Consider the following 230,686-nt stretch of genomic DNA (forward strand, 5'->3'; position numbering starts at 1 on the left):
TGTTGGTTGACGACAAGATTCGGGAGCTGATTCACGGTGGTCGTGGTGAGCTGGCCATTGAAAAATATATCCGCGAATTCACACCAAGTATCCGTCACGACGGTATGCAAAAAGTACTGGCCGGGATCACTACCCTGGAAGAAGTGCTGCGTGTGACCCGCGAGGAGTAACCTATGGCGGCGTTTGACTATAAAGCCCTCAACAGTGCGGGTAAGCAAGTCAAAGGGGTGATCGAAGCAGATACCCCACGGCATGCTCGTAGCCAGTTGCGGGAACAAAAGCTCATGCCTCTTGAGCTGACGCAGGTCACGGAGAAAGAGTCAAAAGTAGCCAGTGCCGGATGGTTGAGTCGCCGGCAACGTATTTCGGTGGCGGAGCTGGCGTTAATTACTCGGCAGTTAGCTACTTTGATTGCTGCCGGTTTGCCGGTAGAAGAAGCGCTAAAAGCCGTGGCGCAACAGTGTGAAAAAGATCGGCTGTCGTCAATGATTATGGCCGTGCGTTCACGCGTGGTCGAAGGTTACTCACTGGCTGATTCTATGGCCGAATTTCCTCATGTGTTTGATGACCTCTACCGGGCGATGGTGGCATCTGGCGAAAAATCCGGGCATCTGGAAGTGGTGCTGAATCGTCTGGCCGATTACACCGAGCGTCGTCAACAGCTGAAGAACAAGCTGACTCAGGCCATGATCTATCCGGCAGTACTGACCGTAGTGGCAATTGCCGTCATCTCAATTCTGTTGACTGCTGTGGTACCGAAAGTGGTGGCGCAGTTCCAACACATGGGGCAGGAGCTCCCGGCGACTACCCGAGCTTTGATTAGCTCCTCAGATTTTTTGAAAGATTACGGACTGATAGTGCTCGGTGTAATCATTCTGTTGCTCGTGCTTTTTAAACGCATGCTCGCCAAAGCCGATTTCCGCATGAAATATGACAGCTTTTTACTGCGGATGCCGGTCGTGGGCAAAGTCAGTAAAGGGCTGAACACGGCGCGTTTTGCGCGGACACTCAGTATTCTCAGTGCCAGTTCGGTACCGTTGCTTGAAGGGATGCGCATTGCCAGTGAGGTGATGCAGAATGTGCGGGTGAGGGAAGCTGTAACTGAGGCCACGGCTCGGGTGCGCGAGGGCACCAGCTTAGGGGCCGCGTTAACCAATACCAAGCTGTTTCCACCGATGATGCTTTACATGATTGCATCCGGCGAAAAAAGTGGTGAATTGGAACAGATGTTAGAACGAGCTGCCGACAACCAGGATCGGGAATTTGAATCAAACGTTAATATCGCGCTGGGGATTTTTGAGCCGGCACTTGTCGTCAGTATGGCGGTGATAGTGTTGTTCATTGTGATGGCTATTCTGCAGCCGATTTTGGCGCTCAACAATATGGTCAGCGGCTAAGCCACTGACGTGTTTTAAGAGGAAGTAACCTATATGCAACGCAAATACAGACAACGTGGTTTTACCCTGCTGGAAGTGATGGTTGTGATCGTGATCCTTGGAATGCTGGCCGCAATGGTGGTACCTAATATCATGGGAAACAAAGAAAAAGCGGACCAACAAAAAGCTGTGTCTGACATTGTTGCCCTGGAAAACCAGCTCGATATGTACAAGCTAGACAACAGTGTTTACCCCTCAACAGAGCAGGGGTTGGAAGCGCTGGTGCAAAAGCCGTCTATCTCGCCCGAACCACGCAATTATCGCGATGGCGGTTACATCAAGCGTTTACCTCAAGACCCATGGGGCAATGCCTATATGATGTTGAGCCCAGGTGAGCACGGCAAAGTCGATATTTTCAGTGCCGGTCCAGATGGTCAGTCTGGTACTGATGATGATATCGGCAACTGGAACCTGCAAAAGTATCAATAACATGCGACGCCTGCGCCTACAGGGATTTACCCTGCTAGAAGTGATGTTGGTGATTTTGCTGATGGGGTTAATGGCCGCAGCGGTCACTCTGTCCATCGGTGGCGGAGATCAACAACAGCAACTGAAGCGCGAAGCTCAGCGGTTTATTTCGGTGACCGAAGCTGTCGCCGATGAAGCAGTATTAAGTGGTCAGTTTGTCGGCATCGTCGTTGACAAGAATGCTTACCATTATGTCATCTACATTGATGATAAATGGCAACCGTTACAACGGGATAATTTAGTGTCGGAACATCAGCTGCCGGAAGGGATCAGCACCGATATTGAAGTTGAAGGGTTACCTTTAGATCAAGACGAAGATAAGGATTCGTTATTTGATGACGACAAGAAGCCGTTCGATGATGACCCAAAGCAACAAAACAATCCCGAGCCGCAAATCATGTTGTTACCCAGCGGCGAAATGACCGGCTTTGAGCTGACGTTCATTGCCAGTGGTGGCGAGCAACACTATCAGCAACTGGTTAGTGGCGATAACCTCGGCCGTCTGGTGATGGGGAGGTTTGATGAAGATCGCTAAAGGCATGACGCTATTGGAAGTGATGGTGGCGATGGCGGTCTTTGCGGTCGCGGCTGTTGCCATTACCAAAAGCATTGGCGATCAAGCGGCCAACCTACCAATTCTGGAAGAAAAGACGCTGGCGCAGTGGGTGGCCGACAATCAGATGGTTGAGGCGCGGTTACAGGAAAGTTTTCCGACACTGGGTACCAAAGAAGGCCATGTCGATATGGCCGGGAAAACTTGGTACTGGCGTAAAGAAGTGGTCAAAACAACCGATGATAAATTCCGAATGATCCGCATCAGTATCAGTGATACCGATAAATACCAGCGGATCATTACCAAGGTGAGCAGCTATGTATTCAACCAAGAATAGCGGCTTTACCTTGCTGGAAATGCTGGTGGCTATCGGCATTTTCGCCATGCTCGGACTGGCAACCAATGCGGTGTTGCAAACCGTTTTAAAGGATGACGAGGTTACCCGGGATTTTTCGACCCAGCTGCGTTATCTGCAGCAGGGATTTGGCACCATCGAACGCGATATGGGGCAAATGGTCGCGCGAACATTCCGCACTGCTGCGGGGGGCCATTCCGACATTGTGTTGCAGGTGGGCAATAACCTGCTGGATTCAGATGCGCAGGCGTTGGTGTTCTATCGTATTGGGTGGTTGAATCCTGGGGGCATGCTACCTCGGGGCAATATTCAGTCACTGGCGTATGTATTGCAGGACGATAAATTACAACGCTGGTATTACCCTTATCCGGATCCACAAATTGGGAGCGAGCCGATAAAAACTGTCCTGATCGATAAAGTCAGGTCAGTGAAATACGCCTTTTTTGTTGATGGCAAATGGAAGCAGGCGGATCAGTATCAGTTTACCAGCCTGCCAACCGCAATCGCTATCGAGGTGGAGTTGGATGACCGCGGGACGATCATGCGCAAGTTTTTATTGCCTGTCGGTGCTGGCACATCTGGTGGCAGTAACGAGAAAGCGACTGACAGTAATAGCGACAATCAGACTGACACCACCGATGATACTGACACAGATGGCACTGCGAATTCCAGTTCAACTAGCAGCAGTAAAACCAGTAGCCAACGGGGCGAAGAGGAATAACCATGCAGCGCAAACAGCGAGGAGTTGCCCTGATAGTTGTGTTGCTGGTGGTTGCCATAATCGCGGTGCTGGCTGTCAGTATTAGTGGCCGAAATCAGGTATCGGTGCGGCGGACCATTAATATGGCTGAGTATGATCAAGCCTACTGGTATGCGATTTCGGCAGAGGAGTTAGCGCGTAAGGTGCTGAAACAGGATCTGGATGATGCTGAAGGTCGGGTACACCTGCAACAATATTGGGCGCTGTCCAATGCCGTTTTTCCGGCAGAGGTGGGGCAAATTGGTGGAACGATCAGTGACTTGCGTAGTTGTTTTAATCTGAATTCATTGAGTCAGACCAGCACTACCAATAAGAACACCCAGGTGGAAACCTTACCTGTGGCGGCGAAACAGTATAAGGCGCTGCTGGAAGATATCGGTATCGATGAATTTAATGCTGAGCGCTTGATGTACACCTTAAAAGATTATCTGGATGCCGATACGGATATTGGAACCTATGGTGCAGAAGATGATGATTATGAAGCGCGCAAAGTGCCCTATCGCGCTGCCAACACATTGATGAGTGATCGTAGTGAACTGCGGGCGGTGTTGGGGTATAGCCAGGAAATTTACCGTAAACTGTTGCCCTATGTCTGTGTGATCCCTGGCAATAACACCCAGGTGCTTAACGTAAACACCGTCAAGGTAGAGCAGGCGGCATTGTTAGCGGCGATGCTGGAGAACAAAATATCAGTTGGGGAAGCTGAAAGCATTATTAACCAGCGTGCGAGCAGCGGCTTCGACAAGGTAGATGACTTTTGGCAGCAAGGCTCGCTGGCATCCATTGCCAGTCAGGATGATCAAATGAAGTCGAGTTTTGCGGTGTCCAGCAAATTCTTTATGCTGGATGGACGTGCCAAAGTGGATGATGCGGTATTTCACATGCAGAGTGTGTTACATGTCATCGGTGGTAATAAACTGGAAGTGCTGACACGCCAGTATGGCGGCCAGTAGCAACGGCCTTTACCTTTTGGGAATGGTGGAGAATAACAGTGAGTGAACGCTTATTTATCCGTTTAGGCAGCAACAGCAGTGCCCCGTGCGCTTGGTTGGTCTGGTCTGAACAGGAACAGGAGATCATCGCCTCTGGTGAACTGGCGGATGCCCATGCGCTTTCGACACTGAGTGAGCGCGCAGGTAATCGACCTGTCGATGTTCTGGTTCCCGGTGATGCCATCAGTTTGACCACAGTTAACCTCCCAGGGAAAGCGCAACGGCAGGCTCTCAAAGCGCTACCCTATATGTTGGAAGATTCGTTGGCGCAAAGTGTTGATGAACTGCATTTTGTGGCAGGTCCGCGCGATGGCGATACGTTGCACGTTGCGATAGTGGCGCACACACTCGTGCAAGAGTGGCTTGAGTGGCTAAGCAACGCCGGTCTTAAACCCCGCAAATTGGTGCCAGATTGCCTGGCATTGCCCCTCCAGGGCTGTGATTGGGCATTAGTAGAGATCAATGGGCAGATCCTGCTGCGGCGCGGAATCGCTGACGGGCTAAGCGTCAGCCGTGATTGGTTTGATGTGTTGCTGCCAACACTGATTGAAGACCTTGCAACGCCGCCAACCGTGGCTTGTTATAGTCAGTTCAGTGCCGCAGGGGTGGATTGCCAATTACAGCAGCTAGATCTGCCATTGTTGGTCCTCGCCAAAGGCTATCTAGACGCGCCTTTTAATTTGCTTACTGGGCGCTACACGCCCAAACGGGAATACAGCAAGCAATTGCTGCCGTGGAAAAAAGTTGCCGCAGTGGCGGCGCTGGCATTACTGCTGGCGCTGGCAAATAAAGGGTTGAACATCTATCAGCTGCATACCCAGACCGCCGCACTGAAAACTCAGACCGAAAGTATTTATCGCACGGTGGCGGGAAACAGCCGCATCGTTAACGTGCGCTCACAAACGGAAGCACTGCTGCGCTCATTGCAAGGGCAGGGATCTGGCGGCGAACTGTTTGAAATGCTCGGAAGCTTGCAACAGGCATTTAAACAAGTGCCCGATTTGAAGCCGGAAAATCTGCGCTTTGACGGCACTCGTGGCGAAATCCGCATGCAGGTAACTGCCAAAGATTATGCCCAGATAGAAAAATTCAAGCAGCTGGCGAGTAACCGTTTTCAATTGGACGCCGGGGCGATGAATAGCGTCGATGGTGCAGTCACTAGTACGCTGACGTTGAGGAGCAAATAACATGGAAAATTTGCAAAAGTGGTGGGAGTCGCTAGCTCAGCGGGAAAGGCAAATGGTGCTGGTGATGGCGGGTATCATTGCCATCAGTATCCTGTATTGGGGCATATGGACGCCGATTAGCAATGCAGAAACCCAGGCGCAAGCACAACTAAATGCCCAGCAGCAAACCCTGACATTTGTGCAAGAGAGTGCTGCCAAAATTGCCATACTTAAAACTGGCGGCGGTAGTCGTCCGGCGCTTACTGGCAGTTTAAGCACCGTCGTGACCCAAAGTGCCAGTGCTTATGGTCTATCCATCACCAGAATGCAGCCTCAGGGGAAGCAGATCCAAATCTGGATGGATGATGTTCCATTTGACGCACTGTTATCCTACCTCGGTGATTTGGTACAAAAGCAAGGTTTGTCATTAGATAATCTGGATGTGACCGTTGGTGAGCAGCCGGGCATGGTGAAAGTCAGACGTATTCAGCTCTCTCAGGCATAAGGTGTAGTTTTGAAACTGATTAGCAAAGTAGCAATTGGGATTGTGATTTACCTGATTTTTATGGTGGTGTTATTCCCGGCGCGCATTGCGGCCGCGTTGGCACCCCTGCCAGCAGGTATCAAACTCAGTGGTGTGAGTGGCAGTCTTTGGAACGGGCAAGCACAGCTGGTTAATATTGGACCGAGACAACTGGAACAACTGCAATGGCAGCTGAGTCCTTGGGCATTGTTGACCGGTACCGTAAAAGCCCAGATTCAAATTGGCAGTCGGGCTTCTGCCGTGAATGGTAAAGGCTTGGTCAGTTGGTCAGCCAAAGGTGTCAGTGCCAAAAATCTGCGTTTGGATGCCCCAATCGGATTTCTGGTGGGTGGCAGTAAATTACCGTTACATACCGTATTAAGCGGTGATATCTCCTTGAACCTGGACATTGCTGAGCAGGGGCTGCCTTGGTGTGCAGCCTTAAACGGTAAACTGTTTTTGAATCAGTTCGATCTGAAAAACCAGTTCGGTGACTACCCGTTAGGAAATATTGAATTCGGATTGCAGTGCGTTCAGGGGCAGTTGCAGTTAGCCACCGATGATGAGAAAAATACGATTGGCGTCGCTGGCACTGTTCTGCTGAAAGATAAAATGCAGATGGAAGTGAATGGTCGGATGCGTCGTACCGATAGTCAGTCGCAAGATCTGCAACAGTCGTTGGTACTGTTGGGTAAACCCGATGCGAGTGGCAACTACCCGATTAAATACAACGGGCGTATCCCCGGAATGTAATACGTTCTTGGCAACCAAAGGTCGGCAGATGTCCGGCCTTTTTTGTCGGCCAAGATTATTGCTGAAAGCATAAGTTTTGGGTGACCAGCGCGTAATCATCGGTTGCCGGAAACTGCTGAAACCGTTTTGTTGGCTGATGACTGTCTGGATTACTGATCCCCAATAGATAACCCACCCCCGCTTGACTGGCCGCATTGAGGATCTTTTCACTGTCATCCACAAATAAGCAGCGCGCTGGATCGAGCTGAAAACGTGCAAATACCTGGTGCCAGAATTGCGGCGACTCCTTCGGTACCCCCAACTGGTGACTGGACAGCATTGCGTCTAGGTGCCTGGCTAAATCGGTATGTTGCAGCTTGAGTTCAAGGCTATCGGGATGGGCATTAGTCAGCAAAATGCGCCGTTTGCCAGCTTGCTGCAACGATAATAAAAACGGCACGGTATCGCGCCGCAGGCGGATTTTATCGGTAATCGAATAATGTAACGCCAGAATATCCAGTTGCAGTTCCTGCGCCCAGTAATCAAGACAATACCAGTTGAGTGTCCCTTCCACCTGTTGATATGCCTGCTGCACTAACTGTTGGGCTTCACCACGGGTGATACCCCGCAGCCGGCTGAGGGTCTCGGGCACCAGTGACAACCAGAAATGATTGTCAAAATGCAGGTCCAGTAGCGTGCCGTCCATATCCAGCAACACAGTGTCGATTTGCGCCCAGGAGAACATTTCCGCCTCTGTTAATTCCTGCCAATTGGTATAACATTGTAACCTATATCACATTTCTGCAATTGGCAATCGAGGCCTTAATGAGTAAACGGCAGCAAAAGCCGGAAATTCTGCATAAGGAAACCGTCGCCCAAAGCCGGCTGTTTCATATTGAACAAGTGCATCTGCGGTTTTCCAATCAGCAAGAGCGATTCTATGAACGCATGAAAGGCGGTACGCGGGGCGCGGTAATGATCGTTCCGGTACTGCAGCGGCAATGGTTATTGCTGGGGCGCGAATATGCCGCAGGAACTGAACAATATGAACTGGGATTCCCCAAAGGTCTGATTGACCCGGGTGAGACTCCGGAGCAGGCTGCCAATAGAGAACTTCAGGAAGAGATCGGTTATGGCTGTCGTCAACTGATCCATCTGAAAGAGCTGAGTCTGGCACCGGGCTATTTTGCCAGCAAGATGCAAATTTTCTTGGCGGAAGACCTCTATGAAAGCCGCCTGGAAGGTGATGAACCGGAACCCATTGAAATGGTCAGCTGGGCGTTGCCGGATTGGCGCAGTTTGCTGGAACAAGGGGACTTTTCCGAATCTCGTAGTGTCAGTGCCTTGTTTTTGGCGCTGGATCGGCTGAAACTAAAAGTGTAATCGTTTAATTTTTATGATGTTGTGCCGCGAAACCGGCCGCTGACTTTAATTTCCTCCGCAGCGAGGTTGGAGTGGTTATGAAGCCAGAAGAGATGCTGGAACAAGTGATAGAGGTTGCCATTGAAGCGGGTAAAATGATCCGCGGCATATACCAGCAGGGTAGTTTTAAACGCGAGCTCAAAGACGATTTAACGCCGGTCACTTCCGCAGATATTGCGGCACATGAATTGATCACGTCACGGCTTACCACCTTAACGCCTGAGATCCCGGTACTATCTGAAGAAGCATCGGATATTCCTCTCGCAGAACGTGCCCAATGGTCCAGTTACTGGCTGGTCGACCCTTTGGATGGTACTGGCGAGTTTATTGCCGGCAGTGGTGACTTTTCGGTGATTATCGCCTTGGTTGAACATAATCGCCCGGTGTTAGGCGTGGTTTATGCGCCGATGACCGAACAGTGTTATTTCGCCGTGGCCGGACATGGTGCGTATAAACGTAGTCACGGCCAGCAACAACGCATTCATAGCCGTCAGCTGCATTCACAAGAACCTACCTTGCGATTGGCTATCAGCCGCCGTCAGGATCCTGCCAAGGTGCTCAGATTATTTCGGCAACCGGACAATTGCGAACTGTTGCCATTGGGTGGCGCGGCACTAAAGAGCTGCCTAGTGGCTGAAGGGCGGGCAGATTGCTACGTGCGTGTTGGCCCGACTGGGGAATGGGATACCGGTGCAGCACAAATCATTATCGAAGAGGCGGGCGGTAAGTTGCTGGATACAACCCTGCAACCACTGACGTATAACGAACGCGATACTCTGGAGAACCCCAACTTTATTGTAATGGGGGCTCCAGATCTCGCCTGGGATCAAATCCTACAAGCCAGTTAGCGTGGCGTCTGCTCATCCAGCCATTGATTAATCGCGCGCTGATCTCCACGAAAGACAATACGATCGGCCTTCTTTTGCAGCTGATATTCATACATGGGGTCGTAATATTTACCTAGCAGCAGTGCAATCCATTCCAAATGCAGCTCGGTATTATTGCGTTGTTGCTGTTCCTGCAAGGCGCGCTCAATTAATGCTAACAACTCTGTGGCATGCTGTTGGCCGAGTCTCCTGCTAATACCATTCACACTTTGTCGCAAGTACTGGGAAAACGACTCAAATCCCATTTCCTCGCCATCACGGACACAAAAATCGTGATGCATTTTATGTACATACTGTGCTAACAACCGCTGTAATCGGTCTTGTAATGAGGCTTCGAGAACAATGACGTTAGCCGCCTGCATGCCATCAAAGAAGGGTTTAGAAATGAAACAACGGCCCACCAGGTGACTTTCATCTTCAAGCAACAAGCAGCTGGTGCGACGTTGTTGATGCTGTAACAGCGCCAGTGCTAGATTATTTTCGAAGTTAATCTGCGTCGGCTGCGGGGTTACTTCTTTGCCAAAGCTCGAACCGCGGTGATTGGCTACCCCCTCAAGGTCGACGGCTTCCTCGGTACGCTGGTGGATCACCTCCGTTTTACCAGAGCCTGTGATGCCACTGAGGATCAGCATTTGTGGCGCTAATGCGGGATCTTCAATCGTCTGGATCAGAAACTGGCGCATCCCTTTGTAACCGCCAGCGATATAAGGAATATCACGACCAGCTTCTTGCAACCATGATTGTGAAATCTGCGACCGCATGCCGCCACGGAAGCAATAAAAATAGGCATCGGGATGTTGTTGGCAAAACGCCAACCAGGCATCGACCCTGGCAGCCTTGACTGCACCTTGCACCAGTTGATGGCCTAAAGCTAACGCTGCAGTTGGGCCATGTTGCTTATAACAAGTGCCGACCTGCTGGCGCTCGTCATCGGTCATCAACGGCAGATTATGGCTACTGGCAAAGGCACCTTTAGTGAATTCCACTGGTGCCCGTAGGTCTATTAGCGGTCGCTTGCTCAGAAATATCGCGCGATACTCTGACGCAGGAATAACATTTTGAGCCATTATCGTATGTTGATCCATTCGGCCTGTTGGCTACGCTCAGATAAGCTGCCAATCCGATATCCAGTGATCAGTTGCGTAGCGAGTACATCAAGCAGTGCCGCTTCCTGGTCTGGCGCTACAGCAATCAGTAGGCCGCCGCTGGTCTGGGGGTCGCACAGCAAAGCCTGTTGTTCTTCAGTCAGCACAGGTAGCTGCCCACCATAGCTGTCGAAATTGCGGTGTGTGCCGCCTGGGACGCAACCTTGTGCCAGATACTCACGCGCTTTAGGTAGTAACGGTAATGCGTCAACGCTGATTGATGCTGACAGATTAGCACCTTGGCAAACTTCCAGTAGATGACCCGCCAGCCCAAAACCGGTGACATCGGTCATCGCATGCACACCTGCTAAACGTGCAACTTCTGCTCCGACTTTATTGAGCTGACACATCGCATTTGGCGCAATGAGCGCATCCTCATCGGCCAATTTTTTCTGCTTTTGTGCTGTGGTGAGAATTCCAATCCCCAGTGGTTTGGTGAGGTAAAGAATATCACCTGCATGCGCGGTATCGTTTTGTTTCAGATGCCGCAGATCGACCTTGCCGGTGACAGCTAGCCCGAAAATAGGTTCTGGCGCATCAATGCTATGACCGCCCGCTAGCATAATCCCAGCATCAGCGCAGGCCTGACGACCACCATCGACCACTTGTTGCGCGATTTCGGGCGGCAGCTTATTCACTGGCCAGCCCAGGATAGCGATTGCCATAATAGGCGTACCGCCCATGGCATAGACATCACTGATAGCATTGGTGGCAGCAATACGGCCAAAGGTAAAAGGATCGTCGACTATCGGCATGAAGAAATCGGTGGTGCTGATGATGCCTGTGTGTTCATCCAGCTGATATACCGCAGCATCATCACGGGTTTGATTGCCTACAAGCAGGTTAGGATCGGTAAAACCGGGCAGCTGAGATGCCAGAATAGTGGTGAGCACCTTTGGAGAAATTTTGCAGCCGCAGCCAGCTCCGTGGCTGTACTCGGTAAGTTTGATAGGGCTGTCAGACATCATAAACTCCATACACGTTTGACGAGTCCCTGATCTTAACCTTATACGGCCACAGTACAAGCTGGCCGTGTCGCGATTACGGATAAATTAGCGGTTAGGCGCCAAGATTAGCGGTCAGTCGTTGCCAGTTGCGTCGTTGTAGCTGGAATCGCCGTTTCAGTTCTGCAACTTGCGGTAACAGATGATCATGAGCTAACTGCTGACGCTTGGCCTCAAGCAGATGTTTTTTCACTTCATAGTAGGCAATGAGGTGTTGTTTCAGCTCCTCGTACTCCCGTTGCAGTTTGTCCAGCAGCTCATCGGCATTGCTCAAATTCAGTAGCCGTTGCTGAGTCTGCTTTAACTGCATCTGTAGCAATGCAGCATCAATTTTTTCCTGCGGCACGCGGCGTAACTCCCCGGCTAAGCCACACCAGGACAGACCTCGGATTAGCCACTTGGTCGGATCGTAGTGCCACCAACGGATGCCATTGCGATAGTCATGTTCAAAAATATGGTGAAAGTTATGATAGCCTTCGCCATAGGTGAGCAATGCCAGGATCCCGTTGTCCCGCGCGGTATTGCGGTCGGTATACGGCTGCTTACCCCACACATGCGCGAGAGAGTTAATGAAAAAAGTACAGTGATGCACTACGACTAACCGTAGCAGCCCCGCGAGCAACAACATGGAGATAATGTCGCCATGTAGCCAGCCTAGCACCAGTGGTAGACCGATATTCATCGCTGCTGCCAACCACAGATAATATTTGTGCTGCCACATGACCACCTGATCCTGTTGCAGATCGCGCGCGTTACTGTAATCGTTGTAGCGTTCCGGCTGATATTCTCGCAGCATCCACCCGATATGACTGAACCAGAAACCCCTGTTAGCTGAATATGGGTCTTTGTCGTTGTTGTCCACATGCTTGTGGTGTATCCGGTGATCAGAGGCCCAGTGCAGCGCACTGTTCTGAAATGCCAGGGCTCCGCCGAGAGCGTACAGCACTTTCACTGCCGGGTGTGCTTTGTAGGCCTTATGCGACCATAATCGATGATAACCAGCGGTTATCGATAAGCCGGCGGCAAAGGCCAATATGATAAACCAGGCCCATTCGACGGCGTCAAACCCATGATTCAACCCTCGCCAAGGCACTAGGATAGCCGCGCCAACAAAAGTCGTAACGAAGAAAATGATGTTGGTCCAGATGAGGGGTGGCTGCTTCATATATGTCATCCCATAATGTTTTGGCTTACAAGTGTAAGCTAAAATGTGAGTTTAAGACAATCACACCTTTCGTCTAAGAGACTTTGCTTATCAGGTAAACTAGGTATTATTGGCTGACTGTTAAAGATCAGGTGAAAAACATGGGTGTAAGAGCGCAACAGAAAGAGAAAACGCGTCGGGCATTGGTCGATGCAGCATTTATTCAGCTAAGTGCTGAACGTAGTTTTTCCAGTCTGAGTTTGCGCGAAGTTGCCCGTGAAGCCAATATTGCTCCGACCTCCTTCTATCGCCATTTTAAAGATATGAATGAATTGGGCCTGACGATGGTGGACGAAGGTGGCCTGGCACTGCGACAGATGATGCGTAAAGGCCGTCAACGAGCGGAAGCCGGCGGCAGTGTCATTCGTATTTCTGTCGAAACCTTTATGGAAGTACTGGAATCCAATCCCAACGTATTTCGCATTTTGCTGCATGAACGTTCTGGAACCTCTGCGGCCTTTCGCGCCGCAGTTGAAAGAGAGATTGAACACTTTATCTCAGAGCTGTCCCACTACATTGAAGATTCGGCAGGGCGCAGTCCAGACCTGGCCCGCGAACAAGCGGAAGCATTAGTCACCCTGGTATTTAATGCCGGAGCAGCGGCACTGGATATGAAACGGTCGGACCGAAAACTGCTGGCAGATCGGCTGGTGACACAATTACGTATGGTGGTAAAAGGCGCGGAAGCATTGCAGCAGAAACGCGACAATCCAGAACTGCGTTCCCGCTTGCTGCGCTAACGATTATTTTCGCTGTAACAACACTCCAGCTTCAACATGTTCGGTATAAGGAAACTGATCAAACAGTGCAAAACGCGCTATACGATGGGTGCGGCATAACTGCGTCAGGTTTTCCTTCAGAGTTTCCGGGTTACAAGAAATGTACAAAATATTGTCATAGCCCTGCACCATATCAACAGTTTGCTGATCCAGTCCTGCACGAGGCGGATCCACAAAAATAGTATTGCAATCGTAACTGTTAAGATCAATCCCTTCCAGTCGCCGGAATTGACGCTCGCGGGTCATCGCCGCAGAAAATTCCTCGGCTGACATGCGGATGATTTGCAGATTGGCAATTTGATTGGCTTCAATATTGTACTGGGCGGATTCTACCGAAGGCTTGGCCAGCTCTGTCGCCAGCACTTTGCCGAAATTTTGTGCCAGCGCGATAGAGAAATTGCCGTTCCCGCAATACAGTTCGAGTAAATCACCACGGCTATTACGGGTACAATCCTGTGCCCACTCCAGCATCTTGCAAGCAACCCCCGCATTGGGCTGGGTGAAACTGTTTTCCACCTGCTTATAGTCAAATTGCTCATTGTTTACTGGCAACGTCTCAATGACAAAGTCACGATCCAACAGGACTTTCTGCTTACGTGCTCGGCCAATCAAATCCACCTTAAAACGACTTGATAGTCGCTGCTTCAGCGCTGCCGCTTCCGCTTGCCAGACATCATCCAGTTGGCGGTGATAGAGTAGTGATACCAGAATGTCACCAGACAGCGTAGAGAGAAAGTCCACCTGAAATAGTCGATGGCGCAAAGCTGGATTGGGTTTCAGTTCATCAACCAACGCCAGCATCATCTGATTAATCAGGGCACTTGCGGGCAGAAATTGATCACAGCGGACCGGTTGTTTTGCCTGTTGGTCATAAACACAGAAATACAGATCGTCACCGTCATGCCATACGCGAAACTCAGCGCGCATTCGATAATGCTGCGGTTGCGATGGGAAAACTTCTAGCAGTGGCGGCGAAAACTCGGCAAAAGACTGCTGCAGTAAATGGCGCTTTTGTTCTAGTTGTTCACCATAGCGTTCTGGCACCATTGCATCTAAATTCATCACAGTCTCTCTTGTCTAAAACGGGGCGCAAATATTATACATAGCTGCGCCTGAGCTCAAGTTCTCAACGGGAAACTGCGGTGTCACTTTGCAGTTTTAATGGCGCTGTGAAACAATATCCGGCCTTAAACAGCCGCAAATTGGTTGTTGTTAGGTTTATATCCCCAGAGGCATATCTTGTCACACACAATTCTGGTTTTTGATTCAGGTGTTGGTGGACTGTCAGTTCTGCAGGAAATCCGCCAGCTTATCCCCGGCCAGCATTATCATTACCTGTTTGATAACGCACGTTTGCCGTATGGAGAACTGAGCGAGGCTGAATTAATCTCAGGTTGCGTGGCGCTGATCGAACCTATGGTCACCCGTCTGGCGGCCGATATTGTGGTCATCGCATGCAATACCGCAAGTACTCTTATTCTACCTGCACTCAGACAGTGCCTAAGTGTGCCGGTAGTCGGTGTTGTGCCGGCGATTAAGCCCGCGGCGCAATTATCGAAATCGCACCATATAGGATTATTAGCGACGCCCGGCACGATCAAGCGCGAATACACCCATGAACTGATCCGCAAATTTGCCGATGACTGCCGGGTAGAATTATTTGGTTCTTCCGAACTGGTGATGCTGGCAGAACAAAAAATTGCCGGTCTGGAACCCTCGCCGCAGCAATTACAAAAACTGCTCGCTCCCATCACTCAGTCATCACTGGATGTGCTGGTGTTAGGCTGTACACATTTCCCTATGTTGAAAGCCGAGATCAGCCAGATTCTTGGTGACCAAGTGACGTTATTGGATTCGGGAACAGCCATTGCGCGGCGGGTAAGAGATTTATTGCCTGCGGGTGAAGAAAATCCAGAAGATGAAACCGCTGTTGCTTATTACACAACAGCGGCAATATCAGAAGGGCTTACGCTAAGCCTAAAAAAACTGGGCTTCAGTAAAATCGAAAACATTAAGAGCGAGTAACGCTACTCGTTATCGCTGTCACTGTCCTGCGATTTAGCTTCACGCACTTTTAGCGTTCTTTCCTGGAAGGTGTAGTCATTTAATTTTGCCAGTGCTTGCTGACCACCTTTTTCGGCGATTTCCACAAAGCCGAAACCTTTACGCCTTCCAGTTTTACGGTCACGAACTAAACGTACGGAGTTCACCGGGCCATATTTTTCAAAAAGCGCTTTAACTTCAACTTCATTGACACGATAAGGCAAATTACCGACATAAAGCGTCATTATGGGCCCTTTATATGGCTCCGCGGTTGAAGTGGTATTCGCGGAAGCCAGCGTAGCGCAAATAATAGCAGTAATAATCGCCCCGGCAGCAAAACCCATATAGGACGGTAGCTGAGGAATAAAGAAATAGATCGCCAGCGCACCTAAAACAGCGACAAGTAAAGCGATAAGCAATGACTTTTGCATAAAAATAAAATCTCGATGAAACGAAAATGATAAAATAGTGTTAACAACCGTCGCTATGGTAATGAATTATTTAGTGTTAAACCAGACTTTTGCCGGAAAAGTGACCATCGCTCGCAAAATTTGTAGATAACTGTAGTTTTAAAACTTAATTGCCCTATTTAACGGTTCTCAAAAACCTCTCTGGATAAAAGATCGGCGACCGATTCAAAGCACTCAAAAAAGATCTTGCACCACCAAACTTCACGCCTATAATGCACCCCACACCGACAGACAGCGCGAACTTCTGAGTTCAAACATTAATGTCGAGTGATAAAGTCCTCAATTAAATCAAACTTTACTTGACGACTAAGGGTATTAGCGTAAAATACGCAGCCCCAAATGTGCAGAAATGTGCATTTCGCTCTTTAACAAAATATCAAGCAATCTGTGTGGGCACTCGCAGTGAATGAATCGCAAAACGATTTAAAACTCACTGAAGAGTGTTCGAACAAAGAACAGTCATTCATAGAGTCTAAAACTTTTAATTGAAGAGTTTGATCATGGCTCAGATTGAACGCTGGCGGCAGGCCTAACACATGCAAGTCGAGCGGCAGCGGGAAGTAGCTTGCTACTTTGCCGGCGAGCGGCGGACGGGTGAGTAATGCCTGGGAATTTGCCCATTCGAGGGGGATAACAGTTGGAAACGACTGCTAATACCGCATACGCCCTAAGGGGGAAAGCAGGGGAACTTCGGTCCTTGCGCGAATGGATAAGCCCAGGTGGGATTAGCTAGTTGGTGAGGTAAGGGCTCACCAAGGCGACGATCTCTAGCTGGTCTGAGAGGATGATCAGCCACACTGGAACTGAGACACGGTCCAGACTCCTACGGGAGGCAGCAGTGGGGAATATTGCACAATGGGGGAAACCCTGATGCAGCCATGCCGCGTGTGTGAAGAAGGCCTTCGGGTTGTAAAGCACTTTCAGTCAGGAGGAAGGGTGTTGAGTTAATACCTCAACGCATTGACGTTACTGACAGAAGAAGCACCGGCTAACTCCGTGCCAGCAGCCGCGGTAATACGGAGGGTGCAAGCGTTAATCGGAATTACTGGGCGTAAAGCGTGCGCAGGCGGTTTGTTAAGCGAGATGTGAAAGCCCCGGGCTCAACCTGGGAATCGCATTTCGAACTGACAGACTAGAGTCTTGTAGAGGGGGGTAGAATTCCAGGTGTAGCGGTGAAATGCGTAGAGATCTGGAGGAATACCGGTGGCGAAGGCGGCCCCCTGGACAAAGACTGACGCTCAGGCACGAAAGCGTGGGGAGCAAACAGGATTAGATACCCTGGTAGTCCACGCCGTAAACGATGTCTACTCGGAGTTTGGTGTCTTGAACACTGGGCTCTCAAGCTAACGCATTAAGTAGACCGCCTGGGGAGTACGGCCGCAAGGTTAAAACTCAAATGAATTGACGGGGGCCCGCACAAGCGGTGGAGCATGTGGTTTAATTCGATGCAACGCGAAGAACCTTACCTACTCTTGACATCCAGAGAATTATCCAGAGATGGATTAGTGCCTTCGGGAACTCTGAGACAGGTGCTGCATGGCTGTCGTCAGCTCGTGTTGTGAAATGTTGGGTTAAGTCCCGCAACGAGCGCAACCCTTATCCTTACTTGCCAGCGGGTAATGCCGGGAACTGTAGGGAGACTGCCGGTGATAAACCGGAGGAAGGTGGGGACGACGTCAAGTCATCATGGCCCTTACGAGTAGGGCTACACACGTGCTACAATGGACAGTACAGAGGGAAGCAAAGCGGCGACGTGGAGCGGAACCCAAAAAGCTGTTCGTAGTCCGGATTGGAGTCTGCAACTCGACTCCATGAAGTCGGAATCGCTAGTAATCGTGGATCAGAATGCCACGGTGAATACGTTCCCGGGCCTTGTACACACCGCCCGTCACACCATGGGAGTGGTTTGCAAAAGAAGTAGCTAGCTTAACCTTCGGGGGGGCGGTTACCACTTTGTGGATCATGACTGGGGTGAAGTCGTAACAAGGTAGCCCTAGGGGAACCTGGGGCTGGATCACCTCCTTACCTAAACGATGAAATTTGTTGTGAGTGTTCACACAGATTGCTTGATAGACGAAGAGCGAAAACAGTAAGTGGGTCTGTAGCTCAGGTGGTTAGAGCGTACGCCTGATAAGCGTAAGGTCGGTGGTTCGAGTCCACTCAGACCCACCAATCTTGTTAATGCTGCGTTGTATCGGTCGTCGTTTACTGATGTAAACGTCCTCCCAATACGCCTTGCCTGAACAAGATTAACCTTACAAGATAACGCAGAGATTTTTGCTTAAATCCAGGCGTGCAACTGACAAGTGAGGGCGCATACAGGAGTATGTAACCGAACGAGGATAGGCCGCACAACGCCGAGTTAAGGAAAAATAGCAAGTTAGAAATGGGGCTATAGCTCAGCTGGGAGAGCGCCTGCTTTGCACGCAGGAGGTCTGCGGTTCGATCCCGCATAGCTCCACCATTTTCATGGTGAGACTGTTTTCGTTTTATGGTCATGGAAATGCCAAAGATAAGTGAACAATTTATCTTTGGCTTTTTTAAGCCCGCTCTTTAACAATTTGGAAAGCTGATAGTAGAGATTAAATAGCAATATTTAATCAAAATGAGTTCTCAAAATACTTCAATCAAGTGTTTTGATATTCATATCAAGGCGAAAGAAAAACCAACGGGTCGTGCATACGGCGTGGTTGAGGAAACTCATCCGGGTTGTATGGTTAAGCGACTAAGCGTATACGGTGGATGCCTTGGCAGTCAGAGGCGATGAAGGACGTGTTAATCTGCGAAAAGCTGTGGTGAGGTGATAAAAGCCAATTGAGCCACAGATGTCCGAATGGGGGAACCCACTTGCATAAGCAAGTATCTGCATGTGAATCCATAGCATGCAGAGGCGAACCGGGAGAACTGAAACATCTAAGTACCCCGAGGAAAAGAAATCAACCGAGATTCCCCTAGTAGCGGCGAGCGAACGGGGACCAGCCCTTAAGTCATTGGGGTGTTAGTGGAAGGTGTTGGAAAGCACCACGGTACAGGGTGATAGTCCCGTACACGACAACTAACCGATGATGAAAACGAGTAAGGCGACACACGTGGTATGTTGTCTGAAGATGGGGGGACCATCCTCCAAGGCTAAATACTCCTGACTGACCGATAGTGAACCAGTACCGTGAGGGAAAGGCGAAAAGAACCCCTGTGAGGGGAGTGAAATAGAACCTGAAACCGTATACGTACAAGCAGTGGGAGCGGTTTTTGAGACCGTGACTGCGTACCTTTTGTATAATGGGTCAGCGACTTACATTTAGTAGCGAGGTTAAGCGAATAGCGGAGCCGTAGGGAAACCGAGTGTTAACTGCGCGAATAGTTGCTAGGTGTAGACCCGAACCCCGGTGATCTAGCCATGGGCAGGTTGAAGATTGAGTAACATCAATTGGAGGACCGAACACACGTCTGTTGAAAAAGACGGTGATGACCTGTGGCTGGGGGTGAAAGGCCAATCAAACCGGGAGATATCTGGTTCTCCTCGAAAGCTATTTAGGTAGCGCCTCGAGCGAATACCATTGGGGGTAGAGCACTGTTAAGACTAGGGGGTCATCCCGACTTACCAACTCTTTGCAAACTCCGAATACCAATGAGTACTACTCGGGAGACAGACGGCGGGTGCTAACGTCCGTCGTCAAAAGGGAAACAACCCAGACCGTCAGCTAAGGTCCCAAAGTTATTGCTAAGTGGGAAACGATGTGGGAAGGCTTAGACAGCTAGGATGTTGGCTTAGAAGCAGCCATCATTTAAAGAAAGCGTAATAGCTCACTAGTCGAGTCGGCCTGCGCGGAAGATGTAACGGGGCTAAGCAATACACCGAAGCTACGGGTTCATACTATGTATGAGCGGTAGAGGAGCGTTCTGTAAGCGGATGAAGGTGAAGGGGTAACCCACACTGGACGTATCAGAAGTGCGAATGCTGACATGAGTAACGATAATGGGGGTGAAAAACCTCCACGCCGAAAGACCAAGGGTTCCTGTCCAACGTTAATCGGGGCAGGGTGAGTCGACCCCTAAGGCGAGGCCGAAAGGCGTAGTCGATGGGAAACGGGTTAATATTCCCGTACTTCTGCTAACTGCGATGGAGAGACGGAGAAGGCTAGGCCAGCGCGGCGACGGTCGTCCGCGTTTAAGGTTGTAGGTAGTGTGCTTAGGCAAATCCGGGCACATAATACTGAGGGCTGATGACGAGTCACTAAGGTGATGAAGTGGTTAATGCCAAGCTTCCAGGAAAATCTTCTAAGCTTCAGGTTAGCAGGAATCGTACCCCAAACCGACACAGGTGGTCGGGTAGAGAATACCAAGGCGCTTGAGAGAACTCGGCTGAAGGAACTAGGCAAAATGGTACCGTAACTTCGGGAGAAGGTACGCTCTTGTTGGTGATGAGACTTGCTCTCTAAGCTGACGGGAGTCGCAGATACCAGCTGGCTGCAACTGTTTATCAAAAACACAGCACTGTGCGAACTCGCAAGAGGAAGTATACGGTGTGACGCCTGCCCGGTGCCGGAAGGTTAATTGATTGGGTCATCTTCGGAGAAGCTCATGATCGAAGCCCCGGTAAACGGCGGCCGTAACTATAACGGTCCTAAGGTAGCGAAATTCCTTGTCGGGTAAGTTCCGACCTGCACGAATGGCGTAATGATGGCCAGGCTGTCTCCAGCCGAGACTCAGTGAAGTTGAAATTGCGGTGAAGATGCCGTATACCCGCGGCTAGACGGAAAGACCCCGTGAACCTTTACTATAGCTTGGCACTGAACATTGACCCTGCATGTGTAGGATAGGTGGGAGACTAAGAAGTTGGGACGCTAGTCCTGATGGAGTCGACCTTGAAATACCACCCTTGCAGTGTTGATGTTCTAACCTTGGTCCCTTATCGGGATTAGGGACAGTGCCTGGTGGGTAGTTTGACTGGGGCGGTCTCCTCCTAAAGAGTAACGGAGGAGCACGAAGGTTGGCTAAGTACGGTCGGACATCGTACGGTTAGTGTAATGGCACAAGCCAGCTTAACTGCGAGACAGACACGTCGAGCAGGTGCGAAAGCAGGTCATAGTGATCCGGTGGTTCTGAATGGAAGGGCCATCGCTCAACGGATAAAAGGTACTCCGGGGATAACAGGCTGATACCGCCCAAGAGTTCATATCGACGGCGGTGTTTGGCACCTCGATGTCGGCTCATCACATCCTGGGGCTGAAGTCGGTCCCAAGGGTATGGCTGTTCGCCATTTAAAGTGGTACGCGAGCTGGGTTCAGAACGTCGTGAGACAGTTCGGTCCCTATCTGCCGTGGGCGTTGGAAGATTGAGGGGGGTTGCTCCTAGTACGAGAGGACCGGAGTGAACGAACCGCTGGTGTTCGGGTTGTCATGCCAATGGCATTGCCCGGTAGCTATGTTCGGAATTGATAAACGCTGAAAGCATCTAAGCGTGAAGCGAGCCCCAAGATGAGTCTTCCCTTGGACCTTGAGTCCACTGAAGAGCCGTTCGAGACCAGGACGTAGATAGGCAGGGTGTGTAAGCGTTGTGAGGCGTTTAGCTAACCTGTACTAATGACTCGAGAGGCTTAACCATACAACCCAGATGGGTTTTACTGAAAACATTCCAGATGTTTTCTAGCACTTCCTCCATCCCTGGAGGTCGTTAACCTTGAATGAATATGAATGCTTGGTTGAAGTAGAGAACGAACTACTCACAGATAAGGTCGCTTAGCTCAGCTGGGAGAGCACCTGCCTTACAAGCAGGGGGTCACTGGTTCGAACCCAGTAGCGACCACCATTATTTGACAGCTTTCCGGATTGGTTGTTTTTGCAGATATGCGGAAACAACAACAGAATTTGTCTGGTGACAATAGCATTGTGGTCCCACCTGAACCCATTCCGAACTCAGAAGTGAAACACAATCGCGCCGATGGTAGTGTGGGGTCTCCCCATGTGAGAGTAGGTCATCGCCAGACGCCTAATACAACAGAAAGGCCACCCTAGCGGTGGCCTTTTTGCTTTCTGCCATAATATTTCTTAGTACTACTCCTTACAGCATCCATGCACTTTGGTGTCCTTTTATCTGCAATAATGATATTGCGTTCTTAATAAATTCTAATTTCTGTGACTAAATAGTTTATTAATGTATGTTAAATGTTGATTAACCGTGTGAGATATATATATTTGTGGCGCAGTTGTTGATGAATGTTGAATCTTAAAAAGATATCTATAAAGCATAAAAAGCAGTAATTAATAAAGGATGCCACGATGAAGTTACACCTGTACCCCACAAGAGTAATTCCATTTGGTTTGTCAGCGTTGAGTTTAGTGGTTGGGAGTGTGTTATTTCCTGCCATTGGATATGCGGAAACAAAGCAAGATAACGTCGATCAAACCGAAATCAATAAAGCAAAATCCACTGATGCAGAAATGCTAGAGCGTATTGAAGTCACGGCTACAAGACGCACTACGACGGTTCAGGAAACGCCATTAGCGATTTCTGCGCTGTCCGGCAACATGCTCAAACGCAACGGGATCACCTCGGTTGAAGAGTTCACTAAGATGGTTCCGGGGATGAACATTCAGGATAGTGGTCCAGGTTCTAAGCGTATTAGTTTACGTGGCGTCACTGCACCAGGAGAAGGCACCGTTGGTGTTTACTACGATGAAATCCCAATTAGCGGAACCGTTGGTGTAAGTAGTGACGCTGGCGGCAGAACGCCAACTGCTGCACTGTTTGATGTAAACCGGGTTGAAGTTGTGCGTGGCCCACAAGGCACCCTTTATGGTGCTAGCTCTATGGGCGGTGCTATCCGAACTATTTTCAATAAACCCGTCGATGGATATGAAGGCGCTTTTGAAACTAGTTATGGCGATATCGCCCATGGCGGTGTGCAGAAGTCCGTAGACGGCATGGTAAACGTTCCTTTGGTCGAGGGTTTGCTGGCCGCGCGTTTGGTCGGCTTTCGTAAAACCAGTGATGGTTACATCGATAACGTCTTTCTTGGTATCAAGAATGTTAACAGCTCTACCAAAGAAGGCGGCAGAGCAATGGTGCGTTTTACTCCCACCGAAGACATTACTTTCGATGGCATGTATTTATTGGATAAGACTGAAGCCGGCAGTAACACCTGGAATCCAGCCATTGGTGAGTATCAGACGGTTTCTCAAATTAACCAGCCCTTTGAGGACACCACCAAGCTCTACAGTGGCACCTTGAACTGGGATTTGGATTTCGCCAAATTAACTGCCGCTGTAGGTAATTTTAAACGTTCTACTGAATACAACATGGATGACAGTTACTACATTGACACTTATCTCAATGAGGATAAATGTCAGTCGCGCTGGAATGATGGTATAGCCTGTAGCAGTGATGAGCTGAGTGCATACTATGATTATGTCAACAGCCTCACTCCCGCCGTGCTGCAGCATAAAGGTTACATGACTAACAAAACCTATGAAATGCGCCTGACCTCCAATGGTGAAGCCGTATTTGATTGGACTGTCGGCGCTTTCTATCAGCAACGTGACGACTATGTACAGTCGCAAGACGGTGCGGCTGATGAGGCGACAGGGCGGTTAATTGAACCGATTGAACTGTTCTATCGGCGTTACATTCTCGATAATCTTGAACAGAAAGCGCTGTTTGGCGAGACCACCTACCATGCTACGGATAAGTTAGATGTTACCGTGGGACTGCGTTGGTATGATTATCAGAAAACCGTAACCGGTGAAACGACCAATGCCTGGGAGCTGATCAACGCGTTTGAAAAGCCAAAAACCTCAGTTGATTTCAGTGAAAGCGGTAACCTCTTTAAAGGCAATGTTTCCTACAGCATGACCGACGATATGATGTTTTACGGTTCTGCTGCCCAAGGTTTCCGTCCCGGTGGTGCCAATAACGTGATTGGTCTGGCAGAGATGCTGACCGGTTATGAGTCAGATTCGTTGTGGAATTATGAAGTCGGCATGAAGAGTTCCTGGTTGGATCGTGATCTGCAGTTCAATGCGGCGACCTATCTGATCGATTGGAGCAACATGCAGGTGCGTGGGCGTACCACCGATGGCGCATTTTCTTTCCTGTCTAACGCTGGTTCAGCGCAGATGATTGGTTTGGAAATGGAGTCAGGGTGGCGTATTACTGATGATCTGTTCGTTTCCGGTAATGTTAACTTCATTAATGCGGAGTTAACTGAAGATCAGGTAAGTGATGTGGTGTTGGCTGCGGGTAAAAAGGGCGATCGTATCCCGTACATTCCGAAAGTCACCGCAATGCTGTCACTCAGTTACAGCTTGCCACAGATCCTGTCAGGTTTTGACAGTTCAATCCGCGCAGATGTTAACTATGTCGGCTCTTCTTATACTGAGTTGCGCCCGGATGATACCTATTATCTGAAGATGGACGCGTACACCTTGGCGAACTTACGTTTCAACCTGGATTCGGCGACGACAGGTTGGGGGTTCTCTTTCTATATCAATAACCTGTTTGATAAGAATGCTATCGTCTATGATGCAGGTAGCTATGATTATCCCCACGAGGATGCTACCAGTGCAATGCCTCGGACTATCGGTGTGACAGTTCGTAAAGACTTCTTTTAAGCATCCCGATCGTATGCCGCTGCAGCTGTAGCGGCATTTTCGTAACACATTATGGAGTTTCCAATGTTGTTAACACAAAAAATTGGGAAATTTGCAGCGCAGTATTTCATCAATAAACCCCGTGTTGTTAAGGCGGGGTTGTTTAGCTTGGTTTTTGCCGCTGTCAGCTGCCAACTGTCAGCAGCCGAGATCCCCTCACCGAAAGATATTCTCGGTCACAATCCCGGTGATGATTATTATCTGGCCAACTATGAAGATTCATTGCGTTATTTTCATGCGCTGGCAGCCAAATCTGACAAGATCAAAATGTTCGAAGCCGGGAAAAGCTCGCAGGGGAGAACACTGGAATTTGCGGTGATCTCCAGTCCGGAAAACCTTGCCAAATGGGAAGAATACAAAGCGATTTCTCGTAAGTTGGCGGATTCCCGCGGATTGACCGATGCTGAGGCCCATAAGCTCGCTAAAAACTCCAAGATTATCGTGCATATCGACGGCGGGATGCATTCATCGGAAGTAGCCGCTCATCAGTTACCCATCCGTCTGGCATACACCTTACTTTCATCGACTGATCCCAAGATTACTGAGCTGTTAAATAAAGTGATATTGGTGCTGTGGCCAACCTTAAATCCGGATGGTCAGGATATGATTGTCGACTGGTATCGCCACAATGTGGGTACGCCGAACGAAACCAGCCCAATGCCTTGGTTATACCAGGAGTATGTAGGTCACGATAATAACCGTGACGGCTATATGCTCAACATGAAAGAGACGCAAGTCGTGACTGCCGCGGTGCAGGAAAACGCACCAGCGATTTTTTACGCGCAGCATCAAAAGGCACCATTCCCAGCTCGCATTTGGGTACCGCCTTTCTCCGACCCGATCTCGCAAAATATCGATCCGATGATGCGCAACTGGACCAGTCTTATTGGAATGCACATGATCGGTGAGTTTGAGTCAGAGCAACTCCCCGGGGCGATCGCTCAGGCGCGGTTTGATAACTGGTATCCTGGCTTTTTGGATTACACTCATGTGTTCCGCCATACCATTGCTTATTTTACCGAAACTGCGTTACACGAATATGCTACGCCCTGGACTTATGATCCGGCTAAATTCCCGGAGAATCGGAAAGACTTAAAGCCGCAAATTATGTACCCGTCGCCCTGGAAAGGGGGTAAATGGACACTTGGTGATGCGGTGCATTATATGGAAGTGGCTTCACTCTCCACCCTGGACACTGCTGCACGTTATTCCAAACAGATCCAGTATGACCGTTATCAGGCCGGCCGTGACACTATTGCGCGCTTCAACAGTGAAGGCCCCTACGCCTATGTGATTTCCGCCGCACAGCATGACCTGTCTGAAGCCGGGGCATTGGTCAATATCCTGTTAAAGCAACAAATTGATGTTTACCAGTTACAAAAGGCGACGGAGTTCGCGGGCAAGCGTTACCCTGCCAACTCTTGGGTGATCCCGATGGCACAACCTTATGCCGGTTTGGTGCAAGAGTTGTTTGAGACGCAAAAGTATCCGGCAACATTCCTCGACAAAAATGGCCTGCCAGAGAATCTGCCATACGATACTACTGGCTGGACCTTGCCATTACAGATGGGGGTTGATGTTGCCGCTGTCACCGAACCCTTGAGTCAAACACAACAGTCAAGAATGCATGTCGTGACCGCGGTATCTCTGCCAGCGGACATTAGTGGCAAGGGTGATGTGTTTGTGTTGTCGCAAGCTGAAAACGCGGCTTACAAAGTCGTGAATCAGGCGTTGGCTGCTGGCGCGACCGTCGAGCAGGCTATCGTTGATAAGACCCCCAACTTTTTTATTAGCGGTGTCAACCAACAGCAGCTAACAAGTTGGCTGCAAGCTGCGAACATCTCGGCTAAAGCAATAAAAAAAATGCCAACCGCCAATAAACTCAATGCTGCTCGCGTTGGTTTGTATCGTCCATGGAAGCCTTCGATGGATGAAGGTTGGACACGCTGGTTAATGGAGCAGTATCACTTCCCGCTAGCATCGTTGTACAACGCGGATATTAAAGCCGGCAATTTAGCGGATAAGGTCGATGTCATTATATTGCCCGACATCAACCTGAGTTGGCTGATGGATGGCTTTAGTGCTGCTAAAGATGATGCTGACTCGGACAATAATGGTGGCGCTAAGGTTGACCCAGTTCCGCAGCAATATCTTGGTGGTATCGGTCCTGAGGGGGCACAAGCGCTGCGTGATTTTGTCGCCAATGGCGGAAGATTAGTCGCATTTAACAGCGCGTCATCTGCGGCCATCAAAGTGCTCGGTTTGCCGGTGAGCAATGTGCTGGAAGGTGTAGATTCCAATGTATTCTACTGCTCCGGGGCGTTGCTGCAATTACAGCTTAACGCTGAAGCTGATAGTGATGTATTGGCTGGGTTACTTCAGTCGCCTGTCGCTATGTTCTCGCACGGTCCGGCATTCAAAACCTTGCCAGGATTTGATGGGCAGATCTTGGCGTCTTATCCAAAAGAAGGCAATCCATTGCTTAGTGGCGTGCTGTTACATCCGGAAGCGATTAATGGCAAGGCGGCGGCAATTAAAGTGAAATATGGTAAAGGTGAGGTGTATCTCTTTGGTTTCCAGCCTCAGTGGCGCGGTCAGTCACATGGTACCTATAAGTTTGTTTTTAATACGCTATATCGATAAGCCGTAACGCAATATTCAGGCATTGTGGATTCACATGGTTAAGGGTGAAAATCCACAATGCCTTTTATCCCTTCAGATCCCTTCAGCCAAGTTCGCGGTCAGCGGCAACTCTAAAAAACTATTCATCACATAAAATAGCTTTTCACTGCGAGGTAAGTATCGGTTCAGACAGTCACAGACAATGTCGCTGATTCAATCTTATTTGGTGCAGTCAGCGCACTTAATGGTGCAGTAATTTAGCGGGCATTTTGTGGTTCCGAACATCTAACGGTTTATTCAGTCGGCGCAACTTAGCTGAATCCCTGCAAATTAGGGATTAATGCCTGCTAACTTTTTGAATCGATGGCAAACGGGCCATTTCCCGCATGCTGGTATGAAGTTTGTAAGTGCTTTGTTAATAAAATCAATGAAAACACTGTGGCTGGCACGGACAAGCCGAATACCGGAGGTACGATGTTTGAACAAAAATGTGGAACGGGAATATTGACGGCCAGTATGTTGAGCCTGGTGTTATCGTTTGCCGCGCATGCAGAGGTGAGTCTGGCACAGGCCAACGCCATCCAACGCGCGTTGCTGACATTAGACACTCATCTGGATACCCCGGCGAATTTGGTCAAGCCGGGCTTTGATATTATGCAACGTCATAGCTACGACGAGGATTTCACTCAAGTGGACGTTCCGCGAATGAATGAAGGATTATTGGACGGCGGCTTTTGGGCTATCTTTTCTCCTCAAGGACCATTGACCCCCGACGGCTATGAAAAAAGCCGTGACACCGCGATTCTGCGAGCGCTCGCGATTCACACCATGGTGACTGCCCACCCAGATACTTTTGGGTTTGCGACCGAAGCTGCACAGGCGGCACCGATTAAAGCCGCGGGTAAGCACGTAGTGTTTATGAGCATAGAAAACGCCTATCCCCTGGGAACCGACCTGAGTTTATTGACCACATTTTATAAGCTGGGAGTGCGGTTGGCCGGACCGGTACATTTCAAGAATAATCAGTTGGGTGACAGCTCTACCGATCCCGAGGGCGCTAAATGGGGAGGATTATCACCGCTGGGCGAGCAGTTTGTTGCAGAAGCCAATCGTCTCGGGATAGTCCTGGATGGATCACACGCAGGTGATGCAACCGTAAAAGATATGATCCGCCTGTCTAAAACGCCGATCATGCTGTCCCATTCCGGGAGTAAAGCGGTGTATGCGCACCCTCGTAATGTTGATGATGATCTATTAAAGGCGTTAGCCGCGTCGGGCGGGGTGATCCAGATGAATGCCTATAGTGCTTATCTCAAGCAGCTCCCGGAAAATCCACAACGTAAAGAAGCTTTTAAAGAGCTAATGGCGATGATGGATAAAGCGGAAAATGGCGACATGAGTGCTAAGGAATTTGAGCAAATGCAGGCGAAGCGCCGCCAAATTGAGCATGATTTCCCGGCAGTTAAAGCCACCTTTGACGATTATATGGAGCATTTCCTGCACACTTTAAAAGTTGTCGGGCCATTACATGTCGGTATCGGTGCTGACTGGGATGGCGGCGGTGGTGTCGAAGGTATGATGGATGTCGCCAGTTTGCCAAAAATTACCCAGCGCTTATTGGAAGCTGGCTATACCAAGGAAGATTTGGCCAATATCTGGGGCTTGAACGCATTGCGTGTGCTAAAGCAGGCCGAAGATTATGCCAAAAGCCTAAGTAACCACACGACAGCGCAATAAGGTGACGCAGAGATTGCGCGCAGAAGGTTAAATCCTGGCTAAGTGGTTGCTCTCCCAAATGGCCTGAAGCTTTTCGCATTCAAAACGCCGTCTTACAGATATGAGACGGCTTTAGTTTAACGGCATTAATACCGGGTCGGGCTGTAATTATCGGGTACTATGAGTACAATAACCGCCATTCCAATAAGCGTTAGTACTCTTTAATGTCGCAACCAGCAATTTCCCTCAACTCTTTTAACACCTTTGCACTTGCGGCGAACTGCCAGCAGTTAATCATCGCTAAAACTCGCGCTGAATTAATTGCGGCGTGTCGTCAACATCAGCATGATGATGTGCCGCCATTAGTGTTGGGTGGTGGCAGCAATATACTGTTGTTGGAAGACTTTGAGGGAACTGTGATTAAAGTTGAGAATCACGGTATCAAATTGCAACAGACAGAAAGCAGCTATCTGTTGGCCGTCGAAGCGGGAGAAACCTGGCATGAATTGGTGTGCTATTGTTTGCGATATCAAATTCCTGGACTGGAGAATCTGGCGTTAATCCCAGGCACAGTCGGTGCTGCCCCCATTCAGAATATTGGCGCTTATGGCGTCGAATTTGCGGATGTGTGCGACTGGGTCGAATATTTTGATATGGCTAAGCAACAAGTCATTCGTCTGAGTGCCGCCCAATGTCAGTTTGGATACCGCGATTCTGTCTTTAAGCAACAGTTGCTTGATAAAGCGCTGATCCTTGGTGTCGGTTTACGTTTGCCAAAACATCCGCAGCCGAAATTGAGCTACGGCCCACTGCAACAATTGCCTGCGGATGCCTCGAGTCAGATGATTTTTGACTGTGTTTGTGCAACGCGTCGAGAAAAAATTCCCGATCCTACAAGGTTAGGTAACGTCGGTAGCTGTTTTAAAAACCCTATTATTGCGGCTGATGAATATGCTCGGTTGTTAGGGGAGTTTCCAGAGATTGTAGGTTATCCATTAGCCACCGGGGAGACAAAAATCGCTGCCGCCTGGTTAATCGACAAAGCGGGGCTGAAAGGCGCTTGCTATGGCGATGTGATGGTTCATCCAGGGCAACCTTTGGTATTGGTGAACCGGGGTAATGCCAGTGGTCAGGATGTGGTATTGGCCCTGCAATCGGTACGTTCGAAGGTTTATCAAATATTTGGGATCACGTTAGAACCTGAACCAAGAACTTATGCTGCAACAGGTGAAAAGAGGATCTGATTATGTCCGGACAATGGCAACGCAAGCGCGAAATTCTGACCCACTTAAATAATGGGGAGTTTATCTCAGGTGAAAGCCTGGCAGAGATTTTAGGTGTTTCACGCGCAGCCATTGGTAAACAGATTGCCGGACTGGCCGAATACGGCATTGATGTTTTTAGCGTGAAAGGTAAAGGATATAAGTTGTCTAACCCAGTATTTCTCATCAATGAATCCGAGCTGTTGGCTAACATCACCAATCGTTGTTTTTATTTTGATGAGATCGCCAGTACCAATGCGTTTTTGTTAGAACATTTAGATGAACTGCAAAGCGGCGACACTTGCATCGCAGAGTTTCAATCTGCCGGTCGAGGAAGGCGAGGTCGCAGGTGGGTTTCGCCTTACGGCAGTCATCTCTATTTCTCTATGTTTTGGCACTTGCCACAGGGAATGACACAGGCGATGGGGCTGAGTTTGGTGGTGGCGTGTTCTCTGGTGAGCGTCTTAACTCAACTAGGTGCCAAAGATGTGGGCGTGAAATGGCCAAATGACATCTTTTTCGAACATCGCAAGTTGGCAGGCGTGTTAATCGAAATGAGCGGTACTGCCGACAGTGGTTGTAACTTAGTTATTGGTATTGGCGTGAATATCGCCATGCCTCAACAACAGGGTGAATTAATTGACCAGCCCTGGAGCGATTTGCAGCAGATGTTGGTCAATCCCGATAAGACCATACTTGCCAAAACGCTGCAGCAGCAATTACACAAAGATCTTAAACTGTTCGAGCAAAAGGGATTAGCCGCCTTTAGCGACCGTTGGCATGCCGCAGATATCTATTTAGGGAAACCGGTACGCTTGTTGCTGGGTAATGACAGTATTCACGGTCGTTACCTGGGGATAGATGAGCAGGGGGGTGTCATCCTGGAAACCGCCAGCGGTCAACAGCATTTTGTCGGTGGCGAAATCAGCTTACGCGGTGTTTAGTTATTTCCGTAACAATACTTGTTCCATCGCATGGTGCGCACCTTTCTTTAGAATAAGGTGTGCGCGCTCCCTGGTGGGCTGAATATTGGTCCGTAAATTTGGGCCGTTAATCGTATCCCACACATGTGAGGCCATTTTGGTTGCTTCATCATCCTGTAACTTGGCAAAATGATGAAAATAAGAATGAGGATCGGCGAACGCACTGCTACGGAATTGCAGGAAACGATCGACATACCATTCTTTTAGCCATTTCTCTTCGGCATCCACGTAAATTGAAAAATCGACGAAATCCGAGACAAACGGTCTTTTGATGCTGACGGGAGAATCCAATTCTGTCTGCAGTACATTCAGACCTTCCAGTATCAGAATGTTGGGCTGACGAACACTCACGGTTTCTGCCAATCGATCATAAGTGATGTGCGAATAAAGTGGTGCCTGTACTTCAGCTACGCCGGATTTTATTGCAGAGACGAAGTCTACCAGTAACTTCATATCATAACTTTCAGGAAACCCTTTGCGTTGTAACAGCCCCTTACGTTTCAACACCTCCAGTGGATACAAAAAGCCATCGGTGGTGATTAAATCCACCCGCGGATGCTCGGGCCAATGACTGAGGAGTGCCTGTAAAATACGTGCCGTAGTACTTTTACCCACGGCCACACTGCCAGCGATGCTGATAATATAAGTTCTATTAGCTTCCTGTTGTCCGAGAAACTGATTAAGTACCACACCACGCTGCTGCTTAGCTTTTACAATCAGATTTAATAAACGACTCAATGGCAGGTAGATATCGGTGACTTCAGATAGCGACACCTTTTCGTTGATACCGCGTAATTCGGCTAAATCGTTCTCTGTTAACGTCAGTGGAACGGCATTGCGCAATTGTGCCCATGAATCGCGGCTAAAAGGCATGTAAAGTGCCTGCTGAATGGTGGTTGACTGTGGCATCTGTTTTCCTCACTCAAGGACTGGCACAGTACACCAAGCAATATTGTTCAACAATAAAAATATTGTATAGCCGCGGCTTAGCGGTTGATTGTGGTGTTTACCTATGACCAAGTGAAAAAACGCTGAATTGCCACAGCAAGCCTTAGAGCAAAAAAACGGCGTTTGAGTGATTTTTTCTGAATTTTACCAATTTTATGTTGCACTCGGAGCGACATTTACCTAATATCCGCTACCGAAATGAATGCCGGCATAGCTCAGTTGGTAGAGCAACTGACTTGTAATCAGTAGGTCCCGAGTTCGACTCTTGGTGCCGGCACCATTCATCGGAGGGGTTCCCGAGTGGCCAAAGGGATCAGACTGTAAATCTGACGGCTCCGCCTTCGAAGGTTCGAATCCTTCCCCCTCCACCATTTTTTTGAAGGTAATAGATAGCCTAGGTTAGGTGCGCGGGTATCGTATAATGGTAATACTCCAGCCTTCCAAGCTGATAACGCGGGTTCGATTCCCGCTACCCGCTCCAAAATCATGCTGATATGGCTCAGTCGGTAGAGCGCATCCTTGGTAAGGATGAGGTCCCCAGTTCGATTCTGGGTATCAGCACCAGCCTTCCTGGAAAGCAAATCTGTTGCCGTGTAAGATAAATGTTCGACGCTTGTTTGCGCCGAACTTTTTCATTATGTAATAGTTTCACCTCCAAACAATCGTAGATTGAGGCAATACCATGTCTAAAGCTAAATTTGAACGTAGTAAACCCCACGTAAACGTGGGTACCATTGGCCACGTTGACCATGGTAAAACCACTCTGACTGCAGCTATCACAACTGTATTGGCCAAGACCTACGGCGGTGAAGCAAAAGATTTCGCAGCAATTGATAACGCACCAGAAGAGCGTGAACGTGGTATTACCATCAACACCTCACACGTAGAGTACGACACACCAACTCGTCACTACGCACACGTAGACTGCCCAGGGCACGCTGACTATGTTAAAAACATGATCACTGGTGCTGCGCAGATGGACGGCGCGATCCTGGTAGTAGCTGCGACTGATGGCCCAATGCCACAGACTCGTGAGCACATCCTGCTGTCACGTCAGGTAGGCGTACCTTACATCATCGTATTCATGAACAAATGTGACATGGTAGATGATGAAGAGTTGCTGGAACTGGTAGAGATGGAAGTTCGTGAACTGCTGTCTGAATACGACTTCCCAGGCGATGACCTGCCAGTAATTCAGGGTTCAGCTCTGAAAGCCCTGGAAGGTGAAGCCGAGTGGGAAGCGAAGATCATTGAACTGGCCGAAGCGCTGGATACTTACATCCCAGAACCCGTACGTGATATCGACCACCCATTCCTGCTGCCAATCGAAGACGTATTCTCAATCTCCGGTCGTGGTACAGTAGTAACAGGTCGTGTAGAACGCGGTATCATCCGTGTAGGTGACGAAGTAGAAATCGTGGGTATCCACGACACTACTAAGACTACCTGTACTGGTGTAGAAATGTTCCGTAAACTGCTGGACGAAGGTCGTGCAGGTGAGAACGTGGGTGTACTGCTGCGTGGTACTAAGCGTGACGAAGTAGAACGTGGTCAGGTACTGGCTAAACCAGGTACTATCACTCCACACACCAAGTTTGAATCAGAAGTCTACGTACTGAGCAAAGAAGAAGGTGGTCGTCATACCCCATTCTTCAAAGGCTACCGTCCACAGTTCTACTTCCGTACAACTGACGTAACCGGTACTATCGAACTGCCAGAAGGCGTAGAGATGGTAATGCCAGGCGACAACATCAAGATGGTAGTGACTTTGATCTGCCCAATCGCGATGGATGAAGGTCTGCGTTTTGCGATCCGTGAAGGTGGCCGTACAGTAGGCGCCGGCGTGGTAGCGAAGATCATCGCCTAATCAGGTCGAGATTGATGAAAAAGGAAGCCTCGGCTTCCTTTTTTGTTTCGTTGTCGTCTATGGATTTTGCGAGATCAAGCACCCTGCGTCCTTGATCGGATAAGGGATTAAGCATACAATCTATGGCCGATTTTTTGAGCCTGAAAAAGGCGGCGCTCCAATTATTGGGGATGTAACAGGGCTTACTGAATGCTGATAGGCCCTTATGCTCGGGTCGCAATGAGTAACGGAATTAACCGATGACAACAAATACCGAAAACCAGGGCAATTCTCTGGATATTCTTAAGTGGGTGATCACTATTGTGCTGCTGGCAGTTGCCATTGTCGGCAACCATCACTACAGCGATGCTAGCGTAGTGGCACGAGCCCTTGGCGTAATCGTGCTGTTTGCCATTGCAGGCTTTGTTGCACTGCAGACAGTAAAAGGTAAACAGGCATTGGCGTTCGCTAAAGAATCTCAGATCGAAGTCCGTAAAGTGGTGTGGCCTACCCGGCAAGAAGCACTGAATACAACCTTTATTGTATTGATTGCGACCGGTGTGTTGGCCATCATCCTGTGGGGTCTCGACGCAGCCCTGCTGAAAATTGTCAACCTTATTACTGGCGTATAGGCTTTCTCATGACAGAAGCGAATGAAGCTAAAAAAAGGTGGTATGTCGTTCAGGCTTTTTCTGGTTATGAAGGCCGTGTTTGTAAGTCTCTGATCGAACATATCAAAATGCACGGTATGGAAAAGTACTTCGGTGAAGTACTGGTGCCTACCGAAGAAGTAGTGGAAATGCGTGGCGGTCAGCGCCGCAAGAGTGAGCGCAAGTTTTTCCCTGGATATGTGCTGGTTCAAATGGAAATGAATGATGAATCATGGCACTTGGTGAAAAGTATTCCACGCGTAATGGGATTTATTGGCGGTACCTCTGACCGTCCAGCTCCAATTTCCGACAAAGAAGCCGATGCCATTTTGCGTCGTCTGCAGGAAACTACAGATTCTCCGACTCATCGCGTTATGTACGAACCTGGTGAAGTTGTTCGGGTGACCGATGGGCCGTTCGCCGACTTCAACGGGACGGTTGAAGAAGTGGATTATGACAAGAGTCGCGTAAAAGTGTCTGTCATGATCTTCGGTCGTTCTACTCCGGTAGAACTAGACTTTAATCAGGTTGAGAAAAGCTGATTAAATTAACAACAAAATCCGTTTGGCAACGGGTGTGGATTTCTATATAATCCGCACCCGTTGTTTTCGGGGAGCCTTGTGCATGTTGCACAGGCGTTTGAACCCAAACTGAGGAAAATCAGATGGCTAAGAAAATTGAAGCTTATATTAAGCTGCAAGTAAAATCAGGCTCTGCCAACCCTTCACCACCAGTAGGTCCAGCTCTGGGTCAGAAAGGTGTGAACATCATGGAATTCTGTAAAGCGTTTAACGCCCGTACAGAAAAAATGGAAAAGGGCATGCCTATCCCTGTAGTGATCACTGTGTACAGCGATCGCTCATTCACTTTCGAAACTAAGACTCCTCCAGCTTCATATCTGCTGAAGCAGGCTGCTGGCCTGAAGTCAGGTTCAAGCCGTCCTAATACTCAGAAAGTGGGTACTATCAAGCGTGCTAAAGTTCAGGAAATCGCTGAACTGAAAGCTGTTGACATGACTGGTGCTGACGTTGAAGCGATGACTCGCTCAATCGAAGGTACTGCTCGTTCCATGGGTTTGGTAGTAGAGGACTAATACAATGGCAAAGTTGACTAAGCGCATGCGCGTTATCCGCGAAAAAGTGGAAGCTACTAAAGCATACGATATCAATGAAGCACTGGTTCTGTTGAAAGAACTGGCTACTGCTAAATTCGTTGAAAGTGTGGACGTTGCCGTTAACCTGGGTGTTGACCCTCGTAAATCAGATCAGAACGTACGTGGCGCTATCGTGCTGCCTCACGGTACCGGTCGTGACGTTCGCGTTGCAGTATTTACTCAAGGTGCTAACGCTGAAGCTGCTAAAGCTGCAGGTGCTGAACTGGTTGGTATGGACGAACTGGCTGCCCAGGTAAAAGCTGGCGAAATGAACTTTGACGTAGTGATCGCTTCACCTGATGCGATGCGCGTTGTCGGTCAGTTAGGTCAGATCCTCGGCCCACGTGGTTTGATGCCTAACCCTAAGACTGGCACTGTGACTCCTAACGTTGCTGAAGCGGTTAAGAACGCTAAAGCCGGTCAGGTTCGTTATCGTACTGATAAAAACGGTATTATCCATACCACTATCGGTAAAGCTGACTTCGAACCAGTGAAACTGAAAGAAAACCTTGAAGCACTGATGATCGCACTGAAGAAGGCTAAGCCTGCTGCTGCGAAAGGTCAGTACATCAAGAAAGTCACCGTATCCACTACTATGGGTGCCGGTGTTGCTGTTGACCAGAGCACTCTGGATACAACTGCTGCTTAATTTTACAAAATGCGTGCATTAGCCTATAATGCGCGCACTTTGTGGGTTGGAGCCCGATATTCGGGCTTCCGTCCAAGACCGCAGGTGTCTCTTAGTTAAGATACTTAATTTCCTGCGTAGACGGTGTCAGGCCCCAGATAGATTTGTTCTGCTGGATTATCTGCACCGTAAGTAACTGAATGGATTTCTGTTCAGTAAGGTAAACGCTAGGGGAAACCCTAGGTAGAATCCAGGAGTAAAGCCTAATGGCATTAAGACTCGAAGACAAACAAGCGATTGTTGCTGAAGTCAACGAAGCTGCCAAAGGTGCACTGTCTGCAGTTGTCGCGGATTCCCGCGGCGTGACTGTAGGCGCTATGACCACACTGCGTAAAGCCGCTCGTGCTAATGGTGTTTATGTACGCGTAGTACGTAACACTCTGGCTCGTCGCGCTGTTGAAGGCACTGCTTTTGAGTGCCTTGGCGAAGTGTTCTCTGGCCCAACTTTGATTGCTTTCTCTAACGAGCACCCAGGTGCTGCCGCACGTCTGTTAAAAGATTTTGCGAAAGAGCAGGCTAATTTCGAAGTTAAAGGTGCAGCTTTTGAAGGGGAATTCATCCCTGCAGCTGACATTGATCGTTTGGCAAAACTGCCGACATACGAAGAAGCACTGGCACGGTTGATGATGACTATGAAAGAAGCCGCCGCTGGCAAGTTTGTTCGTACACTGGCTGCACTGCGCGATCAAAAACAAGAAGCGGCCTAATTACCGGCTCGCTGCTTAAACGAATTGAATTCAGTACAATAGGAAATATTTCTTATGTCTATCACTAAAGACCAAATCCTTGAAGCCTTTGCAGCAATGTCTGTAATGGAAGTTGTTGAACTTGTTGAAGCAATGGAAGAGAAGTTCGGCGTATCTGCCGCTGCTGCCGTTGTTGCTGGTGGTGCTGGTGAAGCTGCTGCTGCCGTTGAAGAAAAAACCGAGTTCGACGTAGTTATGACTTCTCACGGCGAAAACAAAGTAGCTGTAATTAAAGCCGTACGTGGCGCAACTGGTCTGGGTCTGAAAGAAGCCAAAGCAATGGCTGAATCTGCCCCAGTAGCAGTTAAAGAAGCTGTCTCTAAAGAAGAAGCTGAAGCTCTGAAGAAAGAACTCGAAGAAGCTGGCGCTACTGTAGAGATCAAGTAAGTTAGATACTGACTTACTCCCATCCGACCAAAAGTCGGGTGTAGGCTGGCGGTTTTTTGACCGTCGGCCTTTTTTGCGCTGTAGGCGCCGATGATTTTTTCACCGTGAAATCATTCGTATATTGCAGTTCCTAGCAGTGATTATTGGTTAGGTTCTTGCCAACAATCGGTGATGGGCAAACGTGCTGGATTAACCGCAGGGTTGGTTCAGTCTTGGTCACATCTCGCAAGCAGAGGAAACCCATGGTTTACTCCTATTCTGAAAAGAAGCGTATTCGCAAAAACTTCGGTAAGCGTCCTCAGGTACTGGACATTCCTTACCTGTTGGCGATTCAGTTAGATTCATTCAAGAAGTTCACCGATCAAGATCCCACCGGTGAGCGTGGCTTAGAAGCCGCTTTCCGCAGCGTTTTCCCGATTAAGAGCTTTTCTGGCAATTCCGAATTGCAGTATGTCAGCTACAAGCTGGGCGAGCCTGTATTCGATGTCAAAGAGTGCCAGATTCGTGGCGTAACTTTCTCCGCACCGCTGCGCGTAAAACTGCGCCTGGTGTTGTTTGATCGTGAAGCCGCCGCAGGCACTGTTAAAGATATTAAAGAACAAGAAGTTTACATGGGTGATATCCCATTGATGACTGAGAACGGTACTTTCGTTATTAACGGTACCGAGCGTGTGATTGTTTCTCAGTTGCATCGTTCCCCAGGTGTATTCTTCGACCATGACCGTGGTAAAACCCACTCCTCCGGTAAAGTGTTGTATAACGCTCGTATCATTCCTTACCGTGGTTCATGGCTGGATTTTGAATTCGATCCAAAAGATGCGCTGTTTGTGCGTATTGACCGTCGTCGTAAGTTGCCTGCGACAATCCTGCTGCGCGCACTGGATATGTCTACCCAGGAAGTCCTGGATACCTTCTTCGACCGCGTAGATTTCAGTATCAAACAAGATTCGCTGGTGATGAAGCTAGTTCCTGAACGTCTGCGCGGTGAAACCGCCAGTTACGATATCAAGGATTCAGCGGGCAATCTGTTGGTGGAAAAAGGCCGTCGTATCACTGCCCGTCACATCAAGCAGTTGGAAAAGTCCAATACCACTGAGCTGGAAGTGCCGGTGGATTACATCGTTGGTAAGTTAGCCGCTCAGGACTATATCGATCCTGATACTGGTGAAGTATTGCTGACTGCAAACGATGAACTGACGCTGGAAGTGCTGGCTAACCTGTCACAAGCAGGCATCAAAGATATCAGCACTCTCTATGTCAACGAGTTGGATCACGGTGCTTACATGTCTGATACGCTGCGTATCGACTCTACCACCAATCGTATGGAAGCATTGGTCGAGATCTACCGTATGATGCGTCCTGGTGAACCACCAACCAAAGATGCGGCTGAAGCCTTGTTCCAGAACCTGTTCTTCGCAGAAGAACGCTACGACCTGTCTAAAGTGGGCCGTATGAAGTTCAACCGTCGTCTCGATATCGATGAGAACGAAGGTACCGGCATTCTGAGCAAATCAGACATCGTTGCTGTTATGAAGAAAATCATCGAAATCCGTAACGGTTTTGATGAAGTGGACGATATTGACCACTTGGGCAACCGTCGTATCCGTTCTGTGGGCGAAATGGCAGAAAACCAGTTCCGCGTTGGTTTAGTACGTGTTGAACGTGCTGTGCGTGAACGTCTGTCACTGGGCGACCTGAACGAACTGATGCCACAGGATCTGATCAATGCTAAGCCGATCTCTGCGGCAGTGAAAGAGTTCTTTGGCTCTTCACAGTTGTCACAGTTTATGGACCAGAACAACCCGCTGTCAGAAGTAACGCACAAGCGTCGTATTTCTGCACTTGGCCCCGGTGGTTTGACGCGTGAACGCGCAGGCTTCGAAGTGCGTGACGTTCACCCAACTCACTACGGTCGTCTGTGTCCAATTGAGACCCCTGAAGGTCCAAACATTGGTCTGATCAACTCATTGTCTACTTTCGCGCGTACTAACGCCTATGGCTTCTTGGAAACGCCATACCGTAAAGTCGTTGATGGCGTAGTAACTGATGAAGTTGAATACTTGTCCGCCATTGAAGAAGGTCGTTATGTGGTTGCTCAGGCAAACATCGACCTCGACGAAAATGGCCGCATTCTGGATGAGCAGGTTGCTTGCCGTCATAAAGGTGAATCTACCTTTATGCGCGTTTCCGACATCCAGTATATGGACGTATCACCACAGCAGATCATCTCGGTAGCGGCTTCTTTGATTCCATTCTTGGAACACGATGACGCGAACCGTGCCTTGATGGGTGCGAACATGCAACGTCAAGCGGTTCCAACACTGCTATCTGAAAAACCATTGGTAGGGACTGGTATTGAACGTACCCTGGCGATGGATTCCGGTGTGTGTGTCGCTGCTAAACGTGGTGGTGTCATTGATTACGTTGATGCTAGCCGTATCGTGGTTAAAGTAAATGAAGAAGAGCTGCGCCCAGGCGAAGCGGGTATCGACATTTACAACCTGACTAAATATACCCGTTCTAACCAGAACACCTGTATTAACCAGCGTCCTTGCTGCCATGTTGGTGAGCCAGTGACTCGTGGTGACGTACTGGCTGACGGCCCATCTACTGATATGGGCGAGTTGGCGCTGGGTCAGAATATGCGTATCGCATTCATGACCTGGAATGGTTACAACTATGAAGACTCCATCCTGATCTCTGAGCGTGTTGCGCAGCAAGATCGCTTCACCACCATTCACATTCAGGAACTGTCCTGTATCGCTCGTGATACCAAACTGGGTAGCGAAGAGATTACAGCTGACATCCCGAACGTAGGTGAATCCGCACTCTCCAAACTGGATGAGTCCGGTATCGTCTATATTGGTGCTGAAGTGAAGGGCGGTGACATCCTGGTCGGTAAAGTGACACCAAAAGGTGAAACTCAGCTGACACCAGAAGAAAAACTGCTGCGGGCGATTTTCGGTGAAAAAGCCTCTGACGTGAAGGACAGCTCACTGCGTGTTCCTAACTCAGTGAAAGGTACCGTTATCGACGTTCAGGTCTTCACTCGTGATGGTGTCGAAAAAGACAAACGTGCTATCGAAATTGAAGAGATGCACATTGCTCAGGCACGTAAGGACTTGACTGAAGAGTTCAAGATCCTGGAAGAAGGTGTGTTTGATCGTGCTCGTAACCTGCTGCTGAACAGCGGTGTCAGTGAAGCCAAACTGGCAGATATGCCACGTAAGGATTATCTGGTTCAGGTTATCGACGATGAAGCCAAACAGACTGAGCTGGAACAGCTGGCTGAGCAGCACGAAGAGCTGAAAGCAGACTTCGACAAGAAATTTGAAGCTAAACGCCGCAAAATCACCCAGGGTGATGACTTGGCTCCAGGCGTACTGAAGATCGTTAAAGTGTACTTGGCGGTTAAACGTACCATTCAACCTGGTGACAAGATGGCGGGTCGTCACGGTAACAAGGGTGTGGTCTCCAAGATCTGTCCTATCGAAGATATGCCATATGATGAACACGGCGTACCGATGGACATCGTGTTGAACCCACTCGGCGTACCTTCACGTATGAACATCGGTCAGGTATTGGAAGTGCACTTGGGTGCAGCGGCCAAAGGTATCGGTAATCGCATCAACACCATGCTGGAAGAACAGCGTGAAGTGGCAGAACTGCGTGAATACATCAAGAAGGTTTATGCCTTAGGTGATGGTGTGAAGCAGAAGGTTGATATCGACTCCTTTACTGATGATGAAGTGATGCGTCTGGCCAGCCACCTGAAACTGGGTCTGCCAACAGCAACACCTGCGTTTGACGGTGCCGAAGAGAAAGAGATCAAAGATATGCTGGAACTGGCTGGTCTGCCAACTTCCGGTCAGATGACTCTTTACGATGGTCTTACTGGTAATGCCTTCGAACGTCCTGTGACCGTCGGTTACATGTACATGCTGAAACTGAACCACTTGGTAGACGACAAGATGCACGCCCGTTCTACCGGTTCTTACAGCCTAGTGACTCAGCAGCCACTGGGTGGTAAGGCACAGTTCGGTGGTCAGCGTTTCGGTGAGATGGAAGTGTGGGCTCTGGAAGCGTATGGCGCTGCATATACGCTGCAGGAAATGCTCACTGTGAAATCCGATGACGTTAACGGTCGTACTCAGATGTACAAGAACATCGTTGACGGCAATCACCAGATGCAACCCGGTATGCCTGAATCCTTCAACGTATTGCTGAAGGAAATCCGTTCACTCGGTATCAATATCGAACTGGACCAAGAGTAAGGCGCAGCACGACTGTGTTTGGCTAGAAATTGGTGCCTCGCTGCATTGCGGGGCACCCGGTTTAACTCCTTCAGGAGAGAAACGTGAAAGACTTATTAAAGTTTCTGAAACAGCAAAGTAAGACCGAAGAGTTTGAAGGCATCAAGATTGGCCTCGCATCGCCTGACTTGATCCGTTCCTGGTCGTATGGCGAAGTCAAGAAGCCGGAAACCATCAACTACCGTACCTTCAAGCCTGAGCGTGAAGGTCTGTTTTGTGCGCGTATCTTTGGCCCGGTGAAAGATTACGAATGTTTGTGCGGTAAGTACAAACGCCTGAAGCATCGCGGTGTTATCTGTGAAAAATGTGGTGTTGAAGTTACTCAGACCAAAGTACGTCGTGAACGTATGGGTCACATTGAGCTGGCTTCACCGGTGGCGCATATCTGGTTCCTCAAGTCCCTGCCAAGCCGTATCGGCCTGATGCTGGACATGACCCTGCGCGATATCGAACGTGTGCTGTACTTCGAATCATTCGTAGTGATCGAGCCTGGCATGACCAGCCTTGAACGCGGTCAGATGCTGACCGAAGAAAACTACCTGGATGCGCTGGAAGAATACGGCGACGAATTCGAAGCCAAAATGGGCGCCGAAGCCGTGCTGGAACTGTTGCGTGCCATCGATCTTGAAAAAGAAATCGGTGAAATGCGCGAAGAACTGCCTTCAATCAATTCAGAAACCCGTCGCAAGAAAGTGACCAAGCGTCTGAAGTTGATGGAAGCATTCTACAATTCAGGTAACAAGCCTGAGTGGATGATCCTGAAAGTATTGCCTGTGTTACCACCGGATCTGCGTCCGTTGGTGCCATTGGACGGTGGTCGTTTTGCGACTTCAGATCTGAACGATCTGTATCGCCGAGTGATCAACCGTAACAACCGTCTGAAGCGTCTGCTGGATCTGGCTGCACCAGATATCATCGTACGTAACGAAAAACGTATGTTGCAGGAATCTGTGGATGCGCTGCTGGATAACGGTCGTCGTGGCCGTGCAATTACCGGCTCTAACAAGCGTCCGCTGAAATCTCTGGCCGACATGATCAAAGGTAAACAGGGTCGTTTCCGTCAGAACCTGCTGGGTAAACGTGTGGATTACTCTGGCCGTTCAGTAATTACTGTTGGTCCTACTCTGCGTCTGCATCAGTGTGGTCTGCCGAAGAAAATGGCGTTGGAACTGTTCAAGCCGTTTATCTATGGCAAGTTGGAAGCCCGTGGCCTGGCGACTACCATCAAAGCTGCGAAGAAGATGGTAGAACGTGAAGTACCGGAAGTATGGGACGTTCTTGACGAAGTTATTCGTGAACATCCAGTGATGCTGAACCGTGCGCCAACACTGCACCGTCTGGGTATTCAGGCGTTTGAACCAGTGCTGATTGAAGGTAAAGCGATTCGTCTGCACCCATTGGTATGTACTGCGTTCAACGCGGACTTCGACGGTGACCAGATGGCGGTACACGTACCGTTGACACTGGAAGCGCAGCTCGAAGCCCGTGCACTGATGATGTCTACCAACAACATCCTGTCACCTGCTAACGGTGAACCTATTATCGTGCCTTCGCAGGACGTGGTATTGGGTTTGTACTACATGAGCCGCGAACGCGTAAACGGTAAAGGCGAAGGTATGGCATTTGCCGACGTCGCTGAAGCTGAAAAAGCTTACCGTACCGGTGTTGCTGAATTGCATGCGCGTGTAAAAGTGCGTATCACCGAAACTCAGATTGAGGCCAATGGCGAGAAGAAACAGGTCCGTCGGATTGTGGACACTACTGTTGGTCGTGCGTTGTTATCGCAGATTTTGCCCGCTGGTTTGCCATTTGAAGTCGTTAACCAGAACATGGGTAAGAAGCAGATCGCCAAGTTGCTGAACATCTGCTATCGCCGTCTGGGTCTGAAAGACACAGTTATTTTTGCCGACCAGCTGATGTATACCGGTTATCGCTATGCGACTATTTCTGGTTCATCTGTCGGTATCAATGACATGCAGATCCCAGCAGAGAAAGCTAAGCTGGTTGCTGACGCTGAAGCCGAAGTACTGGAAATCCAAGAGCAGTTCCAGTCAGGTTTGGTAACCGCTGGTGAACGCTATAACAAAGTGATCGACATCTGGGCCAGCTGTAACGAAAAAGTGTCCAAGGCGATGATGAAGAACCTGTCTACTGAAACCGTTATTAACCGTAACGGTGAAGAGGAAGAACAGGCATCCTTCAACAGCATCTATATGATGGCCGACTCTGGTGCGCGTGGTAGTGCCGCTCAGATCCGTCAGTTGGCGGGTATGCGTGGTCTGATGGCTAAGCCTGATGGCTCCATCATTGAAACCCCAATCGTGGCGAACTTCCGTGAAGGTCTGAACGTACTGCAGTACTTCATCTCTACTCACGGTGCGCGTAAAGGTCTGGCGGATACTGCACTGAAAACCGCAAACTCCGGTTACCTGACTCGTCGTTTGGTTGACGTTGCTCAAGACCTGGTGGTTATTGAAGAAGACTGTGGTACCCACGAAGGTCTGATCATGAAACCACTGATTGAAGGTGGTGACGTGGTTGAGCCACTGCGTGAACGTGTGCTGGGTCGTGTGGTCGCTGAAGACGTTTATTACCCAGGTACCGAAGAAGTGCTGGCACCACGTAATACACTGTTGGACGAAGCTTGGTGTAAGAAGCTGGAAGACGCCAGTGTTGACGAAGTGAAAGTTCGTTCTGTTATCACTTGTGATACCGATTTCGGTGTATGTGCTCACTGTTACGGTCGTGATTTGGCTCGTGGTCATATCATCAACCAAGGTGAAGCTATCGGCGTAGTCGCGGCGCAGTCTATCGGTGAACCAGGTACACAGCTGACAATGCGTACATTCCACATCGGTGGTGCCGCATCCAGAGCTTCTGCAGAAAACAACGTTCAGACCAAAAATGCTGGTACGTTGAAACTGCACAATGCTAAGCATGTTGTGAATACCGAAGGTAAACTGGTTATCGTATCGCGTTCTTCTGAGCTGGCTATCGTTGACGATTTAGGCCGTGAGAAGGAACGCTATAAAGTGCCTTACGGTACTATCCTGGAAAAACAGGAAGGCGCAGCCATCGAACCTGGTCAGATCATCGCGAACTGGGATCCACATACCCACCCAATCATCACTGAAGTGGAAGGTAATGTGCAGTTCGTTGACATGATTGACGGTGTCACCATTCAACGTCAAACCGACGAACTGACTGGTTTGTCGTCTATCGTGGTTATGGATGTAGCACAGCGCCCATCAGCCGGTAAGGACATGCGTCCTGCGGTACGCCTGGTGGATGACAAAGGTCACGACCTGACTATTCCGGGTACTGAAGTGCCAGCACAGTACTTCCTGCCTGGTCATGCGATCGTAAGCTTGGATGACAACACTAAGATCAACGTGGGTGACGCGCTGGCGCGTATTCCACAAGAATCTTCTAAGACCCGTGATATCACCGGTGGTCTGCCACGTGTTGCAGACCTGTTCGAAGCCCGTAAGCCAAAAGAACCCGCGATTCTGGCAGAAATCACCGGTACTATCTCCTTCGGTAAAGAAACCAAAGGTAAGCGTCGTCTGGTGATCACCCCTGCCGATGGTGGTGATGCTTACGAAGAGATGATCCCTAAGTGGCGTAACCTGAACGTGTTCGAAGGTGAAAAAGTCGAACGTGGTGAAGTGATCGCTGACGGTCCAGAATCAGCACACGACATTCTGCGTCTGCGTGGTATTCACAACGTGGCCAGTTACATCGTCAATGAAGTGCAGGATGTATACCGTCTGCAGGGTGTGAAGATCAACGATAAGCATATCGAGGTCATCATCCGTCAGATGCTGCGTAAGGGTATTATCACTGACGCTGGTGATTCTGATCTGCTGGTGGGTGAACAGGCAGAAGTTTCTCGCGTTAAGATCACTAACCGTGAACTGGAAGCTCAAGGTAAACGTCCAGCGAAATTCGAACGTGAATTGTTGGGTATTACCAAGGCGTCACTGGCGACAGAATCCTTCATTTCTGCCGCATCGTTCCAGGAAACCACTCGCGTACTGACAGAAGCTGCCGTTGGTGGCAAGTCAGATAACCTGCGTGGTCTGAAGGAAAACGTGATTGTGGGTCGTTTGATCCCAGCCGGTACTGGTTATGCTTACCATAAAAACCGAGTTCATAATAAAGGTGAGGTTGCTCAGGAAGCGCCTGGTATTACTGCCAGCGAAGCCGAACAGAACCTGGCCGATTTGCTGAACTTGGCCGGTAGTCAGGAATAATCGAAAAACCGAGACAAAAAGGCGCCCTCGGGCGCCTTTTTTGATGAAAAGTCGTACATGATTGGCTATTTCTTGACAGTCAGCCTCGACCTTTCTAAAATTCCGCGTCCCACTTTTGTGGGATATAGATTTTTCACACCCAAACGTTGAGTAAATCAACTAAATTGGAGCTATACATGGCAACTGTAAACCAGTTGGTACGTAAGCCTCGCGCTCCCAAAGTCGAAAAGACAGCGGTACCAGCGTTGAATGCGTGCCCACAAAAGCGTGGTGTTTGTACCCGTGTGTACACCACTACCCCTAAAAAACCAAACTCTGCACTGCGTAAAGTAGCGCGTGTGCGTCTGACCAACGGTTTTGAAGTAACTTCATATATCGGCGGTGAAGGCCACAACCTGCAGGAACACAGTGTAATTTTGATCCGTGGTGGTCGTGTTAAGGACCTGCCTGGTGTTCGTTACCACACTGTACGTGGCGCTCTGGACTGTGCTGGTATCAGCGCTCGTCGTCAGAGTCGTTCTAAGTACGGAGCCAAGCGTCCTAAGTCTTAATGGTGTTCCGTTAAGTAAGGCCAAGCTTTTTTAATCATTTTATGGTTTTGGAAAAACCTGAAGTATACGGAGACATATCATGCCTAGACGTCGCGTAGTCGGTCAGCGCAAAATTCTGCCTGATCCAAAATTTAATAGTGAGTTGCTGGCGAAGTTCATCAACGTCATTATGCAAGACGGCAAAAAATCAACTGCCGAAAAGATTATCTACAAAGCATTAGATGTTATCGCTGAGAAAAAAGGCGAAGATCATCTGGTTCTTTTGGAAGCAGCCCTGGATAACGTCCGCCCAGCCGTCGAAGTTAAATCTCGTCGTGTCGGTGGTTCTACTTACCAGGTACCATGTGAAGTTCGTCCAGTGCGTCGTAACGCTCTGGCGATGCGCTGGTTAGTTGAAGCTGCACGTAAGCGTGGTGAAAAATCTATGGCTCTGCGTCTGGCTGGCGAAATGCTGGATGCATCCGAAAATAAAGGTGCTGCCGTTAAGAAGCGCGAAGACGTGCATCGTATGGCAGAAGCCAACAAAGCCTTTGCTCATTACCGTTGGTAATATCTTGCGCGGAATTTTTTTCCGCGCATTCTCTGGCAACACCGGGACTTCGGTTCCGGTAGAGAGGGTATAAATCGTGGCTCGTACAACTCCTATTGAGCGTTATCGCAACATCGGTATTTGTGCTCACGTTGATGCAGGCAAAACAACGACAACTGAACGTATTCTGTTCTACACCGGTTTGTCACATAAAATCGGCGAAGTACATGATGGCGCAGCAACTACTGACTGGATGGTCCAGGAGCAGGAGCGCGGCATCACGATTACTTCCGCTGCGGTGACGACATTCTGGCGTGGGATGGATGCCCAGTTCGAACAGCATCGCATCAATATCATTGATACCCCAGGTCACGTTGATTTTACCATTGAAGTAGAGCGTTCGTTGCGCGTACTGGACGGTGCGGTCGTAGTATTTTGTGGGGCTTCTGGTGTGGAGCCTCAGTCTGAAACCGTATGGCGTCAGGCAGATAAATATCACGTCCCTCGTCTGGTATTTGTCAACAAGATGGACCGTGCGGGTGCGGACTTTGATCGGGTGGTCAAACAGATCCGTAATCGGCTCGGCGCTACCTGTGTTCCCATTCAACTGAATATCGGTGCTGAAGAAAACTTTACCGGTGTGATTGACCTGATCAAGATGAAGGCAATCAACTGGAATGACGCTGATCAGGGGATGACCTTCACTCATGAAGATATCCCAGAGCATCTGCTCGCCAAAGCCACTGAGATGCGTGAGTATCTGGTGGAAAGTGCAGCAGAAGCCTCCGATGAGTTGATGGATAAATATCTCGAAGAGGGTGACCTCTCCGAAGAAGAGATCAAGCAAGCGCTGCGTCAGCGCACAATCAATAATGAGATTGTGCTGGCGACCTGTGGTAGTGCCTTTAAAAACAAAGGCGTACAAGCAGTTCTTGATGCTGTTATCGAATATTTACCTGCACCAAATGATGTACCTCCCATCAAAGGTCATGATGAATATGACAACGAAGTGGAACGTGTTTCTGATGACAAAGCACCATTTGCAGCTTTGGCATTTAAAATCGCCACTGACCCCTTTGTGGGGACGTTGACATTTATTCGTGTGTACTCTGGGGTACTGGAATCTGGCGCTGCGGTATATAACAGCGTTAAAGAAAAGCGTGAGCGCATTGGCCGTATCGTACAGATGCACGCCAATGACCGTAACGAGATCAAAGAGGTTCGTGCCGGAGATATCGCGGCGGCTATCGGCCTGAAAGAAGTAACGACTGGAGACACTCTGTGCGACCCTGATCATAAAGTGATTTTGGAACGCATGGATTTCCCGGATCCGGTAATTACCATCGCTGTCGAACCCCGTTCGAAAGCTGACCAGGAAAAGATGGGCATCGCCTTACAGAAACTGGCGATGGAAGATCCATCCTTCCGGGTTGAAACTGATGAAGAGTCGGGTCAGACTCTGATCTCAGGGATGGGTGAATTGCACCTGGACATTATTATTGACCGTATGCGCCGTGAGTTCAGCGTTGAATGTAACGTTGGTAAACCTCAGGTAGCTTATCGTGAAACTATCCGCGGTAGCGTGGAAGCAGAAGGTAAGTTCGTACGTCAATCCGGTGGCCGAGGACAGTTTGGTCATGTCTGGTTGAAACTGGAGCCTCTCGAAGAAGGCGCTGGTTATCAGTTTGTCAACGCAGTCGTTGGTGGTGTTATTCCTAAGGAATATATCCCAGCCGTTGACAAAGGTATTCAAGAACAGATGAAGAATGGTGTCCTCGCCGGATTCCCTGTCTTGGATGTGAAAGTCACGCTGTTCGATGGTTCGTACCATGAAGTGGACTCGAACGAAATGGCGTTCAAGGTTGCAGGTTCTATGGGCTTCAAAAAGGGCGCGCTGTTGGCAACCCCTGTGTTGCTCGAGCCTTGCATGAAGGTTGAAGTCACTACACCTGAAGATTACATGGGTGATGTTGTCGGCGATCTTAACCGTCGTCGTGGTCTCATCGAAGGGATGGATGATGGCGTTGCCGGAATTAAAATTATCCGTGCTGTAGTGCCTCTGGCTGAAATGTTTGGTTATGCAACAGATTTGCGTTCTGCCACACAAGGTCGCGCTTCATACTCCATGGAGTTCCTGAAGTATGCAGAAGCGCCGCAAAACGTTGCTAAGGCAGTTATCGAAGCTCGTACCTGATTTAGGAACGGCATAACTGTTATTTTGATTGTTTGCGTCAGGCGTTGCCTGACACATTTGAAACAAAGGAATATATCGTGTCTAAAGCTAAATTTGAACGTAGTAAACCCCACGTAAACGTGGGTACCATTGGCCACGTTGACCATGGTAAAACCACTCTGACTGCAGCTATCACAACTGTATTGGCCAAGACCTACGGCGGTGAAGCAAAAGATTTCGCAGCAATTGATAACGCACCAGAAGAGCGTGAACGTGGTATTACCATCAACACCTCACACGTAGAGTACGACACTCCAACTCGTCACTACGCACACGTAGACTGCCCAGGGCACGCTGACTATGTTAAAAACATGATCACCGGTGCTGCGCAGATGGACGGCGCGATCCTGGTAGTAGCTGCGACTGATGGCCCAATGCCACAGACTCGTGAACACATCCTGTTGTCACGTCAGGTAGGCGTACCTTACATCATCGTATTCATGAACAAATGTGACATGGTAGATGATGAAGAGTTGCTGGAACTGGTTGAAATGGAAGTTCGTGAACTGCTGTCTGAATACGACTTCCCAGGTGATGACCTGCCAGTGATCCAGGGTTCAGCGCTGAAAGCCCTGGAAGGTGAAGCCGAGTGGGAAGCGAAGATCATTGAACTGGCCGAAGCGCTGGATACTTACATCCCAGAACCCGTACGTGATATCGACCACCCATTCCTGCTGCCAATCGAAGACGTATTCTCAATCTCCGGTCGTGGTACAGTAGTAACAGGTCGTGTAGAACGCGGTATCATCCGTGTAGGTGACGAAGTAGAAATCGTGGGTATCCACGACACTACTAAGACTACCTGTACTGGTGTAGAAATGTTCCGTAAACTGCTGGACGAAGGTCGTGCCGGTGAAAACGTGGGTGTACTGCTGCGTGGTACTAAACGTGATGAAGTGGAACGTGGTCAAGTACTGGCAAAACCAGGCACAATCACTCCACACACTAAGTTCGAATCAGAAGTCTACGTACTGAGCAAAGAAGAAGGTGGTCGTCATACACCATTCTTCAAAGGCTATCGTCCACAGTTCTACTTCCGTACAACTGACGTAACCGGTACTATCGAACTGCCAGAAGGCGTAGAGATGGTAATGCCAGGCGACAACATCAAGATGGTAGTGACTTTGATCTGCCCAATCGCGATGGACGAAGGTCTGCGTTTTGCGATCCGTGAAGGTGGCCGTACAGTAGGCGCCGGCGTGGTAGCGAAGATCATCGCCTAATCAGGTCGAGATTGATGAAAAAGGAAGCCTCGGCTTCCTTTTTCTTTTGGTCCACTTGAAAAATAATAATTCCGAGCAATACTGTATTGGCCTAATAAATGCTGGTCATTAACAGAAATCTCTGTATAATATCGCTCAATTTTTGACAGCAAAGCTGTCGATTACATCGCCGGCGGCCTTGAAATCCTTAACAGGATCGTTATAATAGCCGCTCGCTTAATTGCTTAGGCGTTAAGTAGTTTGGTCGGTTGACTTAAATTACTCAAAAACGACTCCGATTGGGAGTCGAACGGTTAAATCATCTCACTCTGCCATTTTCCCAAAGGAAAATGGCTAGAGGGTGATTTTTTATGTGTCCATTTTAGGAGCTCTGGTCAATGCAGAACCAAAGAATCCGTATCCGCTTGAAAGGGTTTGATCATCGTTTGATCGATCAATCCACTGCGGAAATCGTTGAAACTGCTAAACGCACTGGTGCCCAGGTACGTGGTCCTATCCCACTGCCTACGCGCAAAGAGCGTTATACCGTTTTGATCTCTCCGCACGTTAATAAAGATGCTCGTGACCAATACGAAATCCGTACTCACAAGCGTTTGGTTGATATCGTTGAGCCTACTGATAAGACCGTTGACGCGCTCATGCGTCTGGATCTGGCCGCCGGTGTCGACGTTCAGATTAGCTTGGGTTAATTGAGATCCTTAGAAGAGGTTTGAGAGATGGCTATCGGTCTTATTGGTCGTAAAGTGGGTATGACCCGCATCTTCACTGAAGATGGTGCGTCAATCCCTGTTACTGTAATCGAAGTAGAAGCCAACCGCGTGACCCAGGTAAAAACTCTGGAAAGCGACGGTTATCGCGCACTTCAAGTTACTACTGGTGCCAAGAAAGCCAATCGCGTCACTAAACCAGAAGCTGGCCACTTTGCCAAGGCAGGCGTTGAAGCCGGCCGTGGTTTGTGGGAAATGCGTCTGGCAGACGGTGAAGGCGAAGGCATTGAAGTTGGTGCTGAGCTTAAAGTAGAAATCTTCGCTGACGTAGCGAAAGTAGATGTTACTGGTCAGTCAAAAGGTAAAGGTTTCCAGGGCGGTGTTAAACGCTGGAATTTCCGTACCCAGGACATGACTCACGGTAACTCTTTGTCACACCGGTCTAACGGTTCTATCGGTCAGAACCAGACTCCCGGTCGTGTATTCAAAGGCAAGAAAATGTCAGGCCACATGGGCGACGAGCGCGTGACCACTCAGAATCTGGACGTAGTACGTGTAGATGTTGAGCGTAATCTGCTGCTGGTAAAAGGTGCTGTTCCAGGCGCTGCCAACGGTGATCTGATCATCAAGCCTGCTGTTAAAGCTTAAGGTCTGAGGAGATAGTAATGGAATTGGTATTGAAAGACGCGCAGAGCGCTCTTGAAGTTTCCGAAACTACCTTCGGCCGTGACTTTAATGAAGCACTGGTTCATCAGGTAGTTGTAGCATTCGCCGCTAACGCACGTCAGGGCACTCGTGGTCAGAAGACCCGCGCTGAAGTACATGGCACTGCTAAGAAACCATGGCGTCAGAAAGGCACTGGTCGTGCCCGTTCAGGCGACGTGAAAAGCCCTATTTGGCGTGGCGGTGGTGTTACCTTCGCAGCCAAAACCCAAGATCATGGTCAGAAAGTTAACAAGAAGATGTACCGTGGAGCTCTGAAGAGCATCCTGTCTGAACTGGTACGTCAGGAACGTCTGATCGTAGTTGAGAAGTTCGGTGTTGAAGCTCCTAAAACTAAAGAGCTGAAAGCTAAACTGAAAGAAATGGACCTGGAAGATGTGTTGATCGTGACTCCTGAAGTTGACGAGAACCTGTTCCTGGCTGCCCGCAACCTGTACAAGGTTGACGTTCGTGACGTAGCCGGTATTGATCCAGTAAGCCTGATCGCATTCGACAAAGTGCTTGTCACCGCTGATGCTGTGAAGCAAATCGAGGAGATGCTGGCATGATCCGCGAAGAACGTATTCTGAAAGTTATTCTGGCGCCGCACGTTTCTGAAAAGACTACTGTTGTTGCCGAGAAAAACAACACTGTAGTTTTCCGTGTAGCTCTGACTGCTACAAAAGCAGAAATTAAAGCTGCCGTAGAAAAACTGTTTGAAGTGAAAGTTGAAGGTGTTCGCACTCTGGTCAACAAAGGTAAAACCAAGCGTCACGGTGCCCGTACTGGCCGCCGCAGCGACTGGAAAAAAGCCTATGTGACTCTGGCTGAGGGCGCTGATATCGATTTCCTCGGCGGCGCTGAGTAAGCAAAGGAGAATTTAAATGGCAATTGTTAAGTGTAAGCCAACCTCTCCAGGCCGTCGTGGCGTTGTTAAGGTTGTTAACAGTGACCTGCACAAAGGCAAACCTTTTGCTGGTCTGCTGGCTAAGAAATCTAAAACCGGTGGTCGTAACAACACTGGTCGCATCACTACCCGTCATATCGGTGGTGGTCATAAGCAGCACTATCGTCTGGTTGACTTTAAACGCGACAAAGACGGTATCGTTGGGAAAGTAGAACGTCTGGAATACGATCCAAACCGTACCGCTAATATCGCGCTGGTGCTCTATGCAGATGGCGAACGTCGTTACATCCTGGCTGCTAAAGGCATGCAGGCCGGCGATAAAGTTGTCTCTGGTGCAGCTGCTGACATCAAAGCTGGTAACGCTCTGCCACTGATCAACATTCCAGTAGGTTCTGTTGTTCACGCAGTAGAAATGAAGCCAGGTAAAGGTGCTCAGATTGCTCGTTCAGCTGGTGCATATGCTCAAGTTGTTGCCCGTGATGGTGCTTATGCAACTCTGCGTCTGCGTTCAGGCGAAATGCGTAAAGTACCCGTAGAGTGCCGTGCCACTCTGGGTGAAGTTGGCAACGCAGAACACATGCTGCGTCAGCTGGGTAAAGCCGGTGCTAAACGCTGGTTGGGCGTGCGTCCTACTGTACGTGGTGTTGTAATGAACCCTGTTGACCACCCACACGGTGGTGGTGAAGGTCGTTCTTCTGGTGGTCGTCATCCAGTATCACCATGGGGCGTACCAACCAAGGGTTACAAGACTCGTAGCAACAAGCGCACTGACAAGTACATTGTACGTCGTCGTAACAAGTAATTAAGAGGATTCGCCATGCCACGTTCTCTCAAGAAAGGTCCATTTATCGACCTGCACTTGCTGAAGAAGGTAGAGAAAGCGGTGGAAGCCGGTGACAAAAAGCCTATCAAGACTTGGTCTCGCCGTTCTATGATCATCCCACAAATGATTGGGTTGACCATCGCTGTCCATAATGGTCGTCAGCACGTACCAGTGTTCGTAACTGACGAAATGATCGGCCACAAACTTGGTGAGTTCTCACCAACTCGCACTTATCGCGGCCATGCTGCAGATAAGAAAGCGAAGAAGCGTTAATACGGGAGGAATAAGATGGAAGTTTTAGCTAAACATCGCTTTGCCCGTACGTCGCCTCAGAAAGCTCGTCTGGTTGCAGATCAGATCCGCGGTTTGCCAGTGGCAAAAGCGTTGGAAATTCTGACCTTCAGTCCAAAGAAAGCTGCCGTACTGGTCAAGAAAGTATTGGATTCTGCCATTGCTAACGCCGAACACAACGAAGGTGCCGATATCGACGAACTGAAAGTCGGTAAGGTATTTGTTGATGAAGGTCCAACAATGAAACGTATCATGCCACGTGCTAAAGGCCGCGCTGATCGTATCATGAAGCGTACCAGCCACATTACTGTGGTTGTATCAGACCGCTAGGAGAGAGCAATGGGACAGAAAGTACATCCTAATGGTATCCGTCTGGGTATCACTAAGCCTTGGATCTCTACCTGGTATGCTGATAAGGCTGATTATGCAGCCAATCTGCAAGGCGACTGGGAAGTGCGTAAGTTTCTCGAAGAGAAACTGAAAGCTGCATCAGTATCCAAGATTGTTATCGAACGCCCAGCGAAAAGCATCCGCGTTACTATTCACACTGCCCGTCCAGGTGTTGTGATTGGTAAGAAGGGTGAGGACGTTGAAGTGTTGCGCGCCGAAGTTGCCAAAATTGCCGGTGCACCAGCGCAGATTAACATCGCTGAGATCCGTAAGCCTGAACTGGACGCCAAACTGGTTGCTGACTCTATCGCTCAGCAGCTGGAACGCCGTGTAATGTTCCGTCGCGCTATGAAGCGTGCGGTACAGAACGCAATGCGTCTGGGTGCTAAAGGTATCAAAGTTGAAGTTAGCGGCCGTTTGGGCGGCGCTGAGATTGCGCGTTCTGAGTGGTATCGTGAAGGTCGCGTACCTTTGCATACACTACGTGCTGACATCGATTACGCTACTTCTGAAAGTCACACTACTTACGGTGTGATTGGTGTGAAAGTCTGGGTCTTCAAAGGTGAAGTTCTGGATGGCATCGTACCGCAGACAGTAGAAGAACCGAAGCAGCAACCTAAGCGCAAACCTCGTGGTAAATAGGAGAGCCGGTAATGCTGCAACCTAAACGTACAAAGTTTCGCAAAATGTTCAAAGGCCGCAACCGTGGTCTGGCGAACGGTACCGATGTTAGTTTCGGTACATTTGGTCTGAAAGCCGTAGGCCGTGGACGCCTGACTGCTCGTCAGATTGAAGCTGCGCGTCGTGCAATGACACGTGCTGTTAAGCGTCAGGGTCAAATCTGGATCCGAGTTTTCCCTGACAAACCTATTACCTCTAAGCCTCTTGAAGTGCGTATGGGTAAAGGTAAAGGTAACGTTGAATACTGGGTATGCCAGATTCAGCCAGGCAAGGTTCTCTATGAACTGGGTGGCGTTCCGGAAGATCTGGCCCGCGAAGCATTTTCGCTGGCTGCCGCGAAGCTGCCTATCAAGACTACCTTCGTAACTAAGACGGTGATGTAATGAAAGCGAGCGAACTGAGAGAAAAAAGCGTTGAAGAACTGAACGCTGAATTGCTTGGTCTGCTGCGTGAGCAGTTTAACCTGCGTATGCAACACGCCACTGGCCAGCTGGCTCAAACTCACCAGCTGAAGCAGGTGCGCCGTAACATTGCGCGCGTTAAGACCATTATTACTTCTAAGGCAGGTGCATAATGTCTGAGAAAATCCGTACTTTGCAGGGTAAAGTGACCAGCAACAAAATGGACAAATCCATCACTGTTGCCGTTGAGCGTCAGGTAAAACACCCAATCTACGGTAAGTACGTAAAACGTACTACTAAGATCCATGCACATGATGAAACCAACCAGTGCAATGAAGGCGATATCGTCACTATCCGTGAATGTCGTCCGTTGTCTAAGACCAAGTCTTGGACACTGGTTGAAGTAGTGAGCAAGGCCTAAGTTTTCTTAGGTAAACGTAAACGGCCCCATTCGGGGCCGTTTGTATTTTAGTACTATCCATTCCTATTCAATGGTGTTATACTTGCGCGCCCTTTTTGAGCGATTCCTCGCAAAAAAGTGGTGAAAAATGCCCCATGGTGGGGATGTGATGTAACGATAGCGGAGCACTTAAAATGATCCAAATGCAATCAACTCTGGATGTCGCATGTAACAGCGGCGCTCGCAGAGTTCAGTGTATTAAGGTCTTGGGTGGCTCTCATCGTCGTTATGCCGGTATCGGCGACATCATCAAAGTTTCTGTAAAGGAAGCAATTCCTCGCGCTAAAGCGAAGAAAGGTGATGTGTATAACGCGGTGGTAGTCCGTACTAAGAAAGGCGTACGTCGTCCAGACGGTTCTGTCATTCGCTTCGATCGGAATGCAGCTGTTCTTTTGAACAACAACCTGCAGCCGATTGGTACTCGTATCTTTGGACCTGTGACACGTGAACTGCGCTCCGAGCAATTCATGAAGATTGTGTCGCTGGCACCAGAAGTACTGTAAGGAGCTTCAAAATGGCAGCAAAAATCCGTCGTGAAGACGAAGTAGTCGTACTGGCCGGTAAAGACAAGGGTAAACGCGGTAAAGTTACCCAGGTTCTGCCTACTGGTAAGTTGATTGTTGAAGGCGTTAACGTCATCAAGAAACATCAGAAGCCTAACCCTCAGTTGGGTGTTATTGGTGGTATTGTTGAAAAAGAAGCGCCGATTCAAGCATCTAATGTTGCGATCTTTAACCCTGCTACTGGCAAGGGAGATCGTGTTGGTTTCCGATTTGAAGACGGTAAGAAAGTCCGTTTCTTTAAATCGAATAGTGAACTCGTTAAGTAATCGGAGTAAACGATGGCGAAACTGCATGATAAGTACAAAGAGACTGTTATCGCTGAGCTAACTAATAAGTTCAGTTATTCCAGTGTCATGCAAGTCCCTCGGATTGAAAAAATCACCCTGAACATGGGTGTAGGCGAAGCAGTTGCCGACAAAAAAATCATGGAAAATGCTGTCCGTGATATGACTGCTATCGCTGGTCAAAAGCCAATCGTAACTGTTGCTCGCAAATCAGTTGCAGGCTTTAAAATCCGTGAAGGCTACCCTATTGGTTGTAAAGTGACCCTGCGCGGCGAACGTATGTGGGAATTCTTGGAGCGTTTGATTGATATCGCTATTCCCCGTATTCGTGACTTCCGTGGTCTGAGTTCAAAGTCATTTGACGGTCGCGGCAACTACGCTATGGGCGTACGTGAGCAGATCATCTTCCCAGAAATCGATTACGATAAAATCGATAAAATTCGCGGTATGGATATTGTTATCACTACCTCAGCGAAGACTGACGAAGAAGGTCGTGCTTTGTTGAACGCTTTTAACTTCCCATTCAAGAAATAAGGGGTAGCGTAATGGCAAAACAATCAATGAAAGCACGTGAAGTAAAGCGTGCCAAACTCGTGGCCAAGTACGCTGAAAAGCGTGCAGCGCTGAAGGCTTTGATCGCAAGCCCAGCTACTTCTGACGAAGAGCGTTGGGACGCTGTCCTGAAGCTGCAAGCTTTACCACGTGATTCCAGCAGTTCGCGTCAACGCAACCGTTGTAATCAAACTGGTCGCCCACATGGTTACCTGCGCAAGTTCGGCCTGAGCCGTATCAAACTGCGTGAAGCCACCATGCGCGGTGAAGTTCCTGGTCTGCGTAAGGCCAGCTGGTAAGCCCTAGTCACGGAGTAAGCTAATATGAGCATGCAAGATCCTATTGCGGATATGTTAACCCGTATCCGTAACGGCCAAGCTGCTAACAAAGTATCTGTGAAGATGCCTTCCGCTAAGCTGAAAGTTGCGATTGCAAAAGTGCTGAAGGAAGAAGGTTATATCACTGACTACGCCGTAGCAGACGAAGGCAATAAGCCTGAACTGGAAATCACTCTGAAGTATTTCCAGGGCAAACCCGTTGTTGAGACTATCCAGCGCGTAAGCCGTCCTGGTCTTCGTATTTACAAAGGTAAAGACGAATTGCCAAAAGTGATGGGCGGACTGGGTGTCGCAATTGTGTCCACTTCTAAAGGCCTGATGACTGATCGTGCCGCCCGCCTCGCAGGCATGGGTGGTGAGGTTATCTGCTACGTAGCATAAGGAGCTAGGAATGTCTCGTGTAGCAAAAGCACCAGTCTCTATTCCTGCCGGCGTAGAGGTGACTTTAAAAGATCACAGCATTACCGTGAAAGGCGGTAAAGGCAGTCTGACTCGAGTAATCAACAGCGCTGTTAACGTAACCGTTGACAATGGCCATGTGACATTTGGCCCTGTAGAAGGTTACGAAAACGCTTGGGCACAGGCTGGTACAGCCCGCGCCTTGGTCAACAACATGGTTGTTGGTGTAACTCAAGGTTTTGAAAAGAAACTGAAACTGGTAGGTGTAGGTTATCGTGCCAAAGTAACTGGCAGCGACCTGGACCTGACTTTAGGTTTCTCTCATCCACTGGTTCACAAATTGCCAGCAGGCGTTACAGCTGAATGCCCAAGCCAGACTGACATCGTACTGAAAAGTATCGACAAAGAACTGGTAGGTCAGGTTGCGGCTGAAATTCGTGGTTATCGTCCACCAGAGCCTTATAAAGGCAAGGGTGTTCGCTACGATGACGAAAACGTACGCCGTAAAGAGGCTAAGAAGAAGTAAGGTAACGCGATATGGATAAGAAAACTTCTCGCTTGCGCCGTGCCACTCGCACCCGCAAGAAGATCCAAGAGCTGGGCGTTAACCGTCTGGTTGTACATCGTACACCGCGTCACATTTACGCTCAGGTAATCAACCCTGAAGCTCAGGTGGTTGCTGCTGCGTCTACCGTCGAAAGTGCGGTAAAAGAGCAGCTGAAATATACCGGCAACGTAGATGCGGCAAAGGCAGTAGGCAAAGCTATTGCTGAACGCGCGATCGAGAAAGGTGTCACTGTGGTGGCTTTCGATCGTTCTGGTTTCAAGTATCACGGTCGTGTTGCTGCTCTGGCAGAAGCCGCTCGTGAAGCTGGCCTCCAGTTCTAAGGGGTTAACACAATGGCTAAAGTAGAAACTCAGCAGAAAGACGATCTGCAAGAAAAGCTGATTGCAGTCAATCGTGTTTCTAAAGTAGTTAAAGGTGGTCGTATCTTCAGTTTTACCGCACTGACAGTAGTGGGTGACGGTAACGGTAAGGTCGGCTTCGGCTACGGTAAAGCGCGCGAAGTTCCAGCTGCTATTCAAAAAGCAATGGAAAAAGCCCGTCGCAGCATGGTTAACGTTGAACTGCACGAAGGCACTCTGCACCATCCGGTGAAGGGACGTCATTCAGGTTCACGTGTTTATATGCAACCAGCTTCAGAGGGTACCGGTATTATCGCCGGTGGCGCGATGCGTGCTGTATTGGAAGTAGCAGGCGTTCATAACGTTCTGTCAAAAGCATACGGCTCTACTAACCCGATCAACATCGTTCGTGCAACTGTAGATGCGCTGGTGAATATGAAATCACCTGCTCAGATCGCAGCTAAGCGTGGCCTGAATGTTGACGAAATTCGGGGGTAATGCACGATGGCTACTAAAACAATTAAAGTAACCCAGACTAAAAGTGCAATCGGTCGTCTGCCGAAGCACAAAGCGACCTTAACTGGTCTCGGTCTGCGTCGTATTGGTCACACTGTAGAACTGGAAGATACTCCAGCAATCCGCGGTATGATCAGTAAGGTCTACTACATGGTAAAGGTGGAGGACTAATCAATGCGTCTGAATACTTTATCTCCAGCAGCAGGCTCTAAAGCCTCTGGTAAGCGCGTAGGCCGTGGTATTGGTTCTGGTTTAGGTAAAACTGCTGGCCGTGGCCATAAAGGTCTTAAGTCACGTAGTGGCGGCAAGGTTCGCATCGGTTTTGAAGGCGGTCAGATGCCGTTGAAAATCCGTTTGCCTAAATTTGGCTTTACCTCGCGTATCGCTATGGTAACTGCTGAAGTTCGCATCGGCGAACTGGCACAAGTTAACGGTGATGTTGTCGACCTGAACGCACTGAAAGATGCGAATCTCATAACTCGCAACATCCAGTTTGCGAAAATTGTTCTTTCAGGTACCATTGAGCGCCCAGTGACCGTTCGCGGTCTCAAGGTTACCAAAGGTGCACGTGCAGCAATTGAAGCTGCCGGTGGAAAGATCGAGGAATAATACGTCGATGGCAAAACCAGGACTTGATTTAAAAAGCGCGAAAGGTGGACTCTCTGAACTGAAAGCTCGCCTCCTGTTCGTGATTGGTGCAATTATTGTGTTCCGTGCCGGTTCCTTTGTGCCAATTCCTGGTATTGATGCCGCTGTATTGGCAGAGCTTTTTGCTCAGCAGAAGGGTACCATCTTAGGCATGTTTAACATGTTCTCTGGTGGTGCTCTTTCCCGTGCGTCCGTTTTTGCATTGGGGATCATGCCTTACATCTCGGCATCGATCATTATGCAGTTGCTGACTGTGGTGCATCCTGCGCTCGCTGAACTGAAAAAGGAAGGTGAGTCAGGACGTAAAAAAATCAGTCAGTACACCCGATGGGGCACGTTGGTTCTGGCCACGTTCCAGTCTATTGGTATTGCAACAGGGTTACCAAATTTGGTCCAAGGCTTGGTAGTAAATCCAGGTTTTGGTTTTTACTTTGTTGCAGTTACCAGTTTAGTTACAGGTACTATGTTCCTGATGTGGCTTGGTGAACAAATCACTGAGCGTGGCATCGGTAACGGTATCTCTATCCTGATTTTTTCAGGTATCGTGGCTGGATTGCCTAATGCAATCGGAAAAACTGCTGAACAGGCTCGTCAAGGCGACTTGAACGTATTGGTGTTGCTGTTGATTGGTGTGATTGTCTTCGCCGTCACTTATTTCGTGGTGTTTGTAGAGCGTGGTCAACGTCGTATCGTTGTTAACTACGCGAAGCGTCAGCAAGGCCGTAAGGTGTTTGCTGCGCAATCTACTCACTTGCCACTGAAAGTGAACATGGCTGGGGTAATTCCACCGATTTTCGCGTCCAGTATTATTTTGTTCCCGGGTACACTGGCACAGTGGTTCGGACAAAATCCAGCATTGTCATGGTTGAGTGATTTCTCCCTAGCAGTGTCTCCTGGACAGCCGTTGTACTCATTGTTGTATGCGGCAGCGATTATCTTCTTCTGTTTCTTCTATACTGCGTTGGTTTTCAATCCACGTGAGACAGCAGATAACTTGAAGAAGAGTGGTGCGTTCATTCCAGGGATCCGTCCCGGCGAACAGACTTCGCGATACATAGATAAAGTGATGACCCGCCTGACCTTGGCCGGTGCGTTGTATATCACCTTTATCTGTTTAATTCCGGAGTTCATGTTAATCACCTGGAAAGTGCAGTTCTACTTCGGTGGTACTTCACTTCTGATTATGGTGGTAGTGATCATGGACTTCATGGCTCAGGTTCAGACCCATATGATGTCTCATCAATATGAGTCTGTGATGAAGAAAGCTAATCTGGTGACCAAAGCGAATTTCGATCGCTTCGGTCGTTAAGTTAGCTTTACGGAGTGATGAAATGAAAGTTCGAACTTCCGTGAAGAAGATCTGCCGTAACTGCAAGATCGTCAAACGTAACGGCGTTGTACGCGTAATCTGTGTTGAACCAAAACACAAGCAGCGTCAAGGCTGATGGAACCCCGGCCAGTCCTTTTGGGACTGGCCATTAAAATTTGTTTGCAAATTAGTCGTCTGTTGAGTATCCTATCGGGCTTTTCACAGATGGCCTTTAACTTAAGGAGTGCATAGTGGCCCGTATCGCTGGCATTAACATTCCTGATCAGAAGCATGCAGTCATCGCTTTGACTGCTATCTACGGCATCGGTCGTACCCGCGCTAAAGCAATCTGCGCGGCTACTTCTATTGCTGAAGATGCAAAGATCAAGGAATTGAGCGACGCTCAAATCGATACCCTACGCGAAGAAGTTGCCAAATACTCAGTAGAAGGTGACTTGCGACGTGAAGTTTCTATGAACATCAAGCGTCTGATGGACCTTGGTTGTTATCGTGGTCTTCGCCATCGTCGTAGCCTGCCTGTTCGTGGGCAACGTACTAAGACCAATGCGCGTACCCGCAAAGGTCCACGTAAACCAATTAAGAAGTAACGGGAAGGTAGACAATGGCTAAAGTTCCGTCACGTTCTCCGCGCAAGCGCGTACGTAAACAGGTTGCGGATGGCATGGCCCATATCCATGCTTCTTTCAACAACACAATTGTAACTATCACAGACCGTCAAGGTAACGCCTTGGCTTGGGCAACTGCCGGTGGTTCAGGTTTCCGTGGTTCACGTAAATCTACTCCGTTTGCAGCCCAGGTCGCTGCTGAGCGCGCAGGTACTGCAGCTCAGGATTACGGTGTTAAACATCTTGAAGTTTTCGTGAAGGGTCCAGGTCCAGGTCGTGAATCAGCCATCCGTGCGCTGAACGCTGTTGGTTATAAAATTACCAACATCACTGATGTGACGCCTATCCCTCATAACGGTTGTCGTCCTCCTAAAAAACGCCGCGTGTAATCGGCGATTCATTAGGATAGTTGGAGAAAGATCATGGCAAGATACTTGGGTCCCAAGCTCAAGCTCAGCCGTAGGGAAGGTACAGACCTGTTCCTGAAAAGCGGTGTGAGAGCAATCGATTCGAAGTGTAAGCTGGAAACAGCACCTGGACAGCATGGCGCTCGCAAGCCACGTCTGTCAGATTATGGTTTACAGCTACGTGAAAAACAAAAAGTTCGTCGTATTTACGGTGTGTTGGAAAAGCAATTCCGTAACTATTACAAAGAAGCTGCACGTCTGAAAGGCAACACTGGTGAAAACCTGTTGCAACTTTTGGAAACCCGCCTGGATAACGTTGTTTATCGTATGGGGTTCGGTGCGACTCGTGCAGAAGCACGTCAGCTGGTTAGCCATAAATCAATTATGGTAAACGGTCGTGTTGTTAACATTCCGTCATTCAAAGTGTCTGCGAATGATGTGGTAAGCGTGCGTGAAAAGTCACAGAAGCAAGCTCGTATTAAAGCTGCTCTGGAAGTGGCTGGTCAACGCGAAAAGCCTACCTGGATTGAAGTCGACAGCGCCAAAATGGAAGGTGCTTTCAAGCGCATTCCAGAACGTAGCGATTTGTCTGCGGAAATTAACGAACAGCTGATCGTCGAGCTTTACTCTAAGTAAGGCTAACTAACAAGAGAGGACACAATGCAGGGTTCTGTTACAGAATTTCTTAAACCGCGTCTCGTAGATATCGAGCAGGTTAACCCAACTCGTGCCAAGGTAACACTGGAGCCGCTGGAGCGTGGTTTTGGTCATACTCTGGGTAACGCGTTGCGTCGCATCCTATTGTCGTCTATGCCCGGCTGCGCGGTTACCGAAGTCGAGATCGACGGTGTACTGCACGAATACAGCAGTAAGGAAGGCGTACAAGAAGATATCCTCGAGATATTGCTGAACCTCAAAGGGTTGGCGGTCATCATTGAGGGTAAAGACGAGGCTTTGCTCACCCTGAGCAAAACCGGCGCAGGCCCTGTTACCGCTGCAGACATCACCCATGATGGTGATGTGACTATCGTAAATCCTGATCACGTTATCTGTCATTTGACAGGTAATCACGGTATCAGTATGCGCATCCGTGTTGAACGTGGCCGTGGTTATGTGCCTGCTTCAGCTCGCGCGCAGACCGAGGAAGACGATCGTCCTATCGGCCGTTTGCTGGTCGATGCTTCTTTTTCACCTGTTGAACGCATCGCCTACAATGTAGAAGCGGCCCGTGTTGAACAGCGTACAGACCTGGACAAACTGGTTATCGATATGACCACTAACGGTACTATCGACCCTGAAGAAGCCATTCGCCGCTCTGCAACCATTCTGGCTGAACAGCTGGATGCCTTTGTAGAACTGCGTGATGTTTCTGAGCCAGAGAAGAAAGAAGAGAAACCGGAATTCGATCCGATATTGTTGCGTCCTGTCGACGATTTAGAGCTCACTGTACGTTCGGCTAACTGTCTGAAAGCCGAAGCGATTCATTACATCGGTGATCTGGTACAACGTACAGAAGTAGAGTTGCTCAAAACGCCTAACTTGGGTAAGAAGTCTCTTACCGAGATCAAGGACGTCTTGGCTTCTCGTGGACTTTCATTAGGTATGCGTCTGGAAAACTGGCCACCTGCCAGTTTAGCAGATGACCTGTAAGTCTCTGACTTGTACAGATTTAGGTTATAAGGATTAAGTCATGCGCCATCGTAAGAGTGGTCGTCAACTTAACCGCAACAGCAGCCACCGCCAGGCCATGTTCCGTAACATGGCAAGTTCACTGGTTCGTCACGAAGTTATCGTGACGACTCTGGTGAAGGCAAAGGAACTGCGTCGCGTAGTTGAACCTTTGATTACACTTGCTAAGAGTGACAGCGTTGCAAATCGTCGACTGGCGTTTGCCCGCACCCGCGACGAAAGCGTCGTTGGTAAATTGTTTAACGAACTGGGTCCTCGCTACCTGGAACGTCAGGGTGGTTACACCCGTATCCTGAAATGTGGTCTGCGTACCGGTGATAAAGCCCCTATGGCTTACATCGAGTTAGTAGGTCGTCCAGAAGCTGCTGAAGCTGTAGAAGTTGAAGCTGCCGCTGAATAAGCGAACTTCAGGATGAAAAAAGCCGGGCTTAGGCCCGGCTTTTTGTTACTTATAAAAGAAGATGTCGATCATTCAACGTTCTGGATCTGCTCGCGCATCTGTTCAATCAATACTTTTAATTCGACCGCGGCGGCAGTGGTTTCTGTACTGATGGATTTAGACGCTAGGGTGTTCGATTCACGATTGAATTCTTGCATCATGAAATCCAGTCTGCGGCCTTCTGCACCACCTTTTTTTAGAATACGCCGAGCTTCTTTCACGTGCGCTTCCAAGCGGTCCATCTCCTCTGCGACATCGAGCTTTTGCGCGGTGAGTACCATCTCTTGTTCGATGCGGGTAGGGTCTAATTCTCCCTTAACCTCACTTAAGCGGCTTGTCATCTTTTCCCGTTGCCATTCGATAACTTTGGGCATCTGTTGTCGAACGATAGCAATTTGCTGCTCTACACCTTCCAATCGACTGAGCAACATAGTGTTAATTGCCTGTCCTTCGCGTGCTCTGGCTTCGAGGAATTGGTCAATAGCGCTATCGAATGCTGCTAACAGTTCCACGCCAATCGCATCCATGTCCTGCTCTTGTGCCGACATCACGCCAGGCCAGCGCAGAATATCCAATAACTCCAAACGACCCTCACTCGCTTCGTCTTTGACCCACTGTGCAGCTTTTAGCAGTTGCCGCGCCAAGTCCTCGTTGAGTGTTAGTTGGTTTTGCTGATCGCCCTTAAGTTCATAACGCAGGTTAACTTCTACCTTGCCTCGGTTTAACCGTTGACGCAATTTGTCGCGTAAAATGGGTTCAAGGCTACGTAATTGCTCAGGCAATCTTAAATAGGTTTCAAGGTAACGCTGGTTAACGGAACGTATTTCCCAAGACGCGGTGCCCCAGGTGGCTTTATGCTCAACGCGGGCATAGGCTGTCATGCTGTGGATCATATCAATATCCCGTAGGTCAGATTTCATGATAAGTACAAGATTATAAACGTCTGGCGGTTATGGTTAAAGGAAATCGCTGTCATTAGCCCGGTATTGGCCATCCGCCGTAGCACTCGTGTGAGTGAGGTCTTATAATAGCGCCACATTTATTCGATTCAGGAAGTTGTTATGCGCCCCAGCTCTAGAACACCGGCTCAAAACCGCCCGGTTACCATTACCCGTCAATATACCGCTCATGCTGAAGGCTCTGTGTTAGTGGAGTTTGGCAATACTAAGGTACTGTGTACAGCTAGTTTTGAAGAAGGTGTACCGCGTTTTCTTAAAGGGCAAGGGCAGGGCTGGGTGACTGCAGAATACGGCATGTTGCCACGTTCAACTCATAGTCGTATGGACCGTGAAGCAGCACGCGGTAAGCAGTCTGGAAGAACGCAAGAGATCCAACGTTTGATTGGTCGTTCTTTACGTGCAGCAGTTGATATGAAGTTGCTGGGTGAAAACACCATTGTCATCGACTGTGACGTTATTCAAGCCGACGGCGGCACCCGTACAGCAGCGATCACTGGTGGTTGTGTGGCATTGGTTGATGCGCTCAATTGGGCCCGCGCAAAAGGTATTATCAAAACTAATCCGTTGAAATTCTTGATTGCAGCTGTCAGTGTCGGCATTTTTGATGGCGAGCCGGTATGTGATTTGGAGTACGTAGAAGATAGTGCTGCTGAAACAGATATGAATGTGGTCATGACCGAAACTGGTAAAATCGTTGAGATTCAGGGAACCGCAGAAGGTGAGCCGTTCAGCCATGAAGAGCTGGCCAGCCTGCTCGAATTGGCCAAACACGGTATTCGCGAAATCGTTGATGTGCAAAAAGCGGCGTTGAGTTAATCAATTAAGCTACTGCGCCAAGATATCCCCTTAATAACAGGAATTGATGTGAAACCTTACCAGCGAGAATTTATCGAATTCGCCTTACAACGTAACGTATTACGTTTTGGCGAATTTACCCTTAAATCTGGTCGCAAAAGCCCTTATTTCTTCAACGCCGGACTGTTCAATACCGGTGGTGATTTAGCGCGATTGGGACGCTTCTATGCTGCCGCGCTTGTCGATGCCGCGATTGATTATGACCTGCTATTTGGTCCTGCCTATAAAGGCATCCCAATCGCTACCACTACCGCCGTAGCGTTGGCAGAGCACCATAATATCGATATTCCCTATTGCTTTAACCGTAAAGAGAAAAAAGACCACGGCGAAGGCGGTAGCTTGGTTGGTAGCGAGCTCAAAGGTAAGGTGATGCTGGTTGACGACGTGATCACCGCAGGTACCGCAATCCGCGAATCGATGGAGATCATCCAAGCGAATGGGGCATCACTCGCGGGGGTATTGATCGCGCTGGATCGTCAAGAAAAGGGCCGCGGAGAGCTATCAGCAATCCAGGAAGTTGAGCGTGATTTTGGTTGCCACATTGTAGCGATTATCAAATTGGCTGATTTGATTGCCTATCTGAGTGAAAAGCCAGGTATGGAAAGCGAACTGGCGGCTGTAAAAGCCTATCGCGAGCAGTACGGTATTTAAAGCTACTCGCTGCGCATTAAAAAAGCCTGGTGATATACCAGGCTTTTTTGTTACAGCATCCGTTGGGTGTTAACGTAATGGATGTAAAAATTCTGCGCGGGTTGCGGGATTGGATTTAAAAATACCTCCCAGCGCCGTTGTGGTAGTCGAACTGGTCGAATCCATAACGCCGCGTGCTTTGACACAGTAATGCACCGCATCAATTTTGACGGCCACATCTTTTGTTTCCAGCAAGGCTTGCAGTGCCACTAATACCTGCTGGGTTAACCGTTCTTGCACCTGCGGCCGTTGAGCAAAAAAGCGCACAATACGGTTAATTTTCGATAGGCCAATGATCTTTTTGCGTGGCAGATAGGCAATTGTCGCGGTGCCATCAATCGTCACCAAGTGGTGCTCACAGGTACTGGTCAGGCTAATATCCTGCACGCGTACCATTTCATCGAATCCCATCTTATTGTCGATAAGAGTGATTTTCGGAAAATTCTTATAATCCAAACCGGAGAAAATCTCATCGACGTACATTTTGGCAATACGCTTAGGTGTATCTGCCAGGCTATCATCGGTAAGATCCAACGACATCAACTGCAGAATTTCGCGCACATGTCCTTCGATTTTGGCTTTGCGTTCACCATTGGATAAGTCACAAGGCACCATGGGTGTTTCTAACCCTTTTTCTATCAGTGCGGCTTGTACTGTTTTTGCGGCTTCAGATAACGCCATTTTCGATTCTCCTGTGCAGGTACTACTAAAAGGCCGACTGCACATCACGGCAGTTGTGATATGTCTCACATTCTATCGGGGGGACGGATCATAGCGCGAATCTATATAAATGCACACTCTTTAGCATCATATTGACGAGTTATGGCGTTACATGCCATGCGTCTATTTCAGGCGTTGCCCTAAAAAAGTCTGTTAGTTTTTGGTATATTCTGACGCGATAACTGCAAATTTCTGCTAGGGTAGCGACAAAAAAATTGTATAGCACTTCCGCGATACATCTTGTTGCTTCAACGTAAGTGTCTTTGTCATAAAGGTAAAGCTTACTGAGAGCCCGTTAAACTTTGACTATTTTTGGTGGGAGCCACTATGACAACACTCACAATCATTCGTCCAGATGACTGGCATGTTCACCTTCGCGATGGTGAAGTGTTAACGGACACTGTGCGTGATATCAGTCGCTATAATGGACGCGGGGTGGTGATGCCTAACACTGTTCCGCCAGTGACGACCACTGAACTGGCCAAACAGTATCGTGAACGAATTATGGCTCAACCCCATGCTTCTCAGTTCCAGCCATTAATGACTCTTTATCTGACAGATAACACATCTCCTGAAGAAATTCGTACGGCTAAAGCCTCTGGCATTGTTGTCGCCTGCAAACTTTATCCAGCGGGAGCGACTACCAACTCGGATTCCGGCGTAACGTCTGTCAAGAATATCTACCCCGTACTCAACGCCATGCAGGAAGAGGGACTGCTGCTGCTTGTTCATGGAGAAGTTACCACCAAAGACGTGGATATTTTTGATCGGGAAAAGGCGTTCCTGGAAAACGTTCTGGCACCCGTTGTAAATGATTTTCCGAAGTTGAAAATCATTTTGGAACATATCACCACAGTGGATGCCGTTAATTTCGTGAAGAACGCCGGAGACAATGTCGCCGCGACGATCACTGCGCATCATCTGTTGTTTAACCGTAACCACATGTTAGCGGGTGGTATTCGCCCCCATTTTTACTGTTTGCCAATTTTGAAACGCGCAACCCATCAGGAAGCACTTATTGGCGCCGCAACATCGGGCTGTAAAAAGTTTTTTCTGGGAACTGATTCCGCGCCGCATGCAAAAGACCGCAAAGAGTCCTCCTGTGGTTGTGCAGGATCTTATACCGCTCATGCAGCTTTGGAGCTTTACGCAGAAGTGTTTGATAAAGCGGGTAAGCTGGAATCACTTGAAGCTTTTGCTAGCTTCAACGGTCCTGACTTTTATGGCTTACCTCGTAACCAGGATACCGTCACACTGGTCAAAGAAAGCTGGGACGTTCCTGCTACTTTGCCGCTTGGTAGCAATGTCATCGTGCCGATTCGTGGTGGTGAAAAAGTGGAGTGGAAAGTGAAATAAGCGTTCACTTATGAAGTAATTGTGGAAGATGGCTCATATCGTAAAGAAATGAGTCATCTTTTTATGTTAACAGCGCAGACTGCTCATGAGATTATTTACAACCTTATTCCAGTTTGGATTGCACTGTCTGATGGTGTAACGCCCAATCCGAGCTTGATTTTATAGTTTAGGTGGCCTGTCATAACTATGTTGGCGTATTGCCAGGGTGGGAGCCACCAATTCAAGATGTTCTGGGTAAGAGAACATCTTGAATCAAAGCCTCTTAAGCAGTTTTTACTGTTTGTAGTCTGCGAATTTTAACTTTGCAGCAGTTGTTTCTGAATAAATAACCACTGTTCTTCAAAGTGTTTGGTAGGCTTCTGGTGGAATTCGCTGCGCACAAATTGTGCAATACGTCCCTCTGCCACGGCTAACAACATATTGGCGAGAATGCCTTCATCTAAATGGAATTTTTGACCTTCTCTTAAAGACTTTTCACGCAGTATCTGTTTTAAGTTAGTTTCGAATTTTGCGAAAATTTGATTGACGCGCTCTCGCAAACGCTCGTGTTCGCCGAGCAACGCATCACCGTTGAGTAGGCGTGAAATCCCGGGGTTTCTCTCGGCAAATACCAGCAATAGTTGCAGCATGAGTTGGCAACGTCGCATGGTATCCTTTTCTTCCGTCATAATCAGATTGGCGCGAGACAGCAAAGACTCTTCGATAAATTCGATAAGACCTTCAAACATCCGTGCCTTGCTGGGGAAATGGCGGTACAGCGCCGCTTCAGAAACGCCCACTTCAGAGGCTAGCTTTGCGGTAGTGATCCTTTGACCAGGATTAGTTTCCAGCATTTGCGCCAGACTCTGCAGGATATGGTCCCGCCGATTGATTTTTTCTTTTGTCATGGTCGCGCTAAGACTCACTTGGTACCAGAATGGCCAAAGCCGCCTTCGCCGCGGTCAGAGGTTGCAAATTCGTCGACCACTTCAAATTGCGCTTGTACTACAGGGACAAACACAAGTTGCGCCAAACGATCACCAATTTCCAGTTTGAACGGTGTATTGCCACGGTTCCAGCAGGATACCATTAAGGGACCCTGATAATCAGAATCGATAAGGCCGACAAGATTGCCGAGCACGATGCCATTTTTATGACCAAGACCAGAACGTGGCAGAATAACGGCAGCTAACGCCGGATCGGCCACATGGATAGCGACGCCCGTTGGGATCAGCACAGTTTGTCCCGGTTCAACGGTCAGCGGCGCCTGGATCATCGCTCGCAGATCCATCCCGGCACTGCCAGGGGTGGCGTAAGCTGGCAACGGAAATTCACTGCCGATACGGCCATCAAGAATTTTTAGTTCAATCGGTGTTTTCATGGTTTGCTTTTATAGTTAACGATGAGATTCAGTAATTGTTTTGCCAAGTTAAGTTTATCTGTCGCAGGCAGATCGTGACAGCCATCTTTTGTAAAAACTTTCAGGGCGTTGTTATCTGCATTAAACCCTTGTCCGGCGACAGATACATCATTGGCGGCAATCATATCCAGCTGTTTACGGTGGAGCTTATCCAGCGCATATTGTGCTAAATTATGGGTTTCAGCCGCAAAACCGACGGTAAATGGGCGTGGCGTTTGCGCTGCAACGGTAGCCAGAATATCCGGGTTTTTGACCAGTTGCAGTTGCATGGTGTCATTGGTTTTTTTGAGTTTATTTTCAGCCGGATTTGCCACTCGGTAGTCTGCGACTGCCGCGCAGCCGATAAAGATCTGTTGTTCTGCAATGTTAGCCATCACCGCGGCCAGCATCTGTTCTGCCGATTCGACATCTATGCGCTTTACCCCAGCCGGCGTAGGCAGGTTGACTGGCCCCGTTACCAGTGTCACCTCGGCCCCCATCGCCGCCGCTGCAGTTGCCAGCGCGAACCCCATCTTCCCAGAGCTGTGATTGGAGATATAACGCACCGGATCGATAGCTTCCCGAGTCGGGCCCGCGGTCAGTAGTAATCGTTGCCCTTGTAATAACGGCGCAGTAAAAAATTGACTCGCTAATTCTGCAATCTCTAACGGTTCCAACATACGGCCGGGGCCGATTTCACCGCAGGCTTGGCTGCCGACGCCTGGTCCCCAAAGGGTAACTCCTCGGTCCGCCAATACCGTGAGATTATCTTGTGTTGCTGGATGCTGATACATCTGTTGGTTCATTGCCGGACAAACGACCAGCGGCGCTGCGGTGGCAAGTGCAATTGTCGTAATCAATTCATCTGCCATTCCCGCTCTGAAGCGCGCCAGCAGGTTAGCGGTGGCTGGGGCGACGATGTATAGATCCGCCCAACGTGCCAGCTCAATATGGCTCATTCCCGCTTCAGCAGTCGGATCGAGCAACTCGGTTGCAACGGGATGGCCGGACACTGCCTGTAAGGTCAACGGTGTGATGAATTGTGTGGCACTGGCACTCATCACTACTCTGACGTCTGCCCCTCGCTCTTTCAATCGGCGCACCAGATCAGCACTTTTGTAAGCAGCGATACCACCGCCAATACCCAACAGGATTTTTTTGTGCATCAAGCTCATAGGAAGATTCGACTTGGTGGAGTAACTGGCGCTAAACATACCATAAAGCATACGGTGTGTCGCAGTCACAGGTGGTAAAAGTTAGGCCATACTTAACTGCTAAGGATTTAGTGGGAACGGTGGAAAGGAGTCTGCAATGGCAATCAGAGACTGGCCAGATGGTGAAGGGCCTCGGGAAAAAATGTTACAACAAGGGGCGGGTGGTCTGAGTGACGCAGAGTTATTGGCTGTGCTGTTACGCAGTGGCTTACCTGGGCAGAATGCCGTGGATATGGCGCGCGATATGCTGCTGACGTTTGGCTCATTGCGACAATTATTAGCGGCACCGGTTGAACAGGTTTGCCGTTTGCCTGGGGTTGGACCGGTAAAATTTGCCCAGTTGCAGGCGGCAGCAGAGATTTCTCGCAGAATTTCGCGAGAAAAGCTGCAAAGAGGGACGGTTTTGACAAATCCTGATTTAACTCGCGACTATTTAATGAGACAATTGGCAGACCGAGCCTACGAAGTGTTTGCCGTACTATTGCTGGACAGCCAGCACAGGGTGATTCAGTTCGTTGAACTGTTTCGGGGAACATTGGATGCCGCTTCCGTTTATCCGCGAGAAGTCGTGCGTTTGGTGTTGGAAAAGCAGGCTGCAGCGGTCATTGTTTGCCATAATCATCCGTCTGGCGTGGCAGAGCCCAGTCTGGCGGATCGGCGAATTACCGAGCGATTGAAAAACGCGCTGACAACTATTGATGTTCCTTTGCTGGATCATATGGTTGTGGGCGATTGTGAGATAGTTTCGTTCGCTGAGCGCGGGTGGTTGGAATGATCATTGGCTTGATCTTTATTCAATTATCTAGTATAACATGCGCCCTCTTTGTGCCTCGGGCGACGGCCATACGGGGTACATGAATGCTCGAGCGTTAGAAATTGTTTTTGGAGAAGATTGACATGTCTAGAGTATGCCAAGTTACTGGCAAGCGTCCAATGGTTGGTAACAACCGTTCGCACGCGAAAAACGCAACGCGTCGTCGTTTCTTGCCTAACCTGCAGAACCATCGTTTCTGGTTAGAAGACGAAAAGCGTTTTGTTCAATTGCGCGTTTCTACCAAAGGTATGCGCATTATCGACAAGAAAGGTATCGAAGTTGTTGTAGCTGAACTTCGTGCCCGTGGCGAAAAGGTGTAATAGAAAATGGCTAAAGGTAAAGGCAACCGCGAAAAGATCAAACTGGTATCCAGCGCTAAGACAGGTCACTTCTACACTACTGACAAAAACAAGCGCAACATGCCAGAGAAAATGGAGATCAAAAAATTTGATCCCGTGATCCGTCAGCACGTTATCTACAAAGAAGCTAAAATCAAGTAATTGCTTTTATGCCGAATGCTGAAAAGCCCTTTGACTTATGTTGAAGGGCTTTTTTGTTATGGGATAGAAAACGCGCAAAATGTCGTCGGCTGTTATAGGATCGCCAAGTCTGTCGAACTGTTGTCATTTATTGCAGGTATAACAGAACTCAACAGATATTGCAGGTATAACAGAACTCAACAGATTTGGTGTGAAAATAAATGCTTTTAAAGTGAATTAAAATGCATTAGCATGACGCGCAATACATGCTATCCGCATGTTTTTCTTTTTATCGCTATTGTAAGAGGCAAAACACAAGGTGCGTACCACTGAATTGGTTGACTCCTTTCGTCACTCAGCTCCCTATGTCAATGCTCATCGCGGCAAGACATTTGTGGTAATGCTGGGCGGTGAAGCCGTTGCCCACGGAATGTTCCGTTCAATTATCAATGATGTTGCGCTGTTGCACAGCTTGGGGATCAAAGTGGTGTTGGTATATGGTGCCAGACCACAAATTGATGCCGCATTGGCACAGAACGATATCGAACCTGCGTATCATAATGGCGTGCGTATCACTGACGAAAGTACGCTCAAGGTGATTAAGCAGGTAGCCGGTTCACTACAGTTTGATATTACCGCCAGGTTATCCATGAGCCTGTCCAATACGCCAATGCAGGGCGCACAAATTAACGTTGTCAGCGGTAATTTTGTCATTGCTCAGCCACTAGGGGTGGATAACGGCGTGGACTTTTGCCTGTCAGGCAAAGTTCGCCGTATCGATACTCAAGGCCTGAAGCATATGCTTGATACCGGTGGTATCGTCCTGATGGGGCCGATTGCAGCGTCTGTTACTGGCGAAAGCTTTAACTTAACTGCAGAAGAGGTCGCAACCCAGGTCGCGATTAAACTGAAAGCAGACAAAATTATCGGTTTTTCATCACGCCACGGCATTGAAGACGAATTCGGTGAAGTGGTCGCTGAATTGATGCCAAATGATGCACAAAAGCTGCTCACCAGCCTAGCGGATCAGGAAGACATTGATCGCGGCACTCTGGCATTCCTGAAAGCCAGTATCGACGCCAGTCGCGCCGGTGTCCCACGTTGTCATCTGGTGAGTTATCAGGAAGACGGCGCGTTACTGCAGGAACTCTTTACCCGTGAAGGGATTGGCACCCAGATTGTCACTGAAAGTGCTGAACGGTTACGCCGGGCATCTATCACTGATATCGGCGGTATTTTGAACTTGATCCGGCCGTTGGAAGAGCAGGGTGTTTTGGTTAGACGTTCTCGTGAGCAACTGGAACGTGAAATCGAACAGTTCATGGTGATCGAACGTGATGGTTTAGTGATCGGTTGTGCGGCGTTGTATCCATTTGAAGAGGACAATGCCGGTGAATTTGCGTGTCTGGTCGTCCATCCAGACTATCGTGATGCTGACCGTGGCAGTTTGCTGCTGAAAAACATCATCAACCAGGCCAAGGTGCGAGGGTATGCACATCTGTTTGCCCTAACAACCCGCAGTATTCATTGGTTCCTAGAGCATGGTTTTGAGATGGTGGAAGTCGAAGCCTTACCGCAGAAGAAAAAGCAGTTATACAACTATCAACGACGTTCAAAAATTTTACGTCTTGAACTCTAATCTTAAAGCCCTGCAACGCAGGGCATTTTTTAATGCAAGAATGAAAAGTTGACATATTATGTCGACTGGCTAAAAATAAGTCTCAAACACTTCAGGATATCGGGTACTTATCATGGAAAGCCAATGGTTTATACTCGCACCGCTAGGGAAAACTGCACATGTCAGCTTCATGCTCTTGTTATTAGTGTTGCTGGCACTGCTCATGTTTTTATTATTCAAACCAATGCCTGCAACTGCTAAAGCCACCTCCGCTGGCCTGTTACTAGCGACGATAGGTTTTTTCACCTGGATATACTGGCAAGCCAATAACGCAGGATTATCGCTTTCCGCGAAAACACTGGATATCAAGGTGCCTTTATATAGCCAAAGTATTGCGTTATCCCATCTACAGTTACAGCAGGCGCAAACAATTAATCTCGCCGACAAGGCAACCCCGGCTTTATCGTGGCGTACTAATGGCGTTGGATTACCTGGGTATAGTTTAGGTTGGTTTCGACTGGATTCTGGCAGCAAAGCGTTTGCTGCCGTCACCGATAGTCATAATGTAATAATGGTGCCTACAGATTTAGGCTACACCTTGTTACTGAGTACCGTTGATCCCTCATCGCTTTTGCGGGCATTACAAGCGGCGTCTACGCCTTAACAGCATGTTACTAGTGAAGACCGCCAGCGCTGCCCAGATAAAGCCAAAAGTCACGCTTTTTTCCATATCAAAACGTTCGTGGAACCAGGTAATGGCCATAATGAACATGATACTGGGACCGACATATTGAAAGAACCCAAGCGTACTTAAAGGAATACGGACCGCCGCACCAGCAAAACATAGTAAAGGAATGGTAGTGATGATCCCGGCGGCAATCAGTAACAGATTTAAATGCCAGCCATTGGCGAACATGTGGCTGGTTGTTGGTGCATCACCCCATATCACATAAAGGATCGCGGGTGGCACCAGTACGGCCGTTTCCACTAACAGCCCGGTGGCAGCGTCAATGTTGACCTTTTTGCGCAGTAAGGCATAAAAACCGAACGTGGCCGCCAAGCCTAAAGATACCAGCGGTATAGATCCAAAGGAGATTAATTGAATAGCTACTCCTGACGCAGCTAACAACACTGCCAGCCATTGCCAGCGATTGAGCTTTTCAGACAAAAATATTAGGCCGAGCATCACGTTGAACAACGGATTGATAAAATAGCCGAGACTGGCATCCAACAGGTGATCATTGTTGACTGCCCAGATAAACAACAGCCAGTTGCCCGCAATCAGAACTGATGTTACCAGGAGTACTGACAGCTGTTTCGGCCGACGTAATAGTGCTCTGAGCTGACCAAATCCGCCCATAAAACTCATCATGATCCCCATCAGTAGGAACGACCAAATGATGCGATGAATAAGGATCTCAATCGGAGATACCTGATGTAGCAATTTAAAATAGAGTGGGGCAAATCCCCAAAAAATATAGGCACAAAGTGCCAGAATAATGCCTTTATGGTATTCAGATTCAGCCATGGAAAGTATTTGAAAAGAACTTAGGAACTGGATTGTATGGGGCAAGCCACTGAATACGCAAGCACACTTAAGAAGTGAATAATCTCAACACCGGAAAACGCTGATTGTGGCTGGTGCTCTGGTTGAATTGTCCGTTAAAATAGTACTGAATTTTGCCATAATAATTGATGATGGAACACGCTCTTACTTCGCATTCAGCAATGCTTTCACAAACAGCAATAGCGCCATTGGAACTGATGCTGCGTCAAGTATTCGGCTATCAAAGTTTTCGTCTCGGACAACGCGAGGTGATGGACCAGATACTGAGCGGGCAGGATTGCTTGGTCGTTATGCCCACCGGTGGCGGCAAAAGCCTGTGTTACCAGTTGCCTGCATTGCTGATGCCGGGATTGACGATTGTGGTATCGCCTTTGATCTCCTTAATGAAGGATCAAGTCGATAGCTTATTGCAATCGGGGGTTAATGCGGCTTACCTCAATTCATCTTTGCCGCGGGAACAGCAACTACAGATATTGCGACAACTGCATGAGCGAGAGCTGCAACTGCTTTATATCTCACCCGAGCGGCTATTGCAGCCAACCTTCCTAGAGCGGCTGCAGCATTTGTCCGTGTCGATGTTTGCCATTGATGAAGCCCATTGTATCAGTCAATGGGGTCATGATTTTCGCCCTGAATACGCTCAGCTCGGTATTTTAAAACAGTCATTTCCTCATATCCCGGTAATGGCGCTGACGGCAACCGCTGATCAAACTACGCGGTTGGATATTTGTCAGCGACTACAGATCCATCCATACGAATTGCTCTCCAGTTTTGACCGTCCAAACATTCGCTATACCGTTGCAGAAAAATTAAATGCGGCTAATCAGCTACGGCAATTTATTACAACGCAGCAAGGGGCCTCAGGTATTGTGTATTGCTCTAGTCGTCGTCGCGTGGATGAGGTGGCTGAACGGCTGCGGCAACAAGGGTTTTCTGCTGAGGCATATCATGCTGGTATGACTCAGGAAGCGCGCAGTAGTGTGCAAGAGCGGTTTCTGAAAGACCAACTGGATATCGTGGTGGCAACAGTGGCCTTTGGTATGGGGATCAACAAATCCAATGTGCGTTATGTGGTGCATTATGATTTGCCTAAAAGCATCGAGTCCTACTATCAAGAAACGGGACGAGCCGGTCGGGATGGGTTGGAAGCCGAGGCTTTATTATTATTTGAACCGGCGGATATTGGCCGTGTACGCCATCTGATTGATCAAGGTTCGCCCGGACCGCAACAGGATGTGGAATTACATAAGTTAAATACCATGGCGGCGTTTGCTGAAGCCCAGACTTGTCGTCGACAGGTACTACTGCATTATTTCGGTGAAACGGCGGATAAGCCGTGCGGCAACTGTGATATCTGCCTAGATCCTCCTAAACGTTATAACGGTACTGAAGATGCTCAGAAGGTACTGTCATGCGTCTATCGCTTAAAACAGCGTTTTGGTATCAATCATGTTATTGAGGTGCTGCGTGGAGCAAGTGTTGCGGCCGTGGTTGAACGAGGCCACGATAAATTATCTACATGGGGGATTGGTAAAGATAAATCCCATGAACATTGGTTAAGTGTTATTCGTCAACTGATCCATCTGGGGCTGATTAACCAAGACATCACTCGCGGCTCATGTCTCACACTCAATGATGCAGCCAGACCGGTCCTTAAGGGAAATGTGGCGCTGATGTTGGCCGAACCGCGACTGACAATACCGGTGACCAGACGTCGTCACGGACATCAGGCACCGTTAAATTATGATCGAAAGCTATTCGCCAGATTGAAAATGTTACGTCGCAGTGTGGCGGAGGATTTAGATGTACCACCGTATCTGGTTTTCAACGACGCCACCCTAGCTGAAATGGCAGCGATATTACCCACCAGCGAAAGAGAACTGCTCGCTATCAATGGTGTCGGAGAACGGAAACTGGCGCGGTTTGGCAATCCCTTTTTGGATGAAATCACGGCTTACTTGGCCGGAGACTGAAAACTCTCCTCATTACGGCTGCGACTGAGTTGGCTGATACTCGCCCTTTTGAGCAGTGTTTGTAATGTGTCGGGCTGCTTCAGTGAGGCGATTCCGACATGTGATTTACTGGTATGCCAGTGCTGTAATACAGGATCAAGTTGCTCAACGACACGTTCCGAACCGGCGTTTGACGTATAGGGCAGGATGACGAGTAGTTCCTCCGCAGAATGCTGGATCAGCTTATCCTGCTCTCTTAATTTTTTTTCAATCTCGTCCTGTAACGCCGGCAAATCAATCTGACGCACATGACGAATATCTACCAGCAGTATGCTGAGCGGTTGGCCGGTCTTTTTGGCGTTAGCCAACATGCTTTCTGCCAACTGTTCATCATTACTTTGAGCTAAGTTGGTGACTAGCGTCCAGCCACGACTTTTACTGAATACCCATAAGGCCATGCCGGCAATTACCAACAGCAGAAAGATAACCAATGCATAAATACGATCAAGTTGTTGCTGCTGATTGAGCGTCGCTTCGCGAATTTGCTGTTGCGCCTGAGTTTGTTGTTGTTCTTGTAGCTCCAACTTGGCTTTGTACTGCATAAACTGGGTATTATTGAGTTTTTCTTGCGCCTTTTGATTTGCCTCAACGGCAAGTTGCATAGCTTGGTAGGCATCGCTGTAGTCTTTATTTTGAGCGTGAATTTTGGCTTGCAGTGTATACGCCCGGGATAGGTCATCGAATTGAGCCAGCTGTGCTGAAATGTCAGCAGATGATTGCAAATATTCTAGTGCTGCTTTGGGATTTTTCTGGGCCAGGCGGATTTCAGCCATTAAACGGTTTACTCGAAGTAATTGCAGTAAATCATTATTTTTTTTAAAAATTTCAGTCGCACTTGTGACGGAGGCTTCTGCTTCCGTGATATTACCCAAACTTAATTCAATAGAACCTATTTGCGCTTGGCTTAATGCGTGCTCTATGGAGGAGCCAATTTCAGGCAATAGATTAATGGCTTTTTGCAGCATTTCGACGCTTTTATTTTTGTCACCGGAATCCAATGCAACTCTTGCACTCATGACTGCCAAAGATTGCTGTATTTTTCCTTTAGTATCGGGAAGTTTTAACGCTAAGTTCAGGTAATAATCGGCTTGAGAAAGATCCCCTGTCGCGTGCATTACTCCAGCCATATCGGCATAAATGTACGCGAGCGGCGGCCAAGTCCAATTTTCTCGTTGATTCTTGATGTCAGGATAAACATCAATGGCCAATCGCAGACTCTCAATGGCAGATGTGTAATTGCCAATGCTGAATTCAAAAGCACCTTTTAATCGCAAAGCGCCGACCAGTGCTTGAGGTTGGTTACGGTTTTTGGCGTCATCAATAGCAGAATCCAAAAGAGGAAAGGATTTCTTGAGGTCGTCTTCATCTCCGTAACCATCTGCTTCACAGATTTGGAAGTAAGGCAGTGCTTGTTCTAATTTTAGCTGTTTTGCTTGGCGCTGAGCTTTTTGCGCCAAGACAATTGCTGCTTGATGTTCGCCTGTTTGTAAAAGCACTCCGCATTCTAGCAGTTGTAGCCGCAATAGCTGTTTATCAGCAAGAGATTGCTTTTTCAGTGAATCTAACTGTTGGTTAGCTTGACTGGGATATTGATAGACCAAAGAAACCAGTTCATCCAGAGCTTCATTGGTATCGGCGAGCGCTGGTGTGATAACAAACAGCAAACTCAATACCAAAATGCGAAAGTCCATTTACTCTCCGTTTTTTCTTTGCAATCCAGTGGTGAAAAATCGAGCGGCGATTATAACGTGTTTTAATGGTTTTGTTGCACAGGAAATCAATGGTATGACATTTTTAACGATTTTATTGTTATCTGGTGCCGATAACGCTGCAAATTTAATAGATTTGGCAGATGACTAAATGAAATTGTCTCAGAAATGAAAATTGGGTTGACAGCAGCGCTTAAGCCGGTTAATTATTGGACCGCACCGTTGAATAGTTCCGGTGGCACAGTGACAAATGACAGACGAATTTTTAGTATATTTGGTATGAAAAACTACAGCAAATCACTCTCTCTCCTCCTCCTTACTCTCGCAAGCGCTGCGCGGAGGAGTTGATGCTGTCTACCAGATAGTGAAAGGAAAACTCAAAACCCCGCGCCGAATACGCGGGGTTTTTTGTTTTCAGCATTAATGTATTGATATGACCGATATCTACCGATGGAGAAATCAGATGTCTGACAAAGTATTTATTTTTGATACCACATTGCGTGACGGTGAACAGGCGTTGGCAGCCAGTCTGTCCGTAAAAGACAAATTGCAGATCGCCCTGGCACTTGAACGCCTGGGGGTAGACATCATGGAGGTGGGCTTCCCGGTGTCTTCTCCCGGTGATTTTGAATCAGTGCAAACCATTGCTCGTACTATCAAAAACAGTCGTGTTTGTGCTTTGTCTCGCGCACTGGAAAAAGATATTGATGCGGCAGCCCAGGCGCTGGCGGTGGCAGAGCAGTTCCGTATTCATACGTTTATCTCCACGTCCAACATTCACGTTGAAAGCAAGCTGAAACGCTCTTTTGACCAGGTATTGGAAATGGCCGTTGGCGCCGTTAAATATGCCCGTCGTTTCACCGATGATGTCGAGTTTTCTTGCGAAGATGCTGGTCGTACGCCAATCGATAATCTGTGCCGCATGGTTGAAGCCGCAATTACTGCCGGGGCGCGTACCATCAATATTCCCGATACCGTGGGTTACACTATTCCCAACGAGTTTGGTGGCATAATCCAGACGTTGTTTAATCGGGTCCCCAATATTGATCAGGCGGTGATTTCCGTACACTGCCATGACGATCTGGGGTTGTCCGTGGCAAACTCTATTGCTGCAGTGCAGCAGGGCGCTCGCCAAATCGAATGTACCGTCAATGGTATTGGTGAGCGTGCCGGTAACTGTTCTCTGGAAGAGATTGCGATGATCCTGGCCACCCGTAAAGATTTCCTGGGTTTGGAAACCAGTATTAATGCCAAAGAAATTTATCGGACTTCCGCGTTAGTGAGCCAGATATGCAACATGCCGGTGCAGCCTAACAAAGCGATTGTTGGCTCCAATGCCTTTACCCACTCCTCTGGTATTCATCAGGACGGCATGTTGAAGGCGAAAAATACCTATGAAATCATGACGCCGGAAAGCATCGGGCTGAATCGCAACAATCTGAACATGACCTCTCGTTCTGGCCGCCATGTGATTAAACACCGGATGCAGGAGATGGGTTATGGCGAAAATGATTACTCACTGGATGTGCTGTACGACAAATTCCTGAAATTAGCCGATAAAAAAGGTCAGGTATTTGATTATGACCTGGAAGCGCTGGTGTTCATGGAAGGTAAGATTGAGGGCGATGAATATTATCAGATGGAGCAGTTGGCGATTGCGTCGGACTCTATCAAGGGTGAAGCATCTGCCACTGTACAATTGAATATTGGTGGTGAAAGTGTCAACGCTACCGCCAACGGTAACGGCCCGGTGGATGCCGCTTATCATGCGATTGCCAAGGCCAGCGGCACTGAAGTAAATATCAACAGTTACAAGCTGAGTGCTAAAGGTGAAGGCCAGGATGCGCTGGGACAGGTGGATATTACCGCGCGTTACCGCGGGCAGAATTTCCACGGCGTGGGCTTAGCCACAGATGTGGTTGAAGCATCTGCATCCGCACTGGTATATGTGATGAACCTGATCCACCGCGCGGACCAGGTTGCCGATCAAAAACAGAAAATTATGGAAAAGAAGGAATTGGGTGGCGTATGAGTTACAAAGTAGCCGTATTGGCGGGCGACGGTATTGGCCCGGAAGTGATGGCCGAGGCTCGCAAAGTGCTGGTAGAGGTAGAAAAGCGTTTCGGTCTGGACATTGAATATAGTGAATATGATGTTGGTGGCGCGGCTATTGATAACCATGGATGCCCATTACCCGAAGCAACACTGAAAGGTTGCGACCAGGCCGATGCCATATTATTTGGTTCTGTGGGGGGGCCCAAATGGCAGCATTTGCCACCCGACAGTCAGCCTGAGCGTGGAGCCTTATTGCCACTGCGTGGTCATTTTCAGCTGTTCTGTAACCTGCGTCCGGCAAAATTACATGATGGCTTGGAGGCATTGTCGCCGCTGCGTGCCGATATCTCTTCCCAAGGCTTTGATGTCGTGTGTGTGCGCGAATTGACTGGCGGTATCTACTTTGGCAAACCCAAAGGTCGTCAGGGCGAAGGCGAAACTGAAGAAGCGTTTGACACCATGCGCTACAGTCGTCGTGAAATTCGCCGCATCGCGAAGATTGCCTTTGAAACTGCCCGGCTGCGCAAGCAAAAAGTCACCTCAATTGATAAAGCCAACGTACTTGCCTGTTCCGTACTGTGGCGTGAAGTTGTCGAAGAAGTGGCAAAAGATTACCCCGATGTCACGCTGGAGCATATGTACATCGATAATGCCACCATGCAATTGCTGCGGCGCCCATTTGATTTTGATGTGGTGCTGTGCTCTAACCTGTTTGGTGACATTCTGTCTGATGAAATTGCCATGTTGACGGGTTCCATGGGGCTGCTGTCCTCGGCCTCCATTAATGGCAGCGGCTTCGGTTTATATGAGCCTGCTGGCGGCAGCGCCCCGGATATTGCCGGCAAAGGGATTGCTAATCCGGTAGCGCAGATCCTCTCTGCCGCACTGATGCTGCGTTATTCTCTGCAACAGGAAGATGCGGCTTGTGCTATTGAGCGAGCAGTCGGCAAAGCCTTGGCCGAGGGTTTCCTTACTGGTGAGCTGTTACCCGCTGCACAACGTGACCAGGCCAAAACAACCAAGCAGATGGGCGACTTTATCGCCAATGCGATCCGGGAAGGTGTGTGACATGGGAAAAACATTGTACGAAAAAGTGTGGGATACCCATGTGGTGGCCACCCCTGAAGGCGAAGCGCCAATCATCTATGTTGATCGGCACCTGGTTCATGAAGTGACTTCACCGCAAGCATTTAGTGGCTTAAAAATGGCGGGTCGTAAACTGCGCGCCCCCGAAAAGACTTTTGCCACGATGGATCACAACACCTCTACTCGCAGTGCCAGTCTGGACGCCCTGAGTCCGATGGCTCGGACTCAGGTGGAAACCCTGCAACAGAATTGCCAGGACTTCGGCGTCCGCCTTTACGACATTCATAATCCCAGACAAGGGATTGTGCATGTGATGGGGCCGGAGTTAGGGATCACTTTGCCCGGTACTGTCATCGTCTGCGGCGATTCGCATACCGCTACTCACGGTGCGTTTGGGGCCTTGGCCTTTGGTATTGGTACCTCTGAAGTGGAGCATGTGCTGGCAACCCAGACACTGCGGCAGCTGAAAGCCAAAACCATGAAAATCGAAGTCCGTGGACAGGTCGGTGAAGGGATTACTGCCAAAGATATCGTCCTGGCCATTATCGGTAAGATTGGCATGGATGGCGGTACCGGTCATGTTGTCGAATTCTGTGGTGACGCCATCCGCGCGTTGTCGATGGAAGGCCGCATGACATTGTGCAACATGGCTATCGAAATGGGCGCTAAAGCTGGCATGGTTGCGCCAGATCAAACCACGTTTGATTACTTGCAGGGTCGAGAATTTGCACCTAAAGGTGAAGCCTGGGAACAGGCGGTAGCTGCTTGGAAGCAGCTGCACAGCGACGCAGATGCCAAATTTGATGTGACAGTAGTGTTGGAAGCCGCTGACATAGCACCGCAACTGACCTGGGGGACAAATCCTGGACAAGTCACCGCTATTGACCAACCTGTGCCAAATCCGGCCGATGAAGCCGATCCTGTAGTGCGTGGCAGCATGGAAAAGGCACTGCAGTATATTGGGTTGACCCCCGGTACCTTGATGACAGATGTGGCGGTTAATAAAGTTTTCATTGGTTCCTGTACTAATTCGCGCATTGAAGATCTGCGCAGTGCGGCAGCGCAAATCCGCGGCCGTAAAGTCGCGGCTAGTGTGAATGCGATTGTGGTACCAGGATCTGGTCAAGTGAAAGCTCAGGCAGAAGCAGAAGGTTTGGATAAGATTTTCATTGATGCCGGTTTTGAATGGCGCTTGCCTGGCTGTTCAATGTGTCTGGCAATGAATGATGACCGCTTGGCCCCTGGTGATCGTTGTGCATCTACCAGTAACCGTAATTTTGAGGGCCGTCAGGGACGCGGAAGCCGCACCCATCTGGTAAGCCCGGCAATGGCCGCCGCCGCCGCAATTGCGGGTCATTTCGTTGATATTCGCCAGAGTGCAGAGGAGAAATAAGATGCAGGCTTTTACTGTTCATACCGGGATTGCCGTGCCTCTGGACAATGCCAACGTCGATACCGACCAAATTATTCCTAAGCAGTTTCTGTCTAAAGTCACTAAAGATGGCTTTGGGGTGCATCTGTTTCATGATTGGCGCTATCTGGACGATGCAGGAACTCAGGCAAATCCTGATTTTGTAATGAATCAGGCACGTTACCAAGGGGCTTCTATCTTATTGGCGCGGGAAAACTTCGGTTGTGGCTCCAGCCGTGAGCATGCACCATGGGCACTGGCTGACTATGGACTGCGTGCGATTATTGCCCCGAGCTTCGCTGATATCTTTTATGGTAATGCGATTAACAATGGCTTGTTACCAGTTAAATTGGCCGCTAATGAGGTCGATCAGCTGTTTGAGGAAGTGACTGCGAAGGTTGGCGCCAAAGTGACGGTGGATTTACAGGCCTTAGAGGTTATTGCGCCGAGTGGTAAGCGTTTTGCCTATACACTTGCACCGTCTGCACGTCACAATTTGTTGAATGGCTTGGATGCCATCGGCTTGACCTTGGGACATGAAGCCCAAATTGCTGAATATGAAGGAAAACTACCTGCTTGGCGCGGGTAAGTTAATCAGCAATAAAAAAGAGCCTGCGGGCTCTTTTTTATTTTCAGCGTACACCTGTACTACCAATAATCCGATGTTACTCATATAAGCTTGAAGTAAAGTTACTCGAGTTGTCTTCTTTTTATTATGAATGCAATAAATATCTAAATATTTCAATATATTAACTACGTGCCTTGCTAAGGTTTTTATCGGCAGCAATTAATGGCAGTGATTTATACTGAAGAATTAATTTAAAAATGGCGAACATTTGTTTATTTATAATTTAAATAAAAAATAAATAAAAACAATATATTAATAAAAATATTGAAAATTTATAAAGATATTTAAGAGTATATTTGTTCCTGATTTTTTGAAATTTAATTGTTTAAAACTAGTGTTTGATAAAAATTTATCACTTATATTTTCACTAAAGCAGAATAAAACTCTGAATTATTGGCAATGCTTGCAAAGATCTTCTGTCGCGGTAAACTGCATCGCCAAAATAATAACAAGTATTTCAACAATTATACTCAACAGACTAGACGAGAATAACAATGAAGAAACAAAAGATTACTTTAGCCATATCAATAGCGATTTTGGGGATCGCAGCTCAGACTCAGGTTCAGGCGGCAGGTTTCCAATTAGCAGAATCCTCCGCGACCGGACTCGGCCGCGCGTTTGCCGGTGAAGGTGCTTCAGCTGAAAATGCTTCCGTTCAGGCGCGTAATCCAGCCATGCTGAGTTACTTAGAAGGTCGACAAATGTCGGTTGGTGCTGTTTACGTTATGCCTTCTGTAAGCACTCCCGGCACTCTTACTATTGATTCAGCATTATTGCCACAGTCAATTTCCATGAATGCGGATGTGGACGATGTGGCCAATAACGCATTAGTGCCAAATTTCTATTATTCCAGCCAATTGAATGACCGTTGGACATGGGGTCTGGCAATTAACTCCAACTATGGTTTATCCACCGAGCTTGATAGCACTGCAGCAGCGGCTATTTTCGGCAACAAAACGTCGGTCACTACGGTTGAAGTGAATCCAAACATTGCCTATCGCATCGACCAACGCTTCACCGTCGGCGGCGGTTTGCGTTACGTCTATGGCAAAGGGGAAATTGGTGCATCCACGCCTGGATGGATCAGTGCTGTGGGGGCTTATGTGCCATCATTGGCGTCCAGTTTGCCACCAGCTGGTACTGAACTGAAGTATCTGAAAGGTGATGATTACGGCTACGGTTACCAGGTGGGTGCCAGCTGGCAAATTGATCCTAACAACCGTATCGGGGTTTCTTATCACAGCAAAGTCGATCTGACCCTCAGTGGCCATGCCAGTGGCTTACTGTACACCGGTGGCTCCAGCCAAGTAGACGGTTACCTGCCACTGGAACTGCCTGCCTTTGCCGAACTGTCATCTTTCCATCAGTTGACCGATAACTGGTCAATGCAAGCCAGTGTCAACTGGACCGATTGGAGTGTGTTTGACGAGTTAGTGGCCTACTTCCCAGGTGAGCAAAAGCCATTGGGCAATATCACCAGTGATGTTGTTAAAGAAGAACACTTCAAAGATAACTGGCGCTTTGCGCTCGGTACTATGTATCACATCAATGAATCCTGGTTATTGCGTGCCGGTGTCGCCTTGGATAAGACCGCTGTAAGTGATGAAAATCGTACCATCACAATTCCGGATAGTGATCGTCACTGGGTCAGTGTTGGGGTGGGTTACGCTGCTACCAAAAATCTGAATATCGATTTGGGCGTCAGTTATCTGCGTACTCATGGTTCTGCTCCCATTAACGAAACCCAGAATATGCTAGGTTTAGCTCAAGTGACGTTTGATGGTGAATCTACAGGCCATGTATGGCTGGCAGGTTTGCAGGTATCTTACAAGATTTAATCGCTGCATATTCAGCAAAAACCCCGCATAGCGGGGTTTTTTTATTGTTGATGTCTAAGGTTTTGCTTTAAACATCAATATCAATAAAAGTACCTTTGCCTTCTTCGACCGCTTTTGCTGGTGGTGGTTGGTCCGCCTGTCTACGACTGGATTTACGACGTTCACGGGCGAATGGCTTTTGCTCTTTACGGCGATCGTAGCGGAGTCTGCGATCATTATTCACCGGTTGTTGGAATTGCGGATCATCCGGGTTATACGCGGCGATAGCCGTAGCTGTACTCACCTGCTGAACATCTTTCTGCGGTTCATAGGTGGCTTTAGCCGGTTGCGCTACCATGGCGTAGATACTGTCTAATCCCATACCGGTTCCTCTTAACGGCGATGATAAAAATGGGTTAAAATGTCCCTCTAAATTTATTATCGACCGATCCTGATCACATTTTAGTCTTTTTTGTCCATTTGTTGTGTATAATTTGTTCTTCAATCTCGCCCAAAATGATTCCTCAAGTGTCTCAGTCTTGCCACTTACAGCGCTGTTTTCTCCACAATCGTGGTTAGCTTTTTCATCGACCAGTGTCTCTATCACGTTAATTAGCAAGAAATAGTTGTGTACATCCACAAAAATCCACTTTTTTACGCAGATCCCAAACTTTGAATCATGCCAGTCTAACCCGCTTGGAGACTGGCTTTAAACGGGATCCCGTCCCTTGACAAGCTTTATTGACTATCCCTACACTTAGCACTTGTGGGAATTTGTGGAAAATAGTGGATCAAAAAGGATCAAAGGGGACTGACGAGTGTTTTCCGGGGCCAGTGCGCTGAATTTGGATGCCAAAGGACGGATCGCGATGCCAACGCGATTCCGCGAAGATTTGCGCGCCCAAGAACAAGGCAAGCTCGTCGTGACCGTTGATATTCAGTCACCATGTCTGTTGATTTACCCCGCCGAAGAATGGGCCAAAGTGCTGGCAAAGTTGCTGAAACTTTCTGATCTCCAACCTCAAGAGCGAGCAATAAAGCGGCTGTTGTTAGGTTATGCCCAAGACTGCGAACTGGACAGTAATGGCCGTATTTTGCTGACCCCGCCACTGCGGCAATATGCCGCACTCGATAAAAAGGCGATGTTAGTCGGTCAGTTGAACAAATTTGAGTTGTGGGATGAGCAGACATGGCAGCAGCAGCTGGCCGATAGTCTGAATTTGATCCAAAGCGATGGACTGGAAGCCAGTGAGCGGTTGGCGGATTTTTCACTCTGAAGCAGCGATATAACTAAAGAAGAGATTGATGAGTCAGAATTACGCGCACCAGTCGGTTTTGCTGCAGGAAGCAATCGACGGTTTGAATATCCGCCCTGATGGCATTTATGTCGACGGTACTTTTGGTCGTGGTGGTCACTCGCGTCAAATTCTTAGTCGGCTTGGACCCAATGGCCGCTTAATCGCTATCGACCGTGACCCGCAAGCCATTGCTGCGGCTGAGGCGCTGGCTGATGATACGCGTTTCTCTATTATTCACGGTGGTTTTGGTGGGCTGGCAGGCTACATCGATGACTTAGGATTGACCGGCAAGATCGACGGGGTACTGTTAGACCTTGGCGTTTCTTCTCCACAACTTGATGATGCGGACCGTGGTTTCAGTTTCTTGCGTGATGGCCCATTAGACATGCGCATGGACAACAGTAAGGGTGAAACTGCGGCAGAGTGGTTGGCTCGCGCTGATGTTGAAGACATGGCCTGGGTATTTAAAACCTATGGCGAAGAGAAAAATGCCCGGCATATCGCCCGTTGTATCGCGGCTGATCGTGACACCACGCCTTTTTTACGCACCAAAGATCTGGCCTCACTCATTGAACGCATTACTAAGCAGCGTGAACGCAACAAACATCCCGCTACCAGGGTGTTTCAGGCGATCCGTATTTACATCAATAGCGAACTGGATCAAATCCAGCAGGCGCTGGATGGTGCTTTAGCCGTATTGGCACCCGCAGGCCGCTTATCAGTGATTAGCTTTCATTCGCTGGAAGATCGGTTAGTCAAACGCTTTATGCGCCACCACAGTCAGGCGGCAGAAGTCCCTTATGGTTTGCCCGTAACAGAAGATCAGTTGCAACAGAATCGCAAACTGAAAACGCTTGGCAAAGCCATCAAACCTTCAGATGCAGAACTTGATGTGAACGCCCGTGCTCGCAGTTCGGTGTTGCGCGTCGCAGAACGCTTAGGGGATTGAGATGGAGGCCTCCAAGCAACAGCCTAATCTAGCGCGCATTGTGGTGGCCGACATCTGGCATCACAAATGGCTGATGCTGTTGTCATGTCTGGTCATTGGTAACGCTGTCGCTGTTGTTTACACCAGTCATATCAGCCGCTATCAGACCAGTCAGCTGAGTAAATTGCAGCAGGAACGCGACCAACTGGATATTGAATGGCGCAATTTACTGTTGGAAGAGCAGTCGCTGGCGGAACACAGTCGCGTGACCCGTATCGCGACCAAAGAACTGGATATGGTACGTCCGTTACCCAATGAAGAGGTCATAGTGAGACTTCCATGAGAAAGCAGGCAAAAAGGATTTTCAAGCCTCAACCTATACACTGGCGACTCAAGGCGGTGGTAGTAACGGTGTGCCTGTTGTTTGTTTCTCTGGTCGGTCGAGCTGCGTATATCCAGGTCCTGCAGCCGGAAATGCTGCGTCATGAAAGCGATATGCGTACACTGCGCACGACTTCTTCAGAAGTTCAGCGTGGCCTTATCACAGACCGCAATGGTGAAATGCTGGCCGTAAGCGTGCCAGTAAAAGCGATTTATGCGGATCCCAAAGTGGTTAGCGATGAAAACGGCTTCGCTGATATGCGCCGTTGGCAGGCGTTAGCTGATGTCCTGCACCAACCGGAAACTGAACTGGTTGATAGGGTTAAATCTAACGCCACTAAACGTTTTATCTATATTCAACGGCAGGTTACGCCCACCGTCGCTGATTATATTAAGCAACTGAAACTCCCCGGTATTTACCTGAAGTCTGAATCCCGTCGTTACTATCCCACCGGTGAAATTACTGCGCAGTTAGTGGGTATTACCAACATTGACGATGTCGGCATTGAAGGTCTGGAAAATACCTATGATAACTGGCTGACCGGTACGCCCGCCAAAGAGCAAGTGCGTAAATCTCGCGATGGTCAGGTGGTGGAACGCCTCGGCATCATCCAGCAGGGTGAACGTTCTAATGATCTGGTGTTAAGTCTGGATCAGCGTATTCAGCAACTGGCCTATCGGGAGCTGAAGCGCGCCACAGAAATGTATCAGGCCGCATCGGCGTCGTTGGTGATGATTGATGTGCGTACCGGCGAAATTCTGGCAATGGCGAATACTCCGTCCTACAACCCGAATGCCCGTGATGATCTCGAAAGTTTCCGCATGCGTAACCGGGCGGTAACCGACGCATATGAACCAGGCTCCACAGTTAAGCCCTTTGTGATGGCGGCGGCGCTGGAAGCCGGAATTGTCAAACCGGGTGATTTGGTTGATACCTCTCCGGGTTGGATGCGTATCGGTGGCTCAATTGTGCGTGATAGCCACAATCTCGGCGATATTTCACTGGCTACCATTCTGATCAAATCCAGCAACATGGGGATTAGTAAATTGGCGCTGGAAATGCCGATTCAACAGTTGCTGGGAACATACCAGTCGCTGGGGCTTGGCAATTACACCGGTGTGAATCTCACCGGTGAAAGCACTGGGCTGATACCTGATCGTCATCGTTGGTCTGATTTCGAACGGGCGACCTTGGCCTTCGGTTATGGCCTGACTGTAACGCCGCTGCAGTTGGCCCGCATGTATGCCACGCTTGGCAGTGGTGGCATTTTACGTCCGGCTTCGGTGCTGAAACTGAAGCAGGCGCCTGAAGGCGTGCGGGTGTTGTCTGAAACATCGGCGAAGGAAGTATTGAAAATGCTGGTGGGTGTCACTGAAGCAGGCGGAACTGGTACCAAAGCGCATATTGACGGTTATCCCGTGGCTGGTAAGTCAGGCACCAGCCGTAAAGCGGTCGCGGGTGGTTATGGTGATGATTACGTAGCATTATTTGCCGGTGTTGCGCCCGCAAATGACCCACGTCTGGCGATGGTAGTCGTCGTCAACGATCCCAAAGGCGATCACTACTATGGTGGTGATGTGTCTGGCCCGGTCTTTGGCAAAGTGATGTCAGGGGCTTTACAAATGCTGAACGTTGAACCTGTCACGCCGCAACAGCAGGTACAGTTAGCCGGTACTCCCAGGAGGAAAGAATGATGTTGCTTAAAGATCTTCTTGCTCCTTGGTTTCATTATGCCGGCAGTGAAGTGGTGGGTGCACCGACACTCGACAGCCGTAAAATTGTTGATAGCGGCTTATTTATTGCGGTGCCTGGATTTAAGACGGATGGTCGCGAGTATATCGCTGCGGCCTTCAAAAACGGCGCTACTGCGGTGTTAAAGCATACCGATAACCCAGATGACCATGGGAAAGTTGGTACTGCTGATGGGCTGGTGATCGAATTCTTCCGCCTGAATCGTCAGGTATCGGCAATCGCCGCACAATATTACGGTTTGATAGCCGGTAAGCCGCGCATCGTTGGGGTGACTGGCACTAATGGTAAAACCTCGGTAACACAGCTGATTGCGCAGTGGGTGGAATTATATGGTCAGCAAGCTGGCGTCATGGGCACGCTGGGCAATGGTCGCCCTGGCCAGTTACAAGACACCGGCAACACCACAGCTGATGCCATTACCTTGATGGCACAGTTCAAACAGATGGGCGAAGCCGGAGTGGACGTTTGTGCCATGGAAGTGTCGAGCCATGGGTTGGTGCAGGGGCGTGTCGATGCGGTGCCATTTGAAATTGCTGTGTTCACCAACCTCAGTCGCGATCACTTGGATTTTCATAAGAGTATGGAAGCGTACGCAGCGGCAAAGCAGCGTTTATTACGGTTCCCAACAGTGAAAAAAGCGGCGCTCAATCTCGACGATCACACGGGCTCCACTTGGTTTGACAGCTTGGACCGGCAACGACTGCTGGGATTCAGTATTCATAATGATCCGCGTGCCAGCTTGCTTGCTTTGGATGCGGATTATCATCATGCAGGGATCCAGGCTCGCATCAAATGGCCAGAGGGGGAAGGCCAACTGCAAACACCTTTGTTGGGTGAGTTCAACCTGTCAAATCTGTTGGCGGCGTTATCGGCGTTATATGCGCTTGGTTATCCGTTGCAACAAATGTTGGCTCTAGCGCCGAAGCTGCAACCTGTGCCGGGGCGTATGGAATGTTTCGTCGCGCCCACAGGATTTTCGATAGTTGTGGATTACGCTCACACCCCTGATGGCTTGGAAAAAGCGTTAGTTGCGGCCCGTGAGCACTGCACCGGGCGGCTGTGGTGTGTCTTCGGTTGCGGTGGTGACCGTGATACAGGCAAGCGGCCGCAGATGGCAGCAATCGCTGAGCGGTTGGCTGATCGAGTGATGATCACCAGCGATAACATCCGCAGTGAAGACCCTCAACAAATTATTAATGACATCATGGCGGGTCTGACGCATCCGCAACAGGTGCTGACTGAAGTGGATCGCGTTCAAGCCATTCATCAGGTTGTCAGCCAGGCGCAAGCCGGAGATTTAATCGTGCTGGCAGGTAAAGGGCATGAAACATATCAGGAAATTGCCGGAGTGAAACATCATTACGATGAACGGGCTCTTGCCCGGGAACTGTGCGGGGGCCAACAATGATCTCGCTGACCTTAGGTGACATCGCAACCGCGTTACAGGGACAACTGTTATCCCAGACATCGGCAGATGTGCCGATAGGTAGTGTCAGTACTGATAGTCGTGACATAGCCGCGGGCGGTTTGTTTATTGCGCTGAAGGGTGAGCGATTTGACGGTCACGATTATGCGCAGACAGCCGTCAATTCAGGGGCGGGCGCGTTATTGGTGAGTCGCTTGTTACCGTTAGATCTGCCACAAATTCTGGTACCGGATACTCATAAGGCGCTCGGCCAGCTGGGTGCCTTGGTGCGTGATCGGCTCAATCCTCGCTGTGTGGCGCTGACTGGTTCTAATGGTAAAACCAGCGTCAAAGAGATGGTGGCGACCATCCTGTCACAACACGCATCAGTGCTCTATACCTCGGGCAATTTCAACAATGATATCGGCGTGCCGTTAACCGCGCTGCGCTTGGAACCGCAACATCAATATGCCGTGTTTGAATTAGGTGCCAACCATCCGGGGGAAATTGATTACACTTCGGCGATTGTGCGTCCTGACGTGGCGTTAGTGAATAATGTCGGCAGCGCCCATCTGGCGGGCTTCGGCTCTGAGGCTGGAGTCGCCAAAGCCAAATCTGAGATTTTTCTGCATCTACAGCCGCAAGGAATCGCCGTTATTAACGCCGACGATCACTATGCAGCAGTCATGCGTACAGCGGCTGCTGGTCACCAGCAGATTGAGTTTGGGATTGATGCTCCGGCAGCGCTGCGGGCGGCTAATCTGCAGCATGATGGTAATGGCTGTTACCGCTTTGATATGCACTGGCAAGCTCAGGTTCAGCCGGTGGTGTTACCCTTGGCTGGCCGCCATCAGGTGCTTAACGCGTTGGCGGCAACCGGATTGTGTCTCGGACTTGGGTTGACCCTGGCGGATATCGCGACCGGGCTGGCAGCTATGAAGCCTGTGAAGGGGCGAATGCTGCCAACGCAGCTAGGACGTATCACGCTGGTGGATGACAGTTATAACGCTAATCCCAATTCTGTAAATGCGGCGATAAATTGGCTGAAAGAAATTGACGGAAATTGCATTTTGGTACTGGGCGATTTGGGGGAATTAGGCGACAATGCTGCGCTTTTACACCGAGAGCTTGGAGAACGTGCCCGCGATGCCGGGATCGATGCGCTTTTTTGCTGCGGTGAACTGACTAAACACACCAGTGCCGCTTTTGCCACGGAGCATTATCAGGGGATCAGCCCATTGGTAGACGCATTAATAACATATCTCAACCGGCTGTCAGGGAAAGTCACCGTGTTGGTTAAAGGGTCTCGTAGCTCGCGTATGGAGCGGGTGGTAGAAGCCCTTGTAGTAGCCTTCGGGCGCGGGGAGTTAGTGTAAATGCTGGTTTATCTGGCGGAATATCTGACCCAGTTTTATACCGGGTTTAATGTGTTTTCTTATGTCACCTTCAGGGCCATTCTTGGGCTATTGACGGCCTTGAGTTTTTCGCTGTGGTGGGGCCCCAAGCTGATCCGCAAATTGCAGTTATTACAAATTGGGCAGGTCGTGCGAAATGACGGTCCAGAGTCGCACTTTAGTAAACGCGGCACGCCTACTATGGGTGGCTTACTGATTTTGGCAGGCATTTTTATCAGTGTCCTGCTGTGGGGTGACCTGGATAACCGTTATGTGTGGGTGATGTTATTTGTGCTGGCCGCTTACGGGCTAATTGGCTTTATGGATGACTACCGCAAGGTGATCCGTAAAGATCCCAAAGGATTGGCGGCGCGTTGGAAGTATTTCTGGCAGTCGGTTGCTGCACTGATAGTGGGTATTTACTTATACGTCTCTGCTGCAGTCCCCGGTGATACACAGTTAGTGGTGCCATTTTTTAAAGAAATGATGCCACAGCTGGGGATCTTCTTTGTGGTGCTGACATATTTCACCATCGTGGGTTCCAGTAACGCCGTTAACCTGACCGATGGTCTGGATGGCCTGGCGATTACCCCGACGGTAATGGTGGCCGCAGCATTTGCGCTAGTGGCGTACTTGTCTGGTCATGCGCAGTTTGCTGCGTACTTGAACATCCCGCATCTGCCGGGTTCCAGTGAACTGGTAATTGTCTGTACCGCTATTGTTGGTGCAGGACTGGGTTTCTTATGGTTTAACACCTATCCGGCACAGGTTTTTATGGGCGATGTGGGCTCATTATCGCTGGGCGCCGCATTAGGCGCGATGGCGGTGTTGGTGCGCCAGGAGATCATGTTAGTGATCATGGGTGGCGTGTTCGTGATGGAAACGGTTTCGGTCATTTTGCAGGTGGGTTCCTACAAATTGCGCGGCCAGCGGATTTTCCGTATGGCACCAATCCATCACCATTATGAATTGAAGGGCTGGCCAGAGCCGCGAGTGATTGTCCGCTTCTGGATTATTTCGCTGTTTCTGGTGCTGTTGGGTCTGGCGACCCTCAAGCTGAGGTAAGGGTATGAACGGGCGTTATTCACATATCGTGCTGGGATTGGGTGCCACAGGTAAATCAGTGGTGCGTTATCTGATGTCACAGGGAATTTTGCCATTGGTGATGGACAGCCGCCGGAATCCACCCGGTGGCGATGAAATCAAAGCCGAATATCCACAACTGGAATGTAATTTCGGTGGTTTTGATTGCCGCGCTTTAGTGCAAGCCAAACAGATCATTATCAGTCCCGGAATTCCGCTGGATACCCCGGAAGTGCGTGTAGCACTGGATATGGGCATCGAAGTTATTGGCGATGTGGAGCTGTTTGCCCGCGCTATCGCTGATCGTCCTCCTTGCGTACTGGCGATTACTGGCTCCAACGGTAAGTCTACGGTCACCACTTTGGTAGGCGAAATGCTCCAGCAGGCAGGCATACAGGTTGCTGTCGGCGGCAATATCGGCGTGCCGGCACTGGAGTTGTTGCAACATCCGGCGACTCATTACGTGTTGGAGCTGTCCAGTTTTCAGTTGGAAACCACCAATAGTCTCGATTGTCTGGCCTCGACCTGTCTGAACATCAGCGAAGATCATATGGATCGGTATAGCGATCTCGAAGCCTATCGCCGCGCCAAACTGCGGTTGTTCGATCAGAGCCGACTCGCGATCTACAACCGCGATGATGAATTGACCAAACCATTGAATCCGATGAATAACAATAGCTTCGGACTCGATAACCCCGACGGTGATGAGTGGGGAATTACCGATGGCAAAATTGTTCACGGCAGCAGCGAAATCATGAATGTGATGGATGTAGCACTGTTGGGAACGCATAACCAGGCCAATATGCTGGCGGCCATGGCGCTGGCAGATGCCGCCGGTGTTGATAAGACGGTCATGGCGAAAGTCGCTGAAGAGTTTAAAGGGCTGTCGCATCGGTGCGAATTGGTGGCAGTAAAAGAAGGTGTGACCTGGGTCAATGATTCCAAAGCTACCAACGTCGGTGCTACCTTGGCCGCGTTGCAGGGGTTCAGTGATTATCTCGGCGACATTATTTTGATTGCCGGCGGCGACGGCAAAGGCGCCGATTTCACTGCGATGAAAGCGGCGTTGAAAGGCGTAAGTACCTTGATCACCTTGGGCCGCGACGGCGACAAGATTGCGGCACAGAAAGAGGGCGCAATCAAAGTCAAAACGATGGCTGACGCGGTAGCGAAAGCCCATGAACTGGCAAACTCTGGCGACATTGTGTTGTTATCACCGGCGTGTGCCAGTCTCGATATGTACAGCAACTTTATGGCCAGAGGCGATGATTTCCGCCATCTGGTGGAGGCGCTGGATGAGCAGCAAGACTGACGAACGCCAGCTTAACCTGTTCGGCGGTGGCATTAAATGGCCATGGTCGGGCTGGTTTGCTGATCGCAGTGCTCCGGGCATGCAGTTGTATGACCGGAGGCTGTTGTTCGCCGTGTTGTCGTTAATCGGATTTGGTTTTGTGATGGTGATGTCGGCGTCAATGCCGGAAGCTCAAAGCCTCACCGGCAATCCGTTCTATTTTGTAGAACGGCATGTCGGTTATCTTGCCGGTTGTGTAGTGATAGCGGCAGTGGTGCTGCAAGTGGAGATGCAACGCTGGCAGCAGTTAAGTCCGTTAATGTTGCTGGTCGTTGGCTTGATGCTGGTTGCCGTGTTGCTGGTGGGAACCTCAGTGAATGGTGCCACTCGCTGGTTATCGCTGGGCCCTATCCGCATCCAGGTAGCCGAAGTCGCGAAATTTGTGTTCTCGGTATATATGGCGGGCTATTTGGTGCGTCGCCATCAGGAAGTGCGCGAGAACGCCAAGGGCTTTTACAAGCCGATCGCGGTATTTGCAGTATACGCAGTGTTGATCCTGATGCAGCCGGATCTAGGCACTGTGGTCGTGTTGTTTGTGGTGACCGTGGGGCTGCTGTTTCTTGCCGGGGCACGCTTGCTGGACTTCTTTGCGTTGATCCTCGCCGGCACCATGGCGTTTGTTCTGCTGGTGTTGCTGGAACCGTACCGCATGCGCCGCGTGACGTCGTTTCTGGACCCCTGGCAGGATCCATTTGGCAGCGGTTATCAGTTGACACAGTCATTGATGGCCTATGGCCGCGGCGACTGGTTGGGACAAGGACTGGGTAACAGTATCCAGAAACTGGAATACCTGCCGGAAGCGCATACGGATTTCATCTTCGCCATCATAGGTGAAGAACTGGGCTTCGTCGGTATTATTGCGGTATTGGCAGTCTTGTTATTCGTGTCATTACGGGCGCTGCGCTTGGGGCATCAGTGCCTGGCAATGGAGCGGCCTTTTGAAGGCTATCTGGCCTATGCCATTGGGATCTGGATCTGTTTCCAGACCGTAGTGAACGTTGGCGCCAGTATCGGCATGTTGCCCACGAAAGGGCTGACACTGCCGTTTATTAGTTACGGTGGCAGTAGTTTATGGGTGATGACCGCTGCAGCTATGGTGTTGTTGCGTATCGATTATGAGCGACGTTTAAGTTTGATCCAGGCGGTACAGGGGAGAGTGAAGTAATGACGGTAGCGGCGAGCGGCAAACGCTTATTGGTAATGGCTGGTGGAACCGGAGGACATGTTTTTCCGGCGCTGGCGGTTGCCCGGCGACTGGCGCAGCAAGGCTGGCAGATCCGCTGGCTGGGCACCGCTGACCGCATGGAAGCCCGACTGGTACCGCAGCATGGCTTTGATATTGATTTTATTGATATCAAAGGCGTGCGGGGAAATGGCCTGTTTCGTAAATTGTCGGCGCCGTTTAAAGTGCTGCATTCGATTTTGCAGGCATTGAAAGTGATCCATGAATTTAAGCCGGATGTGGTGCTCGGCATGGGCGGCTTTGCCAGCGGTCCCGGCGGTGTAGCGGCGAAAATCGCGCGTATACCGTTAGTGCTTCATGAGCAGAATGCCGTGCCGGGGCTGACCAACAAACTGTTGTCTCGCATTGCCACACAGGTGCTGTGTGCGTTTGCCAACACCTTTACCAAGGTTAAGGCCCAGGTCGTGGGCAACCCGATCCGGGCGGAATTGGTGGCGCTAGGTGAATCGCCCAAAGCGGTCAGTACTGAAGCGGTAAAGGTGTTAGTGGTTGGTGGCAGTTTGGGGGCCAAGGTATTTAATGAGCTGTTGCCAGAGACGATTGCCCGTGTCAGCCAGTCCTTGTCAGTAACTGTCTGGCATCAGGCGGGAAAAGGTAATCAAGCCGCAGTACAGGCACAGTACAAACATTGGGGTCAGGATGACCGGGTTAAAGTCGCAGATTTTATTGATGATATGGAAGCGGCCTATCGCTGGGCAGATCTGGTGATTTGTCGTGCCGGGGCGTTGACCGTATCCGAACTGGCAACCGTGGGATTGCCAGCGATTTTTGTACCATTACCACACGCGGTGGACGATCATCAGACCCGCAACGCCCAGGTATTGGTAGATGCCGGTGCAGCTATGTTGTTACCGCAATCACAGTTGAATATAGAGAGCCTGTCAGCGGCGGTGTTAGCGTTGGCAGAAGACAGAGAACAATTGGTCCAGATGGGCCAAAAGGCCAGGACTGTCGCAGTTCTGGATGCTACCGATAAGGTGGCAGCCGTGTGCAGTGCACTGGCAGAGAAAGGATCAAAATGACAACTATTGCAGAAAAATACGCTCAGGTGAGAGCCACTATCCCGGAAATGCGCCGGGTAAGGCGTATTCATTTCGTGGGTATTGGTGGTGCCGGTATGGGCGGCATAGCCGAAGTATTACTGAATGAAGGCTATCAGATCAGCGGCTCTGATATTGCACACAACGCGGTGACCGACCGTTTATCTGCGCTTGGGGCGCGGGTGGTGATAGGTCACAGTGCCGAAGCCGTAATGAACGTTGATGTAGTCGTGGTTTCCAGTGCGATTCATCAGGATAACCCTGAATTATTGGCAGCCAAAGCTAACCGTACACCTGTAGTGCGCCGCGCTGAGATGCTGGCCGAGTTGATGCGCTATCGTCACGGCGTCGCCATTGCGGGCACTCATGGCAAGACCACAACAACCAGTTTGATTGCCAGTATTTATGCCCAGGCGGGTCGTGACCCGACATTTGTCATCGGTGGTTTGCTCAACAGTGCCGGTACCAATGCCCGATTGGGGCATAGCCGCTATCTGATTGCCGAAGCCGATGAGAGTGACGCATCGTTTCTGCATTTGCAGCCGATGGTGTCAGTGGTGACCAATATCGAAGCCGATCATATGGACACCTATGGCGGCGATTTTGAAAAGCTGAAAAGCACGTTTGTGGATTTTCTCCACAACTTGCCATTTTACGGTGTGGCAGTGCTGTGTACAGATGACCCAACTATTCGTGACATTTTACCGCGGATTGGCCGTCACATGGTGACCTACGGCTTTAACAGCGAAGCCGATGTCCAGGCGCTGGACTTCAGTCAACAAGGTGGTCAATGCCGCTTTACCGTGAGACGTAAGGGTAAGGATGATCTGCCACTGTTGTTGAATTTGCCGGGCCGACACAATGTACTGAATGCGTTGGCGGCAATTTCTGTCACGACAGAAGATGATATTGAAGATGAAGCCATCATCAAGGCGTTAGCCGAGTTTCAGGGGATTGGCCGCCGCTTCCAGCACTTGGGGGATTACGAAACTCCTAATGGCAAGGTGATGCTGGTGGACGATTATGGGCATCACCCCAGTGAAGTCGCTGCCACTATTCGTGCTGCGCGTGCTGGCTGGCCGGATGAGCGTTTGGTCATGGTGTTTCAGCCGCACCGCTATACGCGTACCCGGGATCTCTATGAAGATTTCGTGGATGTGCTGTCACAGGTGGATTGTCTGTTGATGCTGGAGGTCTATCCGGCGGGTGAAGCGCCTATTGCCGGGGTAGATAGTCGGGCTTTGTGTCGCAGCATTCGTCTGCGGGGACAGGTCGATCCGATTTATGTGGCATCTCCTGAGCAGTTAGCGGAAATTCTGCAGTCAGTCGTCAAAGATGGTGATCTGCTGTTGACTCAGGGGGCCGGCAATATTGGTGCGGTTTCCCGAGAGCTAGCGCGTACTTGCCTGGGATTTGCGAAAGATGAGACTGATGACGGCGTTGCATAATCGGGCCGCTTTTGCGCTGCAGTGACATGAGATAAGTCGATGACACTGAAGCAAAAATGGCAGAAAAAAACATCGCAGCTCGCACAGGTCAACTGGTACTTGTGCAGCGGTGTCGCCTTTTTGCTGATAGTGATATTTGGTCTGCTATTGGCGGGCTGGAAGTTAAATCTGTTACTGAACGATGCTGATGCGTTACCGATAGATGCAGTAGCGATCAAGGGTGACCGGCAGTACACCAGTGACAGCGATATTCGCGCTGCGCTGCAGGATTTAATGAAACGCAGTTTTTTTAGTGCAGATGTGACACAGGTGCAGCAAGCATTAGAAAATCTGCCCTGGGTTTACCGGGCGTCGGTGCGCCGAGATTGGCCAGCCAAGCTAAAGGTATATCTGCAGGAGCAGGTGCCTGTAGCGCATTGGAATCAGGACGCTTGGTTGAATGAACACGGTGAAGTGTTTCAGGCTCCATCTCGGCCAGGACTTGAGGCGTTGCCGTGGTTGTCCGGGCCTGAAAAACGCGGTGCCGAAGTATTGAAGGCTTTTCAGCAACTGGACGAACTGTTGCGAATCAACAGCTTCCGGTTGGAAAAATTGAGTTTAACGCCACGGTTGGCGTGGGAAGCTGTGCTTGGCAACGGTATCGTGCTGGAGCTGGGGCGAGAAGATAGGATGTCGCGGGTACAACGGTTTATCAACGTGTATCCGGAGTTATTGAAGCAGGATAAAACTGTCGCCAGAGTGGATTTGCGTTATGACACGGGATTGGCGGTAGGCTGGCAAGAGTCACAACAAGAGAGTCGGTGATTGATGACCAAGAACCAAGATAGAAATTTGATCGTCGGATTGGATATAGGCACCTCCAAGGTCGCAGTGATCATTGGTGAAGTGCTGCCTGATGGCGAAATCAGCATAGTGGGACTCGGCAACCATCCTTCCCGCGGTATGGACAAGGGCGGCGTTAACGATCTGGATTCCATCGTCCGCAGTGTGCAGCGGGCGTTGGACCAGGCCGAACTCATGGCTGATTGTCAGGTATCGTCGGTGTATCTGAGTATCTCCGGCAAGCATATCGCCTGTCAGAATGAAAACGGCATGGTGTCGATCAACGACGAAGAAGTGACCCAGGAAGATGTGGAAAACGTTATCCACACCGCCCGGTCGGTAAAAATTCCCACTGAGCGGCGCATTTTGCATGTGTTGCCACAGGAATATGCCATTGACGTGCAGGAAGGGATTAAAAGCCCGATTGGCATGTCTGGCATGCGGATGGAAGCCAAAGTACATATCGTGACCTGCGCTAACGACATGGCGAAGAACATCACCAAGAGTGTCGAGCGTTGCGGTCTGAAGGTCGACGATTTGGTGTTCTCCGGTATTGCCTCTGCTGACGCCGTGCTGACTGCCGATGAGAAAGATCTGGGTGTCTGTCTGGTCGATATCGGCGGTGGTACTACCGATATTACCGTTTATACCAATGGCGCCTTACGCCATTGTGCAGTCGTTCCGGTGGCCGGTAATCAGGTAACCAACGATATTGCCAAAATCTTCCGTACGCCGCTGTCGCATGCGGAGCAGATTAAAGTGCAGTACGCTAGTGCGCGTAGTGCCACCGTAAGTCGTGAAGATAGCATTGAAGTACCCTCTGTTGGCGGGCGGCCGTCGCGTACCATGTCTCGTCACACTTTGGCCGAAGTCGTTGAACCGCGTTATCAGGAATTATTTGAGCTGGTGTTCAAGCAACTGAAAGACAGTGGTCTTGAAGATCAGATTGCCGCCGGGATTGTGATCACCGGCGGTACCGCTTCTATTGAAGGTGCGGTGGATATTGCCGAGGCAACCTTCGGCATGCCGGTGCGGGTGGCATCACCTTTACCGGTAAAAGGGTTGTATGAATATGTGGATCAGCCAATTTATTCGACAGGTGTCGGGCTGCTCCATTACGGTGCTCGGCGGGTGATTGAACGTCAGTTCGAACGTCCGGAGCGCCCAGGGGTAACCAGCTTATGGAATCGGGTCCAGAGTTGGTTTAAAGGCGAGTTTTAACTCGCATTAACGCAGGTAGATGGAGAATAAGGTCATGTTTGAGATTATGGATACTCAAAATGATGCGTTGAGCGATGCAGTGCTCAAAGTCATCGGTGTCGGCGGTGGCGGTGGTAACGCTATCGAACATATGGTGAAGCATAATATTGAAGGTGTTGAGTTCATGGTAACCAACACCGACGCACAGGCGCTGCGAAAATCCGCGGCGGGCACCACTATTCAGATCGGTCGCGATGTCACCAAAGGTCTTGGTGCTGGCGCCAATCCAGAAGTGGGCCGTGCTGCTGCTGAGGAAGATAAAGAAAGCATCCGCGCAGCTATCAAAGGTGCCGATATGATTTTTATCGCTGCCGGTATGGGGGGTGGTACAGGTACTGGTGCGGCGCCGGTGGTGGCAGAGATTGCACGTCAGGAAGGCATTCTGACGGTCGCAGTGGTGACTAAACCGTTCCCGTTCGAAGGCAAAAAGCGTATGGCTTATGCCGAGCAGGGCATTTCCGAGCTGGCTAAACACGTGGATTCGCTGATCACCATCCCTAACGAAAAACTGTTAAAAGTCTTGGGCCGTGGTACAACGTTGCTGGACGCTTTTGCTGCGGCTAACAACGTATTGTTAGGTGCGGTGCAGGGTATTGCTGAACTGATCACTCGCCCAGGCCTGATCAACGTGGACTTTGCTGACGTACGTACCGTGATGTCTGAAATGGGTAATGCCATGATGGGAACGGGTGTCGCTCGTGGCGAAGATCGCGCCGAGGAAGCGGCTGAAGCCGCCGTTGCCAGCCCATTGCTGGAAGATATCGATTTGGCCGGTGCGCGTGGGGTGTTGGTTAACATCACCGCTGGCATGGACATGAGTATCGAAGAGTTCGAAACCGTGGGTAACCACGTCAAAGCTTATGCTTCCGATACTGCAACCGTCGTGGTTGGTGCGGTAATCGACCCAGAAATGAGCGATGAGCTGCGCGTGACTGTAGTGGCTACCGGTATTGGTGCCGACAGAAAGCCAGATATTCAGTTGGTTTCCAAGCAAGTTAGAACTGAACCTGTGGTTGAACCTCGTGTCGAAACCTATGTTCAGCCCGAAGAACCTGTTGCCGCGCAATCGACTAAGAGTAATGTTGTGACTGCACCACAACCTGCACCTAGCCACAAGAATGAACTGGATTACTTGGATATCCCGGCATTTTTGCGTAAGCAGGCGGACTAACAGTTTGTGAACTGGATCTGATTAATCGTTGGCCAAGTACCGATGATTATTGCAGCGACAGGATTTTTTTTGTGAAATGGTTTGATTATGCTAGGATATCCGACCAGCTGCGACCGTGGTCCGGCTTTTAGTGTCGAATATAATGTTTTATTGTTGCAATTTTTACGGGTAACTAAATGATTTTTCAAAGAACACTTGAAAATACGGTAAAAGCGACCGGTGTCGGATTACATTCCGGCAAAAAGGTAACTTTGACCCTGAGACCCGCACCAGTGAATACAGGGATCCTGCTAGTCCGTACGGATCTGCAGCCGCATGTCACCATTCCGGCCAAAGCGGAAATGGTGCGTGAGACTACCATGTGTACCGCATTGGTGAACGACGAAGGCGTCCGTATTGCGACGATTGAACATTTATTTGCTGCTTTAGCGGGTCTGGGCATTGATAATGCTGTGATTGAAGTAAATGCACCGGAAATTCCGGTGATGGACGGTAGTGCTAGTCCTTTCGTATTCCTGCTGCAAAGCGCGGGGATCAAGCAGCAATCAGTCGCTAAAAAGTATCTTAGAATCAAGCAAACCGTACGTGTGGAAGACGGCGATAAGTGGGCAGAGTTGCGACCTTATAAAGGTTTCAAAGTAGACTTTGAAATCGACTTTGCACATCCCGAAATTGCTCGTAGTCAACAGCATATCGTGATGGATTTTTCATCTGCAGCCTTTATTAAGGATATCAGTCGCGCCAGAACCTTTGGTTTTATGCGCGATGTTGAATATCTGCGAGCCAATAATCTTGGCTTGGGTGCAAGTATGGAAAATGCCGTTGTGCTTGATGAATACCGCGTCCTCAACCCCGATGGCCTGCGTTATGAGGATGAATTTGTTAAGCACAAAATTCTCGATGCATTCGGTGACCTGTATGTAGCGGGTCATGCGATTGTTGGCGAATTCCGTGCGTTCAAAACGGGTCATGCATTAAATAACCGTTTGGTGCGAGCCCTGCTTGCCAACCAGGAAGCCTGGGAAGTGGTAAGCTTCGATAATGAAACCGATGCTCCGGTCAGCTTTAGTATGCCGACCGGTGTGGTAATGGCATAGGTTAGTCTTTTGAGCCCTGACGGCTGGCTAGTGCAGCCAGCCGTTTTAATTTTTGGCCTAGTGTACCGTCCGTATGCTCGGCTAATGCATTGATGTGTGCCGCTGCGGTTTCACTCAATGCCCTGTGAGTCACCTTGGGTTTTGTATCGATAGACGCAAGTGCCGGGTTGACTTTCACCTCAATAGCGGTAAGCATTGGGAGCGCCTCTTGCTGGAGCTGTTGTAACAGTTTCGCTTTCTGAAAGTTGATTCTGGCAGCCCAGGCCGATGTCGGTGTTTCGATCACCAAGACATTCTGGCGCAAATTGGCAACTGTTAGCTGTGCGCTGACTGGACCCGTCAAAAGTTGTTTGACGTACTTGTCCAGATATAACAAAAGCTCTGCTCTCTCGGCCAGACTCGGCATTGAGCCTGACTGGTGTACCAACTGACTAAGGTCTTGGGGGAGCTTTTTCATTATGATAATAAGATGGCTTACTGAGGCTATGAGTGTAACAGTTTTTATTCAGGGTCGAAATGGCGTGACACGCTGGCAGCCGGGGAAGTACTGGCTGTTGCTGCCTATGCTGCTTATTGCGGCAGGCACAGGACTCTATCAATACAATCATCAGCGCTTTGAATCTCAGCAGGCCAATGTTGACCAAGAGCGGCAAGCCCGCGAACAGCAACAAAAACAAGTCAAACAACTCAAACAAGCCACCGAATCTCAATTAGCTACCCTCGTGGCGCATGTTGCTCGTATGCAAGCCAAGCTGACCCGTCTTGAAGCTCTAGGCCAGCAACTCGCTGAGAATAATCAACTTGAAGACCAGTTCGATTTTAATGCCGAAGTAGGTGTCGGTGGTGGGAGTGATATTGGCTCCACGATAGAATTAGACCAACTGATTGCAGATATGGATCGGTTGGCAGCAGGAATTGATAAAAATAACGCTAAGCTGTCACTACTTGAAACGGTGACTTCCAACCTCAATATCAATGAGGAGCGTTATATATCAGGGCGCCCAGTCGATAAAGGCTGGTTATCCTCGCCCTACGGTTTACGCAATGATCCTTTCACTGGCCGACGCGCGATGCACAAAGGCATCGACTTTGCTGGTACGGAGGGTTCGGATGTTGTCGCTACTGCCGCTGGTGTAGTGACATGGGCCGGAAAGATGTTTGGCTATGGCAATCTGGTGGAAATCGACCACGGTGACGGGTACCGTACCCGTTATGGCCATAACGAAGCTTTGTCAGTAACTGTAGGTGATGTGGTTGCCAAAGGCGAGAAGATCGCCGTGATGGGAAGTACAGGGCGTTCAACCGGACCCCATGTACATTACGAAGTACTGCGTAACGGTCAGCAGATTGACCCTCAGAAGTTTGTTTATCGCCACGCAGGCTAATCGGAATTGGCCGCCAGACTCAGCTGAGAGCTGGCCTACAACTAAAAAGTGATTCAGATGTTAGGTAAATTACTGACAAAAATATTTGGTAGCCGTAACCAACGTACCCTTAAAGCGCTCGGCAAAGTTGTTGCGAAAGTCAATGCGCTCGAAGCGGAATATGAAAAGCTCAGTGATGAGCAACTGAAGGCCAAAACCGCAGAATTCCGCGAACGTCTCGCCAACGGTGAAACGCTCGAACAGATCACTCCCGAAGCCTTTGCTACCGTCCGTGAAGCCTCCAAACGTATTTTCGAAATGCGTCATTTCGATGTGCAGTTGTTAGGGGGGTTAGTACTCGACAGTAACCGCATCGCTGAAATGCGTACCGGTGAAGGTAAAACCCTGACAGCAACGTTACCGGCTTATCTCAATGCTATCAGCGGTAAGGGCGTGCACGTCATTACCGTTAACGATTACTTGGCCCGTCGTGACGCTGAAACTAACCGTCCATTGTTTGAATTCCTGGGCATGACTGTCGGCATCAACGTTGCTGGACTGGGACATCAGGAAAAAGTGGCGGCTTATGGTGCAGATATTACCTACGGTACCAACAACGAATTTGGTTTCGATTACCTGCGTGACAACATGGCGTTTTCGCCTCAGGAACGTGTACAGCGTCCACTGCACTACGCACTAATTGACGAAGTGGACTCGATCCTGATTGATGAAGCGCGTACCCCACTGATCATCTCCGGTGCCGCAGAAGACAGTTCAGAGCTTTACGTTAAAGTCGATAAGCTGATCCCGAATCTGATCAAGCAAGACAAAGAAGACTCCGAAGAATATACCGGTACCGGTGATTTTTCTGTCGATGAAAAAGCTAAGCAAGTGAACCTAACCGAACGTGGTCAGGAAAAAATCGAACAGCTGTTGATTACCTCGGGTCTGCTCACCGAAGGTGACTCGCTTTATTCAGCTGCTAACATTTCGTTATTGCACCATGTTCATGCCGCTTTGCGGGCACATAACCTGTTCGAAAAAGACGTGGACTATGTAGTGCAGGATGGCGAAGTCATTATTGTGGACGAGCATACTGGTCGTACGATGCCAGGGCGTCGTTGGTCCGAAGGTCTGCATCAGGCGGTCGAAGCGAAAGAAGGTGCCAAGATCCAGAATGAAAACCAGACGCTGGCATCCATTACCTTCCAGAACTATTTCCGCATTTATGAAAAACTGGCGGGGATGACCGGTACTGCTGACACCGAGGCGTTCGAATTCCAGCATATTTATGGCCTGGATACCGTCGTGGTGCCAACCAACCGTCCCATGATCCGTAAAGACATGGCCGATTTGGTCTACCTCACAGCGAAAGAAAAATATGCGGCAATTATTGATGACATCAAAGGTTGCCGTGAGCGTGGCCAGCCCGTGCTGGTTGGTACGGTTTCGATTGAACAGTCGGAACTGCTGTCACACCTGCTGAAACAGGAAAAAATTCCGCATCAGGTATTGAATGCCAAGTTCCACGAACATGAAGCGGAGATTGTGGCTCAGGCCGGGCGCTCCGGTACGGTAACCGTTGCGACTAACATGGCGGGTCGTGGTACCGATATCGTACTGGGTGGTAACTGGAAGTCTGAGATCGAAGCACTGGAAAATCCTTCCGAGGAAGAAATCAGCCGCATTCGTGAAGACTGGCAGAAACGTCACGACGAAGTTGTTGCCGCCGGTGGCCTACATATTCTGGGTACCGAACGTCACGAATCCCGCCGTATCGATAACCAATTGCGTGGTCGTTCAGGCCGTCAGGGTGACCCAGGTTCTTCCCGTTTCTATCTGTCGCTGGAAGATACGCTGATGCGTATTTTCGCTTCAGACCGTATGGCCGGAATGATGAAGAAGCTGGGGATGGAAGAGGGCGAAGCCATCGAACATCCTTGGGTTTCTCGGGCTATTGAAAATGCCCAACGTAAAGTTGAAGCGCGCAACTTCGATATTCGTAAGCAGTTGCTCGAATATGACGATGTTGCCAATGACCAGCGCCAAGTGGTTTATGCACAACGTAATGCGTTGATGGACGCTGAAAGTATTCAGGAATCTATTGAAGCGATCTGTGCGGATGTAATTAATGGCATTGTCGATCAATATATTCCACCACAATCAGTAGAAGAGTTGTGGGATATTGCTGGTCTGGAACAACGCCTGGAACAGGAATTTGCGCTCAAGTTACCGATTCAGGAATGGCTGGATCAGGAAGATGAACTGCACGAAGAGACACTGCGTGAGCGTATTGTCGAGAAATGGCAGGATGCATATAACGCCAAAGAGCAGATGGTAGGCCCAGCGGTACTGCGCCAGTTTGAAAAAGCTATTATGTTGCAGACACTGGATGGCCTGTGGAAAGAGCATCTGTCTGCGATGGATTATCTGCGTCAGGGGATCCACCTGCGTGGTTACGCACAGAAAAACCCGAAACAGGAATACAAGCGTGAATCTTTCGAGTTGTTCCAGCAGATGCTCGATCAACTGAAACATGACGTGATCAGCATTCTGTCCAAAGTACAGGTACAGGCGCAGGAAGACGTTGATGAAATGGAAGCTCGCCGTCGTGAAGAACAAGCGCGCATCCGTCATGAATATCAGCACGCTGAATCTGAATCATTGACCGCAGATGACCAACCACCAGCGGGTATGCCCCAAGCACCTGTCATCCGTCATGGCGATAAGATTGGCCGCAACGATCCGTGCCCATGTGGTTCAGGCAAAAAATATAAGCACTGCCACGGCAAGTTATCGTAACTGATACTGCACGTGGGCGATTCTAAGAGGCGACGTTAAGTCGCCTCTTTTTTTGGTGGATTCCCCAAAGCAAATATTCTCATTCCTGCATTGGTTGTGGATAAAACTGGGGATAATCAGTGAGTGTTATGTGCTTAACCTGTAATGATCGAAAAAGATCGATCTTTCGATAAAAAAGCCCTTGCGCTATCTTTTTAGCTCCCTATAATGCGCCCTCGTTGTGTCGCCATTCAGTGCTGTAAGCAGAATTGAAATGTGTAAACACTGCGGGCAAAAAGCCTTATGTATCAAGTGTTGTCTGCCAATTCATCAATTGCAGAAAACATCAGAAAAAATGGCTTGACGCTAAAATCGGGATGTGTAGAATACGCAGCCCTGAGCCGATGAAGTCGGCGCCTTTGAAGTAGTGTTCAGAGGCATGCTCTTTAACAAAATATCAAGCAATCTGTGTGGGCACTCGCAGTGAATGAATCGCAAAACGATTTAAAACTCACTGAAGAGTGTTCGAACAAAGAACAGTCATTCATAGAGTCGAAAAACTTTTAATTGAAGAGTTTGATCATGGCTCAGATTGAACGCTGGCGGCAGGCCTAACACATGCAAGTCGAGCGGCAGCGGGAAGTAGCTTGCTACTTTGCCGGCGAGCGGCGGACGGGTGAGTAATGCCTGGGAATTTGCCCATTCGAGGGGGATAACAGTTGGAAACGACTGCTAATACCGCATACGCCCTAAGGGGGAAAGCAGGGGAACTTCGGTCCTTGCGCGAATGGATAAGCCCAGGTGGGATTAGCTAGTTGGTGAGGTAAGGGCTCACCAAGGCGACGATCTCTAGCTGGTCTGAGAGGATGATCAGCCACACTGGAACTGAGACACGGTCCAGACTCCTACGGGAGGCAGCAGTGGGGAATATTGCACAATGGGGGAAACCCTGATGCAGCCATGCCGCGTGTGTGAAGAAGGCCTTCGGGTTGTAAAGCACTTTCAGTCAGGAGGAAGGGTGTTGAGTTAATACCTCAACGCATTGACGTTACTGACAGAAGAAGCACCGGCTAACTCCGTGCCAGCAGCCGCGGTAATACGGAGGGTGCAAGCGTTAATCGGAATTACTGGGCGTAAAGCGTGCGCAGGCGGTTTGTTAAGCGAGATGTGAAAGCCCCGGGCTCAACCTGGGAATCGCATTTCGAACTGACAGACTAGAGTCTTGTAGAGGGGGGTAGAATTCCAGGTGTAGCGGTGAAATGCGTAGAGATCTGGAGGAATACCGGTGGCGAAGGCGGCCCCCTGGACAAAGACTGACGCTCAGGCACGAAAGCGTGGGGAGCAAACAGGATTAGATACCCTGGTAGTCCACGCCGTAAACGATGTCTACTCGGAGTTTGGTGTCTTGAACACTGGGCTCTCAAGCTAACGCATTAAGTAGACCGCCTGGGGAGTACGGCCGCAAGGTTAAAACTCAAATGAATTGACGGGGGCCCGCACAAGCGGTGGAGCATGTGGTTTAATTCGATGCAACGCGAAGAACCTTACCTACTCTTGACATCCAGAGAATTATCCAGAGATGGATTAGTGCCTTCGGGAACTCTGAGACAGGTGCTGCATGGCTGTCGTCAGCTCGTGTTGTGAAATGTTGGGTTAAGTCCCGCAACGAGCGCAACCCTTATCCTTACTTGCCAGCGGGTAATGCCGGGAACTGTAGGGAGACTGCCGGTGATAAACCGGAGGAAGGTGGGGACGACGTCAAGTCATCATGGCCCTTACGAGTAGGGCTACACACGTGCTACAATGGACAGTACAGAGGGAAGCAAAGCGGCGACGTGGAGCGGAACCCAAAAAGCTGTTCGTAGTCCGGATTGGAGTCTGCAACTCGACTCCATGAAGTCGGAATCGCTAGTAATCGTGGATCAGAATGCCACGGTGAATACGTTCCCGGGCCTTGTACACACCGCCCGTCACACCATGGGAGTGGTTTGCAAAAGAAGTAGCTAGCTTAACCTTCGGGGGGGCGGTTACCACTTTGTGGATCATGACTGGGGTGAAGTCGTAACAAGGTAGCCCTAGGGGAACCTGGGGCTGGATCACCTCCTTACCTAAACGATGAAATTTGTTGTGAGTGTTCACACAGATTGCTTGATAGACGAAGAGCGAAAACAGTAAGTGGGTCTGTAGCTCAGGTGGTTAGAGCGTACGCCTGATAAGCGTAAGGTCGGTGGTTCGAGTCCACTCAGACCCACCAATCTTGTTAATGCTGCGTTGTATCGGTCGTCGTTTACTGATGTAAACGTCCTCCCAATACGCCTTGCCTGAACAAGATTAACCTTACAAGATAACGCAGAGATTTTTGCTTAAATCCAGGCGTGCAACTGACAAGTGAGGGCGCATACAGGAGTATGTAACCGAACGAGGATAGGCCGCACAACGCCGAGTTAAGGAAAAATAGCAAGTTAGAAATGGGGCTATAGCTCAGCTGGGAGAGCGCCTGCTTTGCACGCAGGAGGTCTGCGGTTCGATCCCGCATAGCTCCACCATTTTCATGGTGAGACTGTTTTCGTTTTATGGTCATGGAAATGCCAAAGATAAGTGAACAATTTATCTTTGGCTTTTTTAAGCCCGCTCTTTAACAATTTGGAAAGCTGATAGTAGAGATTAAATAGCAATATTTAATCAAAATGAGTTCTCAAAATACTTCAATCAAGTGTTTTGATATTCATATCAAGGCGAAAGAAAAACCAACGGGTCGTGCATACGGTCTTGGTTGAGGAAACTCATCCGGGTTGTATGGTTAAGCGACTAAGCGTATACGGTGGATGCCTTGGCAGTCAGAGGCGATGAAGGACGTGTTAATCTGCGAAAAGCTGTGGTGAGGTGATAAAAGCCAATTGAGCCACAGATGTCCGAATGGGGGAACCCACTTGCATAAGCAAGTATCTGCATGTGAATCCATAGCATGCAGAGGCGAACCGGGAGAACTGAAACATCTAAGTACCCCGAGGAAAAGAAATCAACCGAGATTCCCCTAGTAGCGGCGAGCGAACGGGGACCAGCCCTTAAGTCATTGGGGTGTTAGTGGAAGGTGTTGGAAAGCACCACGGTACAGGGTGATAGTCCCGTACACGACAACTAACCGATGATGAAAACGAGTAAGGCGACACACGTGGTATGTTGTCTGAAGATGGGGGGACCATCCTCCAAGGCTAAATACTCCTGACTGACCGATAGTGAACCAGTACCGTGAGGGAAAGGCGAAAAGAACCCCTGTGAGGGGAGTGAAATAGAACCTGAAACCGTATACGTACAAGCAGTGGGAGCGGTTTTTGAGACCGTGACTGCGTACCTTTTGTATAATGGGTCAGCGACTTACATTTAGTAGCGAGGTTAAGCGAATAGCGGAGCCGTAGGGAAACCGAGTGTTAACTGCGCGAATAGTTGCTAGGTGTAGACCCGAACCCCGGTGATCTAGCCATGGGCAGGTTGAAGATTGAGTAACATCAATTGGAGGACCGAACACACGTCTGTTGAAAAAGACGGTGATGACCTGTGGCTGGGGGTGAAAGGCCAATCAAACCGGGAGATATCTGGTTCTCCTCGAAAGCTATTTAGGTAGCGCCTCGAGCGAATACCATTGGGGGTAGAGCACTGTTAAGACTAGGGGGTCATCCCGACTTACCAACTCTTTGCAAACTCCGAATACCAATGAGTACTACTCGGGAGACAGACGGCGGGTGCTAACGTCCGTCGTCAAAAGGGAAACAACCCAGACCGTCAGCTAAGGTCCCAAAGTTATTGCTAAGTGGGAAACGATGTGGGAAGGCTTAGACAGCTAGGATGTTGGCTTAGAAGCAGCCATCATTTAAAGAAAGCGTAATAGCTCACTAGTCGAGTCGGCCTGCGCGGAAGATGTAACGGGGCTAAGCAATACACCGAAGCTACGGGTTCATACTATGTATGAGCGGTAGAGGAGCGTTCTGTAAGCGGATGAAGGTGAAGGGGTAACCCACACTGGACGTATCAGAAGTGCGAATGCTGACATGAGTAACGATAATGGGGGTGAAAAACCTCCACGCCGAAAGACCAAGGGTTCCTGTCCAACGTTAATCGGGGCAGGGTGAGTCGACCCCTAAGGCGAGGCCGAAAGGCGTAGTCGATGGGAAACGGGTTAATATTCCCGTACTTCTGCTAACTGCGATGGAGAGACGGAGAAGGCTAGGCCAGCGCGGCGACGGTCGTCCGCGTTTAAGGTTGTAGGTAGTGTGCTTAGGCAAATCCGGGCACATAATACTGAGGGCTGATGACGAGTCACTAAGGTGATGAAGTGGTTAATGCCAAGCTTCCAGGAAAATCTTCTAAGCTTCAGGTTAGCAGGAATCGTACCCCAAACCGACACAGGTGGTCGGGTAGAGAATACCAAGGCGCTTGAGAGAACTCGGCTGAAGGAACTAGGCAAAATGGTACCGTAACTTCGGGAGAAGGTACGCTCTTGTTGGTGATGAGACTTGCTCTCTAAGCTGACGGGAGTCGCAGATACCAGCTGGCTGCAACTGTTTATCAAAAACACAGCACTGTGCGAACTCGCAAGAGGAAGTATACGGTGTGACGCCTGCCCGGTGCCGGAAGGTTAATTGATTGGGTCATCTTCGGAGAAGCTCATGATCGAAGCCCCGGTAAACGGCGGCCGTAACTATAACGGTCCTAAGGTAGCGAAATTCCTTGTCGGGTAAGTTCCGACCTGCACGAATGGCGTAATGATGGCCAGGCTGTCTCCAGCCGAGACTCAGTGAAGTTGAAATTGCGGTGAAGATGCCGTATACCCGCGGCTAGACGGAAAGACCCCGTGAACCTTTACTATAGCTTGGCACTGAACATTGACCCTGCATGTGTAGGATAGGTGGGAGACTAAGAAGTTGGGACGCTAGTCCTGATGGAGTCGACCTTGAAATACCACCCTTGCAGTGTTGATGTTCTAACCTTGGTCCCTTATCGGGATTAGGGACAGTGCCTGGTGGGTAGTTTGACTGGGGCGGTCTCCTCCTAAAGAGTAACGGAGGAGCACGAAGGTTGGCTAAGTACGGTCGGACATCGTACGGTTAGTGTAATGGCACAAGCCAGCTTAACTGCGAGACAGACACGTCGAGCAGGTGCGAAAGCAGGTCATAGTGATCCGGTGGTTCTGAATGGAAGGGCCATCGCTCAACGGATAAAAGGTACTCCGGGGATAACAGGCTGATACCGCCCAAGAGTTCATATCGACGGCGGTGTTTGGCACCTCGATGTCGGCTCATCACATCCTGGGGCTGAAGTCGGTCCCAAGGGTATGGCTGTTCGCCATTTAAAGTGGTACGCGAGCTGGGTTCAGAACGTCGTGAGACAGTTCGGTCCCTATCTGCCGTGGGCGTTGGAAGATTGAGGGGGGTTGCTCCTAGTACGAGAGGACCGGAGTGAACGAACCGCTGGTGTTCGGGTTGTCATGCCAATGGCATTGCCCGGTAGCTATGTTCGGAATTGATAAACGCTGAAAGCATCTAAGCGTGAAGCGAGCCCCAAGATGAGTCTTCCCTTGGACCTTGAGTCCACTGAAGAGCCGTTCGAGACCAGGACGTAGATAGGCAGGGTGTGTAAGCGTTGTGAGGCGTTTAGCTAACCTGTACTAATGACTCGAGAGGCTTAACCATACAACCCAGATGGGTTTTAACCTTGAATGAATATGAATACTTGGTTGAAGTAGAGAACGAACTACTCACAGATAAGGTCGCTTAGCTCAGCTGGGAGAGCACCTGCCTTACAAGCAGGGGGTCACTGGTTCGAACCCAGTAGCGACCACCATTATTTGACAGCTTTCCGGATTGGTTGTTTTTGCGGATATGCGGAAACAACAACAGAATTTGTCTGGTGACAATAGCATTGTGGTCCCACCTGAACCCATTCCGAACTCAGAAGTGAAACACAATCGCGCCGATGGTAGTGTGGGGTCTCCCCATGTGAGAGTAGGTCATCGCCAGACGCCTATTTAGGTTTACCTTTGATAAAAGGTTAAATCAAAACGGCACATATTTGATCGCAGAATAGCGTAAGACGATTAAATTGCAGTTTTTCGCTGATATGGCTCAGTCGGTAGAGCGCATCCTTGGTAAGGATGAGGTCCCCAGTTCGATTCTGGGTATCAGCACCAGATACACTGTCAGTGTGACGGTAAAAGATTTGCTTGGTGACAATAGCATTGTGGTCCCACCTGAACCCATCCCGAACTCAGAAGTGAAACACAATCGCGCCGATGGTAGTGTGGGGTCTCCCCATGTGAGAGTAGGTCATCGCCAAGCGCCAAATAATGCAGAAGCCTCAGCGAAAGCTGGGGCTTTTTGCTTTTTACACTACTTAAGCGTGTAAGTAAGCACTATCCATGTGAATAGTGCTCATATTGCGGTTAGAGAAACTCGTCCAGGATTTTATCCAATATCGGCATATTGGCATCGGGAAACTGATATTGCGGTAATGCCGCAATATCTATCCAGGCAATTTGCTGGCCTTCAACACCGTAGGCTTCACCAGAAAACCCTGTCACCGTCATGATATCAAGCAATACCTGCTTATCTGGGTAGTCATAAGCAAGCTGCATGAAGGGCGCACAGTCAGTGACGGTTAAGCCGACTTCTTCTTGTAGTTCCCGATTAAGCGCTGTTGCCGTATCTTCGCCTGGCTCCACCTTACCGCCGGGAAACTCCCATTTGCCCCCTTGATGAAGGTGACCATGGCGTTTGGCTAAAAGGATCTGCTGACCGCGGATAATTACGCCTACCGCGACGTGAACGCGTTTATTTGTTGCCATATCTTATCAGTCTGGATCTTTGAAAAATTCGACATCCTCGTAACCGAGTTCATCGAGTAGTTGCGGATCAATTTCCGGCTTTACCGGAATGGTATATTTTTCCGAAGCCCATTCACCTAAGTCTATGAGTTTGCAGCGCTCGCTACAGAATGGTCGGAATTCTGCGGCAGAAGACCATTCAACCGGCTTCTGACATGTTGGACATTTAACAACTGTGGGCATTGGAATACGCCTATATTGCGATTCATTTACCCCGCCATGTTAATGATTTCAGCTACAGGTCGCCAGTAAGAATTTTACCGTCTGTTGCGAATGCTTCTGTTGCTCAAACTGGACAAAGTGAATGGCAAAGCGATTGCGATGACCGCTAATGGTCGGATAGCAGCCGTCATTGGCGTTTAACTTAACCCTGACCAGAGACAGTGCTTGCGGACTGCTATCGTGATAAAAGCCTGCATGAGCCACCGCTTCACGGTACTCGCTGCTCGCGCGGGTGAGTTGCATTAGCAGACTAATGGGATGCAACAGACACTGAAAATGTTCTACCCATTGCTGATACTCCTGCTGTCTCTCTGCCCACGGTTTTGCCAGCCAGAAGTGGAGCTGTGGCAGATCAAAGTTGCAGCAGGCTCCATTTAAATTAAGCTTTTGACGCACGGTGGCAATAAAGCGATTTTGCTTCAACTGAACGCCTGGGCGTTCTGGGGTTTGTAGCTGTTCACGCGCCAGTGAAAGTTGCTCCAGAAAAAAATCTGGTGGCTGATTGCTTAGCGCGGCTGCCGCAGATGATGTGTTCAGTTGCAGCAATAAGCGGTCGACATCTTTCAGCAATTCACTACGGAAATCGCAACGTTCAGCCAGTTCACAAAGTGAGAACAGCGGAAAGAAGCAACGATGCTGATGGTCTTCCTGTAAATGCGTATCGAGTTGGCGAGCAAGGTGCTCAAGGCGCAAATAGTTGCGTACTTTCTCATTCAATGGTTGTTCAAATACGAGTTCATTCATGGGATTACTGGGCTTTTTCTGATTGTTTTAAGTATTTATTATGCAGAGCCAGAATCTGAGACTTCAGTGATTCAACATCTCCTTCGTTGGTAATCACATCATTGGCTTTGGCCAACCGTTGTTCACGGCTGATTTGGCTGTCAATAATGTTAATAACCTGCGTTTTGGATACATGATCCCGGTCAATAGTTCGCCGGATTTGTGTATCCCTTCCAATATCTATCACTAAAGTGTGATTTACAAGACATTCGAGTCGATTTTCGAACAATAGCGGCACCACCAATATCGCATACGGAGAGGTTGCCGCTTTAGCTTGCGCTAACATGCGCTGACGGATCATCGGATGCAATAGCTGATTCAGCCACTCACGCTGCTTGGGGTCAGAAAATACCTGTTCGCGTAACAAACTCCGGTTTAAGGTGTCATCAGTATTCAGAATAGTTGTACCGAAATGCTGCACTATCTGCTGTAAACCTTCCGAACCTGGCGCTACCACTTCGCGGGCGACGATATCGGCATCTACAATCGTGACGCCTAACTCTGCAAACTGATTAGCAACAGTGGATTTACCGCTGCCAATACCGCCTGTGAGTCCCACGATATAGTCAGACATCAAAGGCCCCGCAGATACCAGCTAACGATATCATGGCCCCAAAGCAAGGCAATCCAACCCGCGATCACAATATAAGGGCCAAAGGGAATCGGATTATTACGTTGCATGCCTTTAAACAGCATCATTGACAGGCCGATGATGGCACCCACTGCCGATGACAGTAAAATGATCAGCGGTAGCATCTGCCAGCCCAGCCAAGCGCCAAATAGCGCCATTAACTTAAAATCACCGTAACCCATGCCTTCTTTGCCAGTGACCAGTTTAAATAACCAGAACACTGACCAGAGACTGAGATAGCCCGCAATAGCACCAATCACCGCATCGGTTAATGGCACAAATAGGCCAAAGTAGTTCGCTGCTAGCCCTAGCCATAAGAACGGCAGCGTAATCTGATCTGGCAGCAGCATTTCGTCCAGATCAATCCCGGCTAACGCGATTAAGGCAAACGTCAGTACTGCAGACAGCGCGAACTGCCAGGTGGGACCAAAATGCCAGGCGAGCGTCGCAACGAGAACCGCTGCGAGTAATTCAAAGAGTGGATAACGCGGGGAAATGGGTTGTTTGCAATCGGCGCATTTACCCCCTAATAACAGCCAGCCAATAATGGGCAGATTGTGCCAGGGCTTAATCGCAGATTTGCATTTGGGGCAGGTGGAGCCAGGGACAATCAGATTGAATTTTGGTGGAAGATTATCGATGGGTTTCAGCAGCTTTTTTTGATGTAACAGCTTAAACGCATCTGATTGATATTCTTCCAAATAGGCTTCGCATTCCTGCTGCCACTCTCGTTTCAGCATCACGGGGACACGATAGATCACCACATTGATAAAACTGCCAATTACAGCGGCGAAAACAAATGCTAAGCCAATGAACAGCCGGGGAAATTGGCTTAGCGTAGTAATAAACTCAGACATAGTTAATGATTTCTTTTAATTGTTATTTTAAAAAAGACTATAGGAAGTTAGGTTGAGTATGCCTCGAAAGAACACTTAATTAGCCACCAACTACTTTCCCTAGTTGGAAGATGGGCAGATACATACCGACAATGAGACTGCCGACTAGACCACCAAGCACCACCATCATAAGCGGTTCGATGAGACTGGATAAACCATCGACGGCATCGTCCACCTGCATTTCATAAATATTGGCAATTTTATTGAGCATATCGTCCAGTGAGCCAGATTCTTCGCCGATCATCACCATCTGGATCAACATATCGGGGAACAACTTAGTGGTACGCATGGCCACATTCATCTGCATCCCCGCCATCACTTCAGTACGCACATTCATTAGTGCTTTACGGTAAACGGCGTTACCGGCAGCACCAGCGGCTGATTCAAGCCCCTCAATTAACGGTACCCCGGCAGTAAAAGTGGTGGCTAAAGTTCGTGCAAATCGTGCCATGGCGCCTTTATGCAGGATTGGACCAATTAATGGAATCTTTAAAACTGCTTCGTCAATACGATCTCTGAACTTTTGTGAGTTACGATGCGCACGCACAAACAGCCAAATTCCCACAACTATTCCAATAAGAAAGAAATACCAAGAATTTTGTAACCATCTAGAAATGTTGATAATCATTTGAGTGAATGCGGGTAATTCGGCGCCAAAGCTGTTGAATATAGTCTCAAACTGAGGCACTACAAATAACAGCAACAGAGCTGTGACGGCAATAGCGACAACTACCACTGCAGCTGGGTAGAACATTGCTTTTTTGATTTTTGATTTCAGTGCTTCGGATTTTTCTTTATAGGTAGCAATTCGGTCAAATACTAAATCCAAAGCGCCTGAATGCTCCCCGGCAGCCACCAAATCTACGTACAGGTCATCAAAATATTGACGATGAGGTCGTAATGCTTCTGATAAAGGAATGCCCGATTGTACGTCAACTAAAATGGTACCCAACAAGTTGCGCATTTTCGGTTTTTCATGGCCGCGCCCCACTAAATCAATAGAAGTAACTAATGGCACCCCTGCCGCCAGCATTGTGGCAATTTGGCGAGTAACCATGGCGATATCCATGGGTTTGATTTTTTTGTTTTCATTACTAAACAAACCATTGGATTTTTTGACGACGGATTTGGGAATAATGCCTTGGCTTTTCAGCTGGTTTTTTATTTCTGTGGGAGAGGTTCCACGAAGTTCGCCACTGGTTTTTTTGCCGTCACGATTGGTACCTTTCCATTCGAAGGTATAGATGGTGGGCGCTTTCAGTTGTTTTTGCTTTTTGGCAGTTTTGCGGGTCGCAGTTGCTGTAGCCATAATCAAGTTCCTTTGCGCCTAGCTTGTATGAAGAATTATTTTGTAGTTTAGCTTCACTTATCGGTCAGAAACTAGTGACGCGGTTGACTTCGGCAATGCTGGTCACGCCCTCTATTACTTTTAGTAATCCCGATTGCCGTAGATCGCGCATGCCTTGCTCTTTCGCCATCTTAGCAATTTGTAAGGAATTACCGCCTTCCATAATCACCCGGGCGATTTCATCGGACATCTTCATCACTTCATAGATACCGACACGGCCTTTGTAACCGCCAGAACAGTGCTCACAGCCACAAGGCTTGTAAACCGTAAATCCTTGATCGACTTGTTCCTGACTGAATCCCAAATTTAGCAGCTCATGTGCGGGGATCTCTTCAGGTTGCCGACATTCGACGCACAAACGACGCGCTAATCGTTGCGCAATAATCAGATTCACTGAGCTGGCAATGTTATAGCCCGGAACGCCCATATTGACTAAACGAGTCAGGGTTTCTGCAGAGGAGTTAGTATGCAGGGTAGAAAGCACTAGGTGGCCTGTCTGCGCCGCTTTAATGGCGATTTCGGCGGTTTCCAGATCGCGGATTTCCCCGACCATCACTACGTCCGGGTCCTGACGCAGAAATGAACGCAGCGCCGAGGCAAAGGTGAGTCCGGCTTTAATATTGATATGAACCTGGTTGACGCCTTCGAGGTTAATTTCCACCGGGTCTTCAGCGGTAGAAATATTGCGCTCTTCGGTATTGAGAATATTGAGCCCGGTATACAGCGACACGGTTTTCCCGGAACCAGTCGGGCCAGTCACCAAAATCATCCCTTGCGGACGTGACAGCATCTCCAGATAAGCTTGCTTCTGATCTTCTTCATAGCCCAATTTCTCGATACCGAGCTGGGCTGAGGAAGAATCCAAAATACGCATTACAATTTTCTCACCCCAAAGGGTGGGCAGGGTACTGACACGAAAATCGATGCTTTTATTGCGGGACAGCTTCATCTTGATGCGGCCATCCTGTGGCACCCGACGTTCAGCGATATCCAGCTTGGACATCACTTTTAAGCGTGCAGAAATTCTTGAGGCCAAGTTAATGGGAGGCGCCGACATTTCATGTAAAATGCCATCAATACGAAAGCGGATGCGGTATTTCTTTTCGTAAGGTTCGAAATGCAAATCTGACGCTCCCTTACGAATGGCATCAGTTAAAATTTTATTAATATAGATAACAATTGGGGCATCATCAGCGGCTTCTGTAGGGTCATCTAGGCGATTCTCTGCATCAGCGACTTCAATTCCAGCCAAGGCATTTTCATCAATGCCACTGAGATCTAACGCGCTAATATCTTCTTCCAGCACTTTATCCAGCGCTTTGGCTAGTTTGTCTTCCTCTACCAGAATGGCTTCGGCATGCAGTCCGGCACTGAATTGGAAGTCTTCTAAAGCTGCAATATTGGTGGGGTCAGAGGTCGCAATATACAGGCGGTTACCGCGTTTAAATAGCGGCAAACAGCGATGCTTATCGATGAGTTTTCGGTTTAAAAACTCTTCCGGAATGCTGCTGATGTCGAACTCAGCCAAGTCCAGTAAAGGTGTGCCGTACTCTTCATAGCAGAGTTCGGCAATCGTACGAGCCGACAACAGTCTACTGGCCACCAAGGTGGTGACCAGTGACTGTTTGCCTTTTCGGGATTGCGCTACAGCCTCCGCGAGTCTGATTTCATCCAGTAGACCCTTACGTATAAAGAGAGTCGATAATCCTAAATGGAGACCAGTAGTTGGCATGGGGCTATATCGTTTCTTAGATTATGAAGCTACTTATAAACCAGCACCTTTTTTACACAATGCATCATCTGTTGAGACGACGCCGGTTGGTGTATATGTAACACCACCATTAGCATCAAAAGCAGCTGCTAATTTACATTTAGAACCAGCGTAGGCTAAAGAAACAGGAGTATTTAGCACAACAGTGGTGGGGTTAAGTGTTAACTTAGTGTTCTTTGCTACTTCTGCAGGGATATCTGTACAACCAATATCTGTTTGAATACAAGTTTGGATTTTCTGGGCGAAAGCACTAACTGCATTCATAGAAGCACTGCCATCAGCTTGAGTCACATAATCTTTATAAGCAGGCAGCGCGATAGCAGCCAAAATACCGATGATGGCAACGACGATCATCAATTCAATCAGGGTGAAGCCCTTAGTGTTGCGTTTCATACCTTTCATATCTCTCTCCGTTTAAAAACTGTTGCGGCATTACTGATGGTAGTGCGGCAGAGTTCCTTCTCATTTGGTCCTCGTCGAGGGTTCAAAAGAACTCCCGACCAGAAAACGCGAGACACGGAACACGGCATGCGTTACCTGTGTTAACTCTATTACTAATGCTAAACAAGCCTAAATTCAACCGGAATTCAGTTTGTTCAACATCCTCAGCGACCCCGTACACTAACGAGCTCATCGGCCGTTTTTGTGCACCGCCTTGTTGTGTCATCGATATCATACGCGTAGATATCGGTGACAACCAGTATCAGGTTAATCTCAGTTTCTGCCTACAGCAGCAAAATTTGTTGTTGAGTGTCACTATTGCCGTTATGTCAGGGCGCTATGCCCCAACGATGATGAGATTAATCCAGAAAATATGACATAAATGTTAAAATTGTAAAAATTAAAACAGCTGTAAATTTTACTGAATTTACTCTCGCCTACGGGCTGTAGGCCATAACGGCCATCTCGCCACGCCTAAAAGTTAGTACATTGTGAATCGAATGAAAATGCCTAAATCACATTTTTTTCGCATTTTTAATGGATTTTCCGTGAGTTGTGAGCCTTATTACAGTCGCATTACTGTCGTTAATTTGGCAGCGGCTGCGATAGCGTCAACCATGCTGCAAACGTCAAAAAAACTATGTTAACAAAATATCAGTTTGGATCGTTCTGAGGGGCGCTTTATCACGATTTACGAACCGCAAAATGACAATAAAAGTGATATTTTATGAATAATTTCAACAAAGACCGGGATTATTGCTGACTGACAATCCGGCGCATTTGTAAAACTATTCATTAACAATTGGCTTAACCTTTAAATCGCATGGATAGATCCAGTGCGCGCACATGTTTTGTCAACGCGCCGACAGAAATATAATCAACGCCGGTATTAGCAAAGGTAGTAATTGTTTCCAGTGTGACATTGCCGGAAACTTCGAGTTTGGCGCCTTTTTGCTGCTCAAGGTACTGTTTATTAAGTTCCACCGCGGCCAACATGTCGGTGATATTAAAATTATCCAGCATGATAATGTCGGCTTCGGCATCTAATGCTTGTCGTAATTCATCCAGATTTTCCACTTCGACTTCGACGGGTTTATCTGGCCGCAAGGCTCTGGCGGCATTAATGGCTTTAGCGATGCCACCACAAGCGAGAATGTGGTTCTCTTTAATTAAAAACGCATCGAACAGACCAATACGGTGATTTTTACCGCCGCCACAGGTGACGGCATATTTTTGGGCGGTGCGCAGGCCGGGAAGGGTTTTGCGCGTATCCAGCAACTGACATGAGGTGCCGGCGAGTTTATCACTGTAGATTTTGGTCAAGGTGGCGACACCTGACAGCGTCTGGATAAAGTTCATTGCCGTGCGCTCGCCCGTCAATAAGCTGCGGGCTGGGCCAGAAAGGTCGCAAAGTTTCTGATTCGGCACCAGCAAATCGCCGTCATCTACATGCCAGTGCAGCGCCACATTACCGCCCAGTTGATAGAATACCTGTTCGGCCCAGGCTTTGCCGCAAAACACCCCTTCTTCGCGGGTGATCAACACGGCTTCACCATGTTGGTCCTCTGGGATTAACAGTGCAGTGATATCACCTTCACTGGCATTGAGGTGGCCTAAATCCTCATCAAGAGCCGCTTTAACACTGACGCAAATGTCATTTTCCAGCATTTAACTGTCCTGAGATTAACTTGCTGAGCCTAGTAGCAAGATTAGCATATTGGGCAGTCTTAGCGCAGCTGTGTGTTGTAGACGCATGGGCATTTGCGGCGCTGAAGAATACTGGTAAAGTATTGAACAGCATTAATTTACTGCTACTGAACAAGGTTTGCACAGCGTGGACAGATATTGGTTTGAAGGCTGGTACCGCGACGCGCGGAAGTGTCCGTCACCTCATTTTAATGCGCGGCCCACCAACGAAGTGAGTTTGCTGGTGATTCACAACATCAGTTTGCCCGCCGGTTGTTTTGGCTTGCCTTATATTGAGCAGTTATTTCTGGGAACGCTGGACTGTCATGCCGATGCGAGCTTTGCGGAGCTACAGGGACTTGAAGTATCGGCGCACTTTCTGATCCGTCGTGACGGTGAAATCGTGCAGTTTGTCTCTTGTGACGAACGAGCCTGGCACGCCGGAGTCTCGAGTTTTGACGGACGCATTGGCTGTAATGATTTCGCGGTGGGGATTGAGCTTGAGGGCACAGATACTTCCGGCTATACCGATATTCAGTACCAACAATTACAGCAGCTTACCCGTGAATTGATGACAATTTATCCTATGATTGTCAAAGCGCGGATTGTCGGTCACTGCGATATTGCGCCGGGTCGCAAGACCGATCCGGGGCCAGGATTTGACTGGCAGCGATATTTGGCGGTGGTTTAACGGCGTTTTACGGTCATGGCCGAAATGTTGAGTACCAAGTTGTGACGTGAACGATACCTTTTCCAGCTCACGCAATAAGAAATTTCCTTTCCTGCCTATAACGCAGGATCGAAACTGGAGAGAAACATGGCTCTGTTTTCCCTGTTGGTCGCCATCATTATTGAGCGACTCAAGTTATTGCCGGGTGCCTTGCAGCTGGATAACGGTTTGCACTGGTATCAAAAGCATCTTTTTGCGGGCAATCTACTGCACTCATTGCCGGGGATGTTACTGGCATTATTGTTGCCCGCTGTATCGGTGGCGGTGCTGCTGTGGGTCGTTAATGGTTGGTTTTTCGGCTTGCCGACGCTGATGGTTTGGGTGGTATTTGGCATGGTGTGTTTTTCACACCAAAGGCAACGCGCGGTATTTAAGCGATATATGCAGGCTGCCTGTCGTGGTGATGTCGAAGCTTGCTATTTATATGCAGGTGAACTGGATTGCACCGACTGTGTGGATGCCGTTAGCGAAAAAGAACTGGGTGCCAGAGTCGGACAGATGGCCGCCTGGATTAATTATCGTTATTACGCCGCCGTCGCCTTGTTTTTAATAGTGTTTGGACCAGTAGGGGTAGTGTTTTACTGTACCGTACGTTTCTTTGCTGAAGAGCGGAAACGTCACGATGCTGACTGGCCGTTACTGCCGGGGCTGCTCTATGTGTTGGACTGGTTGCCCGCAAGACTGGTGGCACTCGGGTTTGTTTTCAGTGGTCAGTTTTCTTCCGGTTTTAGCCGGTGGCGTGAGTTAGCCTTCGATTGGCGCTGTAAACCCCGCAGCATTATTACCGGCGTTGCTGTGGCGGCGGAGGTGATGCCGGAAGCAACGTTAGCCCCTATCTGTGTGCGTTCCACGATAGCGTTGCTGGCGCTCAGTAAGCGTAATTTTGTGCTGCTGTTGACTATCTTGTCATTGCTAACCATTTTTGGTTGGGTCAGATAAGGTGTTCAGGTGCGGCTGATAAGGCGCTAATCATTGGCGTGCAGTGTCGTGAAAGACTTTTGCTGGTTTTTGTGGCGCTGATGCTGGTTTTGGCTGGCGGCAGACTATAATGTAGGCCGATACTCTGCTGATAATTGTCAGTAATAATGAAAATAATCGCGGATAGGCCATTAGACTTTAGGCTAATGGCTACCTTCCAAAACCTTGTTGTTTAGGGGATGCTCACATATTGTGGGTTTAATTGACGTAGATCACTATCTAGACAATAAAATTGTGATTTGTTAAAGTGCGCTCACCCGGAGGAATTGGTAAGACCAATTTACAAAATGGAGCTGAGTGCCCGTTATGGCTTATAGCAAAATCAGTCAGCCAAAAATTTCTGACGTTATCATGAATCAACTGGAGCAGATGATTCTTGAAGGCAGCTTGAAGCCTGGTCAAAAACTCCCTCCTGAACGTGAACTGGCATTGCAGTTCGAAGTTTCCCGCCCTTCTTTAAGGGAAGCCATCCAGAAGCTTGAAGCTAAAGGGTTGTTGCTGCGCCGCCAGGGTGGTGGCACCTATGTGAAGCAGCAATTGTGGCAAAGCCTGTCTGACCCAATTGTGGAATTGATGCAACACGACAGTGAAAGCCAATATGACTTGCTGGAGTTTCGTCATGCTACCGAAGGGATGATGGCTTATTTCGCCGCGCTGCGGGGTACTGATACGGATATGCAGAATCTGCAAGATTGTATCGACCGCGTGGAAAGTGCATCGGGGATTACTGAACAAGCCAGTGCGATTGTCGATTTCTACCGGACAGTGGCAGAAGCTTCGCATAACATGGCGATGCTGCATCTGGTACTGAGTTTAACAGCTGTGCTGCACAAAAATGTAGCCGAAAACCTAGAGCTTCTGAGCCGACGCGAAGAAGCCACCCACAAGGCTAACGAGCACCGGCGGGCTTTGCTTGCCGCGATCGTTCGTCGCGATCCTGAAGCCGCACGTGAAGCATCCAACGAACACTTGAGCTATATAGAGGAAGTCATGTTGTCGGTAAGGGAAGAAGACAGTCGGTTGCAGCGTAGCCTGCGCCGTTTGAAGAGCGGTGTGTAATCCGGGCGTTTTGGGCGCCGAGGACATCGCAATCACAACTTTTACAATGTATAGATAAGGACAGTGTCATGTCTGAAAATATGCTACAAGACTTGGATCCATTAGAGACTCAGGAGTGGCTGGATGCCCTGCAAGCAGTATTAGAGCAGGAAGGGCCGGAACGTGCTCATTATCTGCTGGAAAAGCTGATCGACAAGGCTCGTCGTAACGGTACTTATCTGCCGTACTCTGCAACAACTGCATACGTCAATACCATTCCTGCTGGTCAGGAACCGCAGATGCCAGGTGATCAGGGGCTGGAACGTCGTATTCGTGCGATTATCCGCTGGAACGCTTTGGCGATGGTGCTGCGGGGTTCCAAAAAGGATCTGGAGCTTGGTGGTCATATTTCCAGTTTTGCCTCTAGTGCCACTATCTATGACGTGTGTTTCAACCATTTCTTCCGTGCGCCTAACGCCAAAGACGGCGGTGATTTGGTGTACTTCCAGGGGCACATTGCGCCAGGGATTTATTCCCGTTCATTCCTCGAAGGTCGTCTGACTGAAGATCAACTGGCAAATTTCCGTCAGGAAGTGGATGGCAAAGGCCTGTCTTCTTATCCACACCCTAAACTGATGTCGGACTACTGGCAGTTCCCTACCGTATCGATGGGCTTGGGTCCAATTCAGGCGATTTATCAGGCACGTTTCCTGAAGTATTTGACTGACCGCGGCATTAAAGATTGTTCAGAACAGACCGTGTACTGCTTCCTCGGCGATGGCGAAGTGGATGAGCCAGAAGCCTTGGGTGCCATTGGTCTGGCCGCGCGTGAAGAGTTGGACAATCTGGTATTTATCATCAACTGTAACCTGCAGCGTCTGGACGGTCCGGTCCGTGGTAACGGCAAGATTATTCAGGAACTGGAAGGGGAATTCCGCGGCGCTGGCTGGGAAGTGGTCAAGGTGATCTGGGGCCGCTACTGGGATCCGCTGTTAGCTCGCGATACCAGTGGTAAGTTGCTGCAGTTGATGGAAGAAACCGTTGACGGTGAATACCAGAACTGTAAAGCCAAAGGAGGTGCCTGGACGCGCGAACACTTCTTTGGCAAGTACCCTGAGACTGCCGAGATGGTTGCCAACATGTCTGATGATGACATCTGGCGTCTGAACCGTGGTGGTCATGATCCGGTGAAGATTTATGCGGCGTTGCAGCACGCCAAGAATACCAAAGGTCGCCCAACTGTGATTCTGGCCAAGACCGTAAAAGGTTATGGTCTGGGTGATGCCGGTGAAGGTAAAAATATCGCGCACAACGTGAAGAAAATGGATATCGAATCTATCCGTTACTTCCGTGATCGTTTCAATATCCCAATTCCTGATGACAAACTGGATGAAGTCCCTTTCTACCATCCAGGTCCAGATTCAGAAGAAGTGAAATACCTCAAGGCTCGTCGTGAAGCTTTAGGCGGCTATCTGCCTTCTCGTCGTCAGAAGTTCACTGAAGATCTTGATGTGCCATCATTGAAGATTTTTGACGCCGTACTGAAAGGCTCTAATGGTCGCGAAATCTCCACTACCATGGCGTTTGTGCGGGTGCTGACCGCGTTGCTGAAAGACAAAGGTGTCGGCAAAAATATCGTGCCGATCATTCCTGATGAAGCCCGTACCTTTGGTATGGAAGGTCTGTTCCGCCAGGTTGGGATTTATGCTCATGAAGGGCAGAAATACGTGCCTCAGGATAAAGACCAGGTGGCTTACTACCGTGAAGATAAGTCTGGCCAGGTATTGCAGGAAGGGATTAACGAACTCGGCGCGATGGCATCCTGGGTTTCTGCGGCGACCAGTTATTCCGTTAACGATTCACCGATGATCCCGTTCTACATCTACTACTCCATGTTCGGTTTCCAGCGTATCGGCGATCTGGCCTGGGCGGCAGGTGACCTGCGTGCTCGTGGTTTCCTGGTCGGCGGTACTTCAGGTCGTACAACGCTGAACGGTGAAGGTTTGCAGCATCAGGACGGTCACAGCCATATCCTGGCGAACACCATCCCAAGTTGTATCAGTTATGATCCGACTTACGGCTATGAAATTGCCGTGATTGTTCAAGATGGTATCCGCCGTATGTATGGCGAAAATCAGGAAGATATCTTCTACTACCTGACCACCATGAACGAAAACTACGTGCAGCCGGAAATGCCAGAAGGCGTGGAAGAAGGCATTGTAAAAGGTATCTACAAACTGGAAAGTGTTGCTGGCTCCGGCAAAGGTAACGTGCAGCTGATGGGCTGTGGCACTATTCTGGAACAGGTACGTAAAGCGGCTCAGGCGTTGGCAAAAGATTACGGTATCAGTGCTGATGTGTTCAGCGTTACCAGCTTCAATGAACTGGCGCGTGAAGGTCAGGATTGTGAACGCTGGAATATGCTGCATCCAACTGAAACGCCAAAAGTGCCATACGTTGCTAAAGTGTTGTCCAAGGATGCACCGGCAATTGCGGCCAGTGATTATATGAAGCTTTACGGTGAACAGTTACGGGCGTTTGTACCAACGGATTACAAAGTATTGGGTACCGATGGTTTCGGGCGTAGCGATAGCCGCGCTAATCTGCGCCACCACTTTGAAGTGGATGCCACTTACATTGTGATTGCAGCGCTGAAATCCTTGGTGGATCGTGGCGAATTGCCAGTTGATGTGTTGACTAAAGCAATCGCTGAATACGGTATCGATACCGATAAGATCAACCCACTGTTCGCGTAAGAGGGAAACAGAATGGCAGATTTAAAAGAAGTACTGGTGCCCGATATCGGCGGTGACGAGGTGCAGGTGATTGAGATCTGTGCCAGCGTAGGCGACAGCCTGGCTGCTGAAGACGCCATTATTACCGTTGAGAGTGATAAAGCGACGATGGATATCCCGGCACCATTTGCCGGGGTACTGCAAGCGCTGAAAGTAGCGGTGGGCGATAAAGTCTCTGAAGGTACCTTGATTGCGTTGTTGGCGGCTGAAGGTGCTGCTACGGCACCACAAGCGGCAAAAGCAGAAGCTCCGAAAGTTGAGCCGGTTAAAGCCGAAGCGCCTAAAGCAGCAGCTGTTGCTACCGCCCCAGTCGTTGCGGCGGCGAGTCAGGTGATTGAAGTAACCGTACCTGATATTGGCGATGCTAAAGATGTCGACGTGATTGAAGTGCTGGTGAAAGAAGGCGATAGCATCGAAGCCGATGCCGGTCTGATCACACTGGAAACTGACAAAGCCACAATGGACGTACCGGCACCGCAGGCGGGTGTGGTGAAATCACTCAAAATCAAAGTCGGTGACAAGGTTTCTGAAGGTTCCTTGATCCTGTTATTGGAAGTTGCTGGCGGCGCCGCTGCTGCCCCAGCGCCAGTCGCTGCAGAACCTGCGCCTGTTGCCGCACCTGTTGCTCCAGTAGCTGCACCAGTGGCAGCCGCTCCAGCCGTTGCTTCCATACAGGAAATTAAAGTACCCGATATCGGCGGTTCTACCGATGTTGATGTCATAGAATTGCTGGTCGCTGTTGGCGATATCGTCAGCGTAGACCAGGGGCTGATTACCCTGGAAAGCGATAAAGCGACCATGGAAGTACCCGCACCAGTTGCAGGCAAGGTGACTGAGCTGATCGTCAAGGTCGGAGATAAAGTTTCTGAAGGCAGTATCATTGCCAAGGTGGAAGTGCAGGGAGTGGCCGTTGCCGCTTCAGCCCCAGCCCCACAGGCAGAAACACCTGCACCAGCACCAACTGCAGCTCCGGTGGCCGCGGCGCAACCAAGTCGCCCACCCGTACCGTATCATCCAAGTGCTGGCGTACAGCCAAGCACCGGCGTTGTGTTTGCCTCGCCATCAGTGCGCCGTTTAGCGCGTGAGTTTGGTGTGGACTTGAGCCTGGTCAAAGGTTCTGGTCGCAAAGGTCGCATCCAGAAAGAAGATGTTCAGGCCTATGTCCGCTATGAACTGTCACGACCCAAAGCCTCGGCTGCGACAGCCGTCGGTGGCGGTAATGGTCTGCAAGTGATTGATGCGCCTAAAGTCGATTTCAGTAAGTTTGGTGAAGTGGTCGCAGTGCCGCTGACGCGTATTCAGAAAATCTCTGGTCCGAATCTGCATCGTAACTGGGTCACAATCCCTCATGTTACCCAATTCGACGAAGCTGATATCACCGAGCTGGAAGCTTTCCGTAAACAGCAGAACGAACTGGCTGCCAAGAAAAAGCAGAACATCAAGTTCACCCCGCTGGTGTTTATGATGAAAGCCGTAGCGAAAGCCTTGAAGGATTTTCCGACATTCAACTCCAGTCTGAGCCCGGATGGCGAATCCCTGATCCAGAAAAAGTACTACCACATTGGCGTAGCAGTCGATACGCCTAATGGTCTGGTGGTGCCGGTATTCCGCGACGTGGATAAGAAAGGCATCGTGGAACTGAGTCAGGAATTGGCGGACATCTCTGCTAAGGCCCGTGATGGCAAACTGAAAGCGGCAGATATGCAGGGCAGCTGTTTCACTATCTCCAGTCTGGGTGGTATTGGTGGTACTGCATTTACCCCAATCGTTAACTATCCGGATGTCGCAATTCTCGGCGTGTCTAAGTCTGAGTTTAAGCCGAGGTGGAATGGTAAAGAGTTCATTCCGCGCCTGATGTGTCCGTTATCTTTGTCATACGATCACCGGGTGATTGACGGAGCACTGGCCGCGCGTTTCAGCGTAACGCTGTCAAGCTACCTGTCTGACATTCGGACATTAATTATGTAATCACTAAGGCTGACCAATTGGGTCAGCCTTACGTTTTATTGTGGCCACGGTCATCTAAAGGTTAAAATGCAGCCACTTTCATGACGGTAAAGTGGTTGAAGGCTCCAAGGTTGGGCTGGCCGTCCCGACGGACTGAAACAAATCAGAGGAAAAAATGAGTAACGAAATCAAAACACAGGTTGTGGTATTAGGTGCCGGCCCCGCAGGCTATTCAGCCGCTTTCCGTGCAGCGGATCTGGGTCTGGAAACAGTGATTGTTGAACGTTACAGCACTCTTGGCGGTGTTTGCCTGAATGTGGGTTGTATCCCTTCCAAAGCCTTGCTGCATGTTGCCAAAGTGATTGAAGAAGCCAAACACATGGCAGCTAACGGTGTCACTTTCGGCGAACCACAGATCGATATCGATAAATTGCGTGCATTTAAAGAAAAAGTGATTAGTCAGCTGACCGGTGGTCTGGGCGGCATGTCTAAGATGCGCAAAGTGAAGGTGGTTAACGGTTTCGGTAAATTTGCTGGTCCTAACAGCATTGAAGTGACTGCTGAAGATGGTAGCAAGACTACGGTTAACTTTGACAACGCCATTATTGCTGCGGGTAGCCGTCCGATCCAATTGCCATTCATTCCTCATGAAGATCCTCGGATTTGGGACTCTACTGATGCTCTGGCATTGAAAGAAGTGCCTAACAAACTGCTGGTAATGGGTGGTGGGATTATCGGTCTGGAAATGGGGACTGTGTACTCTGCTCTGGGTAGCGATATCGAAGTGGTGGAAATGTTCGATCAGGTGATCCCTGCCGCTGACAAAGATATTGTGAAAAACTTCACCAAGCAGATCAGTAAGAAATTCAAGCTGATGCTGGAAACCAAAGTGACAGCTGTCGAAGCCAAAGATGATGGCATTTATGTCACTATGGAAGGCAAGTCTGCACCTGCTGAACCCGTGCGCTATGATGCCGTGCTGGTGGCCATCGGTCGTACCCCTAACGGTAAGCTGATTGATGCTGACAAAGCTGGCGTGAAGATCGATGAACGTGGTTTTATCAATGTTGATAAGCAGATGCGTACCAATGTGCCACACATCTTCGCAGTGGGTGACATCGTCGGTCAGCCAATGCTGGCGCACAAAGGCGTGCATGAAGGCCATGTGGCGGCAGAAGTGATCTCTGGTCTGAAACACTTCTTCGATCCGAAAGTGATCCCCTCTATCGCCTACACCGATCCAGAAGTGGCGTGGGTAGGTGTGACTGAAAAGCAGGCAAAAGAACAAGGTATTGCATACGAAACTGCAGTATTCCCATGGGCTGCCAGCGGTCGTGCGATTGCGTCAGAAGCTAGCGAAGGGATGACCAAGCTGATTTTTGATAAAGATACTCACCGTATCATTGGTGGTGCACTGGTTGGGGTAAATGCCGGTGAACTGCTGGGCGAAATCGGGTTGGCCGTGGAAATGGGTTGTGATGCAGAAGATATCGCGCTGACTATCCATGCACATCCAACACTGCATGAATCTATTGGTCTGGCTGCGGAAATCTACGAAGGTTCTATTACTGACCTGCCTAATCCTAAGGCGAAAAAGAACAAGTAATCGCTGAGTTGAGCGATTAACCTAAAGCCCAGACCTCCATCTGGGCTTTTTTTATGTGTAAAGGTGATTGACGAAAGTATCGGCTGTATATGTAAATAAAATGTGTTTATATGGTATCGTCCCAGTCAGAGCCTGGTTTTTTAATCTAAGTGGCCGTTGTTGTCAGGAATGAACAGACAGATATTTGCAATAGTGGTATGCGTTATTTACCTGTTACTGGGTAGCTCCTGCGCTATTGCCGGTGAGTTAGTGCAGCGCGTATTTTCTGCCAGAGATGGTCTGGGAAATTCTGCCATTCAGGATATGACCACGGACGACTACGGGTTTATTTGGCTGGCGACCGAGCAGGGCTTGTATCGTGTCAGTAATAACGTGGTGCGGCGCGTTGATAAATCTGCAACTAATTCCCGCCTGGATGAAGAGTACTTTCTGTTAGTCGCTAAAGTCGATCATCAATATCTGCTGACGGTGACTGAACGTAATACCTACCTATACAACATTCACAACAATTCGTTTCGCCGTTTCGGCTCACCAACGTTTTTTCCCGATTTTGATGGTAGCGCCCTAAGAGCTACGGCGCCGTTACCAAACGGCGATCTGCTGTTGCTCTCGGCGCAGGGCAAAGTCTGGCGGCTTTCAAAAGATGTTCAACAACTACGCGAGCTGTTTAGTCTTCCGAAAATGACAGATGGCAGTTGGAACCGCATGTTGTTACTAAGTGATGGTCGTTTAGTGTTGGGTAACACTCAGCACCTGTGGCTATACGATCAGCAGGGCAACGCATTAGCGTCATTGCCATGGAAACGTGCATCCGGCAGTGTTTACAGCTTGTATCAGGACAGCCAAAACCGCGTATGGATTTCCGGCGGTGACGGTTTATACCAGTTGGATCTCGAAACACTAAAGATTGCTATCGTGCCGCAAATACCATACTTGTGCCGCATGGTGGCTGAGGATGAAAAAGGTAATCTGTGGGTCGTTATCCGCGGTGGACTGCTGAAATATTTCCCCAATGAACACCGGATTATTTCCTATAAAGATCAACTGAAGCAACGCGCTGGGATCGACAGCCCGAATGCGCTGTTAATTGATCGACATGGACTGGTATGGGTTGCCGGAACCGGGAATCCGTTGGCGATTCTGGCAGAGAAACCTGATTTTTTGTTGGACAGTATCAGTAATGATCCCCCGTATAAATTGAATATTGATACGGTGTGGTCCATCGCCGCCGATGATAGCTCGCTCTGGCTTGGCAGTAACGGAGCGTTATATCAGGTCAATCTCACCAGCAAAATCTCGGATCGCTACGGAATCGAAGGGATGGACCCGAGTGATAGCATCTATCGCATCGATGCGATAGATGCAGCACATTGGCTGTTATCGACGACCAATGGCTTGTATATCTTCGATAAAGTTGCCCATAAAGGGACTCGACTAGTTACCACTGAGGCTCCAGCGGGGGTGCTTGCTCATAAAGGCATATATAACGTGCTGCATGAAGGTAAAAATTGGTGGCTCGGGACAAATTATGGGCTGTATCACTGGGTACAAGGGGGGGATATTGAACGTATCCACCTCCCAGGCGTAGACACTGACCAAGAGCGTCTCGTGGTCTTTGGTTTATATCGAGACTGGCAACATCGCTTGTGGGTGGGTGGTGACAAATTCTTAGGATATTTCGATAGCACTGAAGTTTTTCATCGGATAGAAAGCGTCAATAGTGACGTGTTAAAGAAATCGATGATCAATCAGATACTGCAAGTGAGCGATGATACCTTCTGGCTCGGCACGCGCAGTCTCGGTATGCAGGCATTGAATATTAAAACCTCGGAGATCCACAGTCTGACCGACCAATGGCAGGTCGAGTGTGATGGTGTGTATTTCCTGGAAGATACCAAAGATTTTAGAGTGGTGGGCTGTCCGAAAAAAATCATCCGGCAGAATAAGCACAACGGCGAATTATTGGTTCTGGGTTATACCGATGGCTTGATCGCACCGGAGCTTAACGAAGGTGCCATCTATTATGATGCGGCCAAAGGGTTGTATGTCGGAACTCCGGAAGGGGTGATGTTACTGGATGTCCCCCATATGAAAAACCGTATTGCTGATCTCGGTGTCGTGTTGGAGTCAGTGTCGGTTTATTTTGAAAATAGCACTATGGTCAGTATTGTGCCCCATCCGGGGATGCAGATAGCACCAGGTGCTAAGCTCATCAGTTTTCAGTTATCCAACAGCAATTATCTGGGGGATGCCGCCACCAGCATTAAATATCGTCTGCGTGAGCCGGGAAGAAATCAAACGCCGAATTATTTGCTGTTAGAAAATCAGTCTCAAATCAACCTGGCGGGGCTGAAAGGTGGCACCTATAACCTCGAGGTGGTGGGGCAGGTCAATGGCGTCTGGAACAAAACCCCGGTGGTGTTCCCATTTGAAGTGCGGATCCACTGGTGGGAAAGCAACTGGTTCCGTGCGTTGTGGATGCTGTCGCTGTTAGCCGCATTGATAGGCATCATTATCTACCGCCATCGGCAGGTATTGCGTTTCCGTGAGATTAACCACGCGTTAACCGAGAGTGATGACCGTCTACGGCAATCGTTGCGCGGCAGTGATTCCGATCTCTGGGAATGGTACCGGCAAGATAATCTATTCTATCTGGATAATCATGGCGATGTGCTAGGCATGAATAGCGACCAACTGACGGTGAAGTTTGGTGGTTTTCCAATGCACCCGGATGATCGGCCACGCGTGGAACAGCAATGGCAGCAAGTGCTGAATGGTAACTTGGCGAGCTTTGATGCGGAATACCGCTATAAACGTAGCGATGGGCATTGGGGCTGGATAAAAGTGCGCGGGCGTCCGGTGAACTGGGATCCAGAAACCGGCGCCATATTAAAAATTGCCGGTATTTATAGCGAAGTGACTACCGCTAAACGGCTGGAAAGCGAGGTCAGCCTGTTGGCGCGCGCCTTTGAAAACACCTCTGAAGGGGTGTTAATTCTGGATGCCAACGAGTTCATTGAGGTGGCGAATCGCGCAGCAGAAGAGTTGGTAGGGATCAGCCGTCAGGAGATGACCGGTAAGCAGGTCGGGGAAGTCATGTGTTCCGGCGACGGTAAAGCGGCGCATGTGGCTCCATTGCTGGAGGGGCGCAGTTCCTGGACTGGCGAGCGCGAGTTGATGAGCCGCAATCGCAGCAGTTTCCCGGTGTGGCTGAATGTCTCGGCGATGAAGGACAATTTTCAGCAGTTACGTCATTATGTTATTGTCTTTTCAGATATTACCGAACGAAAACAGTCAGAGGCCGAGCTTAGAAAGCTGGCGAATTATGACGTCCTGACGGGCTTACCTAACCGCAGTCTGTTTGCGGTGCGCTTGGAGCAGGCGATAACGCGAGCCAGTAAGGATAACGGCAAGTTAGCGCTGCTGTTCCTCGACTTGGACCGTTTCAAGCAAGTAAATGATTACTATGGCCACAGCATGGGTGACGCCTTGCTGGTGGAGGCTGCTAACCGCTTACAGTCGGTGCTGGATGAAGGTCAACTGCTGTGCCGGTTTGGGGGGGATGAATTTGTCATTCTGGTGAATTCTGGGGATGTCGATTTAATCAACCGTCTGTGTGATCGCTTATTGTCGCAAATTGCCCAACCGTTTAGGTTATTTGGCCGCGAATTCTTTGTTTCAACCAGTATCGGTATCAGTATCTGGCCCGATGATACTGAGCAGCCCGAAAACCTGATTAAAAACGCCGATCAAGCCATGTATCACGCCAAAGATTCTGGTCGCGGTAATTTCCAGTACTACTCCCGGGAACGTAACGCTGAGGCGCTGTACCACATGCGCTTAGAAGGCGACTTACGGCGAGCCATCGAGCAGGATGAATTTGAACTCTGGTATCAGGGGCAATTTGACCTGCTGCAGGATGACCGCTGTATCGGGGCAGAAGCACTATTGCGTTGGCGGCATCCTCAGGATGGCTTTGTGCCGCCGGATATCTTCATTAAAGTGGCGGAGAGTTGCGGCCTGATCATTGATATTGATCGTTGGGTGATGCACCGCGCTTGTCTCGATGGCGCGCGTTTATGTCAGCAGTTTAGCAATCTCAATTTCAGCATCTCAGTCAACGTCAGTGCGGTACATTTTCGGCAACCCGATTTCATCGAGTTTGTGCTAGACACCTTGCAGCAAACTGGCATGCCGGCGAATCGTCTGACGCTGGAGATTACCGAAGGGGTGTTGATGAAAGAGCTGCACATTGCAAAGCAGCATCTGAGGCGTCTGCGTAAACATAACATTGAAGTCGCGATTGATGATTTTGGTACCGGTTACTCTTCGTTGGCCTATCTGCGTAACTTCCAGGTTAATGCGTTGAAGATCGATCGCTCCTTCCTGTTGGACATTGCCACTAATTCCGCGGACCAGGCCATTGTGAGCAGTATTATCGAACTGGCCCGTAACCTGAAGCTGAGCGTCGTTGCTGAGGGCGTTGAAACCAAAGAGCAACTGGAACAGGTGTTCAGCCGTGGTTGTTATGTGATTCAGGGGTACTATTTTGCCAAGCCGGCGCCGCTCGAGATGTTGGAGCAGCAATTGTTGCAATATCAACCAGTGCAATAATATCGCTGTGTTGTAGATTCTTTTTACCCGGGCTTCTCTGTTAAGATATGCCGGTCATTTGCTGAACAGAATCCGTGCCATCATGTCATCATTTTTTCCCCGTCTGCTCACCCTGTTTGCGCTTTGCTGTGCTTTTGCTGCGGCGGCGTCAGACCGTCCAAAAATTGGTTTGGTGCTCAGTGGTGGGGGCGCTAAAGGGGCCGCACACGTTGGCGTGTTAAAAGTGTTAGAGGCTAACCATATCCCGGTGGATTATATCGCGGGTACCAGTATCGGCGCTTATGTGGGCGGAATGTATGCGTTGGGATACAGCGCCGATGACATTGAAAAGCTGATGATGAAGCAAAACTGGTCCAGCGGTTATTCGGATCTGATCCCTCGTGAACAACTGGCGTACCGGGAAAAGCAAACGCGTGATCAGTACAATATTCCACTGAATCTGGGGATTCGCGATGGCGAGGTGCAGGCCCCAAGCGGCGTGTTACTGGGGCAGAGCATGTCGCGGTTATATCGCAATACGACCGGTCTGGTACCGGAGTACAGCAGTTTTAATGATTTGGCGATCCCCTTTCGCGCGGTGGCGACTGATCTGGAAACTAGCCGTCCGGTGATCCTCAGCAGTGGCAGTTTGGTGCAGGCGATGCAAGCCTCTGCCACCGTCCCCGGCGCGCTGCAGCCCGCAGTGATTAACGGCAAAATTCTGGTGGATGGTGGTATCGCCAACAATATGCCGGTCGACGTGGTAAAAGCCATGGGGGCCGATATTGTTATTGCCGTGGATATCGGTTCGGAGCTGGTCAAAAAGAACCAGCTCAATGGTGCGGTGGCGGTGCTGAACCAGTTATCCACTATGCTGACTCAGGCCAGTACTGAACGGCAGAAATTACTGCTGACAGAACGAGATATTTTAATCCGGCCCAATATTGATTCGCTGAGTACCACAGACTTTTCTGATATGCCCAAAGCGCTGCATGCGGGCGAAGTTGCCGCGAAAGCATTGTTACCTGAATTGCGACGACTGGAACTGTCTGCCGCAGACTATACCGCTTATGAAAAACATAAAAAGGCTATCGCTGGCAGTTGGCTGGAGGATGTGCAGCGGCCGGTGACCCAGATTGTTTACCACAATGATGCCAAAGTCAGCCACTCGCTGTTGAGTCAAGTGCTGGGGATTAACGTGGGGGATGTGGTTACCAAGGCGCAGTTGGATGATGCGATCAACCGGTTATATTCGCTCGACAAGTTTGAACGAGTCAGCGCCGAATTTGAAGACACAGACCAAGGTCGGGTGCTGACAGTAACCACCAAGGCCAAATCCTGGGGGCCTAACTATTTGCGGTTTGGTTTTAACTGGGAAGATGATTTTTCGATGGACTCGGCGGTCACGTTGGACTTTGCGTTGACCATGAAAGATTTAACCGAAAACGGTGGTGAGTGGCGTAACGAAGCGAAGCTTGGTTTTGAAAAGATGCTGGGTACAGAGTTTTATCAGCCACTGGATGCAAACCAGCAGTTTTATGGCCGGGCGCGTTATCAGTATGAAGAGAAATCCTGGGATATCTTCAATTCTAATATTCTTTATTATCAATTGGATCGCAGTACCCATCAGATCGATCTCGGTATTGGCTATAACTATTTACCTGAAGGCTTGCTGGAACTGGGACTGACGGTTGATAGCGGCCGAATTTCCAACATCATTGCGGTTGATGATATCGACTTTACGACATACGGGACTTACTTCAAATTTGCTTATGATTCGTTGGATAACATCAGTTTTCCAACCACCGGCAACCGTGTCACCGTCAATGTTTACCTGCGGAACGAAAAATATAACGGCGGCTTAGTGGCGGGGCCTGACCGCTCGTTGCAGATCCAGGCGGATTGGAAAGGTGTTGTCAGTGTGGGCAGTCATTCGTTTGTGGGCAAGGCTTCCTATGCCTCTGTCAACAAGGATGGCGATGAGAACTTCTCCATCTACGTGTCGGATCTTGGCGGCTTCCTTAATCTCTCCGGCTATCATAAAAACTCGCTCGCGGGTGCCCAGAAGTTGTTTGGCGCCTTTATTTATCAATATGATCTTGGGCGCGATGTGCTGGGGATGAAGGATTATCCACTTTACCTCGGAAGCAGTATTGAAGCGGGGAATGTCTGGGGCGTGGGTGAACATGTGGAACTCAATGATCTGATATATGCCGGCAGCCTGTATCTGGGCACCAATACACCATTGGGCCCGGCAGCATTGGGCATGGGCCTCAGTGATGATGGTCAAAAGACCATGTACCTGTTTATTGGTAAAAACTTCTGATCCAGGCTTCATAGATCCTTACAAAAATCGGCTATTGGCCGGGTAGTGGCGATGCTAAGGTGTCAGGCTGCTATCCTTGTTACACCCTTTTTAATCTGGAGAACGGGAATTCAATGAATAAGATAAGCGCTTTGGCAGTGGGGATTGCCTTGAGCCTTGGTCTGGCATCGTGTGCCAGTGAGCCAACCCAACCGCTGGCACAGACTCAGGCAGAAGTGAAAAAAGTCTCTGGTATTGAAACCGAGAATTTTGATCCAAAAGTACGTTTTCAGGACGACCTGTATTACAGCGTTAACGGTAAATGGCTACAACGTACCAAGATCCCGGCAGATAAATCCAATTACGGGGCGTTTACCGTTCTCTATGAAAAAAGCCAAGCGGCACTGAAGCAGATCGTTGAAGAAGCGGCTGCCAAACCGAATAAAGTCAAAGGCAGTACTGAACAGAAAATCGGGGATTTTTACACCGCTTATATGGACACCGCGACAGTTGAAAAACTGGGCATTACCCCGTTAAAAGCGCAACTGCATGACATCGCCGCGATTGCCAGCTATGCAGATGTTGCCGGGTTGATGGGCAAATTGCTGACGTCAGGCAGCAGCATTCCCTTCGGTTTCTATGTGAACAATGATGCCAAAAATTCCAGTCAATATGGTGTGTATCTTTACCAAAGTGGTCTGACGCTGCCTGACCGCGATTATTACCTGAAAGATGACGCCAAGTTTATTGCTAACCGCGATGCCATGCGCAAATACGTGCGTAATCTGCTCAAGGCTGCGGGTTATGCTAATGCTGACAGCGCAGTAGCGAATGTGGCCAACATTGAATTGGCGATTGCGAAAAACCAGTGGACCCGCGTGGAGTCCCGTGACGCGAATAAGTCATACAACAAAATGACCTTGGCGCAGATCCAGAAGCTGACGGGTAAGTTCGATTTCGCAGCGTTTGTATTGGGCAGTGGCCTGGCGGGTAAAACCGACGACATCATCGTGCGCCAGCCTTCTTACTTCGAAAAATTTGGCGCTGAATTTGAGAAATTTCCAGTCTCTGCCTGGAAGGACTATTTAGCATTCCATCTGGTTGACAGCTATGCCGAGTTACTGAGCAAGCAGTTTGCCGATCTGCATTTCGATTTCCACCAGAAAACCTTACAGGGCATCGAGCAACAGGAGCCGCGCTGGAAGCAGGCGGTTGATGGTGCTGACAATGTTATCGGTGAGCTGGTGGGTAAAGAATACGTGGCCCGCAACTTCAAACCTGAAGCGAAAGTGCGCATGGAAAGCATGATCAAAAACCTGATCAAAGGCTTTGAAGTCAGCATTAACGAACTGGAATGGATGACCCCGGCGACCAAGAAAGCGGCTCAGGAAAAACTGTCGAAGTTTACCTATAAGATTGGCTATCCGGACAAATGGAAAGACTATAGCAAACTGCAGATCAGTGCTAAGCAACTGGTGGCTAACTATCAGCGTGCCGCCAGCTTTGAGTACGACGATATGCTCAACAAAATTGGCAAGCCAGTCGATCGCACCGAGTGGCACATGACGCCACAGACGGTAAATGCTTACTACAGCCCAGTGGGTAATGAAATCGTATTCCCGGCCGCAATTTTACAACCGCCGTTCTTCAACATGGAGGCGGATGATGCGGTGAACTATGGCGGCATTGGCGCAGTGATTGGTCACGAAATCAGTCATGGTTTTGACGACCAAGGCGCCAAATATGACGGTGATGGCAACCTGCGTGACTGGTGGACCGATAAAGATCGTGCAGAGTTCCAGAAGCGTGGTAAAGCCCTGGCGGCACAATACAGTGCTTTTGAACCTTTGCCGGGCAAACATGTGAACGGTGATTTGACGCTAGGTGAAAACATCGGGGATCTGGGTGGATTAACGGTCGCCTTGCGCTCTTATCATCTGAGTCTTGATGGTAAAGAGGCTCCGGTTATGGATGGCCTGACCGGCGATCAACGCTTCTTCATTGGCTGGTCGCAGGTATGGCGCCGTAACTATCGTGATGCAGAGCTGGTGCGCCGTTTGTTGACTGACCCGCATTCTCCCAGTCACTATCGGGCGATGGCTACGCCACGTAACATCGACGGTTTCTATAAGGCGTTTGATCTGAAACCGACCGATAAAGAGTATTTACCCGAAGATCAACGAGTGAAAATCTGGTAATACCGCTGTTTTGCTTATGAACCCAAAAGCCAGACACTATCGTCTGGCTTTTGTTTTGTGTGGGCTCAAGTTATGCGTTGTCTATTAGCTGCGCTAACAAGGCTGGAAGTTGCCGCAAATTGTCGGCTTGATGGTGCGCGGCTGTCCAACGAGGATCATGCCGTTGCGATGATGCGGGAATCACCAGTGTCTGCATTCTGGCGGCACGAGCAGCAATCAGTCCGTTAAATGAGTCTTCGACAGCGAGGCAACTGACCGGCGCAATACCAAGGGCTGATGCACAACGCAGATAGACCTCAGGATGCGGTTTGCCATAAGGTAGTGATTCAGCACTTTGAATGACATCAAAATATTCACGGATCTGTAACTGCTCCAGCACCGCGTCGATAATATTGCTGGATGAGGAGGTTGCCAGTCCAACTTTCAACTGGTATGTCCGGCAGGCTTGCAGCGCCTCGTTAACGCCGATCATGGCCTTGCCATCCTGGCGGATGTAGCGGATGACCTGCTCGATAATGTAGTCTGCCACCATGGCCGTATCAAAATCATCGGAAGGAAAACGCTGATACCAGTATTCAGCTACCTCGTCTATCCGCAGACCGGTGGTTTGCGCAATTTCTGCTTTGGTGATGGGCAATCCTTTGGCCGTAAGAATATCAAATTCTGCCTGTTGCCATACGGGCTCAGAATCGATCAGTACGCCATCCATATCGAAAATCACTGCGTTGAGCGGGGTATTTTTCATCATTAATACCGTCATTGTGTAAAATTGGCACTGGCTGACAAGCGCTTGTTTGTCGCTGCAAAATATTGTAAGGACAATATCACACTACTGTAATTCGCTGTATTTTATCTAAATGATTAATTTTCAAACTATTGTCTAATATCATTATTGAATTTCAAACCTTAGTTTATTCTGCGCCTACAAATTTACCCCCACGCATTATGTGGTTCATGTGTGATCTGATTCATACTTTTGCAAAGCTGTAGTATACTTCTGCGCGGAAAATAAGGGTTGAATCTGTGGGACTGCCCGCGCTCGCGAATGGGCAGTCGTAAGAGCGCTAAACGAAGAGGAATGTTGCCGTGCTAGAAGCATATCGTAAACACGTTGCAGAGCGTGCCGCCGAGGGTGTTGTCCCAAAACCGCTGGATGCCCATCAGGTTGCCGAACTGGTTGAACTACTAAAAAATCCACCAGCGGGTGAAGAACAATTTATCCTAGATCTGCTGGAAAACCGTATTCCCCCAGGCGTTGATGAAGCTGCCTATGTTAAAGCCGGCTTCCTTGATGCCGTTGCCAGCGGCACCGTGACCTCTCCTATTGTTAGCGCCGAGCACGCAGTTGAACTGTTAGGTTCGATGCAAGGCGGTTACAACATTGAGCCGTTGGTGAAATTCCTTGACGACGAAAAGCTGGCACCTCTTGCGGTTAAAGCGTTGTCTCATACCCTGCTGATGTTCGATGCCTACCATGATGTGGTGGAAAAAATGCAGACAGGTAATAGTTACGCTAAGCAGGTTGTAGAATCCTGGGCTGATGCCGAATGGTTCCTCAGTCGTCCAAAACTGGCGGACAAAATTACCCTGACAGTGTTTAAAGTCCCCGGCGAGACTAACACCGATGACCTGTCTCCTGCACCTGATGCCTGGTCACGTCCAGATATCCCATTGCATGCACTGGCGATGCTGAAAAACGCTCGTGATGGTATCGAGCCGGATCAAGCCGGTGTGGTTGGCCCCATCAGCAAAATTGAAGAACTGAAAACCAAAGGTTTCCCACTGGTTTACGTGGGGGATGTGGTGGGTACTGGTTCTTCCCGTAAATCAGCCACTAACTCAGTATTGTGGTTGATGGGCGACGATATTCCATTTGTGCCTAACAAGCGCGCTGGCGGTTTCTGTTTTGGTGGCAAGATCGCGCCTATTTTCTTCAACACTATGGAAGATGCGGGTGCTTTACCGGTTGAACTGGATGTTGGCAACATGGAAATGGGCGACATCATTGATGTTTACCCATATCAAGGTGTAGTGAAGCGTCATGACTCAGACGAAGTGATCTCTACTTTCGAGCTGAAAACTGATGTGTTACTGGATGAAGTCCGCGCCGGTGGCCGTATTCCGTTGATCATTGGCCGTGGTCTGACAGACAAGGCACGTGAAACGCTGGGCCTGCCAGCGTCTGACGTCTTTGTTCGCCCTGCAGCAGTGGCCGCCTCTAGCAGAGGTTTCACCCTCGCCCAGAAGATGGTGGGTAAAGCTTGTGGCGTCGCAGGTATTCGCCCTGGTCAGTATTGCGAGCCGAAGATGACCTCTGTCGGGTCTCAGGACACGACTGGCCCGATGACCCGTGATGAACTGAAAGACCTGGCCTGTTTGGGCTTCAGTGCCGATTTGGTGATGCAGTCTTTCTGTCACACTGCCGCTTATCCAAAACCAGTTGATGTGAATACTCACCACACACTGCCTGATTTCATCATGAATCGCGGTGGTGTATCACTGCGTCCTGGCGATGGTGTTATCCACTCTTGGCTGAACCGTATGCTGCTGCCAGATACTGTCGGTACTGGTGGTGACTCGCATACCCGTTTCCCGATTGGGATCTCTTTCCCTGCGGGTTCTGGTCTGGTGGCATTTGCTGCCGCTACCGGGGTAATGCCGTTGGATATGCCAGAATCCGTGCTGGTACGTTTCAGTGGCAAAATGCAGCCGGGTATCACTCTGCGTGATCTGGTGCATGCCATTCCGCACAAAGCGATCGAAATGGGCTTACTGACGGTTGAGAAGAAAGGTAAGAAGAACATCTTCTCTGGCCGTATCCTGGAGATTGAAGGTCTGCAACATCTGAAGGTTGAGCAAGCCTTTGAACTGTCAGATGCGTCTGCTGAACGCAGTGCGGCTGGCTGTACCATCAAGCTTGATAAAGCCCCGATCATTGAATACCTGAATTCTAACATCGTGATGCTGAAGTGGATGATTGCAGAAGGCTACGGTGATCGTCGCACGCTGGAACGTCGTATCAAGGGTATGGAAGAGTGGTTGGCTAATCCACAACTGATGGAAGCCGATGCCGATGCTGAATATGCTGCAGTCATTGAAATCGACTTGGATCAGATTAAAGAACCGATCCTGTGCGCACCAAACGATCCAGATGATGCCCGGCTGTTGTCTGAAGTGGCAAATACCAAGATTGACGAAGTGTTCGTTGGTTCTTGTATGACCAACATCGGCCACTTCCGTGCTACGGGTAAAGTGCTGGATAAGTTTGCCAAGACTTTGCCAACCCGTCTGTGGATTGCGCCGCCAACCAAGATGGATAAGGACCAACTGACCGAAGAAGGCTATTACGGTATTTTCGGTCGTGCTGGTGCGCGTATCGAAATTCCTGGCTGTTCGCTGTGTATGGGTAACCAGGCGCGCGTCGCCGATGGGGCGACGGTGGTATCAACTTCTACCCGTAACTTCCCGAACCGTCTGGGAACCGGTGCCAATGTGTATCTGGCTTCTGCCGAACTGGCAGCAGTCGCTGCACTGATTGGCCGTTTACCAACGCCAGCAGAGTATCAGGAATATGCGAAGGAAATCGATGCAACCGCAGCCGATACTTATCGCTACCTGAACTTTGACAAGATTGGCTCTTACACTGAAAAGGCCGGAAAAGTGATTTTCCAGACTGCAGTGTAAGTTCATTGCTAAGAGAAAAGGCCAGCAAATGCTGGCCTTTTTCATCGACAACATGCCTTGCTAAACGGCTGATTGCATCGCTTCTTCTCGTTTGACGCGATAGGTGTAAAGCACCTGCAGCAAGCGATCCTCTAATTGCAGACGAGTTTCCAGAGTATTCACCAGCTCGGCTAAATCGTCATCCAGTTCAAACAGCATATCGTCGCTCTCAACGTCAGCGTATTTGTCGATAAAATCGAGCAGGAGTTCGGTGGTTTCCAGAAGTTTTGGCAACAGCTGATCGGTCAGTTTTTGCCCCTCAGGAAACGAGTGCATGATTTGGTTAATTACGCGGAAATGACATTCTGATATGTAATCGACGAGGTGTTCACAGAACAGATGTACCTGCGCCACCTCAGGAAGGCTTTTTTTGTCACGTTTACCGTAGGGTATCCCCGCCAACTTGAAATACTGGCTCAGTAATTCTCGTCGATTGTGCAGCCAACGGTCGATCAGTCGGCTGGCGCCACCCCATTTTTGTTCTGCCAGTTCGAGTTCAGTCAGCATAATGACACTCCTTCCCCGCCTAGAATACTTTCAATTTAGGCGATTACAGCGGTGCTTGGCAACTGAAACAGATCCGACAAGCGACTAAAGTCTATCGACTGGTGACAATGTCATTCGAAAAATAAAAAGCCCAGCGGTAGAAACTACCGCTGGGCGAGGAAAATTATGACGGGCTCGATGTGACGAGCTTCTTGATTGTTCTTGCTAGCGCAGACTTTTTATACCAAAGGGGGGGAACTGGTGCAACTTTTTTCAGTCACATAAGAGATGTGCTTTCCTTTTTCATTTCGGTTTATTCCCGGTCCGTGATCCGTGGCCGATTCTGCATAATTGACACATTTTTCTGATCTGGAAATATCCATGTTAAGGGTCACAGAAATACTGTTAGAGAGGTTACATTATTGTGGCAAATGCTAAACTACCGCCCCAGAAAATCCTAAATTAACCTGTAGGAACAGCCAAATGGCAGAATTGAAGAACGATCGTTATTTGCGTGCCTTGTTGAGACAACCTGTTGACGTAACTCCGGTGTGGATGATGCGTCAGGCTGGACGTTACTTACCTGAATACCGTGCCACACGTGCTCAGGCTGGGGATTTTATGGCACTGTGCCGTAATGCTGATTTAGCTTGTGAAGTGACTTTGCAACCATTGCGTCGTTTCAATTTAGACGCGGCAATTCTGTTCTCCGATATTCTGACCGTGCCTGATGCCATGGGCCTGGGGCTGTATTTTGAAGCCGGTGAAGGTCCTCGTTTTGAGCGTAAAGCCGACACCATGGCAGCCATCAAAGCACTGCCAGTGCCTGATCCAGAACAGGAACTGGGTTACGTGATGAAAGCGGTAAGCACTATTCGCCGTGAGCTGAAAGGTGAAGTGCCGCTGATCGGCTTCTCTGGTTCACCCTGGACATTGGCGACTTACATGGTTGAGGGCGGCTCTAGCAAAACGTTTGAACAAGTTAAGCGCATGATGTATGCCGAACCGGCGGCGCTGCACCTGTTGCTAGACAAGCTGGCCGATGCGGTGACCTTGTATCTGAATGCCCAGATTGCCAACGGCGCGCAAGCCGTGATGATTTTTGATTCCTGGGGTGGCGCACTGTCTCATTCAGCCTATCTTGAATTCTCTCTGCGTTATATGGAGAAGATTGTTGCAGGTCTGACTCGTGAAGCCGAAGGTCGTCGAGTGCCAGTAACGCTGTTCACTAAAGGTGGCGGTCTGTGGCTGGAAGCCATGGCAGCTACTGGTTGTGATGCTCTGGGGCTGGACTGGACCATTGATATTGCTGAAGCTCGCCGCCGCGTAGGTGACAAAGTGGCGTTGCAGGGCAATATGGATCCGTCGATGTTGTATGCGCCAATTCCGCGCATTGAAGAAGAAGTGGCCACTATTCTGGCTGGATTTGGCGAAGGCAATGGTCATGTGTTTAACTTGGGACATGGTATTTCCCAGCATGCTGACCCTGCTCACGCCGAAGCGTTTGTGAAAGCGGTACACGAGCAGTCTCGTAAATATCACAAATAGTCACCGTCTCAATGTGCATAAAGGCCCGACATCGGGCCTTTATTGTTTTCAGTATATTAGCCGTCACACTTTTACGTTTTCTGCAAAATAGCCATTGACGAAAATGCGCTAAATCAAAAAATTGCCTAAAAGCTTCAGGCAAGATGCACAGACTTTCCGCCGGTAAGTGCTGCCATTATCGACAGCGCCGGCCTCCTTTTGGCTGCCTTGATGAGAGATGTGCCGAGACTCCCACTATGTATATTGGCAATCGTATTCGGTTATTTATTGGTGGTTTTTGCATTCCGGCGCTGCTGGTTGTCACCTATTGTCTGAATTTGTGGTTTCAACAGGGAATTGCACAACATCAACAACAGATGATGCAGCATGAGCTGGCTCGGATACAGCAACAGATCTCGGCAGATTTAGAGCAACTGCAACAGCTGCTGACGTTATATGCACCCGTGTATCAGCAGAAGGAAGTGCAGGGAGCTTGGCAGCCGTTATTGGCGGGTCATAACATCAGTCTGTTTGTCGAGCAGCACCAGCAGTTAGATAAGCTGCAGGGGGGCAGTTTCCCCGAGACTCACCAATTATTCACCACGCTCAATAATCCTGCGTGGCTGGCATCTGAAAGCAGCGGTATTTTGCTGGTGGATGATCAGCCAGTGATGCTGGGATATATACGCTTACCCAACGGAGAGGTATTAATCGCTTGTCGTTGGTTGAATGACGCCTATCTTGCCGCACTGGAACAGACCCAAGTGATTCATCTTAGGCCATTGTCAGCCTTTAGTATTCTGCCAGAGGCAACGCCTCATCGTCTTTATCAGCGGTTGGCACTGCCGTCACTGGGGAATGTCCCGGTGGTGCTGGAATTACAACTACAGCCACAGTTAGTGGCACAGATGCAATGGCGCAGTATTCCCATCGTGTTGTTATTACTGCCATGTGGTTTACTGATAGTGGCATTAGGGTATTTATGGTTGCGGACTAAATTGCTGACGCCATTTTCACGGTTGATGGACGAGTTAGCACAAATTGATCCTAACACGCGTATTCCTGCACGCCTCAGTGGTAAGGGCGGTGCAGAATTCCGTATCCTGGCAGACAGGATTAATGAGTTGCTGCTGCGGATCTGTCGCCATAAAGAACGCTCGCGAATTACCTTGGAATCCATCGCTGAAGCTGTGTTAATTACCGACCGACATGCGCGCATTGTTTACTTGAATCCGCAGGCGGAAAAGTTACTCGGCGTCAATCGGCGGCAGGCACTTAAGGCAACGCTCGGTGAGATGTTCGACAGCGCTAATAGTCTAGATGCTGAAATTAAGCAGTTTATGTCCTCCGGTGGTCGTCAGGCGGAACATCGTAAAATGAGTCTGGCGTTATCGCAGCCGCGGATACTGGACCGTGCCCTGAGCAATCTGCATGATGAAGAGGACGAAATTATTGGCTCGGTGATCGTGCTAAGAGACATTACCGATGAAGAAGGTTTGAAGCTGCAATTGCAAAAGAAAGCCGACTACGACGGTACTACGGCTTTACTCAATCGCAATGCTTTTGAAGAGCGATTACCGGGATTTGTCGCTCATGCCAGCTCATTAGCCATCTGTTATCTCGACCTTGAACAATTCAAGTTGATTAATGACAACTGTGGTCACGATGCCGGTGATCAGATGTTGGCACTGGTTGCCAAGGCCATTGCGTCACAGCTGGATGAACAGGATCTGTTAGCCAGACTGGGGGGAGATGAGTTTGGCGTCGTGCTGCGTGATCGCAGTGCTGTGGAAGTGACACGCTTACTGAAACAGATTGTGCATCAGGTGCATCTGCAGACGATCCACCACCAGGGCATTCATTACCGAGTAGGCATCAGTGTCGGTATTGCCTTTTGCCAGGGCGAGCCGATAAAGGCCAGTGAACTCCTTAAAGATGCTGACATTGCTTGTATTGCGGCTAAACGCAAGGGCAGCAATCAAATCCACATTTTTGATGGTCGTAATCAGGAGCTGGCGTATGAGCGCAATGCTCCGCAGTGGGCACTACGGATCACTCGCGCTATCGAAGCTAGGGAGCTGCTGTTGTATTTCCAGCCGATCCGCAATTTGAATGGTGGTAGCGGTCGGCAGCGGTTAGAAATCCTGCTGCGGATTAAAGGTGAGCAAGGCCGTATTTTGCCACCAGCACAGTTCATTGCCGCGGCAGAACGCTTCAAGCTGATGCCGGAAGTCGATCGAGAAGTGATACGGATGGCATTTGCTTGGTTAGCTGCACACCGGACGTTATGTCAACAAATTACCATGTCGATTAACTTATCGGCCAACAGTCTGGGCGCCGATGGTATGTTGAGCTACATTGCGGATATGCAGGCGCTGTATGCTATTCCCAGTAGCTGCATTTGCTTTGAAATTACCGAAACCAGCGCCATCCAGAATCGGCAACGGGCGATGGAAATGCTAAAAGCGATGCGAAAATTGGGGTTCTCGCTGGCATTAGATGATTTCGGCAGTGGCTTCGCTTCCTACGGCTACTTGCGTGAGTTGCCGGTCGATTATGTGAAGATTGATGGCTGCTTTGTGCGGCAATTGGCCGTCAATGCCCGCGATTACGCGATTGTGAAATCGATACATGATGTCTGCAGTACTATGGGTATCGAAACAGTCGCGGAATTTGTCGAAAGTCAGGCGATCATCGACAAACTGAGTGAAATAGGTGTCAATTATGCACAAGGCTATGTGATCGGACGCCCCATACCTTTGCAGCAATACAGTTTGCCAACTGCCGGGTTACGATTAGTAACAGAACCGCTGGCAGAGCCGACAGCCGTTGCGGTTAGTCGCTGAAACAGCCATAAAAAACCGAAGCATTTGCTTCGGTTTTCAATGTAACTGCGCGGGTTAACGCTGCTGTTCACGGGCGATGGCCCGATAACCGATATCGGTACGGAAATACACATCATCCCAGTGAATTTCATCCACCAGTGCATAAGCGGCTTGTTGCGCTGCGGTAACGGAATGTCCAAGCGCGGTTGCACAAAGCACCCGACCCCCATTAGTTACCACGTGACCATCCTGCATTTTGGTGCCAGCATGGAACACTTTCGCATCATTATTGCCGAGACTTAGCCCGTCAATCACGTCCCCTTTACGATAGCTGTCTGGATAACCCCCGGCAGCCAGCACTACACCTACGGCAGCGCGTTCATCATATTCAGCGGTCACTTGATCCAGTTCACCGCGGCAGGCGGCCAGGCACAAAGCTACCAGATCAGACTTTAATCGCATCATAATCGGTTGGGTTTCAGGGTCGCCAAAGCGGCAGTTGTATTCCAGCACTTTCGACGTGCCATCCGCCGCAATCATCAGTCCGGCATACAGGAAACCGGTATAGACATTCCCTTCCGCAGCCATCCCATCGACCGTTGGGCGGATGACATTGGCGATGACCCAGTCATGGATCTCAGGCGTGACCACTGGCGCGGGGGAATAGGCGCCCATACCGCCGGTATTTGGACCATTATCCGCATTATCACGCGCTTTATGATCCTGGCTGGTGGCCATCGGCAGAATGTTGTGACCATCGACCATCACGATAAAGCTGGCTTCTTCGCCTTTCAGAAACTCTTCAATGACGACGCGTGAACCGGCTTCGCCAAATTTGTTGCCAGCGAGCATATCATCAATGGCGGCATCGGCTTCGGCCTGATCCTGCGCGATGATTACGCCTTTACCGGCAGCCAGCCCGTCGGCTTTAATGACCACTGGGAAGCCCGTACGTGCGGCGAGCGTGGCAGCAAAGGCTTTGGCTGGGGCGATTTCGGTAAAATTCTGATAGTCGGCAGTGGGAATATGGTGCCGAGCCAGAAAATCCTTAGTAAATGCTTTGGAGCCTTCTAATTGTGCGGCCGCCTTGGTTGGGCCGAAAATGGTTTGCCCAGCTGCACGAAAAGCGTCGACGACACCAAGGACTAACGGTGCTTCGGGGCCGACGATGGTCAGTGCTACCTGTTCCGCTTTGGCAAATGCCAACAGCTTGTCAATGTCTGTCGCATCAATCGCAATATTTTGCAGCTTGGGTTCCAGCGCCGTGCCGGCATTGCCTGGTGCGACAAATACCTGCTCTACGTCAGCAGATTGTGCAGCTTTCCAAGCCAGGGCGTGCTCACGACCACCATTACCAATCACGAGTACTTTCATCTGTTAATTCCTTAATGCTGTCAGCGGGGAGCCTGGCTCCCCGGGCAAATCATCAATGGTGGAAATGACGCATTCCGGTAAAGACCATCGCCATCCCGTGTTCATCCGCCGCAGCAATCACTTCTTCATCGCGGATGGAACCGCCTGGTTGAATGATACAGCTGATGCCAGCCTCTGCTGCTGCATCAATACCGTCACGGAATGGGAAGAAAGCGTCGGATGCCATCACTGAACCTTCGACGACCAAGCCTTCATCCGCCGCCTTGATACCCGCGATTTTGGCACTGTACACGCGGCTCATCTGGCCAGCACCTACGCCAATAGTCATTCCCGCTTTGGCGTAGACGATAGCATTGGATTTCACAAATTTGGCGACTTTCCAGCAGAACAGTAAATCTTTCAGCTCACTGGCGGTCGGCTGACGCTTAGTCACGACTTTCAGGTCAGCTTCAGTCGTGGTGCCCTGATCGCGGTCCTGCACCAGCAAACCACCGTTAACGCGCTTGTAGTCGTAACCTTTAGTCGGTTGCTGCCACTGTCCGCATTCCAGCAAACGCACATTTGCTTTCTTGGCAACGACTTCTCGAGCGGCCGGACTAACCACTGGCGCAATAATCACTTCTACAAACTGACGGTCAACGATCGCCGCAGCAGTATCGCCATCCAGTTCACGGTTAAACGCGATAATGCCACCGAACGCTGAGGTTGGATCGGTTTTAAATGCCCGGTTGTAAGCGTCTAGCAGGTTACTGCCCAGCGCGACACCGCAAGGGTTCGCGTGCTTAACAATCACACAGGCGGGTTCAGCAAATTCCTTCACACATTCCAGCGCTGCATCGGTATCGGCGATATTGTTGTAAGACAGCGCCTTGCCTTGCAGTTGTACGGCAGTGGCCACTGAGGCTTCATCAATATTGAGGTCAGTGTAAAATGCCGCGCTCTGATGGCTGTTTTCGCCATAACGCAGATCCTGCTTTTTCACCAACTGAGTGTTGAAGGTACGCGGGAATTTAGAATCAGCGTCGCAGTTGTCTTTGCTATGTGCTGGCACCATAGTGCCAAAATAGTTAGCGATCATGCCGTCATAAGCCGCGGTATGTTCAAACGCGGCAATCGCCAGATCAAAGCGGGTTGCCAATGTGGTTGAACCCTGGTTAGCAGCCATTTCGGCTAACACGCGGTCATAATCCGCAGCATTGACGACAATAGTGACATCTTTGTGGTTTTTCGCGGCGGCACGCACCATCGTCGGTCCACCGATATCGATGTTTTCTACCGCATCTTCCAGTGTGCAACCCGGTTTGGCTACGGTGGCGGCAAAGGGGTAGAGGTTGACGACTACCAGATCGATCGGACTGATATGGTTGTCCAGCATCACTTGTTCATCCAGACCGCGGCGGCCCAAAATGCCACCGTGCACTTTGGGATGCAGGGTTTTTACTCGGCCGTCCATGATTTCCGGATGACCGGTGTAGTCTGAGACTTCGATAACCGGTACGCCGTTGTCTGCCAACAGGCGGGCGGTGCCACCTGTGGAGAGCAACTCCACTCCTTGCGCGTGCAAGGCTTGGGCAAATTCAAGGATTCCGGTTTTATCTGAGACGCTGAGCAGCGCACGACGTATAGGTCTGGCAGTAGTCATTTGAGTACAGTTTCCACGTTTAGATATTGCAAAGGACTTTAGAAAAATTATAAAAATCATAGTTATATATTTATAACTTTGCCAAAGTCCCTCCAGCCTTGAGCATCTGGGATGCTGCCGGAGGCGGTATTCTAGCGCAAATCCCTCAATCGCGTTGTTTTTTATGCCGAACAACACATACGCCTCTGGCGAACGAAGCCGCATCATCTTAACTATCAAATGAGAGTGATTTTCAGTTAAAATAGCTTGACCTTGGATATAGCTCTAAGGTTTATACTCAACAGGCAAGATAGGTGAGGGCAGATGTTACGCATTGGCGAGCTGGCAAACATGTGTGGAGTGAATACAGATACGCTGCGCTTTTATGAAAAGCATGGCTTGTTGACGCCTTCCATGCGCACAGCGTCAGGTTATCGCGTATACAGCACCGATGATGCGGCACGCTTACAGTTTATTCTGCGAGCCAAAGCGGTGGGATTCAGTCTGAGTGAAATTTCAGAACTGTTATCTATCGAGCTGGACAAGGCCAACCGCGCCTGTGGTGATGTTAAAGGCATGGTGGACGACAAACTCGCGCAGATGCAACAACGGATTGCGGAACTCGATCGCTTTCGTCGTTCTCTGCAATTGTTATCGGACACTTGCTGTGGTGGCCCGGAAAGCGCGGAACACTGTTCAATTTTAAAGGCGTTGGAGTCTTGTGATGTATCCAGCGCTGAAGCGTTACCAGATGAAACAATACATATTCATGCACCGCTACAGGGTGATTGCAAATGTTGATGAATAATTTTATCGCGCTGTTTATGGAATCTGCCCCATGGTTATTACTGGGGTTGCTGTTAGCCGGTATGTTAAAGATGTTTGTGCCAACTACTTGGATGCACAAGCAGCTTGGTGGAAATGGTATCGGTAGTACTATTAAAGCGGCGTTATTCGGTGCCCCATTACCTCTGTGTTCCTGCGGCGTAATTCCCGCTGCAGTTGCTTTGCGTCGTAGTGGTGCATCAAAAGCGGCGACGACTTCGTTTCTGGTATCAACGCCAGAAACCGGAGTTGATTCGGTCACGATTTCTTATGTGCTTCTTGGGCCTTTTATGGCCGTCGTTCGCCCCATTGCCGCCGTAGTCAGCGCGATAGTTGCTGGATTACTGGTGGGACGCGATGAAGCTCAAGCCGACAAGGTCAATGCTGTATCCAAATTTACCCCAGTAACCGGGAGGATGTTCTCACCAGTGACATCGGCGGCATCGAAGCCGAGCAGTTGTTGCACTAATACTGCAACTGCAAGTTCGTCTTGCGGTTGCTCTGTCAAACCGGCCAAAGAGAGCAGTTGCTGTGGTTCCGCGCAGGCGGCAGACAGTTGCTATAGTGATAAAGAACCGCGGTATGAATCCTTAATTGAGGACAGTTGTGGGTGTAGCAGCGGGAAAAGTAGTTGTTGCGGTGGTGAAACCTCGGAAAATCGAGAAATGTCGTTCCTGAGTAAGCTTTGGCATGGCATCAAGTACGCGGCGACAGATCTGGTGGCAGATACCGCACTATGGCTGCTGGTGGGACTGTTTTTTGCTGCGGTAGTGACTACCTATGTCCCGGCAGACTTTCTGGCTCGCTGGGGGGATGGGGTGCTGGCGATGTTGGCAATGGTGTTGATTTCAATCCCTATGTACATCTGTGCTACGGCTTCGACACCTGTCGCCGCCGGACTGCTATTGGCAGGGATTTCCCCCGGTGCGGTATTGGTATTTATGTTGGCTGGCCCCGCCACCAATATTGCAACACTTGGGATTGTGTCGAAAGAGCTGGGTAAACGGGCATTGTACGGGTACTTGGGTGGTGTGCTGGGGGTGGCGCTGTTGAGTGGTTTTGTGGTGAATTATCTGGTGGCGACATTTGGCTTCGAGGTGACACCACAAATTGGTGCCGCACATGAGGTATTACCGCAGGTGGTGGTCGGCTATTCTGCATTATTACTGGCGGGGCTGATGGCTAAAGCTCTCTACGACAAAGTGCCACGGCGTTGGTTGCGCAGAGATTGTTGCTCTTAATAACCTTGGCCGCCATAAAGAGAAAGGCACTCATTGAGTGCCTTTCGTGATCCTGTTGCCGACAAGCGGCTGCAAAAATTTCAGTTTCATTGACAGAAGTATCAGCTGTTATCTACCGGATTATTTCTGGCCTGCCGTTTAGCGGCTTTGGCTGCCCTTTTTTCCTTCATACTCAGCTGGGGCTTTTTCTTCTGTTCTTTGCTGCTGTTGTGTTCTTTACTCATGGTTTTCCTTCCGTATTTACTTTAGGAGAAACCGTAGGGATTTATATAACCTGTCGGTATATCCCGGCGATTTCAAGACTCACCTGACAGCTGGTGATACCTGCGTTTTTAGGTATCGATGAAACCAGTTGCACCGACAGTCATCTGTCGGTGAATTTCATTCTACGCCGCTGCTTTCAGGGTGGCGCATCTTCCAATAGAATAATTTTTAATAAGTGGATTTTGGTGATAATCAGAACGAATTAAAACGCGCTTTCTAGTGCCGCTGACTATCTCGATTGTTGCACTCATGCAACAGTGGGTAAATTATCGACGGTCTAATAAATTCTATGTGACAAAGGTAGAATAACCAGCGTTATCTCTAGTGTTAAACACACCCAAACATGCCTGATGCCTTGAATTGGCTACTGGTGACAACTGTATGATGCAGTTACCTCTTTTGGTATCCGGAGCAATAACTGGACGTTAAGACGGTTATTGGCCGGTGCAGGTTATTTCGAAGCGCTTCCCGGCCACCTTTACAGGTCTTATCGACAACCGCACCGGCTCCCGGAGCCAAATTTATACCGCAATCCACTTTGTGGACCTCAGCTTCCTAGTCAATAGATTCTATGATGTAATCCGCTTTTTGGAATTCAGGGGGCAGCTCATGTATTGGCAGCGTTATTCGTTTGCTGACTTGGACACAAATACGCTCTATACCGTGTTGAAACTGCGTGTGGATGTGTTTGTCGTGGAGCAGCAGTGCCCATACCCGGAATTGGATGATAAAGATCGCCATCAAGGTGCTCTGCATCTAATAGGTTACGACAATGGGGAGCTGGTGGCCTATGCGCGCTTATTGCCACCAGGTTGTAGTTATGACGAGTGCAGTATTGGTCGCGTGTTGGTAGCACCCTGTGCCAGAGGAAGAGGTTTGGCTCATGCGCTGATGCAACAGGCAATCGAGGCTTGTCGGCAACAGTGGACTCAAAGTGCTATTCGGATTGGTGCCCAGGATTATTTACGACAGTTTTATGCAGCGTTAGGATTTCAGGCGGTTTCTGCAGTGTATCTTGAGGATGGTATTCCACATTTAGAGATGTTGCTGCCGAACGCTACTTAGGTCATGGCAACGCCAATAAAAAAAGCGTGCAAAGCACGCCTTTTTTATTGGCAGGGGTTCCTGCCTAAGCACGTAACTTGACCTCAGGTTGCAGATCAATGTCTCCTTGCCAATTAATTGTCGCTAACTGGGAATGCTGCGCAACGATTGCCAGTGGGCCGGAATACATCTGCCTTACAAACAGCAGGCGATAACCGTATCCCTGAAGCCGATAGTATGCCATTTTTTGCTCTGGCGTCATTGCATCCCAAAAAGTATCGCGTGAAATGGCGGTCCGTCGCCTTTCTTGATATTGTTCTAGTGTTTGGACCATGATTCGATTCTTCGACCGTTAGTTGTACCACGTCACTGCTGTGGCATTGGCAGCTGAACAATACAAAGTAACCAGGGTTAAATTTTTGACATAAGACAATTTTGCGTCACATGGTGTCGCTTTTATGAGCGATAATCTGCGTCAGATCACATCTATATGCAGTGTCGATCCATCAGTTATTGATGAATATATAGTTGTTGGGCCGGACGTGGGATAGAGATCCCGGCATCGACCAACGCTTGCCATAGCTGCAAATTGACCTGGTATTTATCCTGGAAATAACTGGCAGTTGGGATCCAGTAGCGCACACCAATATCCAGACCTGTACTGTTAAACCCGTTAATCCCAACCTGTAATGGGCATTGTTTATCCACTTGCGGATGGCTTTCCAGTATGCCGTTAATCAATTCAATCACCTTAGTCGGATCGGTTTGGTAATCGATATTGAAATGCAGTTCCACCAACTTATTGGCAAAAGAGTTATGCAGCACTTCCCCAAGAATATGTTTATTGGGAATGCTGATAAGCTCCCCCTCTTCGTTGGTGAGGAAGGTCATACCGAGTTTGATATCTTTTACCTGACCGGTGATATTGTTAATACTGATAGTATTTCCCACCACGAATGGTCTGGACACAATGATGGTAATGCCTGCGGCATAGTTGGATAACATGCCTTGCACAGCAAGACCGGCGCCCAGAGATGCCGCACCGATAGCTGCGACCATTGGCGTAACGCTGATCCCTAGTTTTCCCAGTGCAATAATCCCCACCATGATAATGACGAGTAATCGCACCAGATGGGTCACAAACGTGCTCAGGGTGACATCAATATTGTGCTTTTGCAGTTGCTTCTCCACCATTGTGGAGGCTTTTCCTGCGAGCCACAGCCCCAGCAAAAAGATAATCAGGGCACCGAGTATCTGGAAGCTGTATTTCACTAAATATTCGGTAATAACATCATAGACCTGTTGTATCTGAGCCAGCTCAGAACCCAAACCGGAGTCAGCCATCGTTTTCTCCTTAAATCAGCATGTCATGGCACGGAGTTGTTGTGGTATCGTTAGCGCATGGTGGTAATGTGTTCGATTGTCATGATGACTATCGCGACATTGCGCCAACTATACAACGAATTAAAAAGGACGATCATGAAAATTCCCGCAACATTGCTGATGATGTGCCTGATGCTGTTTACGCTGCAGTCGGCGCAGGCGTCTGAATACGCCGTTGGCGATACGCTGCAACCAGTAACATTACAAGACCAGTTCGATGCGCCTCAGTCTTTAAATGACGGTGACAAACTGCTGGTTTTCACGCGCTCAATGGCCGGCGGCAAAATTGCTCGTGAAGCACTGTCAGGCGTGACCACAGAACAGATGCAACATATTGGTCTGTTATATATTGCCGATATTAGCGGTATGCCATCACTGATAGCGCGGTTAGTCGCCATCCCTAAAATGAAAGATTTTAGTTTTCCGGTGGCGTTAGATCGTGAGGGGCAACCGACCAAACTGTTCCCCGTCGCGGATGACACTGCAGCATTAATTAATCTGGAGCAATTGAAGATCACTCAAATTCGCTACTTCGACAGTGCGGAGGCGTTGAAACAGGCATTGCAAAGCAGTGGGCTTGAATTACCCACTGCCGCTAAATGATCAACCAAGCTGTATGCTGAGCATGGCGATGGCGCGTAAATCAATGCTGTTATCAAACAGTTGACGTGGCTCATCGTCATAACCAGTGCCTAGCAGGTAAAACAGTGGTTGCAGATGGTCATCTGTCGGATGACACATCTGTGCCACTTGTGGTGATATTAGATTTTCATAATCCAATACCGCTGCATCATCATGGCTTTGCAGTTTGGTGGTTATCATATCGGTAAACTCTTGCGCCCATGGGTACGCTGGGCCGTCAAAGCGCATAACCCCTAGGTTATGTACCACATTGCCGGATGCCACAATCAGAATCCCCTGATCTCTTAATGGTCGTAACTTCCGCCCCACGGCGTACTGCTGCTGGGGTGTCAGCCTAGGATCGATGCTAAGTTGTAATACCGGGATCTCCGCCTGTGGATACATATGCATTAATACCGACCAGACACCATGATCTAAGCCCCGCGTATCGTCCACAATAACATTGGGCCCCATCATTTTGGCCAACTGATGAGCCAATTGTGGGTCACCTGGCGCAGGGTATTGTTGCGCATATAGTTGTGCTGGAAATCCACCAAAATCGTGTATGGTTTCAGGTTTGGCGGCACCGGTAATGGCTGTGCCATAGGTCAACCAATGTGCAGAAACGACGAGTATAGCTTTCGGCACCGGTAATTGTTGGCCCCACTGCTGCCACTGGCGCGTGTACGCCGTTTCTTCAATGGCATTCATCGGACTGCCATGACCAACAAAGATTGCTGGCATCCGCGAACTGACTGCACTTTGAGGTTCAGACATCGTGACTCCAATGCGTTTTTAAGCAAGATATCGCAGCGGTAACAACCACTTGCGTCCAATAGCTATGGTCATAAAGCCTACACTTTATTTTTATCGAAAATAATCGCAGAAAAATGACGTTTATATACTAATTAATAGAAAGAAAAAGTGCATCAAAACACCCCCTATCAGCCATGTGTAACATATTGATTTTTAATCACTAAAATCATATTTAACAGGATGAAAACAAAATCGAATAAAAAATTGCGTCTGTGGCATAAAAATTCGTTGCATCCAAAGGAAAAATATCGTCTACTTCGCACGTTTTTCAACCTGTACCGGCAATGTTGCCGACAGCCTGATTAGGAGATCTGGGGCCAATGAGCCAGTTCCATGCTATTAACGTTGCTGATTACTATGACAGTGAAACCTTTAGCAAGATAAAAGCATTTGCGGACACCAAGCCGACGCCATTTGTGGTGATTGATACCAATATCATTGCCAAACAATACAACGACATGGTGGAAAGTTTCCCCTATGCCGATGTGTTTTATGCAGTTAAAGCTAATCCAGCGAAGGAGATCCTGTCGCTGCTGCGTGACAAGGGCGCAAATTTTGACATTGCCTCAATTTATGAACTGAACATGGTGATGGAGCTGGGTGTCACGCCGGATCGCATCAGTTATGGCAATACCATTAAGAAACGTCAGGATGTACGGGAATTTTACCAGCGCGGTGTACGCATGTTTGCCTCTGACTCAGAGCCAGATCTGCGAATGATCGCTGAAGAAGCCCCGGGTTCACGAGTATATGTGCGTATTTTGACCGAAGGCACAGAAACTGCTGACTGGCCATTGTCGCGCAAATTTGGCTGCCAGAATGAAATGGCGTACGAACTGCTAGTGCTGGCCCGTGACCTTGGATTAGAACCTTACGGTATCTCTTTCCATGTAGGCTCTCAGCAGCGTGATATCGGTGCCTGGGATGCCGCGATTGGCAAAGTAAGTGTGCTGTTTCAGCGCCTCAAAGATGATCACGGCATCGAACTGAAAATGGTAAACATGGGCGGTGGCTTCCCTGCGAATTACATTGATAAAACCAATACTCTGGGAATGTATGCCGAGCAGATCACTTACTTCCTCAAAGAGGATTTTGGTGACAACTTCCCACGTATTATTCTGGAACCTGGACGGTCATTGATCTCTAATGCCGGGGTTTTGGTTTCAGAAGTGGTGTTGATCAGCCGTAAATCTCATACGGCGCTGGAACGCTGGGTGTTTACCGATGTGGGTAAGTTTTCCGGGTTGATTGAAACCATGGATGAAGCGATTAAATTCCCGATTTACACCGATGCCAAAGGCCCGTTGGAGCGCTGTGTGATTGCCGGCCCGACCTGTGACAGTGCTGATATCATGTATGAGCAATATGCGTATGGTTTGCCTGGCGATTTGGCTATTGGTGACCGTATGTACTGGCTGACTACTGGTGCTTACACTACCACTTATTCTGCAGTGTGCTTTAACGGATTCCCTCCATTACAGGCCTATTACCTGTAACAGGCAAATCTAGTAGCTAACAGAAGGGCGCCTAATTGGCGCCCTTCTGGTTGTTCAATGTTTGAATTCTGGCTGACATTTCAATATGTCGAATAACTGCTGTTTCAGCTCAAGTTTACGTTTTTTCATCGCTTTGACATCTTGAGAAAATTCGCTGGATGGGTAGCGTTCAATTTTCTTAATCTCTTTATCGAGTTGATCATGTTCTTCGCAGAGTTTTTGGAATTGAACATTAGAATTTTTGAGTTCTACTACCAACGCACCGTATTCCGTAAACATGGGCACACTCCTTAACACATTGACTTGTAATAAATACTTTTAGTAAATGTACTGATTTATCCTAGTTAACTTGTCTGAGCGACAAGTGTTAATAGTAGCGTCTATTCCCAAGTTTTTCAGTAAAGTGTCATCATCGTATTGATGATGCATTAGCCGCATCTCTGCAACTGGATTAACAAGTAAGCCCTCTGATACCCAAGGTAATGTGTTTTGTTATTGTCTCCGGTCAGAACGCGTGATGCGTTGCACCGATAGTATGCTTCGCGGTAACCTTGTCGGTTTCCCCGGAAGCGGATTCCGGGATCATTGGCATTACAAAGACGATAAGAGGTTTATATGGCCGATGTGTTCCATTTAGGACTGACCAAAACCATGTTGCGTGGGGCAACATTAGCAATTGTTCCGGGAGATCCAGAACGGGTAAAGCGGATTGCCGCATTGCTGGATGACGCGGAGTTTCTTGCCAGCCATCGTGAATTTACCTCTTATCTGGCAAATCTTGATGGTAAGCCAATTGTCATCTGCTCTACCGGTATTGGCGGCCCATCAACCTCTATTGCGGTAGAAGAATTAGCGCAATTAGGCATCCGTACTTTCCTGCGAATCGGCACTACGGGTGCAATTCAGCCTCACGTTAAGGTTGGCGATATCATTGTGTCCCAAGCTTCAGTCCGGTTGGACGGTGCGAGTCTGCATTTTGCGCCGATGGAGTATCCAGCGGTGGCGGATTTTGCCTGTACTGCTGCGATGGTGGCCGCTTGTCGTGAGCAGGGGGTTGAGCCGCATGTGGGAATTACCGCCTCATCTGATACTTTTTATCCTGGACAGGAGCGCTATGACACGGTCTCTGGACGAGTGACCCAGCGCTTTGAAGGTTCGCTGAAGCATTGGCAGGCATTGGGCGTACTCAACTATGAGATGGAGTCCGCCACACTGTTTACTATGTGTGCCAGTCAGGGCTGGCGAGCGGCGTGTGTTGCCGGGGTGATTGTGAATCGTACACAGCAAGAGATCCCGGATGCTGCGGTGATGCAAGGAACTGAACAGACAGCAATCTCGATTGTGGTCGAGGCCGCCCGTAAGTTGTTGGCGTAATGACATTCTTTGGGCTATTGTGCCCGCAATCCTGTCAGCAGGCGGTCCATTGCCCGGTAACCTAGTGCCTGGGCAATGTGACGCCGCTCGACGGTGCTAGATTGCTGTAAGTCCGCTATCGTGCGGGCCACCCGTTGTAACCGATGAAAACTGCGGACCGACAATCCTAACTTGGTAACGCTCTGTTCCAGAAATACTAAATCTGCTGATTTAAAGCCTGCTTGTTTGAGCGCCTTACTCCCTAACTGGCAGTTAAGAACTCCGGCACGGCTGAGTTGAACTTCCCGCGCTGAACGCACGCGCGCAGCGATATTGGCACTGGTTTCGCCTTCTGCTTTGGGGGCTGTCAGCGTCCCCGCCGGCAATTTCGGCACCTCTATGGTCAGATCAAAGCGATCGATAAAGGGACCCGATAAACGTGATAAGTAACGACGAATTTGATCTGGTGTGGCGCGGCTGTCAGTGCCGGTATCGCCGCAAGGACTGGGATTCATCGCGGCAATCAGCTGAAACCGTGCAGCAAAAGTGAGTTTAGCTGCAGCACGAGAGATAACGACTTCGCCAGTTTCCATCGGTTCTCGTAAGCAATCCAACACTCGCCTTGGAAATTCAGCGACCTCATCCAAAAACAGCACGCCATGATGTGCCAGTGAAATCTCACCTGGCCGGGGTACACTGCCGCCGCCGACTAAAGAAATCGCCGAGCTGGTATGATGTGGTGCCCGAAATGGTCGCTGATAAAATTGCGTCGTATCCATTGTCATTCCTGCCACCGAGTGCAGTGCTGCCACTTCCAGTGCTTCTTCATAATTAAGGGGGGGTAACAAAGAAATAATGCGGCTTGCCAACATGGTTTTGCCGGTTCCCGGTGGTCCTAACATTAGTAGGTTATGGCCACCCGCGGCGGCAATTTCCAGCGCTTGTTTGGCCTGATACTGCCCAATGACATCGCTGAGACAGGAGTGCTCATGGTGGCATGAAACCGTATCCTGCCACAGCATCTCGCGGGTGATCCCCGGTAATTGCATTTGCCCATGCAGATAAGCCGCAACGTGTTGCAGGTGTTGCGCTAACTGAATCTCGGCATAACCCACTAATTCAGCTTCACTGCGGTTGCCCTGCGGTATTACCAGTTTCATCGCTTTTCGTCGCGCGGCAACAATGACCGGCAGCATTCCGGGGCATTCACGGATCTCGCCTGATAACGCCAACTCCCCGATAAATTCATGATCTTCCAATGCTTGCAGTGGTAGTTGCTCGGAAGCGGCAAGAATGCCAATTGCGATAGGTAAGTCATAGCGGCCACCTTGCTTGGGCAAATCAGCGGGCGCAAGATTAATCGTGATACGTCGCTGCGGGAATTCGAAACCGGCATTAATTAACGCACTACGCACTCGCTCTCGTGCTTCTTTAACAGACGCTTCGGGTAATCCCACCAGATTGAACGCGGGCAAACCGTTAGAGATATGGGCTTCTACCCATACTTGGGGCGCTTCGACACCTACCGCGGCGCGAGTGGCAACTTTGGCAATGGCCATGACAAATCCTTGTGTGGTTAAAACATCCTGTTAGTTAATGAGTTTAGCAGTAAATCAAGCGCTGAATTATTGTGATCCTTAGGTAACAAATTCGGATAAATTTTGTCACGGAAACAGTAAAAAAAATTCGTTATCAAAGCCTGAGGGTTAGTGCTAGATTGTGCGCGATTTAACGTGCCGGCGGTGTGCCCGGCACCGATAAAACTTTGCAAGGAGAGTTAAGATGAAAGCGTTGGCGCTGCTAGCGGCAATGTTGGTAACAGCCTCTGTAGTGGCAGATGAAGATCCATTACCACAAGCATCAGTGGCCGATATTAAAGAGTTAGTGCAAGTGTGCCACCAAATGGCGACTGAAGATGAAGTCACTAAAGCAGAGCTGCAGGATTACCTGTTGGACTGCGTCAATGATCAGCTCAATGAAATGGGCTATCAGCGAGTTGAATCCTTGCAAAAATTTCAATAATTTTATGTACCGCTGCGGCCGTTAGTTGCGGTGGCAGCGGTAAATTCCTATAAAAATTCTTTCCCCATTGTTGGTGTAATACCCGATTCATCAGCGGGTGTTAATCTCCTTTTTCACTGTGGGTGGCTGCCATAGTGTTTAAAAATCGGTTATAATATAGGCGGTTATCTTCCTGGAGTGTCCCCATTGTCGGCATCAGCACTGTGCATGACCGACGCTGCTGTAGCAGCAATCTAATGTTTTATCCCAATAGTTTGTCGCGCAATGCTTGGTATTGCGCTGATATGTCAGTGCCTTAGGTGCGTTATGAGTGTATTTGAAAATATGGTTGTGGTGTTGTGTCTGATCGCCATCAGTTGCTTTTTCTCGATGTCTGAAATTGCTTTGGCCGCCTCGCGGAAAATGCGGTTACGGCAGATGATTGAAGAGGGCGATGTCCGTGCTGAAAAAGTGCTGACATTGCAAACCACTCCAGGAAGTTTTTTTACGGTGGTGCAGATCGGCTTAAATGCGGTGGCGATCATGGGCGGTATTGTCGGTGAGTCAGCGTTTACTCCCTATTTTTCGTCAATATTGGCATCACTGTTACCTGAACCTTGGCTCAGTAAAGTGAGTTTTCTGTTGTCATTTGTGATGGTGACCAGTCTGTTTATTCTGCTGGCCGATTTAATGCCCAAACGGGTGGCGATGGCTGTTCCTGAAAAGGTTGCCGTCGTATTGGTCGGTCCAATGGTGGTCTGCATTAAATTATTACGACCCTTTGTGTGGTTCTTTAATGGCTTAGCTAATTTTGTATTCCGCGGTCTGCGTATTCCCACTGCGCGCAACGATGAAATCACATCTGATGATATTTACGCCATTATGGATGCTGGCGCTGAAGCCGGGGTGCTGGATAAAGACGAACAGCAGATGATCGAGAATGTGTTCGAAATGCAATCCGTCAGTGTTACATCGGCCATGACCGCCCGTGAAAGCTTGGTGTATTTCCGGCTGCAGGACAGTGAAGAAGAGATAAAGGCTAAAATTGGTAGCCATCCTTATAGTAAGTTTTTAGTGTGCGATGGTCAGCTGGATAACATCAAAGGCTATGTTGACGCAAAAGAGCTGTTGGTCAGGGTCATTAGCGGTCGCAAGATTGATTTGCTGGATCCCTCTCTGGTACGCACTTGTGTGATAGTGCCGGATACTTTGAGTCTGTCTGAAGCGATGGAGTATTTCCGCCAGCAACGTGCAGATTTTGCCGTAGTGATGAACGAATACGCCTTGGTCGTGGGGATGGTGACTTCTAACGATCTGCAAAGTGCGGTGATGGGAGCCTGGTCGCTGCATGAAAGTGAAGAACAGATTGTGGCTCGTGACGCTAACTCCTGGTTGGTGGATGGTGTCACCCCTATCACGGATATCATGCGCGCATTTGAGATTGAAGAGTTTCCGCAAAGTCAGAACTATGAAACTGTCGCCGGTTTCATGATGTATATGCTGCGAAAGATCCCGAAACGTACTGACTCGGTGAATTTTGCTGGCTATAAATTTGAGGTGGTGGATATCGATTCCTACAAAGTGGATCAGCTATTAGTGAGCCGTCTGACGCCAGTTGATCCGGAGATGGCACTCAAAGAAAAAATCGATCCACCCCACTAGTTAGATCACGGCCAGAAATGCGTTAATCAACGGATCATTGAGACGTTTCTGTTTGCAACAACAGCCCAGTTCAAAGGGTGAAATGGGCTGTGGTGACTGTAGTACCTGAATACGATCCATCATCGGACTATTGTTGACGACCACATTCGGAGTGATGCTGACTCCACATCCTAAGGCCACCATCGGCACGATGGCTTCATGTCCTCTTACTTGCGCATAGATATTAGCGTTGATATTCATGGCCTTAAACCAACGTTCCATGCGCAGTCTGCCGGGGCCATGATCGGGCACGATATAAGGTAACTTTTCCCACGGGATTGGGGACTGATTGACCAAGGTATGTACCTGACAGTGAACCGCCGGGGCAATGACTGACAGTGTTACTTTGCCGATCGGGGCAAAGTGCAATTTATCGGTGAAATCATCCTGCAACGCGGCAATGGCAATATCGGTTTGCTGACTCTGTACCTTTTTAATCGCATCTGCTGCGTCACCGGTGGTCAGGCTGATATCGACCAAGGGCTGTACCCGGCGAAACCGATCAAGCAGGGCGGGTAAGTGGCTATAGGCCGCAGTGACCGAGCAGTAGAGTTGCAGCGTTCCTCGCAGCAGATGCTGTTCTGTGTCTAACTCTCGTTTCAGCGTCTGCCACTGTCCTAAGGTTTCTTCGGCAAATCGACGGAAAGCTTTGCCCGCATGCGTCAAAGCCACGCTGCGATTATCTCGTTCCAGCAGCTTATTGCCAACGTCCTGTTCCAACCGTTGTAGTGTGCGGCTGAGTGCTGAAGGACTTATATGCATGTTGGCGGCGGTGCGGCCAAAATGCAGCGTGTCACACAGGTCGAGATAGACTTTTAAAATGCGAATATCCACCAATCTGGCTCCGATGTTTTTTTATGCAAAATATTGCAAAATATGCAACGTAGTATGCCAAATATATCATTTCAAGCAATCATCATCCTGAGCTATAGTGAACACCATTACTGCTCCCTTGGGGGGAGTAGTGCCTCAGGATTTTATGAATACAGGTGACCAAGATGGCAAATTATTTCAATACACTGAGTCTGCGTGAGCAGTTAGCACAACTGGGCCAGTGTCGTTTTATGGATCGCAGTGAATTTGTTAACGGCTGTGAATATATTAAGGACTGGAACATTGTCATTCTCGGTTGCGGTGCCCAGGGTCTTAACCAAGGGTTGAACATGCGTGACTCAGGGTTGAAAATTTCTTATGCCCTGCGCCCAGAAGCGATTGCTGAAAAACGTGCATCATTCAAGCGCGCGAGTGAAAACGGCTTTAAAGTTGGCACTTTTGACGAGCTGATCCCAGAGGCCGACATGGTGCTGAACCTGACGCCAGACAAACAGCATAGCAAAGTCGTTCATGCCATTATGCCAATGATGAAGCAAGGTTCTGTATTGTCTTATTCTCACGGTTTCAACATCGTGGAAGAAGGCATGAAAGTTCGTCCAGATATCACAGTGGTAATGGTTGCGCCTAAGTGCCCAGGCACAGAAGTTCGTGAAGAATATAAGCGTGGATTCGGTGTCCCCACCCTGATTGCCGTGCACCCAGAAAATGATCCTAACGGTGACGGTTTAGAAATCGCGAAAGCCTATGCCAGTGCGACGGGTGGCGACCGTGCCGGGGTGTTGCAGTCTTCTTTCATCGCGGAAGTGAAATCTGACCTGATGGGCGAGCAGACCATCCTCTGCGGTATGCTGCAGACGGGTGCAATTCTGGGTTACGAAAAAATGCTGGATGACGGCATCGAGCCAGGATATGCCGCGAAACTGATCCAGAAAGGGTATGAGGTGATCACTGAAGCGCTGAAACACGGCGGTATCACTAACATGATGGACCGTCTGTCTAACCCTGCAAAGATCAAGGCTTATGAAATTTCGGAAGAGCTGAAAACCATGCTCACTCCGCTGTTTCAAAAACATATGGATGACATTATCAGCGGCGAGTTCTCTCGTGTGATGATGGAAGACTGGGCCAATGGCGATGCTAACCTGCTGAAATGGCGTGAAGAAACTAATGCTACCGGTTTTGAACAGGCACCAGAATGCGATGAATTCATTGAAGAACAGACCTATTTCGACAAAGGTATTTTCCTGATTGCGATGATCAAAGCGGGGGTTGAACTGGCCTTCGATACCATGGTTTCTTCAGGCATCATCGATGAATCAGCTTACTACGAGTCATTGCACGAAACTCCGCTGATTGCTAACACCATCGCTCGTAAGCGTCTGTATGAAATGAACGTGGTGATTTCTGATACCGCCGAATATGGTTGCTACTTGTTCAACCATGCGGCACTGCCACTGTTACGTCGTTACGTTAACAGCCTGGACCCACAGTGGGTTGGTGGTGGTCTGAAAGGTGATGACAACGCAGTAGACAATATGCGTCTAATTGAAGTCAACGCTGCTATCCGCAATACCGATGTAGAGTATATCGGTGAAGAATTGCGTGGCTATATGACTGAAATGAAACGTATCAATTTGGAATCTTAATGTTCAAACCGAAGGGTTTCCGTTAGCGGAAACCCTTTTTGCATGAGAACAGGTGAATGGTCGCTGACCACAAAAAATCAATTACCGGAAATTAATTGTTGTGTTTCGCAAAGCCTTTGTGGTATTGCTTAATAACTGTTCGCCGAGAGTCCAAATGCTAAACGGCAAAGAACAACGGAATTTGATAGTAACAGGAAACTGTCACCAAAGATGATTAACTTCAGCGCCAAGCTCCTCCTCGTGATTATTACCGTAGTGATTATTATTGGATCACAGCGGGGGTGGCGCTCGGCACGAAGTTAGACCAACTGGTCGCAGTCGAACCCCCGCTCCGCAAGGACCGGGGGTTTTTTCGTTTTTATGGCGTGTTCAGGTAACAGCAGGTAACAATAGCGATGGAACAAGGGCAAACAATCAGTGGTAGTCAGGCAGTCATCAAGGTGTTAGCTGCCCATGGAGTCACCACAGTATTCGGCTATCCCGGCGGGGCAATCATGCCTATTTATGATGCCTTGTATGGCAGTCAGGTCGAGCACCTTCTCAGTCGCCATGAGCAGGGCGCCGGTTTTGCCGCTGTGGGCTATGCCCGTTCCAGTGGCAAAACCGGTGTCTGCTTTGCGACGTCAGGTCCGGGAGCTACCAATCTGTTTACGGCACTAGCAGATGCCATGATGGATTCCATTCCGCTGGTGGCCATTACCGGTCAGGTCGCCACTCCAGTCATCGGTACCGATGCATTTCAGGAAATGGACGTGTTAGGAATGAGCCTTTCCTGTACCAAACACAGTTTTATGGTGACCTCGTCTGAAGAGTTGGTCCCCACACTCTATCGTGCTTTTGAAATTGCTGCGTCTGGCCGTCCGGGCCCGGTACTGGTAGATATTCCCAAAGACATTCAGTTAGCTGCTCTGGAGTACAAAACTCCGCTGCAAGCGGTGCCGGTGGAGCAGTCATTAGATCTCGCAGCGATTGATGCGGCCAATACCCTGCTAGCCCAAGCAAAGCAGCCGATGTTGTATGTCGGTGGTGGTGTCGGTATGGCAGGCGCCGTCGAACAGCTTCGAGAGTTGATCCAACGAACTGGTATTCCATCGGTGGCTACCTTAAAAGGGCTTGGGGCAGTTCCTCATGACGCCTCTGGCTATCTGGGTATGTTAGGAATGCACGGCAACCAGGCTGCAAATCACGCTGTTCAGCAAGCCGACTTATTGCTGGTGGTGGGCGCCCGTTTTGATGACCGGGTCACCGGCAAGCTGGATACATTCGCAGCAAACGCCAAAGTGATCCATCTGGATATTGATGCGGCAGAACAAGGCAAATTACGGCAACCTGACGTCGCCATTGGTGATGATCTTTGTGACGTGTTGCCAGCGTTAACCTTGACTCAAGATATCTCATCCTGGCAACAGCAAGTTGCCGCATTGAAGTTACAGTATGCCTGGCGTTATGACCGGCCGGGCGAGCAGATTTATGCACCCGCATTGTTAAAGCAGTTAGCGGATAACTTGCCGGAAGACAGTGTCGTGAGTTGTGATGTTGGCCAGCATCAGATGTGGGTGGCACAACATATGTGGTTCCGTCGCCCGGAAGATCACTTATCCAGTGCCGGCTTTGGAACGATGGGGTTCGGCTTGCCGGCGGCGGTGGGCGCACAGGTAGCACGTCCGGGGGCGACCGTGGTAGCTGTTAGCGGAGATGGTTCTTTTATGATGAATGTGCAGGAACTGACCACAATCAAACGCCGCCGGCTGCCACTGAAAATTGTGTTACTGGATAACCAGAAACTCGGTATGGTGAAACAGTGGCAACAGCTATTTTTTGAAGAGCGTTACAGCGAGACCGACCTTTCCGATAACCCCGATTTTCTGACCCTCGCATCCGCCTTCAATATTCCTGGACGCAGTATTAGCAAAGCCGCAGAAGTCAGCGCTGCACTTGAAGAGATGCTGACTACCAAAGGCCCCTTCCTGTTACATGTGCAGATAGACGATAAGTTCAATGTTTGGCCATTGGTGCCGCCGGGCGCCTCCAACAGTGACATGATTGAAGAAGTGGAGGTGCAGGAATGATCTATCATCTGATATTGACCTTGGAACAACGTCCGGAAGTATTGGAACGGGTATTACGAGTGACTCGTCATCGCGGCTTTCGGGTCTGTGAAATGCATATGTCGGAACAGGACGATAAACACTTGTTATTGGATATGACAGTAGCAAGCGAACGCGCCATCGAATTATTAAGCCGTCAGCTCGTGAAGCTGATGGATGTTACCGCGTGTGAAGTGCAAAGCAGCCAACCATTGGCCAGCACTATCAACGGTTAAAACAGCACATTAATTTTTACCAGAATTAAACAAAGGAATTGAGCAATGCCAAAACTAAGATCTGCCACCAGTACTGAAGGCCGTAATATGGCTGGTGCCCGCGCCTTGTGGCGCGCTACCGGCGTGAAAGAGGGAGATTTCGGCAAGCCGATCATCGCGATTGCGAACTCCTTTACCCAGTTTGTTCCCGGTCATGTTCATCTGAAAGATATGGGAGCATTGGTCGCCTCTGCGGTAGAAGCTGCTGGTGGTATTGCCAAAGAATTCAATACCATCGCCGTCGATGACGGTATTGCCATGGGGCATGGCGGCATGTTGTATTCATTGCCATCGCGTGAGCTGATTGCCGATAGCGTGGAATATATGGTGAATGCGCACTGCGCTGATGCGTTGGTGTGTATCTCTAACTGCGACAAAATCACTCCCGGGATGTTGATGGCGTCGCTGCGTTTGAATATTCCGGTGGTATTTGTTTCCGGTGGTCCGATGGAAGCCGGTAAAACCAAATTATCCGACAAAATCATCAAGCTGGATTTGGTCGATGCCATGGTCGCTGCGGCGGACAAACGGGTGTCTGATGCCGACAGTGAACAGATTGAACGTAGCGCCTGTCCGACTTGTGGCTCCTGCTCTGGGATGTTCACGGCTAACTCGATGAACTGTCTGACTGAAGCCTTAGGGTTATCGTTGCCGGGTAATGGTTCGTTGGTGGCAACGCATGCCGACCGTCGCGAGTTGTTCCTGGAAGCCGGTAGACGGGTAATGGCATTGGCCAAACGTTATTACTACGACAACGATGACAGCGTGCTGCCGCGCAATATCGCCTCATTTAAAGCGTTTGAAAACGCGATGACGTTGGATATCGCCATGGGGGGCTCCTCCAATACCGTGCTGCATCTGCTGGCCGCAGCGCAGGAAGCGGGCGTTGATTTCACCATGGAAGATATCGACCGCTTGAGCCGCAAAGTACCGCATTTATGTAAAGTTGCACCATCGACTCCGCTGTATCACATGGAAGATGTGCACCGTGCCGGTGGCGTGATGGGTATTCTCGGCGAACTGAACCGGGCGGGTCTGCTGCATACTGATGTGCATCATGTCGCCGCCGAAGATGGCACGCTGGCTTCTGTCTTGGCCGCTTACGACGTGATGACTGCCGATAGCGATAAGGTGAAGGAATTCTATCGCGCTGGCCCTGCGGGGATCCCCACTACCGTAGCTTTCAGCCAGGATTGTCGTTGGCCAGAGCTGGATACTAATCGTCAATCCGGTTGTATTCGAGATCGCGAGCATGCGTTTAGTCAGGAAGGCGGTCTGGCTGTGCTGTTTGGGAATGTTGCCGCCAATGGCTGTATCGTCAAAACTGCGGGTGTAGATGAATCCAATCTGCAGTTTAGTGGCAAAGCACGTGTATTTGAAAGCCAGGAAGCGGCAGTTGATGGCATCCTCGGTGGTGCGGTTGTCGCCGGTGACGTGGTGGTGATCCGTTATGAAGGCCCGAAAGGTGGTCCAGGTATGCAGGAGATGCTGTATCCCACTAGTTATCTCAAATCCATGGGGCTGGGAACTAAATGCGCACTGATCACTGATGGCCGTTTCTCTGGTGGCACATCGGGTCTGTCCATTGGCCATGTCTCTCCAGAAGCTGCTGCCGGCGGCACTATCGCATTAATCGAAGATGGCGACATGATCGATATTGATATTCCTTCACGTGGTATTTCATTGCGGGTAAGTGATGCGGTGCTGACTGCTCGTCGCGCTGCGATGGAAGCTAAAGGTCCTTTGGCGTGGAAACCATTGGCGCGTGTGCGTCCAGTGTCTATGGCGCTCAAAGCTTATGCTCTGATGGCAACCAGTGCCGATAAAGGTGCAGTACGTAACCGCGCACTGCTGGAGGACTGAGATGTTAGCGCTTGCATCACAATCCCAGTTGTCTCTGGCGAACTATTATCTGCAACGGATCCTGCTTTCCAGTGTTTACGATGTCGCCAAAGTGACGCCATTACCACTACTGAAAAAGCTTTCCGCCAGACTGGGTTGTCAGGTGTATCTGAAACGAGAAGACCTGCAACCGGTGCATTCATTTAAGCTGCGCGGTGCCTATAACCGTATTGCCGAGCTGACGGCTGAAGAAGCCAAGTGTGGTGTGGTTTGCGCTTCGGCGGGGAACCATGCGCAAGGCGTAGCACTGTCGGCAGCCAGTCGCGGTATTGATGCGGTGATCGTCATGCCGGGAACCACGCCTGACATTAAGGTCGATGCGGTACGCCGCCTTGGTGGCAACGTGGTGTTATACGGCCAGTCATTTGATCAGGCCAATGATTATGCGATGTCGCTGGCACGCAATCAGGGGCGGGTATTTATTCCGCCGTTTGATGATGAATCGGTTATTGCCGGTCAGGGCACGATTGCGCAGGAGATGTTGCAACAGCAGCGAGATCTGGAAGTGATCTTCGTGCCAGTCGGTGGTGGTGGTCTGATTGCTGGTATTGCCGCGTATTACAAAGCCGTGTTTCCGGAAGTTAAAATCATCGGCGTTGAGCCGGAAGATGCGGCATGCCTGAAAGCTGCCATGGAAGCGGGCGAACCAGTCACCTTGCCGCAGGTGGGGTTATTTGCGGATGGCGTTGCCGTGCGGCGCATCGGCAATGAGCCTTTCCGCCTGGCGAAGGATTTCGTTGATGACGTAGTGACCGTGACGTCTGACGAGATCTGCGCCGCAGTGAAAGATATCTTTGAAGATACTCGTGCGATAGCTGAACCCGCTGGCGCATTATCGCTGGCGGGGCTGAAAAAATACGTTGCTCAACACCCCGAAGAAGACAGTAAAGTCGCAGCAATACTCAGCGGTGCCAACGTCAATTTCCATAGTCTGCGCTATGTATCTGAACGTTGTGAGCTGGGCGAGCATAAAGAGGCGGTATTGGCGGTAACCATTCCAGAAAAGCCGGGGTCGTTCCTGCATTTCTGTGAGGTATTGGCCGGTCGCGCCATGACTGAATTTAACTACCGCTTCAGCGGTCGTGAACAGGCAGTCGTTTTTGCAGGTATTCGTGTTAATCGCGGACAGGAAGAGTTAGCAGAAATTACGTCGGCGTTGCAAGCTGTTGGGTTTGTGGTGCATGACTTATCTGCCGATGAAACTGCCAAATTGCATGTGCGTTATATGGTGGGCGGCATGCCGCCACAACCGCTGCAGGAAAGGCTGTTCAGCTTTGAGTTCCCTGAGTATCCAGGAGCGTTATTGCAGTTCCTGACTACGCTGAAAAGTAAGTGGAATATCAGTTTGTTCCATTACCGTAACCACGGAGCCGCGTTCGGACAGGTATTAGCGGGATTTGAAGTACCGCCAGAAGATAACGAGGCTTTCGCACATTTTCTGGACGAATTAGGCTTCGTTTGGCAGGAAGAAACCGATAGTCCGGCCTATCGTTTGTTTTTGGCAAGAGCGGCAAGGGATTAGCCGAAAGCAGGACGGAGAAGGCGCAAAATTTGTGGTAAGGTCTTGCCACTGGGTTACACCTCAATCAGTTGTAAGGAGACATCTATGTTAAGTGCACCTGTTGTCAGCGCCTTCAATCCGCCCCGTCGTATCTTGATGGGGCCCGGCCCCTCGGACGTGTATCCGGAAGTGCTGGCAGCGCAGTCGCGCCCGACGGTAGGACATCTGGACCCGCTATTCATTGCAATGATGGATGAGCTGAAATCGCTGATCCAGTATGCCTTCCAGACCCAAAATCAGATGACCATTGCCGTCTCTGCACCAGGAAGTGCCGGCATGGAAACCTGTTTTGTGAATCTGTTGGAACCGGGTGAGAAAGTCATCGTTTGTCGTAACGGGGTTTTTGGTGACCGGATGCGGCAGAATGTCGAACGCATTGGTGGTGTGGCGGTGATGGTTGATAGCCCTTGGGGCGAACCAGTAGACCCTGATGCGGTAAGCGCTGCACTGCACGCCAATCCTGATGCCAAATTTCTGGCATTCGTACACGCTGAAACTTCTACTGGCGCTTTGTCCGATGCCAAAACCCTGTGCGCGATAGCCAAAGAATACGGTTGTCTGTCAATCGTCGATGCGGTGACGTCACTTGGCGGTGTTGAAGTAAAAGTCGACGAATGGGGCATTGATGCCATCTATTCCGGGAGTCAGAAGTGCCTTTCCTGCGTGCCTGGATTGTCGCCGGTATCATTCTCTGATGCGGCAGTCGAAAAGCTTAAAGCCCGCAAAACTCCGGTGCAGAGCTGGTTCCTCGATCAGTCGTTGGTGATGGGCTATTGGAGCGGTGGTAATAAGCGTAGCTACCATCATACTGCGCCAGTAAATGCTTTATATGCGCTGCATGAATCATTCCGCAAGCTGGCAAGCGAAGGGCTGGAGCATGCCTGGCAAAGGCATCACGATATGCACCTATTGCTTAAAGCCGGGCTGGAAAAGTTGAATATCAACTTTGTGGTGGCCGAAGCTTCACGTTTGCCACAGTTAAATGCGGTATATATTCCCCAAGGCGTAGATGATGCCGCTGTGCGTAAGCAACTGCTGGAAAACTACAACCTGGAAATTGGCGCCGGACTCGGCGCGTTGGCGGGTAAAGCCTGGCGCATTGGTCTGATGGGATATGGGGCTCGACGCGAAAACGTGGCGTTATGCTTGCGTGCGTTGGAAGAAGTGTTGAGCTAATTCAGCGCGATACTCAAAATAAAGACAGCTTTTGCTGTCTTTATTTTTTTCTGTAATACAGACTTGGAAAGTCGCATTTTTCAGCTAAATACTTTCAATCCTGCTCACGCAGTCTGGCTTCAAGGGCATCGACTTGCGCCTGCAGCGCCTCGAGTTTTTCCCGCGTTTTCAGCAGTACATGTTGCTGCACGTCAAACTCTTCACGAGAAACCATATCCAGCTTCAACAATTGTTGCTGCAGAATACGTTTGCTGCGCTCTTCAAATTCACCGGCAAACTGCTTAACTCCAGACGGCAAGTTGTCACTCAGTTGTCGTGCCAGATCTTCGATTTTTTGGGCGTTAATCATCTTGGCTTCCAATTAAAAATGCTGATAACTGAATTGTAACCCAGTCAGTGCTAATCCCCAAGGTGCAGCCATGCCTCGGTCGAGGTCAATTCTGCAGTTCCTGTGAGTTTGATCGTAAACAAAATAATAAGTCAGGTTTGTGACCGCTACAGTGCACCTATCTTCCACTGACAGACGTGATCACAATAGATTTAGCCTGCTCTTTATTATCCATCGTAGTTGCAGTGGCTGATGAACTATTATGCCTTTAAAGAAACTGGCTTTTGATGCAAAAATTAGCGCAACGAATATGAAAACCCGCTACAGCTGACACCTGAAGGCGCGCTTCTGTTATGATTTGACGCCGTTGCTATTGTCGATTGTTGGAAAAAAATGAAACTCAATCCCGCCCAGAATGACGCTGTTCGCTACATTTCCGGTCCGTGCTTGGTGCTGGCAGGTGCTGGTAGCGGTAAGACGCGTGTAATCGTCAATAAGATTGCTTATCTGGTGCAGGAGTGTGGTTATCAACCGCGGCATATCGCCGCGGTAACGTTTACCAACAAAGCGGCGCGCGAAATGAAGGAACGTATCGCCCATTCGATTGGCCGTAAGGAAACTCGTGGTTTGTGGATCTCCACTTTTCATACCCTGGGATTGGAAATTATCAAGCGTGAGCACAAAGCGCTGGGGTTGAAAGCGGGTTTTTCGCTGTTTGATGATCAGGATACGCTGGCGCTGCTGAAAGAACTGACAGTCAATGAACTGCAGGAAGATAAAGATTTGCTGCGATTACTGGCGTCGGCTATTTCCAACTGGAAGGGGGGGCTGGTGATCCCTGACCATGCACGTAAAGCTGCCAGAACTGAGCGAGACCAACTGTTTGCTCTGTTATACCAGCGCTACGCCCAGCACATGAAAGCCTATAATGCGCTGGATTTTGACGACCTTATCCTGCTGCCTTCATTGCTGCTGCGGCACAATGAAGAAGTTCGCCGTCGCTGGCAGAAGCGGATTCAATATCTGCTGGTGGATGAATACCAAGACACCAATACCAGCCAATATGAGTTGGTGAAACTATTAGTGGGCGAACGCGCACGTTTTACCGTAGTTGGTGATGACGACCAGTCAATTTATTCATGGCGCGGTGCCAAACCCCAGAATCTGGTGCTGCTGGGTAAGGACTTTCCGGAGCTGAAACTGATCAAACTGGAACAGAACTATCGTTCCAGTCAGCGTATTTTGCATGCCGCCAACATCCTGATTGCCAATAACCCGCATGTGTACGACAAAGCACTGTTCAGTGAATTACCTCATGGTGAGCCGTTGCGGGTACTGCTGGCTGCCAACGAAGAGCAAGAGGCCGAGCGGGTTGTCGCTGAGATCATTCGGCATAAATTTATGAACCGTACTAACTACGGCGAATATGCGGTGCTCTATCGCGGTAATCATCAGTCAAGACTGCTGGAACGGGCCCTGATGACCAACCGTATTCCTTATCGTCTCAGTGGTGGAACGTCGTTTTTTGCCCGCGCTGAGATTAAGGACATCATGGCCTACCTGCGGTTGGTGGTAAATCCCGATGATGATAATGCGCTGTTACGCATCATTAATCTGCCCAAACGAGGTATTGGCCCCGCTACGTTAGAGAAACTCGGCAACTTCGCCAACAGCAAACATATTTCGCTATTTGCCGCAATTTTTGAGGCGGAGTTGCAGCATCATCTGGGACACTCAGCGATCGAGAGCTTATTTCAGTTCGGTCGTTTTATTGTGGATACCGGGGAAATCGCTAAACGAGGCGAGGGTGTTGATGCGATTAAGCAGCTGATCCATAACATTCATTATGAGGATTATCTGTACGAAACCAGCCCCAGTGCCAAAGCGGCCGAGATGCGTATGAAAAATATCTCGGAATTATATCGTTGGGTCACTGAGATGCTCTCGGGGGACGATCTTGATGCACCTATGACGTTACCTGAGGTCGTCACGCGCCTGACATTGCGCGACATGATGGAGCGCAATAATGAAGACGAAGCGGGCGATCAGGTCCAATTGATGACGTTGCATGCTTCTAAGGGACTGGAATTCCCTTACGTGTTTATGGTGGGGATGGAAGAGGGTTTATTGCCGCATCAGACCAGTATTGATGAAGACAATATTGAAGAGGAACGGCGTCTTGCCTATGTGGGGATCACCCGTGCGCAACGGGAATTGTGGTTTGTTATGTGCCGTGAACGGCGTCAGTTCGGTGAAACTATTCGCAGTGAACCCAGTCGTTTCCTAAAAGAGTTACCGGAAGATGATGTGCAGTGGGAAAACCGTAAACCACTGCAGAGTGAAGAACAGCGGATGCAAACTGGGAAAAGTAATATTGCGGGATTGCGGGCAATGCTGAACAAATGATCAGGCTAACGCGGCTTTTGCGTGCGAATCTTCAGTCAAATTTTCTACTGAAGATTGCATTGTCGTGATGCCCAACTCCTGTAAACACTGTTGTTGTTCCTCAGAATTTACACCATCGGCAATCAGCTGCAGCTGTAATGATTCCGCACTGCGGCGGATGGCAGTCAATAGTTGTCGATGTCGTTTGCTTTGAATGCCAGACGTTAATTCTGATTCAAGCTTCAAGCAACTGATCGGCAAAAACGACAATGTCAGCATCGAACTGTAACCACTACCATAGTCAGCGATGCCGATGTTGACACCTAAATCTTTCAATGCTTCAAATCCATACACATGGTTATCGTGGTCTCGAGCTAACGCGATTTCATTGAAAAATAAGCACAGTTTATCGAGTGAAAAACGACAATTATCCAGACACAACACCAGATTTCTCAAAGCGTGTTTATAGGCTAAATGATGACTGCTAAGGGTGAGATGAACTTTAACCTCTTCAGCTATTGGCAGTGAATCAAGTTCGTCATTCAGCAGTTCAATCACATAGCGATCGAACTCAAGCGGCAGGTTGGCTTGTTCTGCCAGTTGCACCAACTGGTGGTAATTGAGTAAGCCGTGCTGAGGATGCTGCCAGTATGGCTTGACATCAATAGCAATTGTTTTGCCACTGTTAGCGTCTCGCACCGGAATATAAATTAAGCGCAATTGCTGGGATTCAAATGCCTGGCGTAAGTCATTTTCAAGTGTCAGGTCATGCATGAGTTGTTGATGGGATTTCTCATCAAAGACAACATAACATCCTTTACCACGAGTTTTGGCCATATACATGGCGGTGTCAGCATCACGTAATAGCGATTCACTGGATGTCTGCTGTGGATTATCACACAGTGATATACCAATACTGGCACCGGAATTAAAGTGTTGACCTGCCAATTCGAAAGGTCGCGACAGCTCGCAGAGTATTCGTTCGGCCACCTCTTTGGCGTCGTTGGTGTTGTAAAGGTTATCCAGCAGGATCACAAATTCATCGCCACCCAGGCGTGCCAGCAGGTCGTGATCGCGAATACACGTATTGAGACGTTTGGCTGTTTCTATCAGAAAATGGTCACCTTCCATATGCCCCAGCGTGTCATTGATCATTTTGAAACGATCGAGGTCGATGAATAGTAAGGCAAACTTATAAGAACGGTTTTGTGCAAACGTATCATTCAACCGTTCCATAAACATCTGACGGTTTGGCAGACCGGTAAGACTATCGTGCTTGGCATCATGGATCAGCTTTTGTTCGATGTGACGTCGCTGAGAGATCTCCTTTTGCAGCTCGACATTTGCCTGCGCCAGTTCCGTAGTGCGTGCTTGCACCATCTCTTCTAATTCTTCATTGGAGCGTTTAAGCGTCTCGGTCGCGAGTTTACGCTCAATCGCTGCTGCGATATGCTGTGACACGAAAGTCAGCAGTTCCAGATCTTTGAACTGATACTTCTGATCCATACTGAAACTGTACACGGCAAGCGCGCCTACCGCCTCACCTTGAATCAATAGTGGTATACCAATCCATTGCTGCATGGTTTGGGTGTGATTTAAATCCGGTGCTTTACTGTATATCTCCCCTAGTTTGATGAGGTGTCGAATATCCTTTTGTGACAGTAATGTCGGTTTGCGGTGTCGCAGCAGGTATTCAACCAGCCCATCTTTCATTGGCCGGGGGATGGGCGCAACGCTGCTCAATTGTGAAACATAAAATGGAAATGACAGCGTGGTGGCTGATTCGTCTAACAGAGCGATGTAACAGTTATTGGCAGGTAGCAAATGACTGATAATGTGGTGCAGCTCCACATAAAAGTCATGCATATCGAGGTTGGATGTCGCCAGATCTGCTATTTCAAATAATGACCGTTGCAGTCGTTCAGCACGACGTCGTTCATAGACTTCCTGTTTCAGCTTGTCGTATGCCTGACTCAACTCCTGCGTACGCTGCTGAATTGCGGTTTCGAGTTGTTCATGGTGTCGTAAACGCTCGAGCACTCCGGCAATGTGATGGCAAATGAATACCATCAACTCAACTTCAGTATCACCGTAGGAAACTTCAGCTTTATAGCTTTGAACCACTAATGCGCCGATGGCTATCCCATTGTGCATAATCGGAACACCCAGCCATTGATGACAAGGAGAACCAAGATTGTCAATCTCGCCCTCAGCCTCCAGTCGGTCAGCAGTCGCTTCATCACATAATAATGGTCGTTGTGTGCGCAAAACGTAGCCGGTGAGTCCACGCTTCAACATATCAGACAGGTTTTTATCCGGATACAGCTCGGTGGGATGAACATCTTTTTCATCCAAAAAAAATGGCAATTCCCACTGGTCCTGGTTTTTCAGCGCAATATAGAAGTTATCAGCAGGAATGAGTTTTTTGAGATGATGATGTATCCCTTGATAGAAATCTTCCATACTGCTCACCGCATTGGCGATGTTGGAGATTTCCAGCAGTGCGTTTTGCGCTGATTCCGCACGTTTAAACTTGGCCGCCAGACGTTTCAGCCTGGAAACACGTTTTTCAAGCGATGACACGTCAGGATTCATTAATTGTCGGTCCTTCAACATGATCTTGGCCAAGTCAGGGAGATAGCTTAAATAAGAGTTGTAAAATAATTGTGTAATTCAGTTAGCTAGTGCGTACAAATAGCACGATTTTAAATGTACTCCAAGTCAAATTTTTGGCAAACGTCAGAAGTGCTTTGGCTACCCGTCTGGTTGATAAAGCTAAAAGTTGAACACTCAGGAGAAAAAATACAAAACAAAGGTAGACTCATTCTCTAATAACCCCTACTATATGCGGCGCTGACACGGTGGGCGCCCATAGCTCAGCTGGATAGAGCGCACCCCTCCGGAGGGTGAGGCCGAGGGTTCAAATCCTTCTGGGCGCACCAGCTTAATGAGCACATCGAGTCAGAGTAAGCAGTGGTGGCTGTAGCTCAGTTGGTAGAGTCCCGGATTGTGATTCCGGTTGTCGTGGGTTCGAGCCCCATCAGCCACCCCATTTCCTTTCTTGTATTGAGTCCCAAAGGATAATGCCAGCGTTCAGAAATCATCTGAACCGGTATCCCTGACGCTTCAAGGAAGAAAATAGGTAGCATTAACGTGTGCAAGTTTTCGGTGATTAGCGCAGTCCGGTAGCGCATCTGGTTTGGGACCAGAGGGTCAGAGGTTCGAATCCTCTATCACCGACCAATTTATTACTGCTTTTGCGATAGATGTGAAAGCAGCACAGTTTTACGGTGATTAGCGCAGTCCGGTAGCGCATCTGGTTTGGGACCAGAGGGTCAGAGGTTCGAATCCTCTATCACCGACCAATATCAAAAAGCCCCTGCAGTGCAGGGGCTTTTTCTTTTCATCGCAAAGGTTAATCAATATTGACCGGTGGTGCGATATAGCCTTGATAACCTTGGATCTTAAGGAGTTCGAAACGCTGTAACTGCGTATCTTGCTGGATACCAGTAGCGATAACGTCTATGTCCAGCCCTCTGGCAACGTTTACCAGTGCACGACAGAGCTCGGCATTATGTTGGTTATCATCAAATTGTGCGAACGCCTGATCCAGTTTCACATAACTTGGGCGCAATGTTTGTAGATAGGTCATTGAGCCAAATTGGCGGCCAAAGTGGTCGATACCGAACGTTGCACCATTATCACGGATCACGCTGCACAATGCTTCACTGGCTTTGCCATCGCTGTAAATACTGGCTTCTTGAATTTCAAATGCCAGACGACCATGGTGTGCACTTTCACGCAGGTATTGGTTCAACCATTCGTGGAATTGTTGATCTCCAATGCTTTGATGTGTCAGGTTAACAGCGATAATTTGCGGACTCTTATCCAACAGCTTTTCTTCGATGATCTTTTCTATCAAACAGCGGTCCAGCATACTTCCCAGCGATAGCAGCTCAATGTAAGGCATAAACAGCCCAGCGTGTATCAGCTTGTCGCCCAGTTGTAACTGACAAAACAGCTCGTGGTGGATGATACCACTCTGGTCATAATGTTGTACCGGTTGCCAGCGAAACAGGAACTGCTTTTGATTAATCGCATATGACAGCTTTTCGCGCCACTGTTCACGGGTAAACAGTTGTTGCTCGCCGGATTCGAACCAATGGTAAATCTTGCCAGCCTGCACTGCTTTCTGTAGTGCATTGTCCGCTTGTGCCAGCAGATCTGACGTGGTGCAGTGCTCCATTCGTTCGGCAATACCGATGGCGTAATCTTCATTCGGCTTGCAGTCTGCCTTAATCATCTCCTGATTGATGGTGCGTATGAGTGTCTGCAAATATTTACTCAGTTGTTCCCGTTCGGCGTTCGTGACCAAAAACGCGAATTCGTAGGCGGCAATACGGGCGATAACAGAATCAAACTCGGTAAATGACTCTTGTAGTTTTGAGGCCAGCAGTTTGATGGTGGCATCGCGTACCTGATAACCATATTTGCTGTGGACCTGTTCCAGCCAATCTAAGCGCACCAACATAATCGCACCGCTACCGGGTTCGCTGAGCCAACTGTTCAGGCGTGCCATCATGTATTGACGGTTAGGTAGATCCGACACCTGATCTACCAGGTTTTTCTTGCGGAGTGCCGTCACTTCTTCATCAAGTGAATTGAATATCTGTTTGAGTTGCGCTGACATACTGTTATATGCGGTGACAACATCCCGTAACTCTAGCGTCTTTGGCAACGGCATGTCAGGGCCAAACTCGCGCTTGGCAATACTTTTGGCATGCTCTGCAATCTCATGTAACGGCTTAAGTATCCATGTCAGGCCCAGTCTGGCTGAGAATATTGCGATCAAAAACAGGATGGAGAACACGATGATGGTATTACTCATAATGCGCCACAGTTCGTGATAACCAAATCCGGGATGTGCGGTGATTTTTAATTTCGCTAACTGGATCCAACCGCTGGTAATGGTGGTTTCTTTTTCGATAGTGGGAAACAGATCCAGATTAATGAACCATTGTGGAACATCATCAATACGAATGTCATTGTTCCAAGTTTGTTGTTTACCATCAACCAGCCAGGTCAATGTCACCTTACGGTAATAGCCACCTTCAAAGATCACATTCACCATAGTTTCTACGGTGGCCATATCGCCCGCTTCCAGGGCGGGCACTAACATCAAGCCAAGAGAGTGACTGACGTTATTCAGATCAGACTCCATCTGTGATGCCAGGAAGTTGCGAGTTTCATTGAACTGTACATATCCGAGGCTGGCCACTACTAACAGGAACAGCCCAAACAGTAAGGAATAAATCTGTCTAAACAAGGTCATTGCCGCGGTTACTCCATCACCAATTTGGGCTTGCGCATGCGATCAGCCCCTAATCTGTATTTTAAATCGTTCCACTTTTCCAATCGTGTGGCCGAGCCTGCGAGTACCCCGCGGCCTTTTTCTTTGTTGAGCCACAACTGTTTACCGTTAAAACTGTAGACAGGAATAAGATCGGGTCGTTGGGTGGCGGGTTTAATCTGCGGATCCAGATTGTCGAGGATCAGCGGTATTGAACCTGGTGTCTCATAATAGGCCAATACCATGTGATACTGATTAACACTGGTTGCTTTAACCATAGTGATGCGCATCTTGTCGTCCGGGACTCCTAACTGTAGTAGCGTAAAATACTTGGCAATAGAGAAATCTTCACAGTCTCCGCCATTGGCGCCAATAAACTCCAGCGGCGTTGCCCAGTAATTACTTACCCCCCATAACTTTATATCGTCTACAAAATTGAACAGGTTGAAGAAGTTATTAACGGTTGTAATCTTTTCTGTTGTTGTCTGGTCCTGTGCATCTCGCACAATATTGAACCAAGCCTTGGCGCGCAGTCCTGCTCGTGGTCCATAGGTTTGCTCAAGAGAGGAGACAACAGAAGCTTCATTCAGGTCGGCATCGGCATACAACAGCGAAACAGCAAGCACCGAAGCCAACAAGGTGCAGTGGCAGACGTTCTTAACGCACTTGTATGTCAACAGCCTGCCACACACCATAATGAGAGATTAATTTCCTATTTGACTTCTTTGTCGACAGAATAAATTGTCCACTTCATATCTGCCATCGTGTCTTCACCATTCACTTCAGCGATGACTCGACGATTGCGTTTTTGCGCCAATGCCGTGCCACTGGTATCCACGGGACGGTCATAACTGTAACCGATTGCTGTCAATCGGTCATCAGCAATGCCAAATTGCTCGTGTAATACCTTCACGACAGCTGTTGCGCGGTTCTGTGACAATTCCAGGTTATGATCATACGTACCGGTTTTACTGCAGTGTCCTTCAATAGTCACCTTAGTATGCGGGTACTGTTTCATAAAGTCTGCGATGGTTTGGATCTGGCTGTAGTATTGCGGATCGATGTAGAACGAGTCATTAGCAAAAAGTACTTTTAACTCAGAACGTTCATGGATTGGCTTCACTGTGCCACAACCATAGTTATCGACATTGGCACCCTCTACCGTTCCCAAACATTTTTCACGTGCGACGATGACGCCATCGCGGTCATGATCATTTAGGTCGTAAACCTGCTTTGTAGGGGTATCCATCGATACTGTATCCCGCATGGAGCATCCTGCCAGTAGCAGTAAGCTCATAAAAGTCAGTAACAGTTTCATTATTTGACCCCTCCTTCATATTCACGCTCGCCTTTCCAGACATCCGGCCTGGTTACACGTAATGAGTCGAGCAGTTGGCCTGTGGCATTGAGAATACGATATTTAGCAACAATCTCATCGAACTCTGCCCCCAGATAATCTTTACGAGCTTCAAACAGTTCGTTTTCAGTATCCAGTAAGTCCAATAAGGTGCGTTGACCAAGATTGAACTGTTGAGCATAGGCAACCTGAGTTTGTTTAGCGGCAATAACATGTTCGCGAATATATTGTTTTTGCGGTTCCAAAAACTCGTAGGCATTCCACGCGAGATTGACTCCTTCAACCACTTCACGATGGGCGCGTTCGAGAATTTCTTTCGCTTCACCCAGCTTATAAGCGGTTTCTCTTTCACGGGAGACATCTTTACCACCCGCGAACAGGTTATATCGCATCCGGACCATTGCTTGGACGTCGTTGTAATAGCCACCAACCCCTTCGACGAGGTAACTGTTGGTACCATCTTCACCGTCTAGGTTGTTGTTCCAATTACCAGAAACTTCTAAAGAGAATTTCGGATAATAGGTAGACTGCGCGGTTGAACGCTCATATTCTGCCGCTTGAATATCATGGCTGGCAGATTTGAGCACCGGATGTTTCGTTTCCGCCATCTTGACGCCATCAGCGGCGTCTTTAGGGAGCATATCCGCATCTGGTACGGGGATGATCAGATTATCTGGCTCTTGGTGTGTCACCCGATAAAACTGGCTTTTGGCATCGAGGAAATTGTTGCGCGCGGACATCACGTTAGAGTTGGCTCTCGCCAGACGGCCAGTGATCTGTGATAAATCAGCAGTGGATCCCAGACCTGAATCTGTACGCTGTTTGATTTGATCATAGATGTCCTGATGACTTTTCAGATTTTTTTCTGCCAGCGTCAGAACTTCTTGGGTTTTGATGTAGTTGAGGTAAACCTTAGCTACTTCCAGTGCTTTATCTTCGGCGGTTGCCATCAGATTCCATTGTTCAGCACTTGCCTCGTAACGCGTACGATTAACTTCGCTGCTGGTGTAGAACCCGTCAAACAGCATCTGTTGAATACTGACTCCAAACTCACCACGTTTCAGTTCGACTTCGTCGTCAGATGTTCCGGCAAGCTTTCGTCGGGTTGTCGGCGAGTCAGTCTTTTCGTAACCATAACCCGCAGTGACATCTACTGAAGGCATGTAGCCGGAATAAGCCTGACTGACAGCTTCTTCTTTAGCCTTAAATCTATTGAAAATGATTCTGATATCCGGATTAGAGTCCAGCGTCCTGGCGACGGCTTGTTCCAGGGTCTGACCGAACCCGGCACTGGGGAGCATCAGCGCAGTAATCGCCAACGCGAGGGCGCTGCGCCTTACCTGCCGATTCAATTTGATGTTCATGTTAAACCCCTCCAAGGTTTTTATTTCTTCAAGCCTAGCGTTCCCTTAACGCCGTTTCTTTGGCTCTCAGTATGGGATTAAGTATGTACTCAAGGACTGTCCTTTTCCCGGTAATCACATCAACAGAAGTTAGCATCCCGGGGATAATTGGCATCTTTGTGCCATCTTCTTTAGTTAAGCTAGAGCTCTCAGTTCTTACCTTAACTAAATAAAAGCTATTACCTTTGTCATCTTGGGTGGTATCTGCGCTAATTTGCTCCACAGTTCCTTTCAGGCCGCCATAACGGGTAAAGTCATAAGCAGTAACTTTCACCATGGCGGGTAAGCCCGGATGAAGAAATGCGATATCTTTCGGTAAAATTTTAGTTTCTATCAATAACTGATCTTCAGATGGCACAATCTCCATAATATTGACGCCAGGCTGAACGACCCCGCCTAATGTATTGATACTAATTGTTTTTACTGTGCCATTCACTGGTGACACAATAATTGCCTTATTCACTTTATCTTGCGCACCCACCTGCGCCTCAGTCATTCGCGACAGCTTTGCCTGCATGTCATTGAGTTGTGCTCTAGCATCAGCGGCATATTGCAGCACAGCTTCACGACGTTTCAGAATCGCCTCGTCCATGGCTGCTTTTACCTTCGGGCGAGTAACTCGCAAGCTGGTAAGTTGTCCTTTAATATCATTCACGTTTCGTTCCAGTTTTAATAACTCTACTTCTGGCACCACGCCTTTAGACGCGAGCGGTTTTGTCAGTTCCAGTTCTCGAGTTACCAGTTGAAAACTAGTATTCAACGTATTGATTTTAGACGATAGTTCTTCATTTTCCTGCTGTCGTTGCTGAATTTGTCTAGCCAAGATTTCCACTTGGTTATTCAAGTTGTCCAAGCGGCCGTTGTATTGGTCAAGCTGGCTCTTTACCAAAGCAGGATCTTGCGTGTGCAAATCATCAGAAAACACGGGCGGCTTTTTGAGAATTTTGACCTGCTCACGCCAGTCCTGAGCAACATCAGAAATAAAGATACTGTTTAGCTCGGCGGATAACCGGATGACATTGGCCCTTAAGGTATAGACCTCTTGCTGTTGCTGAGCTGCATCGGCACGGAAGCGCGTATCATCGATACGTACCAGTGGTTGGCCTTTCTTAACCAACATGCCTTCCTGTACATAAAGTTCTTGCAGGATCCCACCGTCCAAACTCTGAATCACCTGAACCTGAGACGACGGAATCACTTTTCCCACACCTCTCGTCACGCGATCGAGCGTGGCAAAAGCGGACCACAGGATGAAACACAGCATCATCGTTGCCATCGCCCAGATAATCAGTTTGTGGCTGGAAGGGGCCTCGGTTAGCATGGCGCCATATACATCGTCCACCATTTCCAGGTCGCTGGCAGTGAGATGTTTACTCATTTCTGCCTCCTGCCATCAAGCCATTATTGAGTAGCTCCAGCACCTTGGCCTTAGGTCCATCTGCTAGAATATGACCACGATCCAAGACGATGATGCGATCCACAAGCTTCAGCAGCTCCATTTTGTGGGTGATAATGATCAGCGAGCGTTCTTTGCTGACATGAGTCATCGACCGCATGAATTGTTTTTCTGCTCTGGCATCAAGGCTCGCAGTGGGTTCGTCCATCAGCAGAATGGGGGGATCGTTCAAAATTGCTCGTGCCAGAGCGATAGTTTGCCGTTGACCACGAGAAAGATTTTCACCTTTTTCGCCTACCTGGGTATCAAGACCTTCAGACTCCATTGCTGTAAACAGGGCAACACCTGAAAGTTGCACGGCGCGCATTAATTGATGTTCTGAAACCTGGCGAGTGCCGAACAGAATGTTATCGCGAATGGTGCCATGAAACAGGGTGACATCCTGCGGCAGATAGCCGAAGTTACGACGTAAATCGCTGGGGTGGATCTGTCCTGAATCGACGCCGTCAAAACGTAAACTACCGCCCGTCGGTTGAAACAGACCAACCAATAGTTTAGCTAACGTGCTTTTACCGCTGCCGTTTCTGCCAATGATGGCAATTTTTTCTCCTGGCTGTATTTGAAATGATAGCGGACTCAACACTTGTTTTTCAGAAGATGGATAGCTGAATGTGACGTTATCGGCTTCGATCTTACCGATCAGCCTTTGCTTGCTGACCAGATGGCCTTTGTTCTCAAATTCATCTTCTTGCAGCATGATGCCGTCCAGTTGACGCAACGCACTAACCATCTGGTTAGCGCGAGTCATCAACCCCGCAAGCTGAGCCATAGGGGAAACGGCACGACTAGAGAGCATAACCGCAGCAATGATCCCGCCCATCGATATCAGGTTATCTGATACTCGATAGACCCCGAGAATGACCACAAAAATAGTCGTCATTTGCACGACTAATGACGCAACATGGGAGACGGCGTTAGATAATTTTTTGACTTTCAGCTGCCAGTTCGCAGTATGCCCGATCATTTGTTGCCAGGACTTCTGAACTAACCCTTCTGCGCCATACGCTTTGATCGATTCCAAAGACGCTAAGCTTTCAATGAGGTGCCCATGTTTTAGGCTTGAGAAACGGTTGCTTTCTTCAATCGCCTTTTTCAGCCGAGGCTGAATCGTTAGCGTGAACACAATAATGATCACACTGGCGATCACTGGGACTAACGCCAAGTCACCTGCAACCAGAAAAATAATCACCATAAACAGCAATGCGAAAGGGAGATCAACCAGCGCAGTAATCGTTGCCGAAGTCAGAAAGTCCCTGATACTGTCAAATTCGCCAAGCTGCCTAGCCATGCCTCCTACACTGGCGGAGCGCTTTGCTAATGGTAAGCCGATAGCTTTAAAAAACAGCCTTGATGAAACCAGGATGTCAACTTTTTTACCGGCAATATCAATCAGATAGCTTCTCAATTGTCGCATAATAAAATCAAAAAGATAAGCTATGCCTGCTCCTGCGGCGAGCACCCACAAAGATTCGAACGCGAGATTGGGCACGACTTTGTCATAGACGTTCATGACAAACAGCGGTGACACCAACGCAAAAATATTCACCAACAAAGATGCAATAAGTGCGTCACGGTATATGGGTGCAGCATCCTTAACAGTTTGAAGTAGCCAGTGAGTTTTTTGATCATGTCGATAAACATCAAATCCCATATCGCCACGGTATTGTTGTTTGATAAGGAATAGATAACCGACATAGAGCGTTTCCAGCTCTTCAATAGAAAGTGTTTGTTCTCCACCTGTCTCGGGTAATTGAATGACAGCCTTTTGATCGTCAAAGCTTAGTTGTCTGAGGATACAAGCTTTTTTATCCCGCAATAATAAAATACAGGGCAGTTGAATGGCACTCACCTGATCAAGTCCTTTACGACTTAACTTCGCTGCGAGTCCGGCTCGAGCAGCTGCTTGCGGTAATAACTCTGGTGGAAGCTCTGCAGTTGATAAGGGTAGGCCAGCAACTAATGATTCAATAGAACATGGACTGCCATAGTACTCGGTCATCAGTACCAGACAGTCCAGTAGTGGATCAACAGTGACTCGTATTGAGGCAGGGATGGTCCATTGCTCAGTTTTGGGAGAAGCAGCGGTGCTCACGAAACGACACGTCCCTTAAGTAATTGTGAGGATTAGTGTAATTATCAGTCAAAGCGCCTCCTTTCGAAAGCCAAAAGGAGGCACTTATTCACTACGATTACACTTCTTTGACAACTTGTTCAGTGTGATTCAAGGCATCTGTCGTAGAATAAGTCGTAGTTGCGGTGTCGGTACTACTACTATCCACGATCAGCGGTCCATTTCCACTGTCTACAAGTCCCTGAATAATCTCACTACTACTGTTACCGTAGGAAGAAACATCAGTGCCATCAAGTACTATGGTTTGATCCACACTACCATTAGCATCAGCATCGATAGATATGACCGTATCGCCATTAGTCACGGTAATATCCAGATAGTGGTCTAAGGTATTACTATTACCATTCCATTGAGTCAGTAAATCACTGATATTCAACGTATCTTGAGTTAAGTTAAAACCAGAGACGTGATCAGTACCTGTCTGTCCAGCTTGCCAGATAAAGGTGTCAATACCTGTGCTTGCAGTGAGAATATCATCTGCACTGGTACTGTAGATGCTGTGACTGCTATCACTACCATCTGTTGACAGGCTCATCAGGCTACTGGTACTTGCGGCTGCTAATGTGCTTGAGCTTGTATCACCAGAATAGAGATTGATAGCCAAATCACCTGAAGACACAATATCACCATCGCCATCCTGTATAGAAATTGGCACAGTGAAATCGACATCATCTGTGGTAACGGTTGTCGCCCCAAAATCACCGATTTGGAAAGTACTACCACTCTCATAACCCCATTCAATAGAGTTATAACCATCAGCGGTATAAGCAGAGAGCTGGGTGTTATCTACGACACCGGCGACGCTCACTGTACCGTCATTATTAAAGGTCACCGAGAAAGTATGTGAATCTATGACATAGTCACCGCTTGAAGTGATTACCTGCTGCTCAGTACCGTAGCTAATTCCTACACTGGTGATAGCATCGGGAGAGCCATCACCAACACTATATAAATTAGCACCACTGTCATCATCGTCAAAAGCAGCGATAGAAACTGTGGATCCACCTTTCCCTATCGAGGTGAACAATGCCGACCCGCCGTTGACATTATAGTGCCCGTCAAATATCTGGGTTTGGTTAGCTGCGTCGCTAAAGTCTTTACCGTTGACAGGTGTTCCGGAAAGGTCGGTAACATAATCAACTCGCATCGCTTCACCTGCACCTACGGAGGAGCCTGCGCCAATACCGCCACTGTTGGCATTGGTGTTAACGGTTGTACCACTGACAGATGTCAGCAGCAGATCCTGGCTATCATTGTCACCAGGAATAGTGAAACCCGCCCAAGAGGCATTACCACCAACGAAGTTGTAACCGCCATCGTTGAAATCGACGGTACTAACTGCATCTACGGATTGTGACATGGTCACAACGTACTGATCTGATGAACCATCCGGTTGCAGCGCAATCGTAAAGACCAGTGAATTATTTATCGAGTTTGTTGCTGTCAAAACCGTGCCATCAGCAGAAATGGCATAGTTGAGAGACACCAACCCAGACGACAGCCCCTGGTTTTCCAAACTGGTGATTGTATCTGCAGTGAATACTGCTGAACCGCCATCAGCACCATAGTTATTGGACAGCGTATGATCCAAATCCAGGTAGGCTGAATCATTGCCACCATTGGCATTAAGCATTGAAACTGATTCAGCTGTCGCTGCAGTTGGCGTGTCATCATCAAAGGATATGTTCAATTCCCCGGTGGTGGCGGTTGAGCCATCCGCATCGGTGACGGTGAAAGTCAACGCAGCAGTGGCATCGTTCTCATCGTTGCCAGCGGTATGCAGTACGTTCTGCGCCAGCGTGACGGTGTAAGCGCCGGTCGCCATATCGGTAATGGTGACGGTGAATAGTGTAGTGCCGATACGGGCACTGTCACTGCTGTCGGTGATAGTGGCCGTTAATGTGTTACTGTTCCAGGCGTAGCTGACGGTTTCAGTCCCCACGGTCCCGGTGGTGTTGGTAAACGCGATGCCGCCGGTAGTGCCCTGACCATCTCCGCCGTAGCTGAAGGTTAGGTTGCCAGTAGCGGTAGCGCTGTTGGTTGAGGTGTCATCCCCGGTCCCCCCGGCAATACCACCAGGCAGTCCGTCGTCATCTACCGCGGCAGCACTGGTACCGGCTGTTGGGGTGTTGGCGTCAGTAATGTTGACCTTCAGTGACCCCTGAACAGTATCGCCGTCGCCATCGGTGACGGTATAGGTAAAGGTGTCGCTGGCAGGTTGTACCAGGTTGTCATCAGCGGTGTAGATATAGGTGCCATCCGCTTTGACCATCACGGTCCCGTTGCCAACATCCACCGCCTGTGAGTAGCCATCCTGACCGAACTGCAGTGTTTCACCGTTAATGGCGGTGACCGTTGCGCCATCGGCGCCACCGGCAAAGGCCAGTGTTCCTTCAGGTGAGCTGGTTCCTTCGTCCACATTGATGTCTGCCATGGTGCTGACGGTTGGCGTGTCATCATCAAAGGATATGTTCAATTCCCCGGTGGTGGCGGTTGAGCCATCCGCATCGGTGACGGTGAAAGTCAACGCAGCAGTGGCATCGTTCTCATCGTTGCCAGCGGTATGCAGTACGTTCTGCGCCAGCGTGACGGTGTAAGCGCCGGTCGCCATATCGGTAATGGTGACGGTGAATAGTGTAGTGCCGATACGGGCACTGTCACTGCTGTCGGTGATAGTGGCCGTTAATGTGTTACTGTTCCAGGCGTAGCTGACGGTTTCAGTCCCCACGGTCCCGGTGGTGTTGGTAAACGCGATGCCGCCGGTAGTGCCCTGACCATCTCCGCCGTAGCTGAAGGTTAGGTTGCCAGTAGCGGTAGCGCTGTTGGTTGAGGTGTCATCCCCGGTCCCCCCGGCAATACCACCAGGCAGTCCGTCGTCATCTACCGCGGCAGCACTGGTACCGGCTGTTGGGGTGTTGGCGTCAGTAATGTTGACCTTCAGTGACCCCTGAACAGTATCGCCGTCGCCATCGGTGACGGTATAGGTAAAGGTGTCGCTGGCAGGTTGTACCAGGTTGTCATCAGCGGTGTAGATATAGGTGCCATCCGCTTTGACCATCACGGTCCCGTTGCCAACATCCACCGCCTGTGAGTAGCCATCCTGACCGAACTGCAGTGTTTCACCGTTAATGGCGGTGACCGTTGCGCCATCGGCGCCACCGGCAAAGGCCAGTGTTCCTTCAGGTGAGCTGGTTCCTTCGTCCACATTGATGTCTGCCATGGTGCTGACGGTTGGCGTGTCATCATCAAAGGATATGTTCAATTCCCCGGTGGTGGCGGTTGAGCCATCCGCATCGGTGACGGTGAAAGTCAACGCAGCAGTGGCATCGTTCTCATCGTTGCCAGCGGTATGCAGTACGTTCTGCGCCAGCGTGACGGTGTAAGCGCCGGTCGCCATATCGGTAATGGTGACGGTGAATAGTGTAGTGCCGATACGGGCACTGTCACTGCTGTCGGTGATAGTGGCCGTTAATGTGTTACTGTTCCAGGCGTAGCTGACGGTTTCAGTCCCCACGGTCCCGGTGGTGTTGGTAAACGCGATGCCGCCGGTAGTGCCCTGACCATCTCCGCCGTAGCTGAAGGTTAGGTTGCCAGTAGCGGTAGCGCTGTTGGTTGAGGTGTCATCCCCGGTCCCCCCGGCAATACCACCAGGCAGTCCGTCGTCATCTACCGCGGCAGCACTGGTACCGGCTGTTGGGGTGTTGGCGTCAGTAATGTTGACCTTCAGTGACCCCTGAACAGTATCGCCGTCGCCATCGGTGACGGTATAGGTAAAGGTGTCGCTGGCAGGTTGTACCAGGTTGTCATCAGCGGTGTAGATATAGGTGCCATCCGCTTTGACCATCACGGTCCCGTTGCCAACATCCACCGCCTGTGAGTAGCCATCCTGACCGAACTGCAGTGTTTCACCGTTAATGGCGGTGACCGTTGCGCCATCGGCGCCACCGGCAAAGGCCAGTGTTCCTTCAGGTGAGCTGGTTCCTTCGTCCACATTGATGTCTGCCATGGTGCTGACGGTTGGCGTGTCATCATCAAAGGATATGTTCAATTCCCCGGTGGTGGCGGTTGAGCCATCCGCATCGGTGACGGTGAAAGTCAACGCAGCAGTGGCATCGTTCTCATCGTTGCCAGCGGTATGCAGTACGTTCTGCGCCAGCGTGACGGTGTAAGCGCCGGTCGCCATATCGGTAATGGTGACGGTGAATAGTGTAGTGCCGATACGGGCACTGTCACTGCTGTCGGTGATAGTGGCCGTTAATGTGTTACTGTTCCAGGCGTAGCTGACGGTTTCAGTCCCCACGGTCCCGGTGGTGTTGGTAAACGCGATGCCGCCGGTAGTGCCCTGACCATCTCCGCCGTAGCTGAAGGTTAGGTTGCCAGTAGCGGTAGCGCTGTTGGTTGAGGTGTCATCCCCGGTCCCCCCGGCAATACCACCAGGCAGTCCGTCGTCATCTACCGCGGCAGCACTGGTACCGGCTGTTGGGGTGTTGGCGTCAGTAATGTTGACCTTCAGTGACCCCTGAACAGTATCGCCGTCGCCATCGGTGACGGTATAGGTAAAGGTGTCGCTGGCAGGTTGTACCAGGTTGTCATCAGCGGTGTAGATATAGGTGCCATCCGCTTTGACCATCACGGTCCCGTTGCCAACATCCACCGCCTGTGAGTAGCCATCCTGACCGAACTGCAGTGTTTCACCGTTAATGGCGGTGACCGTTGCGCCATCGGCGCCACCGGCAAAGGCCAGTGTTCCTTCAGGTGAGCTGGTTCCTTCGTCCACATTGATGTCTGCCATGGTGCTGACGGTTGGCGTGTCATCATCAAAGGATATGTTCAATTCCCCGGTGGTGGCGGTTGAGCCATCCGCATCGGTGACGGTGAAAGTCAACGCAGCAGTGGCATCGTTCTCATCGTTGCCAGCGGTATGCAGTACGTTCTGCGCCAGCGTGACGGTGTAAGCGCCGGTCGCCATATCGGTAATGGTGACGGTGAATAGTGTAGTGCCGATACGGGCACTGTCACTGCTGTCGGTGATAGTGGCCGTTAATGTGTTACTGTTCCAGGCGTAGCTGACGGTTTCAGTCCCCACGGTCCCGGTGGTGTTGGTAAACGCGATGCCGCCGGTAGTGCCCTGACCATCTCCGCCGTAGCTGAAGGTTAGGTTGCCAGTAGCGGTAGCGCTGTTGGTTGAGGTGTCATCCCCGGTCCCCCCGGCAATACCACCAGGCAGTCCGTCGTCATCTACCGCGGCAGCACTGGTACCGGCTGTTGGGGTGTTGGCGTCAGTAATGTTGACCTTCAGTGACCCCTGAACAGTATCGCCGTCGCCATCGGTGACGGTATAGGTAAAGGTGTCGCTGGCAGGTTGTACCAGGTTGTCATCAGCGGTGTAGATATAGGTGCCATCCGCTTTGACCATCACGGTCCCGTTGCCAACATCCACCGCCTGTGAGTAGCCATCCTGACCGAACTGCAGTGTTTCACCGTTAATGGCGGTGACCGTTGCGCCATCGGCGCCACCGGCAAAGGCCAGTGTTCCTTCAGGTGAGCTGGTTCCTTCGTCCACATTGATGTCTGCCATGGTGCTGACGGTTGGCGTGTCATCATCAAAGGATATGTTCAATTCCCCGGTGGTGGCGGTTGAGCCATCCGCATCGGTGACGGTGAAAGTCAACGCAGCAGTGGCATCGTTCTCATCGTTGCCAGCGGTATGCAGTACGTTCTGCGCCAGCGTGACGGTGTAAGCGCCGGTCGCCATATCGGTAATGGTGACGGTGAATAGTGTAGTGCCGATACGGGCACTGTCACTGCTGTCGGTGATAGTGGCCGTTAATGTGTTACTGTTCCAGGCGTAGCTGACGGTTTCAGTCCCCACGGTCCCGGTGGTGTTGGTAAACGCGATGCCGCCGGTAGTGCCCTGACCATCTCCGCCGTAGCTGAAGGTTAGGTTGCCAGTAGCGGTAGCGCTGTTGGTTGAGGTGTCATCCCCGGTCCCCCCGGCAATACCACCAGGCAGTCCGTCGTCATCTACCGCGGCAGCACTGGTACCGGCTGTTGGGGTGTTGGCGTCAGTAATGTTGACCTTCAGTGACCCCTGAACAGTATCGCCGTCGCCATCGGTGACGGTATAGGTAAAGGTGTCGCTGGCAGGTTGTACCAGGTTGTCATCAGCGGTGTAGATATAGGTGCCATCCGCTTTGACCATCACGGTCCCGTTGCCAACATCCACCGCCTGTGAGTAGCCATCCTGACCGAACTGCAGTGTTTCACCGTTAATGGCGGTGACCGTTGCGCCATCGGCGCCACCGGCAAAGGCCAGTGTTCCTTCAGGTGAGCTGGTTCCTTCGTCCACATTGATGTCTGCCATGGTGCTGACGGTTGGCGTGTCATCATCAAAGGATATGTTCAATTCCCCGGTGGTGGCGGTTGAGCCATCCGCATCGGTGACGGTGAAAGTCAACGCAGCAGTGGCATCGTTCTCATCGTTGCCAGCGGTATGCAGTACGTTCTGCGCCAGCGTGACGGTGTAAGCGCCGGTCGCCATATCGGTAATGGTGACGGTGAATAGTGTAGTGCCGATACGGGCACTGTCACTGCTGTCGGTGATAGTGGCCGTTAATGTGTTACTGTTCCAGGCGTAGCTGACGGTTTCAGTCCCCACGGTCCCGGTGGTGTTGGTAAACGCGATGCCGCCGGTAGTGCCCTGACCATCTCCGCCGTAGCTGAAGGTTAGGTTGCCAGTAGCGGTAGCGCTGTTGGTTGAGGTGTCATCCCCGGTCCCCCCGGCAATACCACCAGGCAGTCCGTCGTCATCTACCGCGGCAGCACTGGTACCGGCTGTTGGGGTGTTGGCGTCAGTAATGTTGACCTTCAGTGACCCCTGAACAGTATCGCCGTCGCCATCGGTGACGGTATAGGTAAAGGTGTCGCTGGCAGGTTGTACCAGGTTGTCATCAGCGGTGTAGATATAGGTGCCATCCGCTTTGACCATCACGGTCCCGTTGCCAACATCCACCGCCTGTGAGTAGCCATCCTGACCGAACTGCAGTGTTTCACCGTTAATGGCGGTGACCGTTGCGCCATCGGCGCCACCGGCAAAGGCCAGTGTTCCTTCAGGTGAGCTGGTTCCTTCGTCCACATTGATGTCTGCCATGGTGCTGACGGTTGGCGTGTCATCATCAAAGGATATGTTCAATTCCCCGGTGGTGGCGGTTGAGCCATCCGCATCGGTGACGGTGAAAGTCAACGCAGCAGTGGCATCGTTCTCATCGTTGCCAGCGGTATGCAGTACGTTCTGCGCCAGCGTGACGGTGTAAGCGCCGGTCGCCATATCGGTAATGGTGACGGTGAATAGTGTAGTGCCGATACGGGCACTGTCACTGCTGTCGGTGATAGTGGCCGTTAATGTGTTACTGTTCCAGGCGTAGCTGACGGTTTCAGTCCCCACGGTCCCGGTGGTGTTGGTAAACGCGATGCCGCCGGTAGTGCCCTGACCATCTCCGCCGTAGCTGAAGGTTAGGTTGCCAGTAGCGGTAGCGCTGTTGGTTGAGGTGTCATCCCCGGTCCCCCCGGCAATACCACCAGGCAGTCCGTCGTCATCTACCGCGGCAGCACTGGTACCGGCTGTTGGGGTGTTGGCGTCAGTAATGTTGACCTTCAGTGACCCCTGAACAGTATCGCCGTCGCCATCGGTGACGGTATAGGTAAAGGTGTCGCTGGCAGGTTGTACCAGGTTGTCATCAGCGGTGTAGATATAGGTGCCATCCGCTTTGACCATCACGGTCCCGTTGCCAACATCCACCGCCTGTGAGTAGCCATCCTGACCGAACTGCAGTGTTTCACCGTTAATGGCGGTGACCGTTGCGCCATCGGCGCCACCGGCAAAGGCCAGTGTTCCTTCAGGTGAGCTGGTTCCTTCGTCCACATTGATGTCTGCCATGGTGCTGACGGTTGGCGTGTCATCATCAAAGGATATGTTCAATTCCCCGGTGGTGGCGGTTGAGCCATCCGCATCGGTGACGGTGAAAGTCAACGCAGCAGTGGCATCGTTCTCATCGTTGCCAGCGGTATGCAGTACGTTCTGCGCCAGCGTGACGGTGTAAGCGCCGGTCGCCATATCGGTAATGGTGACGGTGAATAGTGTAGTGCCGATACGGGCACTGTCACTGCTGTCGGTGATAGTGGCCGTTAATGTGTTACTGTTCCAGGCGTAGCTGACGGTTTCAGTCCCCACGGTCCCGGTGGTGTTGGTAAACGCGATGCCGCCGGTAGTGCCCTGACCATCTCCGCCGTAGCTGAAGGTTAGGTTGCCAGTAGCGGTAGCGCTGTTGGTTGAGGTGTCATCCCCGGTCCCCCCGGCAATACCACCAGGCAGTCCGTCGTCATCTACCGCGGCAGCACTGGTACCGGCTGTTGGGGTGTTGGCGTCAGTAATGTTGACCTTCAGTGACCCCTGAACAGTATCGCCGTCGCCATCGGTGACGGTATAGGTAAAGGTGTCGCTGGCAGGTTGTACCAGGTTGTCATCAGCGGTGTAGATATAGGTGCCATCCGCTTTGACCATCACGGTCCCGTTGCCAACATCCACCGCCTGTGAGTAGCCATCCTGACCGAACTGCAGTGTTTCACCGTTAATGGCGGTGACCGTTGCGCCATCGGCGCCACCGGCAAAGGCCAGTGTTCCTTCAGGTGAGCTGGTTCCTTCGTCCACATTGATGTCTGCCATCTCAGAAACACTGGGAACATCGTCTGCGATATAAATGTCCAGAGAATCGGACTGGCTATTCCCATCGGTAGCGGTAACTGTTACCGCAAAGCTTTCGGTATAACCGTTGTCGTCCGCGCCTGGGACGGTATTATTATTTACCGAAGTATCAAGCGTATAGCTATAACTAACTTCGCCTCCGGTTTCATCGCCTGTGTAATTGGTCAGTACCAAGGTGCCGTGTTCGGTTGTAATAGTGACAGGATCACTGCCTAAATTCTGTAACTGATCGAGAGTCAACGTCGCGCCATCGACAGTTAACGTATCAACAATGCCGGTCGTAGAGAAACTGAACGTACCATCTTGGGTCAGTAACTCACTATCGGGAGAACTGCCGTCTGCCAGATTTGTCTCAACAACGGTTTGATCTACACCGTCCAGACCCATCAAGCTAATAGTGTCATCTACACCACTGATCGTGATAGTTAACGTGCTGGTCAGCGCATCTGTTCCGTCAGTGGCCGTATAGGTAAATACGGTCTCAGCATTTTCGCCATCCGCGAGCGCTTTGGAAGCTTCACCGGTCGCCGCAAAGTTGTAGCTACCATCAGCATTAATTGTCAGCGTGCCATATTCATTTGTCAGTGTTGTTGCGGAACCACTGGTGACGGCCGTCATTGTGCCCGCAGTACCGGTCATAATTCCGGTAACGGTCAGGCTATTTCCATCGACGTCTGTATCATTGCTTAATACACCATTAATAGCGCTCACTGTCAGCGTAGCACTTTCATCGACGGAACCGACATCTGGAGCCAATACTGGCGCATCATTTACTGGAGTCACAGTTATGGTGAGTGTTGCGGTATCACCAGCGCTGGTTGTGTAGGTAATAACTGGTACGGTGCCGTTCCAATTTGTGTCTGGAGTGAAGGTATAGCTACCGTCGCTATTGAGCGTTAATGTACCGTTTTCCAGATCTGCAGTATTACCGGCAGCGTAACTATTTCCTTCGACTACGTAGTCGGTGACGGTAAGGGAACCTCCGGAAATGGTGTCATTGGTCAGCACATTTCCCGTTGCAACAGTATCTTCTTCTATAGTGTTGACATCATCGGCAGCGCTGCTGGCCAAATAGGTGGTCAGTGGATCTTGAGTTGTTGTGGTACCTGCCACGGAGAAGGTCCCGGTGTCATATCCTGAACTGGCGAGAACTTCGCTACCATCACGCGAGACCGCAACATAACCTGAATCGCCACCGCCAGATATTGGGTTACCGGCAGCAGTTTCAGGTAAATTAGCGGTGGGATCTTGTCCTGCAGCGATCAAATCCTGTAATTGCTGAATTTCTGCGTCAGTGGCGGCCGCTTGCCCTTGTTGCTCTGTCGCACCAATCGCGACGTTGCTGCCATCAGCTTGAGCGAGGTTAGCACTGGCATTATTACCAATAATTAACTCGGCACCTTTAGGAATAATTTCGCCTTCCTTGACTAGGTGTTGTACGCCGTCGATAACTACAGCAATTTGACCTTTCAAGTTATTGATTTGACTGTCTTGTTGGGTAATTACGGTATTCATACTATCCACTGCCCCGCTGCAAGCCGTCCGAATGGCTTACTAAAATTGATAATAATTTGTTAGAGATGCCTACTAATTTTAGCGCGTCTTTCACAGTTTTCAGGAAATGTTAGGTTATTAATTACTCGATGTCAATTTATTGACGCATAAAAAAATCATTGTAAAACAGGATGATAAATAAGCTATTGTGTATTTTTTATGAATGTGTAAGGGGACGGTTGGGACTGTAATAAAGTGCTTGTAAATTAGTATGTTAATTAAAGATGTATTGAATTTAGATGTTGTTGTAAATAAAAATGAAGCAATATGAGTAAAAATTCATAAAATAAAGCCGCATATTGTTGCGGCTTTATCGTTATGTTCAGTCGTTAATTTGACGATTAATTTTTGCTGGCTTGCTTGTAGCAGAAAAGTGCGTCAGTGTTATTTCCTAATTGCTCTTGGAGAGCCCCCAGTGCTGACCAGTACTGGGGTTTTGGCAGTAACTTACATAACTGCTGCCATGCCTCTTTGGCCGCAGACAAATCGCGGCACGTCTCATAAATTCTTGCCATACATAACTGATAATCAGCGTGGTTATCTAATTTAGGCGCAAGTTTTTGTAGCAATGACAAAGTTTCGGTATCTTCCGCTTGATAGATATCCGCAACCGCTTCAAAAATGTCGGCTGAAACATCTTTCTTCAACTGTTTACGTAGCAGCTTTATTGCCGCGTCACGCTGTTCATGTTGTGCTAGCCCGCGCGCATAAGTCGCGATGTTTGCGTCCAGACTTTTTTCTGAACGGCTAAGCCATTGCCAGCACTTATCTAATTCCTCAATACTGGTATTGGCTGCTTGCTGCAGCAGTTCCTGATCCACCTTAACTGATAACGCCTCCCACACTTCATCAGTTAATACTTTGCGCTTGGCTAAGGCGGGAAGTAACAACTTAAGTGCTTGCCAGTCTTGTTGCCGTTGATAAAGATCCGCTGCCAGTTTGATGACGGGAATTTTGCTTTTACTGTTGGGCTTCAGAGTATCAAGCAGCGCGCGAGCTTCTACAACTTCTCCCTGCTGCAATAAATAACGGATGCGGGTAGTTGTGACAGCCGCAAACGCGATGGGAAGTTCGGCGGCTTTATTAAGGTAGCTATCTCGTGCCTCAACTTTTAGCTGATGTTGTGCTGCTCTTGCCGCTGCCAAATAGTTCAGTGCCGGAATTTCACCTTGCTCTGCACCTTTGCGCATCGCTCGCTCTGCCGCAGGCCAGTCCTCTTCAGCTAAGGCGAGTGCTCCGACTAGCGTGTGTTTGCGCGCAGCATTACGGCGCCAGCGTTGCGGTAGATAACGACTACTAAGGATAAGATGCAACAGTCCGACCAATAGCCATTCTAGTAGTTGTAACAACCCGTAGAATACCACTAAGGCAATGACTGCAAATGTCACGGTTGTCTCGAGCTGCCAGTCGAGAAATGCCACATATACGTAACCACTTTTACCCACTATGAAGGGGCTAAGACAGAGACCTGCCAGAATGATAAGCAGGTAAACCAGCGCTCTGATCATTGTTCAGCCTCCGTAGCAGGCACCAACTTGCCATAAGTGACCAGTTGCTTCAGTTGGGCACTGCACTGAAATTGCTGCACATTAATAGGGTCCAGCGTCAGGTTAACCAATGCCTGTAATGCTTGTAGCACTTCCTGCGTATGTTCATCTTCCAGGTCGTAATATTGCTGGATCCATTTGCGCGCCATGGTGATTGATTGACGATAATTGAGCGCGTTGTATTGGTATAACGCCAATTGCGCTTGTAGCAATTTATTGCGGATATTTTCTTCTAGATACCATTCCTGCTTCGGCGATAATAATGGCGTGATGTCGGTGTTAATTTTGCGGATGGTAAAGAAATCTTCAGTCAATGCCTTCCAGGTTTTTGCCAGGTTGGACTTCCAGTCGGAGACAGAATCGGACATCTGCTGGCTATTTTCATCTGCTGTTTGCTCATGCTGCCCTAATTGGTGCAGCGGCATTTTGTCGAGCTTGCCGATAATGCCGTCTAACGTAAACACAGTGCCGGCAATATCTACGGTCTTGATGTCCTGCACATTGGCAATATCTTGCGCTAATGCCTTTCTCAGCGGCACTAATGACGGTTCTTGCATGGCGGCGATTCGTTCGTCAGCAGCTTGCAGTAAGCCGACTGCAGTTTGTGGATCTTTTTCTAACCATAGTTTTCGACCGGCAATTCTCACCAGATATTCTGCTTCGGCGGCTAGCCAGTGATTAGGGTGGCGCTGGGCTAATGTGGCAATTTTGCTCTGCAGTTGCTGGTCACTTTGTAGCAGCGCTTCGATCGTCGTTTGCTGGTTCGCAGATGCTTGCTGGGATTGCTGCAGTTGCTGCGCCAATTGACGGAGTTCATTTTCTGGCGCCTGCAATGCTTGCTGCATTGAGGTTGCCATCGAAGAAGTTTGTTGTGACTGTAATTGCAACTGCCAATAAAGATAACCACTACCAACACAAGCTAACACAGCGATGACAAAAGTGATTAGCACGACTAAGCGCAACGCAAGTGAACTGTTAGCTTTGGGGGTTCGTTCGGTAGCGGGCGCCGGGGATATGACTTCTGTCTCGGGCTGTGGCAGATCTGATTCGGCTGACATATTGCGCTCAACCTCTGGCTTTTCGTTGTCCATAAAAACAGTCCTTGAACAATAATGGGGCAGGCGGAGACGCAAATTACAGCGATAATGCGGCTAACATCGCTTGGCTGTTGGCTGCTGTCGCATTTGTAACATGGGATAATCCCGCAGCTGTAGCCTGACGTTCCACCCGGATACTAGGAACTATGATATGACATGCCTGCAACCAAGGAAAATACTCTTTTGGTAACATATTCAACAGATTTGTCAGCACCTCACCACTGGTAAGCAAAATAGTGTCGATGCCGAAATCTTGCCAGGTCTTAACGATTTGTTGTGCGTCGTAGCGAGGACAAATGCGTTGATATACTTCCCAATAACTGAGAATTGCCCCGCGTTGCTGGAGCGTATCGCCCAGAACTTCGCGGCCTCCTTTCCCTCGAATAATCAACACCTGGCGTTGACTCACCTTGTCTGTTTGCAATATGGGAAGTGTCAGTAAGCCTTCCGTTTGCTGTAGATCATCGGGGGCGGGAATAACCGCAACGTTTAACATCTTCAGTGCCTGACAAGTTGCGTCGCCCACAGCAATGTAGTGCTTATTGGTGGGCCAGATACTGGTGACAAATTGGTTGGCGAATTCAACGGCGTTGGTGCTGATAAAGATGACAATATCAGCGTCATCCAACAAAGCAGTACCTTGTGGATTATGTATAGGCTCAATGGCCATCAACGGGGTCGTTAATGAGGCAATGCCCCGCTGTTGCAGGGCATCTTCCATTGACTGATTACGTCCTTCAGGACGGGTCAGCAGTACCTTCATGAAACTCGGCTTAATTGTTACCGTATACTGCGTCCAGAATGGTTTTTGCGCCTTTCTCAAGCAACTCTTCTGCCAGCGCATTACCCATCGCAACCGCATCCAGTTTGTGGCCTTTGACTTCACCACGGATCACCTGTGAACCGTCAGGATTACCGACTAAACCGCGCAGTAACATGTCGTCGCCATCAATTTCGGCATAAGCACCAATCGGTACCTGACATCCCCCTTCGAGGCGGGTATTCATTGCGCGTTCTGCCAGCACCCGGTAACGGGTTTCCTTATGTTCTAACGGCGCCAGTAAGGCTTTTACGCGTTGATCATCGGTACGACATTCAATCCCTACCGCACCCTGACCGTTGGCTGGCAGTGAATCTTCTGCTGGAATAAAGCTGGCAATACGTTCTTTAAGCTCAAGGCGGATCAGCCCCGCAGCCGCCAGAATGATGGCATCGTAATCACCGGCATCCAGTTTGCTAAGACGTGTGCCGACGTTACCTCGCAGATCCTTGATCACCAGATCCGGGCGGCGTTCACGCAGTTGGCACTGACGGCGCAGGCTGGACGTTCCCACTACTGCACCCTGTGGCAATTCTTCCAGATGCTTGTATGTGTTAGACACAAACGCATCCCGTGGGTCTTCACGTTTACAGATGACTTCCAGTCCGAGCCCTTCTGGGAACTCAACCGGTACATCTTTCATGGAATGTACGGCAATATCGGCTTGTCCTTCCAGCATGGCAACTTCCAGCTCTTTGACAAACAATCCCTTACCGCCAACTTTAGCCAAAGGAGTATCAAGAATGACATCACCCTTGGTACTCATAGGTAACAACTCAACTACCAGTCCTGGATGGATTTTCTCCAGCTCAGCTTTGACAAACTCAGCCTGCCACATAGCCAGCGGACTTTTACGTGTTGCGATGCGAATACAATTTTCAGACATGCCCGAATTTTTCCGTCACAGAGTTTAAATGCGGCAATGCTAACATTGCCGAAAAAATAATGGCACGCGTCATTGCTCAATCTTTGAAATCAAACCGGTTATTTATCGATTCAATTTGTGATCTCTGTCGCATAGTTTGCGCATTTTGTGAAAAGTGTTAGCATGTTTTCCCATTGTGGAAAGGGATAAATAATGATCCGGATGATCGACTTTACCCAACAAAAAGCCGAGATAGCCGAACGTCTAAACCGAGTCAGATTGGCACGAGCAAAAGCTTTATTTTCGCCGTTGCAGCGACATCTGTTTACACTGATCCCATATCTGGTTCATCACCATCATCAATCCTTGCCGGGTTATAACGGCGAGTCGACTCCTTGCGGCGTGAAAAATTTCGCGCCGGGGCCTCATCATTTTGAAGCGCTGGACATCTTCAAGCTAGAAGTGGTTGATGCGGAACCGCCTGAAGCCCCCTGCCTCGATGGTGTGTATGCCATGGGCAGTACGGCAAGCTTCGGTCAGCATCCTAAAAGCGATGTTGATATCTGGTTAGTCTACGGCGAAGAACTGGATAATGTGGGCATCGGGCGTCTACAACAAAAAAGCCGGATGCTGACCAACTGGTTTGCTGGCTATGGGTTTGAAGTCAATTTTTATCTGGTTCACCAAACACAGTTCAGCCGCGATTATCAAAGCCGTATTCACAATGAATGGGAAATCTTAGGGCATGAACATAGTGGCAGCGCGCAACACTGGTTGCTGTTGGAAGAGTTTTATCGCAGTCATATAAGATTAGCGGGCAAACCGGTGGCCTGGTGGCCGGGGGCACAGGCGGAAGCGGGCTATCTGTTCTTTGGTGATGTGCATAAACTGCCTGCGAATGAATACTTTGGTGCGTCGCTGTGGCAGTTATATAAAGGCTTGGATAAACCTCATAAAGCGTTGTTAAAAGTACTATTACTGGAAGCTTACGCCAGTGATTACCCGCGCAGTCAATTGATCACCGATGCCATTTGGCAGAAGGCGCTCGCGGGAGACTTTTCCATCGACAATGACCCCTATCTGCTGCTTTATGACGTTATTGACGTCTACCTGACTCGTGTCGGCGATACCCGACGACTGGAAATTGCCCGTCGCTGTCTGTATCTGAAATGCGGCATTCGCCTTACAGATCAACAACAACCGCAGGATTGGCGCTATCAGCAATTGCGTAAAATGGTGCTGGACTGGGAGTGGCCTTACAGTTTGGTGGCGACGCTGGATAACTGTGATCATTGGCATAGTGGCGAACTGCAATGGTTTAATGCGCAACTCAACGAATTGATGTTGGTGAGTTATCAAACCTTACTGCGCTTCGCTTCTACCCACAGCCTGAGTGAACACTTCAAGATTGAAGACCTCGGATTGCTCACCCGTAAACTGCACACGTATTTCAGCGAAAATGAGCAGCAGATCCTGCGTCTTAATCCCTTATGGAGCCAGAGCCTGGCAGAAAAGCATTTAACGATAGTGCGCAGCTCTCAGTCGCAGAAGCCGAGTTATCTTTATCGTTTGCCGCCAGAGCCGCGACAATTTTTCGGCGAAGTCGCCATTAATAAAGCGGTAGATACCGCCTCCTTAATCGCCTGGGCCTGCTTAAACGGTATCTGTGATAAACACACGCGCTGGCATGAATATGGTCGCAGCAATTCCCGTGGTCGACGTTTACGAAGGGTTGCTCTGCGATTGTTGCCTCATCTGGAAAATCGCCATTGGCGGGTGTCGAAAATGGATTTGTGCCAGCCCTGGCATTATCGCAAAGTCTTGTTGCTGCTGAATCTGGATTACGATCCAACGGTCGACTGGCCTGGACAAGGGCTGATGCTGGATATCCTGGGGAGTAATCTGTTGTCAGTAGGGCAGCAGCAGGTTTGTCTTTTGGGGAGTATTCACCTGATCAGCTTTAACTCCTGGGGGGAGTGGCATTGCCACAGTTTTCAGGGCGAGCAGGCATTGTTGCAGTTGATCAGCTATGTGGCACCCGGGCTTAAGCGGGGCGGTGAAAAAGTTGAACTGGATGTTGTCAGTGCCTCCAAGAAAGTTCAACCTCAATTGGAACACGGGATTCGTCGTCTGCTAAAACAGATTTACCGACTGATCCGCGATGCGCGGGACTCCAGAACCTTGGTTCAGCCATTACAACTCAGAGAGAAACGTTATGGGTTGTTTTTTGACGCACGTGGGGTGAGTTACCGCGATCTATCAGACGTGAAATCCCTTTATCGACAGATGGCGCGTGGCGAGTTGCAGCAGCCGCCCCAACATGAATTAAGCAGTAAACGTCAAATCACCGTACCACAGGTGATCAGGGATTTTGCGGTAAAGGGCATCTTGCAATATTTCCTACAACAACGTGATGGGGTTCTGGATGTATTTGTGATGGATGAACGCAATCAACTCAGCTATTACCTGCAGGCTGGCGCTGATGTTAGCGAGTTGGTGGCGCAACTGACTCGTCACTATGCGTTTGGTGATATTCAGAACTTACGGGACCGCTTTAACTTCCCGCAATTTTTTATGCTGGTGACAGAAGAAAACAAAACGTCGGCGATTCCGTTTGGCTTTGCCTCTGGAACCGGACAGTCAGAATTCTGACCGCCGCAGTTCAGTCTCGGCAGCTTAAAAGGATAATTTCAGACCGCTCTGCTTGGCGATGGCAGCTTGTACGAAAGGTAAGAATTCACCACCATTGCGGCCATCCAACCACTTACCATCGACATAGCCAAAGTGATAACCACCAAAGCGTGTGGCAACCCAAATTTCGTGTAACGGTTCCTGTTTATTGATGACAATCTTTGAGCCGTCAGTAAATTCCAGTTGCAGAACATTGCCAGTCGTATCAATGTCTACATCCGCATCGTCATTATCAATGGCATTTTCTACCGCCGTTTCGATTAAATCGAACATTTCGTCGGCAAGTTGGTGATATTCGCTGTCTGACATGGCCATGCAATTTCTGTCCTTTGCTTTCATTAAGATGAATGCGATTATAAGGCCAATGTAAATCGCCTGCACAGATGTTGATTGAAATGAGATTGCTTATTGCTTGTACCTTAGCCGGCCTGTTGCTGACAGGCTGCGGTCAGAAAGGACCGCTATATAAAAGCCCGGTCAAAGAAACGAACCAGGCACAACCAACTCCGCCAGTAACCCCGCCACAGTCAAAGTGAGGAATCATGGACTATTTTAATTTTCGTGAGAAGCATCTATTTGCTGAGGATTGCGGTGTAGCGGAGCTGGCAAAACAGTATGGTACGCCGTTGTATGTTTATTCCCGTGCGACATTAGAGCGCCATTGGCATGCGTTTGATTCGGCAGTGGCCGAGCATCCGCACATGATCTGCTACGCGGTGAAAGCCAACGCTAACCTGGCGGTGTTGAATCTACTGGCACGTATGGGCAGTGGTTTTGACATCGTGTCAGGTGGTGAGCTGGCGCGCGTTGTCGCTGCCGGTGGCGATCCTGCCAAAGTGGTGTTTTCCGGGGTAGGTAAAACCGCTGCAGAAATGAAGATGGCGCTGGACTTGGGCATCTATTGTTTCAATGTCGAGTCGCTGGCAGAACTGGAACAGCTGAATGATGTAGCCGCAGGCCTCAATACGGTTGCACCGGTTTCTTTGCGTATTAATCCTGACGTAGACGCAGGCACCCATCCCTATATTTCTACCGGACTGAAAGAAAACAAATTCGGCATTGCAATGGTTGATGCTGAAGCGGCCTTTGTGCGGGCAATGGAATTGCCTTATTTGCAAGTCAAAGGGGTGGATTGCCATATCGGTTCGCAGTTAACCGAGCTGCGACCATTTCTGGATGCTATGGATCGTGTGTTGGCACTGATTGACCGCCTGGCCGAAAAAGGTATCGAAATTCATCATCTGGATGTCGGTGGTGGTTTGGGCGTGACGTATGATGCAGAAAATCCACCGATGCCTAACGTGTATGCCAGCGCCTTGCTGGAAAAATTACAGGGCCGCGATTTGCAACTGATATTTGAGCCCGGGCGTGCGATTGCGGCCAATGCTGGCATTTTTGTTACGCAGGTGCTGTATCTGAAGGAAAACTCAGGGAAAAATTTTGCGATTGTCGATGGGGCGATGAATGACCTGATCCGTCCTGCCTTATACGGTGCATGGCAAAAAATTATTCCAGTGCGTCAGTACCGCAGTACCCCAAAAGTTTACGATATCGTAGGTCCAGTATGTGAAACCGGCGATTTCCTGGGAAAATCCAGAGAGTTATCTATTCGGAAAGGGGATTTGCTGGCCGTGCGTTCCAGCGGTGCTTATGGCTTCGTGATGTCTTCCAACTACAACACTCGCCCACGAGTGGCAGAAATCATGGTCGATGGTGATAGCCATTACGTTGTTAGAGAGCGCGAAAATCTGCAGCAACTCTGGCAAGGTGAACACCTGCTGCCGTAAACTAGCCGTAGTGACCTTTTTGCGCCAGTGGCGACAGAGGAGCAAGATTGATTCAGTTCACTAAAATGCACGGTTTGGGCAATGACTTTATGGTCGTTGATGCTGTGACCCAGAACGTATTCTTTTCGCCTGAGCAGATCCGGCGATTGTCTGACCGGAATTTCGGGGTCGGGTTTGACCAACTGTTGCTGGTTGAACCGCCGTATGATCCGGATTTAGATTTCCACTACCGTATTTTTAACGCCGACGGCTCTGAAGTGGAGCAGTGCGGTAATGGCGCTCGCTGTTTCGCGCGATTTGTGCGCAATAAAGGCCTGACCATTAAGCAAAAGATTAAGGTGAGCACCTCCGCGGGCAAAATGACCCTGAGACTGGAACGTGATGGTAACGTGACGGTGAATATGGGGGTGCCGGTTACCGATCCCGGTCGCATTCCTTTTAAGGCCAAAAAAGCTGAAAAGACCTATCTTTTACAGACAGAAAGTCAGACGTTTCTGTGTGGTGCCATCTCGATGGGGAATCCCCACTGTGTGATTGAGGTGGATGATGTCAGCACGACTGATGTGCCACAATTGGGTGCAATGCTGACCAACCATGAACGTTTTCCCAAAGGGGTGAATGTAGGCTTTATGCAGATTGTCAACGAAGGCCATATTAAACTGCGGGTATATGAACGCGGTGCGGCGGAGACACTGGCTTGTGGTAGTGGCGCCTGTGCTGCCGCTGCTGTGGGGCAACTGCAAGGTAAATTAAATCAGGTAGTACGGGTCGACCTTCCTGGTGGCAGTTTAACCATCAACTGGGAAGGTGAAGGTAAACCTTTATGGATGACAGGACCGGCAGAACACGTGTACGACGGACAAATACAATTATGACCGAAACAGTGGCAACTGAAACCGAAGTGACCGAGCGTATGGATGCGCCGTTTGATGAACAGATTATCCGCGAGTATTTACTGGATAATCCTGATTTCTTCACCCGTTTTCCGGAGCTGCTGCTGGCTATGGTGCTGCCTCATGGCGAAAAAGGCACGATTTCGCTGGTAGAAAAACGTCAGGAGATCCTGCGTCATCGGGTCAATCAGCTGGAAGAAGAGATTACCACGCTGATGTCGATGGCCACGCGCAATGAGCGGATCTATCGGTTTAATACCCAACTGTGTCGTAAATTGCTGGACTGTGAAGATATCGGTGAGTTGCGCCAAGTGCTGACGGCTGAACTGAAAAGTGAGTTTCATTTCAGTCATGTGCGGCTGATCACCGTACATGATATCGATTCTGAGCTTTCCACCATTTGGCATAAACGACTGAAAAAAGGTTACTATTTTGGTCGTCTTACACGTCAGGAATCTCATCGTTTGTTTGGTACGGAAGTTGGCTCCGTTTCGCTTGCACGGTTGTCAGAAGATAACGGTCAGGTAATTTTTGCGATTGCCAGCGAAGACGTGACCCATTTTCACCCAGAGATGGACAGCATGCTGTTGGAGCAGGTCAGGCAGTTACTGGATCATTTGCTACCTAAGCTGTAATCATGACGGCGCTGACTGAATCACACTGGTTATCGCAATTTGAGCGGTTCCTGAGCGCAGAGCGGCAGTTATCCCCGTATACCGTACGTAACTATCTCAGTGAATTACTGCGAGTGGGTGAGTTATTGCCAGATGTCAGGCGTTGGGAAGAGATTCATTACCAGCAGTTGCAAGGCGTGTTGGCAAAACTGCATCGGCAAGGATTGAGTCCTCGCAGCTTGTCGTTGAGCCTTTCAGCCCAAAAGCAGTTTTTTACGTTCCTGCTGCGTGAAGGGGTTATTCACAGCAATCCAGCGAAACAGTTATCCGCGCCCAAACAAGCTAAACCATTACCTAAGAATCTGGACACCGACAGTGTCAGTCACTTGCTGGATATTGAGGTCACTGACGCTATTACTGCTCGCGATAAAGCCATGATGGAACTGTTTTATTCCAGTGGTTTGCGTTTGGCTGAACTGGCGGCGTTGGATCTGCAAGACATGGACCTGAAGCAGGCTCAGGTCAGAGTTTTGGGGAAGGGCAGTAAAGAACGGTTACTGCCGGTGGGGTCCATTGCAGTCAATGCCATCAATGTGTGGTTAAGTTATCGTCGTCAATTGCCTTGCCAGGAGCCGGCGCTGTTTGTGACAGGCAAAGGACAGCGTCTATCCCACCGCGGGATCCAGGCGCGCTTAGCTTACTGGGGGCAACAGCAAGTGATTAATGGCCGAGTACATCCTCATAAGCTGCGACATTCGTTTGCGACCCATATGCTGGAATCCAGCGGCGATCTGCGCGCAGTACAGGAGCTGTTGGGGCATGCTAATCTGGCAACCACACAAATCTATACCAGTCTGGATTTTCAGCACCTTGCTAAGGTATATGACAGTGCTCATCCGCACGCTAAAAAAGATAAGCAGCGGGATTAAGCATGCATAGCTTTCTTCGTCTGTCGCCTTTTCGCGCTATCAGTTTTGATCTTGATGATACCCTCTACAATAACAAACCCATCATTGCTGCGGCAGAAGTTCAATTACTGCGCTGGTTACAGCAACAGTATCCGGCAACCGCTGCCTGGTCTCAAGGGGATTGGCGTAACCTGAAACTGCAGGTGCTATCGCAGCAACCGCAACTGATCCATGATACTTCCGCAACGCGCCAAGCGGTGTTGCACCGTGGCTTAAAGCGACTTGGCTATGATGACACTGTAGCGCGCCAGGGGGCTATTGATGGACTCAACTATTTTTATCAACAACGCAGTGATTTCAAAGTGTCTGCTGCCGTGCTGACTTTGTTGCGGGAGTTAGCAGAATACTGGCCGCTGGTTGGTATTACGAATGGCAATGTGGATGAACAAGCGATTGGGTTAGATGGTGTCTTCTCTTTTGTGTTGCATCCCGGCAATGGCGTGCGGATGAAGCCTTTTCCAGATCTGTTTATGATGGCCGCCGAAAAACTGGATGTGACGCCAGCGGAGCTGCTGCATGTGGGGGACCATCCGGATACTGACGTAAAAGGCGCTCGTATGGCCGGGTGTCAGACCATTTGGTTAAACCCGGGTTATGGACAAACTGCCCGTAAACTCCCCGGCGCATTGTTACCGCATTGCAGTATTGCGTCTTTAGCGCAATTGCGCCCCTTGTTGTTAACTCAACATTCACTGTGTTGAGCGCAATTTTGCGAGCTTGGTTCTGCATGGTTGCCATATTTTCATTATCATTTATGTAACATATGCTTTATTATTGAGTTACATAATCTGCGTTGTCTTCTGTTGAGGTCGAGATTGTCCGCTGTTGATCCCCGTCTGATGCCTTTGATGTTGCTTGGTATCAGCCTGCCTGTCGCTGCCCAAGACGTGGTTGCGACGAGTGGCTTTATGTCGGGTTTGCTACATTCATTTCAGGGAATGGATCATATTCTGGCTGCATTCAGTGTCGGCATGCTTTGCACCATGCTGGAAAAGCGCGTCGTCTGCTTGATCCCGCTCGCTTTCATGTTTTTCATGTGTCTGGGGAGTATTGCGGGCATCTTAAATGCGCCGTTACCCGTCGGTGACTCGTTTATGGCCTTGGGTGTGGTGGCTCTGGGCGTGGTTATCGCGCTAAATCGCAATATGCCAATCTCGTTTGCTATGGCATTGGTTGGGGTATTTGCGGTTTTTCACGGTTATGAGCACGGTGCCGCTATGCCTGCCGACGCTGCCCCGGTAACTTATCTCGGTGGCTTGATGATAAGTACCATAATGCTGCAGTTAGTTGGAATTCTATCGGGAAAGATATTGATAGTTTTGGATAAAAATAGTCGGTTGATCCGCATTACTGGCGGTGCCATAGCGATGTGTGGCGGTTACCTCATCCTCGCGCTGTTATTGCAGGTCCCGTAATCGGGACCTGCAAACTCATTACGGTTCCAGTTTTAGCGCTTTTGGAAACAGCACATTATTTTCCAGATGAATATGACTGAAGAGATCTTGCTCAAATTCAGCCAGTGTCGCGTAGCAAACTTTCCAGGTAGTGCAGGCATATGCTGGCGGTTGATAATTATTCGTCAGACCGCGTAGTTTTTCTAAAATCTGTCCGGCTTCCTCATGTTCATATTCCATGGCATTGACTGGGTGTTGCAGCGTACCAAAGCAGCTTTCATAAGCTTCGTGGTTGCTCAGGGCGCGTATTGCCGGAAACAGTATCATCTCCTCTTTCTGAAGGTGTGGCAGCAGATCGGCAATCAGTGCCTTGATCCACCCTGCAATCGGTTTAATTTCAGTGTATTTTTCACCATGCGCGCGGACCATTTTATCCGCGTATTCCAGAAGTAACGGTGCGGTCCGCCTGATGTATTGATGGTGCGTAGATTCAATATGGTCGATCAATGCCGGTAATGATAACCGAGTTAACTTATCCTGCTTTTGTCCGGTTTCGCCAATGTGTTGTAATGCTTGCAGAACTTCTGATGGATTGGCATTCGCACGCGTACAGGCGGCATCCAACATGCGACCACCGCCGCAACAAAAATCGATGCCAAAATGAGTGAATACATGCGCATAACGAAAATCTTCTGCCACAAAATCGCCAACGCGACGGCTAAGTTGAATATCTGACGCCATAACAGAACTCCGGTGTAATAAATTACATGTATTATATATGCATCTTTATTTGTGACACCATTAAGTTGACTGTTTTGCTAGGTTAAGCACAAAAATTTAAAGCACCATACCGCTATAAAAGGAAACTACGGATAGTTAGACGCTGACCAAACTCTGCAATGCCCTTTATGCTCGCAATAACCAAGCGAACCATACAATGTAAGCAACATTGGCGCGGATTTCCGGATTAAAACATCATCTCTTGCTGTCATCACAACTCATTGCTTACAGGATTAAGCTCACTGCAATATCAGCCTCAGCCATTCATCGCTTCCGCTAATACAAACAAATAGGGGGATGACGGACTCAGTATTGGTTAGATGGATCATGCTGCAAGATCTGACTTCAGGAGGATGCTAGGCGCCCAGCTAGCCCCAATGTTGTACGCAGTGGTGTTGCTATGATCGGACGTTATCCATTGCGGTGACTGAGCACCTCAGTGAGTATGAATTGGTCCTCAATGATGCACTCTTAACTCGGTTTATTCGGCGTTGCCATCGGTGTCGGATAACGGTAGTCACCATATGACTTTTGTTGATTTTTTAAGCATATTGCTATCCAAAACAGTGAATTAGGCTTTACACTTAAGCGGTATCTCAATTTTCGGTTTGCAACTATATGTCATTTTCCCCGTCAATCCGGGTGGTTACTTGTTTAGGTCGGCAGCTGGTGGCGGGAGTCCTGCTGTGGCTGATGCTGGGATCTGCAGCCGCGGCAGCAGAAGCCACCATATTTTACTATCAGGCGGCTGAAGGGCGATTAGATAGTCGCAAAACCTATACTAACGCGCTGCTACAGTTGGCTCTGGACAAGACGGTCGATGACTATGGCCCCTACGAGATGCAGGAAGCCGGACGAGGACTGAATAAGGCCAGATTGCTTCGAGAGTTGGAACAAGGCCGGTTTAGTAACATGTTTGTGCGAGCCTCAATTTCGGACGACTTATTGCAACGCTTTACCGCCGTACCCTTTCCATTAGCCCGAGGGCTGGAGGGGTATCGGGTGGCATTTATCCGGGCGGCGAATGATGAGCAGGAACACCGTTTTTGCCAGGTGGAGCGCGCCGCCTTGCAGCGCTTGAGTATTGTTCAGGGGATAGGTTGGCTGGATACTAAGATATTGCAAGAAAATGGTTTTTCAGTGCAGCTGGTCAGCAGTTACGAAAATATGTTTAGCATGTTGCACAAACAGCGTGCGGATCTGTTTTTTCGTGCCGTGAATGAAATCGATGTCGAGTTGCACAGTGTGATACAAGCGCACAAGGTGCTGAGAGTGGAGCCTTGTCTGGCCCTGTATTATCCGTTACCCCGGTTTTTTATTACCGATAAAAGCAATCGTCGCAACGCGGAACGAATATACCGTGGCTTAGTGAAAGCTTATAACGACGGCAGCTTTGTTAAGCTATGGGAACGTAACTTTGCTAGCGCGATGACTCAGTTGCAGGGGCGGCAGATCATTAGCTTAGACAATCCGTTCATCCGGCAACTCGATCCTGCCTATCAACAATATAATGCGGTGATCGACCCATATTTATCTTCCCCTAAAACTGAAAAAGCCCTGCATTAGCAGGGCTTGATTACACATTAATCAGTGCCTTATTTAGCGGTTTTAGCAGCGGCAGCCTGAGCTTCAGTTGCTGGCGCTTTCTTTTCTGCTTTCTTGGTCTGCTTTTTCACAACTTTCTTGGTAGTTTTCTTGTGATGCTGTTTTTTCACTTGTTTAACTTGTGGTTTGCTGGCTTGTTTAGCCGGTGCAGTGGCAGCCGCAGTTGGCGCAGCATCGCTGGCTGGAGTGGGTTCAGCAGCCATTACAGCAGCAGTATTCAGGGCAAAAACAGCGGCAATAGCCAGTGGCAACATTTTATTCATGATTCAGACCTCGGATTGATGCAGGAGCCCAGTGCTCCTTTGCTAGTTATATTAGGTATGCCGAAGGTCAGGATCTGTGTTGCTCTGGTAACGGTTTGTATCCAAATGTACAGGCAGCTGGATACAAAATCGCGCACCCTGTTGACTAGGTTGCAAACTGACTTTGCCACCATGCAATTGGACAATACTGCGCACAATAGCCAGCCCGAGGCCGATACCGCCAGTGCGGCGATCACGACTTTCATCAAGCCTGACAAATGGTTCAAAAATGCGGTCCGCTTCCTTGGCGGCGACGCCGGGGCCGTCGTCCTGTACCGCAAGACTGAGCTGTTCAGGTGAGTCTTGTGTGAGGATTATCTTTACCTCGCGATGGCCGTGACGAACCGCATTGCCGACCAGATTATCCATGGCGCGCGTGAGTAATCGCAGATCACCGCGCCAAAAGAGTGGGGTCTGCGGGCAACTGAGTATAACCTGATGGTTTGCCCCTTGTGCCTGCCAGTCGGCCAAGCGCTCGCGGGCCCACTGTCCCAACTCAACCTCGGTCAGTTTTAGCGGCAATTCCGGCTGATTTAGTCGACTGTAAGTCAGCATTTCTTCAATCAGAAATTCCAGCGCTTCAATATCATGTTCCAGCGCCGCTTTATCCTTGTCAGCTGGCGCAGGCTCAAGTAGCTCCAGCCGATAACGCAAACGGACCAGCGGCGTGCGCAGTTCGTGAGCAATGGCATCTGTCAGTTGTTTACGGCCGCTGATCAACTGCTGCAGCCGTTGCGCCATCTGATCGAAGGTCATGCCTAGCGTCGCCAGACTGCTGCTATTGTCCAGCGCGGCTCTGGCATCTAATTCGCCGTTCCCCAAACGGGTTGCCGCGGCTTCCAGTTGGCGCATGTCGCGCCAGTGCGGGCGCATCCACAGCAGAATGGGTACCGCCAACGACAGCCCCAACACAATAATAAATCCCAGAATTAACCAATGTTGTTCCTGACGAAACGACAGGTAAGGTACTGGCCCGATAATCAGCACCATATTGCTGTTGGGAATCCGTTGGCGAAAAGTGGCATCGTCCTCAACAATGGCAATATTCCCTGCTTGCAAAAACGCAATATCTTCACGGGATAGCGGCTGCTCGTCCAGGGTTGCCGTATGCAGGCTAAGGTGCAGTCGTTGGCTGAAATTGTGGATTTTATCTGGCCATTGCGATTGTGGTACGGTGGCAAGTTCCTGAGTAAAGCGATCAAGAAAGTCCTGCACTAATCCTTCCAGATATCGATTGCCGGTGCGCTCAGCAGTGAACTGGTAAATGCCGCCCATCAGCAGCGCAGCCGCCAAAAAACAGGCAATAACCAGCAGGTAGAATTGAGTAAACAGGTGGCGCATGCGTTAAGACCACTCGTCTGCGACTAACAGGTAACCCTTATTGCGAATGGTTTTGATGCGAGTTGGTAACTCGGCATTATCACCGAGTTTTTGTCGCAGTCTGGAGATAGCGACATCCATGCTGCGATCCATGCCATCATATTCGCGCCCTTTGAGTTGTTTGAACAGCGTCTCACGACTGAGGATCTGGCCGCTGTGGCTTGCCAGTTCCCATAACAGGTCAAAGTCGCTGGTGGACAGCGCTATCGCTTGCCCCTGCAACCGAACATCACGGTTGTTATAGTCAATTATGAGCGTGCCCAGTTGTAGCCGTTGGGTGACTTTGGGAGCTTGTGGTGCGATGGCGGCCAGCTGTCTCAGTTGTACTCGCAGGCGTGCTACCAGGACGTTCGGGGGGGTGGTTTTAAGAATATAATCGTTAGCTCCGAGTTCCAGCGCCAGTACCTGATTCATGTCGCTATCGAGTGACGTCAGCATGACGATTGGACCGTTGAAGCATTGGCGGAGTTCGCGGCAAAGCGATAGCCCGTCCATGCCCGGTAACATGATATCCAGTAACACCAGATCCGGCTTTTCGGCGGCAACCCGTTGCAACGCCATATCGCCACGAGGCTCCAGCAATACTTGCATGTCATGCCGTGCCAGCCAGCCACTGATTAATTGGCCAATTTCCGGCTCATCCTCTACCAACAAAATGCGATGCATATCATCTCCCGCTCTGTGCTGCATCAGCATAACGCAGTCGTAGCGGAAGAAAATGGGGAAAGTGAAATATTTCATCGGTTCATTCTTTGGCGAGACACATCATATCCGCGCCAGCAGCAGGATAGGCGTATACCCCTGTCGCTTTTTATTTAAGCAATTGCTGAACTGCACTTCATGCCGATAAATTGCATTTCATGCCGGTATGGTGGCGACTCATTTTATCTTTAGCCGTAGCTATTGTGGCGGTTTGGCGGAAGGCGTTTATTGACCTCATCAACAGTAAATTTCAGCGGATAACGTCCGGTTGCGAGGTGTATGTTATGAGCGTCAATCAAACCATTTCCCTGGAAGGATATACCCGTCAGCAGGAGCATGTGACATCAGTCAGCCGTATCAGAATGCTGACATTAATCGGTACCATTATTGCGCAGTTTGCGCTGGGGTCGGTTTATACCTGGAGTCTGTTTAATGCCGGACTGGCGGATAAGCTCCATGTACCGGTAGACAATGTGGCTTTTTCATTCGGTATTCTCAGCTTGTCGTTGGCGTTGGCATCGTCGATTTCCGGCAAAATGCAGGAGCGTTTTGGGGTCACTAAAGTGACTATCGCCGCTGGCCTGATGATGGGGGCTGGACTACTGCTTACTGCACATGCCAGCAGCGTTGCCATGTTATACCTGTGTGCGGGCTTTTTGCTGGGGTTTGCCGACGGTACCGGTTATCTGCTGACGCTGTCGAACTGTGTGCGTTGGTTCCCGGAGCGTAAGGGCATGATTTCAGCGCTGTCCATCGGTGCCTATGGTTTAGGCAGTCTCGGCTTTAAATACATCAACTTGTCATTACTGCAACATGCGGGTCTGAATAATACCTTCCTGTATTGGGGGGCAATTGCCACTGTGATGGTGGTTATCGGTGGTTTGTTAATGACTGATGCTCCTAAGCAGGCCGTCGGCAGTCAGCGCCAGGCCAATGACTTTACTTTGGCGGAAGCGATTGTGCGGCCACAGTTTTGGATGCTGGCATTGATCTTCCTGACAGTGTGTATGAGTGGCCTGTATGTTATCGGAGTCGCCAAAGATATTGGCGAACAATATGCCGGTCTGACGTTCTCCATTGCGGCTAATGCGGTGGCAATCATCGCCATGGCAAACCTAGGGGGACGGCTGGTGTTAGGGGTGCTGTCTGACAAAATGCCACGCATTCGGGTGGTATCACTGGCATTGCTATCCAGTCTGACCGGCATGGCTATTCTGTTATTTACGCCAATGAATATGATGAACTTCTATGTGGCGCTCGGCTGTATTGCATTCAGTTTCGGCGGCACTATCACCGTTTATCCATCGCTGGTCAGTGATTTCTTCGGTCTGAATAATCTCACTAAAAACTACGGTGCGATTTATCTCGGATTCGGCATTGGCAGTTTGTGTGGTTCCATGGTCGCTGCCATGTTCGGCAGCTTTAGCGCCACCTTTACCGTCATTATGGGATTGTTAGCATTGTCCTTGTTGTTGTCACTACTGATTAAAACACCGGTGCGTGAGCCGCAATTGGCGTAAGTCATTTGATTCACTCTAAGGCACCACTCTTAGCCCCATGCTGCATGGGGCATTTTTTTGCGAGTTATAACCCCATCAATTCGCGAAATTCACGAATTCGGCTGCGACTTACCGGTAGTTGTTCTTCAATGCCCTGCAGTTTTACCAGATAAGTGCTGTTGTACCAGGGGGTGATCTCCTGCACTTTTGTCAGATTGATGCAGTAAGAGCGATGACAGCGGAAAAACTGCTCTGGTGGCAGCTTTTCAATAAACTCACTGATGGTCATCGGCACCAGAAACTCATCATCGGCAGTAAATACCTTGGTTTGTTTCTCTGCCGCTTCGACATAATAGATAGTACTGGTATCGGTGACACAGATACGTTCACCCTTGTATAGATTCACGGTGTTGCTACGTGAAATTGCGGTGGTTGCCGGTGGTGCCGTGGCCGCTTCAGTGGTGGCTTCTAACTTTTGCAATACGCCTTGAATACGGCTTTCATTAAAGGGTTTCAAAATATAATCAAAGGCTTCAATCTCGAACGCTTCAGCGGCAAAGTCTTTATGCGCTGTGGTAAACACGATATAGGGCTTTTTGGCAAATTGGTGGATATTGCGCGCCAGTAACATGCCATCAATCGACGGCACATTGATATCGAGAAATGCCACATCCACCTGCTGTTGTTGCAGGTACTTGAACGCATCCAGGCCATCCTCAAAGGTGGCGACCACTTGCAGTTGACTGTGTTTCTGAATGATATACAGCAGCTCTTCCATCGCCAGCGGTTCATCTTCCACAATAATCGCTTTCATATTGACTTCACTGTTGCTGAGTAATGCTAAAAGAGACTTCGGTTCCGGGGTCGCAGCGACGGATTGTCAGCCCATGGCCATACATCAGTTTAACCCGTTCATGCACATTCATCAGCCCGATATGGTCACTCGGCACTTTATCGTTATACAGGCCGTCGATGATCGCCGCATCGATACCTTTACCCGTGTCGCGCACGCAAATGAGCACTTGCCCAGCCTGTTGTTTTACTGAAATGGTCACTTCACCATTACCGCGTACCGGCTGAATGCCGTGCAAAATGGCATTTTCCACCAAGGGTTGCAGTAACAGCCCGGGCACTTTGATGTGCACATCATCTACATCAAAGGTTACCGTCAGCTTTTTGCCGAAACGGGCTTTTTCAATAGCGACGTAGTCGCGGACCTGCTCCAGCTCTTCCTGAATATCGATCAGATCTTCGTTGCGTTTAAGGTTATAGCGCAGAAAATCCGCCAGATTGGAAATCAGCTGTCGGGCCTCGTCAGGTCGCAAGCGGATCAGGGAAGAAATGGCATTGAGGCTGTTGAACAGAAAATGTGGATTGATCTTGTTCTGCAGTGCCGAAAACTCAGCCTTGGCGGCCATCTGCTTGAGCTGATCGCTGCGGGCGGCTTCAATTTGCGTGGAAATCACGTGTGATAAGCCAATCGCCATCTCTTTCAGGGAATCGGTGATGCGGCCTTCGTGACAGTAATAGATCTTCAGCGTGCCGGTGACTTTATTATTTTCGGTTAAGGGGACAATCATCAAGGAGTGAAAATCGGCGTAGTCAATACCGTTGTTAATAATAACGCGCCCACTGCTTACCGCCTTACGGGTGACCTCGCTCATGCCATGATAGTGGCGCCAGTAGTCGGCTTCGGCATGACCCACATAGGCCAGCACGTTGTCGGTATCGGTAATGGCAACCGCATCGGCGTCGATATGTTCGCGGATAATGCGACAGACATTGCGCAGCCCTTGGCGGTTGTTTTCGCGGAAAAAGGGCAGGGTGCGGTTAGCAATATCCAGCGCTAACTTAGCGTGCTGCCCGGCGATGCGTTCTTTTTCATCGTCGAGATTCTGCACCAGTTGCACAATCAATCCGATACAGATGGTGCCGAAGATCATCGGGAAGGCGATGACACTGACAATATTCCAACCGAGCTGTGTTTGCGGTGCCAGTGTCACGATCAGCAGCATGGTCAAGCCTTCACACAGCATGCCGCCAATAATGCCCCACAACCACAAGCGTTCGCGTTTGCAGCGGAAATACATCCAGGTTGACAGCAAACCCGCGGTGACACTGGTAATCAGGCAGGGGATCGACGTCGGGCCATCGATGTCGATCAGATACCGATGAATACCCGAGATAATGCCTGCGGGAATGCCCACCGCCGGACCAAACAACAGGCCACCAGAGATAACGGCGATAATGCGGACGTTAACCAGCGAGCCTTCCACATGAATGCCGGTATAGGTACTGAATACGGCAAAAAAAACAAATAACAGCGATACCAGCGCCAGTTCCCAGGGGTGACGATCTTTTTTCTGAAAAATCTGCTGGAAGCGCCGGCTGCGGGTGAGCATAAACAACGCCATTAACATCAATGCTGCCCGTTCCAGTACTGCCAGCAACATCATCAACTGCTCGGAATACACCCTTAACCCCCATGCGCTAACGCGGCGTGCACTGCGGCGCACCTTGATTTGTGGTTATTACAAGGCGGTAGATTAACACGCACTGAACTACAAAAACATGGCTAGCCATGGCGTTGCGGGGTAATGACAGCCTGTTCGGCTTCGTTTGTAGAAGCAGTGACTGAGGTCCGGATTTTTTGTGGTGACAACGGCTGAAAAGCTGTTGACGGCTTGCTACCATAGCAACTCTGGCCATTAAGGATATTGACCACAGATGGAAGCGTTATTTCTGCATTTTGCCACAGCGTTTATGGCCTTTTTCGCCATTATGAACCCGATTGCCAATACGCCCGTGTTTCTGGGGCTCACCGAAGGTATGAGTTCGCTGCACCGGGTGGCCATTGCTCGCCGGGCGGTGATCCAGGCATTTATCATCGTGCTGGCATTTGCGGTAGCGGGCAAAATGATTTTCGGCTTATTCGGGCTGAATATGGATGCCTTTAGAATTACCGGCGGCTGTTTGGTCTTTCTGATTGGCATCAATATGTTGCAGGGTAAACAATCCCGTATGCACCATCCTCATAGTCTGGATGCGTCGTTGGCAAGTGAAACCAATGAAGATGATCCGGCCACTTTCCCGTTGGCGATGCCGATGCTGGCGGGGCCTGGCACCATTACGACTGCGATGAACTTGTCGGCGGACGGTGGACTCACCAACATCAGCTTTATCATTCTGGCGTTTGCACTGCTGTGTGGTATCACCTATCTGGTGTTTATCTTCGGCGAACGATTTATCCGCTATATTGGCCGGTCGGCGCTGGGGGTGATCACCCGCCTGATGGGGCTGATTGTAGCGGTGATCGGCACCGGCATGGTCATCGACGGCATTAAACATGCCTTCGCGCTGAGCGGCAGCTAAACCCTATCAGGGCTGGCGTCCACGGAACGTGTCCATGGTGTGGTAAATCCCGAGCCAATCGCCAACTACCTTGTCAAACCAGCGTTGGGGTAACAGTCCCTGTAACAGCGGCAACAGATACAGCAAGCGCGGCATCTTCAAGATAATCTTGTCGCGCTGAATCGCCTTGACGATGCGTTTGGCGACTTTATCGGGTTTGAGGATCGGTAATAGCCGGGACTGCACCCCGGCAAACATGCCGGTATTGATGTAATAGGGCATCACCGTGGTCACTTTTATCCCGGTATGCTGCTGCATCATTTCCAGCCTGAGTGAATCAGACCAGCCCACCGCCGCCCACTTACTGGCACAGTAGACCGACATGCCAGGATTCGACACCAGTGCTGCGGCCGATGCGATATTGACGATATGTCCGCTACCTGCAGTACGCATCTGCGGCAGCAGTGCCCGGCAAAGTTGCATCGGCGCAATCGCGTTGACCGCCATAGTGCGTTCAATCTCGGCGTCGGAATAGTCAGTAAACTGTTTGCCGACAATGATGCCAGCATTGTTGACCAAGATATCAATCGTGATACCCGCGACATGCATCTGTTGCAGGGCTTCGCGCATCTGCGCTGACTGGCTGATATCCACTTGCCAACCACAGATCCGTTCCTGCCCAAAGTGGTGTCGCAATGAACTCATGGCTTGTTGCAATGCCTTGGCGTTGATGTCCCATAAGACCACTTTAGCGGCGCCTTCTTTGGCGAAGTGTTGGGCCATCAATAATCCAATCCCGGAAGCTCCGCCAGTAATCAGTACCGATCGCTGTTTAATTTCCGTCATCGCCCAATCTCCGCAACACTTCCTGCCATTAATGCTAGTTGAGACAAGCGGTTAACGCGAGTAAAGCCACAGGCGGCAAGTTACTTTGCCACAATTATTTTGTGCTTAATTAGCTAAAATTTAAGCTGATATTAATTTATTAGAGTATGATATGTGTCACAAAATAAAGGGACGCAACATTTAGACTCTCGGAGGAGATATGACCATTACCCCGCGCACTGTAACCTCACCTAAAAAGTTTATCATCGGCAAAGGTCTGCTTGGCCAAATGCAGGACTATGTTAAGGATTTCGGTGATAACGCTTTTATCATCAGCGATGAATTCATTCTGAATCGAGTAAAAGATGAGGCGGTCAGCAGTTTGACCGACGCCGGCATTAAATCGGCTGTCGAAAAATTTAATTACGAATGTAGTGAAGCTGAGATCAAACGTCTCGGTGCTTTGGCAGAACAGCAACGTGCTAACGTGATTGTGGGCGTGGGTGGCGGTAAAACCCTGGACTCCGCTAAATCTGTTGCTTACTACCATAAACTGCCAGTGGTACTTTATCCGACAATCGCATCCACCGATGCGCCTTGTACCGCGCTGGCGGTAATCTACACGGAATCTGGCGAATTCGAACGTTACCTGTTCCTGCCACAGAATCCTGATGCGGTGATTGCCGATACTTCCATTCTGTGTGCGGCTCCGGCTCGCTTCTTTGCGGCGGGTGTTGGCGATGCGTTGGCCACGTACTTTGAAGCCCGTACCTGTTATGCCGCTGACGGCGTGAATTTGGTGTTGAAAAAGCCGTCACGTACCGGCTTGGGTCTGGCCAAATTATGTTTTGAGCTGCTGAGCGAAAACGTTGAAGCCGCCATGGATGCTGTCAGGAACAAGATTGTCACGCCAGCGTTGGAACAGACCATTGAAGCCACTATTTATCTGAGTGGTGTCGGGGCGGAAGCGGGTGGCCTGGCATGCGCTCACGCAGTCAATAACGGTATGTCTGCAGTCCCCGATCTGCACCGTGCTCAGCATGGCGAGAAAGTGGTATTTGGTCTGTTAACTCAGCTGGTGTTGGAAAATGCACCTAAAGCAGAAATTGATGAAGTGATCCGTATCATTAAGGTGGCAGGTTTACCGCTGACCCTGGCCGATATGGGGCTGAAAACCTTCGTTGAAGCCGAGTGGCGTAATGTGGCCAAAATTGCCTGCGCCGAAGGTGACACCATGGGCAATATGACCATGGAACTCAGTGAGGACGATGTCTATCAGGCGATGATTGCCGCCAATGCCCTGGCTGAACGTTATAAAGCTCAGGAATAACCAAAAATTCAAATAAAATCCCCGTCTTAGTGCGGGGATTTTTTTATCCGCCATCATCGAATGAGCTAAAATTAACGCATCCTATGTGGGTTAACTGACCAGGATGGTCATAAAGGTGTATCTAAGGAGAATGAGTTGAAAAGGATATTATTCACAGCAGTTTTACTGCTGAGTTCTGGTCTGAACTCCGGCGGCGCGTATGCTAACGGCAATAATAGTCTCAACAGCGAACTAGGGCATTTTTCGGGTGGGGTGCTCTCATCCGGCGCGATCACTGCCCTGAGCCACTATTATTTGCCACAACAAAACCGCCGTTGGAACGGGTTCTGGTTGCCGACCGCCGTCAGCACCTTAGCCGAGTTTCGTGAATATTCCGTGGGTGACAATACGGCCGGCGAAGCGTTGCTGGATGCGTCTGCATTTGCTGTCGGTGCAATGTTAGGTAGTCTGGTGACAGATAAATACCTGCTAGCACCTGTGGTAAAAAATGAAGCTGAAGGTGGGCGTTTTGTCGGCGTCAATCTGGCATTCAGCTTTTAACGGTGTAGAAAAAAATCCCTGCCGAAGCAGGGATTTTTTTCTAGTGACTACGGTACTAATGGCAGCGATTTGCCATTAATATTCCCGATCCCTTGCTGCAGTGATAATTGACTACTGTATCCATTTCCCTGTTTTACGATAAAGCCCGCAGCTGCGAGTTGTTGCAGTATTTGCGCAGATTTTTCGTCTAGGAACTGCTGACGTTCTGCGGCAGAGGCGGCCATGACGCTCGGATTTTTAGCGAGTTGCTCAGTCAGGACCCATTTCGAAAATTCTTTAGCAACGCCTTCATCCATCGACACCTGAGAGTCTGCTTTCAGATGTTTCAGCCAGAACTGCTGATGAGTTAAATCCTGGAAAGTGACATTTGCGACATCTTCCACTGTACTTTTCAGTACGCCGGAGAATTTACCTTCGGGTAACCGACCACTGATATCGGTGATATTGATTTCGGGTTGTTTTGCCAATAATTCGGGAGCCTTTTGCGCTATAAACAGGAGTAACTGATTGGCCTGTTCTTTCTCTGAATAGTCTTGACTAAACAGCTCATGAGCAAATTCTTGATATTCCTGCATAACTGCCTGACTGATATGATTCACTTCCAGGGTTAATTGCAGATCTGACGCTTTGTAATCGGGTAGGGTGATTTCGCCCAACGCATATTTTACCGTGGTATCGCCAGTATCATTCTGTTCATCTACTTTTGTTACCGCAGTCAGTTCCAGCGCCTTTAAGGTCGCCGGAATACTGGTAATGCTTGCCAGAGTCATGCTGAATTTGCCATTGTAAAAGCGCCCGCTTATCAAGGTCGCAAGATCTCCTTGTAAATTGGCATTCACCAATAGCTCATTCGCCGTACCATTCAACGCCGCCTCTTGTGTTGAGGACACGACTACCTTGGCAACTTTTCCTTGATAGCGCAGATGGTCTGCCTGACAACTCGCGTGTGACTGGTAGCCACTAAAGTTGATAACTGCGTCAGAATCAGGAAGATGAAACGTTAGTGCCGGCACCGTTTCTTTGATCGAGACGGTATTGCCTAAAGTGTTGACTAACGTCATTTGGTACAACGGACTTGTTTCATCCCATTGCAGCCATTGCCGTAATTTGCCAGCACTGATCTGTACCTCGGAATATGACCAGCCGATGAAGGCGCTATCGACAAACAACAGCGGGCCAAATTTGCTATGCACATGAATGTCGGTGGTTAATTGTGGTAACTGGGTATGACCGTAGGTCCCGAGCACTAACTGTAATTGTAATTCACTGTCCTGACTGAACCAACGTTTGTCAGTACTGATAATCGCCAGTTTGTAGGCTGGATTCTTGTTGATTTCATTAACAATATTGTGGAGTTGTTGTTGGTAATTGTTGCCTATTACTTTGGGGGCAACCACAGCAGCCCCGGCTAGGATGACCACCAACATTGCAAATAACAGCTTTTTCATCTGAAGTCCTTTTCCCAAATCACTGAATGTTGTGGTCTGTATCATACTGGTATTTATATTCGTTACAGTTGGGTTACTGGTGAAAACTATGTAACCAGACGTTTTCTATACTGTTTTAAGGTGGCACTTGAGTATTTGTGAAGTCACTTATGAGCTTTTCAACATGCCAGCAGATAACCAAGGAGGTAGCGATGACAGCTAACAGCAGAACAGCCGCAGCGGCGCAGCGCGAAGAGAGTGACAGCATGGGTAAAGTCTCAGTGCCAGCAGCGCATTATTGGGGCGCTCAGACGCAACGCAGCATTGAGAACTTCGGCATTGGTGGCGGCCAGCGCTTTAGTTTTCCACCAGTTTTTATCCGCGCTTACGCCATTTTGAAAAAAAGTGCCGCATTGGCGAATCGGCAGCTGACACTGCTGACGCCTGAGCTCGCCGACGCGATCGTTGCCGCGGCAGATGAAGTCATTGCCGGGAAACTGCCACAAGAGTTTCCGCTGGTGGTATGGCAGACCGGCAGTGGTACTCAGACCAATATGAACTTGAATGAAGTGTTGGCGGCGCGCGCCAATGAACTTCTGACTGGCCAGCGCGGCGGCAAAGTGCCGGTGCATCCTAACGATCATGTCAACAAAGGCCAGAGCAGTAACGACACCTTTCCTACCGCCATGCATTTGGCCGCGAGTGATGCGTTGGCACATCAGTTAATGCCGGTGATGGGTAACATTATCGCGGAACTTCAGCAAAAAGCCGCGGACTGGCAGTCGCTGATAAAAATTGGCCGCACGCATTTGCAAGATGCAACACCGCTAACCTTGGGGCAGGAGTTTGCTGCGTTTGCCGCACAATTGCAGTTTGCCAGAACAGTTCTTAAGCAAGCGCTTAACGGTACGTTGGCATTACCCATCGGCGGCACCGCGGTCGGCACCGGGTTAAATACCCATGCACAGTTTCCAGCGTTAGTGGTGCAGTACGCCAGCGATAACTTGGCGTTGCCGCTACGAGAAATGGACAATAAATTTTTTGGACTTGCGGCACATGAACCGCTGGTTCAGCTCTCTGGTGCGCTGAAAACCACTTCAGTGGCCGCGATGAAACTGGCTAATGATATCCGCCTGCTCGGTAGCGGTCCGCGCTGCGGTCTTAATGAATTATGGTTACCTTCCAATGAGCCAGGCTCCAGCATCATGCCGGGGAAAGTCAATCCAACTCAGTGTGAAGCGCTGTCGATGGTATGTTGTCAGGTAATCGGCAATGATGCCGCCGTGACCGCTGGTGGCATGCAGGGGCATCTGCAGCTTAATGTATTTAAGCCGCTCATCATCCACAATGTGCTGCAAAGCATACAGTTACTGACCGACGCGCTGGCAAGCTTTCAGCAACACTGTTTAGTCGGAATTGTGCCAAACCAAGCGCAATTAGCGCATAACCTCAATCATAGTCTGATGCTGGTAACGGCGCTGAATCCAGTTATCGGTTATGACAAAGCGGCGCAGGTAGCCAAGAAAGCCTTGGCAGACAATATCAGCTTGCAGCAAGCAGCGGCACAACTGGGATTCCTGAGCAAGGAGGCGTTTAATCAAGCTGTACGGCCAGAGCAGATGTTGGCCCCAAAATCCTAGTAAAATGCTAACAACGTTGCCTCGATTAGCGACCCGATAGCTGGGAACTCGCGGTGGAGCAAAACAACATAACGGCTACCGCGGTGTGCCCTAAAACTTGGGTGACTCATGGACAATTGCAGCAATGATGCGCGTCCATGAGTCACTGTTGTGATTAGTTAATGCTTGAGTGACAACACTACCAAACCCAATATCTGGGGACGATAAGTCAGCAATAAAATCACCGTCGCTAATGCGGCGGTGAGCGTAACAACCCAGCCCACAAATGCGAGTGTGGGCTCGCCTTGCTGCAGACCCAGCCACAGCGAAATCAGCAGTAATCCCCAGCCACCAGCTGTCAGCAGACGTGTATGCCCCTTATGCAGACTTTGACTAATCACTTTTGAGGCGTTACGGCCGGTACAGATGCAGAGCAAATTAAAACCCAGTAATGCCAGCATAAATGACAGTAACCACATCTTAGACTCCTTGGTTATGGGGGGTTAGCGGCGCATCTTTTTCATCTGTCGTAGCGATTGCACGGCTGCGGATTTTACTGGCGGTATAGCATAGTGCTATGCCAAGCCCCAATGTCGTAAGGTCGACGCCTGCAACGGCATATTGCCCCCGAGAGATGCTCTGCCATATAAAGGCTCCACCGCTGATGCCGTTTAGCACTGGCATTGCTGCCAATAACACGCCCGCCAGCCATAGCTGTTCTTTCCAGGCTGCACCATAGGGGCGAATAAACGCGTGGATGAATGCCAGTAGCCACACACCAAAAAAGCTATAGATCTCCAGTTGTTGACGGCCATCCATTGCCGCGGGCACTAGCCGATTGGCCCAAAAATACCCGCCGAGTGCGAGTATTAAGCCAGCGACTGCGGCGACATTGAGCCTTTGCACCAGTCGATGGCCTGTGGGTAAATAACCCAATTGTTGTTGAGTTTTTTCCCTTGCTACCAGCCACATGGCTAAGCCAGAGGCTATCATCAGACAACCTAAAACACCGCTTAAAAACAACAAGCCCCGCACTAACGGATTGGCAAATAATCCCATGTGTGTTGCCGTCATAAAGCGCCAGATGAACGCTGAATTGGAGTGGGACTGCGACGTCCCGGTCAACAACTCGCCGGAGATGCCATTATAGTTCAGCGTCTGCAGGCTGCTGCGACCACCAAACAGCTCACCCTTCAAGGTTGTCACCGCAACATTTACATCGACTTTCCCAGGATTATTAATGGTGACACTGCTGATCCCTTCCGGACTGCGATTGCGCGCATCGGCGAGGATTTCACTTAGATTCGGCAACGGTGCTTGAGCGGCAGGTGCCACAAATCCGGCATCGGGTCGTTTTCCGCGAATGTCACGCATAAAACTGCCGATATCACCGTCATAGTTGGCACCTGCCACCATCGGTAGCAATTGCCCCGCTACCAACAATAATCCTGAGAACGTGAAGATCAGGTGAAATGGCAGCGCTGCAACACTGCTGGCAGCATGACCATCGAGCCAGGAACGCTGGCCTTTAGCGGGTCTAAATGAGAAAAAGTCTTTGAAGATATTACGATGAATAATGACTCCAGTGATGATGGCCACAAACATAAACAGTGTGGCAATACCTACAATAGTGCGGCCAAGGCCCCGTGGCATGCCGTAAAGTTGATAATGGAATTGATAGAGAAAGTTGCCGCCAGCAGTTTCCCGAGCATGGAGCTGGTTGCCCGTCGCAGGATCCATCAGCAGCTGGTGCATACCTCTAGCCCCATTGGCCTGATGTCGTTGTTGCTCACTAGCCACGCTGTTTCCCTCAGCCTGGCGGTTCGTAGCCCTTGCGGTGTTTTCTCGCTCAGTAAACGCCGCTGTGTTTAGATTGTTGCTGCGAAAAGCGCTGTGCTCAGCATTTGGCTGCTGCATGTTGCTATCAGTTTCGGTATCGTGATTTTTTTCAGCGTGTTGCCAGTAATTGTCACTCGAAGGTCGAGGTTGTTCCGCATCGCTGTCGCGGCGCTCCGGCCTATTGTGCCAAGCGGAACCTTCCGGTTTTATCCTCGCAGACGCAGCGTCAGCATCGGCCTTTTGCCGCTGATGATGGGTGAACGGCGAATGGTCCTGGTTATTGGTGCCTTGGGCTGTTGCAGCGTTGTCAGCGGTTTGTTTAGCATTTTCACCGCCACCACCATTATGGCTGTGACCATCTTGTGCTTCACCTGGATTACTCCAGCGCATGGTATAGATAGGGTTACGCGGGTTCGGTAGTTCGATATTCCACTGCTCTGCAGCTGGGGCCTGTTGCTGTAACAGTGTCAATGCCCGTTGCAGCCCTAAGCCATTATCATGAATTGAGGCCTGCTGGATTTCTGGCTGCATCCAGTTGGTG

192 protein-coding genes, 15 tRNA genes and 7 rRNA genes (2 of these 214 cut by a window edge) are annotated in these 230,686 nt (G+C 49.5%); 154 read left to right on the forward strand and 60 right to left on the reverse strand.

Going from position 1 to position 230,686, the window contains the following annotated elements; translation table 11 throughout:
- The 10 genes in view from gspE to KDN34_RS00750 are tightly spaced (at most 38 nt apart) and all read left to right on the forward strand, a layout consistent with a single transcriptional unit that may run on beyond the window.
- Positions 1–170 carry the 3' portion of a type II secretion system ATPase GspE gene (gene gspE / locus KDN34_RS00705; RefSeq protein ID WP_212595068.1) on the forward strand. It extends 1,396 nt beyond the left edge of the window, so only the last 170 of its 1,566 coding nucleotides appear in the window; its start codon lies off the left edge, out of view; the stop codon is at positions 168–170.
- A 3-nt stretch (positions 171–173) separates the two neighbouring features.
- Positions 174–1,397, forward strand: coding sequence for a type II secretion system inner membrane protein GspF (gene gspF, locus KDN34_RS00710; RefSeq protein ID WP_212595069.1), 1,224 nt, complete (start codon positions 174–176; stop codon positions 1,395–1,397).
- A gap of 33 nt (positions 1,398–1,430) precedes the next feature.
- Positions 1,431–1,865, forward strand: a complete 435-nt coding sequence (gspG, locus tag KDN34_RS00715; RefSeq protein WP_212595070.1) for a type II secretion system major pseudopilin GspG — start codon at positions 1,431–1,433, stop codon at positions 1,863–1,865.
- A gap of 1 nt (position 1,866) precedes the next feature.
- Positions 1,867–2,439, forward strand: coding sequence for a type II secretion system minor pseudopilin GspH (gspH, locus tag KDN34_RS00720; protein ID WP_212595071.1), 573 nt, complete (start codon positions 1,867–1,869; stop codon positions 2,437–2,439).
- A complete protein-coding gene (gene gspI / locus KDN34_RS00725; RefSeq protein WP_212595072.1) occupies positions 2,426–2,794 on the forward strand; it encodes a type II secretion system minor pseudopilin GspI in 369 nt (122 codons plus the stop codon). Before gspH ends, gspI begins: the two co-directional genes overlap by 14 nt.
- Entirely contained in the window at positions 2,775–3,533 is a 759-nt protein-coding gene (gene gspJ / locus KDN34_RS00730) for a type II secretion system minor pseudopilin GspJ (protein WP_212595073.1), read from the forward strand. Before gspI ends, gspJ begins: the two co-directional genes overlap by 20 nt.
- Positions 3,534–3,535: 2 nt before the next feature.
- On the forward strand, positions 3,536–4,525 hold the full coding sequence (gene gspK, locus KDN34_RS00735; RefSeq protein WP_212595074.1) for a type II secretion system minor pseudopilin GspK: 990 nt from the start codon (positions 3,536–3,538) through the stop codon (positions 4,523–4,525).
- A 38-nt stretch (positions 4,526–4,563) separates the two neighbouring features.
- Positions 4,564–5,751, forward strand: a complete 1,188-nt coding sequence (gene gspL, locus KDN34_RS00740) for a type II secretion system protein GspL (protein WP_212595075.1) — start codon at positions 4,564–4,566, stop codon at positions 5,749–5,751.
- Position 5,752: 1 nt separating this feature from the next.
- Positions 5,753–6,235, forward strand: a complete 483-nt coding sequence (locus tag KDN34_RS00745; RefSeq protein ID WP_212595076.1) for a type II secretion system protein M — start codon at positions 5,753–5,755, stop codon at positions 6,233–6,235.
- Positions 6,236–6,244: 9 nt separating this feature from the next.
- Complete coding sequence (locus KDN34_RS00750; protein WP_212595077.1) at positions 6,245–7,006, forward strand: type II secretion system protein N; 762 nt, start codon at positions 6,245–6,247, stop codon at positions 7,004–7,006.
- Positions 7,007–7,061: 55 nt separating this feature from the next.
- Here the strand turns inward: KDN34_RS00750 and yrfG are convergent, their stop codons facing one another.
- Complete coding sequence (gene yrfG / locus KDN34_RS00755; protein WP_212595078.1) at positions 7,062–7,730, reverse strand: GMP/IMP nucleotidase; 669 nt, start codon at positions 7,728–7,730, stop codon at positions 7,062–7,064.
- 80 nt (positions 7,731–7,810) lie between these two features.
- Between yrfG and nudE the strand changes: the two genes are divergently transcribed.
- Together nudE and cysQ are read left to right on the forward strand one after the other, a co-directional pair.
- Entirely contained in the window at positions 7,811–8,368 is a 558-nt protein-coding gene (gene nudE, locus KDN34_RS00760; protein ID WP_212595079.1) for an ADP compounds hydrolase NudE, read from the forward strand.
- A gap of 77 nt (positions 8,369–8,445) precedes the next feature.
- Positions 8,446–9,255: a 3'(2'),5'-bisphosphate nucleotidase CysQ gene (gene cysQ, locus KDN34_RS00765; protein WP_212595080.1), complete on the forward strand. Its 810-nt coding sequence runs from the start codon at positions 8,446–8,448 to the stop codon at positions 9,253–9,255.
- On the opposite strand, the gene mnmH is transcribed toward cysQ, so the two are convergent.
- From mnmH to KDN34_RS00780, 3 genes are all read right to left on the reverse strand, one after another.
- On the reverse strand, positions 9,252–10,361 hold the full coding sequence (gene mnmH / locus KDN34_RS00770; protein WP_212595081.1) for a tRNA 2-selenouridine(34) synthase MnmH: 1,110 nt from the start codon (positions 10,359–10,361) through the stop codon (positions 9,252–9,254). The two genes, cysQ and mnmH, sit on opposite strands and share 4 nt — an antisense overlap.
- The gene (selD, locus tag KDN34_RS00775) at positions 10,361–11,404 is read right to left on the reverse strand and encodes a selenide, water dikinase SelD (protein ID WP_212596473.1); all 1,044 of its coding nucleotides are present in this window, start codon (positions 11,402–11,404) and stop codon (positions 10,361–10,363) included. Before selD ends, mnmH begins: the two co-directional genes overlap by 1 nt.
- A gap of 94 nt (positions 11,405–11,498) precedes the next feature.
- Positions 11,499–12,608: an acyl-CoA desaturase gene (locus tag KDN34_RS00780; RefSeq protein ID WP_212595082.1), complete on the reverse strand. Its 1,110-nt coding sequence runs from the start codon at positions 12,606–12,608 to the stop codon at positions 11,499–11,501.
- Between the two features lie 140 nt (positions 12,609–12,748).
- Between KDN34_RS00780 and fabR the strand changes: the two genes are divergently transcribed.
- Positions 12,749–13,387: an HTH-type transcriptional repressor FabR gene (gene fabR, locus KDN34_RS00785; protein ID WP_212595083.1), complete on the forward strand. Its 639-nt coding sequence runs from the start codon at positions 12,749–12,751 to the stop codon at positions 13,385–13,387.
- Between the two features lie 3 nt (positions 13,388–13,390).
- Here the strand turns inward: fabR and trmA are convergent, their stop codons facing one another.
- Entirely contained in the window at positions 13,391–14,488 is a 1,098-nt protein-coding gene (gene trmA, locus KDN34_RS00790; RefSeq protein WP_212596474.1) for a tRNA (uridine(54)-C5)-methyltransferase TrmA, read from the reverse strand.
- Positions 14,489–14,665: 177 nt separating this feature from the next.
- Here trmA and murI point away from each other — a divergent pair, with 177 nt between their 5' ends.
- Positions 14,666–15,451: a glutamate racemase gene (murI, locus tag KDN34_RS00795; protein WP_212595084.1), complete on the forward strand. Its 786-nt coding sequence runs from the start codon at positions 14,666–14,668 to the stop codon at positions 15,449–15,451.
- Between the two features lie 2 nt (positions 15,452–15,453).
- On the opposite strand, the gene KDN34_RS00800 is transcribed toward murI, so the two are convergent.
- Complete coding sequence (locus KDN34_RS00800) at positions 15,454–15,900, reverse strand: RNA recognition motif domain-containing protein (RefSeq protein ID WP_212595085.1); 447 nt, start codon at positions 15,898–15,900, stop codon at positions 15,454–15,456.
- Positions 15,901–16,421: 521 nt separating this feature from the next.
- Between KDN34_RS00800 and KDN34_RS00805 the strand changes: the two genes are divergently transcribed.
- The 11 genes from KDN34_RS00805 (at position 16,422) to birA (ending at position 31,131) form a co-directional block, all read left to right on the forward strand.
- Positions 16,422–17,964, forward strand: a 16S ribosomal RNA gene (locus KDN34_RS00805).
- 70 nt (positions 17,965–18,034) lie between these two features.
- Positions 18,035–18,111: transfer RNA gene (locus KDN34_RS00810), tRNA-Ile, on the forward strand.
- Positions 18,112–18,327: 216 nt separating this feature from the next.
- Positions 18,328–18,403, forward strand: a tRNA-Ala gene (locus KDN34_RS00815).
- Between the two features lie 251 nt (positions 18,404–18,654).
- A 23S ribosomal RNA gene (locus KDN34_RS00820) occupies positions 18,655–21,543 on the forward strand.
- 128 nt (positions 21,544–21,671) lie between these two features.
- A tRNA-Val gene (locus KDN34_RS00825) sits at positions 21,672–21,747 on the forward strand.
- Between the two features lie 62 nt (positions 21,748–21,809).
- A 5S ribosomal RNA gene (rrf, locus tag KDN34_RS00830) occupies positions 21,810–21,925 on the forward strand.
- The 16S, 23S and 5S rRNA genes sit together here with 3 tRNA genes alongside, the layout of an rRNA operon.
- A 292-nt stretch (positions 21,926–22,217) precedes the next feature.
- Positions 22,218–24,548 carry a TonB-dependent receptor gene (locus tag KDN34_RS00835; RefSeq protein ID WP_212595086.1) on the forward strand — a complete coding sequence of 777 codons (2,331 nt, stop codon included), beginning with the start codon at positions 22,218–22,220 and terminating at the stop codon, positions 24,546–24,548.
- Between the two features lie 63 nt (positions 24,549–24,611).
- Positions 24,612–27,230, forward strand: coding sequence for a M14 family metallopeptidase (locus KDN34_RS00840; protein WP_212595087.1), 2,619 nt, complete (start codon positions 24,612–24,614; stop codon positions 27,228–27,230).
- 495 nt (positions 27,231–27,725) lie between these two features.
- Positions 27,726–28,946 carry a dipeptidase gene (locus tag KDN34_RS00845; protein WP_228730465.1) on the forward strand — a complete coding sequence of 407 codons (1,221 nt, stop codon included), beginning with the start codon at positions 27,726–27,728 and terminating at the stop codon, positions 28,944–28,946.
- 203 nt (positions 28,947–29,149) lie between these two features.
- Entirely contained in the window at positions 29,150–30,169 is a 1,020-nt protein-coding gene (gene murB, locus KDN34_RS00850; protein WP_212595089.1) for a UDP-N-acetylmuramate dehydrogenase, read from the forward strand.
- A gap of 2 nt (positions 30,170–30,171) precedes the next feature.
- Positions 30,172–31,131 carry a bifunctional biotin--[acetyl-CoA-carboxylase] ligase/biotin operon repressor BirA gene (birA, locus tag KDN34_RS00855; protein WP_212595090.1) on the forward strand — a complete coding sequence of 320 codons (960 nt, stop codon included), beginning with the start codon at positions 30,172–30,174 and terminating at the stop codon, positions 31,129–31,131.
- On the opposite strand, the gene coaA is transcribed toward birA, so the two are convergent.
- A complete protein-coding gene (coaA, locus tag KDN34_RS00860) occupies positions 31,132–32,079 on the reverse strand; it encodes a type I pantothenate kinase (RefSeq protein WP_212595091.1) in 948 nt (315 codons plus the stop codon).
- A 243-nt stretch (positions 32,080–32,322) separates the two neighbouring features.
- Between coaA and KDN34_RS00865 the strand changes: the two genes are divergently transcribed.
- The 45 genes from KDN34_RS00865 (at position 32,323) to rplQ (ending at position 64,692) form a co-directional block, all read left to right on the forward strand.
- Positions 32,323–32,398 (forward strand) — tRNA-Thr (locus KDN34_RS00865).
- A gap of 6 nt (positions 32,399–32,404) precedes the next feature.
- Positions 32,405–32,489 (forward strand) — tRNA-Tyr (locus KDN34_RS00870).
- A 36-nt stretch (positions 32,490–32,525) separates the two neighbouring features.
- A tRNA-Gly gene (locus tag KDN34_RS00875) sits at positions 32,526–32,599 on the forward strand.
- A gap of 7 nt (positions 32,600–32,606) precedes the next feature.
- Positions 32,607–32,682 (forward strand) — tRNA-Thr (locus KDN34_RS00880).
- 118 nt (positions 32,683–32,800) lie between these two features.
- On the forward strand, positions 32,801–33,985 hold the full coding sequence (gene tuf, locus KDN34_RS00885; RefSeq protein ID WP_212595092.1) for an elongation factor Tu: 1,185 nt from the start codon (positions 32,801–32,803) through the stop codon (positions 33,983–33,985).
- A gap of 239 nt (positions 33,986–34,224) precedes the next feature.
- On the forward strand, positions 34,225–34,596 hold the full coding sequence (secE, locus tag KDN34_RS00890; protein WP_212595093.1) for a preprotein translocase subunit SecE: 372 nt from the start codon (positions 34,225–34,227) through the stop codon (positions 34,594–34,596).
- 8 nt (positions 34,597–34,604) lie between these two features.
- Positions 34,605–35,156: a transcription termination/antitermination protein NusG gene (gene nusG, locus KDN34_RS00895; protein ID WP_133040224.1), complete on the forward strand. Its 552-nt coding sequence runs from the start codon at positions 34,605–34,607 to the stop codon at positions 35,154–35,156.
- 122 nt (positions 35,157–35,278) lie between these two features.
- Positions 35,279–35,707, forward strand: coding sequence for a 50S ribosomal protein L11 (gene rplK, locus KDN34_RS00900; RefSeq protein ID WP_212595094.1), 429 nt, complete (start codon positions 35,279–35,281; stop codon positions 35,705–35,707).
- Between the two features lie 4 nt (positions 35,708–35,711).
- Positions 35,712–36,416 (forward strand): 50S ribosomal protein L1, encoded by a 705-nt coding sequence (gene rplA / locus KDN34_RS00905; RefSeq protein WP_212595095.1) that lies wholly within the window; start codon positions 35,712–35,714, stop codon positions 36,414–36,416.
- A gap of 245 nt (positions 36,417–36,661) precedes the next feature.
- The gene (gene rplJ / locus KDN34_RS00910; RefSeq protein ID WP_212595096.1) at positions 36,662–37,162 is read left to right on the forward strand and encodes a 50S ribosomal protein L10; all 501 of its coding nucleotides are present in this window, start codon (positions 36,662–36,664) and stop codon (positions 37,160–37,162) included.
- Between the two features lie 54 nt (positions 37,163–37,216).
- Positions 37,217–37,588: a 50S ribosomal protein L7/L12 gene (gene rplL, locus KDN34_RS00915; RefSeq protein ID WP_212595097.1), complete on the forward strand. Its 372-nt coding sequence runs from the start codon at positions 37,217–37,219 to the stop codon at positions 37,586–37,588.
- Between the two features lie 242 nt (positions 37,589–37,830).
- Positions 37,831–41,862 carry a DNA-directed RNA polymerase subunit beta gene (gene rpoB / locus KDN34_RS00920; RefSeq protein ID WP_212595098.1) on the forward strand — a complete coding sequence of 1,344 codons (4,032 nt, stop codon included), beginning with the start codon at positions 37,831–37,833 and terminating at the stop codon, positions 41,860–41,862.
- Positions 41,863–41,945: 83 nt separating this feature from the next.
- Positions 41,946–46,157, forward strand: coding sequence for a DNA-directed RNA polymerase subunit beta' (gene rpoC, locus KDN34_RS00925; RefSeq protein ID WP_212595099.1), 4,212 nt, complete (start codon positions 41,946–41,948; stop codon positions 46,155–46,157).
- A 176-nt stretch (positions 46,158–46,333) separates the two neighbouring features.
- Complete coding sequence (rpsL, locus tag KDN34_RS00930) at positions 46,334–46,708, forward strand: 30S ribosomal protein S12 (RefSeq protein WP_212595100.1); 375 nt, start codon at positions 46,334–46,336, stop codon at positions 46,706–46,708.
- Between the two features lie 79 nt (positions 46,709–46,787).
- Positions 46,788–47,258, forward strand: coding sequence for a 30S ribosomal protein S7 (rpsG, locus tag KDN34_RS00935; RefSeq protein ID WP_212595101.1), 471 nt, complete (start codon positions 46,788–46,790; stop codon positions 47,256–47,258).
- 76 nt (positions 47,259–47,334) lie between these two features.
- Positions 47,335–49,431 carry an elongation factor G gene (gene fusA, locus KDN34_RS00940; protein WP_212595102.1) on the forward strand — a complete coding sequence of 699 codons (2,097 nt, stop codon included), beginning with the start codon at positions 47,335–47,337 and terminating at the stop codon, positions 49,429–49,431.
- Between the two features lie 77 nt (positions 49,432–49,508).
- Positions 49,509–50,693 (forward strand): elongation factor Tu, encoded by a 1,185-nt coding sequence (gene tuf / locus KDN34_RS00945; RefSeq protein ID WP_212595092.1) that lies wholly within the window; start codon positions 49,509–49,511, stop codon positions 50,691–50,693.
- Positions 50,694–51,070: 377 nt separating this feature from the next.
- Positions 51,071–51,382 (forward strand): 30S ribosomal protein S10, encoded by a 312-nt coding sequence (gene rpsJ, locus KDN34_RS00950; RefSeq protein ID WP_133040234.1) that lies wholly within the window; start codon positions 51,071–51,073, stop codon positions 51,380–51,382.
- Between the two features lie 27 nt (positions 51,383–51,409).
- On the forward strand, positions 51,410–52,048 hold the full coding sequence (rplC, locus tag KDN34_RS00955) for a 50S ribosomal protein L3 (RefSeq protein ID WP_212595103.1): 639 nt from the start codon (positions 51,410–51,412) through the stop codon (positions 52,046–52,048).
- A 17-nt stretch (positions 52,049–52,065) separates the two neighbouring features.
- A complete protein-coding gene (rplD, locus tag KDN34_RS00960; protein WP_212595104.1) occupies positions 52,066–52,671 on the forward strand; it encodes a 50S ribosomal protein L4 in 606 nt (201 codons plus the stop codon).
- Positions 52,668–52,970 (forward strand): 50S ribosomal protein L23, encoded by a 303-nt coding sequence (gene rplW / locus KDN34_RS00965; protein WP_212595105.1) that lies wholly within the window; start codon positions 52,668–52,670, stop codon positions 52,968–52,970. The genes rplD and rplW overlap by 4 nt, the downstream gene beginning before the upstream one ends.
- A gap of 16 nt (positions 52,971–52,986) precedes the next feature.
- Positions 52,987–53,811 (forward strand): 50S ribosomal protein L2, encoded by an 825-nt coding sequence (gene rplB, locus KDN34_RS00970; protein WP_212595106.1) that lies wholly within the window; start codon positions 52,987–52,989, stop codon positions 53,809–53,811.
- A gap of 15 nt (positions 53,812–53,826) precedes the next feature.
- Positions 53,827–54,105 (forward strand): 30S ribosomal protein S19, encoded by a 279-nt coding sequence (rpsS, locus tag KDN34_RS00975; RefSeq protein ID WP_011758338.1) that lies wholly within the window; start codon positions 53,827–53,829, stop codon positions 54,103–54,105.
- Between the two features lie 15 nt (positions 54,106–54,120).
- Entirely contained in the window at positions 54,121–54,453 is a 333-nt protein-coding gene (gene rplV / locus KDN34_RS00980; protein ID WP_212595107.1) for a 50S ribosomal protein L22, read from the forward strand.
- 9 nt (positions 54,454–54,462) lie between these two features.
- Positions 54,463–55,155 (forward strand): 30S ribosomal protein S3, encoded by a 693-nt coding sequence (rpsC, locus tag KDN34_RS00985; protein WP_212595108.1) that lies wholly within the window; start codon positions 54,463–54,465, stop codon positions 55,153–55,155.
- A gap of 11 nt (positions 55,156–55,166) precedes the next feature.
- Complete coding sequence (rplP, locus tag KDN34_RS00990) at positions 55,167–55,577, forward strand: 50S ribosomal protein L16 (RefSeq protein ID WP_212595109.1); 411 nt, start codon at positions 55,167–55,169, stop codon at positions 55,575–55,577.
- Positions 55,577–55,768 (forward strand): 50S ribosomal protein L29, encoded by a 192-nt coding sequence (gene rpmC / locus KDN34_RS00995; RefSeq protein ID WP_011758342.1) that lies wholly within the window; start codon positions 55,577–55,579, stop codon positions 55,766–55,768. Before rplP ends, rpmC begins: the two co-directional genes overlap by 1 nt.
- Complete coding sequence (gene rpsQ / locus KDN34_RS01000) at positions 55,768–56,016, forward strand: 30S ribosomal protein S17 (protein ID WP_212595110.1); 249 nt, start codon at positions 55,768–55,770, stop codon at positions 56,014–56,016. The genes rpmC and rpsQ overlap by 1 nt, the downstream gene beginning before the upstream one ends.
- Before the next feature lie 173 nt (positions 56,017–56,189).
- On the forward strand, positions 56,190–56,558 hold the full coding sequence (rplN, locus tag KDN34_RS01005) for a 50S ribosomal protein L14 (RefSeq protein ID WP_011715463.1): 369 nt from the start codon (positions 56,190–56,192) through the stop codon (positions 56,556–56,558).
- An 11-nt stretch (positions 56,559–56,569) separates the two neighbouring features.
- Positions 56,570–56,884, forward strand: coding sequence for a 50S ribosomal protein L24 (gene rplX / locus KDN34_RS01010; RefSeq protein ID WP_212595111.1), 315 nt, complete (start codon positions 56,570–56,572; stop codon positions 56,882–56,884).
- A 12-nt stretch (positions 56,885–56,896) separates the two neighbouring features.
- The gene (gene rplE, locus KDN34_RS01015) at positions 56,897–57,436 is read left to right on the forward strand and encodes a 50S ribosomal protein L5 (RefSeq protein WP_212595112.1); all 540 of its coding nucleotides are present in this window, start codon (positions 56,897–56,899) and stop codon (positions 57,434–57,436) included.
- Between the two features lie 11 nt (positions 57,437–57,447).
- Positions 57,448–57,753, forward strand: a complete 306-nt coding sequence (gene rpsN, locus KDN34_RS01020) for a 30S ribosomal protein S14 (protein ID WP_212595113.1) — start codon at positions 57,448–57,450, stop codon at positions 57,751–57,753.
- Positions 57,754–57,777: 24 nt separating this feature from the next.
- A complete protein-coding gene (gene rpsH, locus KDN34_RS01025) occupies positions 57,778–58,173 on the forward strand; it encodes a 30S ribosomal protein S8 (RefSeq protein ID WP_212595114.1) in 396 nt (131 codons plus the stop codon).
- A 10-nt stretch (positions 58,174–58,183) separates the two neighbouring features.
- A complete protein-coding gene (gene rplF, locus KDN34_RS01030) occupies positions 58,184–58,717 on the forward strand; it encodes a 50S ribosomal protein L6 (protein ID WP_212595115.1) in 534 nt (177 codons plus the stop codon).
- Positions 58,718–58,728: 11 nt separating this feature from the next.
- The gene (rplR, locus tag KDN34_RS01035; protein ID WP_212595116.1) at positions 58,729–59,079 is read left to right on the forward strand and encodes a 50S ribosomal protein L18; all 351 of its coding nucleotides are present in this window, start codon (positions 58,729–58,731) and stop codon (positions 59,077–59,079) included.
- A 12-nt stretch (positions 59,080–59,091) separates the two neighbouring features.
- Positions 59,092–59,595: a 30S ribosomal protein S5 gene (rpsE, locus tag KDN34_RS01040; RefSeq protein WP_212595117.1), complete on the forward strand. Its 504-nt coding sequence runs from the start codon at positions 59,092–59,094 to the stop codon at positions 59,593–59,595.
- A gap of 6 nt (positions 59,596–59,601) precedes the next feature.
- Positions 59,602–59,784 (forward strand): 50S ribosomal protein L30, encoded by a 183-nt coding sequence (gene rpmD / locus KDN34_RS01045; RefSeq protein WP_212595118.1) that lies wholly within the window; start codon positions 59,602–59,604, stop codon positions 59,782–59,784.
- Positions 59,785–59,787: 3 nt separating this feature from the next.
- Positions 59,788–60,222 (forward strand): 50S ribosomal protein L15, encoded by a 435-nt coding sequence (rplO, locus tag KDN34_RS01050; protein WP_212595119.1) that lies wholly within the window; start codon positions 59,788–59,790, stop codon positions 60,220–60,222.
- Between the two features lie 7 nt (positions 60,223–60,229).
- On the forward strand, positions 60,230–61,570 hold the full coding sequence (secY, locus tag KDN34_RS01055; protein WP_212595120.1) for a preprotein translocase subunit SecY: 1,341 nt from the start codon (positions 60,230–60,232) through the stop codon (positions 61,568–61,570).
- 22 nt (positions 61,571–61,592) lie between these two features.
- Entirely contained in the window at positions 61,593–61,706 is a 114-nt protein-coding gene (gene rpmJ, locus KDN34_RS01060) for a 50S ribosomal protein L36 (protein ID WP_212595121.1), read from the forward strand.
- Positions 61,707–61,821: 115 nt separating this feature from the next.
- A complete protein-coding gene (gene rpsM, locus KDN34_RS01065; RefSeq protein WP_212595122.1) occupies positions 61,822–62,178 on the forward strand; it encodes a 30S ribosomal protein S13 in 357 nt (118 codons plus the stop codon).
- 14 nt (positions 62,179–62,192) lie between these two features.
- On the forward strand, positions 62,193–62,585 hold the full coding sequence (gene rpsK / locus KDN34_RS01070; RefSeq protein WP_133040253.1) for a 30S ribosomal protein S11: 393 nt from the start codon (positions 62,193–62,195) through the stop codon (positions 62,583–62,585).
- Positions 62,586–62,618: 33 nt separating this feature from the next.
- Positions 62,619–63,239, forward strand: coding sequence for a 30S ribosomal protein S4 (gene rpsD / locus KDN34_RS01075; protein WP_212595123.1), 621 nt, complete (start codon positions 62,619–62,621; stop codon positions 63,237–63,239).
- Positions 63,240–63,263: 24 nt separating this feature from the next.
- Positions 63,264–64,253 (forward strand): DNA-directed RNA polymerase subunit alpha, encoded by a 990-nt coding sequence (locus KDN34_RS01080; RefSeq protein WP_212595124.1) that lies wholly within the window; start codon positions 63,264–63,266, stop codon positions 64,251–64,253.
- A gap of 40 nt (positions 64,254–64,293) precedes the next feature.
- Positions 64,294–64,692, forward strand: a complete 399-nt coding sequence (rplQ, locus tag KDN34_RS01085) for a 50S ribosomal protein L17 (protein WP_212595125.1) — start codon at positions 64,294–64,296, stop codon at positions 64,690–64,692.
- A 68-nt stretch (positions 64,693–64,760) separates the two neighbouring features.
- Here rplQ and KDN34_RS01090 read toward each other — a convergent pair whose 3' ends face one another.
- Complete coding sequence (locus tag KDN34_RS01090) at positions 64,761–65,624, reverse strand: YicC/YloC family endoribonuclease (protein ID WP_212596475.1); 864 nt, start codon at positions 65,622–65,624, stop codon at positions 64,761–64,763.
- Between the two features lie 168 nt (positions 65,625–65,792).
- Here KDN34_RS01090 and rph point away from each other — a divergent pair, with 168 nt between their 5' ends.
- Positions 65,793–66,506 (forward strand): ribonuclease PH, encoded by a 714-nt coding sequence (rph, locus tag KDN34_RS01095; protein ID WP_212595126.1) that lies wholly within the window; start codon positions 65,793–65,795, stop codon positions 66,504–66,506.
- Positions 66,507–66,554: 48 nt separating this feature from the next.
- A complete protein-coding gene (gene pyrE, locus KDN34_RS01100; protein ID WP_212595127.1) occupies positions 66,555–67,196 on the forward strand; it encodes an orotate phosphoribosyltransferase in 642 nt (213 codons plus the stop codon).
- Between the two features lie 69 nt (positions 67,197–67,265).
- Here pyrE and folE read toward each other — a convergent pair whose 3' ends face one another.
- On the reverse strand, positions 67,266–67,916 hold the full coding sequence (gene folE / locus KDN34_RS01105; protein WP_212595128.1) for a GTP cyclohydrolase I FolE: 651 nt from the start codon (positions 67,914–67,916) through the stop codon (positions 67,266–67,268).
- 366 nt (positions 67,917–68,282) lie between these two features.
- Between folE and pyrC the strand changes: the two genes are divergently transcribed.
- Complete coding sequence (pyrC, locus tag KDN34_RS01110; RefSeq protein ID WP_212595129.1) at positions 68,283–69,311, forward strand: dihydroorotase; 1,029 nt, start codon at positions 68,283–68,285, stop codon at positions 69,309–69,311.
- Positions 69,312–69,607: 296 nt separating this feature from the next.
- Here the strand turns inward: pyrC and slmA are convergent, their stop codons facing one another.
- Genes slmA through coaBC form a run of 3 tightly spaced genes read right to left on the reverse strand, consistent with a single transcriptional unit; the run spans position 69,608 to position 71,864 of the window.
- Positions 69,608–70,198: a nucleoid occlusion factor SlmA gene (gene slmA / locus KDN34_RS01115; RefSeq protein ID WP_212595130.1), complete on the reverse strand. Its 591-nt coding sequence runs from the start codon at positions 70,196–70,198 to the stop codon at positions 69,608–69,610.
- Between the two features lie 14 nt (positions 70,199–70,212).
- Positions 70,213–70,671: a dUTP diphosphatase gene (gene dut, locus KDN34_RS01120; RefSeq protein WP_212595131.1), complete on the reverse strand. Its 459-nt coding sequence runs from the start codon at positions 70,669–70,671 to the stop codon at positions 70,213–70,215.
- Positions 70,668–71,864 (reverse strand): bifunctional phosphopantothenoylcysteine decarboxylase/phosphopantothenate--cysteine ligase CoaBC, encoded by a 1,197-nt coding sequence (coaBC, locus tag KDN34_RS01125; protein ID WP_212595132.1) that lies wholly within the window; start codon positions 71,862–71,864, stop codon positions 70,668–70,670. The genes dut and coaBC overlap by 4 nt, the downstream gene beginning before the upstream one ends.
- A gap of 136 nt (positions 71,865–72,000) precedes the next feature.
- On the opposite strand from coaBC, the gene radC reads away from it, so the two are divergent.
- From radC to KDN34_RS01150, 5 genes are all read left to right on the forward strand, one after another.
- Positions 72,001–72,678 (forward strand): RadC family protein, encoded by a 678-nt coding sequence (radC, locus tag KDN34_RS01130; protein WP_212595133.1) that lies wholly within the window; start codon positions 72,001–72,003, stop codon positions 72,676–72,678.
- A gap of 122 nt (positions 72,679–72,800) precedes the next feature.
- Positions 72,801–73,037 (forward strand): 50S ribosomal protein L28, encoded by a 237-nt coding sequence (rpmB, locus tag KDN34_RS01135; RefSeq protein ID WP_028769274.1) that lies wholly within the window; start codon positions 72,801–72,803, stop codon positions 73,035–73,037.
- 6 nt (positions 73,038–73,043) lie between these two features.
- Positions 73,044–73,217, forward strand: coding sequence for a 50S ribosomal protein L33 (gene rpmG / locus KDN34_RS01140; protein ID WP_133040119.1), 174 nt, complete (start codon positions 73,044–73,046; stop codon positions 73,215–73,217).
- 298 nt (positions 73,218–73,515) lie between these two features.
- Complete coding sequence (argA, locus tag KDN34_RS01145) at positions 73,516–74,835, forward strand: amino-acid N-acetyltransferase (protein WP_212595134.1); 1,320 nt, start codon at positions 73,516–73,518, stop codon at positions 74,833–74,835.
- 112 nt (positions 74,836–74,947) lie between these two features.
- Complete coding sequence (locus KDN34_RS01150) at positions 74,948–75,478, forward strand: PH domain-containing protein (RefSeq protein WP_212595135.1); 531 nt, start codon at positions 74,948–74,950, stop codon at positions 75,476–75,478.
- Here the strand turns inward: KDN34_RS01150 and rarD are convergent.
- Positions 75,455–76,342 (reverse strand): EamA family transporter RarD, encoded by an 888-nt coding sequence (rarD, locus tag KDN34_RS01155; RefSeq protein ID WP_212595136.1) that lies wholly within the window; start codon positions 76,340–76,342, stop codon positions 75,455–75,457. The genes KDN34_RS01150 and rarD overlap by 24 nt on opposite strands.
- 200 nt (positions 76,343–76,542) lie before the next feature.
- Here rarD and recQ point away from each other — a divergent pair, with 200 nt between their 5' ends.
- Positions 76,543–78,354 carry a DNA helicase RecQ gene (gene recQ / locus KDN34_RS01160; protein ID WP_228730389.1) on the forward strand — a complete coding sequence of 604 codons (1,812 nt, stop codon included), beginning with the start codon at positions 76,543–76,545 and terminating at the stop codon, positions 78,352–78,354.
- Here the strand turns inward: recQ and KDN34_RS01165 are convergent.
- The gene (locus KDN34_RS01165; protein WP_212595137.1) at positions 78,336–80,084 is read right to left on the reverse strand and encodes a hypothetical protein; all 1,749 of its coding nucleotides are present in this window, start codon (positions 80,082–80,084) and stop codon (positions 78,336–78,338) included. The genes recQ and KDN34_RS01165 overlap by 19 nt on opposite strands.
- Before the next feature lie 481 nt (positions 80,085–80,565).
- Between KDN34_RS01165 and leuA the strand changes: the two genes are divergently transcribed.
- The 5 genes from leuA (at position 80,566) to KDN34_RS01190 (ending at position 87,120) form a co-directional block, all read left to right on the forward strand.
- Positions 80,566–82,134 (forward strand): 2-isopropylmalate synthase, encoded by a 1,569-nt coding sequence (gene leuA / locus KDN34_RS01170; protein WP_212595138.1) that lies wholly within the window; start codon positions 80,566–80,568, stop codon positions 82,132–82,134.
- Positions 82,131–83,225: a 3-isopropylmalate dehydrogenase gene (leuB, locus tag KDN34_RS01175; protein ID WP_212595139.1), complete on the forward strand. Its 1,095-nt coding sequence runs from the start codon at positions 82,131–82,133 to the stop codon at positions 83,223–83,225. Before leuA ends, leuB begins: the two co-directional genes overlap by 4 nt.
- A 1-nt stretch (position 83,226) precedes the next feature.
- Positions 83,227–84,636: a 3-isopropylmalate dehydratase large subunit gene (leuC, locus tag KDN34_RS01180; protein ID WP_212595140.1), complete on the forward strand. Its 1,410-nt coding sequence runs from the start codon at positions 83,227–83,229 to the stop codon at positions 84,634–84,636.
- 1 nt (position 84,637) lies between these two features.
- On the forward strand, positions 84,638–85,243 hold the full coding sequence (gene leuD / locus KDN34_RS01185; protein WP_212595141.1) for a 3-isopropylmalate dehydratase small subunit: 606 nt from the start codon (positions 84,638–84,640) through the stop codon (positions 85,241–85,243).
- Between the two features lie 533 nt (positions 85,244–85,776).
- Positions 85,777–87,120: an outer membrane protein transport protein gene (locus KDN34_RS01190; RefSeq protein WP_212595142.1), complete on the forward strand. Its 1,344-nt coding sequence runs from the start codon at positions 85,777–85,779 to the stop codon at positions 87,118–87,120.
- A 67-nt stretch (positions 87,121–87,187) separates the two neighbouring features.
- Here the strand turns inward: KDN34_RS01190 and KDN34_RS01195 are convergent, their stop codons facing one another.
- The gene (locus KDN34_RS01195; RefSeq protein WP_212595143.1) at positions 87,188–87,481 is read right to left on the reverse strand and encodes a hypothetical protein; all 294 of its coding nucleotides are present in this window, start codon (positions 87,479–87,481) and stop codon (positions 87,188–87,190) included.
- Between the two features lie 436 nt (positions 87,482–87,917).
- Between KDN34_RS01195 and mraZ the strand changes: the two genes are divergently transcribed.
- The 15 genes from mraZ (at position 87,918) to lpxC (ending at position 104,773) form a co-directional block, all read left to right on the forward strand.
- Positions 87,918–88,376 carry a division/cell wall cluster transcriptional repressor MraZ gene (gene mraZ / locus KDN34_RS01200; RefSeq protein ID WP_212595144.1) on the forward strand — a complete coding sequence of 153 codons (459 nt, stop codon included), beginning with the start codon at positions 87,918–87,920 and terminating at the stop codon, positions 88,374–88,376.
- A gap of 28 nt (positions 88,377–88,404) precedes the next feature.
- Positions 88,405–89,346, forward strand: coding sequence for a 16S rRNA (cytosine(1402)-N(4))-methyltransferase RsmH (rsmH, locus tag KDN34_RS01205; RefSeq protein ID WP_212595145.1), 942 nt, complete (start codon positions 88,405–88,407; stop codon positions 89,344–89,346).
- Between the two features lies 1 nt (position 89,347).
- Positions 89,348–89,668, forward strand: coding sequence for a cell division protein FtsL (gene ftsL, locus KDN34_RS01210; protein WP_212595146.1), 321 nt, complete (start codon positions 89,348–89,350; stop codon positions 89,666–89,668).
- A complete protein-coding gene (locus tag KDN34_RS01215) occupies positions 89,665–91,401 on the forward strand; it encodes a peptidoglycan D,D-transpeptidase FtsI family protein (RefSeq protein ID WP_212595147.1) in 1,737 nt (578 codons plus the stop codon). The genes ftsL and KDN34_RS01215 overlap by 4 nt, the downstream gene beginning before the upstream one ends.
- A complete protein-coding gene (gene murE, locus KDN34_RS01220) occupies positions 91,398–92,867 on the forward strand; it encodes a UDP-N-acetylmuramoyl-L-alanyl-D-glutamate--2,6-diaminopimelate ligase (protein WP_212595148.1) in 1,470 nt (489 codons plus the stop codon). The genes KDN34_RS01215 and murE overlap by 4 nt, the downstream gene beginning before the upstream one ends.
- On the forward strand, positions 92,864–94,240 hold the full coding sequence (locus KDN34_RS01225) for a UDP-N-acetylmuramoyl-tripeptide--D-alanyl-D-alanine ligase (RefSeq protein WP_212595149.1): 1,377 nt from the start codon (positions 92,864–92,866) through the stop codon (positions 94,238–94,240). Before murE ends, KDN34_RS01225 begins: the two co-directional genes overlap by 4 nt.
- Positions 94,241–95,323: a phospho-N-acetylmuramoyl-pentapeptide-transferase gene (gene mraY / locus KDN34_RS01230; protein ID WP_212595150.1), complete on the forward strand. Its 1,083-nt coding sequence runs from the start codon at positions 94,241–94,243 to the stop codon at positions 95,321–95,323. It abuts the gene before it with no gap.
- Positions 95,324–95,327: 4 nt separating this feature from the next.
- Entirely contained in the window at positions 95,328–96,653 is a 1,326-nt protein-coding gene (murD, locus tag KDN34_RS01235) for a UDP-N-acetylmuramoyl-L-alanine--D-glutamate ligase (protein ID WP_212595151.1), read from the forward strand.
- On the forward strand, positions 96,637–97,857 hold the full coding sequence (gene ftsW, locus KDN34_RS01240; RefSeq protein ID WP_212595152.1) for a cell division protein FtsW: 1,221 nt from the start codon (positions 96,637–96,639) through the stop codon (positions 97,855–97,857). The genes murD and ftsW overlap by 17 nt, the downstream gene beginning before the upstream one ends.
- Positions 97,857–98,957, forward strand: a complete 1,101-nt coding sequence (gene murG / locus KDN34_RS01245) for an undecaprenyldiphospho-muramoylpentapeptide beta-N-acetylglucosaminyltransferase (RefSeq protein ID WP_212595153.1) — start codon at positions 97,857–97,859, stop codon at positions 98,955–98,957. The genes ftsW and murG overlap by 1 nt, the downstream gene beginning before the upstream one ends.
- A complete protein-coding gene (gene murC / locus KDN34_RS01250; protein ID WP_212595154.1) occupies positions 98,954–100,423 on the forward strand; it encodes a UDP-N-acetylmuramate--L-alanine ligase in 1,470 nt (489 codons plus the stop codon). Before murG ends, murC begins: the two co-directional genes overlap by 4 nt.
- A gap of 39 nt (positions 100,424–100,462) precedes the next feature.
- Positions 100,463–101,227 (forward strand): cell division protein FtsQ/DivIB, encoded by a 765-nt coding sequence (locus KDN34_RS01255; protein WP_212595155.1) that lies wholly within the window; start codon positions 100,463–100,465, stop codon positions 101,225–101,227.
- A gap of 3 nt (positions 101,228–101,230) precedes the next feature.
- Entirely contained in the window at positions 101,231–102,466 is a 1,236-nt protein-coding gene (gene ftsA, locus KDN34_RS01260) for a cell division protein FtsA (RefSeq protein WP_212595156.1), read from the forward strand.
- 34 nt (positions 102,467–102,500) lie between these two features.
- Positions 102,501–103,676: a cell division protein FtsZ gene (ftsZ, locus tag KDN34_RS01265; RefSeq protein ID WP_212595157.1), complete on the forward strand. Its 1,176-nt coding sequence runs from the start codon at positions 102,501–102,503 to the stop codon at positions 103,674–103,676.
- Between the two features lie 176 nt (positions 103,677–103,852).
- The gene (gene lpxC / locus KDN34_RS01270; RefSeq protein WP_212595158.1) at positions 103,853–104,773 is read left to right on the forward strand and encodes a UDP-3-O-acyl-N-acetylglucosamine deacetylase; all 921 of its coding nucleotides are present in this window, start codon (positions 103,853–103,855) and stop codon (positions 104,771–104,773) included.
- Between the two features lies 1 nt (position 104,774).
- Here the strand turns inward: lpxC and KDN34_RS01275 are convergent, their stop codons facing one another.
- Positions 104,775–105,230, reverse strand: a complete 456-nt coding sequence (locus tag KDN34_RS01275; protein ID WP_212595159.1) for a DUF721 domain-containing protein — start codon at positions 105,228–105,230, stop codon at positions 104,775–104,777.
- Positions 105,231–105,258: 28 nt separating this feature from the next.
- On the opposite strand from KDN34_RS01275, the gene KDN34_RS01280 reads away from it, so the two are divergent.
- The 10 genes from KDN34_RS01280 (at position 105,259) to rrf (KDN34_RS01325) (ending at position 115,250) form a co-directional block, all read left to right on the forward strand.
- Positions 105,259–106,158 carry a M23 family metallopeptidase gene (locus KDN34_RS01280; RefSeq protein ID WP_212595160.1) on the forward strand — a complete coding sequence of 300 codons (900 nt, stop codon included), beginning with the start codon at positions 105,259–105,261 and terminating at the stop codon, positions 106,156–106,158.
- Between the two features lie 57 nt (positions 106,159–106,215).
- Positions 106,216–108,939, forward strand: a complete 2,724-nt coding sequence (secA, locus tag KDN34_RS01285; RefSeq protein ID WP_212595161.1) for a preprotein translocase subunit SecA — start codon at positions 106,216–106,218, stop codon at positions 108,937–108,939.
- Between the two features lie 543 nt (positions 108,940–109,482).
- A 16S ribosomal RNA gene (locus KDN34_RS01290) occupies positions 109,483–111,025 on the forward strand.
- A 70-nt stretch (positions 111,026–111,095) separates the two neighbouring features.
- Positions 111,096–111,172, forward strand: a tRNA-Ile gene (locus tag KDN34_RS01295).
- Positions 111,173–111,388: 216 nt separating this feature from the next.
- Positions 111,389–111,464: transfer RNA gene (locus KDN34_RS01300), tRNA-Ala, on the forward strand.
- 252 nt (positions 111,465–111,716) lie between these two features.
- Positions 111,717–114,605 (forward strand): 23S ribosomal RNA (locus KDN34_RS01305).
- A gap of 75 nt (positions 114,606–114,680) precedes the next feature.
- Positions 114,681–114,756: transfer RNA gene (locus KDN34_RS01310), tRNA-Val, on the forward strand.
- A gap of 62 nt (positions 114,757–114,818) precedes the next feature.
- Positions 114,819–114,934, forward strand: a 5S ribosomal RNA gene (gene rrf, locus KDN34_RS01315).
- 92 nt (positions 114,935–115,026) lie between these two features.
- A tRNA-Thr gene (locus KDN34_RS01320) sits at positions 115,027–115,102 on the forward strand.
- Positions 115,103–115,134: 32 nt separating this feature from the next.
- A 5S ribosomal RNA gene (gene rrf / locus KDN34_RS01325) occupies positions 115,135–115,250 on the forward strand.
- Positions 115,251–115,354: 104 nt separating this feature from the next.
- Here the strand turns inward: rrf (KDN34_RS01325) and mutT are convergent.
- The 9 genes from mutT to nadC form a co-directional block, all read right to left on the reverse strand.
- Positions 115,355–115,756: an 8-oxo-dGTP diphosphatase MutT gene (gene mutT / locus KDN34_RS01330; protein WP_212595162.1), complete on the reverse strand. Its 402-nt coding sequence runs from the start codon at positions 115,754–115,756 to the stop codon at positions 115,355–115,357.
- 6 nt (positions 115,757–115,762) lie between these two features.
- Positions 115,763–115,978: a DNA gyrase inhibitor YacG gene (gene yacG, locus KDN34_RS01335; protein ID WP_212595163.1), complete on the reverse strand. Its 216-nt coding sequence runs from the start codon at positions 115,976–115,978 to the stop codon at positions 115,763–115,765.
- 48 nt (positions 115,979–116,026) lie between these two features.
- On the reverse strand, positions 116,027–116,761 hold the full coding sequence (gene zapD / locus KDN34_RS01340) for a cell division protein ZapD (protein ID WP_212595164.1): 735 nt from the start codon (positions 116,759–116,761) through the stop codon (positions 116,027–116,029).
- A 4-nt stretch (positions 116,762–116,765) separates the two neighbouring features.
- Positions 116,766–117,374: a dephospho-CoA kinase gene (gene coaE / locus KDN34_RS01345; protein ID WP_212595165.1), complete on the reverse strand. Its 609-nt coding sequence runs from the start codon at positions 117,372–117,374 to the stop codon at positions 116,766–116,768.
- Positions 117,374–118,288: a prepilin peptidase gene (locus KDN34_RS01350; RefSeq protein WP_212595166.1), complete on the reverse strand. Its 915-nt coding sequence runs from the start codon at positions 118,286–118,288 to the stop codon at positions 117,374–117,376. Before KDN34_RS01350 ends, coaE begins: the two co-directional genes overlap by 1 nt.
- A gap of 79 nt (positions 118,289–118,367) precedes the next feature.
- On the reverse strand, positions 118,368–119,636 hold the full coding sequence (locus tag KDN34_RS01355; protein ID WP_212595167.1) for a type II secretion system F family protein: 1,269 nt from the start codon (positions 119,634–119,636) through the stop codon (positions 118,368–118,370).
- A gap of 64 nt (positions 119,637–119,700) precedes the next feature.
- A complete protein-coding gene (pilB, locus tag KDN34_RS01360; RefSeq protein ID WP_212595168.1) occupies positions 119,701–121,407 on the reverse strand; it encodes a type IV-A pilus assembly ATPase PilB in 1,707 nt (568 codons plus the stop codon).
- 33 nt (positions 121,408–121,440) lie between these two features.
- A complete protein-coding gene (locus KDN34_RS01365) occupies positions 121,441–121,839 on the reverse strand; it encodes a prepilin-type N-terminal cleavage/methylation domain-containing protein (protein ID WP_212596477.1) in 399 nt (132 codons plus the stop codon).
- An 855-nt stretch (positions 121,840–122,694) separates the two neighbouring features.
- The gene (gene nadC, locus KDN34_RS01370; RefSeq protein WP_212595169.1) at positions 122,695–123,555 is read right to left on the reverse strand and encodes a carboxylating nicotinate-nucleotide diphosphorylase; all 861 of its coding nucleotides are present in this window, start codon (positions 123,553–123,555) and stop codon (positions 122,695–122,697) included.
- 166 nt (positions 123,556–123,721) lie between these two features.
- Between nadC and ampD the strand changes: the two genes are divergently transcribed.
- From ampD to KDN34_RS01415, 9 genes are all read left to right on the forward strand, one after another.
- Entirely contained in the window at positions 123,722–124,264 is a 543-nt protein-coding gene (ampD, locus tag KDN34_RS01375) for a 1,6-anhydro-N-acetylmuramyl-L-alanine amidase AmpD (RefSeq protein ID WP_212595170.1), read from the forward strand.
- A gap of 126 nt (positions 124,265–124,390) precedes the next feature.
- A complete protein-coding gene (gene ampE, locus KDN34_RS01380) occupies positions 124,391–125,242 on the forward strand; it encodes a beta-lactamase regulator AmpE (protein WP_212595171.1) in 852 nt (283 codons plus the stop codon).
- 345 nt (positions 125,243–125,587) lie between these two features.
- Complete coding sequence (gene pdhR / locus KDN34_RS01385; RefSeq protein WP_212595172.1) at positions 125,588–126,340, forward strand: pyruvate dehydrogenase complex transcriptional repressor PdhR; 753 nt, start codon at positions 125,588–125,590, stop codon at positions 126,338–126,340.
- A 68-nt stretch (positions 126,341–126,408) separates the two neighbouring features.
- The gene (gene aceE / locus KDN34_RS01390) at positions 126,409–129,075 is read left to right on the forward strand and encodes a pyruvate dehydrogenase (acetyl-transferring), homodimeric type (RefSeq protein ID WP_212595173.1); all 2,667 of its coding nucleotides are present in this window, start codon (positions 126,409–126,411) and stop codon (positions 129,073–129,075) included.
- A 12-nt stretch (positions 129,076–129,087) separates the two neighbouring features.
- On the forward strand, positions 129,088–131,082 hold the full coding sequence (aceF, locus tag KDN34_RS01395; protein ID WP_212595174.1) for a dihydrolipoyllysine-residue acetyltransferase: 1,995 nt from the start codon (positions 129,088–129,090) through the stop codon (positions 131,080–131,082).
- A 154-nt stretch (positions 131,083–131,236) separates the two neighbouring features.
- Positions 131,237–132,667, forward strand: coding sequence for a dihydrolipoyl dehydrogenase (gene lpdA, locus KDN34_RS01400; protein ID WP_212595175.1), 1,431 nt, complete (start codon positions 131,237–131,239; stop codon positions 132,665–132,667).
- Between the two features lie 168 nt (positions 132,668–132,835).
- Positions 132,836–137,281, forward strand: a complete 4,446-nt coding sequence (locus KDN34_RS01405) for an EAL domain-containing protein (protein WP_212595176.1) — start codon at positions 132,836–132,838, stop codon at positions 137,279–137,281.
- A gap of 82 nt (positions 137,282–137,363) precedes the next feature.
- Positions 137,364–139,586: a patatin-like phospholipase family protein gene (locus KDN34_RS01410; RefSeq protein WP_212595177.1), complete on the forward strand. Its 2,223-nt coding sequence runs from the start codon at positions 137,364–137,366 to the stop codon at positions 139,584–139,586.
- 113 nt (positions 139,587–139,699) lie between these two features.
- On the forward strand, positions 139,700–141,763 hold the full coding sequence (locus KDN34_RS01415; protein WP_212595178.1) for a M13 family metallopeptidase: 2,064 nt from the start codon (positions 139,700–139,702) through the stop codon (positions 141,761–141,763).
- A gap of 70 nt (positions 141,764–141,833) precedes the next feature.
- Here the strand turns inward: KDN34_RS01415 and hxpB are convergent, their stop codons facing one another.
- Positions 141,834–142,508 (reverse strand): hexitol phosphatase HxpB, encoded by a 675-nt coding sequence (gene hxpB / locus KDN34_RS01420; RefSeq protein WP_212596478.1) that lies wholly within the window; start codon positions 142,506–142,508, stop codon positions 141,834–141,836.
- A gap of 341 nt (positions 142,509–142,849) precedes the next feature.
- Between hxpB and acnB the strand changes: the two genes are divergently transcribed.
- Positions 142,850–145,447 carry a bifunctional aconitate hydratase 2/2-methylisocitrate dehydratase gene (gene acnB, locus KDN34_RS01425; protein ID WP_212595179.1) on the forward strand — a complete coding sequence of 866 codons (2,598 nt, stop codon included), beginning with the start codon at positions 142,850–142,852 and terminating at the stop codon, positions 145,445–145,447.
- A 60-nt stretch (positions 145,448–145,507) separates the two neighbouring features.
- On the opposite strand, the gene rsd is transcribed toward acnB, so the two are convergent.
- A complete protein-coding gene (gene rsd, locus KDN34_RS01430) occupies positions 145,508–145,993 on the reverse strand; it encodes a sigma D regulator (protein WP_212595180.1) in 486 nt (161 codons plus the stop codon).
- 462 nt (positions 145,994–146,455) lie between these two features.
- Here rsd and hemE point away from each other — a divergent pair, with 462 nt between their 5' ends.
- Both hemE and KDN34_RS01440 read left to right on the forward strand, forming a co-directional pair.
- Positions 146,456–147,520, forward strand: a complete 1,065-nt coding sequence (gene hemE, locus KDN34_RS01435; RefSeq protein ID WP_212595181.1) for a uroporphyrinogen decarboxylase — start codon at positions 146,456–146,458, stop codon at positions 147,518–147,520.
- A gap of 236 nt (positions 147,521–147,756) precedes the next feature.
- On the forward strand, positions 147,757–150,345 hold the full coding sequence (locus tag KDN34_RS01440; protein WP_212595182.1) for a bifunctional diguanylate cyclase/phosphodiesterase: 2,589 nt from the start codon (positions 147,757–147,759) through the stop codon (positions 150,343–150,345).
- 54 nt (positions 150,346–150,399) lie between these two features.
- On the opposite strand, the gene purD is transcribed toward KDN34_RS01440, so the two are convergent.
- Entirely contained in the window at positions 150,400–151,698 is a 1,299-nt protein-coding gene (gene purD, locus KDN34_RS01445; protein ID WP_212595183.1) for a phosphoribosylamine--glycine ligase, read from the reverse strand.
- A 52-nt stretch (positions 151,699–151,750) separates the two neighbouring features.
- A complete protein-coding gene (gene purH, locus KDN34_RS01450) occupies positions 151,751–153,340 on the reverse strand; it encodes a bifunctional phosphoribosylaminoimidazolecarboxamide formyltransferase/IMP cyclohydrolase (RefSeq protein ID WP_212595184.1) in 1,590 nt (529 codons plus the stop codon).
- 303 nt (positions 153,341–153,643) lie between these two features.
- Between purH and zntR the strand changes: the two genes are divergently transcribed.
- Both zntR and KDN34_RS01460 read left to right on the forward strand, forming a co-directional pair.
- Positions 153,644–154,120, forward strand: coding sequence for a Zn(2+)-responsive transcriptional regulator (zntR, locus tag KDN34_RS01455; protein WP_212595185.1), 477 nt, complete (start codon positions 153,644–153,646; stop codon positions 154,118–154,120).
- Positions 154,114–155,385, forward strand: a complete 1,272-nt coding sequence (locus tag KDN34_RS01460) for an SO_0444 family Cu/Zn efflux transporter (RefSeq protein ID WP_212595186.1) — start codon at positions 154,114–154,116, stop codon at positions 155,383–155,385. The genes zntR and KDN34_RS01460 overlap by 7 nt, the downstream gene beginning before the upstream one ends.
- A 101-nt stretch (positions 155,386–155,486) precedes the next feature.
- On the opposite strand, the gene KDN34_RS17480 is transcribed toward KDN34_RS01460, so the two are convergent.
- Complete coding sequence (locus KDN34_RS17480; protein ID WP_267459533.1) at positions 155,487–155,609, reverse strand: hypothetical protein; 123 nt, start codon at positions 155,607–155,609, stop codon at positions 155,487–155,489.
- Between the two features lie 649 nt (positions 155,610–156,258).
- Between KDN34_RS17480 and KDN34_RS01465 the strand changes: the two genes are divergently transcribed.
- Complete coding sequence (locus tag KDN34_RS01465) at positions 156,259–156,714, forward strand: GNAT family N-acetyltransferase (RefSeq protein WP_212595187.1); 456 nt, start codon at positions 156,259–156,261, stop codon at positions 156,712–156,714.
- Positions 156,715–156,778: 64 nt separating this feature from the next.
- On the opposite strand, the gene KDN34_RS01470 is transcribed toward KDN34_RS01465, so the two are convergent.
- Entirely contained in the window at positions 156,779–157,027 is a 249-nt protein-coding gene (locus KDN34_RS01470; RefSeq protein ID WP_212595188.1) for a hypothetical protein, read from the reverse strand.
- Between the two features lie 176 nt (positions 157,028–157,203).
- Complete coding sequence (locus tag KDN34_RS01475; RefSeq protein WP_212595189.1) at positions 157,204–158,037, reverse strand: mechanosensitive ion channel family protein; 834 nt, start codon at positions 158,035–158,037, stop codon at positions 157,204–157,206.
- A gap of 135 nt (positions 158,038–158,172) precedes the next feature.
- Here KDN34_RS01475 and KDN34_RS01480 point away from each other — a divergent pair, with 135 nt between their 5' ends.
- Positions 158,173–158,679: a hypothetical protein gene (locus KDN34_RS01480; RefSeq protein ID WP_212595190.1), complete on the forward strand. Its 507-nt coding sequence runs from the start codon at positions 158,173–158,175 to the stop codon at positions 158,677–158,679.
- On the opposite strand, the gene ygiD is transcribed toward KDN34_RS01480, so the two are convergent.
- Positions 158,680–159,474: a 4,5-DOPA-extradiol-dioxygenase gene (gene ygiD, locus KDN34_RS01485; RefSeq protein WP_228730390.1), complete on the reverse strand. Its 795-nt coding sequence runs from the start codon at positions 159,472–159,474 to the stop codon at positions 158,680–158,682.
- 359 nt (positions 159,475–159,833) lie between these two features.
- On the opposite strand from ygiD, the gene KDN34_RS01490 reads away from it, so the two are divergent.
- A complete protein-coding gene (locus KDN34_RS01490) occupies positions 159,834–161,009 on the forward strand; it encodes a type III PLP-dependent enzyme (RefSeq protein WP_212595191.1) in 1,176 nt (391 codons plus the stop codon).
- Positions 161,010–161,063: 54 nt separating this feature from the next.
- On the opposite strand, the gene KDN34_RS01495 is transcribed toward KDN34_RS01490, so the two are convergent.
- Complete coding sequence (locus tag KDN34_RS01495) at positions 161,064–161,288, reverse strand: YdcH family protein (RefSeq protein WP_212595192.1); 225 nt, start codon at positions 161,286–161,288, stop codon at positions 161,064–161,066.
- Between the two features lie 336 nt (positions 161,289–161,624).
- On the opposite strand from KDN34_RS01495, the gene udp reads away from it, so the two are divergent.
- Complete coding sequence (udp, locus tag KDN34_RS01500; RefSeq protein WP_212595193.1) at positions 161,625–162,383, forward strand: uridine phosphorylase; 759 nt, start codon at positions 161,625–161,627, stop codon at positions 162,381–162,383.
- Between the two features lie 14 nt (positions 162,384–162,397).
- On the opposite strand, the gene KDN34_RS01505 is transcribed toward udp, so the two are convergent.
- Positions 162,398–163,921 carry a YifB family Mg chelatase-like AAA ATPase gene (locus tag KDN34_RS01505; protein ID WP_212595194.1) on the reverse strand — a complete coding sequence of 508 codons (1,524 nt, stop codon included), beginning with the start codon at positions 163,919–163,921 and terminating at the stop codon, positions 162,398–162,400.
- A gap of 223 nt (positions 163,922–164,144) precedes the next feature.
- Between KDN34_RS01505 and KDN34_RS01510 the strand changes: the two genes are divergently transcribed.
- The gene (locus KDN34_RS01510; protein WP_212595195.1) at positions 164,145–164,384 is read left to right on the forward strand and encodes a hypothetical protein; all 240 of its coding nucleotides are present in this window, start codon (positions 164,145–164,147) and stop codon (positions 164,382–164,384) included.
- A gap of 306 nt (positions 164,385–164,690) precedes the next feature.
- Positions 164,691–166,025 carry a hemolysin family protein gene (locus KDN34_RS01515; protein WP_212595196.1) on the forward strand — a complete coding sequence of 445 codons (1,335 nt, stop codon included), beginning with the start codon at positions 164,691–164,693 and terminating at the stop codon, positions 166,023–166,025.
- Here the strand turns inward: KDN34_RS01515 and ilvY are convergent, their stop codons facing one another.
- Complete coding sequence (gene ilvY, locus KDN34_RS01520; RefSeq protein ID WP_212595197.1) at positions 166,026–166,898, reverse strand: HTH-type transcriptional activator IlvY; 873 nt, start codon at positions 166,896–166,898, stop codon at positions 166,026–166,028.
- A 164-nt stretch (positions 166,899–167,062) separates the two neighbouring features.
- Between ilvY and ilvC the strand changes: the two genes are divergently transcribed.
- The 6 genes from ilvC to KDN34_RS01550 all read left to right on the forward strand — a co-directional run bounded on the left by ilvC (position 167,063) and on the right by KDN34_RS01550 (position 175,545).
- The gene (gene ilvC / locus KDN34_RS01525) at positions 167,063–168,544 is read left to right on the forward strand and encodes a ketol-acid reductoisomerase (protein ID WP_212595198.1); all 1,482 of its coding nucleotides are present in this window, start codon (positions 167,063–167,065) and stop codon (positions 168,542–168,544) included.
- Between the two features lie 395 nt (positions 168,545–168,939).
- The gene (gene ilvG / locus KDN34_RS01530; RefSeq protein ID WP_212595199.1) at positions 168,940–170,613 is read left to right on the forward strand and encodes an acetolactate synthase 2 catalytic subunit; all 1,674 of its coding nucleotides are present in this window, start codon (positions 168,940–168,942) and stop codon (positions 170,611–170,613) included.
- Entirely contained in the window at positions 170,610–170,867 is a 258-nt protein-coding gene (gene ilvM, locus KDN34_RS01535) for an acetolactate synthase 2 small subunit (protein WP_212595200.1), read from the forward strand. Before ilvG ends, ilvM begins: the two co-directional genes overlap by 4 nt.
- Positions 170,868–170,912: 45 nt before the next feature.
- A complete protein-coding gene (ilvD, locus tag KDN34_RS01540) occupies positions 170,913–172,769 on the forward strand; it encodes a dihydroxy-acid dehydratase (protein ID WP_212595201.1) in 1,857 nt (618 codons plus the stop codon).
- Position 172,770: 1 nt separating this feature from the next.
- Positions 172,771–174,330 carry a threonine ammonia-lyase, biosynthetic gene (ilvA, locus tag KDN34_RS01545; protein ID WP_212595202.1) on the forward strand — a complete coding sequence of 520 codons (1,560 nt, stop codon included), beginning with the start codon at positions 172,771–172,773 and terminating at the stop codon, positions 174,328–174,330.
- An 84-nt stretch (positions 174,331–174,414) separates the two neighbouring features.
- Entirely contained in the window at positions 174,415–175,545 is a 1,131-nt protein-coding gene (locus KDN34_RS01550; protein ID WP_212595203.1) for a pyridoxal-phosphate-dependent aminotransferase family protein, read from the forward strand.
- A gap of 94 nt (positions 175,546–175,639) precedes the next feature.
- On the opposite strand, the gene ubiK is transcribed toward KDN34_RS01550, so the two are convergent.
- A complete protein-coding gene (ubiK, locus tag KDN34_RS01555; protein ID WP_212595204.1) occupies positions 175,640–175,894 on the reverse strand; it encodes a ubiquinone biosynthesis accessory factor UbiK in 255 nt (84 codons plus the stop codon).
- A 372-nt stretch (positions 175,895–176,266) separates the two neighbouring features.
- Here ubiK and rep point away from each other — a divergent pair, with 372 nt between their 5' ends.
- Positions 176,267–178,279, forward strand: a complete 2,013-nt coding sequence (gene rep, locus KDN34_RS01560; protein ID WP_212595205.1) for a DNA helicase Rep — start codon at positions 176,267–176,269, stop codon at positions 178,277–178,279.
- Here the strand turns inward: rep and KDN34_RS01565 are convergent, their stop codons facing one another.
- Positions 178,280–180,853, reverse strand: coding sequence for a sensor domain-containing diguanylate cyclase (locus KDN34_RS01565; protein WP_228730391.1), 2,574 nt, complete (start codon positions 180,851–180,853; stop codon positions 178,280–178,282).
- Between the two features lie 270 nt (positions 180,854–181,123).
- Between KDN34_RS01565 and KDN34_RS01570 the strand changes: the two genes are divergently transcribed.
- The 4 genes from KDN34_RS01570 (at position 181,124) to KDN34_RS01585 (ending at position 181,623) form a co-directional block, all read left to right on the forward strand.
- A tRNA-Arg gene (locus KDN34_RS01570) sits at positions 181,124–181,200 on the forward strand.
- A 34-nt stretch (positions 181,201–181,234) separates the two neighbouring features.
- Positions 181,235–181,310: transfer RNA gene (locus KDN34_RS01575), tRNA-His, on the forward strand.
- Positions 181,311–181,424: 114 nt separating this feature from the next.
- Positions 181,425–181,501 (forward strand) — tRNA-Pro (locus tag KDN34_RS01580).
- Positions 181,502–181,546: 45 nt separating this feature from the next.
- Positions 181,547–181,623 (forward strand) — tRNA-Pro (locus KDN34_RS01585).
- A 50-nt stretch (positions 181,624–181,673) separates the two neighbouring features.
- Here KDN34_RS01585 and KDN34_RS01590 read toward each other — a convergent pair.
- The 11 genes from KDN34_RS01590 to hemC form a co-directional block, all read right to left on the reverse strand.
- Positions 181,674–183,590 (reverse strand): bifunctional diguanylate cyclase/phosphodiesterase, encoded by a 1,917-nt coding sequence (locus KDN34_RS01590; protein WP_212595207.1) that lies wholly within the window; start codon positions 183,588–183,590, stop codon positions 181,674–181,676.
- Between the two features lie 8 nt (positions 183,591–183,598).
- Positions 183,599–184,300, reverse strand: coding sequence for a transglutaminase-like cysteine peptidase (locus KDN34_RS01595; RefSeq protein WP_407695789.1), 702 nt, complete (start codon positions 184,298–184,300; stop codon positions 183,599–183,601).
- A 20-nt stretch (positions 184,301–184,320) separates the two neighbouring features.
- Positions 184,321–184,926 carry an OmpA family protein gene (locus tag KDN34_RS01600; protein WP_212595209.1) on the reverse strand — a complete coding sequence of 202 codons (606 nt, stop codon included), beginning with the start codon at positions 184,924–184,926 and terminating at the stop codon, positions 184,321–184,323.
- Positions 184,926–186,329: a TolC family outer membrane protein gene (locus KDN34_RS01605; protein ID WP_212595210.1), complete on the reverse strand. Its 1,404-nt coding sequence runs from the start codon at positions 186,327–186,329 to the stop codon at positions 184,926–184,928. The genes KDN34_RS01600 and KDN34_RS01605 overlap by 1 nt, the downstream gene beginning before the upstream one ends.
- 34 nt (positions 186,330–186,363) lie before the next feature.
- On the reverse strand, positions 186,364–187,746 hold the full coding sequence (locus KDN34_RS01610; protein ID WP_212595211.1) for an HlyD family type I secretion periplasmic adaptor subunit: 1,383 nt from the start codon (positions 187,744–187,746) through the stop codon (positions 186,364–186,366).
- Positions 187,739–189,916 (reverse strand): type I secretion system permease/ATPase, encoded by a 2,178-nt coding sequence (locus tag KDN34_RS01615; protein ID WP_212595212.1) that lies wholly within the window; start codon positions 189,914–189,916, stop codon positions 187,739–187,741. Before KDN34_RS01615 ends, KDN34_RS01610 begins: the two co-directional genes overlap by 8 nt.
- Positions 189,917–190,013: 97 nt before the next feature.
- The gene (locus KDN34_RS01620) at positions 190,014–200,231 is read right to left on the reverse strand and encodes a beta strand repeat-containing protein (RefSeq protein WP_212595213.1); all 10,218 of its coding nucleotides are present in this window, start codon (positions 200,229–200,231) and stop codon (positions 190,014–190,016) included.
- A 380-nt stretch (positions 200,232–200,611) separates the two neighbouring features.
- Positions 200,612–201,778: a heme biosynthesis HemY N-terminal domain-containing protein gene (locus tag KDN34_RS01625; protein WP_212595214.1), complete on the reverse strand. Its 1,167-nt coding sequence runs from the start codon at positions 201,776–201,778 to the stop codon at positions 200,612–200,614.
- Complete coding sequence (locus KDN34_RS01630) at positions 201,775–202,908, reverse strand: uroporphyrinogen-III C-methyltransferase (protein WP_212595215.1); 1,134 nt, start codon at positions 202,906–202,908, stop codon at positions 201,775–201,777. Before KDN34_RS01630 ends, KDN34_RS01625 begins: the two co-directional genes overlap by 4 nt.
- Before the next feature lie 43 nt (positions 202,909–202,951).
- Positions 202,952–203,677 carry a uroporphyrinogen-III synthase gene (locus tag KDN34_RS01635; RefSeq protein WP_212595216.1) on the reverse strand — a complete coding sequence of 242 codons (726 nt, stop codon included), beginning with the start codon at positions 203,675–203,677 and terminating at the stop codon, positions 202,952–202,954.
- 10 nt (positions 203,678–203,687) lie between these two features.
- Positions 203,688–204,620, reverse strand: coding sequence for a hydroxymethylbilane synthase (hemC, locus tag KDN34_RS01640; protein ID WP_212595217.1), 933 nt, complete (start codon positions 204,618–204,620; stop codon positions 203,688–203,690).
- A 192-nt stretch (positions 204,621–204,812) separates the two neighbouring features.
- Here hemC and KDN34_RS01645 point away from each other — a divergent pair, with 192 nt between their 5' ends.
- A complete protein-coding gene (locus KDN34_RS01645) occupies positions 204,813–207,251 on the forward strand; it encodes a class I adenylate cyclase (RefSeq protein WP_228730392.1) in 2,439 nt (812 codons plus the stop codon).
- A gap of 24 nt (positions 207,252–207,275) precedes the next feature.
- Here the strand turns inward: KDN34_RS01645 and cyaY are convergent, their stop codons facing one another.
- A complete protein-coding gene (cyaY, locus tag KDN34_RS01650) occupies positions 207,276–207,605 on the reverse strand; it encodes an iron donor protein CyaY (protein ID WP_212595218.1) in 330 nt (109 codons plus the stop codon).
- An 80-nt stretch (positions 207,606–207,685) separates the two neighbouring features.
- On the opposite strand from cyaY, the gene lptM reads away from it, so the two are divergent.
- The 7 genes from lptM to KDN34_RS01685 all read left to right on the forward strand — a co-directional run bounded on the left by lptM (position 207,686) and on the right by KDN34_RS01685 (position 212,967).
- On the forward strand, positions 207,686–207,826 hold the full coding sequence (gene lptM, locus KDN34_RS01655; RefSeq protein ID WP_212595219.1) for an LPS translocon maturation chaperone LptM: 141 nt from the start codon (positions 207,686–207,688) through the stop codon (positions 207,824–207,826).
- A gap of 6 nt (positions 207,827–207,832) precedes the next feature.
- Positions 207,833–209,077, forward strand: coding sequence for a diaminopimelate decarboxylase (lysA, locus tag KDN34_RS01660; protein WP_212595220.1), 1,245 nt, complete (start codon positions 207,833–207,835; stop codon positions 209,075–209,077).
- 47 nt (positions 209,078–209,124) lie between these two features.
- On the forward strand, positions 209,125–209,952 hold the full coding sequence (dapF, locus tag KDN34_RS01665; protein ID WP_212595221.1) for a diaminopimelate epimerase: 828 nt from the start codon (positions 209,125–209,127) through the stop codon (positions 209,950–209,952).
- Positions 209,949–210,605 carry a DUF484 family protein gene (locus tag KDN34_RS01670; protein WP_212595222.1) on the forward strand — a complete coding sequence of 219 codons (657 nt, stop codon included), beginning with the start codon at positions 209,949–209,951 and terminating at the stop codon, positions 210,603–210,605. Before dapF ends, KDN34_RS01670 begins: the two co-directional genes overlap by 4 nt.
- A gap of 2 nt (positions 210,606–210,607) precedes the next feature.
- Positions 210,608–211,513 (forward strand): tyrosine recombinase XerC, encoded by a 906-nt coding sequence (gene xerC, locus KDN34_RS01675; RefSeq protein WP_212595223.1) that lies wholly within the window; start codon positions 210,608–210,610, stop codon positions 211,511–211,513.
- 2 nt (positions 211,514–211,515) lie between these two features.
- Positions 211,516–212,253, forward strand: a complete 738-nt coding sequence (locus KDN34_RS01680; protein WP_212595224.1) for an HAD-IA family hydrolase — start codon at positions 211,516–211,518, stop codon at positions 212,251–212,253.
- 114 nt (positions 212,254–212,367) lie between these two features.
- Positions 212,368–212,967: a HupE/UreJ family protein gene (locus KDN34_RS01685; RefSeq protein WP_212595225.1), complete on the forward strand. Its 600-nt coding sequence runs from the start codon at positions 212,368–212,370 to the stop codon at positions 212,965–212,967.
- Positions 212,968–212,985: 18 nt separating this feature from the next.
- Here the strand turns inward: KDN34_RS01685 and ric are convergent, their stop codons facing one another.
- Positions 212,986–213,687 carry an iron-sulfur cluster repair di-iron protein gene (ric, locus tag KDN34_RS01690; RefSeq protein ID WP_212595226.1) on the reverse strand — a complete coding sequence of 234 codons (702 nt, stop codon included), beginning with the start codon at positions 213,685–213,687 and terminating at the stop codon, positions 212,986–212,988.
- Positions 213,688–214,344: 657 nt separating this feature from the next.
- Between ric and KDN34_RS01695 the strand changes: the two genes are divergently transcribed.
- Entirely contained in the window at positions 214,345–215,292 is a 948-nt protein-coding gene (locus KDN34_RS01695; RefSeq protein WP_212595227.1) for a hypothetical protein, read from the forward strand.
- Positions 215,293–215,321: 29 nt separating this feature from the next.
- Here KDN34_RS01695 and KDN34_RS01700 read toward each other — a convergent pair whose 3' ends face one another.
- The 3 genes from KDN34_RS01700 to rstA are packed head-to-tail and all read right to left on the reverse strand — an operon-like array spanning position 215,322 to position 217,754.
- On the reverse strand, positions 215,322–215,594 hold the full coding sequence (locus KDN34_RS01700) for a hypothetical protein (protein ID WP_212595228.1): 273 nt from the start codon (positions 215,592–215,594) through the stop codon (positions 215,322–215,324).
- Positions 215,595–215,645: 51 nt separating this feature from the next.
- Positions 215,646–216,974 (reverse strand): two-component system sensor histidine kinase RstB, encoded by a 1,329-nt coding sequence (gene rstB, locus KDN34_RS01705; RefSeq protein ID WP_212595229.1) that lies wholly within the window; start codon positions 216,972–216,974, stop codon positions 215,646–215,648.
- A gap of 3 nt (positions 216,975–216,977) precedes the next feature.
- Positions 216,978–217,754, reverse strand: coding sequence for a two-component system response regulator RstA (gene rstA, locus KDN34_RS01710; RefSeq protein WP_212595230.1), 777 nt, complete (start codon positions 217,752–217,754; stop codon positions 216,978–216,980).
- A 245-nt stretch (positions 217,755–217,999) separates the two neighbouring features.
- On the opposite strand from rstA, the gene KDN34_RS01715 reads away from it, so the two are divergent.
- A complete protein-coding gene (locus KDN34_RS01715) occupies positions 218,000–219,235 on the forward strand; it encodes an MFS transporter (protein ID WP_212595231.1) in 1,236 nt (411 codons plus the stop codon).
- Positions 219,236–219,299: 64 nt separating this feature from the next.
- On the opposite strand, the gene KDN34_RS01720 is transcribed toward KDN34_RS01715, so the two are convergent.
- Positions 219,300–220,028 carry a LytR/AlgR family response regulator transcription factor gene (locus KDN34_RS01720; protein ID WP_212595232.1) on the reverse strand — a complete coding sequence of 243 codons (729 nt, stop codon included), beginning with the start codon at positions 220,026–220,028 and terminating at the stop codon, positions 219,300–219,302.
- A gap of 7 nt (positions 220,029–220,035) precedes the next feature.
- Positions 220,036–221,688 carry a sensor histidine kinase gene (locus KDN34_RS01725; protein ID WP_324033416.1) on the reverse strand — a complete coding sequence of 551 codons (1,653 nt, stop codon included), beginning with the start codon at positions 221,686–221,688 and terminating at the stop codon, positions 220,036–220,038.
- Between the two features lie 253 nt (positions 221,689–221,941).
- Between KDN34_RS01725 and KDN34_RS01730 the strand changes: the two genes are divergently transcribed.
- A complete protein-coding gene (locus KDN34_RS01730; RefSeq protein ID WP_212595233.1) occupies positions 221,942–222,586 on the forward strand; it encodes a MarC family protein in 645 nt (214 codons plus the stop codon).
- 6 nt (positions 222,587–222,592) lie between these two features.
- On the opposite strand, the gene KDN34_RS01735 is transcribed toward KDN34_RS01730, so the two are convergent.
- Positions 222,593–223,411, reverse strand: a complete 819-nt coding sequence (locus KDN34_RS01735; protein WP_212595234.1) for an SDR family oxidoreductase — start codon at positions 223,409–223,411, stop codon at positions 222,593–222,595.
- A gap of 199 nt (positions 223,412–223,610) precedes the next feature.
- On the opposite strand from KDN34_RS01735, the gene KDN34_RS01740 reads away from it, so the two are divergent.
- On the forward strand, positions 223,611–224,720 hold the full coding sequence (locus KDN34_RS01740) for a glycerol dehydrogenase (RefSeq protein ID WP_212595235.1): 1,110 nt from the start codon (positions 223,611–223,613) through the stop codon (positions 224,718–224,720).
- A 135-nt stretch (positions 224,721–224,855) separates the two neighbouring features.
- Positions 224,856–225,260 carry a hypothetical protein gene (locus KDN34_RS01745; protein ID WP_212595236.1) on the forward strand — a complete coding sequence of 135 codons (405 nt, stop codon included), beginning with the start codon at positions 224,856–224,858 and terminating at the stop codon, positions 225,258–225,260.
- A gap of 47 nt (positions 225,261–225,307) precedes the next feature.
- Here the strand turns inward: KDN34_RS01745 and KDN34_RS01750 are convergent, their stop codons facing one another.
- Positions 225,308–226,708 (reverse strand): YdgA family protein, encoded by a 1,401-nt coding sequence (locus tag KDN34_RS01750; RefSeq protein ID WP_212595237.1) that lies wholly within the window; start codon positions 226,706–226,708, stop codon positions 225,308–225,310.
- A 191-nt stretch (positions 226,709–226,899) separates the two neighbouring features.
- On the opposite strand from KDN34_RS01750, the gene fumC reads away from it, so the two are divergent.
- Positions 226,900–228,327, forward strand: coding sequence for a class II fumarate hydratase (gene fumC, locus KDN34_RS01755; protein WP_212595238.1), 1,428 nt, complete (start codon positions 226,900–226,902; stop codon positions 228,325–228,327).
- A 158-nt stretch (positions 228,328–228,485) separates the two neighbouring features.
- Here the strand turns inward: fumC and KDN34_RS01760 are convergent, their stop codons facing one another.
- Together KDN34_RS01760 and KDN34_RS01765 are read right to left on the reverse strand one after the other, a co-directional pair.
- Positions 228,486–228,785 (reverse strand): DUF3325 family protein, encoded by a 300-nt coding sequence (locus tag KDN34_RS01760; protein ID WP_212595239.1) that lies wholly within the window; start codon positions 228,783–228,785, stop codon positions 228,486–228,488.
- Between the two features lies 1 nt (position 228,786).
- On the reverse strand, positions 228,787–230,686 hold the 3' portion of the coding sequence (locus tag KDN34_RS01765; RefSeq protein WP_212595240.1) for a PepSY-associated TM helix domain-containing protein. Its footprint extends 131 nt past the window's final position; only the last 1,900 of its 2,031 coding nucleotides appear in the window; its start codon lies off the right edge, out of view; it ends in the stop codon at positions 228,787–228,789.

Origin of the sequence: Shewanella yunxiaonensis, assembly GCF_018223345.1 — a bacterium.
GTDB classification, from domain to species: Bacteria; Pseudomonadota; Gammaproteobacteria; order Enterobacterales; family Shewanellaceae; genus Shewanella; species Shewanella yunxiaonensis.

What these genes read in the sequence shown, in the direction of transcription:
- gspF (WP_212595069.1), top strand. Translation starts at nt 174, where the DNA reads ATGGCGGCGTTTGACTATAAAGCCCTCAACAGTGCGGGTAAGCAAGTC.
- gspG (WP_212595070.1), top strand. Translation starts at nt 1,431, where the DNA reads ATGCAACGCAAATACAGACAACGTGGTTTTACCCTGCTGGAAGTGATG.
- gspH (WP_212595071.1), top strand. Translation starts at nt 1,867, where the DNA reads ATGCGACGCCTGCGCCTACAGGGATTTACCCTGCTAGAAGTGATGTTG.
- gspI (WP_212595072.1), top strand. Translation starts at nt 2,426, where the DNA reads ATGAAGATCGCTAAAGGCATGACGCTATTGGAAGTGATGGTGGCGATG.
- gspJ (WP_212595073.1), top strand. Translation starts at nt 2,775, where the DNA reads ATGTATTCAACCAAGAATAGCGGCTTTACCTTGCTGGAAATGCTGGTG.
- gspK (WP_212595074.1), top strand. Translation starts at nt 3,536, where the DNA reads ATGCAGCGCAAACAGCGAGGAGTTGCCCTGATAGTTGTGTTGCTGGTG.
- KDN34_RS00745 (WP_212595076.1), top strand. Translation starts at nt 5,753, where the DNA reads ATGGAAAATTTGCAAAAGTGGTGGGAGTCGCTAGCTCAGCGGGAAAGG.
- yrfG (WP_212595078.1), bottom strand. Translation starts at nt 7,730, where the DNA reads ATGTTCTCCTGGGCGCAAATCGACACTGTGTTGCTGGATATGGACGGC.
- nudE (WP_212595079.1), top strand. Translation starts at nt 7,811, where the DNA reads ATGAGTAAACGGCAGCAAAAGCCGGAAATTCTGCATAAGGAAACCGTC.
- cysQ (WP_212595080.1), top strand. Translation starts at nt 8,446, where the DNA reads ATGAAGCCAGAAGAGATGCTGGAACAAGTGATAGAGGTTGCCATTGAA.
- mnmH (WP_212595081.1), bottom strand. Translation starts at nt 10,361, where the DNA reads ATGGCTCAAAATGTTATTCCTGCGTCAGAGTATCGCGCGATATTTCTG.
- selD (WP_212596473.1), bottom strand. Translation starts at nt 11,404, where the DNA reads ATGTCTGACAGCCCTATCAAACTTACCGAGTACAGCCACGGAGCTGGC.
- KDN34_RS00780 (WP_212595082.1), bottom strand. Translation starts at nt 12,608, where the DNA reads ATGAAGCAGCCACCCCTCATCTGGACCAACATCATTTTCTTCGTTACG.
- fabR (WP_212595083.1), top strand. Translation starts at nt 12,749, where the DNA reads ATGGGTGTAAGAGCGCAACAGAAAGAGAAAACGCGTCGGGCATTGGTC.
- trmA (WP_212596474.1), bottom strand. Translation starts at nt 14,488, where the DNA reads ATGAATTTAGATGCAATGGTGCCAGAACGCTATGGTGAACAACTAGAA.
- KDN34_RS00800 (WP_212595085.1), bottom strand. Translation starts at nt 15,900, where the DNA reads ATGCAAAAGTCATTGCTTATCGCTTTACTTGTCGCTGTTTTAGGTGCG.
- KDN34_RS00835 (WP_212595086.1), top strand. Translation starts at nt 22,218, where the DNA reads ATGAAGTTACACCTGTACCCCACAAGAGTAATTCCATTTGGTTTGTCA.
- KDN34_RS00840 (WP_212595087.1), top strand. Translation starts at nt 24,612, where the DNA reads ATGTTGTTAACACAAAAAATTGGGAAATTTGCAGCGCAGTATTTCATC.
- KDN34_RS00845 (WP_228730465.1), top strand. Translation starts at nt 27,726, where the DNA reads ATGTTGAGCCTGGTGTTATCGTTTGCCGCGCATGCAGAGGTGAGTCTG.
- murB (WP_212595089.1), top strand. Translation starts at nt 29,150, where the DNA reads ATGTCGCAACCAGCAATTTCCCTCAACTCTTTTAACACCTTTGCACTT.
- birA (WP_212595090.1), top strand. Translation starts at nt 30,172, where the DNA reads ATGTCCGGACAATGGCAACGCAAGCGCGAAATTCTGACCCACTTAAAT.
- coaA (WP_212595091.1), bottom strand. Translation starts at nt 32,079, where the DNA reads ATGCCACAGTCAACCACCATTCAGCAGGCACTTTACATGCCTTTTAGC.
- tuf (WP_212595092.1), top strand. Translation starts at nt 32,801, where the DNA reads ATGTCTAAAGCTAAATTTGAACGTAGTAAACCCCACGTAAACGTGGGT.
- secE (WP_212595093.1), top strand. Translation starts at nt 34,225, where the DNA reads ATGACAACAAATACCGAAAACCAGGGCAATTCTCTGGATATTCTTAAG.
- nusG (WP_133040224.1), top strand. Translation starts at nt 34,605, where the DNA reads ATGACAGAAGCGAATGAAGCTAAAAAAAGGTGGTATGTCGTTCAGGCT.
- rplK (WP_212595094.1), top strand. Translation starts at nt 35,279, where the DNA reads ATGGCTAAGAAAATTGAAGCTTATATTAAGCTGCAAGTAAAATCAGGC.
- rplA (WP_212595095.1), top strand. Translation starts at nt 35,712, where the DNA reads ATGGCAAAGTTGACTAAGCGCATGCGCGTTATCCGCGAAAAAGTGGAA.
- rplJ (WP_212595096.1), top strand. Translation starts at nt 36,662, where the DNA reads ATGGCATTAAGACTCGAAGACAAACAAGCGATTGTTGCTGAAGTCAAC.
- rplL (WP_212595097.1), top strand. Translation starts at nt 37,217, where the DNA reads ATGTCTATCACTAAAGACCAAATCCTTGAAGCCTTTGCAGCAATGTCT.
- rpoB (WP_212595098.1), top strand. Translation starts at nt 37,831, where the DNA reads ATGGTTTACTCCTATTCTGAAAAGAAGCGTATTCGCAAAAACTTCGGT.
- rpsL (WP_212595100.1), top strand. Translation starts at nt 46,334, where the DNA reads ATGGCAACTGTAAACCAGTTGGTACGTAAGCCTCGCGCTCCCAAAGTC.
- rpsG (WP_212595101.1), top strand. Translation starts at nt 46,788, where the DNA reads ATGCCTAGACGTCGCGTAGTCGGTCAGCGCAAAATTCTGCCTGATCCA.
- rpsJ (WP_133040234.1), top strand. Translation starts at nt 51,071, where the DNA reads ATGCAGAACCAAAGAATCCGTATCCGCTTGAAAGGGTTTGATCATCGT.
- rplC (WP_212595103.1), top strand. Translation starts at nt 51,410, where the DNA reads ATGGCTATCGGTCTTATTGGTCGTAAAGTGGGTATGACCCGCATCTTC.
- rplD (WP_212595104.1), top strand. Translation starts at nt 52,066, where the DNA reads ATGGAATTGGTATTGAAAGACGCGCAGAGCGCTCTTGAAGTTTCCGAA.
- rplW (WP_212595105.1), top strand. Translation starts at nt 52,668, where the DNA reads ATGATCCGCGAAGAACGTATTCTGAAAGTTATTCTGGCGCCGCACGTT.
- rplB (WP_212595106.1), top strand. Translation starts at nt 52,987, where the DNA reads ATGGCAATTGTTAAGTGTAAGCCAACCTCTCCAGGCCGTCGTGGCGTT.
- rpsS (WP_011758338.1), top strand. Translation starts at nt 53,827, where the DNA reads ATGCCACGTTCTCTCAAGAAAGGTCCATTTATCGACCTGCACTTGCTG.
- rplV (WP_212595107.1), top strand. Translation starts at nt 54,121, where the DNA reads ATGGAAGTTTTAGCTAAACATCGCTTTGCCCGTACGTCGCCTCAGAAA.
- rpsC (WP_212595108.1), top strand. Translation starts at nt 54,463, where the DNA reads ATGGGACAGAAAGTACATCCTAATGGTATCCGTCTGGGTATCACTAAG.
- rplP (WP_212595109.1), top strand. Translation starts at nt 55,167, where the DNA reads ATGCTGCAACCTAAACGTACAAAGTTTCGCAAAATGTTCAAAGGCCGC.
- rpmC (WP_011758342.1), top strand. Translation starts at nt 55,577, where the DNA reads ATGAAAGCGAGCGAACTGAGAGAAAAAAGCGTTGAAGAACTGAACGCT.
- rpsQ (WP_212595110.1), top strand. Translation starts at nt 55,768, where the DNA reads ATGTCTGAGAAAATCCGTACTTTGCAGGGTAAAGTGACCAGCAACAAA.
- rplN (WP_011715463.1), top strand. Translation starts at nt 56,190, where the DNA reads ATGATCCAAATGCAATCAACTCTGGATGTCGCATGTAACAGCGGCGCT.
- rplX (WP_212595111.1), top strand. Translation starts at nt 56,570, where the DNA reads ATGGCAGCAAAAATCCGTCGTGAAGACGAAGTAGTCGTACTGGCCGGT.
- rplE (WP_212595112.1), top strand. Translation starts at nt 56,897, where the DNA reads ATGGCGAAACTGCATGATAAGTACAAAGAGACTGTTATCGCTGAGCTA.
- rpsN (WP_212595113.1), top strand. Translation starts at nt 57,448, where the DNA reads ATGGCAAAACAATCAATGAAAGCACGTGAAGTAAAGCGTGCCAAACTC.
- rpsH (WP_212595114.1), top strand. Translation starts at nt 57,778, where the DNA reads ATGAGCATGCAAGATCCTATTGCGGATATGTTAACCCGTATCCGTAAC.
- rplF (WP_212595115.1), top strand. Translation starts at nt 58,184, where the DNA reads ATGTCTCGTGTAGCAAAAGCACCAGTCTCTATTCCTGCCGGCGTAGAG.
- rplR (WP_212595116.1), top strand. Translation starts at nt 58,729, where the DNA reads ATGGATAAGAAAACTTCTCGCTTGCGCCGTGCCACTCGCACCCGCAAG.
- rpsE (WP_212595117.1), top strand. Translation starts at nt 59,092, where the DNA reads ATGGCTAAAGTAGAAACTCAGCAGAAAGACGATCTGCAAGAAAAGCTG.
- rpmD (WP_212595118.1), top strand. Translation starts at nt 59,602, where the DNA reads ATGGCTACTAAAACAATTAAAGTAACCCAGACTAAAAGTGCAATCGGT.
- rplO (WP_212595119.1), top strand. Translation starts at nt 59,788, where the DNA reads ATGCGTCTGAATACTTTATCTCCAGCAGCAGGCTCTAAAGCCTCTGGT.
- secY (WP_212595120.1), top strand. Translation starts at nt 60,230, where the DNA reads ATGGCAAAACCAGGACTTGATTTAAAAAGCGCGAAAGGTGGACTCTCT.
- rpmJ (WP_212595121.1), top strand. Translation starts at nt 61,593, where the DNA reads ATGAAAGTTCGAACTTCCGTGAAGAAGATCTGCCGTAACTGCAAGATC.
- rpsK (WP_133040253.1), top strand. Translation starts at nt 62,193, where the DNA reads ATGGCTAAAGTTCCGTCACGTTCTCCGCGCAAGCGCGTACGTAAACAG.
- rpsD (WP_212595123.1), top strand. Translation starts at nt 62,619, where the DNA reads ATGGCAAGATACTTGGGTCCCAAGCTCAAGCTCAGCCGTAGGGAAGGT.
- KDN34_RS01080 (WP_212595124.1), top strand. Translation starts at nt 63,264, where the DNA reads ATGCAGGGTTCTGTTACAGAATTTCTTAAACCGCGTCTCGTAGATATC.
- rplQ (WP_212595125.1), top strand. Translation starts at nt 64,294, where the DNA reads ATGCGCCATCGTAAGAGTGGTCGTCAACTTAACCGCAACAGCAGCCAC.
- KDN34_RS01090 (WP_212596475.1), bottom strand. Translation starts at nt 65,624, where the DNA reads ATGATCCACAGCATGACAGCCTATGCCCGCGTTGAGCATAAAGCCACC.
- rph (WP_212595126.1), top strand. Translation starts at nt 65,793, where the DNA reads ATGCGCCCCAGCTCTAGAACACCGGCTCAAAACCGCCCGGTTACCATT.
- folE (WP_212595128.1), bottom strand. Translation starts at nt 67,916, where the DNA reads ATGGCGTTATCTGAAGCCGCAAAAACAGTACAAGCCGCACTGATAGAA.
- pyrC (WP_212595129.1), top strand. Translation starts at nt 68,283, where the DNA reads ATGACAACACTCACAATCATTCGTCCAGATGACTGGCATGTTCACCTT.
- slmA (WP_212595130.1), bottom strand. Translation starts at nt 70,198, where the DNA reads ATGACAAAAGAAAAAATCAATCGGCGGGACCATATCCTGCAGAGTCTG.
- dut (WP_212595131.1), bottom strand. Translation starts at nt 70,671, where the DNA reads ATGAAAACACCGATTGAACTAAAAATTCTTGATGGCCGTATCGGCAGT.
- coaBC (WP_212595132.1), bottom strand. Translation starts at nt 71,864, where the DNA reads ATGAGCTTGATGCACAAAAAAATCCTGTTGGGTATTGGCGGTGGTATC.
- radC (WP_212595133.1), top strand. Translation starts at nt 72,001, where the DNA reads ATGGCAATCAGAGACTGGCCAGATGGTGAAGGGCCTCGGGAAAAAATG.
- rpmB (WP_028769274.1), top strand. Translation starts at nt 72,801, where the DNA reads ATGTCTAGAGTATGCCAAGTTACTGGCAAGCGTCCAATGGTTGGTAAC.
- rpmG (WP_133040119.1), top strand. Translation starts at nt 73,044, where the DNA reads ATGGCTAAAGGTAAAGGCAACCGCGAAAAGATCAAACTGGTATCCAGC.
- KDN34_RS01150 (WP_212595135.1), top strand. Translation starts at nt 74,948, where the DNA reads ATGGAAAGCCAATGGTTTATACTCGCACCGCTAGGGAAAACTGCACAT.
- rarD (WP_212595136.1), bottom strand. Translation starts at nt 76,342, where the DNA reads ATGGCTGAATCTGAATACCATAAAGGCATTATTCTGGCACTTTGTGCC.
- recQ (WP_228730389.1), top strand. Translation starts at nt 76,543, where the DNA reads ATGCTTTCACAAACAGCAATAGCGCCATTGGAACTGATGCTGCGTCAA.
- KDN34_RS01165 (WP_212595137.1), bottom strand. Translation starts at nt 80,084, where the DNA reads ATGGACTTTCGCATTTTGGTATTGAGTTTGCTGTTTGTTATCACACCA.
- leuA (WP_212595138.1), top strand. Translation starts at nt 80,566, where the DNA reads ATGTCTGACAAAGTATTTATTTTTGATACCACATTGCGTGACGGTGAA.
- leuB (WP_212595139.1), top strand. Translation starts at nt 82,131, where the DNA reads ATGAGTTACAAAGTAGCCGTATTGGCGGGCGACGGTATTGGCCCGGAA.
- leuC (WP_212595140.1), top strand. Translation starts at nt 83,227, where the DNA reads ATGGGAAAAACATTGTACGAAAAAGTGTGGGATACCCATGTGGTGGCC.
- leuD (WP_212595141.1), top strand. Translation starts at nt 84,638, where the DNA reads ATGCAGGCTTTTACTGTTCATACCGGGATTGCCGTGCCTCTGGACAAT.
- KDN34_RS01190 (WP_212595142.1), top strand. Translation starts at nt 85,777, where the DNA reads ATGAAGAAACAAAAGATTACTTTAGCCATATCAATAGCGATTTTGGGG.
- KDN34_RS01195 (WP_212595143.1), bottom strand. Translation starts at nt 87,481, where the DNA reads ATGGGATTAGACAGTATCTACGCCATGGTAGCGCAACCGGCTAAAGCC.
- rsmH (WP_212595145.1), top strand. Translation starts at nt 88,405, where the DNA reads ATGAGTCAGAATTACGCGCACCAGTCGGTTTTGCTGCAGGAAGCAATC.
- ftsL (WP_212595146.1), top strand. Translation starts at nt 89,348, where the DNA reads ATGGAGGCCTCCAAGCAACAGCCTAATCTAGCGCGCATTGTGGTGGCC.
- KDN34_RS01215 (WP_212595147.1), top strand. Translation starts at nt 89,665, where the DNA reads ATGAGAAAGCAGGCAAAAAGGATTTTCAAGCCTCAACCTATACACTGG.
- murE (WP_212595148.1), top strand. Translation starts at nt 91,398, where the DNA reads ATGATGTTGCTTAAAGATCTTCTTGCTCCTTGGTTTCATTATGCCGGC.
- KDN34_RS01225 (WP_212595149.1), top strand. Translation starts at nt 92,864, where the DNA reads ATGATCTCGCTGACCTTAGGTGACATCGCAACCGCGTTACAGGGACAA.
- mraY (WP_212595150.1), top strand. Translation starts at nt 94,241, where the DNA reads ATGCTGGTTTATCTGGCGGAATATCTGACCCAGTTTTATACCGGGTTT.
- murD (WP_212595151.1), top strand. Translation starts at nt 95,328, where the DNA reads ATGAACGGGCGTTATTCACATATCGTGCTGGGATTGGGTGCCACAGGT.
- ftsW (WP_212595152.1), top strand. Translation starts at nt 96,637, where the DNA reads ATGAGCAGCAAGACTGACGAACGCCAGCTTAACCTGTTCGGCGGTGGC.
- murG (WP_212595153.1), top strand. Translation starts at nt 97,857, where the DNA reads ATGACGGTAGCGGCGAGCGGCAAACGCTTATTGGTAATGGCTGGTGGA.
- murC (WP_212595154.1), top strand. Translation starts at nt 98,954, where the DNA reads ATGACAACTATTGCAGAAAAATACGCTCAGGTGAGAGCCACTATCCCG.
- KDN34_RS01255 (WP_212595155.1), top strand. Translation starts at nt 100,463, where the DNA reads ATGACACTGAAGCAAAAATGGCAGAAAAAAACATCGCAGCTCGCACAG.
- ftsA (WP_212595156.1), top strand. Translation starts at nt 101,231, where the DNA reads ATGACCAAGAACCAAGATAGAAATTTGATCGTCGGATTGGATATAGGC.
- ftsZ (WP_212595157.1), top strand. Translation starts at nt 102,501, where the DNA reads ATGTTTGAGATTATGGATACTCAAAATGATGCGTTGAGCGATGCAGTG.
- lpxC (WP_212595158.1), top strand. Translation starts at nt 103,853, where the DNA reads ATGATTTTTCAAAGAACACTTGAAAATACGGTAAAAGCGACCGGTGTC.
- KDN34_RS01275 (WP_212595159.1), bottom strand. Translation starts at nt 105,230, where the DNA reads ATGAAAAAGCTCCCCCAAGACCTTAGTCAGTTGGTACACCAGTCAGGC.
- KDN34_RS01280 (WP_212595160.1), top strand. Translation starts at nt 105,259, where the DNA reads ATGAGTGTAACAGTTTTTATTCAGGGTCGAAATGGCGTGACACGCTGG.
- secA (WP_212595161.1), top strand. Translation starts at nt 106,216, where the DNA reads ATGTTAGGTAAATTACTGACAAAAATATTTGGTAGCCGTAACCAACGT.
- mutT (WP_212595162.1), bottom strand. Translation starts at nt 115,756, where the DNA reads ATGGCAACAAATAAACGCGTTCACGTCGCGGTAGGCGTAATTATCCGC.
- yacG (WP_212595163.1), bottom strand. Translation starts at nt 115,978, where the DNA reads ATGCCCACAGTTGTTAAATGTCCAACATGTCAGAAGCCGGTTGAATGG.
- zapD (WP_212595164.1), bottom strand. Translation starts at nt 116,761, where the DNA reads ATGAATGAACTCGTATTTGAACAACCATTGAATGAGAAAGTACGCAAC.
- coaE (WP_212595165.1), bottom strand. Translation starts at nt 117,374, where the DNA reads ATGTCTGACTATATCGTGGGACTCACAGGCGGTATTGGCAGCGGTAAA.
- KDN34_RS01350 (WP_212595166.1), bottom strand. Translation starts at nt 118,288, where the DNA reads ATGTCTGAGTTTATTACTACGCTAAGCCAATTTCCCCGGCTGTTCATT.
- KDN34_RS01355 (WP_212595167.1), bottom strand. Translation starts at nt 119,636, where the DNA reads ATGGCTACAGCAACTGCGACCCGCAAAACTGCCAAAAAGCAAAAACAA.
- pilB (WP_212595168.1), bottom strand. Translation starts at nt 121,407, where the DNA reads ATGCCAACTACTGGTCTCCATTTAGGATTATCGACTCTCTTTATACGT.
- KDN34_RS01365 (WP_212596477.1), bottom strand. Translation starts at nt 121,839, where the DNA reads ATGAAACGCAACACTAAGGGCTTCACCCTGATTGAATTGATGATCGTC.
- nadC (WP_212595169.1), bottom strand. Translation starts at nt 123,555, where the DNA reads ATGCTGGAAAATGACATTTGCGTCAGTGTTAAAGCGGCTCTTGATGAG.
- ampE (WP_212595171.1), top strand. Translation starts at nt 124,391, where the DNA reads ATGGCTCTGTTTTCCCTGTTGGTCGCCATCATTATTGAGCGACTCAAG.
- pdhR (WP_212595172.1), top strand. Translation starts at nt 125,588, where the DNA reads ATGGCTTATAGCAAAATCAGTCAGCCAAAAATTTCTGACGTTATCATG.
- aceE (WP_212595173.1), top strand. Translation starts at nt 126,409, where the DNA reads ATGTCTGAAAATATGCTACAAGACTTGGATCCATTAGAGACTCAGGAG.
- aceF (WP_212595174.1), top strand. Translation starts at nt 129,088, where the DNA reads ATGGCAGATTTAAAAGAAGTACTGGTGCCCGATATCGGCGGTGACGAG.
- lpdA (WP_212595175.1), top strand. Translation starts at nt 131,237, where the DNA reads ATGAGTAACGAAATCAAAACACAGGTTGTGGTATTAGGTGCCGGCCCC.
- KDN34_RS01405 (WP_212595176.1), top strand. Translation starts at nt 132,836, where the DNA reads ATGAACAGACAGATATTTGCAATAGTGGTATGCGTTATTTACCTGTTA.
- KDN34_RS01410 (WP_212595177.1), top strand. Translation starts at nt 137,364, where the DNA reads ATGTCATCATTTTTTCCCCGTCTGCTCACCCTGTTTGCGCTTTGCTGT.
- KDN34_RS01415 (WP_212595178.1), top strand. Translation starts at nt 139,700, where the DNA reads ATGAATAAGATAAGCGCTTTGGCAGTGGGGATTGCCTTGAGCCTTGGT.
- hxpB (WP_212596478.1), bottom strand. Translation starts at nt 142,508, where the DNA reads ATGAAAAATACCCCGCTCAACGCAGTGATTTTCGATATGGATGGCGTA.
- rsd (WP_212595180.1), bottom strand. Translation starts at nt 145,993, where the DNA reads ATGCTGACTGAACTCGAACTGGCAGAACAAAAATGGGGTGGCGCCAGC.
- hemE (WP_212595181.1), top strand. Translation starts at nt 146,456, where the DNA reads ATGGCAGAATTGAAGAACGATCGTTATTTGCGTGCCTTGTTGAGACAA.
- KDN34_RS01440 (WP_212595182.1), top strand. Translation starts at nt 147,757, where the DNA reads ATGTATATTGGCAATCGTATTCGGTTATTTATTGGTGGTTTTTGCATT.
- purD (WP_212595183.1), bottom strand. Translation starts at nt 151,698, where the DNA reads ATGAAAGTACTCGTGATTGGTAATGGTGGTCGTGAGCACGCCCTGGCT.
- purH (WP_212595184.1), bottom strand. Translation starts at nt 153,340, where the DNA reads ATGACTACTGCCAGACCTATACGTCGTGCGCTGCTCAGCGTCTCAGAT.
- zntR (WP_212595185.1), top strand. Translation starts at nt 153,644, where the DNA reads ATGTTACGCATTGGCGAGCTGGCAAACATGTGTGGAGTGAATACAGAT.
- KDN34_RS01460 (WP_212595186.1), top strand. Translation starts at nt 154,114, where the DNA reads ATGTTGATGAATAATTTTATCGCGCTGTTTATGGAATCTGCCCCATGG.
- KDN34_RS17480 (WP_267459533.1), bottom strand. Translation starts at nt 155,609, where the DNA reads ATGAGTAAAGAACACAACAGCAGCAAAGAACAGAAGAAAAAGCCCCAG.
- KDN34_RS01465 (WP_212595187.1), top strand. Translation starts at nt 156,259, where the DNA reads ATGTATTGGCAGCGTTATTCGTTTGCTGACTTGGACACAAATACGCTC.
- KDN34_RS01470 (WP_212595188.1), bottom strand. Translation starts at nt 157,027, where the DNA reads ATGGTCCAAACACTAGAACAATATCAAGAAAGGCGACGGACCGCCATT.
- KDN34_RS01475 (WP_212595189.1), bottom strand. Translation starts at nt 158,037, where the DNA reads ATGGCTGACTCCGGTTTGGGTTCTGAGCTGGCTCAGATACAACAGGTC.
- KDN34_RS01480 (WP_212595190.1), top strand. Translation starts at nt 158,173, where the DNA reads ATGAAAATTCCCGCAACATTGCTGATGATGTGCCTGATGCTGTTTACG.
- ygiD (WP_228730390.1), bottom strand. Translation starts at nt 159,474, where the DNA reads ATGTCTGAACCTCAAAGTGCAGTCAGTTCGCGGATGCCAGCAATCTTT.
- KDN34_RS01490 (WP_212595191.1), top strand. Translation starts at nt 159,834, where the DNA reads ATGAGCCAGTTCCATGCTATTAACGTTGCTGATTACTATGACAGTGAA.
- KDN34_RS01495 (WP_212595192.1), bottom strand. Translation starts at nt 161,288, where the DNA reads ATGTTTACGGAATACGGTGCGTTGGTAGTAGAACTCAAAAATTCTAAT.
- udp (WP_212595193.1), top strand. Translation starts at nt 161,625, where the DNA reads ATGGCCGATGTGTTCCATTTAGGACTGACCAAAACCATGTTGCGTGGG.
- KDN34_RS01505 (WP_212595194.1), bottom strand. Translation starts at nt 163,921, where the DNA reads ATGGCCATTGCCAAAGTTGCCACTCGCGCCGCGGTAGGTGTCGAAGCG.
- KDN34_RS01510 (WP_212595195.1), top strand. Translation starts at nt 164,145, where the DNA reads ATGAAAGCGTTGGCGCTGCTAGCGGCAATGTTGGTAACAGCCTCTGTA.
- KDN34_RS01515 (WP_212595196.1), top strand. Translation starts at nt 164,691, where the DNA reads ATGAGTGTATTTGAAAATATGGTTGTGGTGTTGTGTCTGATCGCCATC.
- ilvC (WP_212595198.1), top strand. Translation starts at nt 167,063, where the DNA reads ATGGCAAATTATTTCAATACACTGAGTCTGCGTGAGCAGTTAGCACAA.
- ilvG (WP_212595199.1), top strand. Translation starts at nt 168,940, where the DNA reads ATGGAACAAGGGCAAACAATCAGTGGTAGTCAGGCAGTCATCAAGGTG.
- ilvM (WP_212595200.1), top strand. Translation starts at nt 170,610, where the DNA reads ATGATCTATCATCTGATATTGACCTTGGAACAACGTCCGGAAGTATTG.
- ilvD (WP_212595201.1), top strand. Translation starts at nt 170,913, where the DNA reads ATGCCAAAACTAAGATCTGCCACCAGTACTGAAGGCCGTAATATGGCT.
- ilvA (WP_212595202.1), top strand. Translation starts at nt 172,771, where the DNA reads ATGTTAGCGCTTGCATCACAATCCCAGTTGTCTCTGGCGAACTATTAT.
- KDN34_RS01550 (WP_212595203.1), top strand. Translation starts at nt 174,415, where the DNA reads ATGTTAAGTGCACCTGTTGTCAGCGCCTTCAATCCGCCCCGTCGTATC.
- ubiK (WP_212595204.1), bottom strand. Translation starts at nt 175,894, where the DNA reads ATGATTAACGCCCAAAAAATCGAAGATCTGGCACGACAACTGAGTGAC.
- rep (WP_212595205.1), top strand. Translation starts at nt 176,267, where the DNA reads ATGAAACTCAATCCCGCCCAGAATGACGCTGTTCGCTACATTTCCGGT.
- KDN34_RS01565 (WP_228730391.1), bottom strand. Translation starts at nt 180,853, where the DNA reads ATGAATCCTGACGTGTCATCGCTTGAAAAACGTGTTTCCAGGCTGAAA.
- KDN34_RS01590 (WP_212595207.1), bottom strand. Translation starts at nt 183,590, where the DNA reads ATGACCTTGTTTAGACAGATTTATTCCTTACTGTTTGGGCTGTTCCTG.
- KDN34_RS01600 (WP_212595209.1), bottom strand. Translation starts at nt 184,926, where the DNA reads ATGAAACTGTTACTGACTTTTATGAGCTTACTGCTACTGGCAGGATGC.
- KDN34_RS01605 (WP_212595210.1), bottom strand. Translation starts at nt 186,329, where the DNA reads ATGAACATCAAATTGAATCGGCAGGTAAGGCGCAGCGCCCTCGCGTTG.
- KDN34_RS01610 (WP_212595211.1), bottom strand. Translation starts at nt 187,746, where the DNA reads ATGAGTAAACATCTCACTGCCAGCGACCTGGAAATGGTGGACGATGTA.
- KDN34_RS01620 (WP_212595213.1), bottom strand. Translation starts at nt 200,231, where the DNA reads ATGAATACCGTAATTACCCAACAAGACAGTCAAATCAATAACTTGAAA.
- KDN34_RS01625 (WP_212595214.1), bottom strand. Translation starts at nt 201,778, where the DNA reads ATGATCAGAGCGCTGGTTTACCTGCTTATCATTCTGGCAGGTCTCTGT.
- KDN34_RS01630 (WP_212595215.1), bottom strand. Translation starts at nt 202,908, where the DNA reads ATGGACAACGAAAAGCCAGAGGTTGAGCGCAATATGTCAGCCGAATCA.
- KDN34_RS01635 (WP_212595216.1), bottom strand. Translation starts at nt 203,677, where the DNA reads ATGAAGGTACTGCTGACCCGTCCTGAAGGACGTAATCAGTCAATGGAA.
- hemC (WP_212595217.1), bottom strand. Translation starts at nt 204,620, where the DNA reads ATGTCTGAAAATTGTATTCGCATCGCAACACGTAAAAGTCCGCTGGCT.
- KDN34_RS01645 (WP_228730392.1), top strand. Translation starts at nt 204,813, where the DNA reads ATGATCCGGATGATCGACTTTACCCAACAAAAAGCCGAGATAGCCGAA.
- cyaY (WP_212595218.1), bottom strand. Translation starts at nt 207,605, where the DNA reads ATGGCCATGTCAGACAGCGAATATCACCAACTTGCCGACGAAATGTTC.
- lptM (WP_212595219.1), top strand. Translation starts at nt 207,686, where the DNA reads ATGAGATTGCTTATTGCTTGTACCTTAGCCGGCCTGTTGCTGACAGGC.
- lysA (WP_212595220.1), top strand. Translation starts at nt 207,833, where the DNA reads ATGGACTATTTTAATTTTCGTGAGAAGCATCTATTTGCTGAGGATTGC.
- KDN34_RS01670 (WP_212595222.1), top strand. Translation starts at nt 209,949, where the DNA reads ATGACCGAAACAGTGGCAACTGAAACCGAAGTGACCGAGCGTATGGAT.
- xerC (WP_212595223.1), top strand. Translation starts at nt 210,608, where the DNA reads ATGACGGCGCTGACTGAATCACACTGGTTATCGCAATTTGAGCGGTTC.
- KDN34_RS01680 (WP_212595224.1), top strand. Translation starts at nt 211,516, where the DNA reads ATGCATAGCTTTCTTCGTCTGTCGCCTTTTCGCGCTATCAGTTTTGAT.
- ric (WP_212595226.1), bottom strand. Translation starts at nt 213,687, where the DNA reads ATGGCGTCAGATATTCAACTTAGCCGTCGCGTTGGCGATTTTGTGGCA.
- KDN34_RS01695 (WP_212595227.1), top strand. Translation starts at nt 214,345, where the DNA reads ATGTCATTTTCCCCGTCAATCCGGGTGGTTACTTGTTTAGGTCGGCAG.
- KDN34_RS01700 (WP_212595228.1), bottom strand. Translation starts at nt 215,594, where the DNA reads ATGAATAAAATGTTGCCACTGGCTATTGCCGCTGTTTTTGCCCTGAAT.
- rstB (WP_212595229.1), bottom strand. Translation starts at nt 216,974, where the DNA reads ATGCGCCACCTGTTTACTCAATTCTACCTGCTGGTTATTGCCTGTTTT.
- rstA (WP_212595230.1), bottom strand. Translation starts at nt 217,754, where the DNA reads ATGAAATATTTCACTTTCCCCATTTTCTTCCGCTACGACTGCGTTATG.
- KDN34_RS01715 (WP_212595231.1), top strand. Translation starts at nt 218,000, where the DNA reads ATGAGCGTCAATCAAACCATTTCCCTGGAAGGATATACCCGTCAGCAG.
- KDN34_RS01720 (WP_212595232.1), bottom strand. Translation starts at nt 220,028, where the DNA reads ATGAAAGCGATTATTGTGGAAGATGAACCGCTGGCGATGGAAGAGCTG.
- KDN34_RS01730 (WP_212595233.1), top strand. Translation starts at nt 221,942, where the DNA reads ATGGAAGCGTTATTTCTGCATTTTGCCACAGCGTTTATGGCCTTTTTC.
- KDN34_RS01735 (WP_212595234.1), bottom strand. Translation starts at nt 223,411, where the DNA reads ATGACGGAAATTAAACAGCGATCGGTACTGATTACTGGCGGAGCTTCC.
- KDN34_RS01740 (WP_212595235.1), top strand. Translation starts at nt 223,611, where the DNA reads ATGACCATTACCCCGCGCACTGTAACCTCACCTAAAAAGTTTATCATC.
- KDN34_RS01750 (WP_212595237.1), bottom strand. Translation starts at nt 226,708, where the DNA reads ATGAAAAAGCTGTTATTTGCAATGTTGGTGGTCATCCTAGCCGGGGCT.
- fumC (WP_212595238.1), top strand. Translation starts at nt 226,900, where the DNA reads ATGACAGCTAACAGCAGAACAGCCGCAGCGGCGCAGCGCGAAGAGAGT.
- KDN34_RS01760 (WP_212595239.1), bottom strand. Translation starts at nt 228,785, where the DNA reads ATGTGGTTACTGTCATTTATGCTGGCATTACTGGGTTTTAATTTGCTC.